At 43.5% G+C, this 230,686-nt stretch carries 188 protein-coding genes, 1 other RNA gene and 1 pseudogene (2 of these 190 only partly in view); 89 read left to right on the top strand and 101 right to left on the bottom strand.

Annotation, left to right across the window (positions count from 1 at the left end):
* Positions 1-2,385, bottom strand: partial view of a SusC/RagA family TonB-linked outer membrane protein gene (locus AC1XUE_RS11270; RefSeq protein WP_483356077.1) — the 5' portion only. 672 nt of this gene lie to the left of the window's left edge; the window shows 2,385 of its 3,057 coding nt (coding positions 1-2,385); the start codon lies at positions 2,383-2,385; its stop codon lies beyond the left edge, outside the window.
* A 354-nt stretch (positions 2,386-2,739) separates the two neighbouring features.
* Positions 2,740-3,303 carry a hypothetical protein gene (locus tag AC1XUE_RS11275; protein WP_483356078.1) on the bottom strand — a complete coding sequence of 188 codons (564 nt, stop codon included), beginning with the start codon at positions 3,301-3,303 and terminating at the stop codon, positions 2,740-2,742.
* A 78-nt stretch (positions 3,304-3,381) separates the two neighbouring features.
* On the opposite strand from AC1XUE_RS11275, the gene AC1XUE_RS11280 reads away from it, so the two are divergent.
* Both AC1XUE_RS11280 and AC1XUE_RS11285 read left to right on the top strand, forming a co-directional pair.
* Complete coding sequence (locus AC1XUE_RS11280) at positions 3,382-3,786, top strand: hypothetical protein (protein ID WP_483356079.1); 405 nt, start codon at positions 3,382-3,384, stop codon at positions 3,784-3,786.
* A gap of 8 nt (positions 3,787-3,794) precedes the next feature.
* A complete protein-coding gene (locus tag AC1XUE_RS11285) occupies positions 3,795-4,238 on the top strand; it encodes a DUF3299 domain-containing protein (RefSeq protein ID WP_483356080.1) in 444 nt (147 codons plus the stop codon).
* A 341-nt stretch (positions 4,239-4,579) separates the two neighbouring features.
* Here AC1XUE_RS11285 and AC1XUE_RS11290 read toward each other — a convergent pair whose 3' ends face one another.
* The 3 genes from AC1XUE_RS11290 to AC1XUE_RS11300 form a co-directional block, all read right to left on the bottom strand.
* The gene (locus tag AC1XUE_RS11290) at positions 4,580-5,170 is read right to left on the bottom strand and encodes a hypothetical protein (protein ID WP_483356081.1); all 591 of its coding nucleotides are present in this window, start codon (positions 5,168-5,170) and stop codon (positions 4,580-4,582) included.
* 361 nt (positions 5,171-5,531) lie between these two features.
* A complete protein-coding gene (locus AC1XUE_RS11295) occupies positions 5,532-5,759 on the bottom strand; it encodes a hypothetical protein (protein ID WP_483356082.1) in 228 nt (75 codons plus the stop codon).
* Between the two features lie 274 nt (positions 5,760-6,033).
* The gene (locus AC1XUE_RS11300; RefSeq protein WP_483356083.1) at positions 6,034-6,249 is read right to left on the bottom strand and encodes a histidine kinase; all 216 of its coding nucleotides are present in this window, start codon (positions 6,247-6,249) and stop codon (positions 6,034-6,036) included.
* 273 nt (positions 6,250-6,522) lie between these two features.
* Here AC1XUE_RS11300 and AC1XUE_RS11305 point away from each other — a divergent pair, with 273 nt between their 5' ends.
* Positions 6,523-7,026, top strand: coding sequence for a DUF7678 domain-containing protein (locus tag AC1XUE_RS11305; RefSeq protein ID WP_483356084.1), 504 nt, complete (start codon positions 6,523-6,525; stop codon positions 7,024-7,026).
* 31 nt (positions 7,027-7,057) lie between these two features.
* Here AC1XUE_RS11305 and AC1XUE_RS11310 read toward each other — a convergent pair whose 3' ends face one another.
* A complete protein-coding gene (locus AC1XUE_RS11310) occupies positions 7,058-8,770 on the bottom strand; it encodes a helix-hairpin-helix domain-containing protein (protein WP_483356085.1) in 1,713 nt (570 codons plus the stop codon).
* A gap of 116 nt (positions 8,771-8,886) precedes the next feature.
* On the opposite strand from AC1XUE_RS11310, the gene AC1XUE_RS11315 reads away from it, so the two are divergent.
* The 11 genes from AC1XUE_RS11315 to AC1XUE_RS11365 all read left to right on the top strand — a co-directional run bounded on the left by AC1XUE_RS11315 (position 8,887) and on the right by AC1XUE_RS11365 (position 25,361).
* Positions 8,887-9,453, top strand: coding sequence for a YdeI/OmpD-associated family protein (locus AC1XUE_RS11315; protein ID WP_483356086.1), 567 nt, complete (start codon positions 8,887-8,889; stop codon positions 9,451-9,453).
* A 151-nt stretch (positions 9,454-9,604) separates the two neighbouring features.
* Positions 9,605-10,879, top strand: coding sequence for an AGE family epimerase/isomerase (locus tag AC1XUE_RS11320; protein WP_483356087.1), 1,275 nt, complete (start codon positions 9,605-9,607; stop codon positions 10,877-10,879).
* A gap of 267 nt (positions 10,880-11,146) precedes the next feature.
* Positions 11,147-11,344, top strand: a complete 198-nt coding sequence (locus tag AC1XUE_RS11325) for a CsbD family protein (RefSeq protein WP_026630426.1) — start codon at positions 11,147-11,149, stop codon at positions 11,342-11,344.
* 215 nt (positions 11,345-11,559) lie between these two features.
* Positions 11,560-12,867, top strand: coding sequence for a cytochrome ubiquinol oxidase subunit I (locus AC1XUE_RS11330; RefSeq protein ID WP_483356088.1), 1,308 nt, complete (start codon positions 11,560-11,562; stop codon positions 12,865-12,867).
* Between the two features lie 122 nt (positions 12,868-12,989).
* A complete protein-coding gene (locus AC1XUE_RS11335) occupies positions 12,990-14,012 on the top strand; it encodes a cytochrome d ubiquinol oxidase subunit II (RefSeq protein WP_483356089.1) in 1,023 nt (340 codons plus the stop codon).
* A gap of 516 nt (positions 14,013-14,528) precedes the next feature.
* Positions 14,529-17,582 carry a SusC/RagA family TonB-linked outer membrane protein gene (locus tag AC1XUE_RS11340; RefSeq protein ID WP_483356090.1) on the top strand — a complete coding sequence of 1,018 codons (3,054 nt, stop codon included), beginning with the start codon at positions 14,529-14,531 and terminating at the stop codon, positions 17,580-17,582.
* A gap of 11 nt (positions 17,583-17,593) precedes the next feature.
* Positions 17,594-18,979 carry a RagB/SusD family nutrient uptake outer membrane protein gene (locus AC1XUE_RS11345; RefSeq protein ID WP_483356091.1) on the top strand — a complete coding sequence of 462 codons (1,386 nt, stop codon included), beginning with the start codon at positions 17,594-17,596 and terminating at the stop codon, positions 18,977-18,979.
* A gap of 33 nt (positions 18,980-19,012) precedes the next feature.
* On the top strand, positions 19,013-20,578 hold the full coding sequence (locus AC1XUE_RS11350; RefSeq protein WP_483356092.1) for a S10 family peptidase: 1,566 nt from the start codon (positions 19,013-19,015) through the stop codon (positions 20,576-20,578).
* Positions 20,579-20,612: 34 nt separating this feature from the next.
* On the top strand, positions 20,613-22,106 hold the full coding sequence (locus tag AC1XUE_RS11355; RefSeq protein ID WP_483356093.1) for a S10 family peptidase: 1,494 nt from the start codon (positions 20,613-20,615) through the stop codon (positions 22,104-22,106).
* 46 nt (positions 22,107-22,152) lie between these two features.
* Positions 22,153-23,694: a S10 family peptidase gene (locus tag AC1XUE_RS11360; RefSeq protein ID WP_483356094.1), complete on the top strand. Its 1,542-nt coding sequence runs from the start codon at positions 22,153-22,155 to the stop codon at positions 23,692-23,694.
* Between the two features lie 65 nt (positions 23,695-23,759).
* Positions 23,760-25,361 carry an amidohydrolase family protein gene (locus tag AC1XUE_RS11365; protein WP_483356095.1) on the top strand — a complete coding sequence of 534 codons (1,602 nt, stop codon included), beginning with the start codon at positions 23,760-23,762 and terminating at the stop codon, positions 25,359-25,361.
* Between the two features lie 315 nt (positions 25,362-25,676).
* Here AC1XUE_RS11365 and AC1XUE_RS11370 read toward each other — a convergent pair whose 3' ends face one another.
* Positions 25,677-26,558, bottom strand: a complete 882-nt coding sequence (locus tag AC1XUE_RS11370) for an AraC family transcriptional regulator (RefSeq protein WP_115831397.1) — start codon at positions 26,556-26,558, stop codon at positions 25,677-25,679.
* Between the two features lie 530 nt (positions 26,559-27,088).
* Positions 27,089-28,285 carry a proline dehydrogenase family protein gene (locus AC1XUE_RS11375; RefSeq protein WP_483356096.1) on the bottom strand — a complete coding sequence of 399 codons (1,197 nt, stop codon included), beginning with the start codon at positions 28,283-28,285 and terminating at the stop codon, positions 27,089-27,091.
* A 215-nt stretch (positions 28,286-28,500) separates the two neighbouring features.
* Between AC1XUE_RS11375 and pruA the strand changes: the two genes are divergently transcribed.
* Positions 28,501-30,126 carry an L-glutamate gamma-semialdehyde dehydrogenase gene (pruA, locus tag AC1XUE_RS11380; protein ID WP_483356097.1) on the top strand — a complete coding sequence of 542 codons (1,626 nt, stop codon included), beginning with the start codon at positions 28,501-28,503 and terminating at the stop codon, positions 30,124-30,126.
* 104 nt (positions 30,127-30,230) lie between these two features.
* Here pruA and AC1XUE_RS11385 read toward each other — a convergent pair whose 3' ends face one another.
* The 3 genes from AC1XUE_RS11385 to AC1XUE_RS11395 form a co-directional block, all read right to left on the bottom strand.
* Entirely contained in the window at positions 30,231-30,644 is a 414-nt protein-coding gene (locus AC1XUE_RS11385) for a hypothetical protein (protein WP_483356098.1), read from the bottom strand.
* A 124-nt stretch (positions 30,645-30,768) separates the two neighbouring features.
* Positions 30,769-31,710 carry a 23S rRNA (adenine(1618)-N(6))-methyltransferase RlmF gene (gene rlmF, locus AC1XUE_RS11390; RefSeq protein WP_483356099.1) on the bottom strand — a complete coding sequence of 314 codons (942 nt, stop codon included), beginning with the start codon at positions 31,708-31,710 and terminating at the stop codon, positions 30,769-30,771.
* Positions 31,711-31,722: 12 nt separating this feature from the next.
* Positions 31,723-32,415: a DUF2461 domain-containing protein gene (locus tag AC1XUE_RS11395; RefSeq protein ID WP_483356100.1), complete on the bottom strand. Its 693-nt coding sequence runs from the start codon at positions 32,413-32,415 to the stop codon at positions 31,723-31,725.
* A 147-nt stretch (positions 32,416-32,562) separates the two neighbouring features.
* Between AC1XUE_RS11395 and AC1XUE_RS11400 the strand changes: the two genes are divergently transcribed.
* Positions 32,563-32,991, top strand: a complete 429-nt coding sequence (locus tag AC1XUE_RS11400; RefSeq protein ID WP_483356101.1) for a hypothetical protein — start codon at positions 32,563-32,565, stop codon at positions 32,989-32,991.
* Positions 32,992-33,392: 401 nt separating this feature from the next.
* Here the strand turns inward: AC1XUE_RS11400 and AC1XUE_RS11405 are convergent, their stop codons facing one another.
* Entirely contained in the window at positions 33,393-33,938 is a 546-nt protein-coding gene (locus AC1XUE_RS11405) for a DUF7010 family protein (protein WP_483356102.1), read from the bottom strand.
* Between the two features lie 217 nt (positions 33,939-34,155).
* Between AC1XUE_RS11405 and mscL the strand changes: the two genes are divergently transcribed.
* Positions 34,156-34,602 (top strand): large conductance mechanosensitive channel protein MscL, encoded by a 447-nt coding sequence (gene mscL / locus AC1XUE_RS11410; protein WP_483356103.1) that lies wholly within the window; start codon positions 34,156-34,158, stop codon positions 34,600-34,602.
* 43 nt (positions 34,603-34,645) lie between these two features.
* On the opposite strand, the gene AC1XUE_RS11415 is transcribed toward mscL, so the two are convergent.
* Positions 34,646-34,963, bottom strand: coding sequence for a hypothetical protein (locus AC1XUE_RS11415; RefSeq protein WP_483356104.1), 318 nt, complete (start codon positions 34,961-34,963; stop codon positions 34,646-34,648).
* Positions 34,964-35,062: 99 nt separating this feature from the next.
* The gene (locus AC1XUE_RS11420) at positions 35,063-35,245 is read right to left on the bottom strand and encodes a DUF6496 domain-containing protein (RefSeq protein ID WP_483356105.1); all 183 of its coding nucleotides are present in this window, start codon (positions 35,243-35,245) and stop codon (positions 35,063-35,065) included.
* Positions 35,246-35,588: 343 nt separating this feature from the next.
* Here AC1XUE_RS11420 and AC1XUE_RS11425 point away from each other — a divergent pair, with 343 nt between their 5' ends.
* A complete protein-coding gene (locus AC1XUE_RS11425) occupies positions 35,589-36,053 on the top strand; it encodes a hypothetical protein (RefSeq protein ID WP_483356106.1) in 465 nt (154 codons plus the stop codon).
* A gap of 20 nt (positions 36,054-36,073) precedes the next feature.
* Here AC1XUE_RS11425 and AC1XUE_RS11430 read toward each other — a convergent pair whose 3' ends face one another.
* Together AC1XUE_RS11430 and AC1XUE_RS11435 are read right to left on the bottom strand one after the other, a co-directional pair.
* Positions 36,074-36,589, bottom strand: coding sequence for a hypothetical protein (locus AC1XUE_RS11430; protein ID WP_483356107.1), 516 nt, complete (start codon positions 36,587-36,589; stop codon positions 36,074-36,076).
* A gap of 29 nt (positions 36,590-36,618) precedes the next feature.
* Positions 36,619-36,810 carry a YodC family protein gene (locus AC1XUE_RS11435; protein WP_483356108.1) on the bottom strand — a complete coding sequence of 64 codons (192 nt, stop codon included), beginning with the start codon at positions 36,808-36,810 and terminating at the stop codon, positions 36,619-36,621.
* A gap of 203 nt (positions 36,811-37,013) precedes the next feature.
* Here AC1XUE_RS11435 and AC1XUE_RS11440 point away from each other — a divergent pair, with 203 nt between their 5' ends.
* The 4 genes from AC1XUE_RS11440 (at position 37,014) to AC1XUE_RS11455 (ending at position 39,419) form a co-directional block, all read left to right on the top strand.
* Positions 37,014-37,493 (top strand): CinA family protein, encoded by a 480-nt coding sequence (locus AC1XUE_RS11440; protein ID WP_483356109.1) that lies wholly within the window; start codon positions 37,014-37,016, stop codon positions 37,491-37,493.
* Between the two features lie 54 nt (positions 37,494-37,547).
* The gene (locus AC1XUE_RS11445; RefSeq protein ID WP_483356110.1) at positions 37,548-38,006 is read left to right on the top strand and encodes a hypothetical protein; all 459 of its coding nucleotides are present in this window, start codon (positions 37,548-37,550) and stop codon (positions 38,004-38,006) included.
* 97 nt (positions 38,007-38,103) lie between these two features.
* Positions 38,104-38,529, top strand: coding sequence for a DUF1801 domain-containing protein (locus AC1XUE_RS11450; RefSeq protein WP_483356111.1), 426 nt, complete (start codon positions 38,104-38,106; stop codon positions 38,527-38,529).
* A gap of 23 nt (positions 38,530-38,552) precedes the next feature.
* On the top strand, positions 38,553-39,419 hold the full coding sequence (locus AC1XUE_RS11455; protein WP_483356112.1) for an SRPBCC family protein: 867 nt from the start codon (positions 38,553-38,555) through the stop codon (positions 39,417-39,419).
* Positions 39,420-39,436: 17 nt separating this feature from the next.
* On the opposite strand, the gene AC1XUE_RS11460 is transcribed toward AC1XUE_RS11455, so the two are convergent.
* Entirely contained in the window at positions 39,437-41,008 is a 1,572-nt protein-coding gene (locus AC1XUE_RS11460; RefSeq protein WP_483356113.1) for a Na+/H+ antiporter, read from the bottom strand.
* 93 nt (positions 41,009-41,101) lie between these two features.
* Here AC1XUE_RS11460 and AC1XUE_RS11465 point away from each other — a divergent pair, with 93 nt between their 5' ends.
* The 3 genes from AC1XUE_RS11465 to AC1XUE_RS11475 all read left to right on the top strand — a co-directional run bounded on the left by AC1XUE_RS11465 (position 41,102) and on the right by AC1XUE_RS11475 (position 43,525).
* The gene (locus AC1XUE_RS11465) at positions 41,102-41,752 is read left to right on the top strand and encodes an NAD-dependent epimerase/dehydratase family protein (RefSeq protein ID WP_483356114.1); all 651 of its coding nucleotides are present in this window, start codon (positions 41,102-41,104) and stop codon (positions 41,750-41,752) included.
* A 71-nt stretch (positions 41,753-41,823) separates the two neighbouring features.
* Positions 41,824-42,312 carry a DUF4199 domain-containing protein gene (locus AC1XUE_RS11470; protein WP_483356115.1) on the top strand — a complete coding sequence of 163 codons (489 nt, stop codon included), beginning with the start codon at positions 41,824-41,826 and terminating at the stop codon, positions 42,310-42,312.
* A 97-nt stretch (positions 42,313-42,409) separates the two neighbouring features.
* Positions 42,410-43,525 (top strand): glycosyltransferase, encoded by a 1,116-nt coding sequence (locus tag AC1XUE_RS11475; RefSeq protein ID WP_483356116.1) that lies wholly within the window; start codon positions 42,410-42,412, stop codon positions 43,523-43,525.
* On the opposite strand, the gene AC1XUE_RS11480 is transcribed toward AC1XUE_RS11475, so the two are convergent.
* The 10 genes from AC1XUE_RS11480 to AC1XUE_RS11525 all read right to left on the bottom strand — a co-directional run bounded on the left by AC1XUE_RS11480 (position 43,522) and on the right by AC1XUE_RS11525 (position 58,556).
* Positions 43,522-43,932: a hypothetical protein gene (locus tag AC1XUE_RS11480; RefSeq protein ID WP_483356117.1), complete on the bottom strand. Its 411-nt coding sequence runs from the start codon at positions 43,930-43,932 to the stop codon at positions 43,522-43,524. The genes AC1XUE_RS11475 and AC1XUE_RS11480 overlap by 4 nt on opposite strands.
* A 59-nt stretch (positions 43,933-43,991) precedes the next feature.
* A complete protein-coding gene (locus AC1XUE_RS11485) occupies positions 43,992-44,570 on the bottom strand; it encodes a TetR/AcrR family transcriptional regulator (protein ID WP_483356118.1) in 579 nt (192 codons plus the stop codon).
* A 35-nt stretch (positions 44,571-44,605) separates the two neighbouring features.
* Entirely contained in the window at positions 44,606-44,842 is a 237-nt protein-coding gene (locus AC1XUE_RS11490) for a hypothetical protein (RefSeq protein WP_483356119.1), read from the bottom strand.
* A 66-nt stretch (positions 44,843-44,908) separates the two neighbouring features.
* Positions 44,909-46,186 (bottom strand): TolC family protein, encoded by a 1,278-nt coding sequence (locus tag AC1XUE_RS11495; protein ID WP_483356120.1) that lies wholly within the window; start codon positions 46,184-46,186, stop codon positions 44,909-44,911.
* A 15-nt stretch (positions 46,187-46,201) separates the two neighbouring features.
* A complete protein-coding gene (locus tag AC1XUE_RS11500; RefSeq protein WP_483356121.1) occupies positions 46,202-49,330 on the bottom strand; it encodes an efflux RND transporter permease subunit in 3,129 nt (1,042 codons plus the stop codon).
* Positions 49,331-49,446: 116 nt separating this feature from the next.
* Complete coding sequence (locus AC1XUE_RS11505; protein WP_483356122.1) at positions 49,447-50,478, bottom strand: efflux RND transporter periplasmic adaptor subunit; 1,032 nt, start codon at positions 50,476-50,478, stop codon at positions 49,447-49,449.
* 74 nt (positions 50,479-50,552) lie between these two features.
* Positions 50,553-51,164, bottom strand: coding sequence for a TetR/AcrR family transcriptional regulator (locus AC1XUE_RS11510; RefSeq protein WP_483356123.1), 612 nt, complete (start codon positions 51,162-51,164; stop codon positions 50,553-50,555).
* 288 nt (positions 51,165-51,452) lie between these two features.
* On the bottom strand, positions 51,453-53,075 hold the full coding sequence (locus AC1XUE_RS11515) for a glycoside hydrolase family 43 protein (RefSeq protein ID WP_483357985.1): 1,623 nt from the start codon (positions 53,073-53,075) through the stop codon (positions 51,453-51,455).
* A 62-nt stretch (positions 53,076-53,137) separates the two neighbouring features.
* The gene (locus tag AC1XUE_RS11520) at positions 53,138-54,790 is read right to left on the bottom strand and encodes a glycoside hydrolase family 28 protein (protein WP_483356124.1); all 1,653 of its coding nucleotides are present in this window, start codon (positions 54,788-54,790) and stop codon (positions 53,138-53,140) included.
* A 328-nt stretch (positions 54,791-55,118) separates the two neighbouring features.
* Complete coding sequence (locus AC1XUE_RS11525) at positions 55,119-58,556, bottom strand: ThuA domain-containing protein (protein ID WP_483356125.1); 3,438 nt, start codon at positions 58,554-58,556, stop codon at positions 55,119-55,121.
* A gap of 172 nt (positions 58,557-58,728) precedes the next feature.
* Between AC1XUE_RS11525 and AC1XUE_RS11530 the strand changes: the two genes are divergently transcribed.
* Positions 58,729-59,469, top strand: coding sequence for an NUDIX hydrolase (locus AC1XUE_RS11530; RefSeq protein ID WP_483356126.1), 741 nt, complete (start codon positions 58,729-58,731; stop codon positions 59,467-59,469).
* 141 nt (positions 59,470-59,610) lie between these two features.
* Here the strand turns inward: AC1XUE_RS11530 and AC1XUE_RS11535 are convergent, their stop codons facing one another.
* The 3 genes from AC1XUE_RS11535 to AC1XUE_RS11545 form a co-directional block, all read right to left on the bottom strand.
* The gene (locus tag AC1XUE_RS11535) at positions 59,611-60,699 is read right to left on the bottom strand and encodes a Gfo/Idh/MocA family protein (protein ID WP_483356127.1); all 1,089 of its coding nucleotides are present in this window, start codon (positions 60,697-60,699) and stop codon (positions 59,611-59,613) included.
* A gap of 343 nt (positions 60,700-61,042) precedes the next feature.
* A complete protein-coding gene (locus AC1XUE_RS11540) occupies positions 61,043-61,975 on the bottom strand; it encodes an NAD(P)-dependent oxidoreductase (RefSeq protein ID WP_483356128.1) in 933 nt (310 codons plus the stop codon).
* 297 nt (positions 61,976-62,272) lie between these two features.
* Positions 62,273-64,165, bottom strand: a complete 1,893-nt coding sequence (locus AC1XUE_RS11545) for a tetratricopeptide repeat-containing sensor histidine kinase (protein ID WP_483356129.1) — start codon at positions 64,163-64,165, stop codon at positions 62,273-62,275.
* A 359-nt stretch (positions 64,166-64,524) separates the two neighbouring features.
* Here AC1XUE_RS11545 and AC1XUE_RS11550 point away from each other — a divergent pair, with 359 nt between their 5' ends.
* The 6 genes from AC1XUE_RS11550 (at position 64,525) to AC1XUE_RS11575 (ending at position 69,753) form a co-directional block, all read left to right on the top strand.
* The gene (locus AC1XUE_RS11550; protein WP_483356130.1) at positions 64,525-65,535 is read left to right on the top strand and encodes a bestrophin family protein; all 1,011 of its coding nucleotides are present in this window, start codon (positions 64,525-64,527) and stop codon (positions 65,533-65,535) included.
* 199 nt (positions 65,536-65,734) lie between these two features.
* Positions 65,735-66,616, top strand: coding sequence for a DMT family transporter (locus AC1XUE_RS11555; protein ID WP_483356131.1), 882 nt, complete (start codon positions 65,735-65,737; stop codon positions 66,614-66,616).
* Positions 66,617-67,151: 535 nt separating this feature from the next.
* Positions 67,152-67,616, top strand: coding sequence for a hypothetical protein (locus AC1XUE_RS11560; protein ID WP_483356132.1), 465 nt, complete (start codon positions 67,152-67,154; stop codon positions 67,614-67,616).
* Positions 67,617-67,643: 27 nt separating this feature from the next.
* Positions 67,644-68,132 (top strand): PPC domain-containing DNA-binding protein, encoded by a 489-nt coding sequence (locus AC1XUE_RS11565; protein WP_483356133.1) that lies wholly within the window; start codon positions 67,644-67,646, stop codon positions 68,130-68,132.
* 85 nt (positions 68,133-68,217) lie between these two features.
* Positions 68,218-69,255: a threonine aldolase family protein gene (locus tag AC1XUE_RS11570; protein WP_483356134.1), complete on the top strand. Its 1,038-nt coding sequence runs from the start codon at positions 68,218-68,220 to the stop codon at positions 69,253-69,255.
* Between the two features lie 9 nt (positions 69,256-69,264).
* Entirely contained in the window at positions 69,265-69,753 is a 489-nt protein-coding gene (locus AC1XUE_RS11575; RefSeq protein WP_483356135.1) for a GNAT family N-acetyltransferase, read from the top strand.
* Between the two features lie 147 nt (positions 69,754-69,900).
* Here the strand turns inward: AC1XUE_RS11575 and AC1XUE_RS11580 are convergent, their stop codons facing one another.
* Positions 69,901-70,026 carry a hypothetical protein gene (locus AC1XUE_RS11580; protein WP_483356136.1) on the bottom strand — a complete coding sequence of 42 codons (126 nt, stop codon included), beginning with the start codon at positions 70,024-70,026 and terminating at the stop codon, positions 69,901-69,903.
* 220 nt (positions 70,027-70,246) lie between these two features.
* On the opposite strand from AC1XUE_RS11580, the gene AC1XUE_RS11585 reads away from it, so the two are divergent.
* The 8 genes from AC1XUE_RS11585 to AC1XUE_RS11620 all read left to right on the top strand — a co-directional run bounded on the left by AC1XUE_RS11585 (position 70,247) and on the right by AC1XUE_RS11620 (position 80,677).
* The gene (locus tag AC1XUE_RS11585) at positions 70,247-71,089 is read left to right on the top strand and encodes a hypothetical protein (protein WP_483356137.1); all 843 of its coding nucleotides are present in this window, start codon (positions 70,247-70,249) and stop codon (positions 71,087-71,089) included.
* A gap of 707 nt (positions 71,090-71,796) precedes the next feature.
* On the top strand, positions 71,797-72,306 hold the full coding sequence (locus AC1XUE_RS11590; protein WP_483356138.1) for an RNA polymerase sigma factor: 510 nt from the start codon (positions 71,797-71,799) through the stop codon (positions 72,304-72,306).
* A 112-nt stretch (positions 72,307-72,418) separates the two neighbouring features.
* Positions 72,419-73,540: a FecR family protein gene (locus AC1XUE_RS11595; protein ID WP_483356139.1), complete on the top strand. Its 1,122-nt coding sequence runs from the start codon at positions 72,419-72,421 to the stop codon at positions 73,538-73,540.
* A gap of 190 nt (positions 73,541-73,730) precedes the next feature.
* Entirely contained in the window at positions 73,731-77,198 is a 3,468-nt protein-coding gene (locus tag AC1XUE_RS11600; RefSeq protein WP_483356140.1) for a SusC/RagA family TonB-linked outer membrane protein, read from the top strand.
* 20 nt (positions 77,199-77,218) lie between these two features.
* A complete protein-coding gene (locus tag AC1XUE_RS11605) occupies positions 77,219-79,066 on the top strand; it encodes a RagB/SusD family nutrient uptake outer membrane protein (protein ID WP_483356141.1) in 1,848 nt (615 codons plus the stop codon).
* Positions 79,067-79,074: 8 nt separating this feature from the next.
* Positions 79,075-79,794 (top strand): DUF3823 domain-containing protein, encoded by a 720-nt coding sequence (locus AC1XUE_RS11610; protein ID WP_483356142.1) that lies wholly within the window; start codon positions 79,075-79,077, stop codon positions 79,792-79,794.
* Positions 79,795-79,996: 202 nt separating this feature from the next.
* On the top strand, positions 79,997-80,161 hold the full coding sequence (locus AC1XUE_RS11615) for a hypothetical protein (RefSeq protein WP_483356143.1): 165 nt from the start codon (positions 79,997-79,999) through the stop codon (positions 80,159-80,161).
* Positions 80,162-80,296: 135 nt separating this feature from the next.
* On the top strand, positions 80,297-80,677 hold the full coding sequence (locus AC1XUE_RS11620; RefSeq protein ID WP_483356144.1) for a hypothetical protein: 381 nt from the start codon (positions 80,297-80,299) through the stop codon (positions 80,675-80,677).
* A 178-nt stretch (positions 80,678-80,855) separates the two neighbouring features.
* Here the strand turns inward: AC1XUE_RS11620 and AC1XUE_RS11625 are convergent, their stop codons facing one another.
* The 6 genes from AC1XUE_RS11625 to AC1XUE_RS11650 form a co-directional block, all read right to left on the bottom strand.
* A complete protein-coding gene (locus AC1XUE_RS11625) occupies positions 80,856-81,266 on the bottom strand; it encodes a (R)-mandelonitrile lyase (protein ID WP_483356145.1) in 411 nt (136 codons plus the stop codon).
* 107 nt (positions 81,267-81,373) lie between these two features.
* Positions 81,374-83,623, bottom strand: a complete 2,250-nt coding sequence (locus AC1XUE_RS11630) for a xanthine dehydrogenase family protein molybdopterin-binding subunit (RefSeq protein WP_483356146.1) — start codon at positions 83,621-83,623, stop codon at positions 81,374-81,376.
* A 30-nt stretch (positions 83,624-83,653) separates the two neighbouring features.
* A complete protein-coding gene (locus AC1XUE_RS11635; RefSeq protein WP_483356147.1) occupies positions 83,654-84,637 on the bottom strand; it encodes an FAD binding domain-containing protein in 984 nt (327 codons plus the stop codon).
* Entirely contained in the window at positions 84,634-85,272 is a 639-nt protein-coding gene (locus AC1XUE_RS11640) for a (2Fe-2S)-binding protein (protein WP_483356148.1), read from the bottom strand. The genes AC1XUE_RS11635 and AC1XUE_RS11640 overlap by 4 nt, the downstream gene beginning before the upstream one ends.
* 151 nt (positions 85,273-85,423) lie before the next feature.
* Entirely contained in the window at positions 85,424-85,999 is a 576-nt protein-coding gene (locus tag AC1XUE_RS11645; protein ID WP_483356149.1) for a DapH/DapD/GlmU-related protein, read from the bottom strand.
* A gap of 12 nt (positions 86,000-86,011) precedes the next feature.
* Positions 86,012-86,497 (bottom strand): cyclophilin-like fold protein, encoded by a 486-nt coding sequence (locus tag AC1XUE_RS11650; protein WP_483356150.1) that lies wholly within the window; start codon positions 86,495-86,497, stop codon positions 86,012-86,014.
* 154 nt (positions 86,498-86,651) lie between these two features.
* On the opposite strand from AC1XUE_RS11650, the gene AC1XUE_RS11655 reads away from it, so the two are divergent.
* From AC1XUE_RS11655 to AC1XUE_RS11670, 4 genes are all read left to right on the top strand, one after another.
* A complete protein-coding gene (locus AC1XUE_RS11655; RefSeq protein ID WP_483356151.1) occupies positions 86,652-87,548 on the top strand; it encodes a helix-turn-helix domain-containing protein in 897 nt (298 codons plus the stop codon).
* 598 nt (positions 87,549-88,146) lie between these two features.
* The gene (locus tag AC1XUE_RS11660) at positions 88,147-88,554 is read left to right on the top strand and encodes a VOC family protein (RefSeq protein ID WP_483356152.1); all 408 of its coding nucleotides are present in this window, start codon (positions 88,147-88,149) and stop codon (positions 88,552-88,554) included.
* 6 nt (positions 88,555-88,560) lie between these two features.
* The gene (locus tag AC1XUE_RS11665; protein WP_483356153.1) at positions 88,561-88,935 is read left to right on the top strand and encodes a DoxX family protein; all 375 of its coding nucleotides are present in this window, start codon (positions 88,561-88,563) and stop codon (positions 88,933-88,935) included.
* 12 nt (positions 88,936-88,947) lie between these two features.
* Positions 88,948-89,409 (top strand): VOC family protein, encoded by a 462-nt coding sequence (locus tag AC1XUE_RS11670; protein ID WP_483356154.1) that lies wholly within the window; start codon positions 88,948-88,950, stop codon positions 89,407-89,409.
* A gap of 146 nt (positions 89,410-89,555) precedes the next feature.
* On the opposite strand, the gene AC1XUE_RS11675 is transcribed toward AC1XUE_RS11670, so the two are convergent.
* From AC1XUE_RS11675 to AC1XUE_RS11705, 7 genes are all read right to left on the bottom strand, one after another.
* Entirely contained in the window at positions 89,556-90,866 is a 1,311-nt protein-coding gene (locus tag AC1XUE_RS11675; protein WP_483356155.1) for an MFS transporter, read from the bottom strand.
* A gap of 73 nt (positions 90,867-90,939) precedes the next feature.
* The gene (locus AC1XUE_RS11680; RefSeq protein ID WP_483356156.1) at positions 90,940-91,740 is read right to left on the bottom strand and encodes a glucosamine-6-phosphate deaminase; all 801 of its coding nucleotides are present in this window, start codon (positions 91,738-91,740) and stop codon (positions 90,940-90,942) included.
* Positions 91,741-91,788: 48 nt separating this feature from the next.
* The gene (locus AC1XUE_RS11685; protein ID WP_483356157.1) at positions 91,789-94,629 is read right to left on the bottom strand and encodes a TonB-dependent receptor; all 2,841 of its coding nucleotides are present in this window, start codon (positions 94,627-94,629) and stop codon (positions 91,789-91,791) included.
* Positions 94,630-94,666: 37 nt separating this feature from the next.
* Complete coding sequence (locus tag AC1XUE_RS11690; RefSeq protein ID WP_483356158.1) at positions 94,667-95,914, bottom strand: hypothetical protein; 1,248 nt, start codon at positions 95,912-95,914, stop codon at positions 94,667-94,669.
* Positions 95,901-98,513 carry a glycoside hydrolase family 20 zincin-like fold domain-containing protein gene (locus tag AC1XUE_RS11695; protein ID WP_483356159.1) on the bottom strand — a complete coding sequence of 871 codons (2,613 nt, stop codon included), beginning with the start codon at positions 98,511-98,513 and terminating at the stop codon, positions 95,901-95,903. The genes AC1XUE_RS11690 and AC1XUE_RS11695 overlap by 14 nt, the downstream gene beginning before the upstream one ends.
* 54 nt (positions 98,514-98,567) lie before the next feature.
* A complete protein-coding gene (locus AC1XUE_RS11700; protein ID WP_483356160.1) occupies positions 98,568-100,085 on the bottom strand; it encodes a glycoside hydrolase family 28 protein in 1,518 nt (505 codons plus the stop codon).
* Positions 100,086-100,782: 697 nt separating this feature from the next.
* Positions 100,783-101,973, bottom strand: a complete 1,191-nt coding sequence (locus AC1XUE_RS11705; RefSeq protein ID WP_483356161.1) for a LacI family DNA-binding transcriptional regulator — start codon at positions 101,971-101,973, stop codon at positions 100,783-100,785.
* A 419-nt stretch (positions 101,974-102,392) separates the two neighbouring features.
* Between AC1XUE_RS11705 and AC1XUE_RS11710 the strand changes: the two genes are divergently transcribed.
* The 4 genes from AC1XUE_RS11710 to AC1XUE_RS11725 all read left to right on the top strand — a co-directional run bounded on the left by AC1XUE_RS11710 (position 102,393) and on the right by AC1XUE_RS11725 (position 109,484).
* Entirely contained in the window at positions 102,393-102,974 is a 582-nt protein-coding gene (locus AC1XUE_RS11710) for an RNA polymerase sigma factor (RefSeq protein WP_483356162.1), read from the top strand.
* 220 nt (positions 102,975-103,194) lie between these two features.
* Positions 103,195-104,250 (top strand): FecR family protein, encoded by a 1,056-nt coding sequence (locus AC1XUE_RS11715; protein ID WP_483356163.1) that lies wholly within the window; start codon positions 103,195-103,197, stop codon positions 104,248-104,250.
* Positions 104,251-104,438: 188 nt separating this feature from the next.
* Complete coding sequence (locus tag AC1XUE_RS11720) at positions 104,439-107,852, top strand: TonB-dependent receptor (protein ID WP_483356164.1); 3,414 nt, start codon at positions 104,439-104,441, stop codon at positions 107,850-107,852.
* Between the two features lie 39 nt (positions 107,853-107,891).
* Positions 107,892-109,484 carry a RagB/SusD family nutrient uptake outer membrane protein gene (locus AC1XUE_RS11725; RefSeq protein WP_483356165.1) on the top strand — a complete coding sequence of 531 codons (1,593 nt, stop codon included), beginning with the start codon at positions 107,892-107,894 and terminating at the stop codon, positions 109,482-109,484.
* A 410-nt stretch (positions 109,485-109,894) separates the two neighbouring features.
* Here the strand turns inward: AC1XUE_RS11725 and AC1XUE_RS11730 are convergent, their stop codons facing one another.
* A complete protein-coding gene (locus tag AC1XUE_RS11730) occupies positions 109,895-111,238 on the bottom strand; it encodes an alkaline phosphatase family protein (RefSeq protein WP_483356166.1) in 1,344 nt (447 codons plus the stop codon).
* A gap of 96 nt (positions 111,239-111,334) precedes the next feature.
* Positions 111,335-114,487 carry a TonB-dependent receptor gene (locus AC1XUE_RS11735; protein ID WP_483356167.1) on the bottom strand — a complete coding sequence of 1,051 codons (3,153 nt, stop codon included), beginning with the start codon at positions 114,485-114,487 and terminating at the stop codon, positions 111,335-111,337.
* A 796-nt stretch (positions 114,488-115,283) separates the two neighbouring features.
* Here AC1XUE_RS11735 and AC1XUE_RS11740 point away from each other — a divergent pair.
* The 3 genes from AC1XUE_RS11740 to AC1XUE_RS11750 all read left to right on the top strand — a co-directional run bounded on the left by AC1XUE_RS11740 (position 115,284) and on the right by AC1XUE_RS11750 (position 118,719).
* Positions 115,284-115,619, top strand: a complete 336-nt coding sequence (locus AC1XUE_RS11740; RefSeq protein ID WP_483356168.1) for a PadR family transcriptional regulator — start codon at positions 115,284-115,286, stop codon at positions 115,617-115,619.
* Between the two features lie 14 nt (positions 115,620-115,633).
* Positions 115,634-118,273 (top strand): ABC transporter permease, encoded by a 2,640-nt coding sequence (locus AC1XUE_RS11745; protein ID WP_483357986.1) that lies wholly within the window; start codon positions 115,634-115,636, stop codon positions 118,271-118,273.
* A 71-nt stretch (positions 118,274-118,344) separates the two neighbouring features.
* Positions 118,345-118,719 (top strand): TonB-dependent receptor domain-containing protein, encoded by a 375-nt coding sequence (locus AC1XUE_RS11750; RefSeq protein ID WP_483356169.1) that lies wholly within the window; start codon positions 118,345-118,347, stop codon positions 118,717-118,719.
* Here the strand turns inward: AC1XUE_RS11750 and AC1XUE_RS11755 are convergent.
* Positions 118,701-118,940 (bottom strand): hypothetical protein, encoded by a 240-nt coding sequence (locus AC1XUE_RS11755; protein WP_483356170.1) that lies wholly within the window; start codon positions 118,938-118,940, stop codon positions 118,701-118,703. The two genes, AC1XUE_RS11750 and AC1XUE_RS11755, sit on opposite strands and share 19 nt — an antisense overlap.
* Here AC1XUE_RS11755 and AC1XUE_RS11760 point away from each other — a divergent pair.
* Together AC1XUE_RS11760 and AC1XUE_RS11765 are read left to right on the top strand one after the other, a co-directional pair.
* On the top strand, positions 118,940-119,254 hold the full coding sequence (locus AC1XUE_RS11760) for a TonB-dependent receptor domain-containing protein (protein ID WP_483356171.1): 315 nt from the start codon (positions 118,940-118,942) through the stop codon (positions 119,252-119,254). The two genes, AC1XUE_RS11755 and AC1XUE_RS11760, sit on opposite strands and share 1 nt — an antisense overlap.
* A gap of 70 nt (positions 119,255-119,324) precedes the next feature.
* Entirely contained in the window at positions 119,325-119,528 is a 204-nt protein-coding gene (locus tag AC1XUE_RS11765) for a PepSY domain-containing protein (RefSeq protein WP_483356172.1), read from the top strand.
* Between the two features lie 138 nt (positions 119,529-119,666).
* Here AC1XUE_RS11765 and AC1XUE_RS11770 read toward each other — a convergent pair whose 3' ends face one another.
* Positions 119,667-120,860 (bottom strand): FAD-dependent monooxygenase, encoded by a 1,194-nt coding sequence (locus AC1XUE_RS11770; protein WP_483356173.1) that lies wholly within the window; start codon positions 120,858-120,860, stop codon positions 119,667-119,669.
* Positions 120,861-121,016: 156 nt separating this feature from the next.
* On the opposite strand from AC1XUE_RS11770, the gene AC1XUE_RS11775 reads away from it, so the two are divergent.
* Complete coding sequence (locus AC1XUE_RS11775) at positions 121,017-121,199, top strand: hypothetical protein (RefSeq protein ID WP_483356174.1); 183 nt, start codon at positions 121,017-121,019, stop codon at positions 121,197-121,199.
* 267 nt (positions 121,200-121,466) lie between these two features.
* Here AC1XUE_RS11775 and AC1XUE_RS11780 read toward each other — a convergent pair whose 3' ends face one another.
* Both AC1XUE_RS11780 and AC1XUE_RS11785 read right to left on the bottom strand, forming a co-directional pair.
* Positions 121,467-121,670: a hypothetical protein gene (locus AC1XUE_RS11780; RefSeq protein ID WP_483356175.1), complete on the bottom strand. Its 204-nt coding sequence runs from the start codon at positions 121,668-121,670 to the stop codon at positions 121,467-121,469.
* Between the two features lie 288 nt (positions 121,671-121,958).
* Positions 121,959-122,915: a TolB family protein gene (locus AC1XUE_RS11785; protein ID WP_483356176.1), complete on the bottom strand. Its 957-nt coding sequence runs from the start codon at positions 122,913-122,915 to the stop codon at positions 121,959-121,961.
* A gap of 494 nt (positions 122,916-123,409) precedes the next feature.
* Here AC1XUE_RS11785 and AC1XUE_RS11790 point away from each other — a divergent pair, with 494 nt between their 5' ends.
* From AC1XUE_RS11790 to AC1XUE_RS11845, 12 genes are all read left to right on the top strand, one after another.
* Positions 123,410-124,309, top strand: coding sequence for a hypothetical protein (locus AC1XUE_RS11790; RefSeq protein WP_483356177.1), 900 nt, complete (start codon positions 123,410-123,412; stop codon positions 124,307-124,309).
* A 478-nt stretch (positions 124,310-124,787) separates the two neighbouring features.
* Positions 124,788-125,063, top strand: a complete 276-nt coding sequence (locus tag AC1XUE_RS11795) for an ArsR/SmtB family transcription factor (protein WP_483356178.1) — start codon at positions 124,788-124,790, stop codon at positions 125,061-125,063.
* Positions 125,064-125,215: 152 nt separating this feature from the next.
* On the top strand, positions 125,216-126,289 hold the full coding sequence (locus AC1XUE_RS11800) for an efflux RND transporter periplasmic adaptor subunit (protein ID WP_483356179.1): 1,074 nt from the start codon (positions 125,216-125,218) through the stop codon (positions 126,287-126,289).
* A gap of 72 nt (positions 126,290-126,361) precedes the next feature.
* Entirely contained in the window at positions 126,362-129,478 is a 3,117-nt protein-coding gene (locus AC1XUE_RS11805) for an efflux RND transporter permease subunit (protein ID WP_483356180.1), read from the top strand.
* Positions 129,479-129,538: 60 nt separating this feature from the next.
* Positions 129,539-130,882, top strand: a complete 1,344-nt coding sequence (locus AC1XUE_RS11810; protein WP_483356181.1) for a TolC family protein — start codon at positions 129,539-129,541, stop codon at positions 130,880-130,882.
* A gap of 199 nt (positions 130,883-131,081) precedes the next feature.
* Entirely contained in the window at positions 131,082-131,645 is a 564-nt protein-coding gene (locus tag AC1XUE_RS11815; RefSeq protein WP_483356182.1) for an AAA family ATPase, read from the top strand.
* A gap of 123 nt (positions 131,646-131,768) precedes the next feature.
* Positions 131,769-132,344, top strand: a complete 576-nt coding sequence (locus tag AC1XUE_RS11820; protein ID WP_483356183.1) for an RNA polymerase sigma-70 factor — start codon at positions 131,769-131,771, stop codon at positions 132,342-132,344.
* A gap of 65 nt (positions 132,345-132,409) precedes the next feature.
* Complete coding sequence (locus AC1XUE_RS11825) at positions 132,410-133,030, top strand: hypothetical protein (RefSeq protein WP_483356184.1); 621 nt, start codon at positions 132,410-132,412, stop codon at positions 133,028-133,030.
* 8 nt (positions 133,031-133,038) lie between these two features.
* Positions 133,039-134,226, top strand: coding sequence for a DUF4374 domain-containing protein (locus AC1XUE_RS11830; protein ID WP_483356185.1), 1,188 nt, complete (start codon positions 133,039-133,041; stop codon positions 134,224-134,226).
* Positions 134,227-134,268: 42 nt separating this feature from the next.
* The gene (locus tag AC1XUE_RS11835) at positions 134,269-135,519 is read left to right on the top strand and encodes a PepSY-associated TM helix domain-containing protein (RefSeq protein WP_483356186.1); all 1,251 of its coding nucleotides are present in this window, start codon (positions 134,269-134,271) and stop codon (positions 135,517-135,519) included.
* A gap of 41 nt (positions 135,520-135,560) precedes the next feature.
* Positions 135,561-137,945 (top strand): TonB-dependent receptor, encoded by a 2,385-nt coding sequence (locus AC1XUE_RS11840; RefSeq protein ID WP_483356187.1) that lies wholly within the window; start codon positions 135,561-135,563, stop codon positions 137,943-137,945.
* Positions 137,946-137,958: 13 nt separating this feature from the next.
* The gene (locus AC1XUE_RS11845; protein ID WP_483356188.1) at positions 137,959-139,221 is read left to right on the top strand and encodes a DUF4374 domain-containing protein; all 1,263 of its coding nucleotides are present in this window, start codon (positions 137,959-137,961) and stop codon (positions 139,219-139,221) included.
* A 189-nt stretch (positions 139,222-139,410) separates the two neighbouring features.
* On the opposite strand, the gene AC1XUE_RS11850 is transcribed toward AC1XUE_RS11845, so the two are convergent.
* Complete coding sequence (locus AC1XUE_RS11850) at positions 139,411-140,151, bottom strand: thioredoxin domain-containing protein (RefSeq protein ID WP_483356189.1); 741 nt, start codon at positions 140,149-140,151, stop codon at positions 139,411-139,413.
* 280 nt (positions 140,152-140,431) lie between these two features.
* Between AC1XUE_RS11850 and AC1XUE_RS11855 the strand changes: the two genes are divergently transcribed.
* Together AC1XUE_RS11855 and AC1XUE_RS11860 are read left to right on the top strand one after the other, a co-directional pair.
* Entirely contained in the window at positions 140,432-140,983 is a 552-nt protein-coding gene (locus AC1XUE_RS11855; RefSeq protein ID WP_483356190.1) for a DoxX family membrane protein, read from the top strand.
* 182 nt (positions 140,984-141,165) lie between these two features.
* Positions 141,166-141,702 (top strand): DedA family protein, encoded by a 537-nt coding sequence (locus AC1XUE_RS11860; protein WP_483356191.1) that lies wholly within the window; start codon positions 141,166-141,168, stop codon positions 141,700-141,702.
* A 509-nt stretch (positions 141,703-142,211) separates the two neighbouring features.
* Here the strand turns inward: AC1XUE_RS11860 and AC1XUE_RS11865 are convergent.
* The 18 genes from AC1XUE_RS11865 to AC1XUE_RS11950 all read right to left on the bottom strand — a co-directional run bounded on the left by AC1XUE_RS11865 (position 142,212) and on the right by AC1XUE_RS11950 (position 164,529).
* Entirely contained in the window at positions 142,212-144,410 is a 2,199-nt protein-coding gene (locus tag AC1XUE_RS11865) for an alpha-galactosidase (protein ID WP_483356192.1), read from the bottom strand.
* 27 nt (positions 144,411-144,437) lie between these two features.
* The gene (locus tag AC1XUE_RS11870) at positions 144,438-147,140 is read right to left on the bottom strand and encodes a PQQ-dependent sugar dehydrogenase (RefSeq protein WP_483356193.1); all 2,703 of its coding nucleotides are present in this window, start codon (positions 147,138-147,140) and stop codon (positions 144,438-144,440) included.
* Between the two features lie 179 nt (positions 147,141-147,319).
* A complete protein-coding gene (locus AC1XUE_RS11875; RefSeq protein ID WP_483356194.1) occupies positions 147,320-148,630 on the bottom strand; it encodes a serine hydrolase domain-containing protein in 1,311 nt (436 codons plus the stop codon).
* 21 nt (positions 148,631-148,651) lie between these two features.
* A complete protein-coding gene (locus AC1XUE_RS11880; protein ID WP_483356195.1) occupies positions 148,652-149,512 on the bottom strand; it encodes a hypothetical protein in 861 nt (286 codons plus the stop codon).
* 17 nt (positions 149,513-149,529) lie between these two features.
* Positions 149,530-150,690, bottom strand: a complete 1,161-nt coding sequence (locus AC1XUE_RS11885) for a glycan-binding surface protein (protein ID WP_115829038.1) — start codon at positions 150,688-150,690, stop codon at positions 149,530-149,532.
* Between the two features lie 27 nt (positions 150,691-150,717).
* Positions 150,718-152,391 carry a RagB/SusD family nutrient uptake outer membrane protein gene (locus AC1XUE_RS11890; RefSeq protein WP_483356196.1) on the bottom strand — a complete coding sequence of 558 codons (1,674 nt, stop codon included), beginning with the start codon at positions 152,389-152,391 and terminating at the stop codon, positions 150,718-150,720.
* Positions 152,392-152,401: 10 nt separating this feature from the next.
* The gene (locus AC1XUE_RS11895; RefSeq protein ID WP_483356197.1) at positions 152,402-155,677 is read right to left on the bottom strand and encodes a SusC/RagA family TonB-linked outer membrane protein; all 3,276 of its coding nucleotides are present in this window, start codon (positions 155,675-155,677) and stop codon (positions 152,402-152,404) included.
* A 210-nt stretch (positions 155,678-155,887) separates the two neighbouring features.
* Positions 155,888-157,027 (bottom strand): glycoside hydrolase family 26 protein, encoded by a 1,140-nt coding sequence (locus AC1XUE_RS11900; RefSeq protein WP_483356198.1) that lies wholly within the window; start codon positions 157,025-157,027, stop codon positions 155,888-155,890.
* A 54-nt stretch (positions 157,028-157,081) separates the two neighbouring features.
* The gene (locus AC1XUE_RS11905) at positions 157,082-157,978 is read right to left on the bottom strand and encodes a hydroxypyruvate isomerase family protein (protein ID WP_483356199.1); all 897 of its coding nucleotides are present in this window, start codon (positions 157,976-157,978) and stop codon (positions 157,082-157,084) included.
* Between the two features lie 38 nt (positions 157,979-158,016).
* Positions 158,017-158,172, bottom strand: coding sequence for a hypothetical protein (locus AC1XUE_RS11910; protein ID WP_483356200.1), 156 nt, complete (start codon positions 158,170-158,172; stop codon positions 158,017-158,019).
* Positions 158,173-158,325: 153 nt separating this feature from the next.
* Positions 158,326-158,751: a DUF1349 domain-containing protein gene (locus AC1XUE_RS11915; RefSeq protein WP_483356201.1), complete on the bottom strand. Its 426-nt coding sequence runs from the start codon at positions 158,749-158,751 to the stop codon at positions 158,326-158,328.
* Positions 158,752-159,164: 413 nt separating this feature from the next.
* Positions 159,165-160,931, bottom strand: coding sequence for a sensor histidine kinase (locus AC1XUE_RS11920; RefSeq protein ID WP_483356202.1), 1,767 nt, complete (start codon positions 160,929-160,931; stop codon positions 159,165-159,167).
* Between the two features lie 28 nt (positions 160,932-160,959).
* Entirely contained in the window at positions 160,960-161,607 is a 648-nt protein-coding gene (locus AC1XUE_RS11925) for a response regulator transcription factor (protein ID WP_483356203.1), read from the bottom strand.
* Positions 161,608-161,816: 209 nt separating this feature from the next.
* Positions 161,817-162,185: a helix-turn-helix domain-containing protein gene (locus AC1XUE_RS11930; protein ID WP_483356204.1), complete on the bottom strand. Its 369-nt coding sequence runs from the start codon at positions 162,183-162,185 to the stop codon at positions 161,817-161,819.
* 177 nt (positions 162,186-162,362) lie between these two features.
* A complete protein-coding gene (locus AC1XUE_RS11935) occupies positions 162,363-162,614 on the bottom strand; it encodes a TSUP family transporter (protein ID WP_483356205.1) in 252 nt (83 codons plus the stop codon).
* An 18-nt stretch (positions 162,615-162,632) separates the two neighbouring features.
* On the bottom strand, positions 162,633-163,703 hold the full coding sequence (locus tag AC1XUE_RS11940; RefSeq protein WP_483356206.1) for an NADH:flavin oxidoreductase/NADH oxidase: 1,071 nt from the start codon (positions 163,701-163,703) through the stop codon (positions 162,633-162,635).
* Positions 163,704-163,777: 74 nt separating this feature from the next.
* A complete protein-coding gene (locus tag AC1XUE_RS11945; protein WP_483356207.1) occupies positions 163,778-164,164 on the bottom strand; it encodes a nuclear transport factor 2 family protein in 387 nt (128 codons plus the stop codon).
* A gap of 5 nt (positions 164,165-164,169) precedes the next feature.
* Positions 164,170-164,529, bottom strand: a complete 360-nt coding sequence (locus AC1XUE_RS11950; RefSeq protein ID WP_483356208.1) for a nuclear transport factor 2 family protein — start codon at positions 164,527-164,529, stop codon at positions 164,170-164,172.
* Positions 164,530-165,023: 494 nt separating this feature from the next.
* Here AC1XUE_RS11950 and AC1XUE_RS11955 point away from each other — a divergent pair, with 494 nt between their 5' ends.
* A complete protein-coding gene (locus AC1XUE_RS11955; protein ID WP_483356209.1) occupies positions 165,024-165,185 on the top strand; it encodes a hypothetical protein in 162 nt (53 codons plus the stop codon).
* A 425-nt stretch (positions 165,186-165,610) separates the two neighbouring features.
* Here AC1XUE_RS11955 and AC1XUE_RS11960 read toward each other — a convergent pair whose 3' ends face one another.
* The 7 genes from AC1XUE_RS11960 to AC1XUE_RS11990 form a co-directional block, all read right to left on the bottom strand.
* Positions 165,611-166,537, bottom strand: a complete 927-nt coding sequence (locus AC1XUE_RS11960; protein ID WP_483356210.1) for an Ig-like domain-containing protein — start codon at positions 166,535-166,537, stop codon at positions 165,611-165,613.
* A complete protein-coding gene (locus tag AC1XUE_RS11965) occupies positions 166,531-167,319 on the bottom strand; it encodes a hypothetical protein (RefSeq protein WP_483356211.1) in 789 nt (262 codons plus the stop codon). The genes AC1XUE_RS11960 and AC1XUE_RS11965 overlap by 7 nt, the downstream gene beginning before the upstream one ends.
* Before the next feature lie 797 nt (positions 167,320-168,116).
* A complete protein-coding gene (locus AC1XUE_RS11970; RefSeq protein ID WP_483356212.1) occupies positions 168,117-169,160 on the bottom strand; it encodes an NAD(P)-dependent alcohol dehydrogenase in 1,044 nt (347 codons plus the stop codon).
* Between the two features lie 89 nt (positions 169,161-169,249).
* On the bottom strand, positions 169,250-169,894 hold the full coding sequence (locus tag AC1XUE_RS11975; protein WP_483356213.1) for an SDR family oxidoreductase: 645 nt from the start codon (positions 169,892-169,894) through the stop codon (positions 169,250-169,252).
* 18 nt (positions 169,895-169,912) lie between these two features.
* Positions 169,913-170,776, bottom strand: a complete 864-nt coding sequence (locus tag AC1XUE_RS11980) for an AraC family transcriptional regulator (protein WP_483356214.1) — start codon at positions 170,774-170,776, stop codon at positions 169,913-169,915.
* 547 nt (positions 170,777-171,323) lie between these two features.
* The gene (locus AC1XUE_RS11985) at positions 171,324-174,251 is read right to left on the bottom strand and encodes a glycosyl hydrolase 115 family protein (RefSeq protein WP_483356215.1); all 2,928 of its coding nucleotides are present in this window, start codon (positions 174,249-174,251) and stop codon (positions 171,324-171,326) included.
* A 2-nt stretch (positions 174,252-174,253) separates the two neighbouring features.
* Positions 174,254-174,625, bottom strand: a complete 372-nt coding sequence (locus AC1XUE_RS11990; RefSeq protein ID WP_483356216.1) for a RagB/SusD family nutrient uptake outer membrane protein — start codon at positions 174,623-174,625, stop codon at positions 174,254-174,256.
* A 487-nt stretch (positions 174,626-175,112) separates the two neighbouring features.
* On the opposite strand from AC1XUE_RS11990, the gene AC1XUE_RS11995 reads away from it, so the two are divergent.
* Together AC1XUE_RS11995 and AC1XUE_RS12000 are read left to right on the top strand one after the other, a co-directional pair.
* Positions 175,113-175,622 carry a cupin domain-containing protein gene (locus AC1XUE_RS11995; protein ID WP_483356217.1) on the top strand — a complete coding sequence of 170 codons (510 nt, stop codon included), beginning with the start codon at positions 175,113-175,115 and terminating at the stop codon, positions 175,620-175,622.
* Positions 175,623-175,683: 61 nt separating this feature from the next.
* A complete protein-coding gene (locus AC1XUE_RS12000) occupies positions 175,684-176,577 on the top strand; it encodes a dihydrodipicolinate synthase family protein (protein WP_483356218.1) in 894 nt (297 codons plus the stop codon).
* 171 nt (positions 176,578-176,748) lie between these two features.
* Here AC1XUE_RS12000 and AC1XUE_RS12005 read toward each other — a convergent pair whose 3' ends face one another.
* Genes AC1XUE_RS12005 through AC1XUE_RS12015 form a run of 3 tightly spaced genes read right to left on the bottom strand, consistent with a single transcriptional unit; the run spans position 176,749 to position 178,345 of the window.
* The gene (locus AC1XUE_RS12005; protein ID WP_483356219.1) at positions 176,749-177,318 is read right to left on the bottom strand and encodes a MarR family winged helix-turn-helix transcriptional regulator; all 570 of its coding nucleotides are present in this window, start codon (positions 177,316-177,318) and stop codon (positions 176,749-176,751) included.
* Between the two features lie 8 nt (positions 177,319-177,326).
* Positions 177,327-178,058 (bottom strand): hypothetical protein, encoded by a 732-nt coding sequence (locus tag AC1XUE_RS12010; protein ID WP_483356220.1) that lies wholly within the window; start codon positions 178,056-178,058, stop codon positions 177,327-177,329.
* A gap of 53 nt (positions 178,059-178,111) precedes the next feature.
* Positions 178,112-178,345 carry a thioredoxin family protein gene (locus AC1XUE_RS12015; protein ID WP_483356221.1) on the bottom strand — a complete coding sequence of 78 codons (234 nt, stop codon included), beginning with the start codon at positions 178,343-178,345 and terminating at the stop codon, positions 178,112-178,114.
* Positions 178,346-178,580: 235 nt separating this feature from the next.
* On the opposite strand from AC1XUE_RS12015, the gene pdxR reads away from it, so the two are divergent.
* Positions 178,581-180,008, top strand: coding sequence for a MocR-like pyridoxine biosynthesis transcription factor PdxR (gene pdxR, locus AC1XUE_RS12020; protein WP_483356222.1), 1,428 nt, complete (start codon positions 178,581-178,583; stop codon positions 180,006-180,008).
* Positions 180,009-180,342: 334 nt separating this feature from the next.
* Here the strand turns inward: pdxR and AC1XUE_RS12025 are convergent, their stop codons facing one another.
* The 7 genes and pseudogenes from AC1XUE_RS12025 to AC1XUE_RS12055 all read right to left on the bottom strand — a co-directional run bounded on the left by AC1XUE_RS12025 (position 180,343) and on the right by AC1XUE_RS12055 (position 189,681).
* On the bottom strand, positions 180,343-180,639 hold the full coding sequence (locus AC1XUE_RS12025) for a hypothetical protein (protein WP_483356223.1): 297 nt from the start codon (positions 180,637-180,639) through the stop codon (positions 180,343-180,345).
* Between the two features lie 129 nt (positions 180,640-180,768).
* The gene (locus tag AC1XUE_RS12030) at positions 180,769-181,890 is read right to left on the bottom strand and encodes a sialidase family protein (protein WP_483356224.1); all 1,122 of its coding nucleotides are present in this window, start codon (positions 181,888-181,890) and stop codon (positions 180,769-180,771) included.
* A gap of 18 nt (positions 181,891-181,908) precedes the next feature.
* Positions 181,909-183,510 carry a RagB/SusD family nutrient uptake outer membrane protein gene (locus AC1XUE_RS12035; RefSeq protein ID WP_483356225.1) on the bottom strand — a complete coding sequence of 534 codons (1,602 nt, stop codon included), beginning with the start codon at positions 183,508-183,510 and terminating at the stop codon, positions 181,909-181,911.
* 13 nt (positions 183,511-183,523) lie between these two features.
* Positions 183,524-186,505 carry a SusC/RagA family TonB-linked outer membrane protein gene (locus AC1XUE_RS12040; RefSeq protein ID WP_483356226.1) on the bottom strand — a complete coding sequence of 994 codons (2,982 nt, stop codon included), beginning with the start codon at positions 186,503-186,505 and terminating at the stop codon, positions 183,524-183,526.
* A gap of 71 nt (positions 186,506-186,576) precedes the next feature.
* Positions 186,577-187,506, bottom strand: a complete 930-nt coding sequence (locus AC1XUE_RS12045; RefSeq protein ID WP_483356227.1) for a dihydrodipicolinate synthase family protein — start codon at positions 187,504-187,506, stop codon at positions 186,577-186,579.
* 171 nt (positions 187,507-187,677) lie between these two features.
* A pseudogene (locus AC1XUE_RS12050) lies at positions 187,678-187,929 on the bottom strand (sodium:solute symporter); the annotation flags it as partial.
* Between the two features lie 153 nt (positions 187,930-188,082).
* The gene (locus AC1XUE_RS12055) at positions 188,083-189,681 is read right to left on the bottom strand and encodes a fucose isomerase (protein ID WP_483356228.1); all 1,599 of its coding nucleotides are present in this window, start codon (positions 189,679-189,681) and stop codon (positions 188,083-188,085) included.
* A 152-nt stretch (positions 189,682-189,833) separates the two neighbouring features.
* Here AC1XUE_RS12055 and AC1XUE_RS12060 point away from each other — a divergent pair, with 152 nt between their 5' ends.
* A complete protein-coding gene (locus AC1XUE_RS12060) occupies positions 189,834-190,688 on the top strand; it encodes an AraC family transcriptional regulator (RefSeq protein ID WP_483356229.1) in 855 nt (284 codons plus the stop codon).
* A 126-nt stretch (positions 190,689-190,814) separates the two neighbouring features.
* Here AC1XUE_RS12060 and AC1XUE_RS12065 read toward each other — a convergent pair whose 3' ends face one another.
* On the bottom strand, positions 190,815-191,060 hold the full coding sequence (locus AC1XUE_RS12065; RefSeq protein ID WP_483356230.1) for a DUF3253 domain-containing protein: 246 nt from the start codon (positions 191,058-191,060) through the stop codon (positions 190,815-190,817).
* A gap of 586 nt (positions 191,061-191,646) precedes the next feature.
* On the opposite strand from AC1XUE_RS12065, the gene AC1XUE_RS12070 reads away from it, so the two are divergent.
* The 10 genes from AC1XUE_RS12070 to AC1XUE_RS12115 all read left to right on the top strand — a co-directional run bounded on the left by AC1XUE_RS12070 (position 191,647) and on the right by AC1XUE_RS12115 (position 203,088).
* Entirely contained in the window at positions 191,647-192,237 is a 591-nt protein-coding gene (locus AC1XUE_RS12070) for a Crp/Fnr family transcriptional regulator (RefSeq protein WP_483356231.1), read from the top strand.
* A gap of 133 nt (positions 192,238-192,370) precedes the next feature.
* Entirely contained in the window at positions 192,371-193,438 is a 1,068-nt protein-coding gene (locus AC1XUE_RS12075) for an SDR family oxidoreductase (protein WP_483356232.1), read from the top strand.
* Positions 193,439-194,076: 638 nt separating this feature from the next.
* The gene (locus AC1XUE_RS12080; protein WP_483356233.1) at positions 194,077-195,024 is read left to right on the top strand and encodes a hypothetical protein; all 948 of its coding nucleotides are present in this window, start codon (positions 194,077-194,079) and stop codon (positions 195,022-195,024) included.
* Between the two features lie 59 nt (positions 195,025-195,083).
* Complete coding sequence (locus AC1XUE_RS12085; RefSeq protein WP_483356234.1) at positions 195,084-195,680, top strand: RNA polymerase sigma factor; 597 nt, start codon at positions 195,084-195,086, stop codon at positions 195,678-195,680.
* The gene (locus tag AC1XUE_RS12090) at positions 195,655-196,947 is read left to right on the top strand and encodes a hypothetical protein (RefSeq protein ID WP_483356235.1); all 1,293 of its coding nucleotides are present in this window, start codon (positions 195,655-195,657) and stop codon (positions 196,945-196,947) included. The genes AC1XUE_RS12085 and AC1XUE_RS12090 overlap by 26 nt, the downstream gene beginning before the upstream one ends.
* Positions 196,948-197,694: 747 nt before the next feature.
* Positions 197,695-198,546, top strand: a complete 852-nt coding sequence (locus AC1XUE_RS12095) for a hypothetical protein (RefSeq protein ID WP_483356236.1) — start codon at positions 197,695-197,697, stop codon at positions 198,544-198,546.
* 459 nt (positions 198,547-199,005) lie between these two features.
* A complete protein-coding gene (locus AC1XUE_RS12100) occupies positions 199,006-199,926 on the top strand; it encodes a hypothetical protein (RefSeq protein ID WP_483356237.1) in 921 nt (306 codons plus the stop codon).
* Between the two features lie 99 nt (positions 199,927-200,025).
* Complete coding sequence (locus tag AC1XUE_RS12105; RefSeq protein WP_483356238.1) at positions 200,026-200,604, top strand: RNA polymerase sigma factor; 579 nt, start codon at positions 200,026-200,028, stop codon at positions 200,602-200,604.
* Positions 200,597-201,886, top strand: coding sequence for a hypothetical protein (locus AC1XUE_RS12110; protein ID WP_483356239.1), 1,290 nt, complete (start codon positions 200,597-200,599; stop codon positions 201,884-201,886). The genes AC1XUE_RS12105 and AC1XUE_RS12110 overlap by 8 nt, the downstream gene beginning before the upstream one ends.
* On the top strand, positions 201,883-203,088 hold the full coding sequence (locus tag AC1XUE_RS12115) for an outer membrane protein assembly factor BamB family protein (RefSeq protein WP_483356240.1): 1,206 nt from the start codon (positions 201,883-201,885) through the stop codon (positions 203,086-203,088). Before AC1XUE_RS12110 ends, AC1XUE_RS12115 begins: the two co-directional genes overlap by 4 nt.
* A 300-nt stretch (positions 203,089-203,388) precedes the next feature.
* On the opposite strand, the gene ssrA is transcribed toward AC1XUE_RS12115, so the two are convergent.
* Positions 203,389-203,760: a transfer-messenger RNA gene (gene ssrA, locus AC1XUE_RS12120) on the bottom strand.
* A 210-nt stretch (positions 203,761-203,970) separates the two neighbouring features.
* The gene (locus tag AC1XUE_RS12125) at positions 203,971-206,295 is read right to left on the bottom strand and encodes a TonB-dependent receptor (protein WP_483356241.1); all 2,325 of its coding nucleotides are present in this window, start codon (positions 206,293-206,295) and stop codon (positions 203,971-203,973) included.
* Positions 206,296-206,438: 143 nt separating this feature from the next.
* On the opposite strand from AC1XUE_RS12125, the gene AC1XUE_RS12130 reads away from it, so the two are divergent.
* Both AC1XUE_RS12130 and hemF read left to right on the top strand, forming a co-directional pair.
* On the top strand, positions 206,439-206,873 hold the full coding sequence (locus AC1XUE_RS12130; protein WP_483356242.1) for a PepSY-like domain-containing protein: 435 nt from the start codon (positions 206,439-206,441) through the stop codon (positions 206,871-206,873).
* A 217-nt stretch (positions 206,874-207,090) separates the two neighbouring features.
* On the top strand, positions 207,091-208,011 hold the full coding sequence (gene hemF / locus AC1XUE_RS12135; RefSeq protein ID WP_483356243.1) for an oxygen-dependent coproporphyrinogen oxidase: 921 nt from the start codon (positions 207,091-207,093) through the stop codon (positions 208,009-208,011).
* Positions 208,012-208,114: 103 nt separating this feature from the next.
* On the opposite strand, the gene AC1XUE_RS12140 is transcribed toward hemF, so the two are convergent.
* Positions 208,115-209,197: an o-succinylbenzoate synthase gene (locus AC1XUE_RS12140; protein WP_483356244.1), complete on the bottom strand. Its 1,083-nt coding sequence runs from the start codon at positions 209,195-209,197 to the stop codon at positions 208,115-208,117.
* Between the two features lie 67 nt (positions 209,198-209,264).
* On the opposite strand from AC1XUE_RS12140, the gene lpxK reads away from it, so the two are divergent.
* Genes lpxK through AC1XUE_RS12160 form a run of 4 tightly spaced genes read left to right on the top strand, consistent with a single transcriptional unit; the run spans position 209,265 to position 215,937 of the window.
* Entirely contained in the window at positions 209,265-210,305 is a 1,041-nt protein-coding gene (gene lpxK, locus AC1XUE_RS12145) for a tetraacyldisaccharide 4'-kinase (RefSeq protein ID WP_483356245.1), read from the top strand.
* A 24-nt stretch (positions 210,306-210,329) separates the two neighbouring features.
* The gene (locus tag AC1XUE_RS12150) at positions 210,330-212,312 is read left to right on the top strand and encodes a putative porin (RefSeq protein WP_483356246.1); all 1,983 of its coding nucleotides are present in this window, start codon (positions 210,330-210,332) and stop codon (positions 212,310-212,312) included.
* Between the two features lie 58 nt (positions 212,313-212,370).
* The gene (locus tag AC1XUE_RS12155) at positions 212,371-212,964 is read left to right on the top strand and encodes a MiaE family protein (protein WP_483356247.1); all 594 of its coding nucleotides are present in this window, start codon (positions 212,371-212,373) and stop codon (positions 212,962-212,964) included.
* A gap of 60 nt (positions 212,965-213,024) precedes the next feature.
* Positions 213,025-215,937 (top strand): PD-(D/E)XK nuclease family protein, encoded by a 2,913-nt coding sequence (locus AC1XUE_RS12160; RefSeq protein ID WP_483356248.1) that lies wholly within the window; start codon positions 213,025-213,027, stop codon positions 215,935-215,937.
* Between the two features lie 45 nt (positions 215,938-215,982).
* On the opposite strand, the gene AC1XUE_RS12165 is transcribed toward AC1XUE_RS12160, so the two are convergent.
* The 11 genes from AC1XUE_RS12165 to AC1XUE_RS12215 all read right to left on the bottom strand — a co-directional run.
* Positions 215,983-216,975: a 2-hydroxyacid dehydrogenase gene (locus AC1XUE_RS12165; protein ID WP_483356249.1), complete on the bottom strand. Its 993-nt coding sequence runs from the start codon at positions 216,973-216,975 to the stop codon at positions 215,983-215,985.
* A 76-nt stretch (positions 216,976-217,051) separates the two neighbouring features.
* Entirely contained in the window at positions 217,052-218,698 is a 1,647-nt protein-coding gene (locus AC1XUE_RS12170; protein WP_483356250.1) for a hypothetical protein, read from the bottom strand.
* A 1-nt stretch (position 218,699) separates the two neighbouring features.
* Complete coding sequence (locus tag AC1XUE_RS12175; protein ID WP_483356251.1) at positions 218,700-220,922, bottom strand: hypothetical protein; 2,223 nt, start codon at positions 220,920-220,922, stop codon at positions 218,700-218,702.
* Positions 220,915-222,117, bottom strand: coding sequence for a BatA domain-containing protein (locus AC1XUE_RS12180; protein ID WP_483356252.1), 1,203 nt, complete (start codon positions 222,115-222,117; stop codon positions 220,915-220,917). Before AC1XUE_RS12180 ends, AC1XUE_RS12175 begins: the two co-directional genes overlap by 8 nt.
* A complete protein-coding gene (locus tag AC1XUE_RS12185) occupies positions 222,117-223,013 on the bottom strand; it encodes a DUF58 domain-containing protein (protein ID WP_483356253.1) in 897 nt (298 codons plus the stop codon). Before AC1XUE_RS12185 ends, AC1XUE_RS12180 begins: the two co-directional genes overlap by 1 nt.
* Before the next feature lie 30 nt (positions 223,014-223,043).
* On the bottom strand, positions 223,044-224,033 hold the full coding sequence (locus AC1XUE_RS12190) for an AAA family ATPase (RefSeq protein ID WP_483356254.1): 990 nt from the start codon (positions 224,031-224,033) through the stop codon (positions 223,044-223,046).
* A gap of 47 nt (positions 224,034-224,080) precedes the next feature.
* Positions 224,081-224,698 (bottom strand): DUF4159 domain-containing protein, encoded by a 618-nt coding sequence (locus AC1XUE_RS12195; RefSeq protein WP_115830081.1) that lies wholly within the window; start codon positions 224,696-224,698, stop codon positions 224,081-224,083.
* 118 nt (positions 224,699-224,816) lie between these two features.
* Entirely contained in the window at positions 224,817-226,157 is a 1,341-nt protein-coding gene (locus tag AC1XUE_RS12200; protein WP_483356255.1) for a TldD/PmbA family protein, read from the bottom strand.
* Positions 226,158-226,169: 12 nt separating this feature from the next.
* Positions 226,170-227,807: a TldD/PmbA family protein gene (locus AC1XUE_RS12205; RefSeq protein WP_483356256.1), complete on the bottom strand. Its 1,638-nt coding sequence runs from the start codon at positions 227,805-227,807 to the stop codon at positions 226,170-226,172.
* Between the two features lie 52 nt (positions 227,808-227,859).
* A complete protein-coding gene (locus AC1XUE_RS12210; protein WP_483356257.1) occupies positions 227,860-229,209 on the bottom strand; it encodes a TldD/PmbA family protein in 1,350 nt (449 codons plus the stop codon).
* Positions 229,210-229,261: 52 nt separating this feature from the next.
* A protein-coding gene (locus AC1XUE_RS12215) for a TldD/PmbA family protein (protein WP_483356258.1) crosses the window boundary here: on the bottom strand, positions 229,262-230,686 show its 3' portion. The gene runs 219 nt beyond the window's last position; the window shows 1,425 of its 1,644 coding nt (coding positions 220-1,644); the start codon falls outside the window, past its right edge; the stop codon is at positions 229,262-229,264.

A 230,686-nucleotide genomic window follows, 5' to 3' on the forward strand; every position in this document is an offset into this window, starting at 1 on the left:
TTCCAGACGCTCAATCTTGTTTTTGTTTTGAGAGATATTAAAGCTGGTATTCCAGGTGAAATCTTTTCCCTGAAAATTGACCGAATGAATCGCCAGCTCGAAACCTTTATTGCTGATCTCGGCAGCGTTGCTTCGGTAGGTTGCAAACCCGGTTGTTCCCGGCAAAGCCAATGAAAGCAGACCGTTGCTTGTGTTTTTGCTGTAAACATTAAACTCCACACCAAGCCGCTCATTGAAGAACGATATGTCGGTTCCAATGTTAAACTGGTTGGTTCTCTCCCATTTCAGGTTGGGGTTTCCTAGCTGCTGAGGAGCGATACCTGCACCACCCTGGTAAGATGAACCGCCACTCCAAAGACCGAGTGCTGCAAAGCTCCCCAATCCGTTTTGGTTACCGGTAACACCGTAGCTTACTCTAATCTTAAGGTCGCTCAAAAAGCTGACGTCTTTCAGGAAATTCTCCTGCTTTACGCGCCATGCACCTCCAACCGAAGGAAAGTAACCCCAGCGATTATCCGCCCCGAAGCTGGAGGATCCGTCTGCACGGATACTGAAATCAATCAGATAACGTCCGGCATAGTTGTAGTCAATTCTGGAAAAGAAAGAAGACAAATTATTCTTTGACCAGGATGAAGATCCGGTTGTGGTAGCTGCCGAAGAGACCAGTGTGAACGCGTTATTGGCAAATCCCCTGCCGGTAGAAGAGGTACCGGTGATGATATTACTTTGAATCGTATTACCAATCAGAACACCCAGGGTGTGCCGTGTGCCGAATTTCTTGCGATAAGAAAGTGTCTGTTCATTGATCCACGTTGTAGCCTGTGTATTGGCTGCTGTCGCCAGACCATTCGGACTACCTGATATCAGGAATGTATTCCAGTATTCATTTTCATCATAGTTATTAAAGTCCAAAGACCAGCTCGATCTCAGCTTCAGGTTTGGAAGCAGATCCGCTTCAGCGTACAAATTCCCGATATACCTCAAACTTACTGCTTTCACATCATAATGCTGAAGCAGCAGATCCACGTTATCAAAACCCGCACGCCCTACAAGCTCGCCGTTTTCATTGTATGGAGATAAATAGGTCGGAGTGTGCAATGCTGCCTGCAGAAGTCCACCAGCTGGTCCGTCTCCGGCTCTGGCCTGGTTTCTGAAAGTTCTGGAAAAAGTATTGCTGACACCAACCTGCACCTTATCAGATATTTTCTGATCCAGATTGAATTTCAAACTGGCACGGTTGAAATCTATAGGCCTTAGAATCGACTCCTGGCCGCTGTAGCCTGCACCAAGGTAATATTTGGTTGTAGCTGTTCCGCCAGCTACAGAAAGATCGTAGTTTTTCAAACTGGCCGTTCTGAAAACCTGATTCAGCCTATCGTAGGTTTGCTGCTCCGAAGGTAGGCCGCGTCCGCCTTCTGAGACCGGACGAAATGGCCGGTTTGCTTCAGTTCTGTTCAATGATGGCGTGTCCTTTCCTGTGTTAATCCACCATTCATTCACCAGCTGCGCATGTTCAGGTCCTGTTGTCAGTTCCCACAATTTCGCAGCTTTCGCTATACCGTGTGATACGTTCAGGTTTACTCTCGCCTTCTGGTTGAACTTACCTCTTTTAGTCGTAATCAGAATAACACCATTGGCTCCACGGGATCCGTACAATGCCGTTGCTTCGGCATCTTTCAGTATTTCAAGACTTTCGATGTCTGCAGGATTAATATCTGCAATCGGGGAAGTTGCCTTACCTCCGGTACCGACCGTTTGCAAGCTGTTGCTATTGATAAACACGCCATCAACCACATACAATGGATCATTATCTGCATTGATAGATGTCGCCCCACGCACCCTGACTGTGACCGTCTCCCCGGGTACACCTGTGTTGGATGTGATCTGTACGCCGGGCACTTTTCCCTGTAGCTGGGCATCGAAACTACCAACCGGAATGCTTTTAACATCAGTCGGATCCACCTTCGCAATAGAGCCGATCAGATTTTTTCTTTCCTGCGTTCCATATCCTACAACCACTACTTCGCTAAGCTGATGCTGATCCGCTGATAGTTTAATATCCAGCGTAGATTGAATACCCACTTTCACCTCCCGGGTTACATAGCCTACATAAGAAACGACCAGCACTGCACCGGGCTGGTCTACATTTATTTCATAACTACCTGATTCATTGGTGAGTGTACCGCGGGAAGTTCCCTTCACCACAATACTTACGCCCGGGATACCTTCTCCGGCATTGTCTGAAACTTTTCCCTTCACAGAAATTACTTCAGCAAATGCACTGTCGGCTACTGTAAGAAAAAAAATAAATAGTGAGGTTAGAATAATTTTGACGGGGGTCAGTATCCGCACAACGGATGTTGACTCCTTAGGAGTAAAATGCATACATTTGTCAGATTTAATTTTGGACGATTAGATCAACTTCCGCTCTGTCCTACCGATGTTCCAGATCGGTAACCGGCAGAGCGGTTTCTTTACTACGGGATTTTAAGTTGCCGGGACAGGACAAATCAGCAACAACAGCGAAGACAACAATTCGTGGGGATAAGTAACTTCATCAGGGGTTCAGTTTTTATAACATTTTTAACTCTACTTAACTAATAGACAAAGTAAAGTTATTAAAATCAAAATGACAAATATCATTTTATAAAAAGCATAAAAAATGACTGACACAGCTGCCAGCCATTTTTATGTTTTCTTTTTGCTGTCATTGACCACCGTTCTCAGTGCTACGGCGCATTACCTTATTTTATCTGTAACTTCATAGCCCTTCTTTCTCAGATGCGCCATAATTTGCTGTCTGCTTGTAAGCTCGCTGCTATAGGTAAGCTGAACAGAATCTCTGCTGAATGCAATCCGCTTTGATTTGATCCCGTTCACTTCCGAAAGCTCACCTTTGAGTGCTGCCTGGTCAAATTCACCGGAAATCAGCAGGGTCATCTGCCTGTGTGTCTGAAACATTTTGAACTGCTGTTCTGCCAGTCGCTGATTTTCAGTTTTGAATGGTTCGGTATATCCAATCAGGAGCCCTGCCGCTACCACCGCGAGGCTCAACTTACCCATCAGCAAACTCCTGAGGCTATGGTAAACCCGGATACCTGTGTAATGACTCAACAGGCTTACCAGAATATACATTAATAGCATCACCTGAAATGTGGTAATCAGTGGTTTGTACTGACTAAGGATCTGAAAACCGGAAGAAGAACCGATAGCTACCGAGAAAAGAGGAAGAACACAACATCCTATATGTAAAGAACTTATCAGAACGGAAAACGAAAAAGAATAAATGGTGCGGTTAAACATAAGCTTAAACAGAATTGTTTATTTCAATCATTTTTATATTATTTGCAACATTGTTGCATTTAAAGAAGTTCATTGTTTATGAAAACCATCGGAAAGATATTTATCCTGTTTTTTGTCATCGCCACCTTCGCCTGTTCATCACAACAAGACAAAAGTGACATACTCTCGGAAGCCAACCGCGTTCATTTACAGGCCGCAGAAATCCATCATCGTCTGGAAAATCAATTGGATTCGGCTAAAACGGCCACGCGGGATTCTCCCAGGCTTAGAATGCTTGACAGTCTGAGCAACCTTGTGGAATTGTGGGAAGAATCCATGATCGAAGTTCCCGGATTTGAGCATGAACACGACCATAGTGGAGGACATCATCATCATCATAAACCGGCTCCTTCAATGACGGATGAATCCATGCTGGAATACCAGCAAAACGCGCATACCGCCATACGTGAACTGGAAAAATCATTCAATGACTTAAAGTTATGACTATTGTTATGCAATCAATTACACATCTGATCGGCTCAGTTATTCTTGCTTACGGAATGCTGTCCGGCACGCCGCCTGTTGCTATTGACTGGAAAAGACTCACGGACGTCAAGCTCACAAGAAAGCTCAATTCCGAATTGAGTATGTATTTTCTTTATCCCACTTTCGGGCCTTCGGTACAATCTCTGAAAGGCAAACAAGTACAAATACGAGGCTATATGATCCCAGTCGACGAAGAGAACAATATCTATGTAATCTCTGCCAAACCGATGGCGATGTGTTTCTTTTGCGGCGGAGCAGGTCCGGAATCTATTATCGAATTGCAACTTAAAAACCGGAAACAAAGATTTAAAACGGATGACGTCAGAACTGTACGGGGAAAGCTGATTTTGAATCCGACTGATGTAGAGCATCTGAACTATATCCTGACCAATGCCGAACTTGCCGAATAAACAGTCGACTCATCGAATTTCAATCCCCTGACGGGTAGTTCAAAAGCATAAACAAAGGCTAAAAGTTAGACGAGACTATTGGATACAAGCTAAGTCTATTTTGCTAATATAAAAATCCTAATTGAACTTTTTCTGAATTCTATTACATCCATCAATGTTTCTGTATCAATCATTTTTACGATGTTTACATTACAAAAGGGTCAGCTCCGTCTCGACAAATATCTAATTGCGGATGGTAACATGTATGCCAAAAAACTCAATGTGTTTCTGAAATTCTGAAATAAAACCAGGGCTGTCCGAATTACTCAGACAGCCCCACAGAATATAACTGATGCCAAATTTTAAAGTGCAGAACCAACTAGTTTAACTATGCTACCCAGTTGTTTGGAGGAAGCGGTTGCTGCCAACTTTCCTGCAACGCCGCCTTTATCTAATCCCTTCACACTTTTACTGGCATCGCCAAGTAAACTTGTAAGAGAACTCTGTGTACTGCCACCCAGAATAGATGAACCTGCCTTGATCAAACCCAAATTGCTGGTCAAACTTGCGGCATTACCCAACAGACCAGACTCACCTTTTCCAAGTAAACTGCTGATACGATTAGCTCCGATCAGCATTTTCACCGCATTCACTGCTTTACCCAGTACTCCGGATGAAAGTTTACCGGTAGAGGCCAGTGGTATTAACGACTTCAAATCACCAGCTTTACCAAGTAATTTGGATTTAAGGTCGCCGCCCGAAGTATTTGCTTCTTTTTCTAAGGCTGTACTGCCCAATTTTAACGCGTCTGAAACACCCGTATGATCACCTTTTTGAGAAAGTGAAACGGCTTGATCCAGCAAACTTTCTACCGATAGGCCCTGGGCATAAGATGTAGCGGAGAACGCGAATAGACCCAAAACTGCAATAAACGAGAATACGTATTTTTTCATAACTCATGTTTAATTGTTATGTTTTAAAGACGCAATATTATCCAAAAGGATACACAACTCAACAACATTTATTTTCAGGCTCAAAACTAGCTCTACCGACACATTATTGAAAAACTTCTTATTTTCAGGTTGATATCCTATCAGTAATTCGGCGTAAGTCTTATAGTGCAATTATGTACGGAGCTCCCCTCAGATTCCAAAATGGTTTACATTGCCAAAAATGGAATGAAGATATACTGGTCATGGAAACAGCCCCCATCTGCTATAATTTGAAAGATGCTAAGATGGGTGTATACAATGTTGATGCTCTAGGACAGTAGTAAGAGGATACCGGTTATCGGATCAAACCAAATACCTTGATTCACTGAGCTGACATCCAGACTTTTCTAAGTCGGTCGTAGTCTTCACTCCTGGCCTTTAAACAGTTGTAGTACCAAACGACCACCTTCCCTTTTAAGCCATTGGTGAGATAAATCGATGGTCTGTTATTAATATTTCCAATCCAAAGATGTAGCCCCTTTAATAAGATAACTTCTTTGAAATTGTGCTCAGTTGCTTGCGTTACAAAGGTTTGTGGAGAAATGATCATTTCACGATTAGGTTAGATGATAAAAATTTTGAGAGATAAATGTAGTAAATAAGTAGTTACAATTCTAAATTTTAGGCTCCAAAAAATAGAATCATTACTAATTTCTATAGCATTTATACTAGCACAAATCGCGATTTCGAAGATCAAAATGGTTATTGGCTGTCGATGACACTCCATGCTCAAATGGAATTCTAACAAAAGTGATCAGGGTGAAAAGCGGAATGAACACCTTCCGATGGAAAACTGGATTCCAATGTAAGTCGTGTCGACGTTCTCAGCTGGTCAAGACCCACATAGTTTTAATGAAATCCAGCTCTTTATCCAACGGCACCTTTGTCTCTGAAGTTTCATACAGATCGCAGCGCATCACTGACAGTTGTTGTACAATCTGTGCCGCTCTGAGGCTGTCTTCTTCCGTCAATGCATATACGCTATTGAGCACACTTTTCGAAATCAGGCTAAACCCTCGTATCAAATCAGATTCCACCATGAAATTACCGGCGAAAACATGATCACATGGTACATACTAATGAATACGTGGAGATATATAAAAGTGCAGCTTGTATAATCGAAAACTCCTGAAATAACTAAACACATGATTATCAATTAGATAATACAACTTCTTAGCATTTCCGGAAATCACTAACGTGTATCTGTACTAAGAATAAATCCAAATTTTACCCTCAAGGCCATAAATACTCCGCTAAGTTTTTGATACTTTTTGAAGCTGTGTACTTTTGAAATTGGCTCAATATGGATAAATGTGATACAGCAAAAAAGACTTAGGAAAAGTGTGAGCCTTACGGTTACACAAAGCAAAAAGCTAAATGAACTCAGCGAGTTTGACGGACTTGATCCGGTTGAACACGTAAACAGAGCCATTGACGAATATTTATCAAAGCAGAAAATAGAATTTGTTGCTCCGACAGCCAATGAAATAGCGGCAAAAATAAAAGAATCCATACCAGCTGAAAATATCAAAGGTGCTGTGTGGGTTTCCGGAGAAGTTGACAAATACCAATTTTCGGCTTTAATACTTAAGATACCTGCAAAAATTGCCATCGATAAAGGGCGTATTTCCAAGCTTTCTATCTGGGATCCAAAAATGATGGAGAGTACCGGTAGTTTTATCGGTTCCTGTATTGTTAACTTCGATCGCGGCTGGGATATCAAACCGAGCATTATTGCCGAGCCGTACTTTAACAGCGTCATGGCTTTACTCAAACAGCGATCAGACGTAAAAACAAAAGAACGGGCTATCAAATAGCCCGTTCCATAAATATTCTTCTTACAGATCCTTACCTTTCCAGCTTTTTTCCCAGATACTCCTCTATTTCTTTAAGTGAAAGCGCATTGAAAGTCATTTCTTTAGTAAGGCCACCTTTTCTGGCAACAGCCACACCATAATGCATATCCAGATATCCCTCCCTTGCATGCGCATCGGGATTGATACTGAGCATTACCCCTTTTTCCAGACAGTAGTCAATCCACCGCCAATCCAGATCCAGCCGCCAGGGAGATGCATTGATTTCCATTACTACCTTATTCGCAGCGCAGGCATCTATTACTGCCTTATGATCGATCGGGTAACCTTCACGTGAAAGCAACAAACGCCCTGTTGGATGCCCCAATATAGTTGTATATGGATTTTCGATAGCTTTAATAAGTCTGCTGGTTGCTTTTTCAATCGACATACTCAGATTGCTGTGAACAGACGCCACAATGTAATCGAAACTTGCCAGCACCTCCTGTGGGTAGTCCAGCGAACCGTCACCTAAAATATCTGATTCAATTCCTTTCAGAATTTTAAATGGATTAGAAGGATTTTCAGAAACAAATCTGGCATTCAAGCGCGTAATTTCTTCATGCTGACGTATTACATCTTCGACCTTCAACCCTTGCGCATAAGTAGCTGTTTGCGAATGATCCGCTATACCAAGGTATTCAAAACCCAATTCACGGCAATACAATGCCATCTGTTCGAGTGTATCCTGTCCATCTGAATAGGTACTGTGGTTATGAATAATCCCTTTCAGATCGTCCCAGGTAATGAGTTGATCGAAGGTATGATTCTGCACCCACCCGAACTCAGCTCCTCCTTCCCGCATTTCAGGAACAATGTATGGTAATTCCGCACTCCTGTAAATTGCCTCTTCGCTATCAACAGCTCCAAAATAGGCATGTTTCCAGATGGTGCTGCCAGCCGTTGTTGCATAGCCCAGATGATCCTGACCAGCCGATTCAAGAAACAGCTCATTAACCATCCGCTCCGGCCTCACTGCAACAATTTCAACCTGAACAGCAACATCTTTAACCTGACCTTTCCATACAAAAGGCGAAGATTTTTTTTCATCCTGAACCAACCAATCTGTAGTTTTCAGTACTTCCTGCAACTTCATGGGAGATTCTGCTTTCACCAGGATTACGATTGCATTCACAATTTCAGAACGGCGTCTTATATCTCCCGCTATTTCTACCTGCTGAAAACTTTGCTGTAAAGCATTCGTGATCTTCTGCGCCACCAATTCTGCTTTATCCATTCTGAGTTTACCAGCCTGGTCTTTAATGAAAGCAAGGGAGTCGAGGATTTTCTGTTGCGTACTTCCTCCAAAACCCTTGACTTTGGATACTGTTCCGTTCAGGCATGCCAGTTCCAGTTCATGCAGGTTATCAATACCGAGTTCTTTCCAGAGCACAGCAATTTTCTTTGGTCCAATCCCTTTAATATTGAACATCTCCATCACACCGGGAGGCGTGTTGTTAAGCAGTTCATCCAGTTCCGGAAAGGTGCCGGTCCGTACAATTTCAATGATCTTTCCAGCCGTACTTTTTCCAACACCCTGCAGTTTGGTAAGCTCATCCTGACTCATAAATTGCAGTTCGCCATCCTTGTACTTATCCAGATAAAAGGCTGCAACACCATATGTTTTAATCCTGTTTGGATCAGCACCATGAAGCTCCAGCAGTTTGGTGGTGAGTTCAAATATTTCTACGATTTCGGAATTGCTCATACGGAAGTAATAATAATGATACGCGAATTACGAGTTTTGGAGGCGAAAGCGCAATAGAGAACAGTATTAATCTGACCAGTTCTGCTTCTGATTCAAATCTATATCAACGCAAAACCATGGCAGGTATTCAGATAACGGAAGTAATTTATCCCCGGAACAGACAAGAATGGCGAAAGTGGCTTCAGGATCACTTCGAAACTTCAACAGAAATATGGGTGGCAGTCCCAGGGAAAAACAAGCCTTTGGATTATAACGACATCATAGAGGAAGCCTTATGTTTCAACTGGATCGATAGCACACTCAAAACACTGAATGATAACTACACAGCACAGCGCATGAGTCCCCGCCGGACTAAAGCCGGGTTTTCACAACTCAATATTGAACGGATACGTATAGTTCTTTCGCAAGGTATCGTGCACCCGAAATTTACAGATACCTTACAAGCTGTGATAGATGCCCCATTTGTATATGCTGAAGATATTTTGATTGCTATTCAAACCGATTCTGAAGCGTGGAAACATTTTCAGTCCTTTTCTGAACCTTATAAGCGTATTAAAGTTGCTTCGATTGAAACCGCCAGAAAAGATAAAGCACTATTTGAAAAAAGGCTTAGCAGTTTCATTGTGCAATGCAAGCAAAACAAACAGATCGCTGGCAGCGCGGGAATGAGCAAATATTTTTGATCACACTCAGGTTTCAGAGGGCTATGAGTCCTGTCGCTGTATCATCCTGCGATAGTCTACTGCTATCCGATTGTTAGGAATAGCCTTATCACCTCATTATTCAGTACAAGAAAAAGTGAAATATTTAACAAATTGACTATATCCTATCTTCATGATTTTAAAACAACTTATAAACTGGCGTGATGAGGCACACCAGCATTTAACCCAGGAACTATTGCCATTCTGGGAAAACCGCTGCGTCGATGCGGTACATGGTGGTTTCATTACTCATTTTGATACAGATGGCAATGACTCCGGCGAAGACGAGAAATCACTGATAGCTCAGACACGTACGGTATATACATTTTCTGCGGCGCATCGGGCCGGATATGGAGAGGGTCGCTATGCTGAAATTGCACGGCATGGTGTCGACTTTCTGATTCATAAAATGTGGGACTCCGAAAATGAAGGTTTCTACTGGCTCATGGATCGGAAGGGCAATGTCACAATTGACGAAAAAATCGTTTATGGCCATAGCTTTGCGATTTATAGCTTGGCTGAATATACACTTGCAACCGGAGATGCCCGTGGACTGGAATATGCTGAAAAGGTTTTTGACCTGCTTCAAAAACACGGAGCCGACACCCACTTCGGCGGCTACTTTGAAATGTTTTTCCGAAACTGGGACCTGAAAGGATCAGAATCTGCAGGAGGTGACCGCAAAACGCTTGATGCACACATGCACCTCATGGAAGCATTTACAACACTGTATGAAGCAAGTGGCAAACAAGTACATCGCCGCAAACTACTTGAAGTCATAGAACTGTTGGTAGGGAAAATAATGCATCCTGAGTTTGGTACGGGTATTCCTCAATTTTGGGCAGATTGGTCTGTAGCTCCTCAGATCAAGTTTGACATCATCTGGGGATGGGATCGCTTCTCAGAGGATGGGTTCAAAAGTGCGTCAGAAGATAATACCAGCTATGGCCACAATGTGGAGTTTGCCTGGCTACTGATGCATGCCCTGGATATTGCCGGAATCCCTTACTCCCGATATGACATTCAGCTTCGTAAATCGTTGGATCATGCCCTGCAATATGGCATTGACTGGGAATATGGAGGTGTGTATGTAGAGGGTTCTCACGAAGGGACCGTCTACGATCGTGAAAAAGAATTTTGGCAACAAGCCGAAGTGCTCATTGGAATGCTGGATGCCTTTCGGGTTTATAAAAAGGACGAATACATTAAAGCATATGAGATCACGCATCGATTTGTATTTGATAAAATGATCAGGCACGAAGTAGGTGAATGGCTTCCGCTACTTACCCGACAGGGCGAACCGATCTGGAAACACATGAGTCATTCGTGGAAGGTAAACTATCATTCGGTGAGATCGATGGTCCAGGGAATTATTCGTTTAGATAAGTTGATCCAAGCCACACCCTGAATAGGCATATTCCTGGAGAGATCAGGAATTATTTTAGACACATTTGGGAAAAATATGCTCAGATTTTCGAAAATAAATATCCGGACATATCTTTCGTGAGCAAAGCCGAAGTACTAATAAAATATTGATTAACAACAATTTGCAGCGAATTCAAATCACAGCTCTATCCTGGATGCACTTTTTGGAATGGTTTCTTTATAGATATTGGCAAAGACGCTTTATTCACAAGCTGAAACCAAATATTGAAAAACTAAAAACCAAATAATCATGAGTGCATTCACACAACAAGTAAAAGGAAACTGGAATGAGTTGAAAGGAAAGTTCAAACAGCAATATGCTGATTTAACCGACGATGATCTGCTATATGAAGATGGTAAGGAGGATGAATTGCTTGGTAAACTTCAAAAAAAACTGGGTAAAACCAGGGAAGAAGTTGAAAGCGAGGTAGATCGCTGGTCACGGTAAGTTTCCATTCGCATTCCAATAACGAGCCTCCGGAACATTTTGTTTCGGAGGCTTTTTTGTGCCCTATTTCAACCTATAAGGAAATATTGTAATTATCCCTACAAAATGGAATTTTCAGTGGTTCTTGTGCCCAGTCTTGACTAGCTTTGAATGCTTGTGAGCATCTCTCTGAAAATGATGCGCTCACATGGCTGATACTTCACAATTGTAGACTTATGGATGATTTTATTGCAGCCCGCTCTCAGATGGCGCTATCGCTGGGCTTTCACATCATATTTTCCTGTATAGGTATGGTCATGCCGTTTTTTATGGCTGTTTCTCACTTTTACTACCTCAGAACGAATGAAAATGTTTACAAGAATGTAACCAAGGCCTGGAGCAAAGGAGTAGCTATTTTCTTTGCAACCGGCGCAGTATCAGGTACAGTCCTCTCCTTTGAGCTTGGCCTTCTGTGGCCGGAATTTATGAAACACGCCGGGCCCATATTCGGTATGCCGTTTTCGTTGGAAGGAACAGCCTTTTTCATCGAGGCGATAGCACTGGGATTTTACCTTTATGGCTGGGATAAATTCAATAAGTGGTTTCACTGGTTCACCGGCGTGATAGTGGGTGTAAGCGGATTGGCATCAGGTATTCTGGTAGTGGCGGCCAATGCATGGATGAACAGCCCTGCCGGTTTCGATTATATCAACGGAGAATATCTCAATATTGACCCGATACAGGCAATGTTTAATGATGCCTGGTTCTCTCAGGCTCTGCATATGACCATCGCTGCATTTGTGGCGACCGGGTTTGCAGTGGCAGGCGTCCATGCGGTGATGATACTGAAAGGAAGCAATGTTCAATTCCACAGCAAATCCTTCAAAATCGCCGCCCTTTTTGGCTGCACAGCTGCTCTGATCCAACCTTTGAGTGGTGATATTTCCGCAAAGGATGTAGCCATAAGGCAGCCCGCTAAGCTGGCGGCTATGGAAGCGCATTTCCATACCGAAAAATCCGCTTCATTGATTTTAGGTGGTATTCCTGATCAGAAAAATAAGGAGGTTAAATATGCGGTCAAACTTCCGGGATTTCTGAGCTTTCTGGCCCATGGCGATTTCAGCTCAGAGGTGACCGGTCTGGACAAAATACCTGAGCAGGACCAACCTCCGGTTGCCATTACGCATTACGCTTTTCAGATTATGGTGGGCACAGGTATGTTGATGATGCTGATTGCAGCTATTTATTTTCTTGCATTGTGGAAAAAACGGAACTGGCTTTCGCACCCTTTACTCATGAAACTCTTCGTTTTTGCCACCCCACTGGGTTTTATCGCGGTTGAAGCAGGTTGGACTGTAACAGAAGTCGGCCGGCAACCCTGGATTATCTATGGTGTTATGCGGACTGCCGATGCTGTGACACCAATGCCTGGCATAGTGTATTCGTTTTACACCTTTTCAGCTATTTACGTATCGCTGGCGGTGTTTGTGGTGTTTATGCTTTACAGGCAGATCAAAATGGTGGGAGAGCTTTATAATGATTAAGTAGTCTGCGACAATCTTATGTAAGACATTTTGCTTCTCAATGCATCGATTAGACCAACAAAATGCCGCTGACCATTCATGCGGGGCAGACATTAACCAATAACAATTAACCATTATCTAAGGTGTTATACGTAGTCATCACATATCTCTGGACCTCGATTCTACTTTACCTGCTACTGGGCGGCGCGGATTTTGGTGCCGGCATTATTGAGCTTTTTACATCGCGGAAGAATAAAAGTATTACCCGTAAAACCCTTTATACAGCTATAGGGCCCATTTGGGAAGCCAACCATATGTGGCTGATCATTGCTATTGTAATCCTGTTTGTAGGTTTCCCTGTTATATACACAACCATGTCTGTGCATTTGCACATACCGCTTACGATCATGCTGCTTGGCATCATTGCCAGAGGCACTGCGTTCACATTCCGACATTATGACGCAGTACAGGATGATATGCAAAACCTTTACAACCCCATATTTGCATGGTCCAGTTTTGTAACACCACTTTTTCTGGGAATTATTGCCGGCAGTGCCGTCTCAGGTCATATAGATACGCAGGCAACTAATTTTGTTGATGCCTATATTTTCAGTTGGCTGCACTGGTTTGCCGTGGCTGTCGGACTTTTTACAGCGGCAATTTGCGGCTTTCTTGCATCTGTATATCTGATCGGCGAGACCGATAATGAACATGACAGGCTACGCTTTGCACACAAAGCGCAATTTTTCAATATTGCCGCCGTAGTGTGCGGCATACTTGTATTCGCCGCAGCATTCATAGAACACATTCCGCTTTTCGAGTGGGTACTAGGCAATTGGGTCGGACGTATCGCTATTCTTTCTGCAACTCTTTCCCTTATACTGATGTGGTATCTGCTCTATCAGGGCAAAATCGGATTACTCAGACCTCTTGCTGGATTTCAGGTGACCATGATATTGATTACCACTACTTACCGGCATTTTCCCAATATTGTACTACTGAAAAATGGCGGATATCTATCGCTTCTCGAACACAACGGACATGAGAAAACGATTTATATGCTCGGAATGGCATTGCTGTTGGGTAGCGTTTTAATCCTGCCTGCTCTTTTTTATCTCATCTACAGCTTTCAAAAAAAAGATCCTCAGCGCACTGCACATGTATAGAATTGTGCGCCACTTTCTGACCATTCACTGCCTTACTTTTGACCTGAAACCTATTCTGGTATTTGACATAATATAGTTGAACAAAAAGGATTTTCAATGCCTGAAAATTAACAGATATACTCCAATCTATGTTACATATTAACCCAGTATTCCAAAAGGCTATTGCTTATAAATTTCATGAATTACCGACTATCTCATCCTGCTGTTACAAAATGTCGCCCACAGGAAAGTTCAATTAATTCTGTGAAAAAATGCTTCAGTGCCACTACAAAATATTTTTAGTGCAATTCCTAAAGTCTATATATAAACAACCTGTCATAACCGAATACTCAAAATAAAATTTCTTATTAACAAAGAAACACAAAATAAAACCTCACAAATATTAACATATTTTTACCAAAATTATCGCATCTTAAAACGATATTAACTGAAAGCCGCAAGTAGCCTGTAACAGAGCAAATTGTCATTTTTCTTTTTAGTTACTTTAACCAAAGTAAACATAAACCAGAAAGACTTATGAGAGCTAAATTACCATGGTTACTGTTGCTACTTCTCATGACAACGGTCGTGAAAGCACAGACGAGTTCAATTTCCGGTGTGGTTGTGGCGAAGGAAGATAACTTACCTATGCCGGGGGTAACAATACGTGTTTCAGGAACTTCGACGGGTACACAAACCGATGTGGACGGCAAGTTCAAAATCGACGTTTCGCAAGGTGCAAAACTGGTCGCTTCCTTTATAGGATACACAACCCAGGAAATTCCCGTCACATCCCAAACCAACTACAAGATTACGCTGGTGGCTGAAGCCAAAGCGCTACAAGAACTTGTTGTTGTAGGATATGGAGAGCAAAACCGCCGGACAGTAACAGGCGCTATTTCATCCGTATCCGCAGAGCAAATCAAAAATATCCCAAGCCCTAGTCCTGACCAACTTCTGCAAGGACGAAGCCCGGGCGTACAGGTAAGTGCCGGTTCAGGTGAGCCTGGAAGTGCCATTATGGTACGCGTGCGAGGCGCTACTTCAATCAACGCAAGTTCAGAGCCTCTTTACGTAATCGATGGAGTACCTATCGTATCTCAAAACCTGGCCAGATCCACTTTCGGTCAACCCAGCAACCCGCTTGCCGACCTGAACCCATCTGATATTGAATCCATGGAGATTCTCAAAGATGCATCTGCAACAGCTATTTACGGTGCACGCGCCGCGAACGGGGTTATCCTGATTACAACGAAAAGAGGTAAAGCAGGGAAACCTACCATATCCATTTCCTCCTACGTCGGAACATCTAAGGCATGGAAAGATCCTAACGATCTGAGGGTAGATGGACCTACTTTTGAGAGACTACAAAATGAAGCATCGGCTAATAACTGGGTGGACACTTACGGGTCACTCACAGCGCTCAATCCTTCAGGTGCAGCTTACCGGGCACCTTATGCCAATCCTGATGGAGCCATCAATACCAACTGGATTGATCCCATCATGCAGCGTGGTGCGCTTTACAATATTGATGCTTCTGTATCCGGTGGCAATGAAAAGGTCAAATACCTGGTTTCAGGAAATACTTTCAAACAGGAAGGTATCATGAAGCCTACCCTCTTTGATCGTAAAACATTCAGAACCAATCTTGATTTTAATGCATCTGATGCGATCAAACTGGGAACGAGTATTTTCTACTCGACCAGCAAACGTAACCGTATCCAGAATGGAAACAATATCAACTCAGCTTTAGCAAATGCCTTTTTCTACCCAAGTAACATTCCGATCTACAATGCAGACGGCACCTACAACCGTCCGGTTTGGGAAAGTCCGGTTGCGATTGTAAACGAAACGGATTATTTGATGAATACAGATCGTATCATCGGTAATGTATATGGTGACTGGAAAATAGCAAATGGGCTTGTATTCAGAACAAACTGGAGCCTTGACAACAACTATATATCTGAAAATCAATATTCAAATACCAATCTGACCGCAGGTGCAGGTGTTGGCGGTACTGCAACCAACAGTGTTGTAAGAGACTTCAACTGGATAAACGAGAACGTCCTTACCTACCAAACCAGAATTGCCGGCAAACATAACCTGAACATTCTGGTCGGTAATACACTCCAAAAAAATGTAAGCAATTCCACGTCAGCAACTGGTAGCGGATTTCCGAGTAACAGTTTCCGAACCATTGCTGCTGCAGCCGTAAAAAACAGCACTGCCGACGAAACTGCCTGGGGTATTTCCTCTTTCTTCGGGCGGGTGAATTATGATTTCTCCAAAAAATACCTGTTTACAGGTAACCTGCGCTACGACGGGTCCTCTCGTTTCGGAGCTAACAACCGCTGGGGTATGTTCCCGTCAGCATCTGTGGGGTGGGCTGTTTCCGAGGAAAATTTCATGAAGAATGTAAAAGCTATTTCAGAATTGAAAGTAAGAGCCAGTTATGGTGTAACAGGTAATCAGGGAGGTATCGGCAACTTTGCATCTCTGGGACTGTGGGGAGGCCAAAGAGGTGGTCTTCGTGGTGGAGGTGGTGTAACGCCGGGAGCTGGCGGCTCAGCGGCTTATGCGGATTACCCGGGCTTTAACCCGATCCAGCTGGCCAATCCGGACCTGAAATGGGAGACAACCGCACAGCTTGACTTTGGGGTGGACGTGGGATTGTTCCACGACAAGCTTAACGTAACATTCGATTATTATAACAAACAAACCAAAGACATGCTTTTGGAGGTACCTGTGCCGCGTTCAACCGGCTACAGTACATTGCTTCAAAACTATGGAGAGATGGAGAACAAAGGATTTGAAATTGGAATCAATGCTTCCCCTGTTCAAACCGAAAAATTCTCATGGAACATTGCGTTTAACTTATCACGAAATAAGAACCTTGTTAAAAAACTGGCTGCCCCCATCACACTTTTCTCCCGTGAATACGTGCGGATCGAAGAAGGCTATCCCTTGTTTTCCTTCTATGTTCATGAGCAGCTCGGTGTAGATGAGCAAACCGGCGACATCATCTGGAACACCGGAAATGACGAAGTTTTCAATGTAAACACTGACCGCTTCCTGACAGGACAAAATGCATGGCCGGATTTCCAGGGCGGACTCACTAATACTTTCAACTATAAAGGCTTTGACTTGATGGCATTCATTCAGTATAGCTATGGCAATGATGTATTCAACTACAACCGTTATTTCTTCGAGCATGGTGGAGAACGTACAACCGGATATAGCGCACAGCAGCTTGACCGCTGGCAGCAGCCGGGCGATAAAACAGACATTCCACGTCTTGCCCGTAAGAACTACGATACCAACTTCCGCCCCTCACGCCACATTGAAGATGCTTCGTACCTGCGACTGAAAAACATTTCACTTGGTTATGCAGTACCTAAGTCTCTGACATCAAAAATTGGAATCGGTAGTTTGAGAGTATATGTGTCAGGACAGAACGTGCTCACCTTCACCAAGTACACAGGACTCGACCCCGAAGTTTCTGTAAGTCCGTCTGAAACGATTCAGGGAATCGACCAGGGTGTAATGCCACAGCCACGTGTATGGATGGGGGGAATCAACTTAACTTTTTAATGAACAGGATCATGAAAAAATTCATCACAGCAGCAATCATACTTGGATCGGTTTCAGCATGTAATGTCCTGGACATCGAACCACTCTCGCAAATTAGTAGCAATCAGGCTTTCACAAGCCTGAATAATGCTGAAGGAGTCGTGAACGGAATGTACAACAACCTGCAAACTGTGTACATGTGGCGTGTACAGGTAATCAGTGATGTAGCCTCTGATATGTCACAGCAAATAGATACCTGGGATGCCTTGAATTCTGCAGACGAATTCAACTTCAGCGCAGACAATTCTGAAGTGGATGACCTTTACACTTCCATGTATCGTTGTGTCGATATAGCCAATAGCGTTATTGGGAACGTTCCGGGCATGACCATCGCACAGGCCAACAAAGATGACCTGATGGGACAAGGGTATTTTGTGCGTGCTCTCTCCTACTTTGATCTTGCCCGTTTCTTTGGTGGCATACCCAATGTATACGGAACTGACGGTGTGGTACTGAAGCTGACTCCATCTGTAGGTATAACGGATGAAGATTTCGTACCCCGTAATACACTGCGCGAGACTTATGATCAGGTTGAAAGGGATTTATTGGAAGCCATTGCCAAATTGCCAGAGACAAGAAGCTCCAATGAACTCAGCAAAGCCAAAGCGACAAAACCTGCTGCCCGTGCGCTACTTGCCCGTTACTATCTCTACAACCGGCAATGGGATAAGGCAGAACAATATGCTACTGAAGCGATTGGAAACCTTCCTCTGAGCGTAGCATTTGAAACAGCTTTCAGAAGTAAAAATACAGCAGAGTCCCTGTTCGAGTTGCAATTCAACGCTACTGATGGCGCCGGACTGAGACAATGGTATTACCCATCTAACCTAAGCGGACGGGGTGGTACTGCGCTTCACGATGCCACTTACAGGGAAATGACTGCTGATCCTGCAGATGCCAGAGGGAAGCTGACTGCCCTGAATTCAATTACTAACACCTATTATACTACCAAATGGAACACTGCACAAAATGCTGATAACATCCAGATTTTAAGACGTGCCGAGCAATACCTGATCCGTGCCGAGGCAAGAGCCGAGCAAAATAATCTGAGCGGAGCACTTGCAGACCTGAACGTGGTAAGAGCAAGAGCGGGTGTTACAGCTTCAGCCGCCTCGGGAAAAGATGCACTGATTGATGCAATTATCAAAGAGCGCAAACTGGAGTTTGTAGGTGAAGGGCACCGTTGGTTTGATGTAATACGCCGCGGAAATGCGCTTACGGTATTTGCCAATGTGGTAAGATCAAAAGGAAGCTTACCTTCTTACTCGATTCGTATACCAGGCAAACAGGTGTTGCCAATTCCTTCGGCGGAAATGCGTACGAACACAAAACTGGTTCAAAATGAAGCTTACCGTTAGTACAAGTGTTTTGCATTTAATTATCCATAGAGTATGAGTATCAAATCGATTTCGCTTCTTTCGGGAGCACTTCTTTTCTCTTTCTCTGCTGTTCTTGCCCAGGAAAAACCAGGCAAGGACGCAGAGAAGATCAGTAACAAAGCGCCGGAAACACAATATCACCAGGCAGATAATAACCAGTGGGTCAAATACGATCCACCCAAGTCTGTTACCAAACATAGTGTGACCATCAATGGCAAAAACATTAGCTACACAGCCACAGTTGGATATACGATTCTGCACGATGAAAACGGAAAGGCATTGGGTAAGGTATTTTCGATTGCCTATACCAAAGATGGAGAGCCGGATGCAGTCAAAAGGCCCGTCACATTTGCTTACAACGGCGGACCCGGTTCGGCTTCTTTATGGGTGCATATGGGAGCACTCGGACCCAGAAGAATACGTATGCAGGATAGTGGAGAAGCAGAGGAGCCTCCATACACGGTGGTAGACAATGAGTACTCGTGGCTAGATAAGACAGATCTTGTATTTATTGACCCGATCGAAACCGGCTACAGCCGTCCGGCAGAAGGAATAGACAAGAAGATATTCACAGGATATGAGGAAGATATTCAAAGTGTGGGAGATTTCATACGTCTGTGGACGTCGCGTAATGGCCGTTGGGGATCTCAAAAGTTTCTGGCTGGAGAAAGCTACGGGACTACCCGGTCAGCGGGACTATCCGGCTACCTCAGTGATCGGTACGGTTATTATCTGAATGGAATCGTTCTGATCTCATCTATCCTGAATTTCCAGACTGCGCAGTTCAACATAGGGAACGATCTCCCTTATCCGCTATTTCTTCCGACTTATGCGGCCATCGCATGGTACCACAAGAAAATCGATCCTAAGTACAAAGACTTAAGAACCTTTTTAAAGGAGGTCGAAGAATTTTCACTGGGCGAATATAGTACGGCATTAATGAAAGGCGATAAGCTTACTGACGCTGAAGTCGAAAGTCTGGCTACCAAACTCGCCACCTATACGGGCCTCAGCAAACAGTACATCATCAACACCAATCTCCGTATTGTCATCTTCAGATTTGTGAAAGAACTCAGAAGAAACGAAGGATTGGTTGTAGGTCGGCTCGATGGCCGCTTCACAGGTCATGAATATGATAATGCAGGTGAGCGATTTGCCTCGGATCCATCCAACAACGAGATCACCGGTCCGTACGCAATGGCTATCAACAGCTATGTAAAAAAGGAGCTGAATTATGAGAACGATTTGCCGTACGAAGTTCTTTCCGGCTTCCGTGTTCGCCCCTGGAATTACAACAACGTACAAAACCAGTATCTAAACGTTGCAGAGACATTACGGTCTGCGATGACAAAAAATCCATCCCTTAAGGTCACCGTCTTGAATGGATACTATGACCTGGCAACTCCTTATTTTGCAACCCAATACACTTTCGACCATATGTATCTGCCGAAAGAATTGCGCAAAAACATTACTATGAGCTTTTACGAAGCCGGTCACATGATGTACATTCACAAGCCATCGCTGGTCGATATGAAGAAAAACGTAGGCCAGTTCTACGACAGTTTCCTAAGCAAATAACCCAAATACTATTTCAAATTTTAACAAAAGCCGTATGAAAAAACTCTTAACTATTGGTCTGTTTTGCACGATGACGGCATTCGCCAGCTTCGGGCAGAACCGCACGATTAAGTTCGACACTGACGTGGTCACCAAAGATCAGGTAACCATCAAAGGACAAAAAGTTGCCTATTCGGCAACGGCCGGCAACCAGCCGGTATGGGACGAAAATGGGAAGGCTATAGCCAGCCTTTTCTATGTCTATTATGAAAGAACAGATGTACCTAACCGGGAAAACCGCCCCTTAGTGATCTCCTTCAATGGGGGACCCGGAGCAGCCTCCTGCTGGATGCACCTGGGCTACACCGGCCCAAAACGCCTTCTTATTGACGATGAAGGGTACCCAGTGCAACCTTATGGAATTCAGGACAATCCCAATTCTATTCTTGATGTGGCAGATATCGTCTATGTTGAGCCTGTTAACACAGGATTTTCAAGAGCTGCCAATGATTCTATCCCGAAATCTAAATTCTTTGGTGTAAATGCCGATATCAAATACCTGGCAGAGTGGATCAATAATTTTGTTACCAGAAAAAACAAATGGAGTGCTGCCAAGTACCTGATCGGAGAAAGCTACGGCACTACGCGCGTATCCGGTTTGGCTCTGGAATTACAAAACTCACATTGGATGTACTTGAACGGAGTAGTACTGGTGTCGCCAACCTCTCTTGGCTTAGACCGGGGAGGTCAGGTGGCAGCAGCTAACCTGCTACCTTACTTTGCAGCTACCGCCTGGCACCACAAAGTACTGGCTCCTGAGCTACAAAATAAAGACCTGACAGCAATGCTACCGGAAGTGGAGCAATTTACGATCAACGAACTACTCCCGGCGATCACAAAAGGAGGATTTCTCGAACCGGAAAAGAAAAAGGCAATTGCCGCTAAAATGTCCAAATACGCTGGTATATCAGAAAAGGTAATTCTGGAACATAACCTGATGGTTCCCGCTCCATTCTTTTGGAAAGAACTACTTCGTGACAAGGGCTATAACATTGGCCGTCTGGATTCAAGATATCTGGGGATAGATAAAGAAACAGCAGGAGAACGGCCTGACTATTCTGCCGAAAACACCTCGTGGCAACATAGCTTTACGCCCGCCATCAACTATTACCTGCGGGAGGTGCTTGGATACAAAACGGATTTAAAATACTTCGTGGCTGGCCAAACCCGCCCCTGGGACAGAGAAGGAGCCAACACAGATATGACCGGCGAAAACCTGCGCCAGGCTGTTGCACAAAATCCTTACCTGCACGTACTTACACAATCCGGCTATTATGACGGAGCCTGTGATTATTTCAATGCGAAGTTTAACATGTGGCAAATGGATCCCGGTGGGAAATTCCAGAGACGTTTTGACTGGAAAGGCTACAGAAGCGGACACATGATGTATTTGCGTACAGAAGACCTGGTTACCTCTAATGAGGACGTGAGAGAGTTCATTAAAAAAACTACTCCGAAACCAGATCAGCCGGCAAAATACAGTCGGTAGTGTCACATTCAGTCGCAATTGTCATTCACATTCAGTCTAAAAAATTATGAAGCAAATATTTATTATGGCGATGCTATCCATTGCCACTTTAAGCCCGCTGGCCGCTCAGAAACCAGTACCACCCGCACCAAAACCAGAAATTAAAACAGCAGGTGAACCGAAACCAGTGAAGTTAATCCTGGATTCTACAACTACGCTTAACCATACAGTTACCATCAAAGGTGCTAAAATTCCTTACTCAGTTACCGTGGGTACTCAGCCTGTATGGGATGAGGCTGGAAAGGCGATAGCCGGCGTATTTTACACCTACTACGAAAGGTCTGACATAAAAGACAGAAAAACGCGGCCTTTGGTTATTTCTTTTAATGGTGGTCCTGGTACAGCTTCAGTATGGATGCACATGGCCTATACAGGACCTAAGCTTCTGAATGTTGACAGTGAAGGATATCCTTTAATGCCTTATTCGGTAAAAGAGAACCCAAACTCCATTCTTGACATTGCAGACATCATCTACATTGATCCGGTCAATACAGGATACTCGCGCATGGCAGGAAAGGATGTGCCCAAATCCAAATTTTTCGGCGTTAATGCAGATATCAAGTATCTGGCCGACTGGCTGAATACATTTGTAAGCCGTAAGAACCGCTGGTTGTCTCCCAAGTATCTGATCGGCGAAAGCTATGGTACCAACCGTGTTTCCGGACTTGCCCTGGAATTGCAAAACGCCAACTGGATGTATCTGAATGGTGTTGTGCTGGTATCACCTACGAATCTTGGAATTGACCGCAAAGGACCTGTAGGATCTGCAAACATGCTTCCGTACTATGCAGCAACGGCATGGCATCACAAAGTTCTGGCCACCGACCTTCAGCAAAAAGATCTAGTACAGATGCTGCCCGAAGTAGAGCAATTCACAACAAATGAATTGATCCCTGCACTGGCTATGGGCGGAGCGCTGGATCCGGCAAAACGTAAGGCTATGGCCACCAAAATTGCTCGTTTTTCAGGCTTATCGGAAAAAGTGGTAATGGAGCACAATCTGATGATCCCACCACAATTTTTCTGGAAAGAGCTACTGAGAGACAAAGGATTCACAGTTGGCCGTCTGGATTCGCGTTATTTGGGTATTGACAAAGAGGACTCAGGTGACAGACCAGATTATGCTGCTGAATTGACTTCATGGCTGCACTCATTCACGCCCCCGATCAACTATTACTTCCGTGAAGTATTGGGCTACAAGACAGATCTGAAGTATTTCATGTTCGGCCCTGTTCATCCGTGGTCAAGATCAGGAGAAGATACCGATAAAACAGGAGAGAATCTGCGCCAGGCGATGGCTCAGAACCCTTATCTGCACTTGCTGGTTCAATCCGGGTATTACGATGGAGCATGTGATTATTTCAACGCTCAAAACAACATGTGGCAAATGGATCCATCCGGAAAACTTAAAGCAAGAATGGACTGGAAAGGCTATAGAAGCGGACACATGATGTATCTGCGCCAGGAAGACCTGGTATCGGCAAACAACGACCTTCGCGATTTTATTAAAAAGGCGACGCCAAAACCAGGTCAACCTGCCAAGTATTAATAAAACAATAAATGAGTTTGTAGCCAAAGAGCTGCAAACTCATTTTACTTTAATCCAATCTTATTATGCGCAACCTATACAAATGGACAGCCCTGGCGCTTGGACTTTTCCTGCATATCAATGCAGCGGGACAAGCCACAAAAAAAGCGCCTGAAATCAAAGAAGGAGACGGTCCCTACAACCAGCTCATTATACGCGGTGCGACACTTATCAATAGTACACTTTCACCTCCCATCGGCCCGGTAGATATCGTGGTGGAGAAAAACAGGATCGTAAGTATCACCACGGTGGGAAATACCACGCTACCCATTGATCCAAAGCGCAGGCCCGCTTTAAAGGCCGGAGGAAAAGAACTACAGGCTGAGGGCATGTACCTTTTACCTGGTTTCGTAGATACGCACGCGCACATCGGAGGTGGTTCAAAAGGGGCACATGCGGAGTATGTTTTCAAACTTTGGATGGCTCATGGGGTAACTACCATAGCAGAACCGGGTAGCATGAACGGTCTGGAATGGACTTTGGATCAGAAAGAGAAAAGTAGCAAAAATTTGATCACAGCGCCTCGCATCAAAGCTTACTCCCGCTTTGGTTTAGGAAGTAACGATCCCATTTCCACACCAGAACAAGCCCGTCAATGGGTTAGAAACAATGCAAAGGCAGGTTCAGACGGTATCAAATTCTTCGGCGCAGCTCCGGAAATTATGACTGCCGCTCTGGACGAGAACAAGAAACTGGGACTGCGCTCGATGATGCACCATTCACAGACCGATGTGGGCAGATGGAATGTAATGAACAGTGCCCGTGCAGGCCTGAACTCTATGGAACATTGGTACGGACTTCCTGAGGCACTTTTTACGGACAGAACGGTTCAGAATTATTCACTGGATTACAATTACACCAATGAGCAGGATCGGTTTGGCGAAGCAGGCACACTCTGGAAACAGGCTGCCCCACCCTTCTCTGATCGTTGGAACAAAGTAATGAACGAACTTCTCTCCCTAGACTTTACATTGTCTCCCACCTTGAATATTTATGAGGCCAATCGGGATCTGATGCGTGCCAGAAGAGCCGAGTGGCATGAGGATTACACCATGCCTCAGGTTTGGAGCTTTTACGCTCCAAGCTGGAATTCACACGGCTCCTACTGGCATTCTTGGGGAACCGAGCAGGAAATTCAGTGGAAAGAAAATTACAGACTATGGATGGCATTTATCAATGAATACAAAAACCGCGGGGGTCGTGTAACAACCGGCACCGACGCAGGTTTTATTTATGAGCTGTACGGCTTCGCATTTGTCAGAGAACTGGAACTGCTTCGCGAAGCTGGATTTCATCCGCTGGAAGTTATTAAATCTGCCACCTTGAACGGAGCTGAGTCATTAGGACTGGATAAAGAGCTGGGCAGTGTTGAAGTAGGAAAACTGGCAGATTTTGTTTTGGTTGAAGATAATCCGCTTAAAAATCTGCAGGTGCTCTACGGTACCGGTGCCATTAAACTGACTAAGGAAAACAAGATCACAAGAGTTGGGGGTGTAAAGTATACCATCAAAGACGGCATTATTTATGATGCCAAGAAGCTTCTAGCCGATGTGAAAAGATTGGTCGAAGAGGATAAGGCAGCTGCAGGTTTTAAAATCACCCAACCCGGTGTGGAACCAAAGAAATAGATAGCGAAAAATTAACGGTAATAGACATACGTAAAATTTGATATTCAACCCTTACAGAGTTGTAGGAAGTTTATTTTATGAATAGCCAGGGATTGCATCCCTGGCTATTCATAATGAAACCCACCGGATTTCCGCTGGCATTGATATCCAATACCAACATCATTGCAAATGAATTCTACCTGATAATCAGACAGTAAGTAGAGGTATTGAATACGAATAGCCCCGGATGCAAATCCGGGGTCCGGGTAACAAATAAGATTTCCTAACACAACAACCCTGTAGGGGTTGAACAAAAAACACAAAGCGATCAGATTACTAAGCCGATTTATGTCTGAATTCCTTTTTATAATCACTCGGAGACATACCGGTAGTTTTCTTAAAAACCCTGTTGAAATTGATAGCACTATTAAAGCCGGTCTTATAGGCTATAGTCGAAATCCCATCATAGTCGCCACTAATGATCTTCTTACAAGCTTCATTAATCCTCACTTCATTCAGGAAGTTATTATAAGTTTTTCTGGTATGCTGCTTGAAATACTTGCAAAACGCATGGGGAGTAATATGGGCAATAGAGGCAATTTTATTCAGCGTAATATTCTCTGCATAGTTTTCGAGTGTATATTGGAAAATGTCGTTCATTCTGTTTCCTTCTGATTCTGGAAACGGGTAATTTGAAAAACCTGTGGAAAGCGACTTCCAGCCTGTCACCTCTTTTGCGAAATACTGAAACACTTCTAACAGTGAAAGTAATCTCTCCAGATTAGGCTTTCCTACCATTTTCTTGATCGCTTCCCCAACATGGGCGGTATGTTGTACGGGAAGCTGCAAACCTGTCGTACAGGAATCAACAAACTTCTTAATAGACCCCATTTCCGGCAGATTCATAAATGCCTGTGGAATGCGTTCCAGATCAAAAAAGATATGAATTGCATGCGCATTCTGTTTATCCAGATTATCAAAATAGGCAGGATCCGATTTAAAAATATGAGGCTGGTTCGCACCAATTACGTATACATCACCAGACTTAAAGGCCTGAGAATAATTACCCGCAATCAATGTTCCTTCGCCTCTGATGATGAGTGTAACCTGTAATTCCTTATGCCGGTGAAGAAAATTATAAAAGTGAGGCAACAGATCCTCCTCTATAACGACAGCATCTTCTTTCGGGACAGGTGGAGTAAATTGTAATACTTTCATAACAGACTAGTTAAGGTTACAAATATTTATAGGAATTTATTCAACAGCATAAGGTAAAACAATCCGGTACATTCAGAATCAAAATATAAATATTCAGATAATTATATATTATAATCGAAAACTGAAATTACCCGGTAAAACACCTCAATCTCCTCAATCAGATCTGCACGTTAATTTTTTATCTTTTGTATGGCCTTCTCTACTCTTTACCAATATTATCATTTTATCACGACAATGAAAACAGCTAGATTAATATTTGTTTAAGATTCGCCAATTATAATTAAAAATTATCCTGATCAGTAAACACTTCCACATACCGTAACCAGGTTGTTTTAAAGCGTCTGACTTACGCACTGTTTTTCAATGAAATACTATTTTTCAAAGTATGAGACAAAAATAATCCCGGCAGAAATTCCTGCCGGGATATTTAAACATCAAATCCCATAAGCTTATCTTGAATAGATAACCGCAACAACTGTATGCGCGTCACCGTAATTGATTTTGTCCGTACTGAGGTTAATTTCTGTTTACTACAAACCACGCCTCTTCATTTCGTTGGTCAAAAGAAACAGCTCTCTCCCGGTTTGTCCGGCAACTGAGCTATTTTCCTGGGCCCGCCTCAACAAATAAGGAATCACATCTTCTACCGAACCATAAGGCAGATACTTGCTCACTTTAAAACCTGCCTTGGCAAGATTGAAAGTAATATTATCGCTCATTCCATATAGCTGAGAAAAAAATGTGATACTCCGGCGCGATTGATCCTTCTTCAATAATTCCAGCGCCAGCATGTTGCTATCTTCGTTGTGAGTAGCTACTACTGTCGCAATCGATTCCTGTTGCGTAAGACAAAACTCTACTGCCCTGTTGAAATCCTGATCCGTTGCATTTTTATTTGGCTGAATCGGAGAAACGCTTCCTGTGGCCTGTGCCCTGGCTCTTTCTTTCTCCATATAGGCGCCACGCACAAGCTTCACCGCCAACGTGTAAGATCGCGCGGAAGCCAAAGCAGCACTTTGTTTCAGAAACAAGAGTTTGTCATGCCGGTAGAGCTGTATTGTATTGTATACGACCACGCGGTTTTTATTAAAACGCTCCATCGCCATCATCACAACTGCATCAATACTGTCCTGTATCCAGGATTCCTCTGCGTCGATGAGCACGCCCACACCCTTATTTCCAGCATGATCGCAGATTGCAAATGTTCTTTGAAGTACTCTCTCCCACTCTTGTCTTTCTGTTGAGGTCAGTAACGACAGGTCAACGAGCAAGCCGGTTTCATTGATCACTACACCTGGATTGACCTTTTCAAGTAATTCGAACCTGGCTAGTGCGGTAATTTTCAGGCTGATAAAAGGAATACTTTTTTGAGATGAGGCATAACCAATCGCCTTTATGAATTCTTCTCTTGCAAAATCAAAATTATCTTCCCCCTCCTTGGCTTCAGCACCATAATCGAGGATTACATCAACGTCGTATTCGTCCAGTTTTTTGATAGCAGGTGTGGCCGTTTCCAGGGTCTCCCCTCCTACAAACTGGCTGTAAAGCGTATTTTTCAGCAAACCCTTTACAGGCAGACGCCACTCAATAGCTTTCAGAATAAAGTCTGTTCCGATAGAAATCAGCCAGTTATACTTCATCATTTTAAATAGCCAGTATGCCTTTCTCAGCTGTCCGTTCGTTTTGTACGCAAAGGCTTGTCTGGTATCATTGAATATTTTTTCCATCGCAATTTTCATATTTACCCCAAAAGTAAACGACGAAATGCAGGAATAAATATTTTCGCAATTTCTGATTAGATATGGATAATTTGCGATTAAATCTAATCAGCCGGGGTGCTTTACCTTTGGACACCATATATGATTATTCCAATGCGTACTACAGGGAACATTATTATATGAAATCGGTTTATTAAAAAGTACAAACTTAAAACGATCTGGCTATGACAAACGGATTTTTCACGGTGCCTGCATTACAAAACGAACCTGTTTTGGATTATGCACCGCAAAGTTCCGAAAGGTTCAAACTAAAAGAAGCTATAAAAGAGGCGAAAGCACATGTGGTGGATATTCCTATGTTTATAGGAAAAGAAGAGATCAGAACTGGTAAAAAAATGGAGATCAGACCGCCTCACGAGCACGGTCATATTCTGGGTTATTACCATGAAGGGGACGAAAGCCATGTTACCGCGGCAATTGATGCGGCACTCGCGGCCAAGCAGGCATGGGAAGATACGACCTGGGAAACAAGGGCTGCGATCTTCCTGAAAGCTGCGGAGCTCTTTGCCGGCCCTTATCGCTATAAAATCAACGCTGCTACGATGCTGGGGCAGTCTAAAAATGCATATCAGGCGGAAATTGATGCAGCTTGCGAGATGATCGACTTCCTGCGTTACAATGTAGCGTTCATGTCGGAGATCTACAAGCAACAACCTGTATCAGGTAAAGGAGTTTGGAACCGTACCGACTACCGCCCTCTTGAAGGATTTGTGTATGCGCTTACGCCTTTCAACTTCACTGCTATTTCCGGTAACCTGCCTGCATCCGCAGCTATGATGGGTAACGTGATTGTCTGGAAACCATCCGAGAATCAGGTGTATGCCGCAGCGGTGATTATGGAAGTGTTTCAGAAAGCCGGCTTACCGGATGGTGTGATCAACCTGATCAATGTAGACGGACCCAAAGCAGGAGAAATCATTTTTTCTCATCGTGAATTCGCCGGACTGCATTTTACAGGATCAACTGCAGTATTCCAGACGATCTGGAAAAACATCGGAAATAACATCAATAAATACAAAAGCTACCCGCGTATCGTAGGAGAAACAGGAGGAAAAGACTTCGTGGTAGCACACCCGTCAGCAAATCCTGAAGTAGTATCTACAGCACTTTTGCGTGGTGCATTCGAGTACCAGGGACAAAAATGCTCCGCTGCCTCACGTGCGTATATTCACAAATCAATATGGCCGGCAGTTAAGGAAAAATTGCTTGCCGACCTGGCTACAGTGAAGGTGGGAACAGTTGAAGATTTCAGCAATTTCGTAAACGCTGTTATTTCAGAAAAAGCATTTGACCGTATTACCACCTATATCGACAATGCTAAATCTGCGCCCGAAGCAGAAATTATAGCCGGTGGTACGTACGATAAGTCGAAAGGATATTTTATTGACCCTACCATTATTGAAGTTTCGGATCCCCACTATGTGACTATGGAAGAGGAAATTTTCGGACCGGTACTATCAGTATATGTATACGATGACTTTGAGCAAATTCTGGATGTGATCGACAATACATCAATTTATGCGCTTACAGGAGCGGTGATTTCACAAGAACGCAAAGGGGTGGAACTCGCCTTGAAAAAGCTACGTAACGCTGCGGGAAATTTTTATATCAACGACAAGCCAACCGGTGCAGTTGTGGGTCAGCAGCCATTTGGCGGCGCACGTGGCTCGGGCACCAATGATAAATCGGGATCGATGCTGAACCTGTTGCGCTGGGTATCTCCACGAACAATTAAGGAGACTTTCGATTCACCGAGAGCTTATCAATACCCATTTCTGAAAGAGGATTAAATTACTTTGGGCATGTATAGTAAACGGGATGCAGACTTTGTTTGTATCCCGTTTTTGTATGAGGCAGCTTCAAACCCGTTAACATCAGTTCAATCTGGCACCGATCAGGCGAAATCAGGATTCACACACTGCATTACATCTTGTCCAGACATGTTCGCAGGATCAAAAGTAAATGAATTCGTATTTTGAAATTCTGCTCCTCTCAGCATATTTTTCCCGTGATAAACAAAAGTCAAAGTCGATTTGGGCTTCCCGATATTAAACACCCGCGATCCTTTCTCAGTATATTCCGCAGAAAGCTGTGTTAGTAGTTGCTCTTCCTCAAATTCCAGACATTTCAATGTAAAATAACGACCGTCTCCATCCCAGTTCAAGTACAAAAGATGACGACAGTCAGCTTTGATCTGGAAGTAAAAATTAAACCTCGGTTGATTATTGAAACGGCTTGAAAGAAGCAGTTCGGAAGATTCGGGATAATATGCTTTTAATTCGTCACGTAAATAGTCAATGACATCCATGCTTAGTAATAAATGATTGGTATCAGAAGTGTTACTTGGACAAATATACCTTCCAGAGCTCAATTTTTCAACCGATGGGCTCGATAACGCATCATTAAAACAGCTTTACTTCCTAATAATGGGATTACACGAATGTCCAAGCCAGGATCCTGCTCACCTTCTGTCCCTGAGACATACTGATTGTCTTTACTTCTGAAACATCAAGTGTTTTTAGCCTGCTATAGGCGGAAGGCAGTGTTTCCTTTTTGGATACTAGTGATGTAAACCATTTGCACTGCCTGCCATAGGCAGCACTCTCGCTGATCATGTTTAGAATAAAAGCTTGCTCACCACCGGGGTAGGAAAGTTCAGCCTGCTGTCCACCAAAATTCAGGGATGGATTTCCTGAAACCTTCCCTTTTTTAAGATTATTCCATTTCCGCTTTGTACCAGCATTTGCTGCCGCCAGAGATGTATGGAAGGGCGGATTACACATAGTGAAATCAAAGTGGTCATCAGGTCTGATGATGCCGTTGAAAATTTGTGATGTCGAAGACTGAAACCGGCATTCTATCAGAGTGCCCAGCTGACTATTAAAAGTTACGATCTTTTCTGCATTCTGTATTGCTTTCTGATCCGCATCAGCTCCAACAAACGACCACCTATAACTTTGGCTTCCAAGAATAGGATATATACAATTCGCTCCTGTTCCAATGTCCAGGCCTCTCACCTGCTGTCCCGTTGGCACTTGTCCGCTCACCGATAGCAGATCAGCAATATAATGGATGTAATCGGCTCTGCCGGGAATGGGCGGACACAGGTAACCTGCCGGAATATCCCAATAGCTGATTTGATAAAAATGTTTTAAAATTGCCTTGTTCAGTGTCTTGACTGCTTCAGGGTCGGCAAAATTCACAGAATCGTTACCATATTCATTTTTGCCAACGAACTTTTCAAGCTCCTTACAACTGCTGATCAATGCAGGAAAGTCATATCTGAACCGGTGCGGGTTTCGCGGATGCAGATTGGTTTTCTCTTCTGCAACAGGTTTCTTCTCAGTAGTTTTTTTATGAGGTATTTTCTTCACTATCTGCCTGAATTATATCGTAACTCCGTCTCCATCCGTACTCAAAACCATACTCATATAATCAAAAAATGGCCGCATATTCTTGAAAGTACGATTTGCTTCTGTCAAAAATTCCTGCTGCATAACCTGTTGGTCCGAAAAATTCCTGATCAATAAAAACTGTTTATGTCTGAGCAGCTCAATTGCCGGATCATCAGCACTGAAACCTTTAGGAGTTGTTTTCAATTTTTCTCCCTGCAAAGTACCAAACGTCTCTACGAAGTCCGCGGCATTCAAAATCGCTGTAATGGGATTGGGGTCGAAACTGATATCTTCTCTAATCAGCTTCAAATCCTCAGCATTGGGTCCGTAAAATCCTCCTGCCAGAAAACAATTTCCCGGTTCTATATGAAAGTAGTAGCCGCCGCGAAGCTGCTTTGTTGCCCGTGTGAAACCTCCACTCCAGTTGGTTTTGTATGGAATCTTTTCTTTTGAAAAACGGGTATCCCGGTAGATCCGGTGCAAGGCCTTTTTGCCTGATGGCGTCTCTATCCGGTCGTGCACCTGCATTAACTCCAGAAGGGAATCCGCGAGATACGTTATCTTTTCAAGTTCTTCCAGATAAGTCTGCTTATGGTCTGCAAACCATTCCCTGTTGTTATTTTCTTTCAGCAATTTCAGAAAATCAAGACTAGATGCTGAAATATTTGTTTGTTTCCTGGCCATATACAAAGGTAATCATTGCAATGACTTATTATTATATCCTATTCCTCTTCTCTAATAGCCTTGTACAATGATTAAACACTTTAATCCTATTCCAACCAATTTTATCGCAAATGTTACTTCATATAGGCCAACTATACTGTCTCTGACATGAAACAATTTACCACATTTCTAATCATACTGCTCATCACCGTCGGATGTAAAAAAGATGATCCTGAAACAATCCTCAAACCTATCGTGGGTAGCTGGACATTGAGCGAACGTGAGCAAACGGAAAATGATAAAAAGAGTTGGGTTGTAGTTGCCGATTCTACAAGAAGCGCCTATACCTTTCGCGATGATGGTGCCATCATCACGGGCGGTGGACATACAATTTGTTGTCATCCCAAATTTTTATCAATAAACGGAGAAAAAGTAAGCGTACCTACTGCGGGGATGCTTAATCCGGCCCCGATGTGTGCTTATTTAAACTGCGCCTATTTTGAAACTTGGGATATTGAGGTACAGGGTGACGAGCTGATTTTATCGTTTGACGGAAAATATAGGACTAAATATGTCAGGAATACTGTAGGACTTTAACATGAATCAATAGTTGCAACTTATTTATTCAGCTTGGTAACCTGTGTTGCGATGTATTTCGGTAAATAGATGGGTGTACAATGCTTTGCATCTATTTCATCTTTATAAAGTCTGGTGCGTTCGCCCAGCATGATACATCTTGATCGGTATTCAGGTTGAAAAATTCCGATTTGAGCTGCCGTGAAATTCATTGCCTATTGTACTTCAGGCACTTCCTGATCAATCCTAGTTTCCATCATTGACAGCAACTTTTCACTATACAGAGGGGATGTTTGCACTACTCAACGCAGGCGTGCGTGATGATACCAAAAAAGTCTCCTCTGAAGTTTGGACGGGCTATTATTCTCATGATTCATTTCTCCCGATACATCCCATTAGTATGTATTATAGTCGGTGATCTGTTACTTCAACCTTCTGGTCAAGACAATTATGGTGATCCCATATATAATTACAATAGCCAATGGAATAAATATAAATCTGCTTTCCGGAAATAGATACCAAAGTAACAAAACCGAAAAAGTTCGTGCAATCGAATGGAAAAGACCAATCCAATGGTCAATGATCCAGCTTAGCGGCAACCACATCAAGCCGGTTAGTATTCCGACGGTTAAAGGTAATGACGTATAGTTTTCAATAAAAAAAGGTATCGCTATCGAATAAACCAATACAGCCTGAGCAACAGTGTAGAAGAAAAGTGTATCAAAAGTATTTTTCGGCTTGTTCTTATCTAAAAAATTCTCCCCGGTAAGTTTGGAGATGCCCATACCCAAGTACACAATTGAGCCTGTAGCAATAAAAAGTACCCATACAGTGATGGTGTCCGAAAAGAGCATCCCCGAGATAAATATTGCTGACCAAGCTATCAAACCCGCTATGGGTGTGGCCAACAATTTCCCATTTTTAAACTCCTGCTTTTGTTCCTCTAATGTCCTTTGAATTGATACCATAAAATCAAACTTGTCGTAATTGACCAGGTTTTGTGAAAAGCATAAATTTAGTCAAGAATTTAAATTATTCAGCCTTTCGTTGCTTCACCATAGTGTGTTTTTCCTATCAAATACCTGTTGCACGTAGTAATTTTAATAATCCACAAGGAACAATTTTTTAAATTGCAGCACCGGGATATGCATTCTGATCCAGGTACAAATCATATATAAAACCGTTATGAAATTCTTTCAAAAGTTTAAAGACTTTGCTGTCAAGGGCAACGTGCTTGATCTCGCTGTGGGTATTATTATTGGTGCTGCGTTTACCACCGTTACGCAATCGCTGGTCAATGATGTGATTATGCCACCTGTCGGGAAAATTATCGACAACGTTAACTTTTCCAATCTCTACATCCCACTGGACGAACAGACAAGAGGCATCTCTACTGTAGAGGAGGCTCGCAAGGCAGGAGCCATTATCGCATATGGAAACTTTATTCAGAGTGTAATCAACTTTCTGATCATTTCAATGACCGTTTTTCTTCTTGTTAATCTGGTACACTCCATAAGGCAAAAGGAAGCAGAAAAACCGGCTGACCCACCGGCTCCTACCAAGGAAGAAAAACTATTGATGGAAATCAGAGACGCGATACAGAACTTTGCTCCGAAGCAACCAAATACATGATAGATTACCGGGTAGCTGATGATTTCAGCTACCCGGTAATCTATTACTGATGTTCATGCTTATTAGGCTTATCCTTCATAGGCTTTTCATTTTCCGGCTTATCTACAACCACGTCATTCACGTCATGACGCCGACTTGTAGAATCGCTGTTCAAATTAGCCTGATTACTCGGATATCCACCTAACACTTTTTGCTTTCCTTCGTCCTGGCCAAGAGCAGAACGACTTACCGCACCTGAACTGTCGTTCGGCGTTGTTTCTGAATCAGAACCACTGGCTTGTCCTGCATCCTGTCCGCAGGAGGCCAGCATTACCATACCGGCTAAAGCCAGCACTCCTGCATATCTCTGAATCTTCTTCATGATATATCTCATTTTTTGTTGTCAATTTATTCACTTGACACGTCGCCTCGAAAAAACCATTCCCGGAAGCGTTCTCGTATCCTCTGTTAAATGTTATAGTTAACCTTTCCCTTTTATTTCAGGCACTTTTGCACCCTCTTTTTTCGCTTCTGAAAGCCCGATTGCGATTGCCTGCTTTTTGGAAGTTACTTTCTTTCCTGTGCCTGTTTTTAATGTACCTTCTTTCTTTCGGTGCAGTGCTTCTTCCACTTTCTCGCTTGCTTTTTTCGAATACTTTGCCATGGTATTGTCTGTTTAGATTGGAATTGCTACAGTGATTGTTTTTAAATTCTATGCCGCGTTAAAATCCTGATTAAGAAAAAGTACCACCGATCGCCATAAAAAGGTTGAGCACTAATTTCCTCAACATTTCAATTGGTCTGCATGAAATGAATAATCTCTGCATCGCAAACAAAAGAGTGTTAATCGTCAGTTTAAGTGTTAATCGTCAGTTTAAAAGTATTGTTGACTAAAAATTAGTCCGTGATTTATCACCGCTATCGATCAGGAGTGCAGGTATGTTTTTTGCAGTATTAGTGATACAACTGTCAGATATGGCTGGTATTCAAATCTAAATGTTTCTGCTATGGATAATTTGCCCGCTTTCGTCGACGGAATTGTTCGCCTTTGGAACGCAAATCGTTATAGGGAACAACTCTATAAACAGGCTATGTCTTTGGATAATGCAGGTTCGCTCAGAAGAGTTTACAGTCACGGCTATATCAGTTCTCTGTTATTTAAGAAGGAAATACAGTGGGTTTACGATGGTATTAAATGTTCTTTAATGGATGGAGATATCAGCGAAAAAGTGACAATACCTTCCATACCATCACTGTTTTCACAGACTACAGACAAGCTGTCAATCGCCCGGATTTTGCACGATCAGGAACAGAAAACAATCATGATCTATGAAAATATCAAGTCAGGAATTTTACTATCAGCCGACAATGATGCAATGCTTTCCGATCATTTGGAAAAATTAATTGAAATCGATTTCCAGATCAATAAGGAGCTGGCCAAAAGTTATGAGTATTTAACATCAAAATTCTGAACTCAGACGTTTCAGGGCTGTCAATGCAGTTCTGAGTAACCATCATCACCCAGAATATCAGATCCGTTAAACAATCTGAAGTCCTGAACTATGGCCCGCTTCTCCTGCTCATTTCTGGGATCCACACTGATGATAATCCCGCCTTCCTGCATATGGTTATCGTAAGATGTCAAATGTTCGTCGGGCACACCAAAACTTCTTATCGCATCTGCTTTCACTGAATCAGCAGGCAATAATTGCTGCAACTTTCTGGATATTGCAATACCTAGGCCAGGAACGGAAATCATTGAAGTGAGTGAAATGATCACACCGGAAAACGCATCAGCAGCTCGGCTCAACGCACTTTCCTCTTCAATCTGCTCCACACCTTCATCCACAGACCTATTCAACGTCTCGTCCGACATCAATACTGATATATCATCAGCTGTGTGCCCTCTGGCAACTAAACTATTGTAAGCCGCATCGGCATCCCGACGTGTAAAAAACACGCCGGAGACTGTGCCGATAGAGCGTGAGGCAAAACCGTGGTTTTCCATAAGCTACATACGATTTAAAAAATAATTTTCTATAATGTCACGAGATCTTGCGCCCAGAAGTTTTCCTCAATTTCATCACCAGTAGCATTTTTAAAACGGCATCTGACCTCACCTGTGGGCTCTGACGTAGCACCGTCGGAGATATACTCAACGACAGTCATACCTGTAGTGCCATTTTTTTCCTTAACCCAATCTCCTTTTTTAAATTCCTGATTTTCCATGTCGCATAGTGTTTAGGATGAGCATTGCTAATCCGTGTGATATATAGGGGCTTTGTGAGTAAAAGATTGTGCCTGACCAGTAACCATAGGCACACGTACCTGCCATATTTCCGAACCTGGCACAGGATTTTATCAGATTTTAATAAAATTCATTTGACTTAATATGCACTATGACATCTTCCACTGTTTTAGAATGTACCAAAATGTTATATGAAAAAGGCGTTACAATTGCATTTGCCGAAAGCGCCACAGCCGGACGGTTAGCTTCTGAGTTTGCGTTAACACCCTATTCCGGAGGTTCGCTAAAAGGTGGGTTGGTTTGCTATGATGCGTGTGTAAAACAAGATATTCTGCACATACCGATGGAGCTGATTGAGGAATTTACGGCAGAGTCTGCTCAGGTAGCCCGTGCCATGGCATTGCAGCTCAAAACGATCATTCCTTCCGACATTCAGGTTGCTATTACGGGTCTGACTACTGCTGGCGGAAGTGAGACATCGGAAAAACCTGTAGGAACCATGTTCATTCATATTCTCATACAAGACAGGCCCATTTCTCTGAGAAAACTATATGTAGGTTCTCCGGAGCAAATCATACTTAAAACCATTGACGAGGTAGCCGAAACCATCATTAATGAAATGTCTGTCGTGCGGATTGAAAGCGAGGAAGCATATCGATCCTGAGTAAAACCTATTGCAATTAACTTTTCATAAACAATCATTTACCTTCACATCAATATGAATATCATCAAAACACTTCCTTTTACTGTCATTGCAGCGATTGCAATGGCCTGCAACTCAAATCCCACGCAGAACACAGCCATCGACACCAAAAAGTCTGAGCAGGATTCTACATTCAACATATGTTTTTCATCCACAGTAAAAAAAGACACTGTACTATTGAACGCACACATGTCGGGAGATAGCGTGACCGGCAGCCTAGGTTACAAACTTTACGAAAAAGACCAGAATAACGGATCACTGCTCGCCAAAATGTATGGAGATACACTCAGGGGAATGTATACTTTTATGTCCGAAGGAAAAGAATCGGTGAGAGAAGTCATCTTCATAAAAAAGGATACTGTACTGATTGAGGGATATGGCCCATTGAAAGAGGTGGATGGCAAGACGGTTTTTGAAGATGCTGCCAACATTAAATTCAATGGAATTGTACTCACCGAAGCGCCTTGTAAATAGTATCAGCAACTTATAAACTGTCGCTGATATTTTTTACTTTTAGCAGTGTTGGGGAAAATACGTTTCTAACCGGATATCAGTCATTCATATCAGCGACATGGCAAAAACTAAAACTACTTATACAGCAGCAAGCGTCACAGATTTTGTAGAGGCTTTGGAAAACGATCAGAAAAAGACCGACAGCTACAAACTGATCGAACTTATGTCACAAGTATCAGGATGCAAGGCGACCATGTGGGGACCGACAATTATCGGCTTTGGAAATTACCATTATAAATACGACAGCGGCCACGAGAGTGATGCGCCTGTTTTGGGGTTTTCTCCAAGAAAAGCAGCGATTTCTCTTTACGTATTTACCGGACTCGAAGAGCATGAACACTTACTGTCCGGACTAGGCAAATACAGTATGGGAAAAGCCTGTATTTATGCCAAAAAGTTAGCCGATATCAATACGGAGCACTTAACCACATTGATGCAGGAAACCATCAAATACGTTGAAAACAAGTATCAGAGAACTAGTTGAATCAGATTTAAAACACAGCCAGCATGGAATCGATCACCTTATCTTACATTTACCAGGTTTCTGCGGACAAACTCTGGAATGCCATCACCAGGCCTGATGAAATGAAGCAATGGTACTTTACCATACATGATTTTGAACTGCAAGAAGGCTCCGTTTTTACCTTTTATGAAACAGAAACCGGAGGTGCTTTTCTGCATCGGTGTATGATACGGAGTATTATTTCCGGACAAAAGTTTGAACATACCTGGGAACACCCATCGCACACCAAGGGAATATCGGTGCTTAGCTGGGATATAGAAGCCATCTCTGAAAATACATCCAGACTCACCCTTAAACACGCCGGCACAGAAAACTTTGCAGATGGCGGACCGGAGTTTGCGACGGAAAACTATATAGCAGGCTGGAAAGAAATTCTGGGTTATTCATTACGCAACTATTTGTACGGAATTGAGAAGTTGATTTTCGAGACTGATATTGCAGCACCAAAAGAACGCGTCTGGGAGTTATTGTGGGGAAAAGAAAGCTACCAGGAATGGACAAGTCCGTTTATGGCGGGATCCTATTTTGAGGGTGAATTTGGTCAGGGCAAGAGAGTTCACTTGCTCTCGCCAACGGGTGAAGGTTTGTACAGCGACATTCTCATTTATGCAGAAAACGAACAACTCACTTTTAGCCTGTTGGGCAACCTGAAGAACAAAGAGGAACAACCTCTTGATGCTGAATCAGAAATATGGACAGGCAGCCGAGAAAGTTATTTCCTTACCGATACGCCAGCAGGAACGCGTTTAAGGGTTGAGCTGGACAATCAAAAAGAATATGGAGATCAGATGAATAAGGCATTCCCTGCTGCTCTTCAGATACTGAAAGAAATGGCGGAAGGGAGACGATAAATATTTACTTTTTATGTCTACATAAATCTGATTTTTTCCTCCTCTACATCCAGCCTGTGCAAATGCCGTCTTACAGCATCGTCATTGGTGGTATACGCCTTGTTCCATTCTTTTAACCATGATCGTTGCACGTCCAGCATGTGCAGGTACACCTCCCTGCATTCCCGGGTTAGCTGCTCGTCATCAAGCAGCGTATTGGTGTTTTCTAGCTGCTTCAGCATTTTACCCACAGCAAACTGATTTGCATCATCAGCGACTTCTCTGTTTTTAAGATAAACAAGGCTGTCATCTGCCAATCTCCGGTGCAAATGATGGTATTCCTCTTCTTCAGACAAATCATGATCAGTGTCTTTCAAATTGAACCTTCGAATAAAAACCGGCAGAGTAAGTCCCTGAATAACAAGCGTGAGCAATATGACGACAAAGGTAATAAAAAGTATATGGTTGCGTTGAGGAAACGGAGTTCCATCCGCAAGATACGGCGGTATGGATAGTGCAGCAGCCAGGGAAACCACTCCTCTCATTCCTGCCCAACCCAGCAGAAACGGACCCCTATAGCCGGGATGTCCCTGCTCTGCAACAGTAATAAACCTCCTGGCGAACTGGGTAAAAACAACAGCCCCATAAGCTGACAGCAACCTGCCAACGATCAGTAATACGGTGATCATAACACCATATCCTATCGCAGAACGTATACTCACTTCTTCGAGCCCTTCTGTAATTTCAGGTAAATCCAGTCCGATCAGCATAAACACCAGCCCGTTCAATATAAAGACAAGAGACTCCCATACATTGATCGCTCTCAGGCGGCTACTACTGGAGAGAAATCTGTGACGCTGTTGCGCCAAAAATAATCCACCGCATACTACCGACAAGACGCCCGATGTCTCGGCGCTCTCCGCCGCAATGTACATCACATACGGCGTCACCAATGACAGAACAATATCCATATTCACATCAGTGGGCAGCAGCTTATGTGTCTTATAAAACGCAAACGCAATTCCTAAACCTATGGCTGCACCACCCAAAACTGCCCAGGTAAAACTGACAAATGCCTGTTCGAAGACAAACTGTCCGGTACCTACAGCCACAAGCGCGAATCTGAAAACAATTAAGCTGGAAGCGTCATTCAAAAGACTCTCCCCTTCCAGAATAGACGCCAGCCGTTTGGGGATTTTTACAAATTTCAGGATTGCTCCCGCACTAACTGCATCCGGGGGGGATACGATCCCACCCAAAAGAAAACCGAGCGCAAGTGTGAAACCGGGAATAAATTTACTGGACACCACCGCCACTGCAAAAGCGGTAAGAAATACGATCAGGAAGGCAAAGCTGCCAATAATCCTGCGCCAGCGCCACAGCTCTTTCCACGTAGTGGCCCAGGTAGCTTCGTAAAGCAGCGGAGGAAGAAAAATGATAAAAATGAGCTCGGGATCAATATGAATCCTGGGAATACCAGGCACAAAACTGATCAATAGTCCACCCAAAACCAGCAATATCGGATAGGCCACTTTTATTTTATTGGCCAGCATGACCAAAAATACAATGACCATCAAAATGGCCAGATAAAACGGAAACTGATGAAGCATAGAGATTTAAAAATCCTAAAATAGTATTATTTAACAAATTTCTGTTTTTTGCATAAGCAATTTTCGAACGTTGACTGTTTAAAAAAATATCTGATGAAAGTGATCATTACAGGAGCAACCGGAATGGTAGGCGAAGGCGTCATGCTCGAATGCCTGCAAAACAATAAAGTAGAGCAGGTTCTGATCGTCAGTAGAAAACATGTTGATTACCAGCATCCCAAACTCAAAGAATTACTGATCGCTGACTTTTTCAGCGCACAGGATTTCAGAAAGGAGCTGCAGGGTTACGATGCCTGTTTCTTTTGTGCGGGTGTAAGCTCTGTGGGCCTGAATGAAGCGGATTACACCAGAATTACCTATGATACCACCCTTCATTTCGCGGGAGTGCTGGCCGATATCAATCCGGATATGGTCTTCAATTTCGTGACCGGAGCGCACACCGACAGCTCTGAAAAAGGAAAAGTAATGTGGGCTAATGTAAAAGGAAAAACAGAAAATGCACTGATGCGCCTGCCCTTTCGGGGCCAGTACAACTTTCGTCCGGGATTTATGAAGCCAGTTAAAGGGCAGAAAAATGTACGCTGGTTTTTCAAACCTATTATCGCCATTTACCCTTATCTTTTCCCGAAACAATCTCTGACCCTCAACCAAATTGGTCAGGCAATGATCAACACAGTGCTCACTACCTACCCCAAACAAGTTCTTGAAATTGGCGACATCAGAACTTTGGCAAAGGCTGTCTGAAACATAGAAAACTCTTCAGAGAAATTTATAACTTGATGTGATAATTCTGTAAAAACCTAATCTGTCGAACTATGGAGAAATATTACATTGAGATCAAATGGGCTGTGATTTTCATTATCGTTTCGCTCTTATGGATGGTATTGGAAAAAGTCACAGGTTTACATGCCGAACACATCGACAAACAGCAATACCTGACGATGGGATTTATGATACCGGCAATATGGACTTATGTACTGGCCCTTCAGGACAAAAAACGCAGGTTTTATCACGGACAGATGAGCTACAAGCAAGGCGTGATTTCGGGATTGATCATTACGCTTATCGTCACCATTTTCAGTCCTGCTACACAGTGGATCACAACCTATGTGATCACACCTGAATTTTTCCCGAACGTGATTGAATATTCTGTCAAAACCGGCTATCACAAAACCCGGGCAGAAGCTGAGGCTTTCTTTAACTTTAATAATTATGTTACTCAGGGATTAATAGGTGCGTTAGCCATGGGCACGCTCACTTCTTTGATCGTCGCATTTTTTGTCAAGAGTAAAAAGCCAGCTTAAAAACATCTTTAACGGTTAATGATAGCCTGATTACCGGCAATATTCCGATCTTTGAAAACCTTAACAGACTTCAGGGATCGGATTTTATTTTATACCAGTGACTCAGCCCAAACCGCCATTAAAAGTACTCGTAGCCCCACTCGACTGGGGACTCGGACATGCTACGCGCTGTATACCGATCATCAGACAGCTACTGCTGAATGGTTATAACGTTACACTGGCCGGTGAGGGAAAATCTGCCATGTTGCTTCAGTCTAACTTTCCTGAGCTGGATATGCTGCCTCTGAAAGGCTACAATATCACTTACAGCAAAACAGGAGCAGGCTTTGTTTTTCGTATTCTGACCCAGATTCCAAAAATCCTGAATGCAATCAGAAATGAGCGGAATTGGTTGAAACAGATTCAGAAAAAACACAGTTTCAACCTTATTATTTCCGACAACAGATACGGATTAAAGATAGACGGATTGCACTCCATTATCATGACGCATCAGTTGCAAATCCTGAGCGGAACAGGAACACTCGCTGATAAAATAATGCTGAGGCTACATAAAAAAGCACTGGAGAAATTTGATACGTGCTGGGTGGTGGACATCGAAGGAGATAGTAATCTGGGAGGAAAACTTGCTCATCCAAAACTCGTGCCTTCGAATGCTACCTACATTGGTCTGCAATCTCAGTTCACCCAAAAACCTCATCCCCAACAAAGCAGCGATAATAATCTGATACTGATCCTGTTGTCCGGCCCCGAACCGATGCGGACACTGCTGGAAGAAAAGTTGCTCACTCAGATCGGAACGTTGACTGGTTATCACTTTCATTTGGTAGCCGGAAACCCGTCAGGGAACAAACCTGAAAACTTGCCGGCTCATTTGGATTATTACACGCACCTGAATGCTGAGAAACTGGGCATCATCATCGAGCAATGCGGGCTGGTGATATGCAGAAGCGGCTATTCTACGCTGATGGATCTGGCTGCACTTGATAAAAAAGCATTACTGATACCCACCCCAGGACAAACCGAGCAGCTATATCTTGGTAAAAAGCTTATGACAGACAATCGCTGCTATTGTGTTGAACAAAATAAAATTGACCTTTCAGTTGACATCCCTAAGGCACTTACTTACCCCGGTATTTTTGCAAAACAAGATCAGAATAACTTAGATGCAGCCGTCTGTAGAGCTACTAAGCTTGCTATGGGCAACGGGGATTAATAAATTTTTTCTGCTTTCAAAGCAACTTCTGACAGGAGTGCAAGTTGCTCTTTATGTTCATAAATGAGATTGTCGCGCATAGTGAAGCGGCGTTCTCCCCCGATTACCAGCAACTGCTCACATTCTTCTTGAGCACAATCTGAACTTTTCAGCTGCAGCACTAACCTCACTTCTAATGTCACCACATCCTCAAACGTATCCACGTCCAGAATTTCTGTTTTATGAATAAAATCGCCGTTGAGCTGCCGGAGATACATTTTCAAACCAGCTGCATTTTGTACAGCAAAAAAAGGTTGGGAAAAATCCCTGAAAGCAGGATGCAGATATTGATTCAACATATCAAGTCTGCCGTTGTTCCAGACCTCTTCAATAAAACCCTCGACACATTTCACATCTGATTTTTCCATAATTTGAGAAGTTATGATCCACAGGAAAATAGCTGCAAAAATCCCCTGTGATCACTTTGTTAGGAGTTGTGATTACATAAGCAGGCGTAACTTCTGAATCCTTCGGCAGTCAGTAATCCCCTGATAAAAAGATTTTTAATCTCTTCGTCAGAACCAGGAATCTGGTTTTCCTGAGAAGAAAGATCCAGCCAGAGCGTGGCTACCACCTCTTTGTTCAGATCCTGCCGGTAGAAGTTCTTTGCAATTCCGTTTTTCAGCGTTTGAATCAATACATCTTTTACCAAACCAGCCCTGAAGTTTTCCACCAGTTCCCAAGCCTTGGCATAACTCCTTTGCATATCTCTGATAAAATTGGGATTATGCTTTTTGCGAAATGCTGTGATCAGATCCCAGAGCGCACAAGTCTGCTCAATAGGATTCTCTGACGAATTCACCAGTTGGTCCATTTCCGAGGATGACCTTTCCAGCATATCCTCCATCACCCTGACTACCAGCTGCTCCTTGCTGAAGAAATATTTGTAGAAGGTCTTCTTTGAAATGCCCAAATCCGTTGAGATATCATCCGTACGCACTACATTAATGCCGAACTGGGCAAAAAGTTCGGAGGAGCGGTTCAGTATCCTTTCTTCAGTCGTCATGTCTGGAAGCTATAGTTAAGTTTGTTGAGAAGTGTTTATCCTTTTGATTCCAATTGATCAGCCACATAGCTCCTGATATCTCCCACCCGTTGAAATACACACCAGATATTCGTATCTGTTTGTAGTCCAAAAGCTGTATCCAGCCTCTGCATCAGCACCTTCATCTTTACCTGATTTATTCTCAAATCGTGTTCCAACAAGGCATGGTCAGCAAATGCGGAAAGTGGTAATCCTGTCAATCTGAAAATAATATCCTTTAATGTTTCCTCCATCTCACACGTCATTAGCTTTCCGGAGAGACAAAGCCCTTCCGGAAAGTCACACTACAAATAACCCCATCAATTAAGATTTTCACCTATTGTCTTTTTATAGACAGCTTCGCTCACTTTGTACTCAATACGAGCATCAATGATGTTGCTGTTGGCCTGGGCCCACAATGTCTGCGCTTCAAGCACATCCTGCCCCGTCACTGTTCCTGCTTTAAAGCGGTCGTTGCTCAACCTGAGATTTTCTTCGGCCTGCTGCAGAGAAGCACCCGATAGTTCGATCTTTCTGGCTGCCTGGTTCAAGCTCAGATAGGCATTTTGAATTTCCAGCGAGAGCAGCTCCTTGGTTTCAGCCAACTGGATCTGTTGCGCACGCAGCTTAAAACCTTGCTCTTTAACCTTACTAGCCTTTTGTCCCCAATCCCAGATCGGAATGTTCACGCTAAGCATTCCGAAATAGGATGCCATACTGTTGCCACCGGTTTCGATATTCATTTTTTTACCAATACCAACAAAACCACCAGCCAGCACACCTACAGTCGGACGAAAATCAGCTTTGAGCATTTTCTCCTGAAGTTCTTCCAGCTCAACTACCTTTTTCAATAATGCTATCTCGGCACGTCCTTCAATAGCGGTAGCAGCAGATCCGGCAGTTATGGCATCAAATGTTCCCACTACAGAATCCGCCGGCATCAGATCCGAATCCAACGGCGCTCCGATAATCTGAGCAAGATTCATTTTGGAAAGCTCCAGACCGTCTGTTGCTTTACTGATATTAAGCTCTGTTTCATTTCGTTGTACCTGCACCCGCAGCAGATCATTTTTATAGATCATACCTGCGTCATACGAGTTGGTCAGCTCTTTACTCAGAGATTCAAGCAATGCTTCGAACTTTTCGGCAAGTTTGATTTTCTCCTTCAGGCTCACAATCTGCCAGTACGCTTTGTCTACATTCAAAAGCACTTCCGTTTCGGTAAGCGCCTTTTGGGCTTCCTGAATCTGTACACCTTTTGTGGCCAAATCCCGTCCAATCTTGATTTTACCTCCCGCGTAAATCGGTTGTGTCACTGTCAACGACGGACTCACACCTACTGCAGGCAAAAGATTACTCAACGGTTTGCCTACATGAAAAGCTGCAATTGAACCGTCGATGGCGGGCTTATCCAACCCTTTGGTTCCATCCTGGGCAGCTCTTGCAGCATCAATCTGATGCTGCGCCTGTTTTATTTTTTTGTTTTGTTCAACAGCCAGCCTTCTGACTTCCTCTAGCGTAACAGACCTTTGCGCTGTTACTTGCTGAGCAAGCATCAAAAGAGCCGCTGCAAAACCTGATTTAATATATGCATTCATGATTATTTCCTTGATTTATGCGTGGGATGGTCGGTATTGAATATGATCGTCGGCATCTGGCTGCACAAGCTCCTCTTCTACCGGCTCAGGTTTTACAAACAGGAAGTACAGTACAGGAACTACAAATAGTGTAAGTACCATTGACACCATCAGTCCGAATGCCAGTACACTCGCCAGCGGTCCCCACATCGGAGACTTGCCAAGAATCATTGGAATTACACCTACCGCTGCTGCTGAGGACGTCAGGAATATCGGACGCATACGGCGTTTCGCCGCTGCCAACGCTGCTGCTTTGATCGTGTAACCGTGGTCATTCACCAGCTCATCCGCATAGTCGACCAGGATGATACCATTCCGCACTACGATACCAATCAGAGATATTATTCCCATGAAAGCGGTCATCCCCATCGGATTGCCTGTAAGAAAAAGCCCCAGGAATGCCCCCAATAAACTCAATGGAAAAGTTGCAAGGATAATAAGCGTTTTCTTAAAATTCTTGAACTGAAACAAAAGTGTCAGGAAAATCAGGATCAAACTCACACCCAAGGATGCACCCATACCGGGTTGATTTTCTCCGCTGTTTTCAATCTCTCCACCGTATTGGATCTGGATACCCTCAGGAATATCAAGCGCGGCTATTTTTGGTTCGATATTGGCCTGCACTTTTGAAGCACGGATTCCGTTTTGAGCTTCAGAGGTTACAGTGAGCGTACGAAGACCGTTTCTGTGTGCAATTTTTCCTGTATGCCACCCCGGTACGAGTTCTGCAACTTCTTTCAATGGCACTTTACCACCAAATTGCGTACTGATGTACAGATCTGAAAGATCGTTGAAATCTTTCCGGCTATTTGCGTCCAGTCTCAGGAAAATATCAACCGGCTTATCTCCTTCCCACAATGTGGAAGCACTGAAACCTTTCAATTGGGCTCCCAATGTTTGGGTAATCGCTTGCTTGGATACACCCAGACGACTTGCAACATCATCCTTGATATTTACTGTAACACCGAAGTTATCGGTATCATAATCATTACGGATAAAGTTGGCGCCCGGCTCCCCTCTGAGAATCTCTTCCACCTGAGCAGCCACTCTTTTCTGATCATGGATATTTTCACCAATGACGCGTACTTCAATCGGGGAAGTTGCCTGCATACTCAGCTGCCTTACTTTTATCTCTCCATCCGGCAAAAACCCGTCCAGTTTTTTGAGATATTCTTTTGCCATCTCATTGGTTGCGTCGTCATCGACCGTTGTAATGAAAATCTGGGCAAAATTTCTTCTAGGTACTTCCGGTGCATAGGTAATATGGAAACGGGGAGAACTTCCTCCGACAAAACTGGCTACACTCACCACACGTTTGTCTTCCTTCAACATTTTCTCCAGTTTCTTCACAGCTTCCTCAGTTACCGGCAGTGAAGTTCCTGTTGGCAACCACACCTCCATGTTGAACTGATTTCTTTCGGCAGTCGGGAAGAATTCCTGATCTACGTTGCCTGCTACCACCAATGCCATTACCACAGATACAATAGCAACCGCAATGGTAGATTTCGGATTGCGGAAACAAAGCTCAACCACTTTGTTAAAGCCGTTCTGTAGTCTGTCGAGAATAGTCAGTTTCGGTGGACGGTCAGATACTTTATGTTTCAAACCATTCTTAATGAACAGATAACACGTATACGGAGTTACCAAAAGTGCTACGGCCATCGATGCTGTAAGAGCCACAGCAACCGTTACGGGCAAAGCGGCGATGAAGTCTTTGGCAATACCATTCATAAAGAAGGCAAGCGGGGCAAAAGCGAAAATAATTGCCAGCGTCGCCGTGAAAATAGGTAACGAAAGCTGGGTTGCTGCCTGCCAGGCGGCGGTCCATGGCGTAATTCCCTCATCGAGTTTTTCAATGTAATTATCTACAACCACAATCGCGTTATCTACCACCATCCCCATCACAATAATCAAAGCCACCAGCGTTACCTGATGCAGCTCAATTCCGATAATGTTGATAATACCAAACGTGATCGCAATCGATATAGGCGCTGCCAGAGAAGCAATGGCTGCAATACGGAATGGCATCAGCAGCATGATCACAACCAGTACTGTAGCAATGGCAATACCAAACTCAACCATAAAGTGACTGATACTTTTACCCACCACTTCCGGCTGGTTCACGATCGCTTCTACCTTCACATCGTCGGGGAAGGTACTTTGTAATTGAGCCATTTTGGCTTCCACTTCCTGACCGAACTTTACAATATTATTACCGGGCTGCATTTCCACAGTAAGCATCATCACTTTGTCCTCACCCACACGGATATACGAGGACGTTTCTTCGTAACGTCTTTCAATGTTAGCGACATCTTTCAGTCGCACCACCGTACCATTCGGATTGGTATAGATGATCTGATTGGCAACGTCTGCTTCAGTATTATAGCGGGTACTTGCAAACACAGGTACGTTGTTATTGGCAACCGTGAGCTCACCTGTATATCCTGTCACGTTCTGGGTTTGAAGCGCGCCTACAATAGCGGATATATCAAAACCGTACTGGCGCATTTTCAGATCGTCGACCGTCACATAAATCTGCTGTTTCTGACCTCCCGAGCGGTTGATCTTGGAAACGGTAGGAATTGTTTTTAATCCGTCTTCCAGATTATCCAGATACTTTTCAATTTCCGCATAACTTCTTTTAGGGGATGATACGGTGATCATCTGCGCAACCACATCACCAAAGTTACTGTTCACGATAGGCCCGATAACCCCCTTCGGAAGCACCCCGGCCATGTTCATATTCAAACCATGCTGCAAAGAACTCCAGAATTTCTTCCTGTCTTTCACAGTGGTATGCAATTCAACAGTGATAAAAACCTGTCCGTCCTTGGTTTCGGATTTGGTTTTTTCTTTACGGATCTCTTCGAAAGAAAACAGGTACTGCTCAATTTTGTTGGTCACCTGCTTCTCCATCTGCACCTCATCGGTTCCAGGATAAAATGCCATCACCATCCCCACCGGCATGTCAATTTTCGGATCCTCGCTTCGGGGCATATTCAGCAAGGCATTCACCCCAAGTAATACAAGCAAGGTGGTTACAACAAGTGTAACCTGCTTGTACTTCATAGCGGCTTCTATAAAGTTTAATGTACGTTTTTTCATGTTTGAAAGCGATTAGCTGTGAGCTATTGGCCGTTAGCTTTTATTGTAAATGATAGGGTGAACCTTCAATTTACATGTAGATATAAAGTAAATTTTGACTTAAAAACTCTGCTCCCTTACAGGCTAACGGTGGCTCCGTCTTTCAGTTTAGTCTGACCGGTTACCACTACACGGTCACCACTTTGCAGACCATCGCTGATCACAACATCATCACCTTTCAGTCCACTGGCAGTAATACGCTTGCGTGTTACCTTGTTATCGCCGTTAGCCACATATACATAAGTAATGTCGTCGGCATCGCGAATCACAGCCTTGGTAGGTACAGTAATCGCATCCACACTCTGGCCTGTTGCAATCTCGGCATCGGCTATCATGCCGGGAAGTATTTTCCCTTGTCCGTTGAGAAGCTGTATTTTCACGCTGTAAGATTTAGTAGCAGCATCGGCCATCGGATTGATAATGGCGATCTTTCCTGTCAGTTGCTGACCAATCGTTGCGATCGAGACGTTGGCAGTCTGTCCTTTTGAAATCTTCCCGATTTCACTTTCAGGTACCGAAACCCTTGCGTACACTTTGGAAGTATTGATAATGGTGAAAGCAGGAGCGCCCGGTGCTGCCATAGCGCCTTTCTCAATGTTTTTAGAAGTAATAATACCCGACATAGAGGCGTACAATTTTGTATCTTTCACACGCTTCAGCGAAAGGTTACGGTTGGCCTTTGCCTGTGCAAGTTTGGATTTGATATCTATAAAATCTTTGGCAGGCAAACTTCCTTTTTCATACAAACCGTTCAGACGGGTATACATATCTTCTGCCTGTTCCAGACCGGCAGACGCAATCAAAAGCGCATTGTCATATTCTGTAGGATCAAGAACGGCAAGCAACTGTCCGGCAGAAACCATTTGCCCTTCGTTAACCAATACGGATGCGACCGTACCAGGTACTGCAAAACCCAATTGAACCTGATTTTCAGCTTCAATCGTACCGGAATATCTGAGTTGCTCAGCTTCGCTCCCAGAATTGATTTGCTGTACTGTCACCTTAACGGGTGAAGTGTCTTTTGGCTTTTCTTCCTGTTTTTGTCCGCAGGCGATCAATACCACTCCTACCAGTAGCGGAAGAGCAGATCTTTTCAAGGTAATATTCATTTTCAGATGTGTTAATAATTAGAATTATAGAATAAAATTGTTTTTTAGTCGACTAACGGGCAAAAAAAATATCTTCACTGCCGCATGATACCTATCATCATCATCTCATTGAGAAAATTTACCTTGCCATCTACGTCATCAACACGGTTGTATAAAATCAGGTCAAGTTCGAGGCCATGATTGGCACTCATCAATACAAAGGCCATGATATCCAGCTCCTTTTCAGTAAAAAACCGAAACTCCTTTGTGGCAACACCATATTGTAGAATACCCTTCAAAATCCTGATTTCCTTCTCATTGTGCTCTGTCCGGTATTTGAGTGTCGGGTCCGTCATTTGATCGTTTCCAAGCATCTCACGCACTTCATTGATCATTACCTCATACAGATTGGTTACTTCTTTGATACGCAGGAGCCGGGACTTACAAAATGCTTCCATTTTCTGGCGAGCCGAAGGAGCAGCAGCAATCAGCTTCTGGGCCTGGTCAAAAAATTTGTTTTTTTCGTCCTGAATAATGGCATCAAAAATCTCTTCCTTACTTTTGAAATAATAATACAAGGTGCTTTTTCCTTTACCCGCCTCTCTTGCGATGTCTTCCATAGTAGTCTTGTTCAGACCGTATTTCTGAAAAAGGCAGTCCGCAGCCGACAAAATTTTACACCTTAGTATTTCACTTTTAACTTTCATTTTTAGACCAAAAATGATTTATAGTCCAAAAGTAGAGTCTTAAATTTTCCGCACCAAATTAAATCACAAAAAAACAGCCCGTTTCATTGAATATTTATATTGAAAATAAACAAAACAACGTATATACTATTCAATTTTCGTTGGCACAGCTATTCAAATCCGACTAAAAACACTTCACAGTCTACAGGATATTGTTGCAATCTTACCAAACAGAAACAAAAAAATCGGCTGGCAGCTTGCGTATTGCAAACCACCAGCCGACGTCACTTCGCCTGTTAAAATAAGTGATCAGGGCTCGATCCTGAACCAGTCAAAATCAGCGTAACCTGAATCATTTATCTGCGTATCACGGGTACAGAATATCCCTACCTTCGCTCCGATCCACTTTCCGGGCTCAGTCTGAAATGCTTCTCCTACCTGTTCAAATTGTTTTCCGTCGCGACTGTAACTAAAACGGGCCAAACCTTTCTTTTCGATTTTTACTCTTAAATAGACATCTTCACCTGATTTGAATTTCCCCAGTGTGGTCTCCTTCTCAGGCTTGTCATCAATCGCTTTTTTGCAAACAACACTCACCAGCGCTATACCATCCTTCTCACTTTTCAGCACCAGCCCTGCATAACTCTGCCCCATCACAACAAGCCCAGTCCTTTCGTTAACAAGTTTAGCATTAGGCTTAAACGATAGCTTGGTAGTAGCTGTGAATTCTTCAGCCGGGAATTTCTGCATCAATACATTCGGTACAGACCATAGGTTAGCAGCACCTTCGGGTATTTTCTGAGAATAGAGCCTCAGAGATCCTGTATTGCTGGTCGACAACCAGATACCTTTCGGATTGGCCTGCCACTGCCATTGTTTACCCAAAGCGACAGAATTGAATTCATCCGATTCCGGCGGAGTAGCAATCGGATAGGTTTTACCCACATTCGGTTTTTTGTACACCAGCACAGGTTCGCCCTTTCCGTCTCCGTCCGCATCCGCTCCGATTACCGGCCAGTCGTTTACCCATTTCATAGGCTGCAGGTGTACAACACGCCCGTACATATCCTTATCCTGGAAATGTAAAAACCAGTCTTCCGATTTCCCGTTCACAGGCTTGGTATCCACCCATGCGCCTTGATGAGGCCCGTTGATGCCGCTTTTACCCTCGTCCATCACCACCTTACGTTCGTATGGGCCCCACACATTTTTAGATCTGAGTACAAGTTGCCAACCCGTTGAAACGCCGCCAGCCGGTGCAAAAATGTAATAGTAACCGTTACGCTTGTAAAACTTAGGCCCTTCTACTGTAGGATCCAGCTCATGGCCATCATACACAATCGCACCCTGATCCAAAACTTTGTCTCCGGCTGCATTCATTTCTTTCACAGTTATCACGCTTTTGATACCAGCGCGGCTCCCGGCCCAGCCGTGTACCAGATACACCTTCCCGTTGTCATCCCACAAAGGGCAGGGATCAATCAAACCCAATCCTGCCTCAACCAATACCGGCTCGCTCCAAGGCCCGGCTGCGTTTTTGGCTTTTGTAAGATATATACCAAAATCGGGATCAGGATAGTAGATATAGAATTCTCCGTTGTGGTAGCGGATCGCCGGCGCCCACACGCCGTTACCATGCTGTGTTTTTTCAAAATGCGCAATGGGCGGCTGGCGATGCAGCGCATGACCGATCAACTTCCAGTTCACCAGGTCTTTGGAATGCAAAATCGGAAGTCCTGGTACAGCGTCGAAGCTTGACGCGATCATGTAAAAATCCTCTCCTACCCGGCACGCATCCGGGTCTGAATAATCGGCATTCAGTACAGGATTTTTGAATGTTCCGTTGCCTAAATCAGACACCCATACTTTGGATACAGGTGCATCGGCATTCTGCATTTTACTCACTGTTTGCTGAGCAGATACTCCGGTCATCACCAGAGTAAAAGCGCCAGCCATAACGATATGTTTCATACGATGATAGCGATAAAAACGGGTTACTTTCCTTTTACAAGTGTCAGACTTTTTTCCTCTGCCCCCTTCTCAAACTGAGCTACTTTCTTTGATTTTGACAAATCCGTTTTATCGATTTTCAGGTTTTTGCTCCGCTCTCCTGTAACTGAAATCAGCAGATCGCTGCTATCGTATTTGATTCCGCTTAAAGAAATATTGGTACTGTTATCGCTGAAAATAATCGGGCTCACTTGCTTTGTGATCAGCTGTACATTATCAAAACTGATCTGATCAGCATCAGTAAGTTCAATGCCTTTATCCGCACTTAAAGTCATGTTTTTCATTGTAATGTTGCGGATAGGCATTTCAGGTAAACCTCTGATAAATACCCCTTTCTGCGCTCCGTTACAAACAATGTTTTCAAACTGCATATTCCGGAAAACGGGTGTACCGTCATTGACAACCGGACTCATATCGCGCACCCCGTCCGTTGCGAATTTGACAAAATAGTACATGTCGAAAAATATAGCTTCCTGAACGATATCGCGCATGAAAATATTTCTCGCATAGATGTTTTCAACCAGACCGCCCCGTCCTCTCACCGATTTGAAACGAAGCCCTTTATCGGTTCCCATGAACGTACAGTTTTCAATGAAGATGTTTCTTGCTCCGCCACTCATTTCACTGCCGATCACAAAAGCACCATGACCTTTGTAAATAATGTTATTTCTGATCACACCATTCTCAGTTGGTTTGCCACGTTTTCTACCTTCTTCATCTTTACCTGATTTGATACAGATAGCGTCATCTCCAACATCGAGCACACATCCTTCTATCAAAAAGTTTTTGCAGGATTCGATATCCATCCCATCTCCGTTATGCGCATAATCAGGATTTTTAACACGCACATTTCTCATTGTCAGGTCTTCACACATCAAAGGATGCAAACACCAAGCACCTGAATTTTGAAAAGTCACGCCTTCAAGCAGTACTTTTTTACAGTTGTTGAGTACGACAAGGTTCGGACGCAGAAAATCCTTCATGTGGGCAAAATCCTTCGGAGTAGTGCCGGGTGTAAGCAGCATACTTTTATTCTGCACACTGGCTTGCTTGAACTGCTCGCTTGGATACCAGGTTTTACCATCATCTTTCAACACACCGCCAGATGCCACTTTTTCCTTCCACTCACTTTCAGTCAGCTGACTTTTGTGAACAGCCCTCCAAGCATCCCCGTTACCATCTACAACGCCTTTACCTGTTATAGCTATATTTTCAAGATTTAACCCTGAAATCGGAGACTCGTTTCTGGCAGCACTTTTTCCTTCATACGAACCTTCAACAAGTCCATACTGCGTTTTATCGGTAGTAAACAGAAGCGTAGCCGACTCCTGAATATGCAGGTTCACATTGCTTTTAAGCACTACAGGGCCCGTGATCCACAAACCAGGAGATACAAGCACAACGCCACCACCCTTTTTGCTGATCGTACTGATCGCTTCGTTGATCGCTTTGGTATTCAACGTATGACCATCGCCTACTGCGCCAAAAGCGGTAATACGAACAGTATCTTTTTTGAAGACGGGTTGTTGGATTTTGGGAAGATTTTTCCAGCTATAAGCAGCCGCAGTCTGGGCACTTGCATCCCATGCGCAAAAGGCGGCAAGGGCAATCTGTAATCCTAATTTCTTGTAAAACATGGGCTTTTTGACATCGGGACAAGCTGTTCACCTGCCCAATTTTTGGATGAATACTAAAATAAACCCTAATAATCACATGCCCCTATTTTTCTACTGATGGAATGCCGGAAGAATTTTACTTTTTTTATTCATACCCAAACATCACGCCGCATACTTTGTAACCCACTGATTAACAAACAATAATAAATAACTGTAAAATCGACAATAATGACGGTAGGCTGATGCCAAATAAAAGACCTGACAAGCAATGCCCGCCAGGTCTTCAACTCATTTAACTTATTTACAAAATATACTCGGGGTGCTATTTTCGATCTTTAATGGTGCGGACCTATTTTCCCGTACCCAATATAAACTCGGTTCCCATCACCACCATCAGACTACCCGATGGCTCATTAGGATTGGTAAATACTGCGTAAACATCATGTGGCTTTTCTGCCAGTGACGCATCTGTTTTAATTTTGATCCGAAGTGGTGTCGGAGTAAAACCTGCTTTATCCGATGCTTCCAAAAACTCAGACTCTCCGATGATCTTACCAGAAGGGCTATCCAAATGAAGCGTGACCTTGCCACCTTTTGCATTCAGTTGCGCCTTGGGAGCTGTTGCGAGCACCAACAGCTCAGAGACACCCTTCAGATTCATTTGCTTCATACCCATAAAAGCGCCCGAGCGTGATGGAATCGCCAGATTGTTTCCTCCAAACGACATCTTGTTTACATTCTCATAGGCATCAAATGCATGAACATCCACTTTCGCATTGTGTAATACGACCGTCTTTTCAGATTTCAAAGATGGCAATCCTTTCGCACCTTTGTCTTCGTAAGCAGCGCGAACGATAAACACACCTTTGCCTTTATCTCCATCCGGAAGTTTGGCTGTATAGCTGCCTTTTAAAGGAAGTGAACCCGCCTTTTCGCTCGAAAGGCTCGTGATATACTTCACCATTTCTGAAGCGTCAGCAGTCGACAGTTGCGGATGTGCTGCCATAGGCGTTTCGCCCCAAACGCCGCCACCTCCGGCAATTACTTTTTTGGTAAGCCTCTCTACTGCTGACTGATCTCCCTTGTATTTTTTGGCAATATCCTTGTAAGAAGGCCCTATCGATTTGGTGCTTACACTGTGACAAGCTTTACAGTCGCTGGCCTCAATTAGTTTTTTGCCCGTCGCCAAAAGTGCGCCTGCGTCCGCCGTCTGATGTCCCTGAGCAATCGCAACCTTATCATACCCTTCAGCGAGGTAATCGATGTTAAATGCTACACTTTCTGCATCAATTCCTTTACCCAAGGTTCCATCTTCCTTATCGCTCACTTTCACTTCATAACTAAAATCTTTTCCCGGTGTAAAGAACGTTTTGTTGTTTTCTGACAATTCAATATGCAATACCGGAGCTTCATTACCTACTGTAATATCAACCGACTGAAAAGCTGAACCACCTTTTCCATCTTTCACAGTCAAGGTTGCTTTGTACACACCCATTTTGGTTAGTGTCAAATTGGCATCCGGTGTATTGACTACTTTATTGAAACCATTCTTAGAGCTGATCTTCCAGGAATAAGACAAGTTATCGCCATCGGGATCCTGGGTTCCTTTTGAGGTCAATTTCAAATTGAAAGGAGCCGAACCGCCCAGTTTATTAGCCGCCAGTTCTAGCTTAGGTTTACGGTTACCTCCATTATATTCAATATAGATCAGACGTGCATCATCGTTTGCCGTAAACCAACCCGAACCGTATTCAAGCATGTACAAGTCACCGTTTTCAGCGAACTCCATATCCATCGGATTAGAGAAAGAATAACTTGGCATAAACCGCTCCATAGACTTAAAATTACCTTCTTTGTCCATCGTAACAGACATGATCCAGCCTCTCATCCAGTCGTAGCTCAGGAATTTCCCATCATAGTATTTTGGAAAAGGGCGTGCTGCATTTTTGAAATCGTCGGCATAGAATACCGGGCCCGCCATGGCATTACGCCCACCGGCACCCACAAGAGGAAACTCAGGAGATGCATCGTAGGGATACCAGATAAATGCTTTTTCTGCTGCAGGCAAAGTTTTCAGTCCTGTGTTGTTAGGTGAAGTATTGGTCGGCGCGTCCACTTTCCAGCGTTCACCTGATTTCTCCTTCTCAAAATCATATTTGTTATAGGCTTTATTGTCGCCTACAAAATGCGGCCAGCCAAAGTTACCTGCCTTTCTTGCCTGACCCACCTCATCATGACCGGCAGCTCCGCGGGAAGAATCAGGTTTGGCAGCATCCGGTCCCACTTCACCCCAATATAAATAGCCTGTTTTCTGATCCACCGAAATACGGAAAGGATTGCGGTGCCCCATCGTGTAAATTTCAGGTCTTGTCAGCGCAGTTCCTTTTGGAAACAAATTACCCTCAGGAATGGTGTAGGTTCCGTCGGTCTGCGGTTTGATACGGATAATTTTCCCACGCAAATCATTGGTATTCGAAGAAGATTTCTGAGCATCCCAGGCGCTGCGTCCTTCGCGCTCGTCGCTTGGACTGTAGCCATTCGAACCGTGCGGATTGGTATTATCACCTGTAGACAAATAAAGGTTCCCTGCCTTATCCCAGGCAATGGATCCTCCGGTGTGGCAGCATTCTTCGCGCTGTGTCGGGATATCAAGCATTACCTTTTTGGAATCCATCAACAGTTCATCGCCTTTCAGCTCAAAGCGTGCCAGTACATTTTTCGACTCCTTAGGATCAGAATAATAAAGGTAAATCCAGTTATTTTTAGCGAAATCAGGATCCTTGCTCAATCCCAGCAAACCATCCTCACCCATTGATTCCTTACCTTCTTTGCTCACATATTTCACGCTGACAGGAAGCTTGGCGATTATCTTCAATTCTTTGGTTTTGCTATTATACAACCTCACTTCTCCTTTACGCTGAATAAATAATACTCTTCCATCATTTAAAACGCTCAGCTCCATGGGTTCATCCAACTTCTCTGCCAACACTACTTTTGAGAAGCGGTTTTCCTCCGGACGTGATTTGGTGAAATCAAGTGCTTTCGGATTTTCCCCTCCCGCCGCATATTGAATTCCTGCCCACAAATGGTTCAAGAAAAGTGGTTCTGTGAAAGTTTCATCTGTATGCCCCATTCCGGTGTAAAAAGACCTTCCGCCATCAAAATCCTGAAACCAGCTGATCGGATGAAAATCCGGATTAGCACCACCTACAAAACTCTTGTCATCCAGTGTGAGCAGCACATTTATTTTTGGAGAAATGTTTTTAAAACTGTAGAATTCGTCGGTACGCTCAAACTGATCAGGCATACCTTTCGTAGCCCAGTGATCCTTCATAGCAACAGTAAATTTCCCTTTCTGTACATTACTCGGTGTACTGGGATGAGAAAGGAAATAGGCCCCAGCAAGCATTCCGTACCACGGCCAGTCATACTCTGTATCTGTAGCGGCGTGAATACCTACGTAACCTCCACCAGCCTGTATGTATCTCTCGAAAGCAATCTGCTGTTCGTTATTAAGTATATCACCTGTCGTGTTCAGAAACACAACGGCGTTGTATTTCTTCAGATTCGCTTCGGTAAACAGATCCGAATTTTCACTGAATGTTACCGTAAATCCTTTTTCAGCACCCATTTTGGAAAGTGCTTTCTTTCCGGCCTCAATGGACTCATGCCTGAAAGCTGCCGTCTTGGAGAACACCAGCAGATTGTGTTTCGGACTCTGAGCAAAGCCAGTGAGCACCATCAGGCACAAACTGGTCAGCAGTCCTGCTATTCTGTAAAATTTCATGGTTTTATAAGATTGATTTAATATTCAAAAGCAAAGTTAAACGATCTGATCATTATTGTATAAATTATATACAATAATTTTTTTTCATTTATATATTTACATATTACAATTTAAATGCAGTGTCAAAAAAGCTGTTTTTATAGTAAATTGCCCGTTCATTAATTCCTAACCCATGATATCATTGCGCGCGAGCGATCACATCCCACAACTATCGATAGACTGTGTCATTTTCGGATTCAGTCAGAACCAATTGAAAGTATTATCCCCAAAGCTGGTTTTCAAAGGCGACTTCTGGTCGCTACCGGGCGGCTTTGTACGTCAAGACGAGAGTATAGACCAGGCAGCCAGGCGTATCCTTGAAGAACGCACAGGTATCAGAGACATTTATCTGGAGCAGTTCAGGGTTTTCGGAGAGACAGACAGAAGTAACCTGAGCTTTTGGGACAAGCTTACAGAGCTGAATGGAGAGGCCTTTGTCGCTGAACATTTTAACCGAAAAGAGCTGGAATGGATCACCAAAAGGTTTGTATCTATCGGCTATTATGCACTTGTAGACATCACCAAAGTGATTCCTGTAAAAATGGAAGCCGACGAGTCCGTAGAATGGTACGACATCCAGAATCTGCCCCCGATGATTATGGACCATAACCAGATTGTAGCAGCAGCGCTGATGAGTTTGCAGCAAAACCTGGATCAAAAACTGATTGCCTTTAATCTGCTTCCTGAAACATTTACAATGAATGAGGTGCAGCAGATTTACGAAGTGGTGCTGAACAAGACACTTTTACGCAGCAATTTCCAGAAGAAAATCCTGGATCTGAATGTACTGGAACGACTTGAGAAAAAATTTACGGGCAAGGCGAATAAGGCTCCTTATTTATATAGGTGGGCAGAATCTGGAATAAAGAATTAAGAATGAGAAATTAAAAGTTAGGCTCCCTTGCAAAATTGTATGGAACTTCTGATTCGATCAATCATTGCAACTACCTGATGAAGGCATCGCGACAGTGCCTATTACGGAAAATGAAGCTGTCGCGATGACTATCAAATCAATCTAAATCTTTACACTTTTGCCGGTAGCTACCGATTTATAGATCGCCTCGACCACTTTGATATCGCGAAGGCCTTCTTCGCCAGGCGTGATAAAGTCTGTATTGTTGAGAATTGCATTGCAGTCATCATCAAGCTGTTTGGCTTGCTGATTCTTTAAAGGAAAGTTGATGGCAGTGCCGTCGGACATACTTCCTTTATTTCCTGAGTAAGATGACTGCGGTTCGAGTTTCAACCACCCCTTTTCATAATTAACCTGCAGATAATTCATGTTGATACCAAAGCTTGTCTGGCAACTCGCCCTGGCACCGCTCGGAAATTCGAGCATGAACATCATCGTTTCTTCCACCTCCTTGTAGATATCCGGACGTGTTGTAGATGCCTGAGCTATTACGCTGATAGGCTCTTCACCTGTGGCAAGCCTTGCACCCTGCAAAGCATATACGCCCATATCACCCATCACACCACCACCCAGCTTTTTATTCTGTTTCCAATGTGTAGTCCGCGCATCGAAATAACCTGCTGCACTTGTAATCATTTTTACAGGACCAAAACGCTTGTCTTTTGCAACCTGCATCACGGCCTGTATATTAGGATCATGCTGACAACGGTAACCAATAGCCAGCTTGACCTTATTGGCCTTACAAGCATCAATCATTGCCTGGCAGTCAGCAACTGTAGGCGCCATCGGTTTTTCACAAAATACATGTTTGCCGGCCTTAGCTGCCCTGACAACAAACTCCCGGTGCATGGATGGCGGCAATACCACATATACGATATCAATGTCCGGGTTATTTTTGATGTCATCAAAATTCTGGTAATTGTAAATATTCTTATCAGGTATCTTGTATTTCTCTTTCCAGGTTGTCGCCTTTGAAGGTGTGCCCGTTACGATTCCAGCCAAATAACACTTTTCTGTCATCTGAAGGGCCGGTGCCAGCAGATCGGTGCTGTAGTAACCCAATCCTACCAACGCAATACCCAGTTTTTCCTTTTTGGGGATCATAGAAGCCAGCAGATTTGTATCGGGTAGCAGGCTGGCTACACCAGCTATTGTCAATGTCGAGAGAAAATCACGCCTTTCAAGGAGCATAGTATTGTTTTTTAGTTTGGAACAGGTAGCTGATTATGCTACTAAGTAAACCAAAAACATCAAGACGTTTACTCAATCTGCTATCATTTTTGATAAAAAACCTGTCTACCGACGAATCAGGATGATCTTTCCATAATGAAGATAATTATTAACATCAAAAAATACGCATCTATGTTCCTGTATGGCATAACGGTGATACATAAGATCTTTGCATTTTTGAAAATTTTGTCGAACATCAGCTGGTCATTCCTTCCATCCTGCACACACAAAATGGCCCCGCTTCATACAGGGCCACCTTTCAATAAATGAAGCTGGTTACTGGTCATTTCTCTCATTATTCCTATCAATAGCCTTCCGAAAGCACCACCTGATCCTTCACCTTAGCACCTTTCAGATACTGCCCGATATTCTCCACAAACTTGGCAACCTTATCCCGGTCTCTTTCACTATGAGCAGCTCCGGTATGTTGTGTAAGAATCACATTCGTCATTTTCCAGAGCTTTCTGTTGGCTGGCAAAGGTTCTTTTTCCGTTACATCAAGCACTGCGCCACACAATTTCCCACTCTCCAAAGCCTGGGTAAGAGCTGATTCATCCGTAGTGGTACCTCTTCCAATACTGGCGTAAAGTGCTCCTTGCTTCATAGCGCTAAAAAACTCAGCAGATACATACTTTTCCAGATTTCCCGGCAGCGTATTGATGACCAGATCCGTATGAGCGAGCTGTTTCAACAATTTTTCAAAAGAATGGATATCTGCATCAGGGTCACTCTTAGCAGTCATTTGCACCCGGCATCCGAAAGAGGTGAGTATGGTCTTTACATGCTCGGCAATAGCACCGGAACCCAATAGAATTACCTGCTTTTCGCCTAAAACTGACAGCTCATTTTCGATCTTTTCACCTATCCAATTCTGTTCGATCTGATGTCGTACCATCAGATGTACACCCCGATAAAATCCTAGTACACCTGCTACAATCGTTTCAGCGCATGCGGCGGCAGACATGTCACCGACATTCGCTACTATTCCGTTAAAAGTCAATCCTTTGTACTGTTCGAAACCGACGTTTTCCAGTTGCCAGAATTTCAACGTCTTGGGAATCGGATCGAGCATTTCCACTGGCGGATTACCAATCAGAATTTCTGATGCATCGATTGCATCTTTAAGCTCAGCGTCTGACAGTCCATGCTTTAAAATAATTTCTGCATCCTTGGGAAGTTGGCGGATCAGATCGTCCAGATATGACTTTTGGATATCTGCATATATGAGAATTTTCATGTGGAGTATTTTAATTGATGGCTTAGAAAGCCGATGAACATTTACACGGCAACCATAAAATACTGTTCCATCCAATGAAACCTTACGCTATATAGCTGACACTACTATGCTTAACATACCGATAACAGCGAAAATTATAGCTTCACGATTATTTTAATTGCAGCTTAAAATAGAACGCGGTACTGGAAAAATTTAAGGTTATGACTGAGTAAATTGATTTTTTCTACTGTGAATACACACATTATATAAATTCGATCTATCAAGGTGTAGAAACGCTTTAAAAGCCGAGAAACTACTTTAGCTTCGTCCCTGTATAACCAGTTCCTTTTGAAAAAAACTTCCTGCCTTGTCTGGCAATCCTATATAAAAGGTACTACCCTTACCCGGTTCACTCTCGACCCAAATTTCACCATAATTCAGTTCAACCAGATCTTTGCAAATTTTCAGACCTATACCTGTTCCTGCCTCCTGCTCGGTGCCACGGGTACTCACTGCATCCATTGAAAAAAGCTTCACCAGATTGTCGGCTTCGATCCCTACTCCTGAATCGTGAATGGCTATAACAACCGAACCATGGCATGTACGAGTTGTGAATATGATACTTCCACCGAATGATGTAAACTTAATGGCATTGGCCAACAGATTTCTGATTACAATACGAAGCATTTCCTCATCAGCCCAAACCTTCTCACCCGGACCTATACAAACTTCTACAGAAATATTTTTGCTCTTAATATTGGCTGACGCCTTATCTACCTTCTCCTTGATCAGATCGTACAGAACAACATCCGAACTTTTGACTTTGAAACCGTTCATTTGGCTGCGCGACCAGGTCAGCAGATTGTCCATCATAGACATGGTTTGTGAAGCAGACTTATTCAGATAAGGCATCATTGATGCAATTTCGTCCGGCTCCAGCATGTGTGCTTCTACCATCTCAAGCAGACTGATGAACTGGCCGAACGGGCTCCTGAGATCATGTGCAATGATGGAAAAAAGTTTATTCTTAATCCCATTCACTTTGGTAAGTTCTTCATTCTGCAAAACAATCTGACCATTCAGCGCCGTTAGTTTTCCATTGACCTTCCTGAGCCTCATGACTGTATACGTGGCACCCACAACTAACAGAGCTGCCAGACCCAGTATGAGTTGTTGGTAGAAGATGACATTATCCTGACCCCGCTTTTCCAGCATAAGTTTGTCGTTTTCCGCTTGTTCTTCACTCAGATCAAATCTAATTTTAAATAAAGTAGCAAGCCTGTTTTTATTATCATTGACCAGACTATCATGTATAGCTCTGTGACTACGATAATTTTTTAATGCATTTTTGTAATCCCCGGAAAGAGAGTCGAGCAGATATAGTTTTTGGTATACCTCCGACATGCCCTCCCGGCTGTTCATTTTACCGGCAATATCTGCCGCTAATCGATAGTGCTGCCTTGCAAGTTTGAATGCCTTCTGCTTGAAATACACATTTCCCATCAGCAGATGTAACGCCTGAATATCACGTGGGGGTACCTGTTGTCGCTTCCCTAAGGAAAAAGCCTTTTTAAGCACAACCAAAGAGAGATTATATTCATTTTTCACGAAGTGTAGCGAAGCTTGCTGATAGAGTGAAGTAACAGTCCAGGCATAGTCACCAATCTGATCTGACATAATTTTGACCTTACTGTAGTAAGAAGCGGCTTTGTCATATTGTCCCAGATCCTCATAGCACGACCCGGTGTTGGACAGGATAGTAAGCATTAATTTATGCTTGTGTGTGCCGATAAGCCTCTCAGATTTCAGAAAAAAGGGTAACGCCTGATGATAGTCCTTTAAGGTAGCATAATAGCACCCCATGTAATTCACCACTCCCGCTATATGAATCGTGTCTTGCTGTTGTTCAAAAAGCAGAAGCGCTTTGTTCAGATAGTCCAGAGCGATGACATCGCCATGTATGAGCATATATGATAAAGCCATGTTCTGGTAAGCAATGGCTTCCCCCTTCTTGTAGCCCAGCCTTCTGGACAACTCCACCGCCTGAAGACTCGCACCGTGCAGTTTTTTTGCGTCGTATGAAAAACTTTCACGCGCTATGTCGTTAAGCGCATTGACCCGTGCTGTGTCAATCCTATAATTTCCCGTAATGTGAGGCCTGGATGTATCTGACTGGATACTATAAGAAAAAGATTTAAAATGTCCTGTCATCAGTAATATAGCGATGCAGAAACAAAAGAACAGTGCGCTCAATGACCGCATATTTTCGATAATGGAGGGGAGAACTTTTAAATATTTCTACAAATTACCGGATATCACTTTGAAAAAACAATGGGGATTTAAATAATATTGTGGGGTGATACAGACTGTTGCACCGAGCTGCACAGCAGAGCCGGACTGAAAGATTGTGGATCGGCAAAGTCTACATCGATTGCTAATAGTCAACACATACTCATTTGCAAATTCTCTATTGTGCTTCCGCCCCCACATCCATTTTCGTAATTTAAATATATCTTGCTTCCATAAATCACGAATCAAAAAATCATTCAACTCATCCCCTATCAGACAATATGTACGTAAAGCGCCATCTGAATCCTCTGATCGTGTATTTCTATTCCTGGCGAATGGTTTTGTTTTCACTTTTTACCGGCATTTTTGCTATTGTACTTTACGTGCATCTGGACTGGAAATGGGTGGCGGTTCCATGGTTGCCGGTTTCTTTGGTGGGTACAGCTACCGCCTTTTTTGTCGGTTTTAAAAACAACCAGTCTTACGACCGTAGCTGGGAGGCAAGGAAAGTATGGGGTGCCATCACAAATAACAGCCGCTCATTCAGTGCAGCAGTAAGATCTTTTGTAGGACATGAACTGGAACACGAACCAGAAAAACAGGAAGAAATCAATGTCATAATCCGCATCATCATTTATCGGCATATCGGATGGCTTTATGCACTGAAATACGCCATGCGCCAGCGCACGACTTGGGAGCACCGCGACCGTGCCAGCAAAAGGCAGCGCGTTGCCATTCACAAAACACAGGAAACTTTTGAGGACGAGGTTCAGAAGTATCTTTCTGAGGGTGAACTCGAATGGATTAAAACAAAGAGCAACCGTGCTGCACAGATTCTGGATCGTCAGTCGCAGGATATTAAGTTATTGAGAAAAAACGGGTTGGTAGATGCTTATCAGCACGTGGAATTGCAAAATCTGATTTCTTCGTTTTATGATGAGCAGGGAAAAAGCGAGCGAATTAAAAATACACCTTTCCCCCGCCAATACGCAACCACATCGACGCTCTTCATTTTTGTTTTTATGACACTGCTGCCATTTGGTTTGTTACCGCAGTTTGTCGAACTGGGAGAACGCTACATGTTTCTGCTCATCCCTTTCAACCTGATCGTTTCATGGGTATTTATGTTTATGGAATATGTGGGTGATATCAGCGAAAACCCTTTCGAAGGTTTGATCAACGATGTACCTGTTGCCAGTATCGTCCGTAATATTGAAATCGACCTGTGCGAAATGCTGGGAGATGATGAGATTCCTCAGAAAATTCAGCCATATCAGGGGATGCTGTTTTAAACAGTTGGGAGGGGATAATGGGTCATCAATTCGGAATACCTAATGGGACTTCGCAACAGGCATCATACGTTCCCAAAAATATCACAAAGTTCCCCGTTAACAAGATTGTTTTAAGCGAACGTTCTGCTTGTTCTGGCTGTTGACGATTGAGGTAATTCGATCATCAGTCAGAAATACCCGATTATTTATTCAAAGAAAGATGAAGATCAAAGGCTATTTGTTTGCCGCACTTTCGGCAGTTAGCTACGGACTAATTCCCCTGTTTGTTTTACCGGTAAAAGCGGCACAATTTTCACTGGACGTCACGCTGACCTACCGGTTTGCCATATCTGCCCTTTTCATCTTAGCATTACTGATTTACAGGAAGGAGTCACTGAAAGTACGGCGCTCCGAGCTGGCAATCCTGGTAACATTGGGAGTACTTTTTGCATTGAGCTCCGAATTCTTATTTTCAGCTTACGACTATCTCTCTGCCGGAATTGCATCCACAATTTTATTCGTTTATCCGCTCTTTGTCGCCATTACAATGGCTGCAATCTTTGGCGAAAAAATATCAAAGTCTATGGCTATGTCACTGATCGTGACTTTGGGTGGAATTTTTGCATTAAGCGCCAAAGAAAGCTATATGGACATCAATTTCACCGGTTTGCTGATTGCACTCACCAGTGCATTATGCTATGCCATTTATATAGTATTGGTCAATAAGTCAAATGTAAATGCATCAGGCTTCAAGCTGGCATTTTATTCCATGCTATTCTCTGCAGGCTACTATCTTATCAAATCAGTGATACTGGAAAAATCGTTGTTACTTCCCGAGCCACAGATGCTCTGGAACATCACCGTTTTTGGTTTTTCAACTTCTGTGATTTCCATCTCCGCACTTGTATATGCTATTAAGCTGATAGGCTCTACTCCCACTTCGATTATTGGCGCACTCGAGCCGGTCGTCGCCGTGGCGATCAGTGTCATGCTGTTTCATGAAGCATTTACCACCAGGCTGGCAACCGGCATTGCCCTGATTCTTTGTGGGGTGATTATCAATATTCTATCAGATCGCAAGAAAAGTTCAATCACGGTGTGAACTGACGCAGCCAGCCTTGAACTATGCTTGGTCTGATGCTCTTTCAAAAATCTTCGATATGAGTAGAGACACATTCGTTAATAAAGTACCTGTAAATTGGTCTACACCTGTTGCTACGACTTTGTTCGAACACCTCATGGTATACCATGATTTTGCTAGTTGCGTGCGGTTACATTGAGTCAGACATGATATCTTGCAAAAGAATTACTCATCTGACTACTAACATTCTACCTTACCCTCCGTTACTAAGATAAAAGGCATCCAAAACATGGATGCCTTTATAAGTAATACCTATCTATCACAATTAAAACGATCATTCTCAGAAAGAATGTGCGTGCAATTGTAGCCGCAAAGAAACGGATTTTCATCTACAATTTTGTCATAACCAAGCGTTACTATACGTAAATAGTTAATGGACAAATATTTAGTGTTAGAAAAACATCACATTTTCAAGATCAAGACGTTAATAATAGCACTGGCTGATCTGTTTTGGTAAGGTTTTTTTGTGATGTTTATCAAACCAAAAACGCTTAAAATGAAAAAGTTGCTGACCGAAATTCTCTCGTCTATTGAAGAACGTTTTGATTATAAAAAAATCGAAACAACCAGGGAGCATAAACAGACACTTTATCTCGACACGGAGTACATAGATACTTCTTCCACCAAACGATACGTCATCGTTACACCAAATCAGATACATTCCTTCTTTGAAATAGGCCTTTATCACATCCATGATGAACAAATAGCAGAAAAATACCTGAAGGAAAAGCAGGAAGACAATAGTCTTGATATAAAGAAGGATTTGACGCCTATCATCAGCATCTGGTATTATTTTAAAGAACAGGAAAACGGAAAACATGAAACCGTTATTTTCGATACGCTGATATCTCCCAATGAAAGAATGAATTTGAATGTGGATGACTTGACGACTCTTATAGAAAACGCTTTTATTGAGAATGAAGCAAAGCAGGAGCAGCTCAGTGTTCTAAGAGGAAATTGATTGTTCACCTTACTGAACTTGTATAAGATGCAGAATCAAATTGTGTGGAAATTATTGATCCTCTCACTCACGGCTACTACTGCCATCGGCCAACCCAAATATACCAAAGTACCAGCAGGCTATCTCATGGTTTTACGCGAAGGTGACGATGTATTTTCGGAACTGGAAAGGTTTGCCGAACTGGAAAAAATTCCATCAGCCAGTTTGAGTGGTTTTGGATTTGTCAATGCAAAATTTGGCTTTTTCAACTTCAAGACAAAGCAATATGATCCGAAGGAATTCAAAAAGGTAGAATTAACATCCATGACTGGCTCTATCGCATGGAAAGATGGTAAACCCTCACTACATTGCCATGGCACAGTTGCAGGGTCGGATTTCAAGGTGTATGGTGGACATTTACTTGGTGCTGATGTAGGCACCGGTTCTGTAGAAATCATGATCACAGTTTTCGACCAAAAGCTGGAACGACTTACAGAAGATCCGCCTGGAGCCAATGTTTTGCAGTTGAAAGATTAGCGGTCCCTGGTGTATTCAAAAGGAGTAGTATCTGATTTAACAAATGCAAAAAAGTCATTTTGCATCCAAAAAGACCTTTTAAAAAGTGTATAGTTTTAAAAATGATTATAGTGAAGGAGCCCACCCTAACATTTTAAGGGCACTTACAGAAAGCAATCACATTCAGCAATCCGGTTATGGTGACGATGGCTTTACACATCAGGCAGGCGACCTGATCCGCAGGAACCTTGAAAATCCACATGCAGCGGTTCATCTCGTATCCGGTGGTACCCAAGCAAACCTGACGGTTATATCAGCTATCCTCAAACGCTATGAATCAGTTATATCTGCAGCGACGGGACATATTAATCATCATGAAACAGGAGCGATTGAGGCCACAGGCGTAAGAATAGAAGCTATTGCTACAGATGACGGTAAACTATCCCCACAACTGATAGACCAATTTATGCAAACCGTGGAAGCAACTCATATGCGGCTACCAAGAATGGTGTATATTTCGCAGTCTACTGAAGTGGGAACTCACTACATGAAAGAGGAGCTGATAGCGCTTTGGAACTATTGCCAGGATCACCACCTGTATCTTTTTATGGACGGAGCCAGGTTAGCATCAGGATTGAATGCGAGTGACATGTCATTTCCCGACTTAGGAAAGTACACCGATGTTTTCTACATCGGGGGAACCAAAAACGGGGCTTTGCTTGGAGAGGCAATAGTTATCAATAATGTCGCTTTACAAAAGAACTTCAGTTACGACCTAAAAATGAGAGGTGCCTTGCTAGCCAAAGGACGGCTCTTGGGCATACAGTTTACAGAATTATTTAAGGATGATCTGTATTTTGAAATCGGAGCACACCTGAACCGAACAGCAGCGTTATTAACTGATGCATTTCATCAGCAGGGCTATCACTTTCTCACTTCTTCCAAAACCAATCAGATCTTTCCTATTTTACCTTACAGCGTAATTGAAAAACTAAAAGAAAAGTATGACTTCTATGTTTGGAAAAAAATAGATAGCCAAAATGCTGCGGTAAGATTGGTGACGAGCTGGGCTACTGAGGAATCTGTAATTGCAGATTTCATTTATGATTTAAGGGCAAGTGCCGGTGAAACAGATGAACATTAATTAGAAATCATGTTGCAAATCAGAACTGTTACAAAAGAAGATAATGCTTCGCTGGCTGAGGTAATTCGTGTTGTGTCGGCAGAGCACGGACTTACCAGTGAGGCCGGATACGCAGTCGGTGACAGTACATTGGACCATATGTATGATGTGTATACAAAACCTAACACTTCCTATTGGGTAGTCATCAACGAAAACGGAGACGTCTGTGGTGGAGGCGGTGTTGCTCCACTGAAAGGCACAGATGACATGCTTGAAATACAAAAAATGTATTTACTGCCGCACACCAGAGGCAAAGGAATGGCTAAAGCCATACTTGATCTTTGTTTTCAATTCGGCAAGAAGAACAATTTCAATAAATTCTATCTTGAAACAACAGGCAATCTTGAGGCAGCCATTAGTTTGTATGAGAAATTGGGATTTACACACATCAGCAATCCTCTCGGAAATACAGGACACAGCCATGCATGTGAGGTTTACATGCTTAAAATAGTTAATTGACGCTGAGTAGGTTGGATTATCTAAATCCATTCCGGCGACACGTTATTTTTGTTTACATTTCCTATGACCAAGCATCCGGTATGCAGGAGATGTTGCTTAGGAACTACTACGTTTAGTTATGCCTGAATGCTGCGACATTTATCTCCTTTACAGGTGTTCTCCAAGTGCCGGACACTTAGCTAGTATATTCAATTCCCCTAATGCAAAGCGATTGACCCTGTTGCCAGCGATCGCTCCTGCTTGCTCTAGCTGTACGTCTATAGCTTTTACCATATCCTGTGTGCTGTAAAGCGCTTAGCATGGTGCCGGGCATGTCACTCCTAAAGTCGAACTATACTATCAAACAGACATTGCCAGTATACAAAGGACGAAAAATTGGATCATTCCCTAAACGAATAACAAAACAGCAGGAAACATTTTAGAAGCTACGCAACCAAACATCAGGTGATGCCGTATACGCTAACGAAACATTGTTAATCCTAACAAAATAGAAATGAAAGCCAGATACTACATTATTTCCTTTGTTGCTACCGCCTGTATGGCACTTTCAGTCACATCGTGCAGCGACAGTACGACTGCAACGCCCGAACCTTCGTTTGATATTTCACAAAAATCAACTTCGCTGGGTAATGTTCTAACGGATCAGAAAGGCAGAACACTTTATTTTTTCACGAAAGATGCCAACGGTTCATCGGCTTGTACAAGTGGTTGTACTGATGTCTGGCCCCTTTTCACACTGGCGTCAACACCGCGTCTGGATACGGGCTTGGTTGCGACTGATTTTGCATCCATCACACGGGCTGATGGCAAATCGCAGATAACCTATAAAGGCTGGCCATTGTATTATTATGCAACTGATGTAGTTCCCGGAGATGTGAAAGGCGAGGACGTTGGAAATGTGTGGTATGTAGCCAAGAAGTCTTATGCAGTGATGCTTGCCAACACGCAACTCGTAGGAAATGATGGAAAAAACTACACAGCAGATTATAAGGAGGGTAACGGTGACACACAATATTTTGTGGATGCAAATGGCCGAACGCTATATGCCTTCAACAGAGATAAGAATAAGAAAAACAACTATACTAAATCAGACTTCAGTAATGATGCTACGTGGCCAATATGGTCAACCGACATGAAGGATTTCCCTTCAACTTTGGATAAAAGTCTGTTTTCAACGATCGATGTTTTTGGCAAAAAGCAAATGACGTACAAAGGCTGGCCACTTTATTACTTCGGTCCTGATAATGCAACAAGAGGTATGACCAAAGGTGTAAGCGTTCCTACACCGGGCGTTTGGCCAATCATTCAAAAGACTATGACGGAAGCTCCGCAATAAATCACAGTTTTGGTCTAAACCGATTTGCTTTTTATCCTTGTTTGTGCACAACGAATACGGATAAAAAGCAAATTGTCATTCCAAGCGGCTGTATTCGTAGAAACGCTACAAGGCCATTTCTGGTCATTACAGATTCTACAACCTCTCCCTCACTCTCTCCTATTGACTGGATACGCTCTGAAATCCTCTTCTCATCTCCTGTTTTTCATGTAAGTCAGGTTTGCCGAAAAATGTGCAGCATTCTATAGTGTGCCCATACCATGCAAAGCCTGGCCGCCTATGCACGCAATCATGCATGTCTAACTACATACACATAAACTACTTATTACGAGTACTTTAGGCCCAGCCACAAAGGTGTACCACCAGATTATTAATTAAATTATTACGATAAAATCCAACAGCTCAGATCATTCGTATCTATCTTTAACCGAATACAAGAAGAATTCTAACTAAATTGCAGATATTAACCATTCATTCACACTAATGGTTACATATTTAATTTTTTTATGAATTAATTGTAATATTTGAAATTTTTATAATATTTGTCAGATAGCTGAAGGGTATTTGGACCCTTGTTGCAACTAATAAAGTGCAGCCCCACATGAAGGACAGCAGATATGAATAATATGTTCGAAAATCATCCGGAGCCTTTATCGGACAATGTAGTCTGGGACATGTTTAAAAATGGAGATGACCGGTGCCTAAACATGCTTCTTTCCAGATATTTTCGCCCGATGCTCCATTATGGAAGCAAATTTACCAAAGACCGCTTTTTAGTTGAAGACGTCATTCAAGATCTTTTTCTGGAATTTCTGGAAAAAAGACACCGGCTTGGGGATCCTGCATCGGTGAAGAACTATCTCCTTAAATGCCTTCGGAATAACTTAATAAGAGCATTGAAAGCGCAAGGTGGACAGCAAGATTTAGATGGAGATTATGATCTGGCCGTTGAGTCGGATAATATGGAAAAGTTTTTGATCGAACTTGATGAGTCGGCTGAGCTCAGTTCAAAAATCAATAATTATTTTTCTCTTTTGACATCTCGTCAGCGAGAGTGTCTTTTTCTTCGGTTTTACCAGGACATGTCCAATGAGGAGATCGCTCAGGTGATGGGCATCAACAAACAGTCCGTATCCAACCTGCTGGCCAAAAGCATCTCAGTTCTGAAAGAGAACTGGGTCTATGTCTTCATATATTTCCAAAGCATCGTTGACTAATTATCAGTCACTTAATTACCAATTTGAATTTTATTTTGAAAAAATATCGTGATTTTGAGTATAAAGCCTCTCTATTTTTCTAATCGTATATAATAGGCAATAATTCAATTTCATGAATAAGTATAACAATTTTAAGTCTTCCGATTTTATCAGTGATTCTTCGTTTCGTGCCTGGGTATACGGCCAGAGCCAGGAGAACGAGGTGAATTGGGAACTTGTTACTTCACAGAATCCTTCTGTAAAAAAAGAGATGGAAATTGCCAGGCTGTTTCTGAAAAATGTCGAAGGGCACACCACTTCCATCTCTGACCAATATATCGAGGGTTTATCCGAGCGCATTCTTGAAAAACACAGAAAACTTTCGTCTTCAACAGGATTGAGTCAGCGACGTTGGTACGATGTATCCAGTCGCCTGTTCTATATGGCAGCTGCCATTATCGCGTCTTTCGGTATCGCCTGGTTTTACTTTATCAATTCGCAAAAGCTGTCTGTAAATAAAACTGACATCACCTGGATTTCACCTGGGCAAAAGCTGATAAACAAAGTAAACAATACGTCGAATCCGGAGCTGGTTGTTTTGAAAGATGGTAGTAAGGTAACTGTGCAGCCAGGAAGCTCCATCACTTACCTGGAAGCGTTTGATGGACAGGAACGCAATGTTCAACTGGACGGAGAGGCATTTTTTGATGTGGCTAAGAATCCTGGCAGGCCCTTTCTGGTTCACTTCAATAATTTAACTGTACGGGTATTGGGAACAAGTTTTAATATCCGTTCATATGGAAATGAAGATGGAATTAAAGTGACTGTGAAAACCGGAAAAGTATCGGTCTTTAAAAACCAGGAGGATCTTCAGAAACAAAACCAATCCAATCCTCCATTACCTGCAATTATGCTTACAGCTAATCAGGAAGTATTCTACAAAAAAGCGCAGGGCTATTTTGAAAGAAGTGTGGCCGCCCGCACGCAGATCATTGACAAGACTATATCTGAACAGGATTTTATTTTCAACGAAACCCCTCTAAGTACCATATTTAGTCAGCTTGACAAAGCGTATGGTATACCTATCATATTTGATGAACAGCAAATCCATGAATGCTCGCTCACCGCATCTCTCGCTGATGAACCGTTACTGGAAAAACTAAATCTGATCTGCAAAACTATAAACGGTTCTTACGAAGTCATTGACGGACAGATCGTGATGAACATCAAAAGCTGCAGAAATTCTATTCAATAAATTTCCCACCTTAATATTCACTATCATATGGTTACATAGCTACATCATAAAAAAGACCAGTAGTGTTTGCGCCACTACCGGTCCAATCCTCCCCTTGTTTAACTAAACGAATATGGTTTTTCATTACAAAAACCAAAGGGAATTGTTTTGCCCAAAAATCTCACTAATTGATACAAAACAAATCAAAAGTATGAATGTAAATCTAGTCTTCCAACGCTTACTATTGCTTTTTATGAAAGTGACGTTGATTCAATTCTTCCTGATTGTGTTGTTCACAGATCTTGTCTGTGCGCATAACTCACATGCACAGGAAATATTGCAGCAAAGGGTTACCTTGAAATTGGATAACAGCGAAATCCGAACCGTATTATCAAAAATTGAGGCTGCAGCCAAAGTAAAATTTATGTATAGCCCGGAAATGATTCAGTCCCGGCGGAAAGTGAATCTGAATGTGAATAATGAGCGGCTGGATCAGGTGTTGAGTCAGTTTCTGTCTCCATTGAAATTGACCTATGAAGTAAATAAGCGCACAATCATTCTCAATCCTGATCCTGTGCAGAATCAACAAAATCTACAGCCTTTGCGCAGATCAGAGAGCAGTGTTCCTTTTAAGGTAAATCTTACAGGTAAGGTAACAGACGAGAAAGGAGAAGGACTACCAGGGGTTAATATTGTTCTGAAAGGAACCCTTTCCGGAACAACCACAGATACCGAAGGGAAATACAGTCTGGAAATTCCCGACAACTCAGGGACGCTGATATATAGTTTTCTCGGCTACAAAACGATTGAGAGAGAGATAGGCAACCAGGCTATCATCGATGTGCAGATGCAATTTGACGATAAGTCATTGGAAGAAGTAGTGGTGGTAGGTTTTGGTCTTTCAAACAAGAAAGAAACGGTGTCTGGAGCTATTTCGACTGTAAATGCCGATGAGCTGTCACATGCAAGTACGGTTACATCTGCAGGTGCTCTGGTCGGCAAAATGCCAGGTGTCACTTTCAGACAAACCTCTGGCCGACCCGGTAGTGCACCAACGCTTCAAATTCGTAACTATGGAACGCCATTGGTCATTATTGACGGGATTCAGAAAGATTACGGAAGTTTTGCTCAGCTTGATTTCAATGATATTGAAAATGTCTCTGTACTCAAAGATGCGTCTGCCTCTATTTACGGGATGCAGGCAGCCAATGGTGTGGTGGTCGTAACGACGAAGCAAGGCAAGCGTAACCAAAAGCCCGTGATCACATTGCAAGGCTATTATGGACTTCAAAAACCATGGGGCTATAATAAGCCGGCTGATGCTGCCACCTATATGAAGTCTATCATTCAGGATGAGACCTATAATAACGTACCTGAGTCGGCCAGAACCATCAACAGGGAGGAATATGCCAAATGGGTGGCAGGTACAGAACCCGGCTATCAGTCCTTTGATTGGTATAATCACATCTGGCAAACCAGACCTCAGGTATACGGGAGTGTGAATGTATCAGGAGGAAGCGACAATACCGACTACTATATCAGCTTTAACCGTATTGAGCAAAAGAGTATGCTTCGCAATTTCCATGGATTTGACCGGACAAACTTTCAGAGTAACATCAATATCAACCTCACCAAAAAGCTGAAGGTAGGCATGAACATTAATGGTCGCCTGGAACGTAACCGACAGCCCGGACTTCCTGGAGATGATTATGATTTCGCTTTACAGGCAGCCTTCAGGAATTTACCTACGAAACGTCCGTTTGTAAACGACGATCCTCGTTACCCTGGCATTTCTGCGATCGATCCTCAGTTTAGCTATGGATGGATCAACGAATCAACTTCGGGGGTTTACCAGTCTCAGGTACGCATTATGCAACTGAACGGTAATGCCGAGTATAAAATTACCAATGCTCTGAAAGCGAGGGCTCTTGTGAGCTACTGGTACAGAAATATTCGTAATGATCTTCAGGAGAAATCTCCGTTACTTTATAGATATGACAATGCGGCAAGCACCTACAACATCGCTTACCAGGGTAATGCAAGGTATTTGGAGCGCTATGTACAGAATGCAGAGGAAATGACCAGTAATGTGCAACTTGATTACGAGAAAACTTTCCAAAAGCATCACGTACATCTGGTCACTGGTATGGAAACAAAAACGGCTAACTATCCCGGTGTTTATATATGGGGAAATCAGGAAGCAAACGGAATACCCTTCCTTACCACCAAATCCACTGCCAATGTCAGAGATGAAATTCCTTTTAATCAAAACCGTTTAGGCGTTTTGGGCAGATTTAACTACGATTATGACAATAAGTATATCCTGGAAATGTCGGGCCGTTATGATGGATCCTACTTTTACAAAAAAGGAAAGCGCTTTGGATTTTTCCCATCCGCATCCGCTGCATACCGGATTTCCCAGGAAGACTTCTGGAAGAACAACTCGTTTTTAAGTTCAACGATCGACGAGGTGAAAGTCCGTGGTTCTTATGGCGTATTGGGTAAAGAGCTCGGTAGTGCACTCACCTACATCACAGGTTACAACTTCAATCAGGGATCAGCCATCCTGGATGGAAGGGATGTTGTATCAAGCCGTATTACCGGCCTAGCGACGGATAACATTACCTGGGGTCGTGTGTATGTGCTGGATCTTGGTATTGATGTAGGTCTGTTTCGTAGCCGCCTGACTGGGGGATTTGATTATTTTGACCGTCACCAGACAGGAGAACTTGCAAGCCGTTATGATGTGCTTCTTCCCAATGAAATTGGATTTGGTCTGCCGGCAGAAAACCTAAATAGCGATCATACAAAGGGTATTGAAATGAATTTGGCCTGGAAAGATAATATCCGCGATTTCAGTTATTTTGTAGGAGGTAATTTCACTTTTTCCCGCTGGATCACAGGTACACGCTACAAGCCAAGATGGGCAAATTCTTATGATCGCTTCCGCGATTTGGGAAATACAGAAGGACGCTTTCGTGATGGTAGTTTTCAACTTGTATCGACCGGGCAGTTTCAAAGCTGGGAGCAGATTGCCAATCATCCTATTGATCAGGATCACTTCGGAAATACCACTATTCGCCCCGGAGATTATATTTATCAGGACACCAATAACGATGGTTTCATCACTGATCTTGACATGAATAATGTAACCTACCGGGTAAACAGTGGTACCCCATGGCTCAACTTTGCTTTCAATGCCGGAGCGAATTGGAAGGGTTTTGATTTCAGGGCGGAGTTTGTCGGAGGATCCAAATTTACCTACGAGCAACAATGGGTGATGCGCTATTTTGATGGTAATACCAATGTATCGCAGTACCTGGCCGATAACTCTACATGGTATAAGGATATCTGGGATAAGAACAGCGGTTTCGATATAGGCCGTTATCCCTTACTGACCAAAGGTGTAAATAACTGGATGAATACGCACTGGCCTAACAGCAATTGGCAAACCAATGTTACCTACCTGAAACTGAGAAATATCGAACTGGGTTATAACCTGCCTGAGCATATAGTGAAAAAGGCAAAACTCAGCGGTCTAAGGATTTATGTGACAGCTCAGAATTTTGTGACTTTTACAAATATGCCAGGAGGCCTGGATCCTGAAATGGGTCACAACGGAGGAATTGCCTACCCCAATCCGAGGCTGGTTAATGCTGGTTTTGTCCTGAAACTTTAATTCCTTTATTTAGAAAAATCATGAAAATTTCCTTTCGTTTCCTGATCATCGCTTTCCTATTATCCATGGGAGGATGTATAACCCAACTGGATACTGAACCAACTAATATATTACCTGAGTCAGGTGTTTTTACGGATAAGGCACTCGCCCAATCCGTACTGGCTAATTTTTATAACTCTGTCAATTATGGACAACATAATGGCAACCATAGTAATTATCATTTACTGGACGAGGCAAATCTGTCTTACGGGCCCGCTACAACAACTGACGCCGAAAAAATAATTCCACGCGAATTTTTTCAGACCTATGATTACGGACTTGTTCGTAGAATGAATCAATTTCTGGCCGGTATACGATCTGCTCCTGCAAGAGCTGCTTTATTAGAGGCGGATCGCAGTAACCTGGAAGCGCAATGCATCTTCCTGCGCGCCTGGTACCATTTCTGTATGGCACGCAGTTTCGGCGGAATGCCGATTTTGGGCGATACTGTTTTTACCTATGAGTCTGGAATTGATCCGGAACGTTTCCAGGTTCCGCGCTCAACAGAAGCCGGCATTTACGACTACGTTATCGCACAGTGCGATTTGGCTGCTGCCAACCTGGCCACATCTAAAACTACAAACGGAGGCATTGCAAACAAGTGGGCAGCTTTGATGCTGAAGGCACGTGCAGCGGTGTATGCTGGGTCCATTGCCAACTATGGCAATAAGCTTACACCGACAGTTCGTACACCCAATTGGGAAGCAGGCATACCAGCAGACCAGGCAGAGAAATACTATAAACTTGCACAAGAAACCGCTGAGCAGGTCATTACACAGGGCCCGTATGTATTACAAATCGACGCAACCAACCTGGGTGAGTCTTTCTATAAAGCTACAAGTGTCAAAGCGGGAAATACTGAAGTAATCTGGGCAATGGACCGCCTTCGGCCGAATGTAGTAACGCAATTTACAAACTTTGTAATGCCTTATTCACAGCGGGACTTCACAGAAGGGAATGCTTTGGGAGCTGTGCTGAATTTGGTCGAAGCTTTTGAAAATAAGGATGGGACTGCCCCGGCTATCAAAACAACTACGGATGGCGGCGCCTATGTTTTCTACAACTCAGTAGAAGAACCGTTTATAAAAAAGGATTCACGTTTATGGGGTACCGTTATATACCCCAACGCAACATACAGGCAAACTCCTGTGGTGCTGCAGGCCGGACAGCTCAATAAATCAGGTGATGCTTATGTTCTGAGAACTTCCTCTGTTAATGGAAGAGACGCGCAGGGGAATCTGATTACTTCTCTAAATGGTCCTGCGTCCAACTCGGACAATTTTGTGAATAAAACGGGGTTTCTGGTTCGTAAATTTTTAGATGAATCTCCAAATGCAGGGCTGAATCCCGGCTTCAGTGAGATGTGGTGGCCACGGTTCAGAATCGCAGAAGCATATCTGATTGCAGCTGAAGCTGCTTTTGAACTGGGCGACAAAACCAAGGCTGTTATACATATTAATGCAACCCGCAAACGTGGAGGCATACAGCCGTTGACAGCGTCGACTATGACCTTCAACCATATCGTCAACGAATACCGCGTTGAATTTGCTTTTGAAGATCATCGGTTTTGGGATTTGAAACGCTGGCGGCTTGCCCATACAATATGGAATGGCATTCCCAACGATCCAACTGCACAGATGTATTCATTATACCCATACAAGGTGGTGGCACCGGGTGATGTTAATGACGGTAAATGGGTGTTTACAAAACAAGTATCTTTCAAAATGGCACCTAATCCACGTAATTTCCCATTAATGAATTACTACGCTGCAATTCAACCAGGTTGGCGTGCAAATAATCCCAAGCTAGTAAACAATCCATTACAATAAGCCGTAACATGATGACTATACGATCCATCTACCGAATATTTTTCGTCTCTGTAATTGCCAGTCTGCTATATGGATGCAGTACCGAGATTGATAACTGGAGCTATCCTACTTCCACGGTTTCCGGCCGGTTTTTATACAAAGGCCAATCCATGCAGCTCATGGGCACCGCGTCCGACGCAACTGGTTCCAATATGCTTCAGTTACACCAAACTGGTGAAGGTTGGGTACAGGGTTTTGTGAAGGTGTTTACCAAAGATGATGGCAGCTTTACCGTCAATACCTTTGACGGAGATTATTATCTTAACCTGACACCAGGCAGGGGACCATGGCAACCTAATACAGACACGCTTCGTTTTTCATTGAACAAGTCTGCAGAGAATCTGAATTTTGAGGTTACGCCTTACTTTTGGATTTCCAATTATACGAGCAGCTATACTGATTCAGTATTTACCGCATCGTTTAATCTGGAACAGATCGTAGCCTCAGCAGCACTGGAAAGGGTTGTGATCCAATTAGGCACCACAGCTATCGTAGATAATGTATCTAAAACGTATGAACAATCATTCACGACCTTGGTACCAGGTTCAAATACCATTAGTCTAAACCTAAAAACCTTAACGGCCAACCAAAAAGCAAATTTGAGAAAAACGGGATTGCTGTTCGCACGCGTTGGTGTTAAAACCAGAAATGTAACGGATCTGATCTATTCGGAAACAACGAGTTTATGAAGTTATTGATTCGTTGAAAGAATAAATTGTGAGCTGCTAATTGATAAAAATGGCAGGAAATACTTACAAAAGTTAGAGTTATGTGATCAGTATTAACCGGATACAGTGTTATCCGGTTAATCTCGTTTTCCCGCCGCAATTACTTCACAGAAGGTACAGGGAAACATTTCGTGTCAAACCTTTTAAATCAAAGTCACGCTTTATGAATGACAAAATCAACTTCAATTCAGAAATGGCATTAAGATGGTTTATATTTCTACCTGCAATTGTATCTATTTGTGTAGTTTCAGGTCTGATATCCGGTATTTATAATGCCATCCGGATGGTGCTGATTCAAATGATGAAAGATATCTGTAAGTCTTACTGACCTGTAATCATGTTTAACTGAATGTATGATATGCCAGTAATATCATATCAAATTGACCTACTAAGACTTTATCAATCATATTACCCTAAACAGTTTTGATTTTATTCATAAAAAATACTAATCTATATGAATATCATGAAAAAAGTACTCGTATATACGTTAACTTTTTGCTGTATATATGCGTGTTGCGGGCATAAGAACAGTACTGGCAGGCGAGCTGAGAAAAACAGAATGCCAGATATTATGATATCAGAGACTCTGAAAACACCCGAAAAAAGAGCTGATCTGATTAAATTGACAGAGGTCTTATCTCAGAATTTAGGCACCAAGGACAACCAGTTTATTTTCAAGCTCAATAAAAAAGAATTCAAGAAGACCGGCCTTCCAAAAGAGTACTATCATAAAATAATGAGGGAAATAAAGACAAACAATGAATTTATTGATGCTAATAATCTCAATGCGGATGAGCTTTTACAAACTATAGATTTTAATCAGAAAACGGTAAATGATTTATAGTAGCAGCCCAAGTGTATACTAAAACCTATAACCCTTATGAATTGATTCTAACAGTCATTCTATAAAAGGAAATCCTGATACAAAAGATCAGGATTTGGCTAAATTATCATTTAATGTCAGTTTGATATCAAAACACTACCAGAGATATCAAACTAATATACTCAATAGTTCAACGTGTTTACCCATTTGGGCTCTTCAGGACATAATCGACATCTTCCACTTGTTCCATCCAATCAACGACCTTGCCGTCCAGCTGCTCCTGAATTGCAATATGTGTCATTGCCGTAGTGGCCGTTGCGCCATGCCAGTGCTTTTCACCAGCTGCAAACCAAACAATATCTCCCGGGAAAATCTGTTCAACCTCACCTCCCTGTTTTTGTACCCAGCCCGCTCCCGAAGTCACAATCAGCGTCTGACCTAACGGATGTGTATGCCAGGCAGTGCGGGCACCAGGTTCGAATGTCACGCTTGCCGCCTGAGCACGTCTGGACTCATTAGGTTGGAACAAAGCATCAATACGTACCTTTCCCGTGAACCAGTCATCAGGTCCGACACCGGATGGATGAGAGCCAATTCTTGTTATTTCCATATCTGATATTTATAAATAAGTTGGTTTGATCAATAAGTCAGGGACATGATTTAAAAGCATTGTATTCCTTATCTAAGACAGGTTGCAGCCATTCGACGATACGCAAATTAGATAAGCTTATCTGGTGTAATAGGTAAGTTACGAACCCGCTTCCCTGTTGCATTAAATACTGCGTTTGCAATTGCTGGAGCAACACCAATGATGGCAATCTCACCCAACCCTTTACTACCTACCGGATCAGCCAAAAGATCAGGTTTGTTCACAAAATAGACGTCAATATCAGCCACATCTGCATGCACCGGAACATGATAATCACCGAAATCCTTCGTAACGTAACGGCCATATCGATGGTCCATAACCGCATCTTCCGTTAAAGCCATTCCAATGCCACCTGTTGCTCCGCCTATCATTTGGCTTTCGGCTGTTTTGGGACTTACTATTGTGCCTGCATCTGCGCAACAAACAATTTTCTTCACCAGGACCTGACCCGTAAACGGATGTACATGTACCATTGCAAAGTGCATTGAAAACGCATTCATCGAGTACTTCTTGCCATTCTCACTAGGTTTTGATTCCTGCGTTGTTTCTATTTTTTGTACATTGTTTTGTTTGAACAACTCATTCAATTTGACCTTTACAGAAGACTTTGCAGTAAGCTTAAACTCATCTTTATCAAACATGATATCATCCGGTTTCGCGGAAGCAAACGTAGAACCGTCCTTTGCAGCGGCCATCGTAATCAACTGTTCCTTGAGCGCATTACAAGCAGCCTGCACAGCAGGTCCGACGCTGTTCACTGTTGACGAGCCGCCTTGCAATCCGGCATTTGGAAATTCTGAACTACCCAGGTGAAATACAATTTTCTCCGGATCAATCCCGGTGTTATTGGCTGCAACCTGTACCATGGCCGTTGCAGTACCAGGGCCGATATCAGTGATGGCGCAGTGCATTACCAGATAACCTTCCATATCCAGTTCCGCACGCACCGTTGCCGGACCACGATTCGCTCCAAAAGTACCTGTTCCCATGCCATAACCAACAAGCCATTGCCCATCACGCAGGGTGCCCGGTTTTAATTTACGGTTTTCCCAACCAATCCTTTTTTTGCCTTCCTCATAACATTCCCGCATGTATTTGGTCGACCAGGGCATATTTTTGTCCGGATCGGACTCCGTGTAGTTAGCGAGCCTGAAATCAATAGGATCCATTCCGATTGTATGGGCCATTTCATCCATCGCTGATTCCAATGCAAAAGCTCCAGTTGCTTCACCGGGCCCCCGCATCCAGATTGGTGTTGCGACATTGAGAGGCAGCAGACGATAGCGTGTGCTGACGCTCGGAGAAGCATACATCATACGGGTTTGCATCAATGTCGATTCCGTAAATTCTTCATAAGTCGACGTCTGACCAATAGAATGATGGTTAATCGAAAGCAGTTTTCCATCTTTGGCAGCCCCCATTTGTATTTTTTGCCAGGTACGCGGGCGATAACCAACCATGGTAAACATTTGCTCACGGGTCAGCACCAATTTCACCGGCCTCTTCACCTGTTTTGCAGCAATGATAGCAGCTGATTCGTGCGGCCAGCTGTGCAGACCATTCCCAAATGCACCTCCTACGAATGTGGCGATGACCTTTACATTCTCCTCAGGAATATCCCATTCTTTGGCAAATGTCTTCTGGGTTGTTTTTGTCCCCTGTACTTTATCGTAAATGGTCAGCCGGTTATCTGCTTCCCAATGCGCGGTGATGGCTTGCAATTCCATGGGGTTATGCATTTCTGTAGGTAATACATATTCTGCATCTATCTTAAAAGGTGCAGATTCATAAGCGTCGGTTGGCCCTCGGTCGTAATCCGCTGTGGGAGATTTAGGATTCTTTTTGGCAGCTGCCGCTACGACAGCATTTTTAGTATTTGCTTCAAAATCCGTTTTGTGCTCCTGCTGGTTATATTGAACCTTCACCAGTGATGCGCCATACTGCGCTTTTTCAAGGCTGCTGGCTACTACAATAACAATTGGCTGGTCGTTCGAATACACTTTGTTATCATAAAACACACGCAACGGCTGACCACCGGTTGGCGGCTCGGAAGGATGTTCACTCTTCGGACTATATCCGGGAACTTTAATGACGTTCAAATGTGAAATCACCGCTATAACGCCCGGAGCGCGCTCTGCCGCCTTTGAATCTATACTTTTAATGGTCCCCTTGGCAATCCTGCTACCTACCAGCACACCATATGCCATATTGGGCAAGGTGTATTCTGCCGAGTATTTGGCGGCTCCGGTCACTTTCTGGTAACCATCTACCCTATCAAGCGGTTTATATTCTTTTTTATCGAAAAATGCTTCGTTCATAATCTTTTCATTTCAGGTGACAAAAGATATTTATACCAGACCAGCTGCATTTTTCAATGCTTCCACAATCACATTCGGACCTAGTTTTAACTTAAATGCATTGTGCTTGAATGCCTTTGCACCTCTCATCGCAATTTCAGCTGCCTGTCGGAACGTCTCTTCCGTAGCTGGTTTCCCCGCAAGTGCTTTTTCAGCATCTTTCAACCGCCAAGGTTTATGCGCTACCCCACCCATGGCAAGCCTGGCTTCTTTGATGTTTTGACCATCCATATCTAATGCTGCTGCCACAGACACCAAGGCAAAAGCGTAAGAAGCACGGTCACGTACCTTGGCGTAGTGGGTGTTTTTACTGAATGCGTTATCGGGAATTTCTACCGACATAATCAGCTCATTATTTTGCAGGGTATTGTCTTTTTCCGGCTGGCTGCCAGGTAGCCGGTGAAAGTCCTCAAATGGAATACTCCTTTCTCCCTTTGGTCCTGATACGATTACCATAGCATCCAATGCCACTAAGGCTACACACATGTCACTTGGATGCACTGCAATGCATTTCTCACTTGTTCCAAAAATCGCATGCATTCTGTTACTCCCTTCAATAGCCCCGCAGCCGCTGCCGGGTTCACGTTTGTTACAAGGTAGGGCAGTGTCGTAAAAATAGGAACACCGTGTACGCTGCATCATATTGCCTCCTACTGTTGCCATATTTCTGATTTGCGCTGAAGCTCCCGCATTTAAGGCCTTTGACAGCAGGGGGTGTTTCGCTAAAATCAGTATATCATCCGCCAACTGGCTGTTAAGCGCCAGCGCACCGATGCTGATCTTTCCAGCGTGCTGCTGGATATTGCGGAGCGGAACTGTATTAATGTCTACCAGTTGATTGGGAGCCATCACATTCCGCTTCATAAGGTCCACCAGGTTCGTACCTCCTGCGATAAATTTGGAATTGGCAGTGTTGGTCACAGCGCTTATCGCCGCTTTCGCTGTTGATGCGCGTTCGTATTGAAACTGTATCATAATTTGTGCCCCCCATTTTTAACTTCCTGAATCGCTTTGACAATGTTCGGATATGCTCCGCAGCGGCATATATTACCGCTCATAAACTCTTTGATCTCCTCTTTACTTTCGGCATGTCCTTCGTTGATGCATGCAATCCCGGACATGATTTGTCCCGGCGTACAATAGCCACATTGGAAACCGTCATGTTTAATAAATGCCTTTTGCATCGGATGAAGCTCATCACCCTTCGCGAGCCCTTCGATGGTTGTCACCTGCTTCCCTTCCTGCATAATCGCCAGGCTCAGGCAGGAAAGCACACGCTGGCCATTTACATGAACTGTACAAGCCCCACACTGACCATAGTCGCATCCTTTTTTGGTTCCGGTCAAATCCAGCTGCTCGCGCAATACATCCAGAAGCGTGGAGCGTGGCTCAACAGGCAACCGTTTTTTCACACCATTAACGGTCATGTTTACAGGTGTTGTCTCAAATGCTGCGTTGATCTTTTGTCCCAGATCATACTCAGCAGCCTTGGCGACTGTAACTGGCGTGATGGCAATGGCAGTTAGTATGGAAGATGTTTTCAAAAAGTCCCGGCGGGACTCGTGATTGTCTTCCTTTTGAGGTTTTTTGTTTGATTGATGTTTATCCATGGTGATCTTGATTAAAGAAATATGGTAGTCCTCGATTTCTAGCCTGAAGCGCATTTTTTTATTCAATTCCAAGAGGTTTTAAAACAATTGAACCAAAGCCTCTCGACCTGACCAATCTGTAGTTGATTGGCAGTGCATTGCATATCAGGATCTAGAAGCACTTCACCATTTTTGCAGGAATTCCGGCGACGACGGTGTCCGGCGGCACATTCCGGCTCACTACAGCACCGGCTGCAACGACTGCATTTTCTCCAATGGTTACGCCTGGCAATATCGTTGCGCCAGCTCCGATCCACGCATTTTTCCTGATGACGATCGGGGCCAGGAGGAGTGTTTTCCGATCTTCGGGATCGAGCGGATGGTTTTCAGATGTGAGGTTTACCCTGGGACCTATTTGCACATCATCTTCGATGGTAATCCCGCCAATATCCAGAAATGAGCAAGCATGATTGATGAAAACATTTTTACCGAGTCGGATCGAGCGCCCGAAGTTGGTGTAGAAAGGTGGAAGTATAGTCGTCGACTTGTCTATCTCTATCCCAATAATCTCTCCCACCCTTTTTCGTACCTCATCCTTGTCAGTTGCCTCAGCATTCATTTTGGTACAGAGTCTTATCGTTTGCGACACCACTTCTGAAAACCTCCCGTACTCAGGATCATCTTTCCGGATTGGAAGACCCAACCTCATTTTTTCAAAAATATCCTCCTCTTCTACCTGATTATTCATAGTTTACTTTTTTTACTCTAATTCAAATGTCACTGTTACATTTCCGGCTCCTAATGCTTCTTCAAGCCCGTATGTATCTGTGATACGCCCGAGTTTGGTGTAGGCATACTGTGTTGCAAAACTTTTGTAAAATAGCACCAGCACGTTTGAGCTATAGAGCATTAAGTCACCTGTATTTATCATTGCCGGATTTGATGCACTGGTTGGCAGGTTTGCAGCGAAATTGTAAAGCTTCTCATTTCCATTTAGCTCGCTCATAGAGATGGTAAGCGGTAATCTTGCTTTAAAAGCCGCCACCGTAGCATTATCAAAAAGCGAAGCAATAAACCTTTTCGAACCAATCTTAATTTTGAGCTGATTTGTCATGGTACTACTGGCGGTTTCATCATCACTCAGCACATTCGTAACAGGAATTGTCTGCTCATGTGTTTTACAGGCCATGTTTCCTATTAGTAAGAAAAGTCCGAAGTATAAGATCTGCAGGTTTTTTGTTTTCATCTTCTTTGGTATCTTTTTGCATAGCAAAGGTCGATCCGGAACAACTTCCAATTTTATATAGATTACAGCTTTATTTACCACTTTTACGGATTTAGATATCGCTGGGAGCATCCCTATCGTAGCATGACTATATTTGAATCTAATACGTTGAAATATGGAAAAAGTAGAAAGAATTGATACCGTAAAGCAATACAACAATTGGATCGGAGTCGATACGTTGCATCCTCTCGTCAGTGTCATCAATTTTAATGAAATACCAACTGTGCAGCATTTCAGAAGATACATGGGTGTATATGCCGTGTTCCTTAAAAGTATAAAATGTGGTGACATGACCTATGGGTGCCAGCCCTATGATTATGAAGATGGCACTTTAGTTTTCGTAGCACCCGGACAGGTATATGGTATTGACAGCAAGGGAATAGCCGTCAAACCATCAGGATATGCACTTATTTTTCATCCCGACCTGATCGCAGGCACGCACCTTGGGAAAATGATTAAAGAGTATACCTTTTTTTCCTATCAAGTCAGTGAAGCTTTGCATTTATCCAAAAAAGAGCGGGAAACAATTGTCGATTCTTTCGAAAAAATCAAAACCGAGATAGACCAGAACATTGATAAACACAGTAAGACGCTGATTGTCTCCAATATCGAACTGTTTCTCAATTACTGCATGCGGTTCTATGACAGACAATTCATCACACGGGTTAATGTGAATATAGATATTTTAGCACGGTTTGAAGAACTACTCAATGATTATTTTAAGTCAGGAAAAGCACAAACCTTAGGTCTTCCAAGTGTGGCGTACTGCGCTGAGAGTCTTTGTTTATCTCCCAACTATTTTGGAGATCTTATTAAAAAAGAAACCGGAAAAACGGCTTTGAATTTAATTCAATCCAGATTAATCGACGAAGCAAAAGTGAAAATTTTTGATGCCAATACATCGCTAGGCGAAATCGCCTATCAACTGGGATTTAAATATCAACAACATTTCACACGGTTGTTTAAACAAAAAACCGGCGTAACTCCCAATGAATACCGTAGTTTAAACTAAAATCACTACCTCATGCGGAGCAATAACCAGAATCTATTTTCGCTGAAGGTAAAGCGTAGCGGCCTTAGTGTATTCTGCAGAGGATTCGGTAGTCTGATCTTCGAATGCGAAAGATCATTAAAAGGGTATGCGGTGCAGAACGCAAATGTCCATCACGATTTTACTAACTACCTATTGACTTCCGGATGAGATCCAGCTGGGTCAGCAGTTGGTGCGCAAAGCAAGCTGCAAATACCCGGCGCCCTGCCCCTAATAGCGTGCTGTTTGCATTCTTTTACTATCCTGCAGATGGGAAAAATCCTGGTTTTGTCAGTGAGTATGACTTGTAGCAACCACTTGAATTGTTATTGCTGTGTGATAGAGCTGACTCCTTCTTTGCTAATGAAGTTAATCTTCGGTAACAGGCTCGTTCAATATGTAATTAACTGGTTCCTAGAAACAAGGGTTCCTACATCATCCGGGATATGATTTTGGCGGGCGATTTGTCTCAAATGCCCCTGCTAATTGTCAAATACACGGTGCACCAACGCAGCAAGTTGCATTTATCTTTGTCATACGCAAATATCAAACTGCGTGGCAAATCTAAACACTTACCAAAATGGCAAAGCAAATTTTTATTAATCTGGCAGTGAAGGACCTGAGCAAGTCTATGGACTTTTACACCAAACTCGGATTCAACAATAACCCGCAGTTTTCGGATGATTCAGGAAAATGCATGGTATGGAGCGAGTCAATCTACGTAATGCTTCTCACCCATGAAAAGTTTGCATCCTTCGCTACCAAACCGATTGCGGATACGAAATCAAATGTGGCCGGATTATTCTCGCTGTCTGTGGATAGCCTTGACGAAGTGCACACTGTAACTGAGGCAGGTTTGGAAGCCGGAGGAACCGAACCTAATGAAATCAGGGATTATGGATTCATGCAACAGCGCACCATAGAAGACTTTGACGGGCACACCTGGGAGATTTTCTTTATGGACATGTCAAAACTTCCGACTGAATAAAAGTAAATGAAAAGGAACAAAATCATTTTCTGGACGGCAACAATTATCATTGCTCTGTGGGAGGCCGTCATGCCGATCAGTACCTGGATCTTTGCACCGGAGTATATGACATTTGGCACCAGGGCACTTTTGTATCCCGATTACTTCGGATACTCGGTCGCTATAGCAAAGGTATTGGGTGTCATAGCCATCACTTACCCGAAAACGCCAGCCGTAATAAAAGAATGGGCTTATGCAGGCCTGGCATATACACTCATTTTCGCATTCATCAGCCATGCCTGTGTAGACAAAAATATCGGGTACATGCTTATGCCATTGGCTTTCCTTGGAATTTTGACAGTATCTTATATCTACAACAGAAAAATTAAGTTGAATCAATAAAATATCCGGATCATGCACAAAATAATTCCTAACCTTTGGTTTGATGGTAATGCACAGGATGCCGCTGAATACTATGTTTCCGTCTTTGCTGACGGAAAACTGATTCATACTACTTATTACCCGCTGACCGAAGCTGACGGGCTGGCTGATTTTCAGAAGGACTTTGCGGGGAAAGTGCTTACTGTCGAGTTCGAAATTTTAAATATGCGTTTTATTGCGATCAATGCCGGCCCGTTATTCAAATTCAATGAATCTGTGTCTTTTATGATACCCTGCAAAAATCAGGCTGAAATAGACTATTACTGGGACACACTCACTGCAAATGGTGGCCAGGAAAGTGTTTGCGGCTGGTTAAAAGATAAATACGGATTAAGCTGGCAGGTGTGTCCTGAAAACTGGGAAGAACTTAACAAAAAACCAGGCGCATACAAAAAGATGATGGAGATGAAAAAAATTGTTATTGCAGATTTTTAATGCAGTTAGGCAAAAAACTGAAACTGATTCGGAACAATTGGCGAATGCAGGAAAACTTAACTGTAGATACATAGTCATCAGTGCGTTATTCCTGCTTTCAAGCATTTGCTTTACACTTACTCCTTTTTAATCCTACAATAGCTCTGTTAACTAATTGGCTCGATCCTTGGGGTGATCAGATGAATGGTCAGCCAGGCAATGAGAAAAGATACACTGCATAGAAGGAAAATCACGTTGTATCCAGACACAAGATTACCCGCGCTTTTGTAGTGATCCAGGATCGTGCCGATTAGTAAAGGAAATAGCACCCCTCCTATTGCACCTGCCATGCCGCCGATACCTATCACTGAACTAACCGTGTTTTTAGGCAGCATATCCGAAACAATGGTATAAATATTTGAACTCCAAGCTGCGTTTCCTGCCACGGCAAGACCTATCAAACCTACTGCCGACCAAATATCAGTTACAAACCGCGCACCCATGATAGGTACTACACACAACGCTGCGAGAAAAAGGGCAGCTTTTCTGGATTTGGAAACACTCCATCCTTTTTTAATAAACCAAGATGAGAGAAAACCACCACCCACTGCGCCGATCGTAGCAGCAGAATAAACGATAACCAATGGCAATCCAGGCTTTTTAAGATCCAGATTGAATGTTGTACTGAAATAGGACGGAAGCCAGAAGAGAAAAAAGTACCAAATCGGGTCAGTCAAAAACTTCCCTGCAATAAATGACCAGGTAGGTCTAAGCGAGAAAAGTGCGGTCCAGCTTAGTTTCTGACTTTGCTCACCGGCCAAAGTATCCTGGTCGGCTTTGATCTCAGCTGCGGTATCATCAATACGGATATAGGAAAGCTCCGAGATTGAAAGTTTGGGATGCTGCTCCGGCTGGCGGTAAACCATACGCCAGGCGATCAGCCAGATAAAACCAATAGCACCGGTAATAATAAAAGCAGCCTGCCAACCGTATATTCCCAGAAGCCAGGGAACCATAATAGGTGCTACGCAGGCTCCGATGTTCGCTCCTGAATCAAAAATGCCCGTCGCCAATGCACGCTCTCTTTTGGGAAACCATTCTGTAACAGTCTTGACCGCGGCCGGGAAGTTTCCTGATTCACCTATTCCCAAAGCCGCTCTTGCCAAACCAAACCCAAAGGCGCTGCTCACCAATGCGTGGCACATGGCGGCTATGCTCCAGATGGTTACAGATATCGAGTAGCCTGATCTGGCACCGATCTTGTCAATGACTCTTCCGAAAACTACAAGACCAATGGCGTAGGTGGAAGAAAAAGCCATTACTATGTAGCTGTAGTCGGTTTCTGTCCAGTTGTACTGTTTTTCGAGAATAGGCTTCAAAAGACCCAATACCTGCCTGTCGAGGTAGTTGATCGTGGTTGCAAAAAAAAGCAGGGTGCAAATCACCCACCTGTAGTTTCCGGTTGATTTATCTGTCATAGTCGGGTTTAAAAACAGCTACATAGCCTGATTTGGTTGTTGGACAGGCCCGGCTGGTTGCCAGGCCATCGGATTAGTCAAATAGCACCGGAAAAACTTCAGCCTCAGTTTCTACCTGCTCGAAACTATCCTGATCAAGGAAAAGGTAAGCATTAGGCAGTGTGCGCAAAATCGTTGATGGATACTTTTCTGAAATATCCTCATTTAGTGTATGAAAGACAGCCTGCGCTTTTGATGGTCCGGGAACCATACTGTAGATATGTTTGGCTTTCAGCAACGCAGGGACACTCAACGTGTAAGCAACTTCCGGAACCTGATCCAGTGCATCGAAGCAATCTTCGTTCACCTGCTGCTGGCGACTTTCAACAGCCAGCTCAACTACCTTCACCAGTTGCGCTTCATTGAAGTCGGCAATGTCAGGATCATTGAAGGCAAGATGCGTATTTTCTCCTATACCCATGCACGTAATGTCAGTAGGATGCTCCAGCAGTAAAGCTTCATAACGAGAACATTCAGCTTTTGTATCACTTGCGCTGCCATCCAGACAGAAAACATTTGCAAACGGGACCCGGTCAAAGATTTTCTCTGACAGAAAATAAGAAAAATGTTGTTTGGCTCCTTTCGGAAGTCCTATATACTCATCCATATGAAAGGCGTTCACCCGTGTCCAGTCCACATCGAGCTTTATAAGTGTGGCTAAAAATTCATTTTGTGAGGCTGCAGCGGCAAATATGATGTTTACGGACTGCTGTTGTTTTAGCAGCTCATTTATTTTTTCAGCAACTGCTTCAGCAGCGTATTCTCCCAGCTGCTGTCTGTTTTCAAAAACTACCACGTTCAACTCTCCTGCCGTTCCCTTTTTAATCATTGTCATTTCGTGTGAATTTAAATTATTGTCTGTTATCTGACTATTGTTTTTGTCTTAAAATCTGAATTTAACTCCGGCCCGTCCCCAGAAAGAGTAAAACTGCTTCTGATAGATCCGCTCACGCTCTCCGAAATAATCGATCTGCGGAGCCTTACCTAGATTTTGCGCCTCGGCATAGATTGAGATTTTATCTGTAATGCGGTAAGAAGCGTTGGCATCTATCTGAATCCTGTCATGACGGATCACATCCGTTGCATCTTGATCGCCCAACAGCACCGTGTAAGAACCATTGTAGTTCAGATTCGCCTGCATCGTCAGCCGCTTATGATTAAATGAAATCGACCCGTTTGCTGTATGCTTGGCCTGACCTGGCAGGCGAAGATCCTTCCGGAACTGTGCATCGGCATTCGAATGCGTATAGGTGTAATTGGCCAACACGGAAAGCCCTTTGAGAATACCAGGAAGGAAAGTAAGGTTGGCCTGCAGATTCAGCTCCAATCCATATACGTTGGCACTGTTTCCGTTCAATGTCCTGAACCATCTCCAGCCTGTGTAGCGTTCAGCACCTTCGAATTCATCTCCTGCAAGTGCAAACACGCTGTTGTATTGAAACTTATTGATTTTCTTATAAAACGCACCTGCTGATATGATCCCCAGATTGCTCAGATATTTTTCATACATCAGATCAATGTTGGTGGCAAATGCCGGCTGAAGGTCAGGATTTCCATCCGTTACTGTCTCGCTTAAAAGACTAATTACGCGGCCCGGCACCAGATCCACAAAGTTGGGACGAGAATAGCCATAGGTCAAAGCAGCCCTCAACAATGAAGATTTGTCAAGATCGTATTTGAACTGGATGTTGGGCAGTACTTTGATGTAATCATTCTTTTTCTGGTTTGGAGTTGTTGAAACCCAGTTACCGTCTGCATCGGTCTGAATGATATTTCCTTTGTAATCCACCTTCGTCTGTTCAATACGCGCTCCCACAAGGAACATCAGCTTGTTAAACTGGATCCTGTTCATGATATAGCCGGATGATACCGTTTCAACCGCATCGTAATAATAGGAATCTATACTGTTTCTGGTCGCTCCTACATTAATTGGAAAAAGTGCTGTCCCCAGATTCTGATCCAGAAAATTGATCGTTTTGTCTTTATCTACGCCCAGACCGAAATTGGTATTGCCGTCTAAAAGATCAGCAGATATCTCAGGACTCCCGCTGAAGTTGGTAAGGTTTCCCGCTGCTGCCGCTCCTGCGTAAGTTGTAACTACGGTCTCATCCGGCCGTGAGCGCTGATTATGCATACGTTTAACTTTTGCCCCGGCTTTAAAAAAAGCAGAATTGTTTCCAATCTTGTAAGGTACACTTGCATTTAGGCGAGCGGTAAAGTTTTTACCCTTCGTATTCCACCAGTCTCTTTCCACAGTATTATAAGTGTAAAGAGAAGCGTTATTTTTCCAGTCAGTTCCGTAAGCCGATAAGTAATCAGTGCTGATGTCAGATATAGCAAGCGGAATATTTCCGGTGATGAAATTATAAATACCTGATCTGTTCACAAACTCGGACTCATTCATAAACACACCTGCATCCAGCTTCACCGAACCGATTACTGTCTCTCCCTGAATGTTGAAATTCAAGCTACTGTTATCCTCTGTGGCAGATTTGATCTCATTGTAACCCCGGCCGCGTGAGTTGGTATATTCTCCCTGTTCCGTCAGTACATTTCTGGCCGTTTGCATACGGGTCCTTTTGCGGTAACGCGTCAGCTCATTGAAGTGATTGCTGTACATCACATTAGCGATGATGTTAGTGGTCGGACTGAAGTTGTAATCTATTGTAGCTGATGTACCGGTCCTGGTGCGTTGATTTTCAACATAAAGTAGTCTTACGTCTGTCGGAAAATAAATGCTTCCCTTACCATAATCGTTGGCCTCCCAAACCTGCGCCCGTATCTCATCGTAACCATTTTTGGTTCTGAAGTAGCTGCCTGTCGCCATAATTCCCAGTCTGCCATTGGGGTTTTTATCATTGGCAAAAAAGCGCTTACCTGCCGAGATATTGCCGATTCCATTCAGGTTACTGCGAAGATTGTTATAACCCGCGCCCAGATCAACCGACAACTTAGGCTGAAGCGAGCTGGCCGTAGGCGTTTTCATATTGATCACACCCGCAATCGCATCTCCGTCCAGATCAGGAGTCAGCGTTTTAACCACTTCCATAGAGGATAACACGTTCACAGGGATCACATCCAGCTGTGCATTCCGTGAGCCGTCCTCCTGGGTTCCCATGATCTGCTCACCGTTCACATTGATATTTGTGAAGTTACCAGGGGTTCCTCTCATCTGAACGGTAGCACCCTCGCCACTGCTGTTTCGTCCTATGGTAACCCCCGGCAGACGCTGCAGAGACTCTGCCACGTTCAGATCCGGAAAGCGCCCCATCAGATCAGCGGATATAACCTGCTTGATGTTGTCTGAATTTCGCTGCTGATTAAGCGCTTTACGTTGCCCCTCCTGAGCGGCGGTAACGGTGATCTCACTCAGATTCAGATCGTCCGAGCTCATCTTTATGTTGAGAAAGACCGTTTTGCCAGCTATTACACTGACTTGCTCCTCAGAAGGCTTAAATCCCATATAGACAACCGAAATAGTCTGCTGCCCCGCAGGTACGTTTAAAAGTGTATAGTTCCCGGACAGGTCAGTGGCAACACCATAGGTCGTCCCTTTGATAAACACCGATGCGCCGGGTAGTATTTCTCCGCTACTGCCGGTAATCTGACCTTTGATATTTCCTGTGATTTGCTGCGCAAAAACACCGCAAACAGAACCGGCAAGAGCCAGCATGCCCACCAGTATGCCCCGTAGGGAACTGTAATTTTTGAGTAAATTTTTCATACTACAACAAGGGAACAGCGATAAAAGGTTGAAGGATTTATTTGAATTTATATTGGGAATAATCTACCAGAAAACGTAGTGCAAAGATGCTGCCTGTATCACGGTTTGTCAGCCAGACCTTACCTTTCCTGAATCGTGTCCGCGTTTCGAGCACAGCTCCTCTCAAATTAGGATCCGGGTGGTTCTGTGAATAACGGTTTTGCAAGATCCAGTTGGCAGACCTTTCGATGTTACCTTCAAACTGCTTGTAGCCGTTTTGCACAAGTTTAATCCAGACAATGGCTGCAAGTGCTGAGGCAGACCCGGTCACTGAGCCCTTGTCAGGTAGTCTGCCATTCAGATAATTGTCGTAAAAAATCGTCCCGTCTTTCTGTTGGGCAGCAGCAAAAACTTCAGCTGTACGGGCTGCCCCATCCAGATATTTTCTGTCACCCGTCAGGTTAAATGCTTCGATCAGTGATTCAGCATACCACAAAGAAAAACGTGGGTGGAATGATCTTGCTTCTGCAGAATTGGGCATAAAGCTCATCCAGACACCTTCAGTCCCCTGTTTTTCCAGAAGACTGTTGCAAAGATTAATAAACGCATCCTTAAACTGCTTGTCTCCGGAAAACTCGAAAGCGTCTTTAAACAAAGATCCTTCTGTATTCGGACGAGACACGTCAAACAAACCTTGCTGGCCTTTGTCTTTCCAAAAGGGGCTATATTCTTTCAGAACCTCACCGGTTTTCACATCTACATTATCATAGCATATTCCTTTCTGTGCATCATACATATTTTTAATCATCCAGTTAGCGGCAGATGTAGCTACCTTGGCATATCTGGGATTTTTAGTAACTCGGGAAAGCTCATAGATCCCCGGGGTTCCATCAGATACAGTTGCAAATACGATGTAATCTTCTCCAATCGAATCACCGTGTCGTGCATTAACCATACCTTTCAAAACACGATGATCTTTAATTTCAAGACCAGCCCAATAGTCTCCTCCTTTAATGGCTGCATTCAGGTATTTTTTGCTACCCGTATGCTTGTAGGCAGCCAGCAGTGCATTCACCGCCTGCCCCGTATGCCAGGGTACCTCGTAATCATACCACTTGCCTTCGGTCATATTATAATCGCATTTCGACTTCCCTTCTGCATCCAGAATTACCTCAGAGACGTACTTGGCAATTTGATCAATAGCCAGGTTTACCTTTTGCCTTTCGGTTTGTGCCAAAGCTGCTGTTGTACCTACTGCCAGAGATAGCAAGAGCAGCATATAAAAACGTGGTCTATTCTGCTTCATAAGTCTTGTTTTTAGAGTTAGTCTGATATTTATGTTTACTGTTAACTACCTGAACTCCGGCGCCGAGCCTGAAGCTAAAATCCCAGGAGCTGTCATTTGTTGCCGGTAATTTCAATAAAAACTGATGGTTGCCCTTTTTCAAAGTCACTGGTATTCTCTTCTCATCCCAGCCTTTGTCACCAAAAGTGATTACGCCCACCTTTTTGCCATCACAATACACTTCTGCGCCGTCAGGTGCTTTCACAAAAATCTCGGTTACATCCTGACCCGTTACATTCAAAGTACAGTAGGCATAGGCTGCTGCTATTGGTTTTTGGTTATAGTATTCATCAAGCTCAACAGGACCACCGGTGTTGGAGGCAAATTTTTTCCATCGGTAGCTTTTATTTTGATAGATGGCAATGGCTCCCGGAATCGGTGGCTTGTTGTATTCCTGGCTTTCCGAGTACATAAAATCAGGTACGGCCCCACGCTTACTGGTCGGAAAAGGCCCTGCCAAAAGCCAGTACTGAAAATAACTGTGGGGAGTGTCAACAATGTCAAGACCAATCTGAGCAAGCGAAGGAAGGGTGGTCTGAGCCGTCGCGCCGGCCAATGTTCTGAGTGATTTTTCCAGATCTGAAAGTTCAGTGGCCTTGCTTTGGTATGGCTGCAGTACCACATCAAGCCAGTAAGGTTGGTTTTCTGCAAGCCAGAGCTTTTCAAAGTTAGATGCAAGCGTTTTGTAGCGCCCGGAAAGTATGCTGAGCGAATCTGCCGACTGGCTCAAAAGTCTTCGGCTGGAGACAGGGTCATTCTGACGAATTTCCGAAGCCTTTTTATAAGCTCCCGCAAGACTGGCCACCAGCTGACGGGAGTCCATCAAAATCTGATATTGCGCGATCGTATGTTGCAGGGCGGTAATATCAGCCTGATTGATCATAGCGCGGCTCGCACTGAGAAAATCAGAAGCTTCGTGCAGGATCTTTTGGGCACCCGGCACATCCTGATTATTAAGCCAAAGTTGCTTTGATTGCCTGGGTAATATCTGCTGATGCCAGACAAGATCATTCATGTTATGAGTTAAAGGCAAACTTCTCAGCTCCAAGAGTTTATTAACAGCTTTAACATAGTTAACGTTATCTGACTTGTAAGCAACTGCAGTGTAGCGGAGATCGAAGGAGACTTCATTTTCTTTTTGAAGATTCCAGCTTTTTTCAGCTGCGTAATAAACGCCGTACCAGTCCACAGAAAACAAGTATGCGCCACCATCATCCCAAATCGTGGTAAACGCCCCCGCAGCACCATTTTTTTTACCTTCGGTTAAAAACCCTTTAATATTCGATTTAGCCATATTCATATCAGGAAACATCCTGTAAGAATTCAGTATGCCCGGACATACCATATATTCCAGTCCGCGGCTGGCAAACGGCTTGATCCATTGATCATAATCATTATTTGCACCATATTCCCAGCTCAGATAAACCAGATCTTTGGGAAGCATATCAAGAATCCTCTCATGTTGGAGCGCTACATCACCCCACATCATCATTTTTTTGTTATGACCTTTTAACACGTCGTACAGAAAGTTGAGATGATCAGCATAGAAACGGTCAGCACCTATGCTATCGATGTAGGCTTTTGATTTACCCTTATTAAGATCAAAGGTCTCATCGCAGTTCACATTGAACCAGGGTGCGCTGAAAGCATCACACAATTCGCCTATCACATCCTGTAAAAATCGTCGGGCTTTCGGATCGAGCGGAGATATCAAGGAGGGTGTCTCCCCCATTGAGCTATATTGATTCAAAGCGAGTATCTTCTCAAAATGGCCGAACGATTGAAAACCTCCGATCAGTTTCATATGGTATTTCTCTGCATAAACTGATAATTCTTTGATCTGGGCAATCGTTAACTTTCCGTTTTCAGGTGCAAAGTCAGGATGCGAAACAGTCTGGACAACGTGCTCGATATAAAATGACAAGTAGTTAATCTTCAGTTCAGCCAACCTTTCAATCTGTTTTTTGATATAGTCAACCCTGGAAATAGGTCCACGGCTGATATCGTCGAATATAGCCCTTACCTTGTAGGCGGGCCAGTCCGCGATAAAAACCTGCTGACTAAAGTTTGACCTGATTATTTGTTTCAGGGTCTGAAGTCCATAGAAAAACCCTGTTTCACTGTGAGCGCAAATTATAATGCTGCTGTTTTCAGCTGATAAAATATAGCCCTCCATTCCAAGGCTGTCTTTGTAAATTTTTAACCTATCCCAGAGAATCCCACCTTTCTTTTGGGCTTCAGAGAGTAGTAAAAGCTCAACACGAAGAGTCCCTTCTGATTTGAAACCTTTTGCCTCGTTCTTGACGGCCTTAAAATGTTCTGTTAGTCTGTCGGACTGCTGAGCATTCAAACCGGTGGTGCTCAGTTCCATATTTGAAGAAGCCCGAAAATCGCCGCTGCCACGAGATACGAACTGAGGGTAAGGCAAAAGCTTTAAGGTATCAGAGCTGGCGATAACTTCCAATCTGTGATCTTGGCTTGCAACCTCATGCGCTGAAGTGTCATATCCACCCACAGAGAGCAGTAATACCATCAAAGAGAAGAATATATTTCTTAACATCGGACTATCATTTTACATCTAACCCTATTAACTATACGTGGCAACTATTTTGAACTATTCGATCTTTGCTACAATATTTTTCGACAGCTTGTCTTTTCTAATAAATCCCGGAATTGGGAGATGAAAGCTTTTGGCTGTGATCAGTCCGTTTGAGCTGTTTTCAACAACTGCCATTTTATCCGGACCTGCTCCAGGCTTGACATCCGTGTCGACGATCGAAAAGTTGTGGGTGTCAGAGATGACAACTGCAGGACGCTCGTCAGGGGACTTATAGCTGAGCGAGATGCCTGACATTTTTATGTTTCTGGCATGCCTCACATAAAAGCCGTAGGAAGGTAGCGTGCCAAACATGGTGCCTTCAGGGTATGCATCTTCCAGCTCATCGACTACCTTTTTTGTATCCGAAACCCTTCCTCCACCCTCAAACTGAATGTTGATGTTTCGCAGGGTAATATGCTCTATCGGAGCTTCGCTTAAACCCGTAAACGAACAGCCCGTCACGCCGGCACCACTGGCCTGAATATCCGAAATGCTGATATCACGCAGCTTACCAAGCCCTGGGACCGGAGCTGACTGGATGTGTTTTCTGGCTCTGTTTCCAAGACGTATGAAGAGTGGCACTTCTGTTCCGTCGATCACCAGATTACTTACCGACACGCGCTCCATGGTTCCTCCGTCTACAATCTCCATGGCCAGTCCGCCTACCCCCTTTGGCTTCCCATAGATAGTTGTCTTTTGAGCCGATGGTTTAATCACGCAGTTAGAGATGGTGATATTACGAAAGCCGCCGACAGATTCTGTACCGAATTTAATGGCGCTACAGTGACTGCTTAAAATGCAATTGGTGATTGTGATATGCTCGGAAACCCGCTCAGATGTGCTTTTAATAGTGATGCCATCATCATCCGAATCGCCTATTACATTCGATATTGTCACATAACTGCAGCCATCAATGTCGATCATGTCATTGTTTTTATTGGAATGATTCCAGATTTTAACACCATCTATCCGTACATTGCTGCAGCCCAGATAGTGCTGCATCCAGAAAGCAGAGTTCTGCAGTCTAACACCGGTCACAAGAACATTTTCGCAGCCTGCAAACCATAAAAGGTAAGGTCTGTCTTTGTAACGGTCAGGCTTTTTAGTTGTAGTAGTCACAAATGATGCTCCCTGCCCGTCTATAGTTCCAAGCCCCTCAATGCTGACATTCTTTTGATCTTTGCAGAAAATAAGTGCCTGTTTCGCCCAGTCCTCTCCATAAAACCTGATTCCTGAATGCTGATAAGGATAAAACTTTGTGTCAGGTTGCCCCAGAAGCGTTGCGCCTGCCGCCACGTGAATAGTTACATTACTTTTCAAAACCAGTGTTCCCGAAAGATACGTCCCACCGACAAGATAAACCTTCCCGCCGTGTTTTGAACACGAATCAATCGCCTGCTGAATTGAGACCGTATTGTCAGTAATGCCATTCCCTACTGCTCCAAAATCCCGCACGTCGTAAACTAAGCCAGCTGCCGAAGCAGAATTACTAACACAAGCGATCAAAAAAAGCACGCTGGTCGTAATGATCATCCTATAATGTTTATAAATATGCATCTTTAAATCTAAACTAGATTAACAATTTAAAAATCAAAGTTCATGGGCTTGGCAGCGTGATCATTTAAGACCAAAATAACCTTCCTGTATCTTGTCATTTTAGTACACGGTGAAATTAAATTCAACTTGGCAGCCGACTAGAAAGTCCTTAACCAAGCATCTGTCGGGTACGTAACCGAAACAATAAAAGTTAGAATTCTACCAGTGCTTTTGTGAAATACATAAAGTATCGGCAGGAACAAATCTGAAATACCGGGCACGTGCACAAATTTATGTTAAAAAATTAATATGCCAAATTTTCATACAGCGTTTCAGTAAAAAAACTTATGAATCATCTTCAAAAATATGTATTGACCACAATAAGTATTAGCAAAATGTGCCTTTACAGATATTCCGGACGCTTTTTACAATTATAGATCCTATTTCATTTTTTATTAAAATTATTCAAAATAATAACTATAACTGGGGAATCAGTGTGACAAGCCGTGCCCCTTGACCCCTGCTCTCTTCAGCACGTGTGATTTACCTTGCCCTACGACGTGGAGAAAGGTGTACCTCATCTACTAGAAAGGATTGCCGCCGGCCTTCATCCTGACCAGCGCCGAGTCCCGAGATAACCTATCATGCCGGTATAGAACAATCAACCGTATCGGGTAGTGTAGATTTGGAATCTTTAATTCCTATAGTACTTGTAATTGGCACTGGTGATAATGTCAATAGGCATAAGATAATCCTCTTTCACTTGCGTTGAAAACACTAAAAAATGAAAAAGAGTCATCACACTTCGGTAACCCTGCTCCTGAGGTTTCTCACAGATCAGGAAGTTAATCACTCCTTTTTTTAAGAACTCTATATTACTTGACAGATAGTCATATCCGATCAAAATAATATCCTTCCGGCCGGCTGATTCCAACCACCGGGCTACCAGCGATACACGAGAATTAGTAACATATATAACGCCTATATGATTTTGTTGGTCTATCAGAACATTGAGCTTGCTGGCTACAGAGGTGTAGTCAGTATCGGTGCTATTAAAGCTAATTAATAAGTCCTTTGAGAGTTTTTCCTCAAAATACGCAAGAAATCCCTGCTCTTTTTGGATGATGGCTGCATTGTTCTCGATTTCCCTGGCGATATTAACCACCAATACTTTCTGTGAGTCTTTCAGACAATAATCTACCAGCTGCGCAGAAAGGTAGCCGCTGTCAAAGAGCTCCGGACCGATGTAACAAAGTCTTTCCTGACCAGCTATGTCTGAATTCATCAAAACGCATGGAATCTTATTTAATTTGCAGTGGCGCAAAAGTACAATGGATTCAGGCTCAAATGTGGGGGTAATCAGCACTCCGTCAGCTTCCCTGTCAATGATCAGCTGTACCTGCTGAGCGAATACGGATTTATCATTCTGATCGAAAAAATAATAGTCTACCTGCACACCATACTGTTTGACCTCTTCTTCAGCTTTTCTGATACCCTCTAGTGGCGCCTTCCAATATTCTGTTTCTTCTGAAGTGCCAGGTAACAAAACCGCTAATCTTATAACGGCTCTGGAAGCAAATGAGAGCCTTTGTGCCAATACGTTAGGCTGATAATTGAGCTCTTCTATGATCGCGGTGACACGATCCTTGGTTTTTTTAGAAACACCTGGTCTGTTATGAATAACCCGGTCAACAGTCGCCCGTGAGACCTTTGCCCTTCTGGCTATTTCCTTAACACCCGAAAGCAGATTATCTTCTTTTTCTTCCACGCCAATTGCATTATAATGAACTTCAAATATATACAATCCAATATATTTCTCAGCTACTGTCTTGCTTGCTACCCATGATATCTCTCCCGAAACCTTATAGCCGTAATTATGCTTCACAGGGATTTATGCCCTTGGCATGAACGCTGCCAATGACGGACAGCTGCATGCCAGTAATGTTTTATGGATAATTTAGAACGGCGATAAAAAATCTCGGTGATAGATTGATAGAACGAAAGCGGTGATGGGCAGGAAAGCAATAGCACAAACTTCCCAATTTCGTTTCCCTCTTATCCGATAGTTGATAACACGTCAGTTTAAATCGGATTAAGTATGTTCCGGAATAAAACTTCCCTATTCTCATCTATTCACTAAAATTCCTTAAAAACGTTCCAATTGTGATCTGGATATAGACCATTCCCTGCACATTTCATAAACTGTGATAACTACATTTAAAATGGTAGTATTTGGGTATATAGTAAAAAAAAATAGATATTTGTCACTATATGTAATACCTAAGCTTATAGCTCAAAGTAATTATGGAGGGAATTTTGACAAATGAGGCCGAACTACTGCAACTGTTGCGGCAAGGAGATAAGGCTGCGTTTGAAGAAATCTACGATCAGTATCGGTCAAAGTTGTACCGTACTGCTCTGAGCAAAGTAAGAACTGAGGAGAATGCGATGGAAATTGTGCAGGAAATTTTTCTGGATCTCTGGCTGCGTCGTGAGATGGTACAAATCCAGGACTTGGAACGGTATCTTTACACCGCCGTAAAATATAAGGTTCTTGATTTTTACAAAAAAGAGGTCCAAAGAAAACTTTACACCGAATCAGTAAAACTACATCACCAAGAGGAGTCATCGGAAACAGAAGATGCGTTGGCATACAACGAGCTTTCAAGATCCATCTTCTTATGCATTGAAAAACTTCCGGAAAAAACCAGGGTTATATTCGAGCTCAACAGAATTCAATGTCAGACGGCTGAGGAGATTGCCCGCAGACTGGATGTTCCCCTACGAACAGTTGAATATCATATTACCCAAGGCTTGAGGTCTCTGAGGACTAATCTCAAAGACTATTTAATAGTACTTCTTCTTAGCGCTGCACCGCTACTCTGAACTGCTCAGACAAAGTAACAAATCCAATAATTTTCAGATAAAACGGCTTATTTTTTATAAATTTTATAAGAATTTATAAAATGATTTGCGGTGAATTCCATGATGATCTACTTATATTATAGTAGGGCAGTATAGCAAGGCGCACCGTCCCGGACCAAACGTATTTACCTGAGTGTAATCACAGCTTACACGTTTAAGAACTTACCTAACCCCTAATGTGATGATCAAAAATCTAAAAGCCTTTTTGCACCTGCTGGATCGCTACCAGAAAAAGCGGCTTAATCAGGAGGAGACCAAAATAATGGACATATGGTATGAATCCATTGACCATACTGAGACTAAACAGGACAGGTTAGATGAGGATCAGGCTGGAAAAATGATGTGGACAGCGATTAACAGGGGAATGGATCCGAATACTGCTGACAGCGTTATTATGCCTCTTCCCTTTTGGAAGCGGAATTTCTTTATCCGCCTTGCAGCTGCCTGCGTATTATTTATTGGTGTTTTCGTCGGATCCCGGTACGCGTTAAACAGCACAATAATTATTGCCGGGGTCAAGAACGAGGTGGTTGAGAATATGAACAAAATAACGAATGAAACATCCCAACAGAAAGTTTTTAATCTGCCCGATGGAAGCAAAGTAAGTCTGGAACCCGGTGCAAGATTGTTCTATCCGGCAGTATTCGCCGAACGTGAGCGCAGGGTATATCTGTCGGGGAATGTCTTTTTTGAAATAGCCCATGACAAGTCACGCCCATTTTATGTTCATGCCAACAACATCGTAACAAAAGTTCTTGGAACCAGTTTTACCATCAAAGAAAACAAACAGAAAAACAGTATTGAAGTAGCCGTGTTGACAGGAGTTGTGGAAGTGCAGCAATCGGGTGACGAAAAGCAACAGGTACCAGTAGATAAAAAAGTAGTACTTACCCAAAATAAAAAAGTGACCTTCTATCCGCAGGATGAGAAACTGGTTACAGGTATCGTTGAACAGCCTAAGATTATAGCAACGGAAATAACCAAAAACGCAAAGTTTAACTTCAATTATCTGGAAAAACCACTGGCAGAGATTGTACCTGTTTTGGAAGAAGCCTACGGAGTTAGAATCAACTTATCGAACGCAAATCTCAAAAATTGCATTATTACCGCAGATTTATCTCAGGAAACCACGCTATTCACCCAGCTTGAAATTCTCTGTGAAAGTATTGATGCAAAGTATCAGTTAATCAATGATTCAGTAATGCTATCCGGAAAAGGATGCGATTTATCAAGATAATTTTTCACCCTTAAACCTATCCTCCATATGCTGTAAACTATTTTCCAAATACTAAAAAAGGCCGAAGATGCTGGAAACATACCTCGACCTTTCTCCTGTCCAACATGTCTCATGTTGCCCGCCTCTCTGGAAAATTGGCGATCGGAGTTGTAAATCATCGTGTTAAGAGATCTAACAATTACAAATCAATGAAAAAAAGACTTAAAATCATAAATCCTATATGGGCAATTATGAAGGTGTCAAGTATACAGTTATTTTTAATTTGCATAGCAACCGCCTACGGATATGCGCACAATTCCGGAGCACAGGAATTACTGACCCAGCGGGTGTCGGTTAAGGTCGATCAAAAAGAGATCCGTGAAGTTCTGTCTTCACTCGAAGCAAGCACTAATTTAAAGTTCGTATATAGCTTACAGTTACTACCGGTAAATCGTAAGGTGACGCTCAAACTTGAAAATAAAAGATTGAGTGAAGTACTGGAAACCATGTTTTTACCTGATAATATTTCTTACAAGCTTATCAGAAATAAAATCGTCATCAAGAAGGTTACACAGGGAGCCGGTGAAACTGGCGACATCAATCCTCTGGGCAACCTGGCTTCATCAGAAGATATGGCCGACCGGACTATAACGGGTACTGTGCAGGATGAAACCGGCGGGGCTCTGCCAGGAGTAAATATCGCAATTAAAGGGACGACATCCGGTACTTCCTCTGATGTTGAAGGGCGTTTCTCTCTGTCGATACCAAACGATGATGTGACACTTGTTTTTTCCTTTGTTGGTTACAACGCGCAGGAAATTAAACCAGGAACGCAAACCTCGCTTCAGATTACGTTGACGCAGGATACTAAAGCATTAGACGAAGTCGTGGTAGTAGGTTATGGTACTACGAAAAAAAGCGACATCACAGGTGCGGTAGCTTCTGTGAAGGCTGAACAGATCACCAAGATTGCTACGGTCAATCCATTACAGGGAATACAGGGCCGTGTGCCGGGTGTCAACATTGTAAGTCAGTCAGGCGAGCCAGGTGCACCGGTAAGAGTTCGTATCAGGGGTGTAGGTACAATCAACAACAGTGACCCATTGTACGTTGTAGATGGCTTTCAGACCAACGACATCAGCTTTTTGGCGCCGGGAGACATTGCATCCATGGAAATTTTGAAAGATGCATCCGCGACTGCAATTTATGGTTCGCGTGGTGCAAACGGAGTGATTCTGATCTCAACAAAAAGAGGGAAAAGTGGTACACCGAAAATTTCATTCGATGCTTATGCAGGTGTACAGAGAGCCGGAAACAAAGTAGATATGCTCAACGCCAGTCAATATGCCACATTAAGGTTAGAATCTTATGCCAATGATGGAACAGTGCTCCCTGAGAACGGTGCGCTTTACCAAACACTAAACGGCTTTCGCCAAAGCGGTGAGCAGGGTACCGACTGGCAGGATGAAGTGATGCAGACTGGTATTATGCAAAATTACAGTTTGAACATCATGGGTGGTAATGAAAAGCATCGTTACAGTTTGACGGGAACCTATTTTGACCAGGAAGGAATCGTAAAAAATTCACCGGTAAAAAAGCTGTTCCTACGGTTCAACAACGATTTTTATGTAACCAAATGGCTTGACGCAGGAATTTCAGCTGCTTATGCAGATACAGATAAGACGCAGTATTTCGGCGATCAGTATGGTGGAATTCTCACCAGCGCACTTTCCGTTTCACCACTGGCTAAAGCCTGGGATCCCGCAACCAACTTCTGGGGCCGACGTCCTGTGGCTGAGGGCAATGCAACCAATCCTGCGCGTATTGCAGATGAGTACGAAAACAACAAAGTGTATCAGAAGCTGGTCAATGCGAATTTCTTTGCCGACGCCAAGATTGCAAAAGGACTGAGCTTTCGTACACAATATGGCGTAAACTGGTTGAATTCGCAGGACAAGCGCTTTTTACCTCAATACTTCCTGGCCAATGATGATCAGCGCCAGCAAAGCAGTTTACGTGAAGGCAGAGGCGAAACACTGGGATGGGTCTGGACTAATTACCTGACCTATGCAAAGGAAATAGGTAAGCACAGCTTTACGGCCATGGTTGGTATCGAAAATCAACGGACTACTTTCAGTGATATGAGACTTACAGTTTTGGATGTACCCAATGATAAATCACAATGGTATCTGTCTGCGACCAAGAGCACAGACTACTTATTGGAAACGGCTCAGTCGGACGAGTCGCTGCAGTCATTTTTTGGCCGTTTGAACTATAACTTCAATGAAAAGTTACTGTTGACCGCAACATTACGCCGAGATGGATCTTCTCGTTTTCTTGCCAACAACCGATGGGGAACATTCCCTTCTTTCGCTGTAGGTTACAACCTCGCGGAGGAATCATTTATCAAAGCGATTCCAGCCATCAGTCAGCTGAAATTACGCGCAGGCTGGGGACAGGTTGGTAATCAGAACAGCGCTGCCAACTATGGTTATGTAACGACCGTTTCTGGTAACAATATGTATGTCTTCGGCAATACTGCTGTGCAGGGCTTCGCCCCTACCGTGGCTAGCAATCCTGACCTGAGATGGGAAACCACAACAAGTTCTAATTTCGGTATTGACGCAGGATTTTTTGGAAACAGCCTTTCTCTGACTGCCGATTATTTTATCAAAAATACCTCAGACATGATTGTACGGGTGCCTATTCCGGTATTCGCAGGCGTGGGACCTCCGTATGTTAATGCGGGAAGCATGGAAAACAAAGGGATTGAACTTGCCCTGAATTACAGAAATTCGATCAAAGACTTTACTTATGACATTGGTATCAATGCAAGTAAAATCATCAACAATGTGAGCGACCTGGGTGGTGGTGAACCTATCGCAGGTGGAGACATCAACGGGTTTGGACAAACTACCCGTACAGAAGTAGGCCGCGAAATCGCATACTATTACGGACTTAAAACCGACGGCATCTTCAGAACACAGGCTGAGCTGGACGCTTACACGAGAGAAGGCACACCAATTCAACCGAATGCGAAAGTGGGTGATGTAAAATTTGTGGACCTGAACAATGATGGCGTAATTGACAATGATGACCGTACGTATCTGGGGAGTGCAACGCCAAATCTTTCTTTTGGTTTCAATGCCAACCTGGGCTATAAAGGCTTTGACCTCAGCTTCTTTTTGCAAGGTGTAACAGGCGTGCAACTTGTGAACGGACTCGGACACTGGATGAATAATGCAAACGGGATGTTCAATTCTGTAGCCGAAAGATTCGACCGCTGGACGCCGGAAAACACCGATACCGACCAGCCAAGAATGACGCAGCTTAATCCGAACAACAACGATCAGTTCAGTGACCGTTTTGTAAGCAACGGAAGTTATATGCGACTTCGTAACCTGACGCTGGGCTACACATTGCCCACAGCAGTAAGTGGCAAAATAGGTATGAGCAACCTGCGTGTGTATGTGGCAGCCGACAACCTGCTGACCTTCACCAAGTACAAGGGAATGGATCCTGAAATAGGTGAGTTTGACGGCAATCCGCTGAACTTTGGAGTAGACCGCGCTGCTTATCCGCAGCCACGTGTGGCAAGGATCGGATTGAGCGTAAACTTTTGAGAAAAGGATTCATTTTAGAATTTAATTGTATTGACACAAATGAAAAGATATAGTGTATTAAGCCTTGTAGTAGCATGTATGCTTTCTCAGGGATGCAGTGATTTTTTGGAAAAAGAGCCACTTGGGCGTGAGACCGACAGTAATTATTTTTCGGATTCTACCAATACCATACTGGCTATTAATGCTGTTTATGACGTCGCGTCGTATGACGAAGGAAATGACGGATTAGGTAACTACCTGCCTCACAATTATGAGTGGATGTTCGGAGATGTATTGTCTGACGATGCAGAAAAAGGAAGTACCGCAAGTGATTTCATCGATATTCAACACCTGAAAGAATGGCGTGCCTTACCGGTCAATGGCCCAATAAGTGGTGTTTGGGGTAACCAATGGATCGGGATTTATCGTTCCAACTGGGTTTTGCAGAATATTGACAATGCGCCAATCAGCGAATCACTTAAAAACCGTATCAAGGGTGAAGCACATTTCCTTCGCGCTTACTACTACTTTTACCTGGTACGTCTTTTTGGAGGAATGCCGTTATTCTCGGAGCCTGTAAAAACGACTGAATATTCCACTACCACTCGTTCGACAATTTCAGAAACTTACGCATTTGTAGAGGCTGATCTTCGGCAGGCGATTGAACTGCTTCCTGAGAAAAACGGATATGCAGCCCTGGATCTGGGACGTGCAACCAAAGGTGCTGCACGCGGATATCTTGCCCGCGCAATCATGTATCAGCTTGGTATGGATAATGGTAATAACCACACCTGGCAGGAAGTTTTTGACCTGACAACCGCTATAGCTCAGTCGGGACAATATGGACTTACAGCTAACTATGCAGCTATTTTCGATGAAGTCAGCGAAAACAATACGGAATCACTTTTTGAAATTCAGGCTGCTGAATCCGGACAAACATGGGGACCGATCAAAACCGGTACAACCAATAACGTGATCCAGAATAACCGCGCAACCTGGGGATGGGGCTTTAACAATCCTACCACGGATCTGGCGGAAGAATTTGAAGATAACGATCCGCGCAAGGCCATGACCATGTATGGAAACGGATATATTTTATTCGGAGTAAGACAGGTTGTGAGTTTCCCTGACGAAAACATGACTGGATTTCTGAATCGTAAAGCAGCAATCGTTCAGCCTGCACAAGCTTCTGCTTCCGGACAGAATATCAGGAAAATGCGTTATGCTGAAATCCTCTTGATGAGAGCCGAGGCAGCCGCTGAGATAGGAAACGAGGCGGAGGCGCGCACTGCTGTCAATACAGTACGAAGGAGAGCAAAGGCGTCCACCCAACCTTTGGGATCTGTATTGGGAACAATGACCTACGCCCCGACCAACATCCCTGCTACAGCGCTGCCAGACATTGCATCAACCGTTACAGGTGCAGCACTGAAACAAGCGATACTGCATGAACGCCGGGTAGAGCTTGGTATGGAACACCTACGTTTCTGGGATCAGGTGCGCACCGGAACCTATATGAACTCACTTTCGGGCGATATCAGAACCAGGGCACAGCAGCATTCATTCCCGGGTAGTGTAAACCCGGTGCCTGTACTTCCGATTCCATTGAACGAAGTGCAAACCTGGGGTTTAACACAAAATCCGGGTTATTAATAAAAAGCTCATAATTAATAAAAGAAACAGGGATGCCAGCGCCAGTCTGACATCCCTGTTTCCTTGTATGACAATGAGAATTGCTGGTACCATAAAGCGTCGGCACTGCTCTATACGGACATTTGATAAGCAGAGTGGAGTATCTGCATCAGGCCTCCACTCCTGTCACAGCAATTCTGATCTGCTGCAAGACTTTAAGGTTGGCAAATGTCGGAGCAAGATAAATCCGAACATACATGTTCAAACACATACACTTCAACAATATCCAGCTAGTGTACATGACTTAAAGAAAACGAAACAAAACACCACTATTTGTGAGTTTAAAAACATGTTCAAGTCCAATCAAAAAACACCGCCTGACTCCCGCTTTGCAGCAAGACCCAAACGGTGTTGAGCACTTTCATTGTTGATTATTCTTTCACAAGTAATCCGGGATATAATGTTCCGTCAGCAGTTGGGAAATCTAGCTTCAATAATTTGGCAATCAGTGGTGCAATATCCTGAAGACCCATTTCCGGAATGACGGCGCCTTGCTTAATTCCTTTACCAAAAGCGATAAAGCCAGTCTGAATTTCTTTGAAATCCGGAAAGAATCCATGTGTACCACCACTTGCAGCCCTTATAAAGTCGCCGGTGGCAGCTCCACTGATCGTTACACCCTGTTTGGGAGCGAGAGCAAGTAATACATTTGGATCTGAGCCCACTACATCAAGCACTTCACGGGTTTTAATTTCGAAGAGCGCTCTCTGGTTCGCGGGTAGCTTCTCCAGTAGCTGCTTCACTTTATCCAGTGTTTTTGTGTCATTTCTATCTTTCAACTGCAGAAATGCAGAACCGCCGGCGCTATGGAAAAATGCCTTCCAGTTTGCCCTGTTGTTGGGATCATAAAGTCCTGCCTGAGCCAATAATATATTGGGAGCAAGGCTCGTATGAATGTCTACAAACCCATGATCGCCGGTAATGATAAAAGTCGTTTTATCTCTGATTCCTGCTTTTTCCGTTGCTTCTATAATGGCTTTAATTCCTCTGTCCACACCTGCCAGTGAAGCACGAACCTTATCGCCTTCACGGCCCTGCTCGTGTTGAAAATGATCAACAGCAACCAGATGTACCGCCAGAAATGAAGGCTTATACTTACGGATCAAATAACCACTTATCCTCGACATATTGTCGTCAATACTCAGGTAATCCCCGTCAAAGTCTATCTCTTCCAGTTTCCCCGTCGCATTTTGCTCAATCTCTTCAAACAACCCCTTCGGAGACGCATTTTCAGAAAGTGCTTTGGTCATATTGCGTTTCCCGCCTTTTACTTCGGGCAGATACCAATATTCAGGGACGTTGTAAGACGCGGGGCTGCCCACAGAAACCGGCCAGAATACGGAAGCCGTTTTTAAGCCTTTTTGATTCGCAACGCTAAAAATCGTGGGCACTTTAATCTTATCATATTCCCACAACCATTTCCCTGTCACTTCCAAAGGTTCGGGAGGCGTGTTGTAGTAAACTCCATGTTTCGATGGTTTCACGCCTGTCATAATCGTGGTATGAGAAGGATAAGTAACAGAAGGAAAAACGCCCGTTACTCCATCTGAATAGGCACCCGTTTTCATGCCTTGCCGAAGGTTGACCATCGACCATGTTGGATCTTTATAGAACTCCGGACGCAGTCCATCAACGCTGATCAGGATCACATGCGCATCCTGTGCAAAAGCATTCAGGGTAAGCGCTACACCCAGGATTGAAAGTAGTTTTCTCATTTTGATTTGAAAGAATGAATTAAAAGCAGCGTATGGTCAGGCTAAGTCAGACCGCACGCTACTACAATAGGCAATTAACAGCTGCTGTGTCCTAAATCAGAAGGCATACCGTAAACCGATCTGGATTTGGTAGGGATTGCCATTCAGGCCAGATACACCTGTTCCGTTGCTCATACCGTAATTGAATCGCTTCGCCTCCGGATCAAACGATCTGATGGTATATAGGTTCTGCTTTCCAAGGTTCGTTCCCACACCCCATTCTTTATTTAGCAGGTTAGCTACGTTAAAAATATCAACAGATGCTTCCAGACCGTGATTTTTGTAGAAGTTGAACTTCTTAGCCAATCTCAGATCAAACACCCCATAAAAACCATTGATACCTCCGTTACGCTCTGCCATCTTGCCCATATCTCTGGTGATATAGTCTTTGATGCTTTGCTCTGCCTCAGGATTATTTAGGATAGACTGGAGTCCTTCACGAACGGACTGCGGTGTTTCCGGACTATTTGGATCATAAATGTAAGCCAGGTCATTAGAAGATACGAAGTCACCGTTCATATTACCACTCACGGCCATAGAGTAACGAGTTCCACCAATCCCTGAATAACGCAGACCCAGTGTCACACCCCAGATGCTTGGTGCAGTTCCGTAGAATACCACTTTGTTGCGGAAGTGATTGTTTGCATAGGTAATCCGGCTCAAATCACGTGGATCGTCATTGACCATCAAATCAAGCGTAGCAGTGTTTGCCACGTTACCATTGTACGAAGTATTGTCTTTGGAATCGTTGTACGTATAAGAAACGGTGATCTGCCCATCTTTGAAATACCGGTATGTTCCATCAATTACAATAGCATACTGGTTCTTTTTACCTTCGCTCACCAATTCCAGCACACGACCTACTTTCGTCGTTTTACGACTATCTAACCAGTTGGTTGCCCCATTTTTTACGTTGATTTTGTCAGCTGGAACGTACACGCCGCGATTTGCTTCTGCCTCAATCCGGAAATAAGGATCTTCTACCATATTGCGGTCAACATACATATAATTGTTGCGCGCCCAGGAGGCATAACCATTCACACCAACACGAAGACGATCGCTGAAAAAGTGGTTGTATGAGAAGTTTGTTTTGTAAAGAACCGGGATTTTCGCATCAGCATTGTTCATGTTGATTGTAATCAAACGCTCAATGTTCGGGTTGTTGAACAGGTCAGCGCCCGGAGCTGTTGTAGGATCTGCACGATATCCCGGAAAGTTAGGGGTAGGTACTGCCGAACCCTGGATCTCAACTGCTGCCACTTTCGTTCCGTCAAACAACATGTTGTTGATCATCGAATACGGGTTCAACTGAGAACCGAAGATACCCGCACCGAAACGAACAATGTCTTTCCTTTGCTCATTTACATCCCAGGTAAATTGTACGCGTGGCTGCAATTGCGTTGTATTGATCTTATTATCGGTACGCAGGTTCAACTCATCAAATACGACCTGGCTGAAATTCGCTTTATTCAGGTATTGTGTATTGTCCAAACGCAAACCCGCCATCATATCAAGACCGCGGGCCAGTTTGGTTTCCATTTGTGCGTAAAGACCTGTTGCCAGAGAGTTTACAATTGAGCTTGGATCATCAAGCAGGTTGATCTCACGGGCGTAACGGTAAGGAGTCAGGTTGTTGAAGTTGTCAAGTCCAGTGAAATAGAAACGTCCATTCATTTCACTACCGTAAACTGACTTCATGCGGTTGAACATCACGTCGATACCGAAAGTAAAGTTGATCTTTCCGGTATTGTAATACAGGTTGTTCATTGCCTGATAAACCTGGCCTCTGAACCATTCAGGAGAGAAACGCTGACCACCGATTTGAATGTTGGTGATGTAGTTGTTCGCTCCCGAAGTTGAGTTTATATTTTCAACAATTGCGCGGGGAATACTGGAAGAAGGTAGCTCCGAGCTCGGTATCACAGCTTCGTACTGGTAAAAATGTTGCACTTTCAATTCGTTCGTGATTTTTGGGCTTACGATCGTACGAAGTGATGCCATAAGGCTATTATTGAACCGCTTACGGTCGATGTATGATTCGTATGCATTGATCGACGTATTGTCACCTTCCGATAGCTTGTCGTTTTCTGTGATCAGGTTATTACGAAGCGTCAGTAAATTCTTGGAATTCAACTGCCAGTCAATTCTTGCGAAAATCGCGTCAGTACCTTTTTTCTTGCCAAACGAACCAAACTGCGGACTGTTGGATACACCGTATTTTGATCTTGCTATATCAAGAAAATTGTCCAGTGTTTGCTGCGTTACACGGTTAGCCGCAACGTCTGCTTCAGATTGCAGGTTGGCTATAAAAAGAGGACGGGAATCGGCCTGACGGTCCCAGGCTACAAAGAAGTGTGCTTTGTCTTTTTTCAATGCGCCCCCCAGCGACATGCCATACTGGTATGTAGAGAAATCCTGGGTTCTTTTATTTCCTCTCAAATCATAACCACTTGAAAGCCAGTTCGCACGCATGAAGTTAAATATGCTACCGGTCAGTTGGTTTGTACCTGATTTAGTTACCGTGCTGATCGTTCCGCCACCTGCGCGGCCAAGTGTAACATCATATTCGTTGGTAACCACTTTGAATTCACGGATTGCCTCCATTGAAATGGCGTAGGTACCTCCGGTTTCACCACCCGCAATTGTGCTGCGTGAGGTCATACCATCAATTGTATAGTTGGTGGAAGAACCCAACTGCCCGCCAAGACTGTTGCCGTTACTCAAAGGGGAAAGCTCGATCAGAGATGTAAAATTCCGTCCATTTACCGGAAGCTTAAGCAGATCCTTGGCACTGATAGGTGTTGAAGAACCGAGTGTTGCTACTGAGTTTTTTATCGAATTTGCCTTGATATCTACGGCTTGCAGTTCGTTTGAGCTGCCCTCCATCCTGAAATTCAACTTCAACTGATCACTCTGGTTAAGTACATATCCTGTTTTTTTCTGTGTTCCAAAACCTATGAAAGACACGGTAACAGAATAGGGAGAACCCAAGGGAAGCTGTTTGATAATGTAGTCTCCATTCACATCTGTAACTGTGCCGGCCTGAAAACCAGTGGATTCATTTTTAACAAACACAGTGGCACCAACAATAGGCCCTGCATCTTCAGTCACTTTTCCAATGATTGTCGCTTCATTGCCTTGCCCGTACGTATGGACAGAAAACAACATACTGATAACCAAGACCATAAGTCCCGTAAATAATCGATTCATTTTTGTTAGTTAATAAGTAATAGATGTGATTTTGGTAAAGTAATTACATGCCGTTCCGATCACCAGCTTGCTGGTGTCGTGTGTATCTAAAAAGTTGGAGAGTTCTTTCGTGAAAATGGAAGAATTGATGCTTACAGATGCGATTTTGTAAGGTCAGCTACACCTTGCCAATACATCATAAGTCTGGTTTGTTTGCCAATACTGTCTTCTGAATTTTCTGACTGCAAAAGTAAGTTTGCAATATTATGCTTGTGTGAAGCATTCATTAACCCTTGATTAATCCTTTGGCAGTGGGCATTCAATAAGTCGGGAGGAACCACCAACATGGGACAGTTGGCCGGAAGGAACTGTTCATAACTTCATAAGATAAAAAGAGACAAATTACAGATTTACTTTGCTGTCAATCCTATTTTTCATTGACCATATCTGAAGAATAAACCACGTATAGCCAGAATCTAATATCAGATGCTGAAAACAATAAGTACTTCCTCAACTAGGAATAAATATTAAACGACCGCTGTAGATTATGAACGCCACTTTTGACCCATGCTAAAACCTGACATAAATGCTGTAAAGATTCGATATTGTCTATTGGTAAGACAGGATTCCAAACGACTAAAGCCAGGAAATGCTCTCATCACCACAATAAACTCATTTGACCACTAAAAATTATATACAAATCAACACACTCATAGTCAGAATATTATAGATACATTTCGATTTTAATTCATATATACTGCAATTAAGAATAAAATAAAGTAGCTATATTAACTGCAATTACGAATAATAGTAAATTATGAAGAAGACCAAACTGGGAGAATTTGAAGAACTTGTATTGCTTACAGTAGCAGCTTTACAGCAGGATGCGTACGGAGTGGAGATCAAACGGGAGCTGGAAACACGATTGAAAGAAAAACTAAGTGTAGGGTCCATTCAATCGGCACTGAAAAGAATGGAAGAAAAAGGTTTTCTCACCTCCGCCTTCGGCGAAGCCACTTTGAAAAGAGGAGGTAAACGCAAACGGATCTACTATACCACTTCCCACGCGCTTAAGGTGCTGGAAGAAATGAGAGCAATCCGGGCAGATCTGTGGAGTTCAATTCCTTTGACCTCTGAATTGAAAATGATATGAGCGCGCCTGAGCATATGCAACCTCCCAAATGGCCATTGCGTCTAATGCGGAGTATTTTAAAAACGGAATACCTCGAAGAAATTGAAGGCGATATGGAGGAGATTTTTCAGGAAAATCTCCATCAGTATTCTGTCCAAAAAGCAAAACGAATTTATACATGGGAAATGCTCAGGTTGCTTCGACCTGCCCTGTTAAGAAATTTTAAATCATCTTACACCTTTATGCCCTATGCCATGTATAAAAATTATTTTCTGATTGCCTGGAGAAATCTGATAAAAAAGAAAGCGTATTCGGCCATTAATATTCTCGGATTGGGGGTAGGAATTGCCTGCTGCTTCCTGATTTTTACTTTTGTACAAAGTGAGCTCTCCTACGATACATATCATACGAAGCGCGACCGGATCTACCGCGTCACGCATGGAACGAGAGTATCCGAAGATCCCCAAAATCTGTCGAAAGAGGGCCCTTCCTGGGTGTGGGGTAATGCCCCGGTTGGACCGGCACTTAAAAATGAGTTTCCTGAAATAGAAAAAGTAGTTCAGTTTTCCGGAAGAGCCGATATCCTGCTGACCAACGAGGATAAAAAGTATCAGGAAAATGGTGTATTCTTCATGGATTCCACCGTGTTTGATGTATTCAGCTGGGATTTGTTGCAGGGTGATCCTAAAACTGCATTGGTAAATCCGTATAGCATCGTATTAACACAGAGCACGGCCCGGAAGTATTTCGGCAATGAAAATGCATTGGGTAAAACACTAAAAGGAAGCGGTTCGCCGGGGAGAGCGAATGAGGGTCAGTACATCGTGACCGGTATCATGAAGGATCTTCCCGGTAATTCTCACTTTAAGTTCAATGCCCTGCTTTCGCTTAGTACGTTTAAAAAATCGTTACCGGAAATCTTTGAGACGTGGGACTATGTTGATTTCTACACCTACTTTCTGGTAAACGAAAAATTTGATGAAACTGCTTTTAAACAAAAGCTGCCTGAATTCGTAAAGCGGCAACGTAAAGACCCGAAAACAAAATATGTAATAGAGTTGGAATCGCTGAACGATGTTTACCTAAAATCCGATGCGGATCGTCAGCCGGGAGAAACCGGAAGTCTGTCAAACATGTATATCTTCTCTATCATTGGATTGTTCATCCTGGTGATCGCCATGATCAACTTCATGAACTTATCCACCGCCCGTTCTATGGAACGCAGCAAAGAGGTCGGCATCCGCAAATCCATTGGTGCTGCCAGAAGCAGTTTAATCTCTCAGTTTCTGGGCGAATCCTTTGTTATCGTTTCTCTATCGATGATTACCGCTGTCATTCTGGTGGTGATCTCGTTACCTTTTATGACAGGTTTAACCGGTAAAGAATTTGAACCAGGCATTTTAATCCATTGGAAAAGTGTCCCCATCATTTTGGGAGCCATGGTGCTGATCGCTTTTGTGGCGGGTTCTTATCCGGCACTGGTACTCTCAGGATTCAGTCCGGTGCATGTGTTGAAAGGTTTGACCAAGTCAACATCAGGTGTAAATCTGAGAAGAGGACTGGTGGTTTTTCAATTCAGTCTTTCCATACTGCTCATTGCGGTAACCATTATAGTCTATACACAAATGAATCATTTGCTGGATAAAGATTTAGGCTTCGATAAAGAAAGTATGCTGGTCATTGACTACAACTACGATGAGGCCGTAAATGCTAAATCGCAGCTTTTAAAAACAAGGCTGGAAGAAAACCCGTCTATTGTCTCAGTCGCTTTTTCACGAAGTGTTCCCGGAAGCTTTTTCCCGCATGCCGGCACCGAGATAGAAACAAAGGATGGCGAAATGAAAATGATGACACAACCCATTTTTGAGGTCGGTATAGACTTTATACCACATTTTGGATTAGAGCTCGTTGCAGGAAGATCATACTCCAGAGATTTCCCTGCAGATTCCAGCAGTGCTTTGGTTATTAATGAAGCAGCGGCAAAACAATACGGATATAAAAATGCTGAGGAAATTATAGGTAAAAAATTCAGTCAGTGGGGAAGAAACGGTGTTGTGATAGGGGTCGTGAAAGATTTCAATTTCACTTCTTTACATCAGAAAATCGAACCGCTCACCCTGCCCTTCCAGGCCTATTCCAGCCGGTATCTATCCATTAAAGTCAAATCAGAAGATCTGACAAAAACGATTCAGCAGGTGGGTGCCGTGTGGAGTGAAACAGAACCGCACAGACCTTTCCTTTATAGTTTTCTGGATGAAGATTTTAACCGCCAGTATAAGGATGATTTTATCTTCAGAAAATTGTTTACCACGTTTTCCTGTCTGGCCATAGGCATTGCCTGTTTGGGACTGCTTGGACTGGCAACATACATGGCAGAACAGCGTACAAAAGAAATCGGTATCCGTAAGGTTTTGGGAGCAGATTTCCGTACCATCGTCATGTTGCTTTCCAGCGACTTTATTAAATTAGTTGTGGTGGCCATTCTGATTGCAACTCCGGTGGCGTGGTATGTGATGAACCGGTGGCTTGAAGGTTTTGCTTACCGTGTAGAGATAAGTTATTGGATTTTTGCTTTAGCAGGCCTGATCGCCTTTTTTATCGTGGCACTTACCATCAGCTATCAATCCATAAAATCCGCGTTGATGAATCCAATATCTTCACTCAAAAGCGAATGAGACAGGGCGTTAGTCATTCAGTATCGGGATGAGACAGACAGATGACTTACGCCTGAAATTTTGAAATCGTTGTGACAGAAAGTTTCAGTCCTGTTATCAGGCAAAATATTGATAAGGCAGTCAATTTTGAGCCCTACCCGACATCCGATCAGCACACAGCTAGTGCTTATGTATCAGATGTGATCAATTTCTCTAATCGCTTTTCAGTGATGCTGGGACTGAGGATCGACCACTTTAACAGGAAGGAAATTCAAGGCACACAAGAAGGATTCAAGCAGACTTCACTGGCACCGAAATTAGGGGTTGTCTACCAGATAGTAAAAGATAAAGTATCTGCTTTTGCCAATTACACGAGTGGTTTCCAAAATATCGCTCTCACGACTCAGCCTGATGGAAGCCGGTTGATTTTAGATCCCCCATTTGCCAATCAGGCAGAAGGTGTGTAAAAGCAGAAGTTTTCGGCAAAAAACGAAGTGCCACTCTCAGTTATTGCCATATCCTGATCGACAATGCCACCAGAGTAGATGCTGACCAGTTTACGGTTCAGGATGGGAAGCAGGTAAGTAAAGGTGCGGAGTTTGAACTGATATCGCAGCCTGTAACAGGTTTGAACATCGTCGCTGGCTATGCATTTAACGATAACCGGATCAAAAAGCTTCCAACCCATTGATCGAAGGTAACAAAGCAGCCAATGCGCCGGAAAACGTGGCTAACATATGGACATCCTACACTTTCCAGAATACGCTGAAAGGGTTAGGACTGGGATCTGGTATTAACTATGTAGACAAGATTTACCGGGCAAGTAATAACGCATTTGCCGTACCTGCCTACACGATTCTGGGTGCTACCATGTTTTACAGCCGTGATACCTGGGCAGTTAATGTAAAAGTCAACAATTTAACAAATGCCAGGTATTGGGACAGTTGGGGAAATCCGCAGGCACCAGCCAGTTTTGCTGCCAATCTGACATTTAGATTCTAAACCGAACGTCCAAGTAAAATACCGGCTGTCAGATGGTATTTTACTTGGACGTTATTAGAAATTAGCTAAAATGAATGTAAAGAAGTTAATTAGAAAAATCCATCTCTGCCTCGGTCTGACGTCTGGAATCATTGTTTTCATTCTGGGCATCACAGGTTGCATCTATGCATTTATGGACGAAATAAAACCACTGGTTTATACTGATAAATATTTTGTAGCTCCGTCGAAAAATGCAAGATTACCTTTGAGTCGGCTTCTCACAATTGCTCGGTAAGCAAACAGGGCGCTGTTAATGTCCTGGTCCAAAACCAGCAGGTTTACAACTAGGCTACCGAGCAGTATGACTAATACACCGATAAGCTGTTGAAAACGCATTACTTCGCAGATCAGAGCTCTTACAAAATAGATTTTGCTAATTATGGTAGTCGGGCAGAGTAATCTCTTGCCTGGTTACTTTTTTATCACTTCCCATAAGTCCCATTATCCATTTCGCAGGTTTACTGCCTGCTAATGATATAACTTTATTTAACACAGCGACTCCAAATGTGGATTGCGGATAAACCAGGTCAGGAATTCCGGGAGGCAACTTTTGACATTTCTCCACGTATAGTCTCATTTTGTTTTCATACGAATCGAATGCTTCCCGATAAGTTTTTCGGACGAATAATTCGCCTGCCAATATGTAAGCTCCCGCCATCGCCAGATCCGTGCCTTTACCAGCAATGGGTGTTGCACAATAGGCCGCATCACCAACCAGTGCAACCCTGCCGTCACTGTATGTCGGCGCTTTTACCTGGCTGACCTTGTCAAGATAAAGGTCCTTTGTTATTTTTATTTCTTCAATGAAACGTTCAGACTCCCAGCCGCTGCCTTTAATGCGTTTAATCAACGCTGTTTTTTGTTCTTCCAGTGACAGACCCTTATACTCATCCTCGTTGGCTGTAAAAGTAACAGAAGCCCTTGTACCGCCATAATTATCGGGACGGATCACGTAGACTATCCCGCGTTCAGTGTTGCACCACCGAGCCCAGGTGCTGTCAGTTGATGCTTTGGTGATGGTCAGATAAGCGGTATACAGGCCAAGGTATTTGAATACAGGCTGGGCGCTGAATGCCAGCTTACGGGTGGAAGAACCAATTCCTTCGGCAGAGATCACCAAGTCAAATAATTCCTTCTTCCCGCTAGCGAAGGTGACTTCAACACCTGCTTCGGTTTGCAACAGACTGGCAATATGCTCGTTAAATCGGTATTCAACATCGGCTTTGGTGCGGTCATAAAGGATTTGGACCAGATCTCCGCGAAGGATTTCCAGCTCTTGAGTCATACTTAAAGAGCTTTCTTTTGAAAATTCAGCTATAGTTTCGTTGCTCGTATTTACAAAACGCAATCCGGATTCAGTTGTATTTTTCCCCCGGATAGTCTCTTCAATACCCATCATCCGAGCGATTTCTTGCGCGGGCCCTTTCACATCAATATTTTGGCCACCAAGCCTGAGCTCAGGCGCGCGCTCGGCAATCGTTACTTTAAACCCGTAATGATTAAGCCAGTACGCAAGCGTAGGTCCGGCAATACTGGCGCCGGTAACCAGAATCTTTTGACTATTCATATCTACTTAATTTGTTAGGTTTTAACTTCTTCTAAGCATTAAGAAATCCTGGTGTCGCTGGTAAGAGTTTCTTCATTTTCCTGAAATCTGATGGGTGTTTTGATCTAAATAATTCCCCTTTCAGAGTATACGATCAAGCACTAAACTACTAATTTAGTGAAACTATGGATCGTGCCTATCCCCGGCACAACGAAAAAGGTCCGTTTACAGGAGAACATTTGGTCCCTGGATGTCCGGTTTTCAGCGGAAGAGCTAAAAAATTTGAGTGATGCAGCTTCAAAAATCAAGATCGTAGGAGATCGCTACTCAGGAGAATCAGCAAAACGCGTGACGAATTGATTGATTATTGATAGGAAAAAGCCGTGTGGTTTACTTTTCACTATTCAATAAGCATTGTCCATATCGAAGACGGCAATCATCTAATGGGCCAGGCACAACGCCTTGTTCATTAGTACAATGCTATTTATGAAGGTTCCATGAAACTTACCAACAACGTCATTTGGGAGATTTGACCTGAGAATATACATAGCTTGTAAAAGCCTTGCAGTGCAAATAGGTGCCCCCCGGAAAACATGTATTATAAAATGTAAGATGAGCAGCTTAATCCTATGGCAGTACAGGCTTAGTTAAATAATACTCATCAATCTGGTTCCATGAATAACTGTAAGTGATCCCTCTTACTTCCTGCACAAAATCGCTGGTTTCACTGTCGCTAAATCCAACACGCCAGTTGGTTGTATTTTTAATCCTGAATTTCAGTGGCGAGTTAGGCGGCGGAAGGTCTTTTTTTTCTAATATTTTGATTTTCATATGCTAAGGTAACTCTATTTAGCCACAATCATTGATAATAGTTGTGTATTGAGATCACCTGATTTTTAATAGATTTTGCAACTAACCGTGAATAGGAACCTACCAATTCATTTTTAGCAAAGCGTGCTGCCCAATCAAGCACCTTCTTTTGTTATCGCTTGCGATACGCACCTCTACCCTATTTATTAACTATCGCCGCGCGCCCGCCTCAGGTGTTATAATACCTGCGGATTTGAGACTGTAAGAAGTAAATATACTATCATCCGGCAGATCGTGTTTACAGACCCGTCAATTAACTGAGTAACTAACGAAAGCAAACTTCTGGCTGTCTGCACGCCATGATGGAACATTGATTGTACCCTGTCCTCCAAAAAATACAGGTGTGATGTCTTTGATGACTTTGGTTTTAATGTCCATCAGACGTAGTTTGACTTCTTTCCCAAACAAATGTTGCTGCTTCTGATCAGATGTATAAGCGATGTAAACAACGTACTTGTTATTAGGCGAAGGATGCGCAAACCAATTGGAATAATGATCAAAAGTTAACTGCTCAGGCTGCGTTCCGTCCGCCAACATACGCCATATCTGCATATGACCACTGCGGTAGGAATTGAAGTATATGTATTTACCATCAGGTGAATAATCCGGGCCATCATCCAGCCCCTCAGATGTCGTGAGCCGTTTTTCTTTGCCACCTTTTACCCCAATTGTGTAGATATCAAAATTGCCATTTCGCTCTGCACAGTATGCCAGTGTCTTAGCGTCAGGACTCCATCCGTGCCAAAACGAAGGTACTTCAGGTGTTATTCTGACAGGATCGCCTCCTTTGATGGGCAACAGATATATGGCTGATTTATACGATTTTGTGGATGGATCTTTTTTATCATTATGACTTATCACCAGCCATGCTTTGTCCGGTGATATACCGTGGTCATTATTACACTCGGTTGCAAAACCAGTATTGAGAGTAGTCAGTTTTTTTGTTGCAAGATCCAGCGTATAGATGCGCCCCCTGCTGTTTAATATCAGATAATTATCCGGGTGCCAGTTCGGAGCCTCAAAATGCGAGTTAATCGAGAGCACTGTGTCAATCTTACCCGTCTGAATATCGAGTGTCTGAATATAACTTGTCGTATCTTTTTTACTTTGTGACCATAACAGAGACGGGCAAAATACCAGTAGGATACAAAGGGCTTGCAGGTGAAGGTCATGCACAGACTTTCGAAATAGGATATGTATCTTCATAAACAACCGGCTTAAAATGATGTAAACCATTGGCAAGGGTGACGTCAGAAAATATTCTCCTCTATAATACAAAAAAATATACTATCTATACTATTATTCATTTACTTAATCCTAAACGAATAAATATTTTTTCTAGGATTGAAAATCCCTTAACCTGCATCATATCTGCACATGCAATAAATGTATTGGGACTACTTACTAAAATCACTCACGTTTCCGTTAAAATCCGTCAATAATTCAATTTGGTATATACCTAATATTGTATAGTTGTCGACATGTTCACTGACCCTACATCTCTTGCGGAAAATGATTCAATTGGTGCCTTAACCATTGATACTGATTTTTTAAAATTATACAGTAACCAGATCAGCGATTTAAGCGTCCAGCGATGTGAAATTTTCTTTAAACTGATTCCCATTTCTTTCGCCACCCTACATATCCGGTCAACACGGCTCGATGGCAGGCAAGTATACCTTCAACGAAAACAAGTAACGATGTTAAAAAATAGAATTTCAAATATACTTTGCCTCTCTTTACTGGCTTACAGCTGTGTATATGGCCAAGAGAATGCCCGGCAGGATGCACGGCAAGATGCTTTAATTCGTAGCTATGCCACCTACACAATCACGTCTCCGCCTGACTCTTTAAAAGCAGATACCAGTTTTTATCAGAAATACTGTGATGCCCAGGGAATCCCCATCATGTCATCAGCCAAAACACCTGACGACGCGCTGCTCGTAGCCCGGGATATTGTTAATTCGATGCTTACAAAAAGAGAAGACCTGAGGGCGAGTCTGGTACAAAAAGGGGCCAGGGTCTTGATCATTGCCTATCAGGAGGGCGAAATGGATCTTCCGGAAAGAAGAAACTGGAAAAAACCCGCAAAAGATGACCGCAGACTTACACCTGGTGAGCGTGAGAAATATGATCTTCCCGGCGGCATAGGTAGTATGGACGACAGAACATACTGGAATGGTAGAGCAAGGGGTATGGGCGGTACGCTTACTTCCTGCGCGGAAGAAAATCTGTTGGGGTATCCCGGCACGAGATACTACGGTGAGAATATCTTGGTCCATGAATTCAGTCATAACATCATGGGAGCTATCCGCACGGTAGATCCGGATTTATATGCCGAGATAGGTAAAGCTTATGATCTGGCTAAGCAAGCCGGTATGTACAAGGGCCAATATGCTATTAATACCAAGGAAGAATACTGGGCGGAAGGCACCCAATGGTGGTATGGGTCTAATTTCCCGTTTGATGACGGCAAGAAGAATATACTACGAGGTCCAAAAGATCTGAAACAGTATGACCCAATGTTGTATGGGCTTCTTGAAAAAGTTTACAAACCGGAAAGCATCCGGTCAGATGTTTATTCCCAGTTTTATAAATGACAGCCATATTCCTGGTTGAGTAAAGTCCGTCAAAGTATTGCCCGGCATTTCAAATGGATTATCAAGCCTAAATTGGTTTATGATATATCCATCTGAAAGCTGAGCAATGCTTTACTTTATTACGACAATTCAACATACTACTCCTAAATATTGGCAGTATAAAAGCTGCTGATGGTAATTAAAAGGAAACCTGTGCAGCCGTGTCATTTTCCTATCAACCTGTAATCCTGATCTTTACGGCCGGCATGCAGATGAAATTTGCGAAACATCTGCCAGTATATGTCCAAACTTCGGTTCCGGGCTCTGTGGCGGTGTAACAATCAGGCCGCTGCCATCCATTCTTAGTACAAAGTAATGTGAGATAAATCGACAAACGTTAGAAAAATGATAAGCCATGGAATTATTTTGAAACGCTATTTGTATTATCTCTGAATCCAAATAGATCAATACATTTATATTCATCAATAAATACCCAAACATGGATGTTCGGAAAGTAGAAAAGATCTCTAAAGCACTGAGTGACCCGAGCAGGATTACCATTTTGAAACAACTGCGTGAAAAAGAGGATTGCCTGTATTGTCATGAGATATCAGACTTTATTGATCTTGCACAGCCATCCATTTCCCACCACGTTAAACAACTTGCAGAAGCGGATTTGATCATTGCAGGAAAAGAAGGCAGAAATGTCAAGTACAGGTTGAATAAGATGGTATTGGATGAATATGTCTCATTTCTGAATACTTTGAAAAGCTAAAATTTTTTACATTAATATATTGATACATTTAAATATATCAATCAAATAACCATCAGTTACATTTCGTAATCTTTCGCTAATTACCATACGCCTACAGATTAAGCAACCAATACTCCTTTTACATTTATTCAAATATTTAAATTAATCAATTTATGAACGAGACATTACAATCTGCTAAAATTGTATCAGGCCTTGTATTAGGCGCCCTGATACTCGGAAGTGTACTTCTGAAAGGATATAGTTCAAAAGGCACCGTTCCTGAAAAGTCAGCGCAACAGCAGCAGTCGCCGGGCATACCCGTGGATGGACAGGTAATAACCTCCGAGGCACTGAACGAGGAAATGACCGTCTCCGGTACGCTTATGGCATTTCAGCAGGTAAGCATTATGAGTGAACTGAATAGAAAAGTAATTTCGGTTCAGGCCAAAGAGGGCCAACATGTTCATGCCGGGTCGTTGCTGTTCAAACTCGATGACGCTGATTTGCTCGCAGAGCTGGAACAGCTGAAACAGCAGCAGAAACTGGTCATGCTCAATGAGGGCAGACTGAAAGACCTCGTAGACCGTCAGGCAGCCATGCAGCAGGATTATGATCAGGCATTTACCAATCTGAAAGTAATTCAATCTAAGATTGATCAACTGAATGTAATGATCGCCAAAACAAGCATCAGGGCTCCATTCAGTGGAAATCTGGGTATAATAAATGTTTACACCGGCGCTTACGTCTCGGCAGGTACGCCACTGGCTGAACTAACAGATAATAGTAGGTTAAAAATTGACTTTGCCGTTCCCGAAAAACATGCCGGTACCTTAAAGACTGGTGACGTAGTAAAGTACCAGGTGGAATCCAACGACAAAATACAGACGGCCCGAATCGTGGCGCATGAGTCCAGCCTGGATCCAAAAACCAGAACTTTGCTTATACGCGCAGTTGGCAGCAATGCCACCCATCAGCTACCTGGGCAAAGTGCTCGTCTTACACTACGTTTAAGCACTTCCGGTAGCGCTTTATTAATCCCAAATCAAGCATTGATTCCTTCATCGGACGGTTACAGTGTATTTGTCGTAAACGGAAAAAAGGCGGTTTTCAAGGCCGTCGAAATTGGACAACGCAACGCAGCTACGGTAAATGTAGTGGGCGGATTATCGAAAGGAGATACCTTAATTACCAGTAATATGCTTCGTCTTAGTCCGAATGCGCCGATACAATTGGTTACCATAAAATAATACTTTACCCATTTCACATCTATCGCCAAACGCTGACAGCCATCTGCGCTCAGCGCTCAGCCAACACAAAAAATGAGCTCAATTTCACAAACAAGCATTTCCCGACCTGTCATGGCCGGTGTGATGTCCGTATTGCTTATACTTTTCGGGATCGTGGGTTATACCTTTCTGGGAACCAGAGAATACCCTGTCACGGACTCTCCTATTGTCATGGTTACTACCGTTTATCCGGGAGCCAGCGCTGACATCATCGCCTCACAAGTCACCAAACCGCTGGAAGAAGCCATTGCGGAAGCCAATGGAATCCGATCGGTGTCATCCACTTCACGGGAACAGGTCAGTATCATAACTGTTGAATTTGAATTAAATGCGGACCTTGAAGCGGCAGCGAATGATGTGCGTGACAAGGTTTCCAAATCACGTCAGCAACTGCCGACTGACATCGAGCCTACTATTGTTGAAAAAGCGGGACCGGCAGACTTTCTGGTATTTCTCACCGTTCAGAGCAAAACAAAAAGTTTGGAAGATGTAACTGACTTTGTCAACATCAATGTAAAAGAGAAGCTACAATCCATTTCTGGTGTACGTCTGGTAGATTCTTACGCGGGACGTAAACGTGCTATGCGTTTAAGAATGGATCCGGTTAAGCTGTCTGCCTATGGCCTTACACCAACAGATATACAACTTGCGCTGCAGAAGGAAAACGTCGATTTACCAAGTGGAAGAATTGAGGGGACGAATACCGAAGTGACTTTAAGAACGCAGGGAAGATTGGTGACCGAAGAAGACTTCAATAACATGATCCTCCGCGAAAGTGCGGGTGCTATCGTCCGCTTCAAAGATGTAGGTCAGGCCGTCATGTCGTCTCAAAATGAGCGTACTGCCATGATCATATACAGTGGCAAAACGGCTGATTATGGTGTTGGTACAGGCGTTAGTCCGCAGCGCGGTGCGAATTCACTGGCCATTGTGGATGAATTCAAAAAAAGGTTTGAAGAAATCAAAAAGACAGCCCCCAAAGAATACGAAATCGCGCTTGGAAAAGACTTTACTGTTCCTGTCAGAAATTCACTCTCAGAAGTAGAGGAAACGTTATTGCTCGCCTTTGCTCTTGTGTCGTTGATTATCTTCATTTTTTTACGTGACTGGCGCAGTACGATCATTCCACTAATGGCAATCCCGGTTTCGATCATTTCGGCCTTTTTCATTATGTATATCGCTGGTTTTTCGATCAATGTACTCACATTGCTGGGATTGGTTTTGGCAATAGGGCTTGTCGTCGATGATGCTATTATTGTGCTGGAAAACATTTACTCCAAAGTAGAACAGGGAATGCCGCCCATTATGGCCGCAAGGCAGGGATCAGCAGAAATATATTTCGCTGTTATTTCGACAACCATTACGCTGGTTGCCGTGTTTTTACCGATTCTATTTTTAGGAGGATTAACCGGTCGCCTGTTTAAAGAATTCGCCATTGTTGTGGCTGGATCTGTGTCCATATCAGCCTTCGTTGCCCTGACGCTCACGCCAATGATGAGCGCTTATCTGCTAAAATCCGGCACCTCGCATAACTGGCTTTACAAAAAAACAGAACCTTACTTTGTGAAACTGAACAACGCTTATGCGCATTCACTGTCGGCATTCATGAAAGCTCGATGGCTGGGATTTGTGCTACTGGCTGCTTCATTTGGCGTAGCCTATTGGCTGGCACCTCAATTACCCTCTGAGTTGGCTCCACTTGAAGACCGTTCCATGATAGGATTGGCAGTAATGGCGCCGGAAGGAACTTCTTACGAGAGCATGGAGGCCAGTATGAAGGAAATCGGAAACTTTATCAGCGATTCCATACCGGATTTGAATGAAGAAAGAACCTATACGGCGGTTGCAGCAGCAGGTGGTACGCTGGCGCAGCCTGTAAATGGTGGTTTTCAATGGATATTTTTGAAAGAACCCAAAGACCGTAAAAGCGGTCTGACCCAACAGCAAATTTTCATGAAGCTTGTTGCCGCTTCCGCCAGATTCAGGAATGTATTGATCATTCCGGTTCAAACACCAACGATCGGGGGATATGGCAATACACAGCCAGTTCAATATGTAGTTCAGGCACCTGGATTAAAGGAACTGATATCTGTGATGCCCAAATTGATGTCAGAAATCGAAAATAATCCTAAACTCAATTTTGCTGATGCAGATTTTAAAATCAACCGACCTGAAATCAGCATATCGATAGACCGCCACCGCGCCGCACAACTGGGTATATCAACGCAGGCCATCGGGCAAACATTACAACTGGCGCTTAGCAGCCGCCGCTACGGATATTTTATCCATAATGACCGTCAGTACGAGGTGATCGGACAGCTGGATCGTGAGGACCGCTCTGCACCCTATGATCTACGCTCGTTATACCTCAAATCCGGAAGTGGAGAAATGGTGTCACTGGATAATCTCACCAGACTCAATGAAGGTATCAGTCCACCAGCCATTTACCGCTACAATCAGTCGTATAGTGCCACGATTTCAGCAACGCCCGCTGCAGGTGTAAGTTTGGGTGAAGCGATTAAAGAGATAGACAAAATTTCTGCAAACCAACTCCCCAAAGGATTCAGCACAGCACTGGCCGGACAAAGCCGGGATTACTCCGAGAGCAGTGACAGCCTTATTTTCGCATTCATCTTCGCCATTGTTTTGATCTACCTGGTCCTTGCCGCACAGTTCGAAAGTTTGATTGATCCATTCATTATCCTTTTGACGGTTCCCATGGCATTGACTGGCGCGCTGTTGAGTCTATGGTTTACAGATCAAACTGTGAATATCTTTAGCCAGATCGGCATTATCATGCTCATTGGTCTAATTACCAAAAACGGTATTCTAATTGTGGAATTTGCCAATCAAAGCAAAGAAGAAGGAAACAGCATTATTGAATCAGCTAAAATTGCGGCCGTATCCCGCTTTCGTCCGATCTTGATGACCACCCTGGCCATGATATTTGGTACACTACCTATTGCCTTATCTCTGGGAACCTCTTCTGGTAGCCGTCAGTCGCTAGGTATCGTTGTTGTAGGCGGGCTGATCTTCGCGGGAATACTTACGCTTTATGTCATTCCAGCCATTTACTCCTACTTCTCACGTCCTTTCACAGGGCATCCCAAAGAAGAGCATAGCGAACCGGCTGAAGCATTAGTTCATTAAAATCATCCCTGTGGCTTTCGTTTGATCTCCCAAGCCACTGGTCAGATAAACACTACAATCATGCAAATTTATACAAACATACAACGAGTATTATGGCTGGTCATTCTAACTGTGATACCCACTACCGCAGTGGCTCAAAGCCAAGCGCTCTCGCTGGAACAGGCAATCAAACAGGCGGAATCATATAACCTGGATTTACGGATTGACTCTTTAAATATTTCAAGATCCAGGCAGCAAACCGAAATAACTAAAGGATTACTGCTACCTAATATCAATCTTACAGGACAGTTTCAACGCTATTTCCAAAGACCTGTATTTTTTGGTCTGAATGACGCTTCTTTCTCTGAAGGCGTTGGATATGCCCGATTTGGAGGCACCGAAATAAGTGGAGCACAAGTAACCCTGGCTCAGCCACTCTACAACGCGGGCGCCCGGCACGAAATCCAGAAAAGAAGGTTATTGGAAAAACAAAGTCAACTGGCTTATCGGGAACATCAGGTAGACGTGGTTGCCCGTGTGAAGCAAAATTATGTACGGTTGCTTGTTTTACAGCAACGGCTAAAACTACAAGAAGAAAGCATCTCCCGTAACCAAAAAGCGCTTGCCGATTCACGCTCACTGCTCGCGCAGGGACGAGCCTTGCGTGTAGATACTTTGCGCGCATATACCTTGGTTAAAAATCTGGAACCCGATGTTTTACGACTAACTTACGCCCTGCAGATCAGTCAGCAACAACTTAATATTCTAATGGGAAGTGATGCCGACAACGAAATTATATTAACTGATTCACTACAATTCAACCCGGTAGATTCTATCCCTGTAGAAAGCGTGATATTCCGTAGGTCCCTACTGCAGCGACCCGATTTTCAAATCCTGACTTTGAACAAAGAAATTAATGAGAAGGATATTGACTTGTACAAATCAGTCCGACTGCCTGTAGTGAGTTTTGTTAGTCAATACCAGCTACAGACACAGACTAACAAATTTCGTTACGATCAGGCAGGATGGCCTCCGGTATTTTATGCTGGCGTCCAGTTTTCCATTCCTTTGTTCAGCGGTATGCAAAATGTAAACAGAATAGCCCTGGGGAAAATCGAAAGACAGCAATCTGATATGATTTTTAACAATGCTCAGCTGCAGCTTAAAATCAATGTAAAACAAGTCATTGCCAGCCTACATGAAGCGACCGAACGCATCAAAACCCAGGCCAGTGTTTCACAAACAGCTGAATTAGGTTATTCCATTATCAAGTATCGATATGAAAAAGGTGTAGCATCCAGGCTGGAACTTACCGATGCTGAACTGGCCCTAACAGCGGCCAAATCCAATTATCTGGAAGCGGTTTTTGATTATTTGTCTGCCAGAATTGAACTGGACAGGACCCAGGGAATTACTAATGATTAATGTGGGTCGGAATACTTTTTTGATGATCTGATTGAGGTCATTATAGTCCTCCGGTTTGATTACAATTGCCTTACCTCAGCAACCAACCAAACGTGCGACCAGTTTTTTTCTAAAAGCAAGGCCGCCGGATGGTTGGTTGTATTTTCTGCATACAAGTATTATTAATAAAACATAGTTATCCGTTTTATATCCAAAACTTATGATTTCAAAAAACGATTTAGGCTCACATAATCACAAATTCGTAATCACAGGCGGCCCAGGCGTCGGTAAAACAGCACTGATACAAGCATTGAGCCAAGCAGGATTTGCAGTAGTAGCCGAGGATGCTCGACGCATTATTCAGCAGCAGGTGGATACCCAAGGCAATGGACTGCCATGGAAAGACAAAACACACTATGCCAACCTCATGCTACAGGCATCCATCGATACTTATAAAAAAGCAACTGCACACCGGTCGGATCAGCCCATTTTCTTTGACAGAGGCATTATTGATACGCTATGTTACATGGACATGGAAAAGATCCCGCTTCCTGATAATCTTGACGAAATCATCAGTGCATACAAATACAATACGAAGGTGTTTATTCTTCCTGCCTGGAAAGAAATCTACCTGAAAGATTCGGAACGCAAGCAAAGCTGGCAAGAGGCGGAATTCACCTTCCATCAAATGAAACAGACCTACCTAAAATACGGCTATCAGTTGATTCAGTTACCAAAGCTCAGCATAGAAGCAAGGGTACATTGTTTACTTGATCATATCTGACACAGTGCCCCCACAGCGAGAAGACCTGATTATCATAAAATTAAAATTTCCTCTCATTTGTTTATAATTATTCTAATTAAATTAAGTTTCTTTGTATGCGCATTACTTCTTTCTAATCAACCCATGACTGACCTGCAATCAAGCCATCCTGAAATAAAGTGCCTGCAGGCGACAGTTATAAGCGAAAACGACTTTGAGAAGCTTTACAAACAATATGCGCCTTTCGTGCTTCGAGTTTCCTATGCACTTTGCAAAGATGAAACGCTGGCAGCCGACATGGTACAGGACATCTTCTGTTCGATCTGGGATCGCCGTTTGACACTGTCTGTCAGCGGATCCTGGGAGAATTATCTGTATCGGTCTGCGAAGTATCAGTACTTCAATCACGAGCGCAGCCTGACGCGGTTTCGTGTTGTGAAAGATGATATGCTGGCAGGAAGCGATATCTGCGACGACAGCACCAACCTGCATATCGATTACCACGATTTAAAAAACAACGTCAACGAGCTGGTTGCACAACTTCCCGACCAATGCCGGAAGGTTTACAACATGAGCCGCAGCGAAGGACTAAAAACCGCAGAGATTTCCAGGGAATTATCACTCTCCGAAAAAACGGTAAAAAATCACCTCACCAGAGCACTGGGTTTTCTACGTCGAAATATCGAAAGTCTTCTTGCCCTATTTTTGCTGGCTGCATAAAAAAATTCAAATTCCATTGGGACCAAAGCCATTGTTGGGTTACTTATTAGTAAACCATCACCATCATGGACAAGGATTTACTTGATAAATATTTTGCCGGACAATGCACGCCTGAAGAAATTGAACGCGTAACACAATGGCTCAACCAACCGGTTGTTAACGAAAAGTTGCTACTCAGGAAGTCGTGGCGCAGCATCAGAATGCATGCTCGAACAGCAGTAATACAGCCGCTTAATCCGTGGGCACGCTATGTAGCTGCCGCTTCTGTTGCTCTGCTTACAATTGGCGGCATGAGTTGGAAACTCATTTCCGACGATTTTGAATTCCGGAATAATTCCGCAAGCTATGAAGCTTTTAACGCGGACGGTCTGCATTTCAGCCTGCCACCGCAAGCAGCGGCGAGAGTCAATCATGCTGTGGGTACCAGAACCGCCGATCTTGTGTTTTGCGGCAATATCCGCATCGCAAACAATTCGGAAAATGATGTAGACATGAAGCTCAACCTGAATTGTGCCGGTACCGAAAATCCTCATCATGCTATGCTGCTCAAAGTGCGAAAGGACCAACGTTATGTGGCTTTTCAATATCGCTACAAATCGGAAGAATTGGTGGTGGTGGAAGAAGACCGGATTTTTGACCTCCCACTTCCGTTGCAGCAAAAGGCCATTGAGGTGTTGGAAATCTGAGTATGAACATGCACAAGACGACCTTAATTTTTTTGATTCTTTTCGCTTTTGCAATGTTTTCCTGCAACAGAAGTGACGATGAAAATATATCTGACAAACAGGACTCGCGCATTATTCTATCGCTGAGCGTTCCGTCACAGGGGAATTATCCTTTTCATGTGGTAGCGGATCCGTATACCGGCAAAGCCGACATCAAGGATTCCCGGAACATACCGGATTTCCCCAACAGTGTGCTCGTGACGGCAAAACCAGGTTATGTTTTTTTGAACTCAAAAGAGAAACTCACAAAGTATGCAATAGACGATCAGAATAAATTAAATGCGGAAGGTTCCGTAGTAAACACGGGTCTTTTGGGCGGTCCTATATCCGTTTTCCTTGATGATAAACGCTTATTGGTTAGTACCGCCCCCAGGCAAGCGAAAGACAGCCTTTTTTCTTATCAGATCATCAACACAGAAGATATGACAGAGGAGCGACGTGGTCAGATCTGCCTGCCTGTTACACCCGGAAGCATGGCTTCGCCAAGCAGCTATATTTTAAAGGAAGATAAAATTCTGGTGCCCTATATCCATGCAGATGATCAAAATCACGCCTATGGAAAAGCAAATGTAGCCATTTTCAATGCCACAGATATGTCGTTTGAAAAGACTATCTCCACCAGTAAAACGGCTTGTCTCGGGTACAGCGTTGTTTCTTCCCACGCCATTACGGAAAATGGCGATTTATATTTGATTTCTTCTAATGCCAATTATTGGGGTGGAAATGAATCGCTCCCATCCGGCATTGTCCGCATAAAAGCAAGGCAAACGGAATTCGATAATGACTATTTCCTAAACCTGACATCGAAACTTAAAGGGAACCATTCAGGTGGGATGATTTATGCCGGAGGCGATAAAGTAATTGTTCAAATTTTTGAAAACAGCCTCATCAAAGCCTACGGAGACTATCAGAAGGGATATGTGATCAGTTATTATGAAGTTGATTTGAGAACGCAATTACTGAAAAAGCTGAACATTCCGCTGAGCAAATATCCGCGCAGAGCCATGGAACGCCTTAAAAACGGAAAAGTGATAATAGCCATTAACGCGGAAAACGGAGAGAATGCATTGTACACCTACGACGGTACCACCGGATTTGTCAGAAAAGGAATGGTGTATAGCAATGCCGAATTTATGAGCGGGCTGATCGCTCTTTAAAAACAAACTGAACGCGGGAAACTCCAGCTTGAAATAAGAAATATGATAAGTTCTGAAATTGAATCAACAGAAAAGGTTTCTGCCAGGCGCGGGAAAAAATCAACATTTCGGAAGGTCAATGACTGGCTTCACCTCTGGCTGGGACTGGCATCGGGCATCGTCGTTTTCGTGGTTTGCATTACTGCGGCTATATGGGTTTTCAATGAGGAAATCATGTACCTTACTGAACCGGCAATCCGTGCTGAAAGACGCAATGAACCAGTGTTGGTTCCATCGAAAGTACTCGAAATTGCAAACCAGCACTATCCCGAAAAATCTGCTTCATATGCTTACTACCAGCAAGGTACGGCAATAAGAGTGGGTGTGGGTACCGAGCGCGACCCGGAACGGCATACCCTATTTCTGAACCCTTATTCCGGTCAGGTTCAGGGAAGTAAAACTTATCAGAAAGGCGAAACCGGATTTTTTGAATGGATATTGGAAGGGCATCAGCACCTATGGCTTCCAAAGGATCTTGGCCAGCCTCTGGTAAACTACGGAACGCTGGTTTTCGTATTGTTGCTGATTTCAGGGTTGATCTGGTGGTATCCCGCAAAATGGACGAGTAGCGCACGCCATAAGAGTTTTAACGTCAAATGGAAAGCGGGATGGAAGCGCATTAATGTGGACCTGCACAATGTACTGGGCTTTTATTCACTTTTGATCTTGCTTGCACTCGCGCTGTCTGGCATGGTTTACGGACTCCCCTTGTATAGTAAAGGGTTGTATTGGGTTACATCGGGAGGAGATTCCGAACCTGAATGGAAACGGGTAAGCTCTGATCCGACCCAGCAGGGCAAACATTACACCTACAACCAGGCACTGGATCTGACCTGGGCAAGAATGATCAAAGAGAATCAGTCAGCAGGAGGATTTTTCTATGCCTTTCCGGATTCTACTCAGCCGAAGTCCACCATCAGTATACGTACCTATCCGGCACCTGGTAGGTTTTACGACGTGGCCCGACATACTTTCGACCGCCATACGTTGGAAAAACTCGACTTTTTTGAAGTTTTTGATAAAAGTTTCGAAGCCTCTTCCGCCGGTGCAAAAATGCGCAGAATGAATTATGATATCCATATCGGAACCATCTTTGGAATGCCTGGTAAAGTACTGGCTTTCCTGTGTTCGCTGATCGGTGCTTCTCTTCCGGTTACCGGTTTTATTGTGTGGTGGAACCGAAAAGGATTTGGTAAAAGAAAATCGGGCAAGAGTCAAGCCGGTATAGGAAAATCTATACCGAAGGTATCCTGATGTATTTCTATTTTAAATCAAAACTTACGCATGTATCATTCGTGAATAAATTCTTAAAATATATAGCCGCGATCTACGCCATTTGCATGTTCAGCACCGGGCAGGCGCAGGATCAGCAAACGGTTTTGTTTTCCGGCCTGGTGGTGGACGAATCCCGTACGCCTATTCCCGGCGCCGCTGTGGTTTTTACTTCAACCAACCATGATGTACTTACCGATGCGAACGGGAGCTTTTCTCTACCTCTAAGACCCGGGAAGCACACGTTTACCATCAGCAGTATGGGTTTTAAATCCCGAAAAATCGAGCTGGTTTTAGCGTCTGATACTGAACAGAGCTATACACTTTCTGCTGACCTTCGTGATTTGCGGGAGGTAACCGTAATGGGAAAAACTGAGCTTACGGAGGTGAAAGAGCGGGTTTTTGCTGTGGATGTATTGGATCTGAAAGCAGTGGCGGGGCGCAATCTGGAAATTAACCGTCTGCTGGACGCCATGCCGGGTATCAGGGTGAGAGAAACAGGTGGAATGGGGTCGGAATTTAACTATTCCATTCACGGATTGTCGGGGAAATCTGTCCGGTTCTTCGTGGATGGTGTGCCCATGGAAGCTTATGGTACGGGTTATAGTCTACAAAATTTCCCTGTCAATTCGCTTGACCGTATTGAGGTGTACAAAGGAGTAACGCCTATCGAATTGAGCGGCGATGCGCTTGGCGGTTCCATCAATCTGATCACACGTAAGGACCTGGGAAACTATCTCGATGTGTCATATAGTATCGGTTCTTTTCAAACGCATAAAGCCGAACTTTCCGGCAAATGGAGACAGCAAAACGGACTCACTTTTCAGCTCGGCAGCTCTTACCGTTATTCAGACAACAACTACAAAGTATGGGGCAATACCGTGGAAGTAGCAGACGAATTCGGCAAACCGATCGCGGGCGAAAAGTACAGACGTTTTAACGATGATTTCGGGGCATTGAATGTGAAAGCCGAAGTAGGCATCACCAACAAACCCTGGGCAGATGCACTGATGCTCGGAATTATTGCTTCCGACATGAAAAAAGGAGTCCAGACCGGTCGTACCATGGCTTTTGTTTACGGCGAAGTACGCTACGCTGAAAAGCTTCTGGCTCCTTCCATGCGTTATTCGAAAAAAAATCCGAAGGGGCTGAGTGTTGATGTGTATGGAGTGCTCAATCGGCTGGAAGCGCAAACCACCGATACCAGTTCATGGAAGTACAATTGGGCACAAACCATCATCGGACGAACTGCCGGCGAACTCAATGGTATCAGAGCTCAGAAATCGGAATACCAGTTTGAAGATCGCAATGCGATGCTGATCGCCAACAGTTCTTATGCATTAAATCCTCACCATACACTGGCAGCTAGTTTTTCGTATCATGGAACCAGCCGAACGGGCAGTGATGCGCTGGCTACTGCAGAATGGACAATTCCCTTCCGTGAACCACAGCACGTGAACCGGCATGTGGCTGCATTGTCCTACCAAACTGTGTTTTGGGATGAGAAGTTGACCAGTATGTTTTTTATTAAAAACTTTGGATACGCTGCCCGTACCAATGTTTACAATTACAACGGAGGCCAGCAAAAGGAGCTCATTCCCTACTTGTCTGAAAGTAACAAATGGGGAGCGGGTTTAGGGTCAAAGTACCAGGTCAGTACTGGTACGCTGATAAAGCTGTCCTTTGAAAACACAACACGCATGCCTGACGGTGTGGAGTTGCTGGGTAATGGCAATACGATCCTGAACGCGCCTGGATTGAGACCGGAAAGAAGCAGCAATTTGAATACGGGGATTTCTCAGTCGTTCCGGACAGAGCAGGACAAATGGAGCTACGAACTTGGTTTCTACTTCAGAAACACCCGCGACCTGATCTGGCTTGGAGAGGGAGATCTATATGGAACATCCCGGTACGAGAATATTGATAAACTGCGCAGCATGGGCGGCGACTTTTCAATTCGTTATGCCCACAAAAAATGGCTGGAAATAAACGGAGCTGTGACTTACCAGGACGTTCGTAACAGGCAGCGATTTACGCCTAACGGAGCTGCAAACCTGGTTTACAACGACAGAATGAAAAACATGCCGTCACTCATGGCCAACGGTGAGGTACGTGTGAAACACCCATCTGCTTTCGGTGGCCATGGTGATCTGAGTTTCTATGCAGGCACCGACTACGTACAGGGCTTCTTCCTGAGCTGGCCGAGCTTGGGCGACCGCTCCACCAAAAAGCGGATTCCAACACAATTTCTTCAAAATACGGGACTTACCTACACTATGCTTCAAAACAGCGTGAATGTGAGCCTGGAATGCCGGAACATTTTCGACCGGCAGGTTTACGACAACTTCCTGCTGCAGAAACCGGGAAGATTTATCAGCTTGAATATCAGGTACTTTTTACATAATTAATAACTAAACAAAAATGAAAAGAAGCATAATTAATTTCTGGATACTGTTTTCCATCGTCAGCTTTGGTCTTTTGTCTTGTAACGACAGTACAGATCCTGTGGACGTACAACCTGAAGAGGAACCAACGGAGGAGAAACCGGCAGAACAGCATTTCACCATATCTGCCTGGGCAACCGGCTCTGAGCAATACATTGCGCCTGTTCGTTCGTTGACAGAAGGTAAACTTACCTTCAAAGGAAATGGACTTGAAGCACAGGGATCCCGCTACCTTTGGCATAAGCAATACGTTTACCAAATGAACCTTCCTGAGAAAAAATTCATCCAGTATGAAATGAAAACAGATGGTACAATTGCGCAAAAATCCTATATCCTGACTGACGGAATTGTTCCGAATTATTTTCAGTCTTTGAACGTGATCGACGACAATACCTTGCTGGTATTGGGAGGTTTAGATGATAACAAAGGACAGGTTGGTTGGGCGAGAATACGAGTGGCTGATTTTTCAGTAATCGACAAAGGAACATTGACTGTTCCATATGATGCTGCAAAACCTGATGTAACCTTTTATCTGGGACGTGGATTTGTCGACAATGGTAAATTCATATTGGGAGGCTATTTCTACAACGCTTCCACAAGAGGTTACGTAGTGGAAGGAACCAAAGCATTGGTTTTTGACTACCCGGCGATGAACAACATGAAAGTGATCAGTACCAACCTTACCAATGGCAGTGTTGGATACGACTATCTGCATACGGTGGATAAGGATGAAGAAGGGAATCACTACTTCGTGGTAAGTTCCGGGAAATACTGGACGGGTAACGGCGGTAAATCAGGTGTATTAAGAATTAAAAAAGGAACTGAAGAATTCGATCCTACCTACTTCTTTGATGTAACAACGGCCGTTGGCGTACAGAATGAAGCTTGTCTGATGGGAATGAACTACGTTGGAAACGGAATCGCGTTCGGAACGGTGCAGTACGAGAATAAAATGGCATCGGTGAGGGATCGTCTGACCGATGTTGCACAGGTTGTGAAACTGAATCTGAACACGAAAACTGTAACGGTGATGAATACCCCCCTTAGCCCTGTAGGTATGGTGCGGTCCCCACTGGTATTCAACAATAAATATTACACAGGCATAAGTCCGGTTGGTAAAGAGGCATTCATCTACGAGTTTGATCCTGCCGGCGGAGCGGACAGCTTCAAAAAAGGTCTTGCTCTTGACGGAGGTGGCTACATGCAGGTGCAGCTTATCGCACCTAATCCGACGAAGTAAAAATCATCAGGTTCATTTTAAATACACCCCCGTGCTCATGGCCTTGAAACGAGTAGTTTCAAGGCTTTTTTTATACACTTACATCCGAAACATCCTCAATCTCAAACTGGATACACTTCGGGATTCTACTGAAAGATTTTACCAGAGCGATCATGACACACAAACTCAGCTCATAACCTATATCGTATCTTATAAAGAGCTTTCTATTAAATCACGGAAATCCTTCTCTTCCATCATCCCATTCTTGCGAGTCATAAGCTTCCCATTTTTATACAGTAAAAAAGCCGGTATTTCATCAATTCCCAATTCTTTTGCCAAGGCCTTGTTTGCATCATAATCGACGGTTTCAATGCTTGCCCTACCCTGATATTGCGATTTTATTCTTGTTATGGTTGGAAGCATTTTGATACAAGGTGCACACCACTTCGCGTAAAAATCAATCAGCACTACGCCTGAAGAAGCTGTTAACTTGTTAAATTCAGCCATATTCATCCCTTTTGCAGCGCTGACTTCTGCACCTTCTACTTTTTTTCCGGAAGATGACCATTTTAAATAACCACCTTTTAATTCATATACCTCAATGAAACCATTTTCTGTAAGTGCTTTTGAAGCCAAGGCGCTACGTCCACCCGACAGGCAGTATACAAAAACCGGCTTACTTTTATCTAAAGTCTTTATTTCTTCCTTAAAATTTGGTGACTTATAGTCCAAATTTCTGGAATTCTTCAAGTGTCCGTCCTGATACTCGTCTGCAGTACGGACATCAATCAATTGCGCTTGATTCAAACCTGAAAACTTACTTTCAAATTCATCAGTACTAAGCTGTGTCTGTGCATTTGCACTCAATACAAAAAGCGCCAGAGAGATTGACAGGATATATATCTTTTTTTTGGATACCATATTGAAAGCTAATTTATATTTAAATGTCATGTTAATTAACGAAGAATCATCTCATTCATCATCATCGATCCGAAAAATATGATCAATAGCGCCATTTCCCATCTAAGATCTTGAATGATACTTTAACAGGGCAATTCTAATCGCAAGGTAGAATTTGTTTTTATTTTTCTTCATGGTTACACTGTAAATACGAATCTTAATCCCCTGGACTCCCAAACATAGGCTTCATGAAAATCGGGACTATCGTCTCAAAAAAATGATCGTTTAAGGCGAAGCTGGCGTACGTTGAGTAAACCTAGCCACTGAGCTTATGACCTATTCAAATAAATTGTTTGACCGCTTTGACAAGTTAGACACATCCATCAATATATGGCTGGTTGCAAATAGTATCCGTATTCTACGATTTTCCATAGGCCTTGTGTTCCTGGGCTTCGGGTTTTTAAAATTTTTCTCCGGTATCAGTCCAATTGAGGTTCTGGCAACCCGCACTACGACCCAACTTACTTTCGGTATTTTTTATGGCCACCAGGCTATGATTTTTGTTGCCATTCTGGAATGCCTGATTGGCTTATGCTTTCTAACCGGTTTCTTTTTGCGTGTGGGAGTATGGTTACTTGCGCTGCAAATGGTTGGAGCTATATCACCAATTTTCTTATACCCATCCGAACTTTTTCCCGGCCCTTTGCATGCCCCGAGCCTGGAGGCACAATACATTATCAAGGACATTATTTTAATAGCAGCCGGAATGGTGATTGCATCAACCTGGACTGGCGCACGTATCACAGCTAATCCGCAAAGCTTACGTAGTACTCTTATCAAACGTATACCTGATGTTAATAAGCTCGAACGCGCTTTACCATAGATAGCCATCCAATCTGCATCTGATAAAATCAGATGCAGATTGAACGAAGTATGAAAGGAAGAGTAGTTCTATAGCTGGCAACATTTTTACCTTAGTAGCCTTTAAGGCCAGTTTAGGAAAGAGGTAAACAAGAACTTTGTTTCCTGGCACTATTACATGTCCATTTGCACTCTTTTGAAAATATGACCTCCCTGATCGAAGAATTTATTAGCCAGACAAGTTATTTTGCAATCTTTCTCCTGATGCTTCTGGAAAATATTTTTCCGCCTCTGCCATCTGAAATCATCCTGTCTCTCAGCGGCATAACAGCGGCCCGTGGCGAAATAAATCCATTTCTTGCAATTCTTTCCGCGACTTCAGGCTCGTTAGCAGGAGCAGGTTTTTGGTACTGGTTGGCGAATAAAGTTGGTCACGATCGTTTGGAAAATTGGATTAGCCGACATGGAGCTTGGATAGGTATTTCTGATAAATCATACCAAAAGGCACTTCGGTTTTTCGACAAGCACGCCACTGCAGCCGTTTTCTGGGGAAGAATGGTGCCAACTTTCAGAACTTTTATATCCATTCCGGCAGGACTCGTAGCGATGAAATTAACAAGGTTTCTTATTTACACCTTCATCGGTACGTTAAGCTGGTCGTCACTTGTTTTTTTGCTGCTTATTATTTCGGAAACAAATACCAAAGTGCTTTTGATGTGGTGGGAAAGGCATTCAACATGATCTTTTTTGGTTTACTCCTGCTCTATGCGATGCGGCTCGTTAGAAAGTGGTTCAAAAGCAAAAAAAGCTGACCTAAACAACTTTTCACAAAACTCTCCAATATATCCGCCACATCACCGCAGGGATCCAGAACAGATTTTTTTTGCTGCTCCTCCTATCCTGAATCCCCGTCACCATAGTTTACATGCCGAATAGTTTGTGGTTAGACAAGTAGCTTTATTTCTGATACCGCAGCGGGGGCCCACCTTTGTACCATAGCTACCACTCACTTCCAACGATATAAAATGCCTGTCTGGCGAACTAACACTCAGCAATTCCAAAAATCTTTGCATTTCCCTGGCGCTCTTACCCAGGCTCACTATTGGTTAATTTCTGTTTAAAATCAGTATTATAACTAATTGAGTTTTGACGCCTATCTGAACTTCTATTTGTAGCACGATATGCAAAAATGTGTGTCGCATGTTGGAACCACCGTAATATTAAAATTTAATGATCAGCACCTGGCACCTCTACATCGCCTCAATCTCCACCACCACACTCGTCCTTCGCGTATTTACAACCGGATTGAATCCCGCCGTCATCAGATACTCTCCTGAATAAATCTGATCTTCTTTCAACGCGGATTTCGTATCTGGATATAGATTCAACTCTTTTACTCTATATTTTTTTGTAGCATCCAGTCCTTCCAGGCGAATGGGCGTATCCGAGCCATCACCATTTCTGTTGCCGACCAAATATGAGAACAGAATTGCTTTGGACTTATTTTTGGTAGCGAACATGAGCGCGGCATAGTCATTTTTCTTAGGATCCACCAATCTGAAAAGATCCCCCTGGAAAATGACATCTTTCACTGCATTGTAAGTAGCAACAGCCTGCTGACTGAATTTGAAATCCTTTTCATTTAAATGACTTACCACGATATCATATCCCAACCGGCCCATCATGGCCACATCGGTACGAAATTTCAGGGGCTGTTTTCCCCAATCCGTTACGTGTGCACTTTGCGTGATGGCCGGAAAAAAGTAAGAATATTCCCATTGCATAAACACTCTTTCCAATGGATCCGTATTGTCGCTGGGCCAGAATTCTGTAAAATATTTTAGTGCTTCGTAATCAGCACGGCCACCGCCCCCAGAGCAAAGCATCATCGGCACTTTTGGATACTTTGCCCGCAGCTTTTCGAGAACCTTGTACAATCCCTTTACATAATCCACATAAAACTGAGACTGACTTTGTTTGCTTTTTTCAAGATAGGGAGAGTAAGCATTGTAGGTGACCGCGTTGCAATCCCATTTGATGTAAGCGATATCCGGATTTTCAGTGAAAAGTTTATCCAGAATTCCATAGACAAAATTTTGCACTTCCGGATTTGTCAAATCCAGCGGAAGCTGATTTCTCATGTAATGTTCAGGGCGTTGCGGCTGCTTTACAACCCAATCCGGATGTTTTTCATATAATTCACTTTTAGGATTTACCATCTCCGGTTCGACCCAGATCCCAAATTTTATCCCTGTCTTTTGTGCTTCCTTCACCAGATAGCCAATACCATGAGGAAGTTTTTTAACGTTTTCCTGCCAATCTCCCAAGCCCGCCCCGTCGCTGTTTCTTGGGTATTTATTGGCAAACCAGCCGTCATCCAACAAAAACAGATCGACACCCAGCTTTTTACCATCTTTGAAAAGTTCAGAAAGTTTGTCTTCATTAAAGTCGAAATAAGTGGCTTCCCAGTTGTTCAGAAGCGTCATTCTGGTTCCTTCACCGTCCAGAATTCTGTATTTTCTGGCCCAGTTATGCAAATTGCGACTTGCTTCGCCTTTTCCATTTTCTGAGAACGTGTAAATAAAAGAAGGCGTTTTAAATTCCTGTTTTGAAGCGAGCGGGTACGAGGAAGCAAAGGGGTTTATACCCGCGATTAACCGCAAATTATGGTAAGAATCAACCTCAAATTCCATTTTGAAATTTCCTGACCACGCCAATGTTCCCAGTAAAACTTTTCCTTCGGTTTCTGTTGCCGGTTTATCAAAAGACAAGGAGAAACTTGGTGGCTGATACAGATTGGCGCGAGTCCCTAATTTAGAATCCAATACCCGTATTCCGGCTGTCAACAGTTCCTCTTCCGGATTCATTTCTTTGGCCCATGTCCCATTGTAATGCGTCAGATAATAATCCTTTGCAATAAAATACAGATTTGCGGATGCGTATTTTTCAAGCGTGACAGGCTTTTTCTCGTCGCTTTTAATGACACTCCACTGCTCAACTACATCTTCCTGAAAATAGGTTTTGTAAAAAAGTATTACCTCAACCGGGTACACCGGGTCTTTCAACACGATGTTTGTCAGACTCACATTGTCATTTTCTTTCTTAGTATGATGGCTAACATATACAAGATCCAATGATTTATTTCCATCGCCATGTGTGAGCTGAAGAGCCGGTTCGGACACGCTCCATGTTCCGGAAGGGGTGTAAACAGAATTGTAAATACCCGCATTTCCGTCACGTTGCCGGCTTTGGGAAGGAATGAGCTGGTATTCCTCCGGCTGACTTAATTTCTTCCCAAAATAGGTTATCCCAAGATGGTTTTCCTTATCCGTTTGCAGCACGATAACGTTTTGTCTGGTTTCTATCGGGATAAGGATTGGCGCATTCTGGGCAAAAGAATCAGTTGCAATGATGATTAGTAAAACAGAGTGGATTATTTTCTTAAACATAAATGATCTAATTACTATTGATTGATTTTATTCTCCTTGACCAAACCGGATTGCTTTTATTCTAAGTGGCATTCCGGTAAAGACAAAGTAAATATCTTTTATACCTGCCACTGCACCAGGAGTGACTTCGAGAATCATTTTATCCTTGTATTCACCCGAAAACTTACCTAAAAGAATTCCGTCGACAGCGCCGGCATGTATTTCGACTGTTCCTGAAAGCGGCGTGGACGAATTTCTTCCCGGAGCTCGGATAATCTCAATTTGTTTAATACCTGTAAGATCAGTCCCTTTGAGTCTGAAAGATGCTCCGGAGTTCCTGACAAATGCCATGGTACTGTCATTGCTGAAGCTAATTTCTTTAAACTGGTCGGCATAAGATACCGGAACTATCGGACTGCGCAGTACCAGCGTTGATTCCGACGACTGAGCAGGTGCTGTTTTTGTGCCTTTGTCGGTGTAGGCGGCGCGGAAAATGAAGCTACCTTCCATGTCTCCTTTTGGTACAACAGTTGTGTAACTGCCCTTTACAGGGAGCGTTTTAGCAGGTTTGGGTGCATCGGACAAGCTCAGAATGTACTTTACAATTGCTTTGACATCACTTTCGGCCATTGTCGGATGGGCGGGCATAAAAGCATCTCCCCAAACACCTGAACCACCTTTTAAAATCTTGTCAGATAATGCTATCACCGCAGTTGGATCGCCTTTGTATTTTGAAGAAACCGCTTTGAACGAAGGTCCCAACATCTTTTCATTCGTAGCATGGCAAGCCTTACAATCTCCGTTATTAATCAGTGAAATAGCGGTGGCAAATTGCGCAGACGCATCTACACTTAATTGTTTTTGAGCTATTTTGGTCAAATTAAACCCTTCTGACAAATAATTGGTGCTGACTGAAACCTGGGAGGGCAATATCTTCTTGTTTGCCAGACTGCCGTCTTCCTTGTCGCTGACGTTAACCTGATACTGGATACTGTTTCCTGGAAAAAAGAAAGTAGTATTGCCTTTGGTTACTTTAAAATCTACCACAGGCGGCTCATTACCAGCTTTTATCTCGACCGACTTAGCATTTTTCTCTCCGGCCTTGTCCGTCACCGTTAAGGTTGCCTTGTAAGTACCTGGTGTGGTAAATGTAACAGATGGATTGGCTTCTTTCAGGATTTTAAAAGCCCCATTATTTTTAGTAATCACCCATTCGTATTGCAATACATCATCCTGATCATAGTCTCTGGTTCCTGCTGACGAAAGTGTCACCTGCATAGGAAGTGCTCCCGCCGTTTTGCTCACTGACGCTTCTACCAATGGTTTTCTGTTTCCGCTATTGTACTCGATCCGGATCAGTTCTGCCTCGGGATTATCTTTGAAATACCCGTTCCCATATTCAAGCACGTACAGATCACCTTCCGGTCCGAATTTCATATCAATAGGCCCTTTCAGTTTCAGATCAGGCAGAAAGCGCTCCATGGATTTGTACTCACCGCTTTCATTCATTTCTACTACATTCACCCAGCCCCGTACCCAGTCGGTGATAAACCATTTACCTTCATAATATTCCGGAAACGATCGTGAGGCCTTTTTGAAATCATCTTTCCTAAAAACCGGCCCTCCCACTGCGCTGTTACCGCCGCTTTCCATTAACGGAAACTCTTGGCTTTGCGCTTTCGAATACCAGATAAAAGCAGGCTGCGCAACCGGAAGCTCTTTTAAACCGGAGCTGTTTGGAGAATTGTTAACAGGTTTTGCGGCATCAAATGGTCCTGCTGAAACTTTGGTTGCAAAATCATATTTTATATACGCTTTGTTGTCGGCAACGAAGTATGGCCATCCGTAAAATCCCGGACCCTTGGCACGGTTGAACTCATCGTAGGATTGCGGACCGCGTTTTTCCAAATCGTCTCGTGATCCATCCGGACCAACTTCACCCCAATAAAGCCATCCGGTTTTCGAATCGATGGTTGGCCGCCAGGGATTTCTGTTACCCATTGTGTAAATCTCAGGTCTGGTTTGAGGCGTCCCCACAGGAAAGAGATTGCCTTTTGGAATCGTGTATGGGGCGGCCCCTGCCGTGCCATCTGGTTCAGGATGGATTCTCAGAATTTTGCCCCTCAAATCATTTGTATTTGGGGACGACTTCTGAGAATCACGGGCAGATTCCCCAGGTCTTTCATCAAGAGGAGCAAAACCATCTGAAGCACGTGAAAATGTATTATCGCCGGTGGTCAAATACAGGTTTTTATCCTTATCGAATGTCATCCCTCCACCAACATGGCAGCATTCCTCACGCTGAACGGGCACTTCCAAAACCACCTTTCGGCTGCTTTCAAGTAACCCTTTGCCATGCCACTCGTAGCGTACCAGGACATTTTTTGCCTCATCACCAGCAAGAGAATAGTAAATATAAATCCAGTGATTTTTCTCATAATCCGGATCAAGGATGATTCCCTGCATACCATCCTCCCCTTCTGTTACTTCTCCTGCTTTATTAACATATTTTGTGCTGACTGCAAACTCAGCAACTGTTTCAAGTGCTTTTGACTTTGGATCGTACATCTTCAATTTGCCCTTCCTTTCGGCAAACAGAACCCTGCCGTCTCTTAAAACCTGAAACTGCATAGGCTCTTCCAGTCGCTGAGCAAGTACAACTTTGGTAAACCGGTTGCTTTCCGGTTTACCAGGCGATTGTGCCCAAGACGAGCATGTTATTAAAAGTAAACCGGAGAAGGCCAACGCCATTTTTAAGGGCATGTGCAAACACATATTCATTAAATAGCAAGATTTTAACATCAAGATTAGGAGTAAGATAGCTCTTGTAATGTGAGAAGTAATTAAAGAAAGAAAAAGGGAAGGAAGAAATTACTTCTTCCTCTTCCTCTACATAAAAGCATTGTTGTAGTGGCAGATTTAAGATTATATTATTTACACAGCTGATAAGCCTTACTCAGAAACGGTTTATACATCGGCTCGTGCTTTGGCATGTTCAGATAAAACAACACAATCATATTGTTTTCGGGATCTATAATATAATCTGTGCCGTACAATCCTCCCCAGGCAAAGGCAGTGTTGGAAACCTCCGGAACCGGCTTTTTTTCAGCGTTGTAAAGTTCAAATCCAAGCCCGAACTGAAACCCTTTACCGCCTGAATTTTCAGCAGGCAAACGGTTGACTTTTGTCATTAACTCAATTGTCTCCGGTTTGAGAATACGTTTCCCGTTAAACTCGCCTTTATTCAGAAGCATCTGACAGAATTTGGCATAGTCTCCAATAGGTCCGTTCAGACCGATGGCTCCCTCCGCATAAGTTTGAATCGGGCTGATCGTTGTCTCACTAAATTTATTTGACTGCGGAACGAGTTTCCCATCAATGTCGCTGTAAGCTTTCACAAACCTGTTCAGTTTAGATGGTTCATAATACCAATCCGTTTCAGTCATTCCTAATGGATCCAGAACAGTTGATTTGACGTATTCACGCAGACTTTTGCCAGCTATAAGCTCTACCATGTAAGCAAGCATATTCGTGCTGATATGGTAACTCCACTCGCTGCCCGGATCGAATCCCAGAGGATATTTTGCCAGGGCAATTACATCATCTCTCAGGTATTTCGCCGTGCCAGCCCCGCCAGTCCGCTGTCCCGGTCCCGCCGTTGGTGCGGCTTCCGAGGTTGCAGCTGCATTCTTTTTCTCCATTTCAGCCCGGCGCGCCTTTCCTACCAGCCCGGCGCTGGTTCCAGACGAATGCGACATCAGATGCGCGAATGTCATCGGTGTTTTCACCGGCCTTGTTTCGAATGTCCCATCCTCTTTGATGGCTGTCGCGACCTTGTCTGAAATTTCGGGAAAATATTTAGAAACCGGGTCGTCTACCGAAACCAGCCCTTTCTCCACCAGTGTCATAAAAGCTACGGTTGTCACAGCCTTTGTTTGCGAAAAAAGAATGTAGTAGTCGTCAATCGAAGCGGGAACCTGGTTTTCAACATCTTTGTAGCCAAATGCTTTATTGTATACCACGTTTCCACCTTTCGCTACAAAACCAACAAGGCTGCTGGCTTTCTTTTGATCAATGAAACTCTGTAGCAGAGAGTCGATACGTTTGGTTTTCTCTTCACTGGTACCAATGGCTTTCAGGTTCGCGTTGTAGTTTAACGCTTGCGCCGAGGCAGATTTCTGTTGAGCTGTGGCACCTGCACACACTGCGAGAAGTGCCAGGCTCAAATATATTTTTTTCATAGTTTGGTTAGTTTCAATCTACTATTTATCGCCGACAAATCTGAGTGTATCAGCAGATACGACTGGTACACCGGAGTATGCAATCAGGCTGATTTTACCTTTCGTTGCCTCCTTTGGGATTCTTAATATCAACTGGCCGGGTGCTTTACTTACAAAGTCTGTTATCGGTTCGATTACACCTGTAAACAATATGCCCATTGTCAAATCCAGATTTGTACCTGCAATGGTCAGATTTTTCTCACGTTCCGCACGTGCGGGTGCAAAACTTTTCAATACAGGCAATGTCACCACAAGCTCCGTTTCAGACTCAATGGAAAGCGGGTCTGTGCCACCGGCAGAGAATGTGAGCAGACCGGTTTGTGCACCAAATGGCACGGTTACAACCAGCTCGGTCATGGTCTGGCTCACAAATTCAATGACCGTAGTGTCTGATGCAAATGTGACTTCCCTCACCCAGTTGAGGTACTCTCCGGTGATGGTAATATGATCACCCGGCTTGGCCTGCGCTGGTATTTTAGCAATTTTAACAGCTACTTCCAGGCTCAATATTGTTTTTGAAACAATGTCGCCTGCTGTTGTTTTCAGAGTCACGAGTCCTTCCGATGTTTCATTGGGAACTTTCAATGTAATACGCTCAGGAGTTTGCCTCACGAATGCAGATGCCGGAACACTGGCGCCTGTCAATTCAATGGAAGTTACTTTGTCCAGGTTTTTTCCGATAAAGCTGATGGTGTCACCAAACATCACCCCGGACGGTCCGAAACTAAGTAATTGCACCTGATCACTCTTGGTAACTTCGTTTTCGTTGCAGGCAACGAGTAATCTGAAGATCAGTAATAAAACTGTCACGGTTAAAAACCGCAGGTATATTCGTTTTTTCATAATGGAAGTCTTTTACACTATTTTTTAAGAATCTTCGGTACTACTCTGAAATTATCCAACGATATATCAGCGTCAAGATCTCCGCCACCATGGAACAGCAGTCTTGTATAATAACCATTGGGGCTGACGCTCATTCTCACACCAAGACTTTCGTAGCTGGCTGCAACTTCTTCGAAAGGAATCGTTACCGTTCTCCATACACCTTTGGTATCGTAAGGCGGAGCCCATTGGTAAGCGTCGGTGACGAAATCATTAGCCAATCCTACATTAATCTTGAGTAAATTGTTATTGTAGGGTTTCAGCGTATTTACCTCAAATTTAAGGTTGTAATCCGCAGGTCTTAAAATTGCCGCATCAGGAATGTTTTTGCTTATCGGTCCCATTGCATCTGGCGGGCCTCCTGCTACTTCCTTCCACTGCCAGCCGCTGATTGCCTCTTTCACACGGATGTAGTTCCCATTGATTGCGATAGGATCTCCCGCGCCAGGTTTGGTCACCACGTAGCTCTGGTTCCACCAGCCTGTGAACGGATCATTTCCTAAAAATATATTGCGGTTGTCCCGAAACCAGAAGTCTGATTTGGTTTCTCCGAAATTTGACTTAACAGTTAACTGGCCAGCCACAGCTCCTTTGGGCACACGCACTTGTATGATCTGATCTTCAACAGAAACCAGTTCCCCGATTGCCCCACCTGCAAATGTGACCGTAAGTGGCGGATAAAAATAGTTCCCATTGATTGTTGCTACACCTCCCTCCGGCACATACTCACAGCTCATGCTAAGCAATTCCGGTTCGTTAATCTGCACTTCAAAACTGTGTTCCAATGTCCGCCCGTTTGCGAAAATCATTTTCATGATGTTGTTGATTTCCTTTGGAACCATCGCCGGAACACTGACCAGAATACTTTTACTCGTCACGTAGGTAGGTGTCAGTACCGCCTTCTGATCATTGAACCAAATCTCACGCACCTCCTGTAAGTTCTCACCAACAATCGCGATCAGGTTATTTTGAAATGCACCTACCAGCAGCGAGTCCGAAGATGCGGGATTGGTGATGCGAATGTATGTGATTGACGGATCTCCATTATTGGAAAGATTTTCTTCCTTGCAGGCAATTTGAAATGCTGCCATCAACGCCAGTAAGGCGAAGAACAGGCCCTGTCTATATATTTTTTTCATTTGATTATCAGTTTTAAATCGCGAAAATTACTTGCTGTAATAATCAACAGCGGGTTTTTGAAGGTTAGGTGCCTGGCTCAGCTCCGCTGATGGGATCGGTAACAGAAAGTTCCCACTGTTGGCATTGATCGTACGCTCGGTGGTTGACCATTCCGTTTTGGTGAATGTCCACGATGTAGGGTTCGGGAATTGGTCAGGCGCTGTGGCAAACAATCCCCTGTCCTGGCTGTTCAGGATTGCGTAGGCTTTTGCAGGGTTATAGTAATGCAGACTAACCAGATCATACCACGCCATCCCTTCCATAGCAAATTCGATAAGTCGCTCCTTGAAAATAACGTCCGAAGTCAAAGGTCCGGTGAAAGCCGGCAAGCCAGCACGCGTATGTATCGCGTTGAAATATTTCAGCGCATTTACATCGTTGGTAGAAGCATTATTCCCTAAAACTGCTTCCGCATAAACCAGATACATTTCAGCCAGTCGCATCATGTATGTGTCATGTCCATAGTTCTGTGCTGCCGACATGCCACCGACATCTTTGGCTTTTCCCGTCACATACTTTTTTATAGACAAGAAGTTATTGTCACCGCCTGGATTGGGAACAATCAGCTTTTGTTCGCCACCGGGTATGGTCTGCGTGATTTCCGGATAGGAAGCGCCGGGCAGCATGAATGTGGCTTTCAGGCGCTGATCCACGGTGCGTCCCTGCATACCTGTCGTTGTTACTCTGATTCCATCGTACTGACTTAGCATCCACCAGGTGGCACTTTTGTCACCACCCCAACCGTCACCATTGGCAATGTCGGGGCTAAATGCAAGGTAAGCAGGTGTTGAATTTTGAGTACCAAATGCACCGGGAGAATAAACCCATTGAAGCGAGAAAAGCGATTCAGAATTGTTGTCGTAAGGAAACAAGAAAAGCGATTCATAGTTTCTGAGCAAGGACAAACCGCTTTGCGTAATGACTCTTTCGGAATAATACTTCGCGCTGTCCAGAAAAACCTGGTTGCGGGTGCCTGATCCTTTCGAGTCTACGCCTGCACGTGTGAGGTAAAACCTCGCAAGCATTCCCTCAGCTGACCACCTTGTTACCCGTCCCGGACGTATAGGTGTATTCGGTAGATCTTCAGCCACCTGCCGCATTTCACTTGTCAGGAACTTCCACACACTTTCCGGTGTGTTTCTCGAAACAGTCGTATCGGAGAGTAACGCCAGATTATTTTCGATAATCGGTACAGCTCCCCAGTTCATTACCAGGAACCGGTAGGCCATGGCTCGCATAAATCTCGCTTCAGCAATCGCCATTCTTTTAATCGTTGGAGAAACGCCTGCGCCTGCATACTGATTGATGTTGGTGATCGCAAGATTGGACTGCCCAACAACGATAAAAAATGAACGCCATGCCGAACCGTTCTCAGGTGTATTGCCGGTTGTGTTAAAAAGCACATTACCGCGGTCATTGTAAGCCGAAAAGGCTGTCCCTGCTCTGAAATCACCCAGGTTATACGATGCCTTATCGTTGTAATCAAACCACACCTTGCTGTATAGCAGTGCGGTGGAAGCCAAAACCTGATCATCTGTCTGGTAAAAGCCAGCATCTACGATGGCGTCGATAGGTGGTCTTTCAAGAAAGTCTTGTGAACAGGATGTCAACCCGAATAGGGCGAGAAAGCTGCTATAAAGTATATATTTAAGATTTTTCATTTGATATTTTTTAGAAGTCTAAGCCCAGGCTAAAAGTGTAAATGGGAGTCAGTGGATAGCGGCCGTAGTCAAGCCCGATCGCCTGATTACCCGGACTGGAGTCCCTGGATACATAAGCACCTACTTCCGGATCAAAGCCTGTATATTTCGTAAAAGTGAGCACATTTTGTGCTCCGACTGATACCCTGGCAGCACGCACAACTTTTTGCTTCGACATCAATGAGGAAGGTACATTGTAGGTCAGCGAAACATTTTTTAGTCTGATAAATGAGCCGTCTTCTACCCATTTGTCTGTGTGCCTGTTGAAATTTCCGTTAGGCCCGTTGGATATGCGTGCTACGTCCGTTCCGGGATTGGCCAGCACTACTTCACCACTTTCATTGGTGATGGGCTTGGCGTAATCCATGGCGCCTACCAGCAGGTTACGGCTCAGGTTAATGTTGCTTGCATTGGTATTGAGCTTAGCCAGATAATTGTAAATGTCATTGCCGTAAGTACTGGTAAATAGCAAGCTGAGATCAAATCCTTTATAGGAAAATGTATTGGTTAAACCGGCAAACAGTTTTGGCCATGGATTACCAATATTGGTCAGATCATTTTCGTCAATCTTGCCGTCACCATTGATATCCTTAAATTTCACGTCTCCCACCCAGATGTTGTCTATATCCGTTGGCAACCTTTGTCCATTGTTATCTACCGGGACGGCACTGCCTTCAATTTCAGCCACATTTTGGAACAGACCTTCTTCCACGTAACCACGGAACAACCACGGCGCCTGCCCCACCTGTGCACGCTGTGTCCAGTCTTGCATCCACCATGAGGTACGGTCTACAAATGCATTTTCAGAATAGAAAGATTTGATCTTGGTTTTGAAACTGGAAATATTCAGGTTAGTTTCCCATTTGAACCCGCCCCTGTTCATGTTCACAGTGTTGATCGTAAAGCCAAAACCCTTGTTTTGCAAAGCGCCGATGTTGACTGTCGGAGAGCTTACAGCGCCAGTCCCATTGGTTCCCATATACCAGGGCAGCGGTTTCTCCATCAACAGGTTGTCAGTATCCTTGATGTAATAGTCAAACTCAAACTGAATCCTGTTGTCGAGCAATGCCACATTGACACCGAAATTGTTGGTCTTCGTCTCCTCCCATTTCAAACCCTGGTTACTGTATTTAGTAGGTAAAAAACCGGTAGATGTAGGCGTTGCCCCAGTCCCCATGGGCGAATAAATTCCACCACCTCCCTGGTTTCCGGTCACACCCGTCTCAAAACGCAGCTTCAAATCGCTGATAAAAGGTACATTAAAGAATGACTCCTGTGACACACGCCATGCAGCGGAAACAGATGGAAAAACACCCCATTTATTTTCCTTACCAAAGTTGGCAGATCCATCACGTCTCACTGTTGCCATCACAATGTATCGATCCGCATAATTGTAATTCAATCTTCCCAGATACGATTCCATTGCCCATTCGCCAGATCCACCTGAATTGCTGGAGGTAAGCGCATCTCCGGCGGCAATATCAAGTATATCATTGGTTAAAAAGCCGGTCCGGGTCGCGCCTACATTTTTATAGGTAGAAGCCTGTGCCTCGTGGGTGACCATTACATTGATACTGTGCTTGCCCAGCTGTTTGTTGTATTCCAGGAGCTGATTCCAGTTGTAATAGGTATTCGTCCCTGTTACATTATTCAGTGAGGCAAAAACGTTTCTTGCCCAGCCAATAGCATAAGTAGGTACGTAGTAGGTTGAATTTGAAAACCCGAGATTAGTGTTAAAGGAAGTCCTGAAATTAAGACCTTTTATAATCTCAATGCCAAGATTTAAGCCACCTAAGAACTGTCGTCTAACCAGTTTGTTCGTGGTTAGATTTGCGATCGCAATCGGGTTCACCGGCGCGAATTGGTTGGCACCATTGTTCTCATCTCCCCCGCCCCACGATCCGTCCAGATTTCTTACCGGAACTTGGGGTGTAAGCTGCAATGCGCTGGCTATTACGTTTTCCTGACTTGTAGTGAGGTTATCATTGGTTTGATTAAAACTAAGATTCGCCCCGATCGTCGCCCATTTTCTTGGTTTGTTATCCAAATTCAATCTGAATCCGTATCTATCAAAACCCGAGCCTAAGGCAACACCATCTTGTTTTAAGTATTCGCCCGACAGATAATAAGTCGTTTTCTCATTTCCCCCGCTCAGGCTTAACTGATGCTTGTTCATCGGTGCGCTTTTGAAAAGCTCCTTTTGCCAATCCGTTCCCGGACCCAAAAGTGATGGATCCAGAAATTCTCCCGGTGTATCTCCACCTGCGATCGCATGGTATTCACCCACCATTTGCGCATATTGTGACATATTCATCACCTTCATAGCTGATGGTGGCGTTTGCAGGCTATATTGATAGCCATAGGAAATTTTGGTATCACCTGCCTTTCCTCTTTTGGTCGTAACGATTAAAACGCCGTTGGTAGCGCGCGAACCATATATTGCTGTTGCAGACGGACCTTGTAGTACTTCAATGGATTCAATATCAGCCGGATTTAAACCTGCAAGCGGATTCGAAGAGCTTTGTGCGCCGTAGGAGGCAGACTGCCCGGGAATTTGCACGCCATCGACTACATACAATGGCTCATTGCTCCCGCTGATCGAATTTACCCCCCGGATATTCACAGAAATGCCACCGCCGGGTTGTCCCGAATTCTGTGTAACATATACACCCGCAGCCCGGCCCTGAATAGCCTGTTCAATGGTCGTGTTCACTGTTTTCTCAATGTCCTTGGCAGACACCGATGTTTGTGCTGTGGTCAGATCGGCGCGCTTCATTTCGCCATAACCAACAACAACGACCTCTTCCAAGGCTTTGTCATCCACCAAAAGTGTTACGTTAATGTTGCTTTGTGTTCCAACAGCTACTTCCTTTGATAAATACCCGACAAATGAGAATATCAGCACCGAGCTATTTGCCGGAACCGTAAGCGAATATTTACCGTCCGCACTCGTAGTGGTACCTTGCGTAGATCCTTTGATCACGATGCTGACCCCTGGAAGCGGTTCTCCTTTGTCGTCGACCACTTTCCCGGTCACATCAATGGCCGACAAGGTGCTAACAGCTGTTTTGTAGGAGCCTACTCCTGAGGTCATCTTGTTATGTCCATCGGCATTTACCTGCATCACAGCCACCAAAATGAGGCAGGCTGTTGTCCTGGTAAATTTTGTTACTTTAAAATAAAGAGGTGGCACCCTCCTGGCCATAGCCGAGGCATGGCTATGTTGACTTAGTAAAGCATGTTTCATACTATTTCAGTAATTGGGTTTAATATTTCATGATAAATTCTCTCGAAATTCCTGGCGGTATTTATTTCATAGTCTTTTACTGCATCCGGCCAAAGATTTCAGTGGGGAAGTGACCACTCCGGAGGGCTAATCCGAAGTGGTTATTTGGCTAAACAGCATGATTTTGCTTCGCTTTAATACACATAGGTTAAGTGCTTCTAATAAGATGCGCTATTTGCCATAAATGTTTTTTAGATCGCTTTCAAACAATGTGTATTTATCGTCAAAAAACTTCTTGAAATCCGGCACGGCAGCATGTCCCGGAAAGGGTGCATAATAATGCGTCGGACTTTTGGTATCGTTACGCCAGACAAGAACATAAGCCAGATTCAACTTATTCGTTTGTAACACTTTAAGCAAAACATCGGTATACCAAACAGGGTTAATAATGGATTCCAGACCAGTCTCGGTCATGGCGGCAAGCTTTTTGTTTTCCAGTGCAAAATCGTTTACGATTTTGAGTTTTTTGATCGCCTGTTTCAAATCGTATTTGCCGTCGCGCCCCATGTCTCCGTAATTATCCATTCCAACCAGGTCCACCCAGTTGTTCCCCGGATAACGCTCCGTAAATTCTGCAACGGTGTTGAATTTGTTATCCGGAGAAAACGCGTAAATCAGATTATGTACATCCAGACTATCCCGCAGATAACCAGCTGTAAATTGCCACAATGACTTGAACTCATCCGGCGTACAATGCGCTTTACCCCACCAGAACCAATCTCCGTCGAACTCATGATAAGGTCTGAAAATGAGTGGGATCTGCTCCCCGTTCGCGCCTTTCAAACTTTTGAACCATCCTGCAAGACCTTGCAGAATAACCTTGTAATCCTGATGGTTTTTACCTCCCGGAATAATGTATTTAACAGCTGGCAATGACACCGAATCCTTCCAGTAAAAATCATCGCCCGATACCGGATTGGAAAAATGCCAGGAGATTGTCGTAATGCCACCACGAGCGTAGGTATCGGTCACCAATTTTCTTAAACGCGCTTCACTTTTTTGAATTGATTCCTTGGACCTGCCAGTCAATGGCGCAATATCTACACCCACTACCGCCGGATGTGAGCCAACCACCGACTTTACATCCGATCTTCCTGGCTCGTCACGCCAGCCGTGTCCGTAATCGGTAGCGTCCTGATGGCCAAAAAGCGTATGTTTTTTGGCTAAATCATGCATATTCCTATAAAGTGCAGTTGTCTCTTTCGTCGCCTTTGGATCAATCAGTTTTTGAGCCCAAGCCATCGATCCTGACACCATCATCAGTGCCGCCAAAGCGATTGCTATTCTGTTTGTTTTGAAATTAAAATGCATTTGAAATAGGTATTACTGTATCGAAATGAACTGGAAAGGCAATTGGTTTTGGCATTATGCTACATCACAAATACCAATAGCCTGTTTTAAAGATGCGATGTCATCCTTGCGGCTGGGCACAAATTCCTGTCCGACAAATCCCTTATAGCCAGTGGCTACAATAGCCTTCATAATAGCAGGGTAATACAACTCCTGAGTTTCGTCAATTTCATTTCTCCCCGGCACGCCACCGGTGTGGTAATGCGATATGTATTTACTGTATTTTTTGATGGTGGCAATCACGTCACCTTCCATGATCTGCATGTGGTAGATGTCATACAACAGTTTGAATTTTTCAGATCCTACCATATCACACAGACCAGCTCCCCACGAAGTGCGGTCGCACATATAGTCTCTGTGATTTACCTTGCTGTTGAGCAGTTCCATCACAAGCGTCACATTGTGTTTCTCTGCAAGCGGCATGAGTTTTATTAGACCAACCGCACAGTTTCTCATGCCGTCCAGATCGCTCATTCCACGGCGATTTCCTGAAAAACAAATGATCTGATTATAACCTGCTTGCTGTATCCTTGGTATGATATCTTCAAAACCCCTGATGAGCTCGTCATGATTGGCCGGATCGCAAAAACCTTTGTCCAGACTTCTCGTCAGTCCTTCCCCCCAGGGCAGGGCGCAGGTTAAACCCATTTTTTTCAGAACCGGCCATTCTGCAGGACCACACAATTCTATGGACGTGATGCCCAGTTTTTTCACTTCTTCTGCAAAGGTTTCGAAAGGAATTTTGTCATAACACCACCTGCATACAGAATGCCTGATCTGTCCCTTCAAGACCGGCCCAAGCGCTTTTTCAGTTGCGCCCCAAACGTCGGTCATTGTCAGGGGCATGCTCAACAAACCTGCTTCGGTGGCCATCGTTTTTAAAATAGAACGTCTGTTTTGATTGATCTTCATTAACTAATATGTTTCTATAAATTTGGATACGCCGACATTTATTGTCGCTTTTGCTGCTCAGTGAGATCTTTGTACAAGCCGTCAGTGGCCGTAACAGCGAAAGCGCCTGGCTTAGAACGCTGGTAAAAACCTCCCATCACAACCATAATAACACAATCAGCTATTAACAGGCCGAATGTGTTTTTTCTTTTCATAGATAGCTTTAAGCTTGAAAGTCTTAAAACTGAAGGAATTGCCGGGGACTAGGAAATAGAATTTTTTCTTGCAAAAATAGGACGGAACACCATGCGAATAGATTATGGAAAACCCTACTTTTTTAAAATTTAGGGTTTTCCCTTGAAGTTAGTTCAACTGTTCTGAAGGCAGCACCAGAGCATAGCCGGCAGGTACGACCATACCATAGTTGATATTTTCCGGATTATGTAGTTGTAAAAACCTACAAAAAGTGGTGTGGGTAAGTCGGGCATGGGATGCGAACCAACGGTCTGTAAGGCTTCCCCTTTTTTCGCTACGCGCATGGTATACGCATCGCCCTTACGCTCTACCTGAATATTCTTTTGGGGACTAAAAATTTCGTCTTCCGGATCCCGCATCGCCATGCCTTTTTTTACTCGCCACTGCAATACGGTCAAGCCATCGCCGTGCGCTACGGCACTGATGTGCGCGGCATCATCGGCCAGTGATTCCCGAACCATCCAGCCTACTTTTCGATGCGGGTCTGTGCCAGCGCCTACAAACTCAAAATCGGCAGTTACAGTAAAATCACCGCTCATTTTTTTGAACAAAAACTGAAATTCCTCCCGTGCAAACCAGATGTTGTATCCCGAACCAAGGAGCCTGTATTTCCTGGTCGACGCGTTGTAAATCGATGAGCCGGCTAGTTTGGGCTTGCCAATGTCCTGGCTATGCTGAAAGGCACCAATTGGATTGCTGTAATAAATAGAATTTTACGTAGCAAAAATAGGACCTATCGAATCGAAGATACATTAATGAAAACCCTACTTTTTTAAAACTTAGGGAAAACCCCAGGCAAGGAAGCCGGAATCAGTTCCTACGTTAAGTGTAGAAAAAGATGATTTTTACGGGATGTTGGTCTTGCTTTGGACCACGGATCTCATAGGAAGGGTTCGGTACCGGCTTCTGCAATCACAATGCTGGTACATGTTTAAATCACGAACAACCTCTGCTATGCAAGCGCTTCTATTTTTTGTAACTTTTGCATGGGCAACGAAATCATAACGGACGTTCCTTTTCCGACTTCACCTTGCCACATTACGTGGCCTCCAAGGTAGGCAATGCGGGACTTAATGTTTGCGATGCCGCTTCCTTTTGATAGCAGATTATCGAAGTCAGCTCCCAGGCCATCGTCGTCTACGCTAATCAATGTTGTCTCTTCATTAACCATCAGCTGAACCGTTACTACCTGGGCCTGTGCATGTTTCAGCGCATTATTAAGCAACTCTTGCACTACACGGTAAATCATGACGGCAGCTTCATCGGCCAAAGGTGGAATGTCGCCATAATGGTCTAAAATAAGCTTTGTTTTATTAACCAGATTCAGTTTCTGTACCAGATCTTCTAAGGCTGAGACAAGTCCGAATGTTGATAGCGCGTAAGGGCGCAGATTATTGGAGATCAACCGGGTTTCGGTGCAAGCTTCATCCAGAAACTGGTTTAAAGGCTGCTTGACAGATAAGGGCAATTCCTCCTGATGCGCTTCTATGAATAGTTTAATTCGTGAAAGTTGAATTCCCAGACCATCGTGTAGATCACGAGCAATGCGAGTTCGTTCGCCTTCCTGGCCTTCTATCATGGCACGTAGCGATTTAAGCTCCAGTTGTCGAATCTGTTGCTGGGCGATGACGGTGTGTTGATGATCAATCAATTTTTGTTGACGCCTTAAATACGCAAGTGTAAACACGCCTATAATACTGATCAGAAAACTAATAAACAGCGCAGAATTCAATACGCTCTGGTTGCGACTTTGTTCTTCAACCAATTGTTTTTCTACCGCCAGGGTTTTGATCTGACTATCCAGTTCCTGCAGACGAATACTTTTCGTTTGTTCAGATGCATAAAACTGAACGGTAAAATCAAGCGTTCTTAACGACCAATCGTATGCCTTTTTATAGTCGCCCATACGGGAATAGCTATCTGCCGTATGCCTTGATAATTCCCGCATCATGCCCAGACTATTCTCAGCCTTCGATAAGTTGTAGCTCTTCTGGTAGGCTTCAATAGCCGCCATACTGTGATGCCTGAATTGCTCTACCAGGCCCAGGTAAAAATGATTCAAGGCAATTAACCAGTTAACGTTTAATTGATCTGAAATCATCAGACTTTGGCGGGCGAAATAGTATGCCGAATCGGGCTGTTTGGCGAGTAAGTACGTATTGGCCAGCAAACTGAGGGCATAAGCCTGAGAATAGGGTTGTTTGTATTCTACGCTAAGTCGCACAGTTTCACGTAAGTGCGTTTTCAAACCTGTTGGCATAGGTTCTACATGCTGCGCAATATTGTCCAGTCCCAATCGAGATTCGATAACTTTGGGCATATTATGGGTTCGCTCAAAATATTGCTGGGCTTTTTTCAGGTATTGTTCGGCGTAAGCATGCATGAAGTAGTCTTGGGCATAGTAGTCCCCTATGACCAGGTACTGATTAAAATATCCGAGTGAATCGCCCATCAGGCTGTAGTATTTCAAACTACTCAGGTAAGAATCCATCGTGTATTTATTGTATCCATACTGCCGGTAGTACAGTCTACCCAAGGAATCGTAAGCCTTTGCCGCCTGACTGTAGTGCTTGTCCTGCACTAACAATTCAATGTGTTTTTTCAAACTATCAAAAGACGTCGTGTCAGTTACCGCCTCGACGGACTGAAACCCACTTGTTAGCATGACTACAAAAAGAAAAATGATCCGCCAACCAGATCGGAGATAATAGCATTTCATGAGCATTACCTATAATGACAAAATAGAACTAATCAATCATTTGCATCTCCATAGCCGTTTTTATGAGCAGGGCTGTATTAGGAACACCGAACTTCATCAGTAGACTACTTCGGTGGAATTCAATTGCTTTGGCGCTCACAAATAATTGGTTGGCCATCTGCTGCGTTGTTAGTCCCTCTGCGATGCGGGTCAGCACTTCTGATTCGCGGGGGCTGAGGTGTGGTCTTGAGCCAATACCGACTGTTGATCTTCTGATTTTGGGGCTATCGTTCAGAAGAATTTGCGTGATTGATTCATTAAAATAATGCTGCTCACGGTAAACTGCCTGGATGGCCTGTAGCAATTCCGTTTTTGTAGTATTCTTCAACAAATAGCCTTTCGCCCCTTTTTTCACTACCCGCTTAATGAGGCTGGCATCGTCGTGCATAGTCAGTGCTACCACCTTGGTTTTCGGATACGTGCGGCCTATATGCTCACAAAGACCGAGCCCGTCTTCAATGTAGGGAAACGAAATATCAAGTAATACTACGTCGATCGCGGTCTGGCTTAGTCGCTCAATAACTGACTGAACCGTATAACATCGCTCAGTCACTTCGATATCCGGTGATCCCGAAATTAGCGACTCAATACCTTCAACAAAAACATTATGGTCGTCAGCAATGAGGACTCGTATCATGGTATGTATATATACAGTATAAATTTATTTCTATTCATCGAAGGTACGATGAATCAGCCGTGAACATTAAGCAAACAGCTATCATCTAACAAATTTTAGGGAAAACCCTAATAACATTATTGACGAATTAAAAGTCATAAATTTAGTTGAACACTGACCTTTATTGAGTCGATGGATTAATATAACCAAGGACAAGCCAACCGAACTATTTAGAGGATATTCTCGACATTAAACTTCCCCGAAGCCTTCTTGCCATATTCCTTTGGGGTAACCCCAAATTCCTCACGAAAACACTTTGAAAAATAGGAAAGATTGGAAAATCCGACATCATACATTACTTCAGATACATTGCCCTCATTGTTTTCTAAAAGCAGTGACGCTTTTTTAATCCGGTATTTCTTGATGATTTCGTTGGCTGAAAATTGTGTTAATGTTTTAAGTTTTCTCGACAGATGTGCAGAGCTCATTCCGACCTCAGAAGCCACCACCTCCACGTTAAATTCGGGATCGACAATATGGGCTTCCACGCTGCTCATCACCCTTTTCACAAACTTTTCCATCCATATTTTCTTTCCCATAACCGGCCGCGGGTGTAACGATAAGGTTATGCTGAAAATAGGCTACCAACTCCTCTTTTCTTTGCAGAAGATTGGCGATCTGGGCGGCAAGCAATTCTATATCAAACGGCTTGATGATGTATGCATCGGCACCTGTCTTGATCCCGTCAATTTTCTGAGAAGTCAGACTTCTTGCGGTCAGTAGTAATCAAACCGGATGCGCTTGCTGTACTGATCTGCGGCCACTGACGTTCCGGAGATAGCAGCGATCTTGTTGGTACCAAAAAGCGTGGCCACGGCCTTATCCGGGAATGTAATCAGGAGCGCCGGGATCTGTATCAAGCCTCCCCCTCCTACCACCGCATCAATGAATCCGGCTACAAAAGCCAGCTTGATTAATGATAAAAGCAAGATCAACGAATAATCTGTATTGAAAGAACTGAGATCCACTCCGGTTAAGTTTATTGTTTAAAACGCCAATTCATACTGTTTTGGTACCGGAATTTCGGATCTTAATTTTCGCGCCGCTTCTAATGGAAAATATGGATTTCTCAAAAATTCCCGGCCAACAAACACCAGGTCTGCATCGCTGTTGGCCAATATCGTTTCCGCCTGTTCCGCATTCGTAATCATGCCTACCGTACCCACATATAAAGTATCCTTCAATTCACGCTTGATCGCACTTGCAAAGGGCAATTGATATCCCGGGCCGGAAACAATTTTAGCGCCAGGAACAGTTCCTCCGCTCGATACATCGATGATATCTATACCCGCTTGCGATAGCTTTTTGCTTAACCAGACAGAATCATCAACCGTCCAGCCTTGCTCCATCCAGTCTGTGGCTGATATGCGTACAGCGATTGGGAATTCCTGAGGCCACACTTCTTTTACACGCTCAATAACCTCAAACAAAAGTCTGGCGCAGTTTTCACGGCTCCCGCCATATTGATCGGTGCGTAGATTAGTAATTGGAGACAAAAACTCATTGATTAAATAACCGTGCGCAGCGTGAATTTCGATCAGCTCAAAACCTGCTTTCAAAGCTCTTAATGCTGCATCGGCAAAGGATTGTTTAATTTTATCAATATCCTTTTGGGACATTTCACGGGGTGTTTGCATGATCGGCAAGAATGGAATCGCCGACGGCGCCATCGTTTGCCAGCCATCTTCGTCCTCCGGCATCAATTCACGACTTTCACCGCCCAGCGCCCAGGTACTGCCTTTTCTGCCCGAATGTGCCAGTTGGATCGCCGCCACACTTCCGCTGCTTTTAATAAACGAAGCAATTTTTGCCAGTGGGACAATATGCTCATCTTTCCATATTCCCAGATCGCCGACTCCTATCCGACCGTCAGGATGAACGGCTGTTGCTTCAAGCATCACTGCGCCCGCACCTCCCATTGCCCGCGATCCATAATGTACCAAATGCCAGTCGGTGGCAAAACCATCTGTTGCAGAATACATACACATGGGTGAAGTAACAATGCGGTTCCGAAATGATATTGATTTGATAGTTAACGGACTAAATAACTTTGACATAGTCTTACTTTATTAAAACAAAAGCATTATTAGCGGTGAATCACCAACAATAATGCTTTATGAAATTTTACTTTTTATTTGCTGTATAGGTGGAATAATTTTGCAATAACTTTCCATTCTCCATCCACTTGAATCAGTGAATGATAATCTGTAAAGTCTTCACCAGCAGCATCACTTTCCATCTCAACACGCACAACGGCTGTGGTAGGTGTTTTGTGCAGTACCGACAGATGTGTCTTGATGTGAAGGGCTGCACCGAATTTTTCTATATAGCTATATAGATTTTCAATGCTGCCCTCAGACAAACCTTCCGGTAAATGTCCGTACATGACAGCATCTTTATGGAATGTCTTTTTCAATTGTTCCACATCACCTGTCCTTAATCCCTCGACATATCCCTGCACTACGGCCAACACATCGCCATAATCCTGAACGCTATTGATATTCTTATTCGCTACCATTATTTCTATTTTTTAACGTGATAAACTTTACTTACAATTTTCCACAGATCACCATCTTTAACCAATGTAAACATATCGGCAAATTTACTGTCCCCGAATTGTGACTCGATTCGGACGATAGCTACATCTTGTGCCACATCCAGTGTGGTGAGTTCGTAACCCGCTTCCTCAGGCTCCCAACTATCAAAACCATCAATCAATACCTGGATCGGTACACTTTTCAATTTACCATCCTCGGTCCAGGACATTGTTGCAGCCGGAGAAAATGCTTCCGCTGCGATTTTACCACTGGCTTTCCGCCCACCCTCCACATACAAATCGATTGCCTGTAGTATACCCTGTTTTTCCTGCTGTGAAACTTCCATAATTTGGTTATTTTTAATTTTGTTTTTATTCATAGTACTTGTGCACGAGACCCAAAGAAATGGTAATAATGCCAATGCTAAAACCCATTTTCTACTCCTGGTCATATTATACAATTTTCCTACTTAACTATTTTATTTTCAACTGTTTGATAGTTTTTATTTGTTTTACAAAATTACATCTAACCAAATAGACAAAGTATTCTATTCAGCTCAAATAATCTTTCTATTTGGTTCAATTTGATGAGTTTAAAAAGTGACATTTACGTCTGAATAGGTGATGCTGGCGTTCACAAAGACACCCCCCGTTAGCAGAATTAATGGACTAATAGACTTTGAATTCACTTATGATGAGCTAGGCAGCAAATAGTATTCTTGTGAAGAGCGTATCACACAGAGTCCAATCCGCATGCTCAATAATTTGCTTTCGAAGACAATCTATGCCATTTCTGGCGGAGAAGGGGTCGAGTGCTTTCGTTATAATATTTCTTTCAAATATGTCCTTGACATTTCTCCAGGATGAAGTGATCAGAAGGAAAAAAGCACGCGCGCGTGAAACCAGACGGATACCTACCATTTCGATGTCGAGAAATGCAAAAAATGTCCATTACCTGAAAAGAGCTGTAAACAGGGAGCACGTATCAATTCCAATTCTGTGACTATCAAATTGAAGTTACACCAGCATCACATTGCCTTTAGAAAATCGAAAATTACAGGGATTGGATTAAACACCGTTATAAGCACAAGCAGCAAAAAGTAATTTGCGGAATGCACATGGCTATGCACGGGCAATATCCTGTGGGATTGGAAATGTGCAAACGCAGGAAGCATTTGCAGATTATACGGATATTCCTGAAAGAAAAATTAAACGAATACCCTAAGTTCTTAAATTCTAAAAAAACCAGCCCGAAACAACCACGCATCCAAGTCCACCAAAGCAAAAGCCATCCGGCAATAACGAAAAAGCGATCAAGTAAAGGCCATGCTTTACTTGATCGCTAAAAAAGAATGAGCTTAATCTACTGATCGACTGACTTTTTCAGCACCTCGATAATGTCATTCAGCATTTTTTGATAGAATATTCCTACCGTTTGATAAGCTTACTGGAAACTGCACCATGAGCACCATGCAAACGAATTAAATAAATCCCTGGTGCCAAATCACCTACCGGAATAGTAATTATAGTGTCGCTCTCCCTGATAGCAAAATTACGTACCATCCTACCGTTCACATCGGTTAATTCGAGGGCCTTTGTCATTTTAGGGAATGATATCGACACTTTGTCCAAGGAAGGATTAGGGGCAACCACAACACCGAAATTTAATGACTTCACTTTGAACCTGGTTACCGTTCCATCTATGTCTACTTGTGCAAGCCTGTAATAGTTAATTGCGGTTGCTGGGTAGCGGTCATACCAAACATAATTCCGTCTGACGGATGAAGAACCGTTTACTTCAACCATACCGATCACTTTAAATACTTTGCCATCGGTTGAGTGTTCAATCTCGTAGTGCCCATTGTCTTTTTCACTCACCGTTGTCCATTCCAACCTAGCAGCCATACCATCTGCCTTAACTGAGTAGGATACAAGCGTAACCGGCAAGGTTTGCTGATAGGTAATTACAAATTGCACGGCTGCTGTGTTTCCGTTCGAAGTCGAACCAAGGGCTGTATTCTCAGCAATATCTACGGTTACGGCACCGAAAGCAGCAGGGCTTATATTAAAAGTATAAGTAGTGCCGCTACCTGAAAATCCATTGATTGTACCATTACCTGGCGTAATGTCTCCTGCCTCAAAACCTGTTACAGCCTCCGAGAAAGTTACTGTAAATGGAATTGGCGAGTCAAGCGTGGTTCCACCCGAGGAGCCTGCACTACTGCTGATGATAACCGATGGGCGCATTTCAAATTCTGTTATTTTGTCGGAGCCAAAACCTGCACTGAAGTCATACGGAGAACCGGCAGCAGTTGTATTGGTCCAATGATCGACGTTGGTAATATCGGCTAACAATATTGCTTTCGTACCACTTGAAAAGCTCGGGTTGTATTTTTCATTCGGATAACGCGAATTTGTTGTAGGGGTAAGAAACCCGATGGATATGTTGTTCCCAGAGCAGATGGCAATTCACCGTAAGCCGTAAGTTGGTTGTTCGGCTCTGTATTCGAAGGATTGGTACTCCAGCCATTTGATGGATTTGCAAAATCTCCCCTTAGATTATTAAAAGCAAAAATAAATGATGGGCTGCTTTCACTTCCCTGATAGATCATTATTTGATCCCCAGTTGACGGAAACCATGGGTTAGCAGAAAGAGTTGTATTCGTCCACGTGCCCGAAAGTACGGAAATGTCCGCGGCTGGAAGTGCGCCACCATCACCCTTTACGCCCGATACGCTAGTGGAACCCAAATCAATTTTGAATATGATCACCGTACCCGCCGATATAAGAGCAGAAGGTTTCCATTGAAAGGTTCCTTCGTTAGTTATAACACTTGATGGCGTTGGGTTAGTTATTGCCCCTACAAAGTGTCCCGGAATTGGGCTACCAGAAGCCGGGGTGTAAGCGTTGACCCAACCACGGTCGGTAAAATAAATCACCTCATCCTTTGCAATGTTATTTAATGCCACCACGGCAAAACTCCGTATCGTAGTCGACGCGTCAGCATCACCGTTCATCCCGATTACCGCCAGATCGCCTTTTTGCAAGGCAGCTTTGACATTTGATAATCCTGATAAAAATGCCGAAATGATTAATAAAAATTGAAATAACTTCTTTAATGTATAGTATTTTTTCATGTAAATAAATTTAAAAGCTGGAATACTTATTTGTTACACCATGACAATAACATGGGATTGAGGAACACCAAACGCTGGCAGTTCCTATACATGACGGGTTTTGTTTACCCGTCACTGCATTGCTGATATTTGTACACAAAATTCGATTTTAAATAAATACGGTGTAATGTTAGCAACTGAGTGCCACCTTCGGGACCCAAACCTTATAAATTTCTAACCAGGATCTGTACAATTATTTTGAGATACAGTTGTTAGTCTGAAAGCGTACAATAGGCCTTTTACGTCGGAGCGTATGGGTACAAACAACATTTGAACAACGCGAGTAGAATTTAATGATATAAGGAAATTGAAATTATTCTAACTGATATCGAAATTAAACTATGGAAACGACATTTGAAATAATATTTTATAGAATTTGGATTATACATCTCTATTGTTCTGTTAAATGTCAAAGGTCTGCAAATCCCTATTGCCTACAAAAGAGATTGAAGTTGACTAAGACGTTCTTAGATCTCAGGTATGAATTGACATTTTCTATTGTTTGACAATACTTATGACAAGAAAATTATGTCAATCTCAGTTACGTCCACATAGATACATAAGCCCCTCTTATTCAAATTAATAGGCTTAAACAGATTCAGTTTCTAATACATTTTAACACAGAAGCATTATTGGCGGTTGAACACGGCCAATAGTGCTTTGTGTGATGCGGTTCAAATTGTACCAAAATAACTATCTGGGCATAAAAAAAGCCTCACCAAAATTTTGGCAAGGCTTTTCGATCCGGTAACTATCAATTACAGTGTTGCCATATCTATTACAAACCTGTAACGGACATCACCTTTCTCCATGCGATCATAGGCTGTCTGTATATCTTTCATGTCAATGAGCTCAATGTCGGAAACGATATTGTTCTCTGCACAGAAATCAAGCATTTCCTGGGTTTCAGCTATGCCGCCTATGCCTGATCCTGCAATACTTTTTCTTCCGCCAAGCAAACTAAACGCAGCTATTTCTGCTGGTTTGGATGGAACACCAACGCAAATCAGCGTACCGTCTGTCCGCAGCAGTGAGAGGTACATATTGAAATCATGTTCGGCAGAAACGGTATCCAGAATGAAGTCAAAAGTTCCCAAAGCTGCCTTTACTTGAGCTTCATCACTGGTAACAACAAAGTGATGAGCACCCAGTCTTTTAGCATCTTCTTCTTTTTTTGGCGATGTACTCAGAACAGTTACTTCCGCACCGAAAGCAAGGCCAAACTTCACACCCATGTGCCCCAAACCGCCAAGACCAAGTACGGCCAATTTGTGTCCTTTTCCTACTTTCCAATGTCTCAGAGGGGAATAGGTTGTGATACCTGCACACAATAATGGTGCGACCGCAGCCAGGTCCAGTTTTTCAGAAACATGCAATACAAATTCTTCCCTCACTACAATGGTATTGGAATAGCCACCATACGTTGGTGTTTTCCCGTCACGTTCCATTCCGTTGTAGGTTTGCGTATTGCCTTCCAGACAATATTGTTCAAGATCTCTTTTGCAATTTTCACACTCCTGACAGGAATCAACCATACAGCCTGTTCCTGCAAGATCGCCTACTTTAAATTTCTTTACGTGATCGCCCACTTTGACCACACGACCAACGATTTCATGTCCTGGGACCATTGGAAATATACCCGGAAACCAGTCGTTATTAACCTGGTGCAAATCGGAGTGACAGACACCGCAATATAAAATATCAAACTGAACGTCGTGGGGGCCAACTTCCCGGCGTTCAAACGCCCAGGGCGCTAAATCTTCGTTAGGACTCTGCGCAGCGTATCCTTTGGTTTCAATCATCTCTTAGTTTGTTTTATATTAATATTTAAGTTTGTTCAAATTTGGTAAGCGCCGCCTTGGTTTACCGCATGATTTAGAATTCTCGTTTGCTACTTCACCTGTTTAAGCGCGTCTTTGATGGGCGTGCCACCGTCATGCATCATGATCACTTTTCCAATGGTATGATCATCTTCCAGAACCGCAACCAGCGTATCGACCACATTGGAAATTGAATTTGATAACGGTTCTTTTACATCTACGGTAATCTTCCCTGTTCCGATTTCCTCCTTTAATGCGCCGGGTTGCAGAATGGTGTAGTTCAGGCTGGCCTGGCTCGTTAGATATAGGTCTGCGTAATGCTTGGCGATGTTGTAATCTGTAATATCTTTCAGGAAAGATTCGTGCCAGTGACTGGGTTCAAGAGCGAATACTGAACTGAGTAAAATGAATCTTTTTACACCTGCTTTCTCAGCAGCCTGCATTGTTTTAATTGCACCGTGCAAATCAATTTGCAGCAAATTCTTTCCTTTTGAACCCGCTACAAAATAAACGGCATCAATATTTCCCTTCATTGCCTCCACCATCCGATCCACATCCCAAAGTAAATCAAACGCAATGAATGATATATTTTCAGACTGAGAAGAATTTTTTTCATGCCTTGATCCTGCCAAGACAGTATAGTCCGCTTCCGCAAGTTTACTTATCAAAGCCAAACCTACGCGTCCGCCTGCTCCGATTACCAATATTTTTTTCATAAGATCTGATTTAAATGTTTAGCTTCGAAATATGGAAGGGGCCTGACCATGGTATTGTTTAAAAATCCTGGAAAAATGGGATACGTTTTCAAACCCAAGTGTGTAACAAATATCAGAAACAGACAAGAGTGTGGTTTCCAGCATATCTTTTGCTTTTTCCAGTCTCTTCTCCCGTATCCACGAAGCCGGTGACGTATTATAAACCAATTGAAAATCTCTTTTGAAACTTGACAAACTTCTGCCTGAAAGATAGGCCAGCTCCAATAACGAAACCGGTGAAGCATAATGCAGCTCCACTACATGACGGATATCTGCCCTCACCGGCTGGTGCAATTGAAGAATCTGCAAAAACATATTACGATTACATTCTGCAACGTCGTACAGCAGTTCCATAATTTTTAGTCGCAACTGCCCCGGATGAACAATCGAGTCGTCATAGAAATACGGTTTGAGAGAATGGGCGAAGGCTACCAGACATTCATTCATCGGGTAAACAGCCGTTTTAATTTCCCCTTCAATTTTGGGTACTTTAACTTCCGATGAAGCCAGAAACGTTTTTAACAGATCGTCTTTTATACTGAACATCAAACTGTCATAGATGTTGTCATTATCGGGATTGCCCACTTTATCGTATTGTACCGAAATCGCTTTCTTTAGGAGAATCATGTCGTTCTTCCCAAGTGCATACTGTTGCTTTCCATACGTCAGCGTGACAGAGCCTTCCAGAACGATCAGCAGCAAATGCTCTTCCAGATACATTGTGCCTTTGGCTTCCATACTGTGTATGCATTGCTCTATAACCGAACAGCCATCCAACATCAAAGCACTCTGTTGTCCCGGACCGCTCACCAGCGCAGTTGGAACCTTAATCACTTTGTTCATATCAATTCTATCTAAAGTCCGTCTTGTGGTAACATGATCAAGGTAATCAAAGTTGCCCGCTTATTCATATCTGAACTATGACACAAAGGTATCCATCACACAATTCTTCTATTGTTCTATTTAGGTCAAAAAGTTTGCTGATTTAGCTCAAATAGTAGGGTATGTTGTAGGATATTAATCCTTGCACACGTTCTGGACACTTAGAGCTTACTTCAATATTCGGATACTAAAATTTTAGAGAAGAACCCTTTTCATGAGAAACATACCCTGATCTTCGAATAGTTTCTTTACGCCAATTTCCAGCGTACCCAATATGCGAATCCCAATCTTCTAAAATCTCCCATCAACTTTTATCGATGATATTACCCGTGTAGATGAATCAATTTGCTACGCCTCCTTAAATTCAGGAATGGAAATGGAATGACCATATACGCTTAGCGGTTGCCACACGTAAGTTGCTGCCGACGCCTGCTTTGGATATGATCAGCGATCTCCCATAAACAAAAAATTCGTATCCTTAACCTCGTGATTACTTTCATTAAGAAGTTTACTTGCCTTTTATAGTGGTTTGGGAAGTCGGAGCAAGCGATCCAAAGAATGGCTCATCAACCCCCAGATCAATGAAAATATGATTTAGGATTACTCCGGGATCGATCATATGAATAGTCAACTTATGTTTGCCAGTTTTCATAACCGGCACATGTAAGATCCGTTTGGTTGAATTACTCAACACATTGTTTTTCCATTCATCACTTCGACCGAACGTTCTGAAATTGAAGATACGCACCGGACCTCCGTCAATACTTATGCCGTAACGCACTTCAAAATTCCTGTTAAGAGGATATGTGGGTAAGGAGGTGATTGTAATGTCAGCGGATGACTTGCTGAATGTATAAAACTCGTATTCCACTGCTGGATTTTCATTTATCTTAAGTGTATCCAAATCACCATCCGCGGGCTGCTGAGTCAAGGGAAAAGACTCGAGTGATTTGCCATTCATACCCAATCCATCCACAACACTCCAGTGACGCGATTTTGTATTTTTAACGGCCGTGAAGTCTGTAGCATTGATAGATATATAACGGTTTGCCTCTACATAACCTTTGAAGTTATTCAGTTCAATTACAGCTTCGTTGTTAGCTACTACATTAAAAGTATACTGATCTCCATCCGTCCGGACAATAATATTCCCTTTCAGATCTTTATGTGAAGGCGCTTTTGCCCAATCAACGTCTACCCAGATACGCTGTTGACTGCTCAACCCGTCAGGTTTTAATTCGCCTTCATCGGCACTTACTTTAATCCAGCTTTCCGATGTGTTTACAGTAAATTTCTTGGTCACATTTTGACATAAAAATAGATCAATAAAGTACTTCTGTTTATTCCATCTGTCAAAATCGGGAAGCGAAAACTGCTGTGAACCGGAAGTGGAGTCTGCATTTTTGTAACCCTCCGGAAGGGCCCTGAAAGCAGATAATGTCTTAGATTTGGGCGAATCAAAAACGGGCATATCAAATACCGGAAGCTTTCTTGGGAACATATCCATCATACCCTTCCATTTTCCTGCTGCCAGTTCTGTGTTGTAAAACCTGGTTTCTTCCACTATCTTATCATACACTTCCTTCGACAGCGAGGCATACGTCTGAGCGCTCCAACGTCCCTGTTTTGCATATAAATACGCTTTATCCCGATACAGGAATTTTTTATTGATCAGCGCCGCTCCTTTAACCGGATATTCCAATAACTCGTAAAAAGCAGCCTTGTCTTTGGATTCAATACTCATTCCAATCGCCTCGGTCTGCTTTATCAGTTTGTCATAAGCATCTATTCTGAGCTGCGCCTGGTCATTGTAAAAATTGTGATTGTACTGCGTAAAGTCTATGGCAGTTGTTGGTTCAGTCCTGCTCCAACCCATGTATTCGGGTTTGCGCTCAAAAGCCAGATCATAATATTTCCAAAGTGTTTTCGCCATTGAAATTGACTGCTTATTTCCAAAGATCGTTGACAACCAATTCTCTAAGTGAGTAGCAGAAAATGAAGGTTTTTCAAACGGTTTTATGTCATAAGCCATATCTAAGAAAAGCTGCGTCAAATACTCCCCGGGTTTGATATCACCCACGTTCACCACCCACAACTGTTTTGCATTCATGGCATAAGCTTTGGTCATTTCTTCCCGGATGTGTGCAGGATGCGAAGTAGCCAACCACAGATAATCATGTGGTCTGCCCCAATAAGAAATGTGGTAATAAACACCTGACCCTCCTTGTCTTTTGTTCTCATCGGTATTACTGAGCCGTTGAATATAACCATAGTTATCATCCGGCCATACGAGTGTGATGTCATCCGGCACTTTAAGTCCTCCATCATATATATCAAGCACTTCCTTATAAGCTGTAAATGCCTGAGGAACCTTTGTAACATCCCGATTTACATACTTTTTAAGCATTTCGCGCTGCGAACGGATGATCGTATCCAACAACGGAACAGTTTTTTCGATGGTCTTGACTCCTTCCATACCACTATCATGAACACCCCGCATACCTGTTGTATAAATCCCATTGACCTTGCTGCTCTCCTTGATACGGGATTCCCAATATTCGTCGACTTTTTTCCTGTTTGTCAGATAATTAAAACGTCCCATACTTTTTTGATCCCATTCACTTACATTGTTCCGCAGCATCGGTTCCGCGTGGGAAGATCCAATTACAATCTGATACAATTCTGCAGCTTTCGCATTACCGGGATAGTGGAAAAAAGCTTTGGTACTTGGATGCATCGCCGGCCAGATCAGGTTAGCCTTTAAGCGCAAAAGCAATTCAAAAACCTTTGAATACGTTTTGGGACCTATATCGTTCGTTTCCGGTTCAAATGTTTTAGCTGCCCAGGGCTGTAACCCCCAATCTTCATCATTGATAAAAATACCCCTGAACTTCACGGAAGGTGTTTTTGATAATAAATCGGAAATGTTTACGGATAGAGAATGTTGCTTCTTTGGAGTCGCATCAGCCCACCAGTACCAGGGCGTTACTCCGATTTTTTCTGAGATATCAAAAACCCCATAAGCCGTTCCTCGGAGATCACTTCCGGCAATTACGAGGGCATTAGAGATGTTTTTTGTCGGTTTGGATAATGTCCTGAGTGAATAGCACTCCCACTTCCCTTTTAAATCCGGGTCGGCCGCTTTATTGCCAAAACGTTTGATTAACTCTGAACCAACCTGTCCGATAATAATGATATTTCCCTGTGCCGTCGAGATATCACTGGATACTCTGGGCCGATAACCGCTTACAAGTTCAATATCGGAAGCAAGTAAATGAGCCGTTACCGAATCGAGTTTAGCCTCTGCTTTTTCATAATAAATTGTCACGTTAGCTTGAGCAGTTACCAGATCAAAACGTGCGTTGTTGTGGGCGTGGAGATTTCCGGCCGCCATCATGATCATGGTGGTAACCAGGCTTATTATTCGTTTTTTCATGTTCAAGTATTACAATTGGTCAGGATGTTATGTTCAAAAGCGCGGCCCAGTTTCCGTGTACGTTTAAGGTCAAGCCAACGGTGGTACTCTCCGTCAAGCTCTCTTGCTCTTTCATCCAGTATAAAATCCAGGGTTACATCTGATGGCATTATATCCGGACTCTGTCCTGCCATGGCAGCACGTTTTCTGACGACATTGATCTTTTCCGCAGATTTGTCCAACTGACGCAATTCAAAGCAGGCCTCACCAATCAGCAGATAGGTATCAGCCAATCTGAATAAAAAGATGTCTCTTGTTGAAGAATAGGCGTCTTGATTATTACCAGGAAAATTGGCAAGAGGATCAAAGAATCTCTTCTTCAACCAGGGTTTCATCTGGTAAAAACTTCAGACCGTAGACATACAGAGCCTCAAAATTACTTTTATAAATCCTGGCATACGCAGCTTTATCACCTAGCCTGAAGGCGTTCCATATGGCTACATCGTGTTGGGAATCCGTGACCACAAGCTCCTCAAGTTAGACCGGGTAAAGTAGCAGTTTTAATAATCTACTGTGCTTTTTAACATTATAATCTGTTTGATACCAAGATAAAACGACTCTTATCATTCAGTTTCAGATAGACCGGAACATTGGCTGACACGAAACAGAATTGCTCTCAATATTTGCTGCATGTAACTGGCAGGATTGTATAAGAGAAGATTCAAGAGCACCGGATTTGATGCTCTTTTTAAGCTATGAAGATGTCGAATGATGGCCATGAAGCTGGCCCAGGCTTTTATATCAATTCTGTACCAGAATGGCCGACCATGACAGCGATACTTTTGTTATGCGATAATGCATGAAACATAAAAGTTTTTAATCATGACTACAACAGCAATTGCACCGGAAACCCCGCTAAAGACTGACGATCTCAGCAAACAGAACAACCAATTCAGTTCAAAGGATTTTCATCAGACTTTTGCATGCCCACAATTTCAAAAGCCGGCCTATATGATCCATAAGAATGTGGAAAAGGCCGGCGAACACAGTCAGTTTTCAACAGAGCGCAAACATCCCGTATTTTTTGTGGATCTCCCCAGCAAAAACGTCAGCATGACCATCGGTGGCCTATTACCAGGCCAGCTGACCAACCGGCACCGTCACACTTACGAAACGGTGCTCTATGTTTTGGAAGGCGAAGGATTTACCGAAATCGAAGGTGAAAGAGTGGAATGGGAAAAAGGAGACGCCGTTTACATTCCATCCTGGGCATGGCACAGACATCAAAACCTAAGTGATGCTCAGCCGGCAAAATACATTGCGTGCGAAAATGCACCCCAACTACAAAATCTGGGCGTTGCGCTTCGCGAAGAAGAAGGAAGAGATCTTTAATAACATTCAATCGAAAGTCCTCCTTTGCGAGGACTTTCTCACTTTTAAACATCGAGATACAATGAAAAATGTTCCATTCAAGGGAATTATTGCATACCCTATCACGCCATTTGATGAAAATGAGCGCGTTGATCTGCCGCTATTTAAAACATTGGTTGAACGGCTTGTCGCATCTGGTTCGCATGGCATAGCGCCGCTGGGAAGCACAGGTGTGCTGCCATACCTTACGGATCAGGAAAAGGAGGCCATTACCGAAGCTACGATCCAGCAAGTTGCCGGTCGCGTGCCGACACTCGTTGGTGTGTCCAACCTTACCACCGAGCGGACCATTTATCACGCCAGGTTCTCAGAAAATGCTGGCGCGACCGCGGTCATGATCATTCCGATGAGCTACTGGAAGCTTACTGACAATGAGATCGTCAAACATTACGATGCCGTTGCCTCGCAAATCTCAATTCCCATCATGGCCTACAACAATCCGGCAACAGGTGGTGTCGACATGTCTCCATCCCTTTTGAAACGGCTACTGGAAATCTCAAATGTCACCATGATCAAAGAAAGCACGGGTGACGTGCAGCGCATGCACCTGCTTAAAAGGGAGCTGGGTGAGGAAGTGGCATTTTATAATGGCTCCAATCCATTGGCCCTGGCCGCTTTTGCAGCCGGCGCTGACGGCTGGTGCACAGCAGCACCCAACCTGATCCCTGAACTTAATTTAAGTCTGTACGAGGCAATCCAGAATAATGATCTGGCATCTGCTCAAATACTTTTTCTTGAACAGTTAAACTTGCTCAGGTTCATCGTTGCCAAAGGATTGCCGAGAGCCATCCAGGCAGGGTTAACCATTCTCGGAGGAAACGCAGGGCACCTTCGGGCACCATTACAACCACTTACCGAAATCGAAACCACAGAACTCGGCCACATTCTGAAAACTACTAAGGCGCTTTTTAACTAACAATACTTTAATAAAAAATCATCCCCGTCTGGCATAGGGATGATTTTTGCATTACATAGACTCTACAATCCACAGATGGATTCAATTTCGTAACCCTGGTAATCACGGAATGGCTCATTGGCAGTTGTTCATAATACTCAGAATAAAGGCAATACAAAGTACAACCCGCTACTACCTTAGCTGATGATCTGCACAATCGAGTTTTAGCTCCTGGTCTTCCAGGCCTTTTTCTAACAATTTGCAGTAATGGCTACTCCCGCGGTGATCATAATGCCGGCAGGTGAAACACATTCTCTGAATGCTGATAATGCCGGCCCCGTGCAGCTGACGGACAATGTGGAGCAAACCCATAAAAATGAACTCCTTCTGTATTGGAGATAGCATCTCCAGCGGCCTTTCAATAGCCGAAGTAAAACCGGCACTTTTAATAGCCAGCTCTCTGCCGCGCCCGGTCAGTACAATCATATGACTTCTTACATCAGCAGGGTCCGTGTATTTTTCAGCCAGGCACTTTTGTGCAAGCGACTTGATGCTGTCGCTGATTGTGGCCTTGGTCAGATCAAACTGTCTGGCCAAAGATGTCACTTTGCATCTTTCCTCCGGCTGAAAAAGCAGAAAGATCAGGATCTGAATTTGTATTGGGCTCAATGCATTCAATTTCCCTTCGTTGCGAAGCACTACGCGAAATGCCTGCGAAACTCTGCCCAATGCATCAACGATCTTTCCGTCAATTTCAGCCATAGCCCTAGTTATTTTACTTTGTATGGCAATGTCAGTTTGCCAGACAGCACGCTATACACATTGTATACGCCCAGCATCGGTTTATCCATGGACATTCCGTCCGCCGGAGCAGATACCTGCATATAACAGCTCACGGCATCGAAGTGAAAGTCTACTTTATTATTGACACTGTATATAGGCACTGAAACGCGGATCGCGCTTTGCTCGGTAACGACCTGATATCCCGGTGAGTCCATATACATGGGCATATCCGGGGCCGTCTTAGGCTTTGTGATCTTGTCGGCCTTTTTATATTCCTTTACTGACAGTCCGCCTTTCACGCGGTCATCTTTAACCAGCACTACCCAGTGTGGGTGCCATACAATCCCGTCATTATCAAACTTGCCGTCTGTATTTTCATCCCAAAGCGGACTATCGTCGAAATCAGGATGCGAAGTAAGTGCAAGAGCTACAATGCCTTCGGTTGGGTTAAAACCGACATCTTCAGGCTTTAACGTGGTTGGAAAAACATATCCTAAAACAGGAGCCATATCCAATTTTCCTACAGCAGTGGGCACAGTCTTTCCGGCTGTTCCTTCCACAATGATCTCGAATTCCAGCGATCCGTACTTTTTATTATGGATCACCTGCGCGGATCTAATCTTAAAATCCTTGGAATCTTCGTATTTTTTGCAATGTTCGCATGCCTCGGCAGCCGCAAATGATAGCAAGGCTGCAAGCGTCAATATTGTGTTTTTCACTTTCTGATTGGTTAAAATAAATAATACAACCGGCAGGTTTCTGCCGGTTTTTCTCAGCCTTTAACATCTTCCAGCGATGCACCGAAATTGATATGAAGCACATTGCCATTGGATGTTAGCAATGCGGGAACCGATTTAACGCCGGCCTTTTCTGCTTCACCGATACGGCTGCGGTCTTCTCCAATGTTTACGACTTCAACCTGATCTGCACCGATAAGATTAAGAATGTCGTGCTCTGCACTGACACATACCGGGCAACCTGCGTGATAGAAAATTGACTTGTTCATTTCTCGCGATATTTAATACGTGTGGCACCATTGCCGATCCAAACTTAGTAAGGAGTCCTAACGATACTTGCTGGACCATTTTGAATTAAATATACTGGACTAGCTGCAGGGCCTGCTACTTTCTCAATTTTGTAAAATCCTTAAGATCAATACAATTTAACAAGTTGGCAGCATGCATACCATTGTTATCTTTGGTCTATTAATTGATGCAGTTTAAATAAACGCAGCTAGTCCAATGCTCAGACCGTGGAAATTAGAAATCCGGATTGATCACAAATCCCAGAAGGCCGTGTACCTGCAGATAGCAGATGCCGTCATCTCAGATATCCAGTCGGGCAGGCTCACCAGCGGGGATGCTTTGCCGGGAAGCAGAAATCTGGCAGAGATGCTGAAGGTAAACCGGAATACCATTGTCGAAGCATTGAATGTGCTGATTAATGAAGAATGGATTGTATCCAAAGAACGGAAAGGAACATTTATTGCCGCGAGATTACCGGTATTTAGCAAGCAGCGTAAAATGGAAATCGCCGCACCGGATGAAGCCCCGCAAAATCAACATTACAGGATCACTTTTGACGATGGCTATCCGGATAGCAAGATCGCACCCGTCACCGAGCTGGCGCGTGGTTACCGGCAAATCTTCAACCGGAATGCACGCTGGCAAATGATGGGTTATGGAAGCGAGTTCGGCCATGCAAATTTCATTGAAGCCATTGTGCAAATGCTGAACCATCAACGTGGCATGCAGGTCACAAGCAGTTCAGTTTGCGTCACACGCGGCAGTCAAATGGCTATGTACCTGGCTGCTCAGTGCATTTCTTCAAAAGGCGATTTTGTAATGGTAGAGAACCCTGGTTATCAGCCTGCCTGGAAAGCATTTGAAACTGCAGGTGCCATATTACTGCCTGTAGGTGTTGATCAGGATGGTCTGGTCATCGAGGATGTAATTAACCATTTGAAAATGCAGCCTAAGATCAAGGCCATTTACATCACGCCTCACCATCAATATCCCACTACGGTCACACTGAGCTTACAGCGAAGACTTGAATTGATCCGCTTGTCAAACGAGCATGGATTTACGATCATCGAGGATGATTACGACAATGAATTTCACTTCGGATATCGCCCGGTTCTGCCGGTGTCAAGCTTCGCCCAGCTACAAAAATATGTTTACATCGGCACGATGAGCAAAGTAGTTGCCCCCGCTTTGCGCATCGGCTATCTGGTAAGCAATGATGATTCGCTCATTACAAAAGTGGGCGAATTACGCAAGATCATTGATGTTCAGGGTGATGGCATCATGGAACAGGCCGTTTTGCAGTTGATTAATGACGGAACAATAAAGCGGCACATTAAAAAAGCGACAAGCTACTACAAGGCAAAGCGCGACTACATCGTATCGCTGCTGAATACTTATTTGAAAGACAAGGTGGACTATACAGTTCCGGAAGGGGGACTGGCTATTTGGGTGCAGCCAAAACAAGAGCAGGACTGGCCAAAGATCAAAGAAAGGATGGCCTTGAGTGGTGTAAAAATACTGACGCCTGAACACTATAGTAACGATCCTTCGGTCAACGGCATCAGGTTGGGCTACGGGTCACTGTCAGAAAAAGATCTCAGAGAGGGAATAACTTTATTAGCTAAACACTTGATCGTTAAATGACCTGAACATTCAAGTCACGTTGATTTACAGGAAATAAATTCACTAAAAAAACAAAACCTCAGATACAATTCAGTTAGTGTCGGATTGCTCACTCATTGCATTCAAGGCAGAAGAACACAAACAGCTTGAATAATTAATATACCAAATCGCGAATCCGTTTTCCAGTTCAAGGCAAATCTCTCCACTTTATGTTTGGGCATTTGATAAGCAAAAAATGGCTTTTTAAGCTGGTCATTTTTAACAAGAATAAAAACGATCTTTTTAAATTGAACAGATACTTCATGGTAGAATTGTGACCGCATTTCTAACACTTTGTGATCTGTCCATGATCTTCCTAATCCGCATTACCGCCTGACAATCCATGGATAAAAATCACTTTATTTTCTGCAGGGTTAAACGACACTGCCCCTACACCCGGTCCGTAAATGCTTTGGTTTGGGTTTAGATATATGATCCTTTCTTCACCGGTCAGAACATTAACAATCCCTATATGAGCAGTTTCTCCGATTTTGGTGTCATCATTCCTTCCGTCATAAACAATCCATTGTCCGTCTTTCGAAACTACACCGTTATGGTATAAGGTATGACCTGACGAAAAAACTGTCAGGTCATTAATTTTTTTGAATACCATACAATCATTTAACAACACAAAACCTAATGTGATGGTGTACTTTCTCGGAGAGTCTTATTACATCTTTAATCGAATTCACTTTTATACCTGCCCTTAAGAATGGTTCGCTTCCCCTTTCTAAAGACGATTTCAAAACTTAGAAGAATCCACTGTCACGTGTTTCACCGATCTTCTGTCGTAAGTGTAGGTTACATGTACCTTTCCGTCAGTAGTCTGAATAATGGCAGGATAGGAATATCCGTGCTGGATAGGTTCGTTTTCGAGCGTGGTAACTACTTTCCAGTTTTTACCGTCATCCGATACAGCCAGATTAAGAATATTCCTTCCTTTTGGTTCAGGTCCGGCTTTAGTGGAATGATTATACACCAGAAGATGTCGGCCATCTTTCAAAGTAACCGCATCGGTTCCGGAATTGGGATTTGGTAATCCGGATTTTTCCAGTTTAGACCAGGTCTGGCCATTGTCTTTCGACCAGCTTGTCACCAGCACATCCTGGATAGTTCTTGCCAGAATCTGTAAATCTCCGTTTTTGTGAATCAGTACACTCGGCTGAATGGCATCGTACTCCACCCCATCGTTTATCGGCGGAATCACCTTCCAGGTTTGGCCATTATCTTTCGAAATTTCGAAGTAAATTCTCCAGTCTCTGCCATTGGGTGTACCCCTTCTTTCCAGACTGGTCGGAGAGATAATTGTTCCATCTGCCAGCTGAACGGCCTTGTTTTTCACCGGGCCCAGTAAATCACCTACTACTTGATGCTTTCCCATGGTAACCGGTTTTGTCCAGGTTCTGCCTTCATCTGCCGAGGTAATGTACACGCCCCACCAGTTGTCTACATCCGGCCCGACTTTATAAAACAAAAAGATGGGACCGCCCTTAGGCTGGAACAAAACGGGATTCCAGGCCGGATGCTTCACCGAATCTGTCAGAAAGCCATTGGCTACCTCCACCGGCCAGCTCCACTGCCCGTTTTTATAATGAGCCACCCGAATACCAACATCCTGGTTTTTTTCGTGTGTACCGGCAAAGAAAGCACACATAAGCCCCTCGCTTGTTTCGATAATAGTAGAAGCGTGGCACTGTGCGGTTGGCTTCTGATCCATACCATAGACCAGCTCTGAACTCACTACTCCCTGTTTTCCTTTTGTTGCTAATTCAGGAATCTTAAAATCCTGTGCGAAAGAACAATTTGCTACAGAGAACAGCATTGCTATCCCTGCTATCTTCTTGATATTTGATAAAATAGTCATATTCTTAAATATTGATGATTAATATCCTGGGTTTTGTTCTATTACACGTCCATAATTTGCGTCAATCACGGCTTGAGGAATCGGGAAATACTGGTGATAGTCCCTGATGGAATTTCTGGTTTCTTCCAGCAGGTTATACTTTTTGACTCTCTCCACCAGTTTTCCAAGTCTTACCAGTATTCTTCTTCGGGGTTCTTCCACGGTTAACTCTCTGGCTCTTTCTTCTAGAATAAAATCGATACTTACTTTACCAGCATCAATAGCCGGTACATTCGCCCTTGTTCGGATTACGTTGATATCCGCTGCCGCAAGGTCGGTACGCCCCAGTTTGAAGTAAGCTTCCGCTCTTAATAAATAGGTTTCTGCCAACCTGAACACCACCACATCCTTTGCCGTACGCCCCGAAGTAGGGTTGTTTGCCCATGGCAGACCTTCTATTTTTCTGGAATATGGATAGATATTCCGCATCGTGTCGTCGTAAATGACCTTACGTTCTACCTGCTGTTTGAAATACTTAGACCGCGGATTGTTGTAGTAGAATTTCCTTCTCATGTTATAGGAGGAGTTTCTCATGTCATTCGGATTTTCCTTCCATATGTCATATAAGAAATAATTGGTACCCCTTACTCTTCCCACACCTCTTCCGAGTGTATCCACTACCAACATGGCTACCCCATCCGGATCGATAATTTTGCTGAGAAAAGGAGCCCAGTTACGAATCTGAACATTTCCGTTCAGGCTGCTGCCTCCTCCCTGTACATTGTTTTCAAATTGCCATACCAGAATAGACTCCTGATTGCCAGAAGCTCTGTTTTGATTACCATCTAAAAACAGATCTGCAAATACATCGCCGGCCTGAGTGGCTTTAGATCCGAATCTGCTGGTCATGATCTTGTAATCACCAGAAGAAATTAATTCTGAAGATATACGTACAGCATTTTGGGCATCGCCAAGACTCAGATAAACTTCTGTAAGCAAGTGTTGAGCTGCTCCCCGGGTAAGTTTTCCGTCGAGGTTACCTTCGCTTACGGCAGGCAACCATTGCACGGCAAACTCCAGATCACTTTTCACAAAATTCAGCACTTCTTCTTTGCTCGATCTTGCATAGTCGTTTTTCGGAGAACTATTTATTTGGTCTACCAAAGGTACTCCCCCAAAGGAGTTTACAAGAAGATTGTAGGTATATGCCCTGAAAAATCGAGCCTCCGCCAATACCTGATTTCTTTCCTTTTCTGTAGCCCACACATCACCACGAGATTCTCCATAGTGAATGATCGTATTAGCTCTCAAAATCATAGCTGTATATGCCCAGTTCCAGAGAATATTCAGGTTATTATTGGTAGGTGTATAGGTGGTGAGGTAGTTTCTCAGGCCTATGTATTCAATACCCGCGTCTGCGCCAATATCGGTGGATGCAAAATTAAGGGCAAAGTAGGTATTGTCTCCCATTGACATTTCTTCCCTGGAAGCCGCATAAAGACCGGTAAGGTACATTCTGAAGCCGTTAGGAGATACTAAAATCTGCTCAGCACTTAAATTAGACAACGGAACTTCTTTCAGGTCGCCCTGACAGCCCCATAAGACTATTCCTGTTATGATGATGATTAGAATACGTTTCATATATCTATATGATTTAAAAGCTAAAATTTAATCCCACATTATAAATCCGGGGCAACGAATACAACTGATCCGAGGAAGTTCCGCCAATTTCAGGGTCTGTACCCGGCCAGTCACTAAGTGTTACCAGGTTTTTTGCGTTTGCAAATACCCGCAGTGATTTTAACTTCACGCGCTTCAATGCAGAAGGCGGCACCTGATATGAGATAGAAATATCCTGTAGACGGACAAAGTTTCTGCTTACGTACCAACCGTGCCCTTGCGGGTTAGTATAAAGAAGGGATGGACGGGTTTGTGACGCATTTTCCGGGGTCCAGTATCCTGCATCGAGCTGATTCAGTCCTCTGCCGGGAGCATTCGGACTCACCGCTGTGTTCAATAGCGGAAAGTTGCTCATCCATCCAGTCATGGCATTGATGAAGGTCGAAACTGTGAAATTACCATAATAGAAGTCATTGGAAAGTCCGAATTTAAATCTCGGCTGACCGCCAGAGCCTATAATCCTACGATCATTCGCATCTATTTTGTTGTCTCCGTTCAGGTCTTTAAGTCTGACATAACCCGGACGGTAGCCACTGGGAAGCTCATCACCCTGTTGATACACTCCGTCAAAAACATAATCAAAATAGGAAGTAATGGGTTGCCCCAGAAACCACCGATTGCTGATATCATCATCTTCCGCTCCATCATTGTTCAGATCCTGACCATACAATTTTGTGATTTTATTCTGATTGTAGGTAAAATTAAATCCTGTATTCCAGCTGAATTTATTGGTTTGTACATTAGTGGTATTCAGCGTGATTTCGATACCATTATTCTGTACTTCGCCGATATTGGTGAGTACGTTCTGATAGCCGTTCATGGCAGGAATTGATCTTCTTACCAATAAATCTTTCGTTCGGGTGTTGTACAGTTCTACAGTACCTGAAATACGCTTGGACAGGATAGCGAAATCAATACCTAAGTTTCCTGAATAGGTGGTTTCCCAACGTAGGTTATCGTTCCCCATGATACTTGGAAACGCTCCGATAGACATACTCCCGCCGTTTCCATATACATACTGGGTGATGCTGGATAAACTAAGGGACTGGTAGGGGTCAATACCCTGATTTCCAACCGACCCATATGAGAGTCTCAGCTTCAGATTATCGAACAGGTTCTGATCCTCCATGAATTTTTCACTGGCCATATTCCAGCCAAGTGCTACCGATGGGAACAAGGCGTATTTGTTATTGGCAGCGAATACACTACTTCCGTCCCGCCTTGTAGTCAGGGTAACCATGTATTTCCCGGCATAATCGTAATTTAACCTGGCCATAGAAGACACACCCTTAATCTCAAAGGCAGAAGAGCTGTTGGTAAGAATGGTACCTAAACTAAGATCATTGAAACCCAGAGCGTCCGCACTTAGCTGATTCGCATTGGCCAGCGTCTGCTCCTGCTGCATGTAGTTTTTTCCGAATAAAAGGGTTACATCAAAATGATGCTCGTTGATATTTCTGTTGTACTTCACAATATTCTCCCACACCCAGTCAAAACCGTTCTGGTTCAGTTTATTGGCATAAGTAGTATTGTTCGGCAAAAACTGATCTTGTTTGAAAAAGTTGTAATTACGGTTCCACCTTATATTCGGAGAAAAGTTTACTCGTAAGCTCAGACCCTGGACTTTCGGAACCATAATTTCTGTATAAAAATTACTAAGCAGGTTATTGTAAACCTCCTCGTTGGTCGTCATTAAAGAATTATACAGCGGATTTGAAGCTACCTGATCTTCCTCCACGATAAACCGGGTAGGGTCTCCATTCGGATGAAACCATGTTCCGTAAGGACTGCTTGTATAAAGACTGCTCACTGATGCAGCTAACCCCGACATGTCTCTCTGACCGTAGGTGGAGGTTAAACCTACTTTAATAGAAGAGTTCACTTCGGTTTCTAAGTTGATACGAAACGTCTTACGCTTGAAATTATCATTAACCAATAAGCCCGCCTCTTTTGAAAAAGAACTGGATAAGAAATAGTTCGTCTTTGCACTCCGTCCCGCCAGATTGATATCAAAATTCAATAGGCCCGCTTTTTGAGAAACCTGATCGTAAGGATCTGTGATCACACCATTTGCATAGTTATCTGCTTCTGTGCGGTACAAATAGGTCGTTATTTTAGACGGATCGGCATCTAGCCCTGTCTGTGCACGGTAGTCCAGTTTACTCTGAATATATCTCTCAGGACTAAAAAAATTGATTTTCTTTCCCCAGTCATAAGAAGAAACACTCGTATTAACCGTCAGTACCACACCCTCCTTATCTGCCCTTTTTGATGTAATTAAAATTACCCCGTTAGCCGCTCTGGATCCATAAATGGAAGCGGCACTTGCATCCTTAAGGATATCCATCGATAAAATATCATTGGGGTTTATATCGCTGAGTGTTCCGCCAAAGATAATTCCGTCTAAAACAATCAACGGTGCGTTGTTTGCACTTAGCGACCGCTGTCCTCTGATCAGAATGCTGGGATCCTGCCCCGGACGTCCATTATCCAGAATCTGAACACCTGCCACCCTGCCCCGCAACGCCTGACCCGCATTCATTGACGGACTGCTTTCCTGCACAGACATATCGAGGCTGCTCACAGCACCCGTCACTTTTCGTTTTGATTGGGTTCCGTACCCCACCACCACCACTTCTTCCAAGCTGGCTACTGACGGTAACAGTTCTATGATCAGATCATCTGAGCTCTCACTCAGCGTAAACTCTCTATTATCATAGCCTATGTAAGAAACCAATAAGATGCCCGTTTTTTGCTGAACCTCCATTCTGAAGTTCCCGTTTTCATCGGTAGATATACCGCTTCTGTTAGCTGCAAGGTTCACAGTTGCTCCGGGCAAAGGCTCCTTGGTTTTGGCATCAATTACCTTTCCGGTAATCATATTTTGTGCCTGGGTCGTTATCGAAAACAACAGCAGCAGCACTGCCAGCCTACATGTGACTAGATTTCGATTCATCGCTATTAAATATTTAAGGTAAATTCGTTTAGTAAAGAATTGCTTATACGGTCTGGCGTGGACTATATCATTTACAGGCTTTGCACTTTTAAGTTTATTTGCTCTGCCAATTCCCCGAATTGATATAACAGCGCATCCAGTTTGTCGTAATCTGCCCCATTTCTTATTTCGCTGCCGTTGCGGCATACTTGAGTGATGCCCAAACCTCGTTTTCCCAGAATATACTTTGCGCTTGCAGGATAAGTGTCATGCATGACCGCCATGTTTTCGGTAAAAAACTGACGTACTTTATCTACCTCCTCTGAGTTGTCATTGTAATGAGTGCACAGCCAGACAACCAATTCCGGAAAGTAATTTCCCTGGATACAGGATAAGCCCGCCGAACCAGCCCTAAGAGAATCTACCGCGTGTACCATGTAGGCATCATATAAGGCAAAATCAGCTGCGCTTTTACCAGCTTCAATCTTCGCACGCACGCCATCAATATCCAGGCAAGTATCTTTGTGATATCTGATTCGTCCTGTCTTAACCAGTTCTCCCAGAAAATCTGCTCTCAAAATCCTTTTGTAAGGCACAGGACATTCATAAAAACCTAGCGGGATCTCACCGGTTAAATCGAGCAGTTTTTTAACATTGGTTTCAAAAACTTCCTCAGTATCCGTTTCTCCTGCCATCAAGCCGGTAATAACGATCACACTGTCAATTCCGGTACCGTGCATTTTTTTTATAAATGAAGCTTGAATTTCCAGCGTGTCCGGAAAAGTACCTGTGGCCACAACAGGAACCCGACCGTTTACTTTTTGCACGATAAATGAAACCATAGCCAGCCTTTCATCCTCAGAAAGCTCATACATTTCACTAGACAAACAGTTGGCAAAAAGCCCACCGGCTCCGGCGCTAAGGTAAAACTCTACGAGCTCCTCTAAGACCTTATAATCAATAGCAGCACTTTCCTGAAACGGCGTAAGCATCACAGGGACAAACTTTTTAGGTATTATCATTTTTATTTTTTTCTTAGTTTAAGAGATAAGTTACCGGCCAGAAAAATGGATAAAGTACCCACCACAATGATCATGTTGGCGTGCAGGGGATTTTTAAAATAGTCGTATTGCGGAGGTATAAGGTAGGAGAAAGTCATCCAGAGAATAACCAGTATTCCGGTTACAGTACCTGGGAGTGCATCCCTTAAACACAAAGGCATTCCAGTTACCACCGAAGGCTTTACCCGGAACACCAAGAAATGTATTTGAGCTCAGAAACGTAGCATAAATAGAAATTCCAATCGCCCAGCCAGGGATTCGTCCGGCGGCTCTTGTAAACTGATCTGCAGAAGTGTTTTTTCGGGAAAAATAAAATCCGACCAGTACCATCGCTATCAGATAAACAACAATAATGGCTATATCTACAAATGGTAAGTTAGTCATGTATCAATTCTCTATACCGGTGATGTAAGATTTCGTAGGTCTTCCGCTTTTTAGCATATGCAAATCTTTGATGCTACCTAACAAAGCCCAAGGTTGACATTTATCAATTTCTGCCACAGTATGGGGCCTGTCGCTCGCTTTCTTTCGATGGTCTCAGATTCCGCAAAAGTTTACTTTAACCCCCAGATTCACCAAAGTTGCAGCCTTGATTTCCGCAGCGCTACGCACATCATAGTCTCCGTCAACGTATACCACCTGAATGTGGTTTGCTTTATGCTTGGCCATCAATTGGTCCCGGCTAACCCCATCCAGAACACCATGCATTACCGGCCATTGCGGATCAGTAAGCTCCCACAGACGGTTTACTTCGGAATCGGGCAATTCGACACACCTGCCTGTTCCTATATCACACCAGAGTTCGTTGTCTTCCATGTAAATTCTGCTCCAAACAATCTTTCCGGGCCTGCTCACTCCCCTTAGCGTGCCTCCACCCTTTCCAAAAAACATGGGTGGCTGACGCATACTTTTGGATCCGGCATAACCGCCCTTAAAATGTGACGCAGGAGCTGCGCCGGATATGAGAAATACCCACACAAATTCCTCCTTACCCGCTATCGTAAAGGTTTCACCATATCGTAAATCATGCAGTGTGTTATCTCCATTGAGTCCCAGTTCTCTCCACAGATGATAGGTTACGTAACCGTCTATACCGGCACATTCGTCCACCTCATTAAAGTGAGGCAATGCCACTTTTGGGTACAGTTCTTTTCCCTTTGCATCAAAAACCGGAGGCCGGTCTGTATTATTTAGTAGCCCTTCTGCCAAATCACTGGCTGCTGTAAGTTCTTTTAAACCTTGTTGATACTGAATCCCGATCGTGTCGCATCCAAATTCGTCAGCCAGCCTGACTGCTGCAACGTACATTTTACACTGTTCCAGTGTTTGTTCCCTGGTAAGTTCATTGACCGGATCAGTTCCCCAGATAAAGTTCATTCCTTTTCCTAGCATCCAATCCAATACTGCATTCGCTTCCTGATCCGAGACTGTGAGCATCCTGGCATATAAAGTAGACTGGCTTAAACGCTCCTTATAAATGCCAAGCGCGTGAATAAGCGCATCAGGGACAATAGCATTGAACATACCCATGCAGCCTTCATCGAACACCCCCATGATCACTTTATCATCCTTGATTCGGGCAGCAAATTTTTCAGCCACCAACAACGAATCCTGCTGCACTTTGCTGATGTCAAATCGGTTCACATGGGAATAGTCATGGGTAACTTTTCCGGTGTTAAGCCAATCCTTTAGCCCCGCTGTAAAAAAGGGATCCTTAAAATCCTGACTCCATAAAAAGCTGTATGTTACGCCGGCTTTTGTTAAGGAACCTGTAAGGTTGAGCGCACCTACAAGACCGGGATAGGTGCCATCCCAATTGGCGATTATCAGAATGGGTCCCTGATGGGAGATAAGTCCAGCCAAAACATGATGGCTATATTGCCATACACTCTCAGCTACTATCAAGGGCTTGGTTTTATCTATTTGCCTGAAAATTTTTACTCCAATATGCTGATAATCGATAAACCCATGTCCCTTTTCTTCATTATAATCATGGGCTCTTTTAACAGTCCATGAATGCTTACGCAAGGCCTCTGTCAGATCCTCTTCCATTTTTTGCTGCATGGGCCAACAACTAAGATTAGCCGACTGCCTGAGGTCTCCGCTGCAGACCAGTAATGCCTGATTTACTTCCATTTTTCCATTTTGCTTTTGTATCACAAAGATGGATTGCTCGTATTCAAAATAATTTCCTTAGATTTTCCAATTTATCCAACATATTATCATATTTAGTAAAACCGTTATATAATTTCTTTAATTTCATACACAATAGTAGACTTTAGTAAGATATGGTACCCAAATTTCACGTTGTCCCAAAGTCCTTAAACAATGCCTTTAGCATTCGTCACGATGTAGTAGCACAGTTTGGAACCATCTGGCACTATCACCCCGAAATAGAGCTTCATTATTTGATAAAAGGAGAAGGAATTCGATTTGTAGGCGACAGTATTGGAAACTTCCAGCAAGATGATATGATCCTTATGGGGTCAAACGTACCACATACCTGGAAATGTAATGTCTCCAGTTCTTCGGATAATCATGTGGAAGCTTTGGTTCTACACTTCCATCCCGAATGCCTTGGAAAGGAGTTTCTGAATGTATACGAAACACAAGGAATAAACAGACTCTTTGAACAAGCCAAAACCGGACTTATTATCAAAGGCAGCTCCAAAGAGAAAATTAAACGGCTCATGTGGAGAATGAAACTAGAAACAGGCCTGAATAAGATTGTTTACTTGCTTAGAATTTACGCTATTTTACTCGAAAGCAAGGAGTACGAGGCTTTATCTAACAGTACCGAGTTTGCAAAATTTAGTCAGCTGGATGGAAACAGAATGGAAAAGGTGCTGTTATTTACTTTAGAAAATTTTAGAAAAAAAATTCTGTCGGAAGATGTGGCGCGCCTTACAAACCTGAGCGTTACTTCTTTTTGTCGCTACTTTAAAATGACTTCCAATAAATCATACTTTGATTTTCTTACAGAAGTACGGCTTAACCATGCTTGCAGATTACTTATAAAAACGGATTACACGATACAACATGTAGCTCTGGACAGCGGATTTGAAAATACATCCAATTTTTACAGGCATTTTAAGAAAGTTAAAGGAGTTACTCCCAAAGAATACCAGGCTAGTTTTTTCTGATGGTAAAACATCACCAGATTTTATTTTGGCATGTTTCAAGTAGGCGATGCTGGCTTCCAACTGGTTCCAAAGACTTTGCTTAAGGATGGTTACCCTATTTTTAAGATAGATAATATGATGCTACGTTCAGATAATTTTAATGCGGACCGGTCCCTTGATTTCGTTAACATCAACAGGTATTCCCTTTTGCGTTATTGCTACATTACCTTTTTTATGTAAATCAATGGCTACCTCGAGTACATCTTTCATATGCTTACGCCAGTCGTCGGGAAATAGCACGCGTGCAATTTCAGAAGGACAGGTACTTTTTTCAGCGCCACGATGAATGGCAGTAGATAGGATGGTTGTTGCTATTTTCTCGTAATGCCTCATACGTATGCTACTGGAATAGATTGTAGAAAACCATAACAAAGATCCCGATCTGCTGCTAAACGAGATGATCGAATTATACTCCCCTCCTACTTTTTCTCCAACCTAGTTTAAATTCTCCAACCTAGTTTAAAGTTTATCGCTGGATCCGTCAAGCAGAAGCAGCGCAGCTCCCATGATAACGACTTTTTGACTGCTGTGTTGCATCAAAACGATATGATGGTTACTTAAACTGCCTGTTGTAAAAAATCTATTACATAGGATCTGAGGTCAGGAAATATATCATCTCGTTTTAATAATTTTCCTTACATGAGTAAATATCGATGTAGACAGTAGCCTGATGTAGCTTTCCGAAGCAGCATCCATTTGGGGCACATCATGATGCGGCATGGGAGCTCAGAATCGGTAAAGTTTGGAGTTGTTAATTTCAATACCACTTTTTTGTAAACTTTGTGTAGCTCTGAAATAAGTCGACACAAATTTGACCTACCATGGAAGAAGTCTCATTTTCAGCAAAAAAGTGAGTCAACAGGATTATACACTGACTAATTCTTACTTTATCTTTGTGTCAATTTAGACTGGCTGACTTATGATTGACGTACTCTTTCACCACATTCAGGAAAAGGTTTCGCTTACTAACGAGGATAAAGAAAAAATCGAAACGCTTTTTGTAGCCAGAAAAATCAGAAAACGGCAGTATTTGTTGCAAGAAGGGGAAATTTGCAAGCATTTAACATTTGTGGCAAAGGGTCTTCTGCGCACTTATAATGTGGATATCAAGGGTGAGGAACATATGAGTATTTTTGGCTGGGAAGGTTGGTGGCTATCTGATTTTAACAGCTTTTTATCTGATGTGCCAGCAGTATTTAATATTGATGCCATTGAGGATTCAGACTTATTGCTTATCTCAAAAGCAGACTACGAAGCGCTGACTGTTGAGGTCCCTATTATGGACAGGTATTTTCGCATTCTTTATCAAAACAGCATTGTCACCAAAGAACGCCGGTTAATGAGTACCATCACCCATAGTGCTAAAGAACGATATTTGCAATTGGCCGAGTCGAACCCGCAAATCATTGAACGTATCCCGCAGAATCTGATTGCTTCCTATCTTGGACTAGCTCCCGAAACAATCAGCCGAATCAGGAAGAATCTGGCTAAACAGGACAAAAGCTCTTGATCTGGATCAAGCCTATTTCTTGCTCCAGGTCATTTTGAGACCCATACAGCGTTAGTAATTTTGTAAGAAACTACAGAATCACATTTCATTAAATGCAATTCTGATCTTACATCATACTTATTAGAAAATAACGATGGAAAACATTGCATTGGTAGTAGGTGCAACCGGTATCACCGGAAGCACCCTCGCTGAAAAACTAATCGAAAACGGCTGGATCACTTATGGTCTTGCACGAAATCCAAAAACAGATATCGCAGGGTTAAAACCTATATCTGCAGACCTGCTCCATGTTGAAGACCTTAGAGAAAAACTTCAAAACCTTGCGCCGACACACGTCTTTTTTACCAGTTGGATGCGCAATGAAACCGAGGCTGAAAATATCCGGGTCAACAGTGCCATGGTCCGGAATTTACTAAATGCCCTTTCACCAAAAAAATCTATACAGCACGTTGCACTGGTAACCGGGCTGAAACATTATCTCGGACCTTTTGATGCTTATGTGAAGGCTGGTACATTACCCGAAACCCCTGTTCGCGAAGAACATCCAAGGCTGCAGCTGGAAAATTTTTATTACGCCCAGGAAGATGAAGTCTATGCAGCGGCAGAGCGCGATGGATTCACATGGAGTATTCACAGGCCCCATTCTGTGATTGGAAAGGCAATTGGTAATTTGATGAATATGGGCACTACGATTGCAGTCTATGCCTCCATTTGCAAGGAAACCGGACGGGCATTCCATTTCCCCGGTTCTTCCGAACAGTGGAATGGCCTTTCAGACGTGACAGATGCAGGAATACTTTCTGAACACATGATCTGGGCTTCTACAACCGAAGCGGCCTGGAACGAAGCTTTCAATATTGCTAATGGGGATATCTTTCGTTGGAAATGGTTGTGGAAGCAAATCGCAGAATGGTTTGAGGTTGAAGCAATCGGTTTTGGTGGCAGCATCCATCCACTTGAATTAGAGATGGCAAACGATGCCGCGGTTTGGCAGCAGCTAGCAAATAAGTACAATCTGAAAGAGCAAAAAATAGAGCGTCTGGCTTCACCCTGGCATACAGACCTTGATCTGAGTCGCCCTCTTGAAGTAATGACAGACATGTCGAAAAGCCGTAAACTAGGTTTTGTTGGTTATCAGGATACGCGCGATTCGTTCTTCAACTTATTTAAAATATTGAGATCAGAAAACTTAATTCCTTAAAACACAAATGGTAACTGGCTTTATGATCCGGATTATTCATATAGCCAGCTGCTGTTTATTACCTTCGATTTTTCCTTTTTTTCCGAATAGGATTTTTAGTTCACGCTTAAGGCTTTCATCATTGTAAGGTAAATTAGACTTCTCCGATGGTAAGGATTATAAAATGTTTGATTTGAGCTCGGTCATGGATTTACATCTAACGCCTTAGCATTCACTATTCCAGGAGACGACTTGTTCGCCTACGGGAACAACTTAATTTAGCCTGATTATGGACAAGTTCCTTATTTTAACGACGGCTTTGCCTACCAAAGGCTTTTTCTTCAGTCCTTATCTTCAGATCTTTAATGCCAATCGACGGGGGTAGTGATGTGTTTAAAGCAGATGAAAACTTTAGGAAATTGTCTAACCCTAATTATATATCACATTAATCAGTTATTTGTTACTACTTAAAATGTACGGGTCTAAAAACCATGCTTTTCATATTCCTGTGGTCAGAACCACAGAAATCTCCACCAACATTTTAATCCAGCAGAAAATTTTTTTGATCTGATGCAACCCTGTAATCTCTTTCCTGTGTCAAAGAGCCGGTACCAGAAAAATTAACCCGGTTTTTATTTACGCAAATATCTATTGATATCATGAAGAACTTGATTACTCTGCTGGTAGCGACAGCTGCTCTATGGAGTTGTAACAGAGTTACAGACCCCACACCAAACGGTCCGCAGATCCCCTCCGAGGTGATGCAACTAGTTGAAAAAACGTACGAAAACCCGCAGAATATTGTTTTTACCGAGCTGCTGAAAGATAAGATCTGGAATGTAGATCTCGAATCAAAGACCAAAAAGTACAGCGGTGTGTTAACCCCGGCAAATGTGCTCTCTTCGTCCAGACTTGCAGGTTCGGATGTGCCCGACAAGCTGAAAAGCCTGATGGCTCCAAGCTTTGTCGCGGGAGGTACGTTCTCGAACTTCCGGGAAGAGGAATATGCTTACGAACGGGCGAGTTTTGAATCCGCTTTTCTGGCTGAATATGAATGGAAGGGAAATCCCTATTTATTAAAATGGCGGGTTACGACTTTTGATGGTAATTTCCCAACCATGTATACCCTGGAAATGGCACCTGTCAACCAGAAATTCCGGGTAACAGGCGCAAACGATTTACCTGAATCTTTGCAGCAATATATTCAGGGTAAGGGGTATCGTTTTTCCCTCGCAATGGTTTTGATCGGTAACCAGGGAAAGAAAATATACCAGCTGTATCTTCACAAAAACGGTGTGGATTTCCAGCTTCTGTTTGATGAGAATAGCCAATTGCTGGCTGGTTCGGATCAGTCTGTCTACCTGGAAAATGTAGATGCACTTCCGGCAGATATCAAAAACTTTCTTGCCACTGAGCAGGATTATAAAGATTTTGATTTTGAAATAGGAATTAACAGCATCACCAAAAATGAACAGGATGGTATAACAACTTATGAAGTAAGAGGTCAAAAACCGCTGGGAAACACCGGTGGACTGGACGTGTGGCTAATTGTTTTTGATAAAGACAAAAAACCATTGTACCGTGAGTACTTCGCGCTTTACAGATAACCTTTAAAAATTGATCGAAAGGTCGGCCTACGGGCCGACCTGGATTGACCGTACCTCTGATGAGATTTTTTAAATGGCGTGATTACGCTTCCCTAACCCAGCTGGTTGAAGGGTGCCAGCGGCAGGAGCGGCGGGCACAAAATGCATTTTATGATCGGTACAGGGACAGAATGAAAGTCGTTTGTGCAAGGTATGCAAAAACAGATGCGGAAGCTGATGATATTCTACAGGAAGCCTTCATCAGAATTTTTGAGAATATCCGTCAGGTCACACAGCCTGAGTTAGCCGACAAATGGGTAAAATCGGTCGTGATCAGAACTGCCATAAATTACTACCATCGGACGACTAAGAATGAGCTATTGCATTCATCTCTAGAGATCTCAGAATCAGCAATCGATGCGAGTGATTCCTTCAGGATCATTGAACAGTTGGACACCGAACTTTTGCTGGCGGTAATACGGAGCCTTCCGGATGGTTACCGGACTGTCCTCAATATGTACTTGATTGATCAGTACACACATGCGGAAATTGCTCAGATGCTCTCTATTACAGAAGGGACTTCCAAATCACAGATGAATCGCGGGCGCGTATTGTTAATTAAGAAGTTACAGAAATTAGGAATCGAATCTTATGAAGTCACCGGAAGAAGAAGCTGATAACGAGCTGGGGAAAAGGCTGCGGGAAAAGTTTGAAGATTATAAAGTGCCCGGAAAAGACCGCGTGCGCAAACCTGTTTTTGCCGCTCTGGACAAATCACCCAACAGACTTTATTTGATTCCTCTGATAGGCGGGCTATTTTTAATAGCCTCATTTCTTCTGCTTGATTGGGTACAAACGCCAGCGGACTTCGGTAAAAAGGACTCCTCCATTTTCAACAAAAATAAAACTGGAAATACCACATTAACACAGGCTAAACCGGGCTCAAAAACACAACAAGGTGCAATTAGTAAGGATGATTTACAGCTGAAACATGCAGAGCCTGTTTTAAAAAACAACGTCGTTGCATTTAAAAAGCAACGAATAGTTCAAAAACAAAACATTAAAATGGCCCTTAGGCAAGGGGGCAGCAATTACACTTTATTTTCATTAGGCAAATCAGCTTCAATACCTGGTTCCCACAAGATCACCCAGGTCAATACAGAAAACCATGTTTCCCACCAAACAGATATTAATGCCGGTTATCATAAGGCGCACATTACGAACTTACGTTCTGCTGAGTTGGAATTGCTATCTCCTATTGACTCTGTAAACATGGTTGTTTCGTTCGATCCATTCACTATAGCACCACCTACAAACGCTATAAAAGAAGCGATTAAAAAGCCATCACTTATATCTGGCGTCAGAGGCATTTTCTCAGTCTCCATGATGCAAACCTTTCAGCTCGTGAATTTGAGCCCGTCTGCTGAAGATCGTGTTCAGAACCTGCAGTTTGTTCCGTTGTTATCGTCAAAATCTTTGTCTTACAAACTAACAGCTGGTGTTGAGAAGAAACATACACAATTCCTTTTGAGCTATACTTATATGAGGAACTGGAATGAATATGAAATAGGAACGAATCAGGTACTTGCCACACGGGTTGATGACAACCAATATCGTATGACTATCATCGGCGAAAAACATCTGGAAGACGAACGTTCGCATTTGCTTGGTGTCGGGATTCGGCAAAGACTTATGATACCCCCAAATATCCTTCGAAATTACAGCATCAATGTGGGCGTGGACTATACCCGGCTGATGACCCAAAATCAGGATTTGGTTTGGGGAAATATTGGTTTCTACAAGAATATCTACAGGCCAGGCGGCAAACGTCTGGAAATAGGGCCATACTTCCAATACAGCTTCACAGAACGGGAAGTAGCACGTCAGACCTGGAAGTCGAGACCTTATCTAGTTGGTATATTATTAGGTGTAAAAATGAAATAGTACCTGGAATGTTTTGTATCAATCAACCAGCCTTTCCAGTGAAATCCAGAAGTATAAATCCTTATAAGTAGGTGTCATACATGTATAAATAAACGATAAATTAAAGCCTGGATGATCAGTGTTAACAGATCATCAGGCATCGTCTTCACAATAACAATGTTATCAGTGGGAGCCTGCTACCCTAATGGTTGTAGAAGAGCTGTTCCTAAGCCGGCAGAAGAAAATGTAAGATATTCTGCCATACATGTTCGCGCCTTACTCATTACAAGATCTGACAAATTATAACCTTTGTGCTTGAGTCCACCGATGTATTAATCTGTATTAGCAGTATCCGATTGTCTGCAGATTATAGTTATCCGGCCTATAAAGAAGCTTCATCCGTACTTGATTAAACATTGTTGAAAATGGTGTGAAAAACTTTAGCTTTCTATTACATTCGAAAAAGCAAGTGGTCAGTCCAGCAAACTTCATTCATTAACGACTATTCCGGGTCTCACGCATTTATTCTGTAACTTAGTAAACGGACGAAAAAAATGCCATTGGGCTATCTGAACGAAGAATTAAAGTAAAAGGGAACATCAATTTAGAGACTGGCGAAAGCTTTTTGTTACAGAAATTTCATTGGCAGATGCAACTGCGGTCGGTAAAAAACGTGTCTAATGTCTGGGAGCGACTCGATTTGCGATCTTAATTCGTCATTCCGACAAATTCCCTATTCACATTTTTCAACATTTAACTTTTTGTAAAATGCGCATTCATCGATTCACTATTTGCCTATTGGTTATGGCAGCCTGGGGGTGCCAGACCGACTCCGAAACAATCCTGCCTGGCGATGCATCATCTGATAGCCAGCGAAAAGCTACCGAAATTCCCGCAACAAATCTGCGGATAAAACAAATGCTGGTCACCGGAGACAATGGAGGCCTTGGGCCCATGTTCACCAACACCTATTTCACTTACGCAAAGGAGCGCGAGCTGGAAAAAGTGAGCATACCCACAGACACATACGCGGGCCTGAGCACAAGCGTATACACCTATGACGAGCAGGGCCGTCTTACCGTTATCAGGTCCCTACGAGAAAATCCCACTGATAACGGAGTCAAAGGGTACCAAACGAATTATAAATACACGGACAGCACAATAGTCGCAACAAGTTTACTAGTGGATATCGAAGGAAATTTACTAGCTAATTTTCTGTCACCCAACGCCAAAGTCACTTACCGTTTGAACAGCGACGGTCTTGTTTATGAAGAATTTGAGGAAGGGAAGATTATATGGGGAAGTGAAACCACCGAGCTCCGAAAGCATACTTACGAAAATGGAAACATCGTAAAGACAACAGCGCTGGATCCACAAGGTCAGGTAGTGATTACCTATTACTATGAATATGATGACAAAATTAACCCGTTTTACAAATGGTCATACATGTTTAGCCCGTCGCTTACTTGCAGCCGGAATAATCAGGTCAGCTGGCGGACGAGCAGAAGTGAACCTCAACGGACCGAATACACTTATAACGAGCAAGGCCTGCCGCTGACCCAAAAGAATGTTACAAAAGGAGCGGTCCTTACTTATGACTACGAAACATTTGCGAAGTAATTATAAGATTATAATGCATGATAAAAATGCCGTCTCGAATTATTCGGGACGGCATTTTATTTGATAGATGTGCCATCAAACTCCTCAACATAAAATCTTAGACTTGGATTAAAAAGTAAAGCTACTGGCGAAGCCAAAGGCCTTTCGAGCAAGATAGGTCAAGACATCAGAGCTGGGCAAAGTAGAAAATAGAATATCTAACCTATTAAATACCAGGCATCTGTATATGGATTCCAAACGCAGTTAACATGTGACTACCACTCACACCACTCATTTCGTAAGTATAAAATCTGAATTTAAAATAGCTGTAACACAGCCATAACAAGTCTTGGTATCCGATATATCTGTTGCAGTTGACTCTGCTTAGCATCGCATTGAAAAAAAATTTTCAATGCGATGCTACCTAAAAGGTCTGATCCGGTGTCTTATGCTTACAAACCTTTTATAACGCGCATTAACGTGAAGATTTTAACATTTTTAATATTGGCCACATGGTGTTTCTACAGCTGCAACACGGTCACTGAGCGTAACCCACAGCCTGCGGTAGTGCCACTAGACGTGGTGCAGGTAGTGAAAGATAGTTTCCCGGATGCTGTTGATCTGGTTTTTAAGCCCATTGTAACTGAGCAGATTTGGGATGCAAATTTTCACAGCGGAGGCAATCGCTATAACTCAGTCGTCGACAGAAGCAGGCTTTTGTTTATAAGCGAATTGTTGGAAAGTCAGGTACCTGATTCCCTTCGCCAAGTCATTTCTCAAACCTCTTACGCCGGGGGACATTTCAGCAATTTTCGCAGAGGCGCTATGTTCTTTGATGGAAGTTTTGATTTTATGGCCGACTACGAATGGAATGGGAAAAAATTCACTGTTAAATGGTTCTTCTACAACAGACCACAATTACGCTACATCGTAACGATCTCGCAGACAATACAGTCTGAGTTCTATGTGTACAATACAGACATTCTTCCAAATACGATTAAGGATTTTCTATCAACACATCACAATACCATGCAGTCAGGTGTGCAGATGTATGTTTATCCGAACGATAAAATCCTGTACGGAATAGGCTCCAAGGTTATTGATCCCACCGTCCATCAGTTGATTTTTGATGGCAGTGGAAATCTGATCTACTCCTACCTGGGAAAAGTCGACTTTTACAATCAGCTTAGCGATTACCCGGCAGCAATCCGGAACTTTGTAGCTAACAATCCTGAATATAAAGGGTTCGATTTTTTCTGGGGTATCAGATTTGAAGACGGGGGCAAATCCGGATACCGCATTGATCTTGTCAAAAATGTAAAGGCTGACGAGAAAATACATCTTTATTTTGACCAGAACGGTGTTTTGAGTGATCAGAAATATCAGGCGTCTATCAGGTAGGCCACAACGAAATCATCCTGCTGGAATTCAAATCATCAAATGGGCTGCTAGTAACCAGTTTTGCATCCTGAGCCGTATCTGGTTAAAGTATTAGAGTTAATGATATTTTCAAGAAATAAGAAATACAACAGCATTGAAGAACTGGTAGAAGCCTGTCAGCGGTCGGACCCCAGGGCTCAGCATATTTTGTATGAACGGTACAAGAGCAGAATGCTTGCAGTTTGTATTCGGTACGCCCGGACCAAAGCTGAAGCAGAAGACATTTTTCAGGACGCGTTTATAAAAGTTTTTCGAAATATTCAGGAAATTAAGGAGATCAGCGCTACAGATGGATGGATAAAAGCCATTGTTATACGCACTGCGATCAATTACTATCACCGGACTACGAAAAACGGATTCATAGAATTGCATTCGGAAACCACTGAGCAGCTGTTTGAAGCTGATGATTATGAAAGAATTATTCATCAAATGGACCTCGAGATTTTGATACGTATGATAAATAGTCTGCCTAACGGGTACAGAACCGTTATTAACCTTTATCTCATTGATGGATATACGCATAAAGACATTGCTGACATGCTGCTAATATCGGAAGGCACCTCCAAATCTCAGTACAGACGAGGAAGGAATTTATTGATCAAGAAACTACAACAAAAGGGAATTTTTCAGAATGATTGAACCGGACAAAATTCTCGACGAAGCTTTACGGAAAGGTCTGCAAAACAGATTTGATGACCTGGAGGCTGATGTAAAGCCGGCATTATGGAAGCGTATAGCCGGCGAAATAGGAAACTCATACAACGGTACCCGCTTCTATCTGATTGGCTCAGCGCTGGTGGTAGGCCTGCTATTGATATACTTTACAGGAGAAAGTGTATCAAACTGGCTCACCCCTACGCCCGTAGTCAAAAGTGAAAATCTGGCGCGCGCCCAGAAAAATCAGAAGCAAAACGGATACATTACTTCAAAAAAGCCAGGTGGCAGCAAGCCAAACCAGTTTACCGAAAACCGGCAGAAATATACAGCTGTTTCACAGCAAAAGCAGGGCCCTCAAATAAGGGTAACCAACCCGTTGTCTTCAGCCGTTACTTACAGCTCTGAAGCAAATAAAGTAGTACCAGAGATTGCAGCTCATCCGCAAAAGCAGGAACTCAGGGCCGGTGTAAACCAAGCCGGGCAGAGGCGCCCATCAGACCATTCATCATTGCAGCTACCTGCAGATTCAGTTTTTGCAGCGCATCATCAGACAATCCATAGCCTTCGTAATATTGAATATAACGGTGGGCTCGCAATGAACCTGCCATCGGTAAGCGTAAAGCAAACGCTGGTTTCAGACCAGAAGATCAAATCAAACAAGGTAGTTTATTTATTCTCGGTGATTCCGCTGCAGACCTATCAGATGCTGAATGTCACCTCCAATGTATCAACCCGATTTCAGAATTTCGGCTTCGCACCCTTTATGTCGCTGCTGTCAAAAGGTATCAAACTCAACACCGGTATTCAGACTGACGGTTTTCAATTCTTAATGAATTATTCATTTATCAGAAACTGGTCGAGTTATGAGATTGGTAACGGCGAGGTTATCGTCAATACCTCCGCAGATCAGTTCACAATGATCGAAAAAGGAGACAGCTATACAAAAGATGAAAAGCTTCACATGATCGGGCTTCGGGTAGTGAAACTCGTCCCTCTGCAAGGCGCACTCCGGAAGTTTGATTTGAAGGTAGGTGCTGAGTATGCAAGACTGCTCAAAGAAAGACAAGGTTTTGTTTCTGTTAATCTGGCATTGACCAGGCCGGTCGTTTATGGCCCCAGACAAATCATTTCCGTTGGACCTTTTGCAGAACTGGGATTAAATCAAAGGATTATTTTAGATCAGACATGGAAGTACAGACCCTATCAGGTAGGAATTATGATGAACATGAAAATTAACCATACAATAAAACAAAATTTTGAATGATGAGATACATTAGATTATCAGGGTCTGTTTTTACAGCTACAGTCTGTCTACTGGCAGCCTGCACTCCGAAGAGCTCCACAGTGGATCCACTTCCACTTATCAGCGAAGATTTGGTCCTTGCCAAGACAGGACCCGATGGGCTGACAGCTATAGAAGCGGAAACAGGCGCTATTAAATGGCAAATTTCCGGAGTCGCCCAATTTGCCCTGGACGGGAAAGCTTTGTTTGTCAATGATTCAAAGCTCCACCGTATTCAAGCCTTTACTGATACCACAACACTATACGCTGAACAGGATACGTCCAGAAACCTCTCCGTGATTAATCCTGCTACAGGACAAATCACTTCGGCAGTCAAAAATGAACTGAAACCCAGCTACATGGTTGGTTGCTGCGGGACCTATCAGCTTAACCAACTTATCAAAGTGTCCGATGGTGTGGCTTACATGGGACTCAGAGAAGTCGACTACGGAATCACTTTCAAGTACAGCCTATTTGCTACCGATATAGAAACAGGCGTACAAAAATGGGTATCAGACCTAAACATAGGTCAGCCGCTTACATTAAATATCAGTAGTGACAAATTGTATGTCGGCACAATGAACGGAGCTTACGTCATCGATAAAAACACAGGCAAGATTCTGAAGAAGCATCTGTCCGCGCAGCTGCCTGTGGTCACAGAAGACATCTATCTGCTATATACCGAAGAGTCCTTAACAGCCATTGAAAAAACAAATGGTTCTGTCAGATGGAGCTATCCTACCGGCCAATATATGATGACCCCACCAAGTGTGTTTGATGGATTAGTCTATTTTACTGATAGCAATAAGAAACTGCTTGCACTGGATGTAAAAACGGGAGCCAAGAAGTGGGAATATCTGATAGAGAATTCTGACCGGCTCTCCTCCTCTGCACAGGTGATGGACGGAGTATTATATGTGAGCAATCCCAACGGCAAGATTTACGCATTAGAGGCTCAGACCGGGAAGAAGAAGTGGCAGGTTTGGGCCGGAGACGGACTGTACATGGCACCGGGCGAGCTGATTGCGAAAAACAACCGTTTGTATGTGCCTCTAGATAACAAAAAGCTTTTTGCGTTGGATGCCCGCAACGGGCAGAAAATCTGGGAAATCAGTTTTAGCGTCAATCCGGATAACCTTTTGACCTCTTTCCAGGTGGTAAGCTCCGACGAGATTAACCAATGACAGCCAGGGTTACGTGTATGAGGGTGGCTGACCAAAAATCAGAGTACGGATTTCTGGATAAGTTTTAATCACCGGGATGTATTTTTTTAACAAGCCATTGGCAGGCAGTATCAGAAGACTGTTATCCTGCCGGTGAATGTCTTTTGATTCTGCTTTTAACGATCTTGATATCTAACAAAAAGACCACACGGAAGACTACAATAAGTTTTGGTTGTTTTTGAAAATTTTGATACTAGATCAGAAACTCAAAACCCCGTTTAAATGATTTAAACGGGGTTTTGAGTGCTTTTGAACGGCATTTTGTGGAGATGCAGGGATTCGAACCCTGGTCCAGAACAGGGAAACCCTGCGCCTTCTACATGCTTATCCGTGATTAGATTTTCGAACCTGACAAGGTGCACGGCGGACCCGCGTCATGGCCTTAGATACTGGTGTCTCGTTGGATTTCCGTACCGCTATTCCAACCAGCGCTGCGTTTCGACACCCCTTAACCCACCCAGCAGCACGTAGGGTGGAGAGATGATGGCATTTGGTTAATCCTCCGGATTAAGCAGCCATGGCGTAGTTATTTTCGCCAGTTATTGTTTGAGAATATTATTTCCGGGAGGTACTCTCAACTCCCGACATGCTTACACACAGAACCTCAGCCCGCTGTCAATACCAGTCACCCCCATTTTGTTGGAACAGGTACTTCGCTTAAAGCAAAGTATTGTTGCTATGAAAAGACAAATGCAGTTGAATAATAGTTCAAAGTAATTTTAAAAAAATTCTTCGATACTGATTACCAAATGCTTAACAACCGACAAATTTTATACTTACCGATTCATTGATAAAAGTAACCGGCTTCTCCATTCATACCCGATATGCAATTCAGACCGGATCTTAGAACTCCCATCTGTAACTCAAAACAGGAATCAGCCCCAGTTGATACTGGGTAACGACTTTCTTTTGAAAAGTATCGTAGTAGTTATACGCTTCATTTTTTGTACTTGTAATATTCTGCAAATCCAACGCCAGAGTCCGGCTATAGCGGGCTTTACTTTTTTTCCAGTATATCCGAATGTCAGGCCGGAAGTAGTCTTTCATTTTCAATGAGAATGCCTGATCTTGCAGATATACTGTTGTATTATTGACTGTAGAGGCTTCAATATCAATAGGTGTATCCCTAAATCCTCCAATCCATAGAATTTTTGCATTTAATCCCCAGGTGCTCGTTTCTCTCTTTCTAAACTCTTTGCCTGCCGTAAAACTGAATGTATGTCGCCCGTTGAAGCGGTTATCACGTCTTATGCCATCACTTCCTACATAAGTTGCGTCGTATAAAGAACCGGAGGCAAGCACGTAATACTGGTCGGTCAGCAGCTTTTGGTACGTAGCTTCAATTCCATAATTTCTTCCTGTTCCTGTATTCGTCAATCTACGGCTTATTTCATTCTCGACCAGGTTTATTGCTGAAAATGAATTGCGTAAGCTTCCATCTATCGGCACATCTATCAATTGTTGCCAGTATGCTTCCAACTTCAGGCTGCTGGTTTTGACAAAGTTCTTTTGATAACTTACCACCAGATGATGTGATTTCGTAGGACCCACATGTAGGTTACCTGTGGCACCAACCGTATTAAAATTCGACAAGTAGACTTGTGGAAGTTGTAATTGACTGTGAAGTCCATACGAGAAACTTAATAACTGACTCTCGTTCACCTGCCATTTCAGTGCAGCTCTTGGCTCCAACGTAGAAGAATTGCCTTTATTTATATTTGTCTTTAATGTGCTCAACATAGCGTGCAGGCCTACTTCAGAGGTTATCCTGCTTGAAATCCGATAGGTCCAGTTTACAAAGGGCTGAACCAGCCATCCGATTATTGCATTTTCTGACCTCCCCCAATATCTTATTAATCCTATTTTATCAAATTGTCCGGTAAGATATAGCCCTGCTTTTAAGCGGCTTTTGTCGTCGATCCGGTGCATGATGTAGCTACTGGCAGACAGTCGTTCCTTAGTAAGCTCGTCACGGTCGGTGAGAGTACGGTTATTTCCCAAAGCATTTACATCATAACTTTCGCGCGTCGTTGTCAGGCCTGAGGCAACTACAGTGGTATTCCATGCAGTACGGCTTCCGATTGACAACGCATGGGTGATACCGCCAGCACCCATCTTGTTGTTAAAGATAATATCCCGCCCGTCCTTCTGCACTTCCCATAGCGAACTGTCTCTCTCGGCAGTGAAGACGTTTTCACTGACACCGCCTAATCCGAAAATGGTGAAAGTGCCTGCTTTTTCTGTCGGTAAATGAATGTTAAATGAAAAATCCTGATATTTATTAGCCTCTCCTCCGAAATCAATCCCGATTCCACTTAAAAGGCCGGTAAAAGAATAGCGGTAATTGGCAAGATATGATGCCTTCGATTTCTTCGAAAAAGGGCCTTCTGCAGCTACGTCTATTCCGATGAGTCCAACCTGTGCTACAAATTCCGGCTTTTCATCATTTCCTTTTCGAAGATTCATATCCAGCACACCGGAAAGCGCATTGCCATACCGCGCCGGAAAAGCGCCAGACAAAAAATACGAATTTGAAAGTAACTGTGTACTGAGAATATTTACGCCTCCACCAGTTGTTGTTGCACGGTCGCTGAAAGTACCTGCGTTGGAAAGGTGATTGGGATTTACGATCTCAACCCCTTCCAGTCTCCATTGCATACCATTTGGCGAATTTCCTCGAATAACAAGTCCATTTGCCTGATCGTTTGCAGCAGCAACTCCAGGAAAAGAAGTCGCTACCCGCGCCGGATCGAGATAAGTGGCAGCATATCGCAACGTTTGTTCGATGGTGATTTCCTGTACACTGTTGAAAGCGCCTGGTCGATTGCTGGTAATGGTAGCTTCCTGCAATTGTTGACCGGAAGGATTAAGCCTGATGTCCTGCACATTTTCCCGTCCTGATTCCAAAAGTATTTCAGGAACTGCAATAGATTCATAACCCAGATAGGAAACTTTCAATACGTATCTGCCTACAGGGATCTGTGCAAACCGGAAGCTGCCGTTTTCATCGGAGCTTACTCCTTCTCCTGCTTTATCTAAGGTAACTGCTGCACCCGACAAAGGCAGGCCGGTATCTGCGTCGCGGACAGTGCCACGTATGGTAGATGTATAATTTTGAGCAAAGCAAAAAGAAGTCGTAAATACAAGGATCAGGAGAATTCGAAGCATTTGAGAAAAGGTATATGGAACACTGGCACAAAAATAGTGCGTTACCAGGCGATCACAAATTTAATTTATTTATCAAACCATAGGGGGAAACTCTTAATGGATTGTCTCAGTCTAAACATAACAAATATTCTAACTGACATCTTATGAGAATCGCACTGACAAGCCTTGTATTTAGCTTACTTTTACTAACAGGCTGCGACAAAGAAAAAGTGGTTAACGAAAACGATATGCCGAGTGGCGCCCGCGAATTCGTAGAGGCACATTTCCCTACTGCCGAAGTGCAGCAGGTGGTAAAAGAACGGGACGACCTGGAAGTCACTTATGATGTATTCCTGAATAATCAGGTGAAGCTTACATTTGACAAAAATGGCAGCTGCTACGACGCTGAAAGTCCGATCAATCTGAAACTGCCGGATTCCGTCATTCCGCTTAAAGTGCTGGAATATGTAAAGGCTAACTATCCCGACGAATTTATTGTAGAATGGGAAAAGAATAAAACCGATCAGGAGGTAAAACTTTCAAATCGCATTGAACTGAAATTCAATCTGAGCGGAGGTTTTTTAAGAATTGATAACTAAGATATACCAGTAACACTTACACTTTTTCAACAACAGACAAGGACGAGGCCAGCGCTTCGTCCTTGTCTGCTTAACAGGAAAAAAAATCATATTTTTTTCCTGCCGCTTAAAACTGGATAAACATTTATTTCCGGCAAAAGACCATTCTGTCTCTATTCAAGCTACCGTTATATATATATATCATCGTATTTTTGCCCGGTAACACAAGAAACAGTATATGAATATTGAAGATATAGAATCGTTTTTCAAAACATTACAAGACAACATCTGTGCAGCCATTGAGGAGACCGATGGGATAGCCAAATTTAAGGAAGACGCCTGGGAGCATCATTCCGGAGGAGGTGGCAGAACGCGCCTGATACAGCATGGCAATGTGTTGGAAAAAGGCGGTGTTAACTTTTCGAGTGTGCGTGGAGAAGTGCATCCACGTCTTCGCCAGCAGATGAATCTGGGAGAAAATGATGACTTTCAGTTCACAGCGACAGGCGTATCTATCGTCATGCACCCGAGCAATCCGCATGTACCTATCATTCATATGAACGTGCGGTATTTTGAGCTCAGCAATGGCACGTGCTGGTTTGGCGGCGGTATTGATCTTACTCCCCACTACGTGGTCGAAGATGATGCACGCTATTTCCATCAGCATCTTAAAGCAGTTTGTGATAAGCATCATACTGCTTTCTACCCCACTTTCAAAAGCTGGGCAGATGACTACTTCTTTATACAACACAGAAATGAAACGCGCGGCGTGGGCGGTATTTTCTTCGATTATCTTAAACCGGACCAGGAAGGAAACGGGCAGGGATTGTCCAAGGAGCAGCTGTTTGATTTTGTTAGGGACATAGGTGAAAGCTTTGCTCCTGTATACACGAAGCTGATGGACAGGTACCGCGACATCCCATTTACTCAAGAAGAAAAAGAATGGCAATATCTGCGTAGAGGAAGATATGTCGAGTTTAATCTGGTTTGGGACAGGGGTACGAAGTTTGGCCTGGAAACCAACGGACGCACAGAATCTATACTGATGAGTTTGCCACCACAAGCCAACTGGGAATACAATCTGATACCGGAAATCGGGTCCAAAGAAGAAGCAACCTTACAATGGCTGCGCAAAGGTGTGGAATGGGCTCCGGTCTGAACGCCATTTCGGCGGTCTGAACGGTAACGCTCAGTTGTAGGTTGGTTGCCCGTTCAGACCGCAAAAATACGTTCAGACCGGTAACGAGGCATTAACATAGCACTCAAAACGACGGTAGCTCCCATTCCTTGTTCAAATCATAAAACAAATGGCCGTCTTTGATATAAAGCGGAGATTCAAAATTATTATGATATAGCTGCCCGGTGCCTAATCCCTGGGGCAGCTCATTCTGAAACTTCGAAGTAAACTGTGCAATCGCATTTAAACCGATGTTCGATTCAAGTGCTGAAGTAACCCACCAGCCAATTTTCAACCTGTCAGCAATTTCGATCCATTCAGTTGTTTGCTGAAAGCCGCCTAATAAGCCAGGTTTCAGAATGATATATGTGGGTTGTATTTTTTTTAACAACGCAAATTTTTCCCTGTAATCAAATATCCCGATCAGCTCCTCATCCAAAGCAACCGGCACCGGTGAACTCGCACACACTTTTGCCATCAACTCATGCTGCCCCGCTTTAACAGGCTGTTCAATTGAGTGCAGATCAAACCGGGCAAGTGCGTCCAGTTTCAAATCGACATCTTCCGCACTAAATGCACCGTTCGCATCTACACGCAATGTAATCTGAGATACAGCATATTGATCCCTTACAGAGGAAAGCACCTTTAGCTCCTGTCCAAAATCAATTGCTCCGACTTTCATTTTCAAAGTTGAGAAGCCCTGCTCTAATTTCTGCTGAACCTGCTCCTGCATTTCTTCAAAAGTCCCCATCCATATCAGCCCGTTCATCAAAATTCCTTTCCTTGCTGATGTAAACGCAGTTGGGTAGATAATTCTGTGACCGCCATTCATGTAATCCAGTAAGGCAGTTTCTATTCCAAACCTGACAGAAGGAAGGTGCTCGGGAATAACCTGCTCAAGAATGATGGATAGATTGAAAGGATACACCTCTAAATCCAGCTCATTGAAGAGTGAACAGACATCAGCTAACTGGTTCTCGAAATCAGGTAAATCATCGATACTCAATCCTGGTAGTGGACCACATTCTCCATACCCTACAACACCCGGTTGCACAGTATCGCTAACATGCAAAATCCATGATTTCCGTTCCATCATCACCCCACGCGACGTTCCGGCTTGCTTTTTGAAGCACAGCGTATGAGGTTTAAAGACAATTTTTAACGGCATGATTGATGGTGTCAGATTTTTCCAGGGCTGCAATATTAGCCAAAAAATACGTAATTATGCAGATAAGATGATAGAACGCAATTGGATTAAAGTCATATTAACACCTCTCTCCTGGTTATACGGTTTAATTACCGATATCAGAAATCTGCTGTACGACCAGCAGATCCTACGTTCTCATAGGCCGTCACAATTCACATTGTCTATCGGCAATATTACAGTAGGTGGCACTGGCAAAACGCCTATGACAGAATACCTTGTGCGTTTGCTGTCTCCACAGCATTCCATCGCTATTCTGAGCAGAGGCTATGGCCGGAAAATCAAAGGATTTGTACTCGCCCGACCTTCTCTTGGAGCAGCCGATATCGGCGATGAGCCGTTGCAGTATTTTGAAAAATTCGGAGATTCCGTAACTGTAGCAGTTTGCGAAAAACGTGTGATGGGTGCTTTAGAAATCGCTTCAGCCAAACCTGAAGTGAAACTGATACTGCTCGACGATGCCTTTCAACACAGGGCAATTCTTCAGGATCTTAAATTGGTGTTGACTGATTATCACCGCCCATTCTATCAAGATCTGCCCTTCCCTGCCGGACGATTGCGTGAAACAAGAAGCGGAGCCAAACGAGCTGACGCCATCATTGTCACGAAATGTCCATCGACTCTTACCGAAGAAGAGAAGCATCAGATTACTTCCGAAATCGGCAATTACAGTACAGACAGAACTCCTGTTTTCTTCTCCTTCATACAATATGGGGTGGCAGTTTGCTACAATGGGAGCCCGGTTACGTTAAATAATGTTAAACTGGTTGCTGGTATTGCGAATCCGGATACGTTTATTACACATGCCAGGCAGCGTTATAACGTTATAGAAGAAATTATTTTCCCCGACCATTATAATTACGCATTAGACGACCTCAAAGACCTGATTAAGTACTTAAAAAACGATACTTTTGTAGTTACAACTGAAAAGGACATGGTTAAGCTGAAACCATTAGTGGAAAAAGCGGGTGTTACAGCTCAATTTGTTTATATACCCATTGTCGTAGATTTCAAAAATGAAACCAGCAACTTCGATAACTGGATACGGCAAAAAACCCAAAACATCCATTAAAAACGGCGTATTAGAGTTTCGTTTATGAGAATTGCTTTTAGTATTATATTTTCCCTTTTAAGCATCGTTTTTTGGCAGCAGCAAGCGTTGGCTCAGGTAAACTTGCCCGGAGGCATCAAAATGCCCGGTGGAGGCGGCGGCGGGGGCCTTGGTAGCGGAGGTGGTGGAGGAGCAGTTCTGGATGATAGTACCAAGAATATATATGGCCCTAAAACCACCCTTCACTATTTTGAAAATGATATTCTGAATAACAGAGATTCTGTTCGTTATCATGTCGACACTTCGCTAACTAACTTTCATCGCTGGTCCCCCATTGACAAATCGTGGGGCAAACTGGTTGATCTGGGCAATGCCTTGACCGCATCAAGAAATATTTTCTTCCAACCCAGGCAAGACATCGGTGCTCAACTAGGAATGCGTGCTTATGATACATACGCTATCAAAGCAGATGAAGTACAATATATCGATACCAAGTCCCAGCATACTTACTTGTCTTACATCAATGGTGGCAAGCAAACCTCATTGGGAAAATTCGGATATTCACAAAACGTTCACTCCAGATTTAACTTCGGGTTGAATTTTGAAAGGTTCACTTCCAACAAGCAATACGGAAATTATAACACATTGAGTTCAGGCGCATTTCTGGGACAAAACTGGACAATGCTCATTCATACCAGCTTCTTTTCCAAAGACAAGAAATACCTGCTGCTTGCCAACTATCGCCATTTGAATCAGAAAGTGCGCGAACAAGGTGGTGTAATTCTGACCAGGGATGATATTACAGGAGTTGTTGATCCGTATCCTTACGATGGGCCTGCTCGCATTAGTGATAATGCCAATTCATGGGAACGACGCCATGTCTTTCACGTGTATCAGCAATACAAACTGGCCAACGGCTTCCAGCTATTTCAACAAGGAGAGTATTCCAGTATCATTAACCGTTACACGGATCGGGATATTTCTCAGGGAATTACCAATGACATTTACAAAACTATCAATTTCGATTCCACCACCAGCCGACAGGATATTTATTACAAGCTTCTGGACACCAAGCTCGGTTTTAAAGGTTATTTATCAGGTTTTAATTACCGGGCATACTTTAGACCGCGTTTATATGGTATGAATGCCAAAGGACAGGATTCCAATGTAAGCGGAAGTCCGTATGCAACATATCGTACCGGTTTACGATTCGATAATATCGTCGGCGCATGGCTGGCTTACTATCTTAAAGATTCAGCACAACATCTGACAGCTGAAGCTGAATTGAACTTATCAGCTAATTTTGAGTATAACCTGAAAGGAGAGTTAAGCACCAAATGGGGAAAAGCCGGCGTGCAGATTATCCAGACCGCTCCGGATTTGCTTACACAACGCTATCTGGGCAATCACTTCGACTGGAGCAATAATTTCAACGGTCAAAAAGTGCTGACCTTCTACGGTTCCGCACCTATCAGATCTAAAAAAATCGATTTCACCGCTGACGCATATATACATCAGATCGTTGATTATATCTATTATGATACCCTCGCATTGCCTACACAATACAATGGTCGCTTTGGCCTTTACCGTATAGGCGCCACTACCGCCAGTCACTTCAAACGATGGAACTTTGCAGGTATGGCCTACTTGTCCGGGACCGACAATAGTGAAATTTTCAAAGTACCTAACCTCTTTGCAAGCGGAGAAGCGACGTATGATTTTGTATATGCCAAAGTACTTCACATACAACTTGGACTTGCTGCACGTTACCGCTCGTCCTACTTTGCCGATGCCTATATGCCTGTTACGCAGCAGTTCCACCGCCAGAACACAACACAAGTTCAGGGACGGGTCATTACGGATGCTTTCGCCAATATCCGTATCAACCGCGTGAGATTATTCTTCCAGATGTCATATGTGAATATGAATCTTTGGGGTGCCGCACCGGCAGGTTACTATATCACTCCTACCTATATGGGACAGGGTCGCGCCTTCTCGTTCGGTGTATTGTGGCCGCTGTTTGACTAATCCTGATCAATCTATGACTCGGGAATAAGCATAGATTTCAACCAAATACATTAAATCCATGTCTATAACCACACTCGGTCTGGAACTTCCAACCGACCCAAGATGGGTTGATATAGCTGCCATGCATATTGGTGATATTCTGATCGACCATGCCTATTGTGAACAAAAAGCGGCTTCCAGCTGTATATCATTGATCGTGCATTATCCTGAAAAAACCAACATAGTGGAAATACTCACACCGATTGTTGCGGAAGAATGGGGCCATTTTCAGAGGGTTTTGAAAGAATTAAAAAAACGGAACATACCACTTGGCAGACAACGCAAGGATGAGTACGTTGGACAGTTGATGAAGCTGGTGCGTAACAAAGGTGATTACGAAGAAGCACTGCTTGACAAGCTTCTGATATGTGCTTTGATAGAAGCACGCAGTTGTGAGCGGTTTAAATTGCTGTCGGAGGCACTCGAAGACGAACATCTGCAAAAATTCTACCGCGAACTCATGATTTCCGAAGCCGGGCATTACCGTACTTTTATAGAGCTTGCGGAACAATACATGCCACAGGATATGGTACGAAACCGCTGGAAGGAATTACTTTTTCAGGAAGCAGCAATCATGAAAACACTCGGTACCCGAAGCGACCGCATGCATTGATTATCTTCCTAGCCCGAATTACCTTATTTTCGTCCGACCAATCATCCAAAGTGAGCTGTAATGCAAACCTTTCTTCAACACGTAGCTGCACATATTTACAGAAATCATCCTGATGATCTATCCGGAGTAACCATTGTTCTGCCAACACGGAGAGCGGCATTTTTTGTGATGCAGGAACTTGCCAATGCAGCCAAGGAACCTGTCATGAGCCCTACAGTTTTGGCTGTCGATGATTTTGTAGAAAGTATCTGCACCCTTCAGATCGAAGACTCCGTACATCTTCTTTTCGAACTTTACGAAACTTTCAAAGAAATAGATCCGACGATAGACTTTGACAGGTTTATGGGTTGGGCATCCGTGCTTCTTTCTGATCTGGATAAAGTAGATCAATATCTGGTTAACACTGATTACTTGTTTGACTATTTATCAGAAGCCAGAGCGATAGACCGGTGGCAGCAAAACCTGCCATCGGGAAGAAAATTACCTGAAACCAGTGGCACAGGTCAGTACTTTTCACTTTTTGAGAATATCAAAAAGATATATGCTTCATTTCGCGCCCGGCTTTCCAGTAGAAATAAAGCATATCGAGGTATGGCCTACAGGCATCTTGCCGAACATGTCGATTCGCTGCTCATCGCTGATCATACATACGAACGCATTTATTTCGCAGGCTTTAATGCATTTACAGAAGCTGAAAAGCAAATCGTAACGACTCTGATCAAGGCCGAGAAAGCAGAAGCGATCTGGGATACTGATCGTTATTACATGCAGGAAAACACAGGCGTTGAAGCAGGAAAAAGTCTTCGCGAATACCAGAAAGACAAGCGTTTCGGTAAGGAATGGAACCAGACAACAGATCACCTTTTAACTTCTTCCAAAAATATCACGCTGTATGGCGTTCCTAACGCAACGCTTCAGGCTAAAGTGGCCGGAGAATTGTATAAAACCATGCGGGAGCATGAAAATCCGGATAAGCCTGTTCTCACAGCCATTGTTCTGGCAGATGAAAATCTGCTGCTGCCCATGCTTTACTCGCTGGATGAGGAAGTGAGCGATCTCAACATCACGATGGGGCTGTCGTTAAAAAGTTCCTTATTGTATACACTGATAGATAGCCTGTTTGAACTCCAGCAAAATATGGTGGAGTTCAGAAACCGAAGCGGTCAACTGATTAGAATTCCAAAATTCGGGCATAAATCTGTTGGAAAAGTACTGAATCATCCATTCATCCGGCATTTCGAGTATGTGGTCCTAAGAACGGAAAACACCGGCCAGACCATTATACAAAAAACACTTAATGAGATTACAGAAAGCAATATCGTATATCTGAGTTCAGATGAAATAATAGCACTGGGAGACCATCACCCCCTTTTTAAAATTCTGTTTACCCGTTGGGACAAAAACAATCCTATAGCCATACTGGGCAGTTTCTATCAGCTGATTGATCTGTTGCGGAATGTATATAAGGATTACAAAAATGCACTGGAAACGGAGTATCTGTACCTTTTTTATACATTACTCAAACAGTTTGAGCAAACCCTCACAGAGCGTAGCGAGCTCATCAATTTAAAAACGCTTCGTTCATTCATGTTTGAGCTGATCAGACAAACCAAAATACCTTTTAGCGGAGAGCCGATCAGCGATCTGCAGATTTTGGGGATGCTGGAAACGCGTGCACTCGATTTTGAAAGAATCATCGTTTTGTCAGTCAATGAAGGTATTATCCCGCAGGCAAAAAAACAGAATTCTCTGATCCCGTTCGACGCAGCTCAAGCTGTAGGACTACCTACCTACCAGCATCAGGAGGCTGTGATGTCTTATCATTTTTACCATCTTATTCAGCGGGCTTCGGAAGTGCACATGCTTTACACGAGCACCAATGATGCGCCTGGTGGAGGAGAAAAAAGCAGGTTTATTCGTCAGCTGGAATATGAATTAGCGGAATACAATCCACTGATCAAAGTTGAAAACAAGACAGTTGTATTTGAATCCGGCAGTCATACGGAGCCCGAGGAAGTAGTAGTAAAAAATGACGAGATGATTGCCTCGATCAGAGCATACCTTTCAGGAAAAGGCATTTATCCAACCCACCTGAACGAGTTTATAAGGTGCTCCATGCAGTTTTATCTCAAACATATTGTGGGCGTTCAGGAGAAAGAAGAAGTGGAGGAAGAACTGGGCATGGATAAGATAGGAATATGGTTACACAGTTGTCTGGAAAGGCTAGATAACGAATTTTTCTTAAAAGAAAATGATCCTACGGAAGATCAGATCAAATCAGTTTTGAAAGAGGAATTTAACCGGTTATATGCTGGATATGTGACCGATATGGGGCTGAACAGGATTTACTTTCAGATCGGGGAGCAACAGATTATGACCTTTCTTAAACATCAGATGGAGCAGAAACCACGTCGCAAGATTCTTGCTGCCGAACAGGGACTTCGTAGCAACATTACTCTTGTTTTACAGGGTCAATATACACCTGTCAATATAGGTGGAAAAATTGATCGGATTGAGCGGGATGAAGCCGGAACACTTTATGTCATGGATTACAAAACCGGCAGCGTAGAGCTTTCTGCCAAAACCAAACTTGCTGATCCTATTCAGAGAGATGAAATGCTGAGAAAGGACGGCGATAAAAAAATGGGTTACGTCCGGCAGCTTTGGCTTTATGAGTATCTGATGTATCGCAAAATGCTCGAAGACCAGGGCCTGGTGCTACAAGATACCTTGTATGGTTTCGGTCAACATCTTGTTAAGTCAGGATTCTATTCTTTCCGTGACCCTAAAAACACCATTGTTAATCCCCTCGAACTAACAGACGGCATAAATCCGGCGCAGTTTTTGGAAGAATCGGAACGGATGTTGACAGATATTCTCAACGATATGCTTGATCCGGATATTCCATTCGCTAAAACCAAGGAACTCAACACCTGTGCATTTTGTGATTTCACAGGTATTTGCGGAAGATAGCAATTAGTCAGAGCTGCTCCTGATGACAGTTCTAACCATTCACTTTCAAGCTTGTTTCACCCGGTTTATCAAGGTCTTTTCATTTTCGAAAGCGTCAATATTATTAAAGGAAGTGACAGCGATTTGTTCCATCGCTTCCCTGGTAAAGAATCCCTGATGAGAAGTGATTAAAACATTAGGAAACGAAATCAGCCTTGCGATCTGGTCATCCTGAATAATATCCTCTGAGAAGTCACGAAAGAAAAGGTCTCCCTCCTGCTCATATACATCCAGCCCAAGCGATCCAAGCTGACCACTTTTCAGCGCTTCGATCACATCACCGGTATTGACCAATCCTCCTCTGCTGGTATTGATGAGCATTGCTCCGTGTTTAAATAATTTTAATGTCTGCGTATTTATAAGATGATGTGTACTTTCAAGTAGCGGACAATGCAGAGAAACGATGTCTGCTTCTGCCAGGGTCTCTTCCAGAGAGCCATATACAACACCCGATTTCTGCAGGCTTTCGTCAATACGCACATCATGAGCCGCGACTTGGCAGCCAAAACCTAGCAATATTTTGCAAAAAGCTTTGCCAATACCCCCTGTACCAATCACAGCCACTTTTCGCTCATGCAGGTTAAAACCCATGAGTTTTTCAAGCGAAAAATTCCCTTCCCTTACACGATTATAAGCCTTATGCGTTTTTCGGTTCAGCGTTAATATCAATGCAAGTGCATGTTCGGCCACTGCTTCCGGCGAATAGGCAGGCACGCGCACAACAGTGATATTTCTTTTTTCGGCCGCCTTCAGATCAACATTATTAAATCCTGCACAACGAAGCACGATCAGTTTGATTCCATTCTCTGCCAAAATATCAATAACCGCTTCATTAGCCGTGTCATTGACGAAAATACAAACTGCATCAAAACCTTTGGTAAGTAAGGCAGTTTGCTCATTCAGAGGCAATTCAAAATACTTGATATCATGGCCTGTATTGAACTGATCCAGAAACTGGCGGTCGTAGGATTGGGTACTGAAAGTGGCGATCTTCATCATACAGCAGTTGTGGTGGTGATTTTAAACCTTTAAGATAGACATTAAGGATAAGAATACAGAAATCAGCTGTCAATCACTACCATTTCGTTTCAATCCAGACCGCAGTCAAACATACCAATAACAGACCCAACCACAACCATGGTGAAGGCTGATGGCGTACCTGATCGGTTGCAGCGACAGCGGAATTTTCCACAGAATAAGCATCGATAAAATCCCGGATCTGAGCATCTCCGTTGCGTGACTGTCTTCCAACAAAAATCTCACTTCCTGAGGAATCGGACAGACTTACCCACCCTGCTTCTGTAGGTCTGAAAGATATACAATTAGATAAAGTGTTCAGCGCCGATTTTGAAGGTGAAATTGTATCATCCCCTACAGTAAAATGCTTTGACAAGTGCGCAAAATTGTTCAGATTGATCTCTGCAGGCAATCCTGAAATGACAGGTGCCTGAGCGGATATATTGTCCTTCGTAGATGGATGAGTAACTGCCAGGATACTGTTCCAAATGTTATGATAAACTATACTGTCGCCTGAAAGCACCAATGGGAAAGTTTCATTCAGCAAACTCACAGCTACCTGGCCCGTTTGCTTTTCAATGGCTACAGGTAAGTCGGGAACACTTACCTGTAGCCCGGAAACTGAGAACAGATAGGGAAAGGCCGTCAGTCCTGAAAGAACAGCGACAGATTCCTGCTGAGATGTCCGCTTTAATACAAATTTGGTTCCCAGAGAGGTATTGATCCGGTTTATATCCGAAAGTGGACTGGCTACATTGATAAACAGCACACTTTTTCCAGCTGCTAACGCTTTCTTTACTAACGCACCAGAAGCATTTGAGGGGTCTGTAATGATGATGTCTGCGTCCTTTTTAGATATATTAATAGACTCTTTGCTTTCAAGGTCTTTCGATAAAATTGTAGAATACTGCACCGAATGTCCATTTTTACCAAGCCATGTAGCAAGGTTCCGGCTTTCAAAATCAGGACTATCCTGAATAAATTGAAATACCAGTGGCTCTGTTGGCCGGGCAAAAAAACGTAGCGTATCTAATACCTTATCTCCCAAACTGATTGTGAAAATACTATGTCCCTGAGCAAATGCCGGAGCTTGCAAACGAAAGAAATTGTTTCCTTTGGAGAGTTTGGTACTGTCAATCGTCCTGCCTGCATAAGATAAACGTAGCTGTTGCTCAGCATCTGACTGAATATTACCGGATACAGTCTGAATTTCTCCTTTGCGAAGAATTGCCTTCCAATGCAAGTTATAGACAGTATTAGACTCTCGAAATGGAATCCATTTCACAGCCGGGCGAGTCCTGGCGAGCAATAAATTATGGAACGTTTTATCAGAAAAGGACTGACCCACCATTACAAGTGAATCGACCGAAGAAAGCTTTTCAACGTCGGTGTTCTCTTCCAGGCGAATCACTGCTAATTTCGGTAGACTATCTGTGATCGCTTCTCTGAACCGATCCGATACTGCTTTCCCAAAAATCAAAGCTGTACGTCCGGAACGATTGGAAAACCAGAATGGCTGCAACACAAATGAAAGTACTGCCAACCAAAGTAGCAGATTTAATCCCAAACGAAGGTAGAGCCTGCTGTTCCATAAAGGTTTGGATCGGAAAAGAAGTAACCAGAGTTGAAGTACCAGCGTTACTACCAACAGAATCAGTATGATCTGATTAAAGCCTTCATGCACATCAAAATTAAACTGAATCATACTACTGCATCATTTTCCAAAAGGCATCTTCCAGTTTCTTTTCACCTTTATAGCCCTCATTTCGTTCCAACGCCTTGTCGGCCCGTTTATAAAGTTCGTTTTTTAGCTCATGCTTCTCCTTTTCACTTAGCGGCTTGGCACTGACCATTTTTTGTAATGAGCCCAATACTTTCCAGTTTTTGGGCCCGCCATTGAATGGACCACTGTCGAGCAGCCTTTCTGATAAGACAGAACCGGCTATTTGCATCTGGCTTTGGTTGCCCTTGCCTTGTTTATCGGCTTCCAGATATCCCAAAACCTCCGCCACCAGCTGTCCTGTAGTTTTCTCTCTGTAACTTTTTTCTGATGAAAGATTTTTGTTCAGGTCTTTCATTTCTCCTGTAAGCCGTTTCTCTTTTTCTTTGATCGGAGGCGGATCGTAGCCACTTTTCTTTACAAATGTCCGAGCTTTATGCTGAGCAGATTTGAGAAATTCCAATGCCTTATTCTCAAACGGAATTGCCTTTTCAGGTTCATACATTCTCAGGTGAAGCTCCGACTGCCACATGTTCTCCAAAGCCATTTTCAGAAGACTGCGCGTAGATTGCTCATAAAATGTATTGGTTTCGGCATCATCATGGGCATGCACATATTGCTCCATCAAGGCAGCCAAAGGATCCTTTGAATCGACTTCGGAACTCCCATGATCGTGGTCATGATCATGTCCGTGGTCGTGCCCCGGTTCCGATGCTCTTCGTTCAGCAGCTTCTCCTTCGCCATCCGATTTATGCGTGAAAGCATCCAGGATATTACCGCCGGATTCGCCTTCTTCAGGTGGTCCTGCAGCTCCGCCCAAACTTGTTTCAAATTCCTCACCCAGATATTGCCCGTATCGCAACCTTAATACTTTCTGGTCAAAACCAATTTCATTTGATATGGAATTAAACTCTTTCTTACTGATTTTTTTCTTTCTGGCAATCAACTTTTCAGTATCAATAATGATCTGACGCTGACTTCTGAAATATTCAGGCATAATATTGACTGCCATCGTGGCCAGCTCAGATTCCTCTACCTGAGCTGTATCCTTGTAAACTACAAAATAGGTATCCGATTTACTGAAATTCGCTTCCGGCTGCCGGTTATCGACCGCTGCCCAATAGTAATAAAGTTCATCTCCCGGCGTGAAATTCAGTGCCTTCAGGTCAATGGTCTTCTGTAGGTTGGCTTCTTTAAAATCGGACGGGCTCAGCGGAAATTTCATTTCCCGGAACTTGACATTTTCACCACTGCCACGTGCAACTGTGGCCACAATAAATGCTTGCTTCACCCGAAAATCATCCGAGATCTTTGCCGCAATACTAAGTGACTTGCTATCTTTTAAGAAGTGATATTTATAAAGTTCCTTTGAAGCAGGTTCAATTTTGGGCGGCAGATCAGGCAGGGCTTCCAGTCTGTAAAAGTCAGACTGATAAACCAGGGAATCTTTCCAGTAAGCCTTGAACGCGTACAAACCCGAGCCGGTAAGCTTGTCGGTGTATTGAAAAACATCTCCCGAATCTTTAAACTTCACTTCTTCTCCCCTGCTGTTGGCTAGTTTTACAACGAGTTTCTGGTGATGGTTAAAAAGAATCTTCCAAACGATCTGTGAGCCGGAAACGGCACTGATATTCATATCACTGCTCTGTTTGTCTGCCAAACCTGTGTAGGCCGGCGGATTGATACTTACTTCAGCTTTTTCAAATACCGGAGCGATACTGGTATTGGCAACAGGTTCTTTCTTCTGTGAATTAATTTCTGAAAGACCCGATTTTGCTGATCCTGTGACGATCAATGGATATATCAGATAAAATACAATGGATAGTATCAGCAACCCTGCATACCAACTCAGACCTCTGTACAGGCGGATATAAGGGAACACCACATGCTGATCAGCCAACCGTTCGAGCTGCAGTTGTTCGGCAAGATTGAGCTCCTTTTTGTCAAGCAAATGCAAGCTATATTCTGCCTGATCTACATGCGCATGAATCAGCGATATCGCCTGCTGTTTTTTGTTTCGAAAAATACCTGTTTTCCAGAAACCGACTATTGCAGCCAAAAGTCCGGCCAAAACCGGCCAAACAGAGCCATTATTACTATATGCTGCAACAGATAGATAAACGGCTGTAAAAAGCAAGAAGCATTGTAAAAATGCAGCTGTATACAACTGAATGCTTACATTATTAATGAGTTTTTTTAATTCAAGCATAGGTTTGCGTCACGTTTTTTCTCAACGACATCCATCTCTCCAAAAGAAGTGTCATCACAAAACCCAATAAAAGAAACTTCCTGAAACGGTCAGAAGATTGCTGCTCGCTGCGATCAGTAGATACAAATAAGGCTCTCAACTGTTTATCGCTGAGCATGCCGGAAGACTGGCCGAGGGCGTAGCGATTCACAAATTGTTCTCCAAACCATTCCGGTAGTTTTCCCTCGCGTACCCATTCGGAAGACGAAAGTGTAAGGGAATCCCTGATGGATATAACCTGAGCCGGAACAATCCCGGGATATTGATTACCTGAAACCACATAAAACGTTGACTTGTCTGTATTTGTAATCAGGTCATTTGTAAAAATCCAGTCGTATTTTCTCTTGGCAGCTTCTGTTTCGTCAATTACAAATGGAATTTTGTATACCTCCGAAAAAGCCATTAACGCTGCCTTTACGGTCTGCTTCTCTGTTTGATTTTTGTATTTAAGCAATATCCTTACAGTCCCCCTGGCCGTTTCCCTGGCTCCGGGATATGCACTGATGTCACCCGTTTTCAGAGTACCGGATTGCCTATCTACAAAGAGTCCTGTAGAACCGTCTATGGAAAAATAGTTTAAAGCCTGATTTTGTGTCGAGTCAGCTGTTGTCATGAGTTTAAAATCCGTTGGTATCACAATCCTGGGTTGGCGTGATATCCCTGGGGAATTTCGGATGTATATCATCAGCTCTGAACCTTTGCTTCCCACTGCATTGACGCTTTCCTGCAAATGTTGCAGTCCGGATGGTAATGTGGGAACTGTTTCAGCGTTTGTAAGCACAACGGGCTCCTTGCTCACCCAGAAAACCTGTTCTCCTTTTTTTAAGGCATCCTGTATTTCAAACTTAAAGTCTTCGGCAACTATTTTGTTTGGTTCTACAAGATGCACACGTTTGGGTTGTAGCTGTTGGTCAAGCCAGTCAATCACCGTTTTTGATAATAACAATACAAGCAGAATTATTAAAAGGCAACGCAACAGTAACAAGGGTATCTCATCAAGACGTACGCCTCGATGTTGCAGACTGGTTTGATCAGTTAACCAGCGAGATGCTGCCCAGGCAACGGTTTTACCTTTTTTCTGATACCAGAAATGAATGATTACAGGTATAATCACACCGAGCAATCCCCACAACAAAACAGGCTGCAAAAATGTCATTATCCTTTCTTTTTGGTTAAAAATGCTTTTAGTACCATACCTATCGGATCACTGAGTCTTGTCCTTACCAATCGCACGTATGGGATTTGCAATGCCGATTTCACCTGATCAAGATATTGCTGTGAGGATGCCAGAAAGCGTTCACGAACAGATGCTGCATCCAGTTCAATTTCTTTGTCCGTTTCCAGGTCTTTAAATCTATAAAACCCCTTCAGGTTAAAATCTAGTTCTTCATCACCCAAAATTTGAAAGATTACAATTTCCCTATTTGGGCTGGCTAATGACTTGATCAACGAAAGCCATTCTTCACCTGCCTGAAGAAAATCGGTTATAAAAATCAACTGCTCCTTACCTCTTTGCTGCATTTCCGGAAATCTGACAGCCTCGGCGTCCGGCCATGAGCCCGCTGCCTCACTCTTTTCAAGCGCCACCAGTATCCTTTGAAATGCCTGTTTTCCTGATGAAGATGATCCTGTACCCACTGCGGTTTGTACACTTCCTTTTTTCAAAAAATACAAACTCATCTGATCGTTTTGAATGTAACACAGATAAGCAAGTGAGGCCATAATAATCCTGGCGTAATCCAACCTGGCTATTCCGTTTTCAGCATAGTTCATCGAGCCTGATAGATCCAGCACAAAACGTACCTGCCGGTCACTCTCCGTAGATGATTCCCGTACGAGGTGCTTATCCGTTCTCGCAAACAGTTTCCAGTCAATGCGCTTAGGGTCGTCACCGGGTTCATAATGACGATATTGTTCAAACTCTGTACCTATTCCGGAGCGCTTACTGGCATGTATACCCAGCATGAGCTCGTCGCTGACCAGTTTTCCGGTGAGTTGCAAATTTTTAAGCCTGATCAGATCGGACGCCAGTAAACCCGTATTTTTTACCATCTCTTATGATTGTGGTGCGGACAAACCCGTTCAGCTGGGTTTTACAACTTTTAATAGTTCCGAAATGGCCTGATCGGAAGTAATTCCATCCGCCTCTGCTCTGAAATTCATCGCAATACGGTGACGGAAAATCGGGTAAGCAAGTGTTTGTATATCCTCAGGAATGACCGAGAAACGTTCATGCAATACTGCTCTCGCTTTTGCGCACAGCACCAATGCCTGACCTGCCCGTGGCCCTGCACCCCAATCACACCATTCCTTCACAAACTCGGAAGGTGACCCGTCAGGTCTCGTAGCGCGCACCAACTTGTTAATCCAGGAAATCAATTCGTCACTGATATGAACCTGTCGGGTCAGCTTTTGTAGTTCAATAATATCAATGTCGCTCAAAATACGGTTGATCTGGGGTTTGAAAGAGCCTGTGGTACCTTTGAGGACATTCAATTCCTCTTGTTCGCTTGGGTATCCGAGTTTGATATAAAGCAGAAAGCGGTCGAGCTGTGCCTCCGGTAAAGGATACGTTCCTGCCTGCTCTATCGGATTCTGAGTAGCAATGATGAGAAATGGAGATGGCAATGGATAGTTGGTTCCTCCGTATGTGACACTCTTCTCCTGCATAGCCTCCAGCAATGCTGCCTGGGTTTTAGGAGGTGTACGGTTGATCTCATCTGCCAGCACCACATTAGCGAAAATAGGCCCCTGGTTGAATTTGAAAAACTTCTTCCCTGTCTCGTGATCCTCTTCTAGTATTTCAGTACCAATTATATCACCTGGCATCAAATCAGGCGTAAACTGAACCCTTTTGAAACTCATATGCAATGCTTCAGACATGGTTTTTACCATGAGGGTTTTGGCCAGGCCCGGCACTCCTTCAAGCAGACAATGCCCTCCCGCAAGAAGAGAAATCAGTATTTCGTCAATCGCTTCCTGCTGGCCCACAATCACTTTGGCGATTTCGGTTTTAAGATCAGGCAGCTTCGCCACCAATGCTTTATAATGATTTAATTCCTGAGTCTCCAATGTTCGTTTCTTTTATTATTTATCAAAAAATAACTCTTTCCGTTGCATCAGGCAGTCAACGCATACATGACAATATTCACTCCGAACCGGGTATTGTCTACAGCCAGAAACCGCTTGTTACGAAAATCATAATCCCACTCACAACCATAATCCTTATTGCTGTACAACACCCCTATTCTTCCGTTGACAATAATGGCTTTCAGGTAGTCGTGTACAAGATCATCTCCCCAACCGTTGAGCTCGAAGGAAGTTGTAGGCGGGCCATCTTCAAATTTGAAAAAGCAATTGTATATCGGATGATTATTGGGAATTTTCTGAAGTGCTTTTGCTCCGAAAGTCCTCTCCATTTCCTGTTCAAAGGATTTTGCAAAAAGGCCATCGATGTCGTGATTACAATCGTCTACAAAAACAAAACCACCATTTTGAACATACCTTCGGAAATGGTCTCTTTCCTGACTCGAAAATTCTACCAGTTTATGCCCGCTCAGGTAGCAGAATGGACTTTTAAAGATCTCGTTACTGCTCAGCTGCACGACTTTTTCCTTTTCATCAACGGGTATGGTCGTATATTCAACCAGCGAATGCAACAGGTTCGACGGCATACGCTGGTCGGTATCCCAGTTCCCTGATGTGTATTGAATACGTGTAAAAAAGAATGGTCGCATTTTTAAAGTTTCTCGCAGAGTGAAGAAAAGTATTCAGCGCAGAGTTACGCGGAGATATCAATCCCACTTTGCGTAACTCTGCGATCAACACTGAGTAACTCTGCGTTTCAGGAAATCCCTACACCGCGTCGGATAGAGATGAAAAAGTAAATTCTCTGATCTTCATCGGAGGGATAAGATAATTCCGGTCAGACTCCGTACTGACCACACGCTCCGGTTTCCCAAGTGTTTCCAGATTGTTGAGCATGATCACCGGACTCTCATTAAAGCGGAAATTTTTAATCGGATGTTTAATCTTCCCGTTTTCTATATAGAATGTACCATCACGTGTAAGTCCGGTCAAAAGCAAGGTCTGTGGATCCACTGTTCTGATATACCATAACTTTGTAACCAGTATACCTTGTTTGGTGGATTTGATCATTTCTTCCAGTGACGCTGTGCCACCGTCCATAATCATATTGTTGGGAAAGGGTATCGGAGCAACATTGTTCTTCTGCGCCCAGTACCGCGAATAATACATATTCTTTACAGTTCCCTTCTCAATCCAATAACGCTTGTCCTGCGGCTGTCCGTCTCCGGCCCAGGGCGAAGCCGGCAAATCAGGATTGGACGGATCTGAATAAAAGTTAACCCTTTCATCCATAATTTTCTCACCCAGCTTAGTCTTCCCTCCCTGCTTACTTAGGAACGAACGTCCTTCATCGGCGCTCCGCGCATCCATTCTGAAAAAGATATTTTCCAAAAGAACAGCCGCTGCTGTAGGCTCCAGAATAACCGTGTATTTCCCGGGCTCCAACGCTTTTGCGCCCACTGATCCCAGTGATTTCTGAACCGCGATTTTTGTCGCAGCCGCTGTATCCAGCTTGCTCATATCGCTATAGCCTTTTGCCACATAGCCAGAGCCCGTCCCATCATCAGTACGAACAGTAAGAGAAAAGTTGACACTCGTACTCGGGTAGTATGCAAACAGGCCTTTTGAGTTCATCATAGCAGAATAACCCTTCTGATCTTCAAGAAAACCTGCAGCTGTAAGCTTCTGATTTCTGGTTAGTTCGAGGCTTTTCAAAACGGCATTCGCGCGTGTATCAGGACTTGCAGCAGCGGTTGACTCAAAATATCCTTTTGACGCAACGCTGTATTTCTGGGGACCGAGAACGCCCATATATTCCGGATTTTCAGGTGCCAGTTTAGCCAGCTCTTCAGCACGCTGAACTACCTTTTTCAAAGATTCCTCACTAAACTCATCGACAGTAGCAACACCCACTTTTTTACCAAAAGCGGATTGCACCTGTAAGTTTTGGTTGACAAGCGATCCGCTTGTAGAAACCTCATTACGTGCATAACGAAGATTACCCCGTTGTTCACCTGATAGGTTGACCTCGCATTCATCCGCTTTGGAATAACTTAGTACTTTTTGCAAAAGCGCTTTAGCTTCCGATTCAGTTAATATGATCGACATGGCTGTAATACGTTAAATTTTCCGGGCTGTATTAATTACATTCACTCCGTTGAAGCGTGTTGTTGAGCTTCCATGAGAAACCGCACTCGACTGAGACGGCTGACCTTTTCCGTCAAAGAAAGAACCTCCCAGACGGTAGTCACGCTCATCACAAACCTGCGAACAAGAGTTCCAGAATTCCTGCGTATTGGACTGATAAGCCACATCATTGAGCATACCTACGATCTTGCCATCTTTCACTTCGTAGAACAGCTGCCCGCCAAACTGGAAGTTATAACGCTGCTGGTCAATAGAGAATGAACCATCACCGATAATGTAAATTCCTTTCTTCACGTCCTTGATCATTTCATCGACTGACAATGGCTTCTTACCTGCTTCGAGTGAAACATTCGGCATACGCTGAAACTGCACGGAACTCCAGCTATCCGCATAGCTGCAACCATGGGACTCTTTTTCTCCGATGATATGCGCCTGGTCGCGGGTGGCCTGGTAGTTCACAAGGACACCATCTCTTACCAGATCCCATTTCTTGGTATTTACCCCTTCGTCATCCCAGCCTACAGCACCCAAAGAACCTACCTGCTGCTTGTCAGCTACCAGATTTACCTCTTTGCTACCATACTGGAAGTTTTTCGACTGCCATTTATCAAGCGTCGCGAAAGATGTTCCCGCAAAGTTCGCCTCATATCCGAGTACACGGTCCAGCTCCAGGGGGTGACCTACCGACTCGTGGATGGTAAGCCACAGGTGCGAAGGATCCAGAATCAGATCGTATTTACCTGCTTCGACTGATTTTGCTGTCAGTTTTTCCTTTGCCTGCTTAGCAGCTGAGATTGCGTCTTCAAGCATATCATAGCCTTTGTTATAACGTGTGGTGATACCAGTTACTTTATCTGAAGGATTCACCTGCAGGTAATCATAACCCATCCCGACCGGAGCACTCAGCGCATTTCTTGTCTGGAATTTCCCGGTCTGTGCATCGATAGCTGTAACGTTGAACTGCGGGTAGATTCTATGAATATCCTGATCAATATAGGAGCCATCTGTTGAGGCAAAGTATTTCTGCTCGTTGACCTGGAACATCACAGAGTTGACATAGTTGGCCCCATTCGTCATTGCTGCATTATTTACTGATAGCAACAGATCAACTTTTTCCTGAATAGGCACTTCAAAAGCATTTTTCTTGATTGGAGCCTTCCAGCTTACCTCTCCAAATCCCTTCTGAGGAGCCAATTGTACCGGCTCCTTCATTAATTTAGAGTTTGCTTTCGCGATAGCCACCGCATCTTCTGCAGCTTTAGCCATTTGTGCTTCGCTTTTTGCATCCACTACAGCCGCAAATCCCCAGCAACCATTAGCAATCACGCGAACCCCTACCCCATAGGATTCAGTATTTACAATATTCTGGACCTTGTTTTCGCGGGTTACCACAAATTGATTTAAATAACGGCCAATGCGTACATCAGCATAGGTAGCCCCTTTGGCTTTCGCTGCATTAAGTGCTGCATCAGCAAGTCTTTTCTTAACGGCTACATCAAGTCCGGGAGCAAGTAATGCTTCCGGAGCTATATTTTTGCCCATAGCAAAAGCTGGCAGCATCATAGCGCCTGTACCAAGTCCGGCGAGTTGTATAAAATCTCTACGTTTCAAAATAAATTCTGTTAAAACAATGAATGATTATCTTAAAAATTCACGGGCTATCCTATACAGCGTCCGATAAGCTGGTAAATGTAAAGTCTCTGATTTTCAAAGGCGGAACCAAGTTGCCACCTGCACGCATGGGCTTACCCATTGCTTCCAGGTTATTGAGCATAATCACCGGGCTTTCATTGAATCTGAAGTTTTTAACCGGATGTTTGATCTTTCCGTTTTCGATATAAAAAGTACCATCACGCGTAAGTCCCGTGTAGAGTAATGTTTGTGGATCTACAGCGCGGATGTACCAAAGTCTGGTTACCAGAATTCCCTTTTCCGTTCCTTTGATCAGGTCGGCCAATGATTCTGTGCCACCCGCCAGGATAAATCCGGAAGGAGAAGATATTGCTTCCACACCTTTTTTCTCTGCCCAGTAGCGCGAATAATACATGTTTTTAATTACACCTTTATCAATCCAGGTCACTTTCTGTTGCGGACGGCCATCGCCGCCTCCGCCGCCAAATCGGCCACCACCACCGCCACCAAACGGTGATCCGGGAATTTCCGTATTTTGAGGATCGGAATAGATGGTAACACGCTCATCAAAAAGTTTTTCTCCAAGGCGTGTACCTCCTCCTTTTTTACTCAGGAAGCTACGGCCTTCCTCTGCACTTCTGGCATCAAAGCTTCTCATCATATTCTGAAGTAAATCCACGGCGGCAGTAGGTTCGAGAATAACCGTATACTTACCTGGTTCCAGCGCCTTCGCATCTGATGAAGCCAGTGCCTTTTGCATGGCTATTTCAGTCGCTGCTTTCGCACTCAGCTTGGATGCATCGTTGAAATCACGGGTTGCATAGCCGGATCCTTTTCCGTCCGCAGTTCTTACTGTAATCGAAAAGTCTATAGATGTTGCTTTATTGTAACCAAACAAACCTTTGCTATTACCGAGGGCAGAAAAACCGGTGGAATCTTCCAGATAACCGGCAGCTGTCAGATTCTTTTTGGTACAGGGATCAATGCTATCGAAGGCCGCCTGTGCGCGGTACTCAGGAGTAATCTTAGCGGTGCTTTCGGAATATGAATTGATGTCCAGGTATTTCTGAGGCCCTAGCATGGGCACATATTCCGGATTATCGGGTGCCAGTTTAGCGATCTCCTCGGCACGGCGGACAGTCTTTTCCAGAGATGCATCATCAAATTCATTGATCGTAGATGTTCCTGATTTCTTGCCGAACACCGCTGTTACAGCTAAGGCCAAATCCGTGGTTTCACCACTGGTAGAAACCGAGTTACGTGCATAACGAATATTACCGGTACGAGAACCTGATAAACTGACACTCATTTCATCAGCCTTGGAATAGGCCAATACCTTATCTATAATTTTCTTTGCTTCTTCTTTAGTTAAAATGGCCATTAGGAAAAAGTTAATACGTTAGATTTTTGAACTTCATCGATGCAGGCAGATCTTAGATCTTCCTTCCGGTATTGATCACATTCACGCCATCGAAGCGCGTGGTTGCACTTCCATGAGATACCGCACTGACCTGGGAAGGCTGCCCTTTTCCGTCAAAGAAAGAACCGAAAGTCCGGTAGTCGTCCTTATCGCAAAGTTGAGAGCACGAATTCCAGAATTCCTGCGTGTTGGACTGATAAGCCACATCATCTATCATTCCGGCGATCTGACCATTTTTGATTTCATAGAATACCTGCCCTCCAAACTGAAAATTGTAGCGCTGCTGATCAATCGAATAGGAACCTCTTCCTATGATGTAGATACCCTTATCCACACCTTTGATCATATCCTGAACGCTGCGTTTCTCAGTGCCCGGCTTTAGAGAAATATTAGGCATTCGCTGGAATTGTACCGAGTTCCAGTTATCTGCATAGCAGCAACCATGAGACTCTTTCTCTCCAAGAATACTTACCTGGTCACGCGTAGCCTGATAGTTGACAAGAATACCGTCTTTGATAATATCCCACTCTTTGCAAGGCACACCCTCGTCATCGTAACCCACAGCGCCCAGTGTATGAGGCTGGATTTTATCAGCTACAATATTGACGAGCTTACTTCCGTAATTGAACTTTTTGGTTTCCCATTTATCCAGTGTGGCAAAGCTGGTACCTGCGTAGTTAGCTTCGTAACCCAGCACACGATCAAGTTCAGTAGGGTGCCCCACCGACTCGTGGATTGTAAGACCAAGGTGGTTCGGATCCAATACCAAATCATATTTGCCCGGCACTACAGACTTAGCCGTTACTTTTTCCTTCGCCTGCTTGGCGGCAGTAATGGCATCTTCCACCATATCATAAGAGTTGCGGTATCCGACAAGACCGATCGGACCTGCAATTTTCTCTGACGCAAGGCCGTCCAGATACTCGTAACCCATACCCATCGGAGAGCTGATCGCATCTCGCGTCTTGAACTTACCCGCAGCCTTATCAATGACCGTTACAGTGAATGTCGGCCAGATCCTGTGGATATCCTGATCAATGAATGAGCCATCAGATGATGCAAAATATTTCTGCTCATTAACAAAGAACATATTGGATGTAACGAATCCGGCCCCATTATCCATGGCAGCACCGTTCACATTCATCAAAAGATCAATTTTCTCTTTTACCGGAATTTCAAAGGCATTTTTGGTAAGGGGCGTTTTCCATACCTGATCCCCTACTCCCTTTTGAGCTGCGAGTACCACCGGCTCCTTCTGGAATTTAGAATTCGCTTTTGCGATTGCAGCAGCCGTAGCCGCACATTTAGCAATACCATCCGTAGTCACATCGCTGGTTGCTGCAAAACCCCAGGTTCCGTTCACAATCACTCTGATACCTATCCCGTAAGATTCAGCATTCACAATGTTCTGGACCTGCTTTTCACGGGTGAATACGTA

It is taken from the genome of Dyadobacter sp. HNCC25DJ187 (assembly GCF_056895255.1).

Coding starts and splice junctions, on each gene's coding strand:
- AC1XUE_RS11275 (WP_483356078.1), bottom strand. CDS start 3,303: ATGTTTAACCGCACCATTTATTCTTTTTCGTTTTCCGTTCTGATAAGT.
- AC1XUE_RS11280 (WP_483356079.1), top strand. CDS start 3,382: ATGAAAACCATCGGAAAGATATTTATCCTGTTTTTTGTCATCGCCACC.
- AC1XUE_RS11285 (WP_483356080.1), top strand. CDS start 3,795: ATGCAATCAATTACACATCTGATCGGCTCAGTTATTCTTGCTTACGGA.
- AC1XUE_RS11290 (WP_483356081.1), bottom strand. CDS start 5,170: ATGAAAAAATACGTATTCTCGTTTATTGCAGTTTTGGGTCTATTCGCG.
- AC1XUE_RS11295 (WP_483356082.1), bottom strand. CDS start 5,759: ATGATCATTTCTCCACAAACCTTTGTAACGCAAGCAACTGAGCACAAT.
- AC1XUE_RS11300 (WP_483356083.1), bottom strand. CDS start 6,249: ATGGTGGAATCTGATTTGATACGAGGGTTTAGCCTGATTTCGAAAAGT.
- AC1XUE_RS11310 (WP_483356085.1), bottom strand. CDS start 8,770: ATGAGCAATTCCGAAATCGTAGAAATATTTGAACTCACCACCAAACTG.
- AC1XUE_RS11315 (WP_483356086.1), top strand. CDS start 8,887: ATGGCAGGTATTCAGATAACGGAAGTAATTTATCCCCGGAACAGACAA.
- AC1XUE_RS11320 (WP_483356087.1), top strand. CDS start 9,605: ATGATTTTAAAACAACTTATAAACTGGCGTGATGAGGCACACCAGCAT.
- AC1XUE_RS11325 (WP_026630426.1), top strand. CDS start 11,147: ATGAGTGCATTCACACAACAAGTAAAAGGAAACTGGAATGAGTTGAAA.
- AC1XUE_RS11330 (WP_483356088.1), top strand. CDS start 11,560: ATGGATGATTTTATTGCAGCCCGCTCTCAGATGGCGCTATCGCTGGGC.
- AC1XUE_RS11340 (WP_483356090.1), top strand. CDS start 14,529: ATGAGAGCTAAATTACCATGGTTACTGTTGCTACTTCTCATGACAACG.
- AC1XUE_RS11345 (WP_483356091.1), top strand. CDS start 17,594: ATGAAAAAATTCATCACAGCAGCAATCATACTTGGATCGGTTTCAGCA.
- AC1XUE_RS11350 (WP_483356092.1), top strand. CDS start 19,013: ATGAGTATCAAATCGATTTCGCTTCTTTCGGGAGCACTTCTTTTCTCT.
- AC1XUE_RS11355 (WP_483356093.1), top strand. CDS start 20,613: ATGAAAAAACTCTTAACTATTGGTCTGTTTTGCACGATGACGGCATTC.
- AC1XUE_RS11360 (WP_483356094.1), top strand. CDS start 22,153: ATGAAGCAAATATTTATTATGGCGATGCTATCCATTGCCACTTTAAGC.
- AC1XUE_RS11365 (WP_483356095.1), top strand. CDS start 23,760: ATGCGCAACCTATACAAATGGACAGCCCTGGCGCTTGGACTTTTCCTG.
- AC1XUE_RS11370 (WP_115831397.1), bottom strand. CDS start 26,558: ATGAAAGTATTACAATTTACTCCACCTGTCCCGAAAGAAGATGCTGTC.
- AC1XUE_RS11375 (WP_483356096.1), bottom strand. CDS start 28,285: ATGGAAAAAATATTCAATGATACCAGACAAGCCTTTGCGTACAAAACG.
- pruA (WP_483356097.1), top strand. CDS start 28,501: ATGACAAACGGATTTTTCACGGTGCCTGCATTACAAAACGAACCTGTT.
- AC1XUE_RS11385 (WP_483356098.1), bottom strand. CDS start 30,644: ATGGATGTCATTGACTATTTACGTGACGAATTAAAAGCATATTATCCC.
- AC1XUE_RS11395 (WP_483356100.1), bottom strand. CDS start 32,415: ATGGCCAGGAAACAAACAAATATTTCAGCATCTAGTCTTGATTTTCTG.
- AC1XUE_RS11400 (WP_483356101.1), top strand. CDS start 32,563: ATGAAACAATTTACCACATTTCTAATCATACTGCTCATCACCGTCGGA.
- AC1XUE_RS11405 (WP_483356102.1), bottom strand. CDS start 33,938: ATGGTATCAATTCAAAGGACATTAGAGGAACAAAAGCAGGAGTTTAAA.
- mscL (WP_483356103.1), top strand. CDS start 34,156: ATGAAATTCTTTCAAAAGTTTAAAGACTTTGCTGTCAAGGGCAACGTG.
- AC1XUE_RS11415 (WP_483356104.1), bottom strand. CDS start 34,963: ATGAAGAAGATTCAGAGATATGCAGGAGTGCTGGCTTTAGCCGGTATG.
- AC1XUE_RS11420 (WP_483356105.1), bottom strand. CDS start 35,245: ATGGCAAAGTATTCGAAAAAAGCAAGCGAGAAAGTGGAAGAAGCACTG.
- AC1XUE_RS11425 (WP_483356106.1), top strand. CDS start 35,589: ATGGATAATTTGCCCGCTTTCGTCGACGGAATTGTTCGCCTTTGGAAC.
- AC1XUE_RS11430 (WP_483356107.1), bottom strand. CDS start 36,589: ATGGAAAACCACGGTTTTGCCTCACGCTCTATCGGCACAGTCTCCGGC.
- AC1XUE_RS11435 (WP_483356108.1), bottom strand. CDS start 36,810: ATGGAAAATCAGGAATTTAAAAAAGGAGATTGGGTTAAGGAAAAAAAT.
- AC1XUE_RS11440 (WP_483356109.1), top strand. CDS start 37,014: ATGTTATATGAAAAAGGCGTTACAATTGCATTTGCCGAAAGCGCCACA.
- AC1XUE_RS11445 (WP_483356110.1), top strand. CDS start 37,548: ATGAATATCATCAAAACACTTCCTTTTACTGTCATTGCAGCGATTGCA.
- AC1XUE_RS11450 (WP_483356111.1), top strand. CDS start 38,104: ATGGCAAAAACTAAAACTACTTATACAGCAGCAAGCGTCACAGATTTT.
- AC1XUE_RS11455 (WP_483356112.1), top strand. CDS start 38,553: ATGGAATCGATCACCTTATCTTACATTTACCAGGTTTCTGCGGACAAA.
- AC1XUE_RS11460 (WP_483356113.1), bottom strand. CDS start 41,008: ATGCTTCATCAGTTTCCGTTTTATCTGGCCATTTTGATGGTCATTGTA.
- AC1XUE_RS11465 (WP_483356114.1), top strand. CDS start 41,102: ATGAAAGTGATCATTACAGGAGCAACCGGAATGGTAGGCGAAGGCGTC.
- AC1XUE_RS11470 (WP_483356115.1), top strand. CDS start 41,824: ATGGAGAAATATTACATTGAGATCAAATGGGCTGTGATTTTCATTATC.
- AC1XUE_RS11480 (WP_483356117.1), bottom strand. CDS start 43,932: ATGGAAAAATCAGATGTGAAATGTGTCGAGGGTTTTATTGAAGAGGTC.
- AC1XUE_RS11485 (WP_483356118.1), bottom strand. CDS start 44,570: ATGACGACTGAAGAAAGGATACTGAACCGCTCCTCCGAACTTTTTGCC.
- AC1XUE_RS11490 (WP_483356119.1), bottom strand. CDS start 44,842: ATGGAGGAAACATTAAAGGATATTATTTTCAGATTGACAGGATTACCA.
- AC1XUE_RS11495 (WP_483356120.1), bottom strand. CDS start 46,186: ATGAATGCATATATTAAATCAGGTTTTGCAGCGGCTCTTTTGATGCTT.
- AC1XUE_RS11500 (WP_483356121.1), bottom strand. CDS start 49,330: ATGAAAAAACGTACATTAAACTTTATAGAAGCCGCTATGAAGTACAAG.
- AC1XUE_RS11505 (WP_483356122.1), bottom strand. CDS start 50,478: ATGAATATTACCTTGAAAAGATCTGCTCTTCCGCTACTGGTAGGAGTG.
- AC1XUE_RS11510 (WP_483356123.1), bottom strand. CDS start 51,164: ATGAAAGTTAAAAGTGAAATACTAAGGTGTAAAATTTTGTCGGCTGCG.
- AC1XUE_RS11515 (WP_483357985.1), bottom strand. CDS start 53,075: ATGACCGGAGTATCTGCTCAGCAAACAGTGAGTAAAATGCAGAATGCC.
- AC1XUE_RS11520 (WP_483356124.1), bottom strand. CDS start 54,790: ATGTTTTACAAGAAATTAGGATTACAGATTGCCCTTGCCGCCTTTTGC.
- AC1XUE_RS11525 (WP_483356125.1), bottom strand. CDS start 58,556: ATGAAATTTTACAGAATAGCAGGACTGCTGACCAGTTTGTGCCTGATG.
- AC1XUE_RS11530 (WP_483356126.1), top strand. CDS start 58,729: ATGATATCATTGCGCGCGAGCGATCACATCCCACAACTATCGATAGAC.
- AC1XUE_RS11535 (WP_483356127.1), bottom strand. CDS start 60,699: ATGCTCCTTGAAAGGCGTGATTTTCTCTCGACATTGACAATAGCTGGT.
- AC1XUE_RS11540 (WP_483356128.1), bottom strand. CDS start 61,975: ATGAAAATTCTCATATATGCAGATATCCAAAAGTCATATCTGGACGAT.
- AC1XUE_RS11545 (WP_483356129.1), bottom strand. CDS start 64,165: ATGACAGGACATTTTAAATCTTTTTCTTATAGTATCCAGTCAGATACA.
- AC1XUE_RS11550 (WP_483356130.1), top strand. CDS start 64,525: ATGTACGTAAAGCGCCATCTGAATCCTCTGATCGTGTATTTCTATTCC.
- AC1XUE_RS11555 (WP_483356131.1), top strand. CDS start 65,735: ATGAAGATCAAAGGCTATTTGTTTGCCGCACTTTCGGCAGTTAGCTAC.
- AC1XUE_RS11560 (WP_483356132.1), top strand. CDS start 67,152: ATGAAAAAGTTGCTGACCGAAATTCTCTCGTCTATTGAAGAACGTTTT.
- AC1XUE_RS11565 (WP_483356133.1), top strand. CDS start 67,644: ATGCAGAATCAAATTGTGTGGAAATTATTGATCCTCTCACTCACGGCT.
- AC1XUE_RS11575 (WP_483356135.1), top strand. CDS start 69,265: ATGTTGCAAATCAGAACTGTTACAAAAGAAGATAATGCTTCGCTGGCT.
- AC1XUE_RS11580 (WP_483356136.1), bottom strand. CDS start 70,026: ATGGTAAAAGCTATAGACGTACAGCTAGAGCAAGCAGGAGCGATCGCT.
- AC1XUE_RS11585 (WP_483356137.1), top strand. CDS start 70,247: ATGAAAGCCAGATACTACATTATTTCCTTTGTTGCTACCGCCTGTATG.
- AC1XUE_RS11590 (WP_483356138.1), top strand. CDS start 71,797: ATGCTTCTTTCCAGATATTTTCGCCCGATGCTCCATTATGGAAGCAAA.
- AC1XUE_RS11595 (WP_483356139.1), top strand. CDS start 72,419: ATGAATAAGTATAACAATTTTAAGTCTTCCGATTTTATCAGTGATTCT.
- AC1XUE_RS11600 (WP_483356140.1), top strand. CDS start 73,731: ATGAATGTAAATCTAGTCTTCCAACGCTTACTATTGCTTTTTATGAAA.
- AC1XUE_RS11605 (WP_483356141.1), top strand. CDS start 77,219: ATGAAAATTTCCTTTCGTTTCCTGATCATCGCTTTCCTATTATCCATG.
- AC1XUE_RS11610 (WP_483356142.1), top strand. CDS start 79,075: ATGATGACTATACGATCCATCTACCGAATATTTTTCGTCTCTGTAATT.
- AC1XUE_RS11615 (WP_483356143.1), top strand. CDS start 79,997: ATGAATGACAAAATCAACTTCAATTCAGAAATGGCATTAAGATGGTTT.
- AC1XUE_RS11620 (WP_483356144.1), top strand. CDS start 80,297: ATGAAAAAAGTACTCGTATATACGTTAACTTTTTGCTGTATATATGCG.
- AC1XUE_RS11625 (WP_483356145.1), bottom strand. CDS start 81,266: ATGGAAATAACAAGAATTGGCTCTCATCCATCCGGTGTCGGACCTGAT.
- AC1XUE_RS11630 (WP_483356146.1), bottom strand. CDS start 83,623: ATGAACGAAGCATTTTTCGATAAAAAAGAATATAAACCGCTTGATAGG.
- AC1XUE_RS11635 (WP_483356147.1), bottom strand. CDS start 84,637: ATGATACAGTTTCAATACGAACGCGCATCAACAGCGAAAGCGGCGATA.
- AC1XUE_RS11640 (WP_483356148.1), bottom strand. CDS start 85,272: ATGGATAAACATCAATCAAACAAAAAACCTCAAAAGGAAGACAATCAC.
- AC1XUE_RS11645 (WP_483356149.1), bottom strand. CDS start 85,999: ATGAATAATCAGGTAGAAGAGGAGGATATTTTTGAAAAAATGAGGTTG.
- AC1XUE_RS11650 (WP_483356150.1), bottom strand. CDS start 86,497: ATGAAAACAAAAAACCTGCAGATCTTATACTTCGGACTTTTCTTACTA.
- AC1XUE_RS11655 (WP_483356151.1), top strand. CDS start 86,652: ATGGAAAAAGTAGAAAGAATTGATACCGTAAAGCAATACAACAATTGG.
- AC1XUE_RS11660 (WP_483356152.1), top strand. CDS start 88,147: ATGGCAAAGCAAATTTTTATTAATCTGGCAGTGAAGGACCTGAGCAAG.
- AC1XUE_RS11665 (WP_483356153.1), top strand. CDS start 88,561: ATGAAAAGGAACAAAATCATTTTCTGGACGGCAACAATTATCATTGCT.
- AC1XUE_RS11670 (WP_483356154.1), top strand. CDS start 88,948: ATGCACAAAATAATTCCTAACCTTTGGTTTGATGGTAATGCACAGGAT.
- AC1XUE_RS11675 (WP_483356155.1), bottom strand. CDS start 90,866: ATGACAGATAAATCAACCGGAAACTACAGGTGGGTGATTTGCACCCTG.
- AC1XUE_RS11680 (WP_483356156.1), bottom strand. CDS start 91,740: ATGACAATGATTAAAAAGGGAACGGCAGGAGAGTTGAACGTGGTAGTT.
- AC1XUE_RS11685 (WP_483356157.1), bottom strand. CDS start 94,629: ATGAAAAATTTACTCAAAAATTACAGTTCCCTACGGGGCATACTGGTG.
- AC1XUE_RS11690 (WP_483356158.1), bottom strand. CDS start 95,914: ATGAAGCAGAATAGACCACGTTTTTATATGCTGCTCTTGCTATCTCTG.
- AC1XUE_RS11695 (WP_483356159.1), bottom strand. CDS start 98,513: ATGTTAAGAAATATATTCTTCTCTTTGATGGTATTACTGCTCTCTGTG.
- AC1XUE_RS11700 (WP_483356160.1), bottom strand. CDS start 100,085: ATGATCATTACGACCAGCGTGCTTTTTTTGATCGCTTGTGTTAGTAAT.
- AC1XUE_RS11710 (WP_483356162.1), top strand. CDS start 102,393: ATGGAGGGAATTTTGACAAATGAGGCCGAACTACTGCAACTGTTGCGG.
- AC1XUE_RS11715 (WP_483356163.1), top strand. CDS start 103,195: ATGATCAAAAATCTAAAAGCCTTTTTGCACCTGCTGGATCGCTACCAG.
- AC1XUE_RS11720 (WP_483356164.1), top strand. CDS start 104,439: ATGAAAAAAAGACTTAAAATCATAAATCCTATATGGGCAATTATGAAG.
- AC1XUE_RS11725 (WP_483356165.1), top strand. CDS start 107,892: ATGAAAAGATATAGTGTATTAAGCCTTGTAGTAGCATGTATGCTTTCT.
- AC1XUE_RS11730 (WP_483356166.1), bottom strand. CDS start 111,238: ATGAGAAAACTACTTTCAATCCTGGGTGTAGCGCTTACCCTGAATGCT.
- AC1XUE_RS11735 (WP_483356167.1), bottom strand. CDS start 114,487: ATGAATCGATTATTTACGGGACTTATGGTCTTGGTTATCAGTATGTTG.
- AC1XUE_RS11740 (WP_483356168.1), top strand. CDS start 115,284: ATGAAGAAGACCAAACTGGGAGAATTTGAAGAACTTGTATTGCTTACA.
- AC1XUE_RS11745 (WP_483357986.1), top strand. CDS start 115,634: ATGCAACCTCCCAAATGGCCATTGCGTCTAATGCGGAGTATTTTAAAA.
- AC1XUE_RS11755 (WP_483356170.1), bottom strand. CDS start 118,940: ATGGGTTGGAAGCTTTTTGATCCGGTTATCGTTAAATGCATAGCCAGC.
- AC1XUE_RS11765 (WP_483356172.1), top strand. CDS start 119,325: ATGAATGTAAAGAAGTTAATTAGAAAAATCCATCTCTGCCTCGGTCTG.
- AC1XUE_RS11770 (WP_483356173.1), bottom strand. CDS start 120,860: ATGAATAGTCAAAAGATTCTGGTTACCGGCGCCAGTATTGCCGGACCT.
- AC1XUE_RS11780 (WP_483356175.1), bottom strand. CDS start 121,670: ATGAAAATCAAAATATTAGAAAAAAAAGACCTTCCGCCGCCTAACTCG.
- AC1XUE_RS11785 (WP_483356176.1), bottom strand. CDS start 122,915: ATGAAGATACATATCCTATTTCGAAAGTCTGTGCATGACCTTCACCTG.
- AC1XUE_RS11790 (WP_483356177.1), top strand. CDS start 123,410: ATGTTAAAAAATAGAATTTCAAATATACTTTGCCTCTCTTTACTGGCT.
- AC1XUE_RS11795 (WP_483356178.1), top strand. CDS start 124,788: ATGGATGTTCGGAAAGTAGAAAAGATCTCTAAAGCACTGAGTGACCCG.
- AC1XUE_RS11800 (WP_483356179.1), top strand. CDS start 125,216: ATGAACGAGACATTACAATCTGCTAAAATTGTATCAGGCCTTGTATTA.
- AC1XUE_RS11805 (WP_483356180.1), top strand. CDS start 126,362: ATGAGCTCAATTTCACAAACAAGCATTTCCCGACCTGTCATGGCCGGT.
- AC1XUE_RS11810 (WP_483356181.1), top strand. CDS start 129,539: ATGCAAATTTATACAAACATACAACGAGTATTATGGCTGGTCATTCTA.
- AC1XUE_RS11815 (WP_483356182.1), top strand. CDS start 131,082: ATGATTTCAAAAAACGATTTAGGCTCACATAATCACAAATTCGTAATC.
- AC1XUE_RS11820 (WP_483356183.1), top strand. CDS start 131,769: ATGACTGACCTGCAATCAAGCCATCCTGAAATAAAGTGCCTGCAGGCG.
- AC1XUE_RS11825 (WP_483356184.1), top strand. CDS start 132,410: ATGGACAAGGATTTACTTGATAAATATTTTGCCGGACAATGCACGCCT.
- AC1XUE_RS11830 (WP_483356185.1), top strand. CDS start 133,039: ATGCACAAGACGACCTTAATTTTTTTGATTCTTTTCGCTTTTGCAATG.
- AC1XUE_RS11835 (WP_483356186.1), top strand. CDS start 134,269: ATGATAAGTTCTGAAATTGAATCAACAGAAAAGGTTTCTGCCAGGCGC.
- AC1XUE_RS11845 (WP_483356188.1), top strand. CDS start 137,959: ATGAAAAGAAGCATAATTAATTTCTGGATACTGTTTTCCATCGTCAGC.
- AC1XUE_RS11850 (WP_483356189.1), bottom strand. CDS start 140,151: ATGACATTTAAATATAAATTAGCTTTCAATATGGTATCCAAAAAAAAG.
- AC1XUE_RS11855 (WP_483356190.1), top strand. CDS start 140,432: ATGACCTATTCAAATAAATTGTTTGACCGCTTTGACAAGTTAGACACA.
- AC1XUE_RS11860 (WP_483356191.1), top strand. CDS start 141,166: ATGACCTCCCTGATCGAAGAATTTATTAGCCAGACAAGTTATTTTGCA.
- AC1XUE_RS11865 (WP_483356192.1), bottom strand. CDS start 144,410: ATGTTTAAGAAAATAATCCACTCTGTTTTACTAATCATCATTGCAACT.
- AC1XUE_RS11870 (WP_483356193.1), bottom strand. CDS start 147,140: ATGGCGTTGGCCTTCTCCGGTTTACTTTTAATAACATGCTCGTCTTGG.
- AC1XUE_RS11875 (WP_483356194.1), bottom strand. CDS start 148,630: ATGAAAAAAATATATTTGAGCCTGGCACTTCTCGCAGTGTGTGCAGGT.
- AC1XUE_RS11880 (WP_483356195.1), bottom strand. CDS start 149,512: ATGAAAAAACGAATATACCTGCGGTTTTTAACCGTGACAGTTTTATTA.
- AC1XUE_RS11885 (WP_115829038.1), bottom strand. CDS start 150,690: ATGAAAAAAATATATAGACAGGGCCTGTTCTTCGCCTTACTGGCGTTG.
- AC1XUE_RS11890 (WP_483356196.1), bottom strand. CDS start 152,391: ATGAAAAATCTTAAATATATACTTTATAGCAGCTTTCTCGCCCTATTC.
- AC1XUE_RS11895 (WP_483356197.1), bottom strand. CDS start 155,677: ATGAAACATGCTTTACTAAGTCAACATAGCCATGCCTCGGCTATGGCC.
- AC1XUE_RS11900 (WP_483356198.1), bottom strand. CDS start 157,027: ATGCATTTTAATTTCAAAACAAACAGAATAGCAATCGCTTTGGCGGCA.
- AC1XUE_RS11905 (WP_483356199.1), bottom strand. CDS start 157,978: ATGAAGATCAATCAAAACAGACGTTCTATTTTAAAAACGATGGCCACC.
- AC1XUE_RS11910 (WP_483356200.1), bottom strand. CDS start 158,172: ATGAAAAGAAAAAACACATTCGGCCTGTTAATAGCTGATTGTGTTATT.
- AC1XUE_RS11915 (WP_483356201.1), bottom strand. CDS start 158,751: ATGAGCGGTGATTTTACTGTAACTGCCGATTTTGAGTTTGTAGGCGCT.
- AC1XUE_RS11920 (WP_483356202.1), bottom strand. CDS start 160,931: ATGAAATGCTATTATCTCCGATCTGGTTGGCGGATCATTTTTCTTTTT.
- AC1XUE_RS11925 (WP_483356203.1), bottom strand. CDS start 161,607: ATGATACGAGTCCTCATTGCTGACGACCATAATGTTTTTGTTGAAGGT.
- AC1XUE_RS11930 (WP_483356204.1), bottom strand. CDS start 162,185: ATGGGAAAGAAAATATGGATGGAAAAGTTTGTGAAAAGGGTGATGAGC.
- AC1XUE_RS11940 (WP_483356206.1), bottom strand. CDS start 163,703: ATGTCAAAGTTATTTAGTCCGTTAACTATCAAATCAATATCATTTCGG.
- AC1XUE_RS11945 (WP_483356207.1), bottom strand. CDS start 164,164: ATGGTAGCGAATAAGAATATCAATAGCGTTCAGGATTATGGCGATGTG.
- AC1XUE_RS11950 (WP_483356208.1), bottom strand. CDS start 164,529: ATGGAAGTTTCACAGCAGGAAAAACAGGGTATACTACAGGCAATCGAT.
- AC1XUE_RS11955 (WP_483356209.1), top strand. CDS start 165,024: ATGTCCTTGACATTTCTCCAGGATGAAGTGATCAGAAGGAAAAAAGCA.
- AC1XUE_RS11965 (WP_483356211.1), bottom strand. CDS start 167,319: ATGAAAAAATACTATACATTAAAGAAGTTATTTCAATTTTTATTAATC.
- AC1XUE_RS11970 (WP_483356212.1), bottom strand. CDS start 169,160: ATGATTGAAACCAAAGGATACGCTGCGCAGAGTCCTAACGAAGATTTA.
- AC1XUE_RS11975 (WP_483356213.1), bottom strand. CDS start 169,894: ATGAAAAAAATATTGGTAATCGGAGCAGGCGGACGCGTAGGTTTGGCT.
- AC1XUE_RS11980 (WP_483356214.1), bottom strand. CDS start 170,776: ATGAACAAAGTGATTAAGGTTCCAACTGCGCTGGTGAGCGGTCCGGGA.
- AC1XUE_RS11985 (WP_483356215.1), bottom strand. CDS start 174,251: ATGAAAAAACGAATAATAAGCCTGGTTACCACCATGATCATGATGGCG.
- AC1XUE_RS11990 (WP_483356216.1), bottom strand. CDS start 174,625: ATGAAACCCTGGTTGAAGAAGAGATTCTTTGATCCTCTTGCCAATTTT.
- AC1XUE_RS11995 (WP_483356217.1), top strand. CDS start 175,113: ATGACTACAACAGCAATTGCACCGGAAACCCCGCTAAAGACTGACGAT.
- AC1XUE_RS12000 (WP_483356218.1), top strand. CDS start 175,684: ATGAAAAATGTTCCATTCAAGGGAATTATTGCATACCCTATCACGCCA.
- AC1XUE_RS12005 (WP_483356219.1), bottom strand. CDS start 177,318: ATGGCTGAAATTGACGGAAAGATCGTTGATGCATTGGGCAGAGTTTCG.
- AC1XUE_RS12015 (WP_483356221.1), bottom strand. CDS start 178,345: ATGAACAAGTCAATTTTCTATCACGCAGGTTGCCCGGTATGTGTCAGT.
- pdxR (WP_483356222.1), top strand. CDS start 178,581: ATGCTCAGACCGTGGAAATTAGAAATCCGGATTGATCACAAATCCCAG.
- AC1XUE_RS12025 (WP_483356223.1), bottom strand. CDS start 180,639: ATGGTATTCAAAAAAATTAATGACCTGACAGTTTTTTCGTCAGGTCAT.
- AC1XUE_RS12030 (WP_483356224.1), bottom strand. CDS start 181,890: ATGACTATTTTATCAAATATCAAGAAGATAGCAGGGATAGCAATGCTG.
- AC1XUE_RS12035 (WP_483356225.1), bottom strand. CDS start 183,510: ATGAAACGTATTCTAATCATCATCATAACAGGAATAGTCTTATGGGGC.
- AC1XUE_RS12040 (WP_483356226.1), bottom strand. CDS start 186,505: ATGAATCGAAATCTAGTCACATGTAGGCTGGCAGTGCTGCTGCTGTTG.
- AC1XUE_RS12045 (WP_483356227.1), bottom strand. CDS start 187,506: ATGATAATACCTAAAAAGTTTGTCCCTGTGATGCTTACGCCGTTTCAG.
- AC1XUE_RS12055 (WP_483356228.1), bottom strand. CDS start 189,681: ATGGAAGTAAATCAGGCATTACTGGTCTGCAGCGGAGACCTCAGGCAG.
- AC1XUE_RS12060 (WP_483356229.1), top strand. CDS start 189,834: ATGGTACCCAAATTTCACGTTGTCCCAAAGTCCTTAAACAATGCCTTT.
- AC1XUE_RS12065 (WP_483356230.1), bottom strand. CDS start 191,060: ATGAGGCATTACGAGAAAATAGCAACAACCATCCTATCTACTGCCATT.
- AC1XUE_RS12070 (WP_483356231.1), top strand. CDS start 191,647: ATGATTGACGTACTCTTTCACCACATTCAGGAAAAGGTTTCGCTTACT.
- AC1XUE_RS12075 (WP_483356232.1), top strand. CDS start 192,371: ATGGAAAACATTGCATTGGTAGTAGGTGCAACCGGTATCACCGGAAGC.
- AC1XUE_RS12080 (WP_483356233.1), top strand. CDS start 194,077: ATGAAGAACTTGATTACTCTGCTGGTAGCGACAGCTGCTCTATGGAGT.
- AC1XUE_RS12085 (WP_483356234.1), top strand. CDS start 195,084: ATGAGATTTTTTAAATGGCGTGATTACGCTTCCCTAACCCAGCTGGTT.
- AC1XUE_RS12090 (WP_483356235.1), top strand. CDS start 195,655: ATGAAGTCACCGGAAGAAGAAGCTGATAACGAGCTGGGGAAAAGGCTG.
- AC1XUE_RS12095 (WP_483356236.1), top strand. CDS start 197,695: ATGCGCATTCATCGATTCACTATTTGCCTATTGGTTATGGCAGCCTGG.
- AC1XUE_RS12105 (WP_483356238.1), top strand. CDS start 200,026: ATGATATTTTCAAGAAATAAGAAATACAACAGCATTGAAGAACTGGTA.
- AC1XUE_RS12110 (WP_483356239.1), top strand. CDS start 200,597: ATGATTGAACCGGACAAAATTCTCGACGAAGCTTTACGGAAAGGTCTG.
- AC1XUE_RS12115 (WP_483356240.1), top strand. CDS start 201,883: ATGATGAGATACATTAGATTATCAGGGTCTGTTTTTACAGCTACAGTC.
- AC1XUE_RS12125 (WP_483356241.1), bottom strand. CDS start 206,295: ATGCTTCGAATTCTCCTGATCCTTGTATTTACGACTTCTTTTTGCTTT.
- AC1XUE_RS12130 (WP_483356242.1), top strand. CDS start 206,439: ATGAGAATCGCACTGACAAGCCTTGTATTTAGCTTACTTTTACTAACA.
- hemF (WP_483356243.1), top strand. CDS start 207,091: ATGAATATTGAAGATATAGAATCGTTTTTCAAAACATTACAAGACAAC.
- AC1XUE_RS12140 (WP_483356244.1), bottom strand. CDS start 209,197: ATGCCGTTAAAAATTGTCTTTAAACCTCATACGCTGTGCTTCAAAAAG.
- lpxK (WP_483356245.1), top strand. CDS start 209,265: ATGATAGAACGCAATTGGATTAAAGTCATATTAACACCTCTCTCCTGG.
- AC1XUE_RS12150 (WP_483356246.1), top strand. CDS start 210,330: ATGAGAATTGCTTTTAGTATTATATTTTCCCTTTTAAGCATCGTTTTT.
- AC1XUE_RS12155 (WP_483356247.1), top strand. CDS start 212,371: ATGTCTATAACCACACTCGGTCTGGAACTTCCAACCGACCCAAGATGG.
- AC1XUE_RS12160 (WP_483356248.1), top strand. CDS start 213,025: ATGCAAACCTTTCTTCAACACGTAGCTGCACATATTTACAGAAATCAT.
- AC1XUE_RS12165 (WP_483356249.1), bottom strand. CDS start 216,975: ATGATGAAGATCGCCACTTTCAGTACCCAATCCTACGACCGCCAGTTT.
- AC1XUE_RS12170 (WP_483356250.1), bottom strand. CDS start 218,698: ATGATTCAGTTTAATTTTGATGTGCATGAAGGCTTTAATCAGATCATA.
- AC1XUE_RS12175 (WP_483356251.1), bottom strand. CDS start 220,922: ATGCTTGAATTAAAAAAACTCATTAATAATGTAAGCATTCAGTTGTAT.
- AC1XUE_RS12180 (WP_483356252.1), bottom strand. CDS start 222,117: ATGACATTTTTGCAGCCTGTTTTGTTGTGGGGATTGCTCGGTGTGATT.
- AC1XUE_RS12185 (WP_483356253.1), bottom strand. CDS start 223,013: ATGGTAAAAAATACGGGTTTACTGGCGTCCGATCTGATCAGGCTTAAA.
- AC1XUE_RS12195 (WP_115830081.1), bottom strand. CDS start 224,698: ATGCGACCATTCTTTTTTACACGTATTCAATACACATCAGGGAACTGG.
- AC1XUE_RS12200 (WP_483356255.1), bottom strand. CDS start 226,157: ATGTCGATCATATTAACTGAATCGGAAGCTAAAGCGCTTTTGCAAAAA.
- AC1XUE_RS12210 (WP_483356257.1), bottom strand. CDS start 229,209: ATGGCCATTTTAACTAAAGAAGAAGCAAAGAAAATTATAGATAAGGTA.